Source organism: Rhizobium sp. 16-488-2b (genome assembly GCF_017741815.1).
Taxonomy (GTDB): Bacteria; Pseudomonadota; Alphaproteobacteria; order Rhizobiales; family Rhizobiaceae; genus Rhizobium.
The window spans coordinates 113053-334296 of sequence record NZ_JAGHMF010000007.1 but is presented as its reverse complement, the minus strand read 5'-3'; the positions used below and the strand labels follow the sequence as shown (position 1 = coordinate 334296).

General features: G+C 60.9%; 232 protein-coding genes, 8 tRNA genes and 1 riboswitch (2 of these 241 cut by a window edge). Of the genes, 116 read left to right on the top strand and 124 right to left on the bottom strand.

The genetic code is table 11. The annotated features are described in order from the left end of the window. From J5286_RS07915 to J5286_RS07890, 6 genes are all read right to left on the bottom strand, one after another. A protein-coding gene (locus J5286_RS07915) for an NADH-quinone oxidoreductase subunit D (RefSeq protein ID WP_018900211.1) crosses the window boundary here: on the bottom strand, positions 1 to 33 show its 5' end (the start). The gene continues 1158 nt to the left of window position 1, outside the view; the window shows 33 of its 1191 coding nt (coding positions 1–33); it begins with the start codon at positions 31 to 33; its stop codon lies off the left edge, out of view. A 72-nt stretch (positions 34 to 105) separates the two neighbouring features. Next, a complete protein-coding gene (locus J5286_RS07910; RefSeq protein ID WP_018900212.1) occupies positions 106 to 708 on the bottom strand; it encodes an NADH-quinone oxidoreductase subunit C in 603 nt (200 codons plus the stop codon). 15 nt (positions 709 to 723) lie between these two features. Further along, complete coding sequence (locus J5286_RS07905; protein ID WP_047509985.1) at positions 724 to 1308, bottom strand: NuoB/complex I 20 kDa subunit family protein; 585 nt, start codon at positions 1306 to 1308, stop codon at positions 724 to 726. After that, on the bottom strand, positions 1299 to 1664 hold the full coding sequence (locus J5286_RS07900) for an NADH-quinone oxidoreductase subunit A (protein WP_026283310.1): 366 nt from the start codon (positions 1662 to 1664) through the stop codon (positions 1299 to 1301). Before J5286_RS07900 ends, J5286_RS07905 begins: the two co-directional genes overlap by 10 nt. 1089 nt (positions 1665 to 2753) lie before the next feature. Next, positions 2754 to 2830, bottom strand: a tRNA-Asp gene (locus tag J5286_RS07895). 52 nt (positions 2831 to 2882) lie between these two features. Then, positions 2883 to 2959, bottom strand: a tRNA-Asp gene (locus tag J5286_RS07890). Positions 2960 to 3374: 415 nt separating this feature from the next. Here J5286_RS07890 and J5286_RS07885 point away from each other — a divergent pair. The 4 genes from J5286_RS07885 (at position 3375) to J5286_RS07870 (ending at position 5873) form a co-directional block, all read left to right on the top strand. Next, positions 3375 to 3450, top strand: a tRNA-Val gene (locus tag J5286_RS07885). A 130-nt stretch (positions 3451 to 3580) separates the two neighbouring features. Continuing rightward, the gene (locus J5286_RS07880) at positions 3581 to 4186 is read left to right on the top strand and encodes a class I SAM-dependent methyltransferase (protein ID WP_209189859.1); all 606 of its coding nucleotides are present in this window, start codon (positions 3581 to 3583) and stop codon (positions 4184 to 4186) included. A gap of 90 nt (positions 4187 to 4276) precedes the next feature. Continuing rightward, positions 4277 to 4786: a DUF3833 family protein gene (locus J5286_RS07875; protein ID WP_209189858.1), complete on the top strand. Its 510-nt coding sequence runs from the start codon at positions 4277 to 4279 to the stop codon at positions 4784 to 4786. Positions 4787 to 4886: 100 nt separating this feature from the next. Beyond that, on the top strand, positions 4887 to 5873 hold the full coding sequence (locus tag J5286_RS07870; protein ID WP_209189857.1) for an aldo/keto reductase: 987 nt from the start codon (positions 4887 to 4889) through the stop codon (positions 5871 to 5873). 75 nt (positions 5874 to 5948) lie between these two features. Here J5286_RS07870 and J5286_RS07865 read toward each other — a convergent pair whose 3' ends face one another. The 6 genes from J5286_RS07865 to clpP all read right to left on the bottom strand — a co-directional run bounded on the left by J5286_RS07865 (position 5949) and on the right by clpP (position 13453). Beyond that, positions 5949 to 6551: an inorganic diphosphatase gene (locus tag J5286_RS07865; RefSeq protein ID WP_209189856.1), complete on the bottom strand. Its 603-nt coding sequence runs from the start codon at positions 6549 to 6551 to the stop codon at positions 5949 to 5951. Between the two features lie 129 nt (positions 6552 to 6680). Beyond that, positions 6681 to 7583, bottom strand: coding sequence for a DMT family transporter (locus J5286_RS07860; protein WP_209189855.1), 903 nt, complete (start codon positions 7581 to 7583; stop codon positions 6681 to 6683). Positions 7584 to 7671: 88 nt separating this feature from the next. Beyond that, positions 7672 to 7821, bottom strand: a riboswitch (FMN riboswitch). Positions 7822 to 7943: 122 nt separating this feature from the next. Further along, positions 7944 to 8219, bottom strand: coding sequence for a DNA-binding protein HupB (hupB, locus tag J5286_RS07855; protein WP_018900220.1), 276 nt, complete (start codon positions 8217 to 8219; stop codon positions 7944 to 7946). A gap of 205 nt (positions 8220 to 8424) precedes the next feature. Beyond that, positions 8425 to 10839: an endopeptidase La gene (gene lon, locus J5286_RS07850; RefSeq protein WP_209189854.1), complete on the bottom strand. Its 2415-nt coding sequence runs from the start codon at positions 10837 to 10839 to the stop codon at positions 8425 to 8427. Between the two features lie 415 nt (positions 10840 to 11254). Further along, positions 11255 to 12532: an ATP-dependent Clp protease ATP-binding subunit ClpX gene (gene clpX / locus J5286_RS07845; protein ID WP_018900222.1), complete on the bottom strand. Its 1278-nt coding sequence runs from the start codon at positions 12530 to 12532 to the stop codon at positions 11255 to 11257. A gap of 282 nt (positions 12533 to 12814) precedes the next feature. Then, the gene (gene clpP / locus J5286_RS07840) at positions 12815 to 13453 is read right to left on the bottom strand and encodes an ATP-dependent Clp endopeptidase proteolytic subunit ClpP (protein WP_026283311.1); all 639 of its coding nucleotides are present in this window, start codon (positions 13451 to 13453) and stop codon (positions 12815 to 12817) included. 385 nt (positions 13454 to 13838) lie between these two features. On the opposite strand from clpP, the gene J5286_RS07835 reads away from it, so the two are divergent. Together J5286_RS07835 and J5286_RS07830 are read left to right on the top strand one after the other, a co-directional pair. Beyond that, complete coding sequence (locus J5286_RS07835; RefSeq protein ID WP_209189853.1) at positions 13839 to 15092, top strand: GGDEF domain-containing protein; 1254 nt, start codon at positions 13839 to 13841, stop codon at positions 15090 to 15092. A gap of 52 nt (positions 15093 to 15144) precedes the next feature. Continuing rightward, positions 15145 to 16398, top strand: a complete 1254-nt coding sequence (locus J5286_RS07830) for a cytochrome P450 (protein WP_209189852.1) — start codon at positions 15145 to 15147, stop codon at positions 16396 to 16398. 105 nt (positions 16399 to 16503) lie between these two features. Here the strand turns inward: J5286_RS07830 and J5286_RS07825 are convergent, their stop codons facing one another. Next, complete coding sequence (locus J5286_RS07825) at positions 16504 to 17838, bottom strand: dicarboxylate/amino acid:cation symporter (RefSeq protein WP_280638450.1); 1335 nt, start codon at positions 17836 to 17838, stop codon at positions 16504 to 16506. 237 nt (positions 17839 to 18075) lie between these two features. Here J5286_RS07825 and J5286_RS07820 point away from each other — a divergent pair, with 237 nt between their 5' ends. Next, the gene (locus J5286_RS07820) at positions 18076 to 19938 is read left to right on the top strand and encodes a sensor histidine kinase (protein ID WP_209189963.1); all 1863 of its coding nucleotides are present in this window, start codon (positions 18076 to 18078) and stop codon (positions 19936 to 19938) included. Then, positions 19935 to 21302, top strand: coding sequence for a sigma-54-dependent transcriptional regulator (locus tag J5286_RS07815; protein ID WP_209189851.1), 1368 nt, complete (start codon positions 19935 to 19937; stop codon positions 21300 to 21302). Before J5286_RS07820 ends, J5286_RS07815 begins: the two co-directional genes overlap by 4 nt. Here the strand turns inward: J5286_RS07815 and J5286_RS07810 are convergent. Next, positions 21299 to 22102, bottom strand: a complete 804-nt coding sequence (locus J5286_RS07810) for an SDR family NAD(P)-dependent oxidoreductase (RefSeq protein ID WP_209189850.1) — start codon at positions 22100 to 22102, stop codon at positions 21299 to 21301. The genes J5286_RS07815 and J5286_RS07810 overlap by 4 nt on opposite strands. A 183-nt stretch (positions 22103 to 22285) precedes the next feature. On the opposite strand from J5286_RS07810, the gene J5286_RS07805 reads away from it, so the two are divergent. Continuing rightward, the gene (locus tag J5286_RS07805; protein WP_209189849.1) at positions 22286 to 22765 is read left to right on the top strand and encodes a MarR family winged helix-turn-helix transcriptional regulator; all 480 of its coding nucleotides are present in this window, start codon (positions 22286 to 22288) and stop codon (positions 22763 to 22765) included. Between the two features lie 39 nt (positions 22766 to 22804). On the opposite strand, the gene J5286_RS07800 is transcribed toward J5286_RS07805, so the two are convergent. The 4 genes from J5286_RS07800 to J5286_RS07785 all read right to left on the bottom strand — a co-directional run bounded on the left by J5286_RS07800 (position 22805) and on the right by J5286_RS07785 (position 25840). After that, complete coding sequence (locus J5286_RS07800) at positions 22805 to 23149, bottom strand: cupin domain-containing protein (protein WP_209189848.1); 345 nt, start codon at positions 23147 to 23149, stop codon at positions 22805 to 22807. Between the two features lie 53 nt (positions 23150 to 23202). Next, a complete protein-coding gene (locus J5286_RS07795) occupies positions 23203 to 23946 on the bottom strand; it encodes an NYN domain-containing protein (RefSeq protein WP_209189847.1) in 744 nt (247 codons plus the stop codon). Between the two features lie 55 nt (positions 23947 to 24001). Beyond that, a complete protein-coding gene (locus J5286_RS07790; RefSeq protein ID WP_047510539.1) occupies positions 24002 to 25285 on the bottom strand; it encodes an O-acetylhomoserine aminocarboxypropyltransferase in 1284 nt (427 codons plus the stop codon). 126 nt (positions 25286 to 25411) lie between these two features. After that, positions 25412 to 25840: a CoA-binding protein gene (locus tag J5286_RS07785; RefSeq protein WP_113010788.1), complete on the bottom strand. Its 429-nt coding sequence runs from the start codon at positions 25838 to 25840 to the stop codon at positions 25412 to 25414. Positions 25841 to 25903: 63 nt separating this feature from the next. On the opposite strand from J5286_RS07785, the gene J5286_RS07780 reads away from it, so the two are divergent. Both J5286_RS07780 and J5286_RS07775 read left to right on the top strand, forming a co-directional pair. Next, the gene (locus J5286_RS07780; RefSeq protein WP_245205580.1) at positions 25904 to 26254 is read left to right on the top strand and encodes a hypothetical protein; all 351 of its coding nucleotides are present in this window, start codon (positions 25904 to 25906) and stop codon (positions 26252 to 26254) included. A gap of 402 nt (positions 26255 to 26656) precedes the next feature. Further along, positions 26657 to 27493, top strand: a complete 837-nt coding sequence (locus J5286_RS07775; protein WP_209189845.1) for a DMT family transporter — start codon at positions 26657 to 26659, stop codon at positions 27491 to 27493. A 22-nt stretch (positions 27494 to 27515) separates the two neighbouring features. Here the strand turns inward: J5286_RS07775 and J5286_RS07770 are convergent, their stop codons facing one another. After that, the gene (locus J5286_RS07770) at positions 27516 to 28346 is read right to left on the bottom strand and encodes an enoyl-CoA hydratase (RefSeq protein WP_209189844.1); all 831 of its coding nucleotides are present in this window, start codon (positions 28344 to 28346) and stop codon (positions 27516 to 27518) included. 340 nt (positions 28347 to 28686) lie between these two features. On the opposite strand from J5286_RS07770, the gene rplM reads away from it, so the two are divergent. The 5 genes from rplM to J5286_RS07745 all read left to right on the top strand — a co-directional run bounded on the left by rplM (position 28687) and on the right by J5286_RS07745 (position 32506). Next, a complete protein-coding gene (gene rplM / locus J5286_RS07765) occupies positions 28687 to 29151 on the top strand; it encodes a 50S ribosomal protein L13 (protein ID WP_018900238.1) in 465 nt (154 codons plus the stop codon). Between the two features lie 2 nt (positions 29152 to 29153). Continuing rightward, positions 29154 to 29621 carry a 30S ribosomal protein S9 gene (rpsI, locus tag J5286_RS07760; protein ID WP_037177440.1) on the top strand — a complete coding sequence of 156 codons (468 nt, stop codon included), beginning with the start codon at positions 29154 to 29156 and terminating at the stop codon, positions 29619 to 29621. Between the two features lie 121 nt (positions 29622 to 29742). Further along, complete coding sequence (gene speB / locus J5286_RS07755) at positions 29743 to 30702, top strand: agmatinase (protein WP_209189843.1); 960 nt, start codon at positions 29743 to 29745, stop codon at positions 30700 to 30702. A gap of 63 nt (positions 30703 to 30765) precedes the next feature. Beyond that, positions 30766 to 31698 carry an N-acetyl-gamma-glutamyl-phosphate reductase gene (gene argC, locus J5286_RS07750; protein WP_209189842.1) on the top strand — a complete coding sequence of 311 codons (933 nt, stop codon included), beginning with the start codon at positions 30766 to 30768 and terminating at the stop codon, positions 31696 to 31698. 16 nt (positions 31699 to 31714) lie between these two features. Beyond that, complete coding sequence (locus tag J5286_RS07745; RefSeq protein WP_209189841.1) at positions 31715 to 32506, top strand: sulfite exporter TauE/SafE family protein; 792 nt, start codon at positions 31715 to 31717, stop codon at positions 32504 to 32506. On the opposite strand, the gene J5286_RS07740 is transcribed toward J5286_RS07745, so the two are convergent. Then, complete coding sequence (locus J5286_RS07740) at positions 32495 to 32914, bottom strand: DoxX family protein (protein ID WP_209189840.1); 420 nt, start codon at positions 32912 to 32914, stop codon at positions 32495 to 32497. The genes J5286_RS07745 and J5286_RS07740 overlap by 12 nt on opposite strands. 328 nt (positions 32915 to 33242) lie before the next feature. Between J5286_RS07740 and J5286_RS07735 the strand changes: the two genes are divergently transcribed. The 4 genes from J5286_RS07735 to J5286_RS07720 all read left to right on the top strand — a co-directional run bounded on the left by J5286_RS07735 (position 33243) and on the right by J5286_RS07720 (position 35047). Further along, positions 33243 to 33398: a hypothetical protein gene (locus J5286_RS07735; protein ID WP_209189839.1), complete on the top strand. Its 156-nt coding sequence runs from the start codon at positions 33243 to 33245 to the stop codon at positions 33396 to 33398. 7 nt (positions 33399 to 33405) lie between these two features. Then, on the top strand, positions 33406 to 34311 hold the full coding sequence (dapA, locus tag J5286_RS07730) for a 4-hydroxy-tetrahydrodipicolinate synthase (RefSeq protein ID WP_209189838.1): 906 nt from the start codon (positions 33406 to 33408) through the stop codon (positions 34309 to 34311). Between the two features lie 51 nt (positions 34312 to 34362). Further along, entirely contained in the window at positions 34363 to 34623 is a 261-nt protein-coding gene (locus J5286_RS07725) for a hypothetical protein (protein ID WP_209189837.1), read from the top strand. A gap of 115 nt (positions 34624 to 34738) precedes the next feature. Continuing rightward, positions 34739 to 35047: a DUF1883 domain-containing protein gene (locus J5286_RS07720; protein ID WP_209189836.1), complete on the top strand. Its 309-nt coding sequence runs from the start codon at positions 34739 to 34741 to the stop codon at positions 35045 to 35047. On the opposite strand, the gene J5286_RS07715 is transcribed toward J5286_RS07720, so the two are convergent. Together J5286_RS07715 and J5286_RS07710 are read right to left on the bottom strand one after the other, a co-directional pair. Further along, entirely contained in the window at positions 35048 to 36364 is a 1317-nt protein-coding gene (locus J5286_RS07715) for a replication-associated recombination protein A (protein ID WP_209189835.1), read from the bottom strand. After that, the gene (locus J5286_RS07710; protein ID WP_209189834.1) at positions 36361 to 37779 is read right to left on the bottom strand and encodes a DegQ family serine endoprotease; all 1419 of its coding nucleotides are present in this window, start codon (positions 37777 to 37779) and stop codon (positions 36361 to 36363) included. The genes J5286_RS07715 and J5286_RS07710 overlap by 4 nt, the downstream gene beginning before the upstream one ends. Before the next feature lie 139 nt (positions 37780 to 37918). Here J5286_RS07710 and J5286_RS07705 point away from each other — a divergent pair, with 139 nt between their 5' ends. Beyond that, positions 37919 to 38299 (top strand): YkvA family protein, encoded by a 381-nt coding sequence (locus J5286_RS07705; protein ID WP_209189833.1) that lies wholly within the window; start codon positions 37919 to 37921, stop codon positions 38297 to 38299. 19 nt (positions 38300 to 38318) lie between these two features. Next, complete coding sequence (locus tag J5286_RS07700) at positions 38319 to 38672, top strand: lysozyme inhibitor LprI family protein (RefSeq protein ID WP_209189832.1); 354 nt, start codon at positions 38319 to 38321, stop codon at positions 38670 to 38672. Between the two features lie 42 nt (positions 38673 to 38714). Here the strand turns inward: J5286_RS07700 and ilvD are convergent, their stop codons facing one another. After that, positions 38715 to 40553 (bottom strand): dihydroxy-acid dehydratase, encoded by a 1839-nt coding sequence (gene ilvD, locus J5286_RS07695; protein ID WP_209189831.1) that lies wholly within the window; start codon positions 40551 to 40553, stop codon positions 38715 to 38717. A gap of 331 nt (positions 40554 to 40884) precedes the next feature. Here ilvD and msrP point away from each other — a divergent pair, with 331 nt between their 5' ends. From msrP to J5286_RS07680, 3 genes are read left to right on the top strand one after another with little or no spacing between them, the layout of a single operon-like run. Continuing rightward, positions 40885 to 41832, top strand: a complete 948-nt coding sequence (gene msrP / locus J5286_RS07690) for a protein-methionine-sulfoxide reductase catalytic subunit MsrP (protein WP_209189830.1) — start codon at positions 40885 to 40887, stop codon at positions 41830 to 41832. Continuing rightward, entirely contained in the window at positions 41832 to 42494 is a 663-nt protein-coding gene (msrQ, locus tag J5286_RS07685) for a protein-methionine-sulfoxide reductase heme-binding subunit MsrQ (RefSeq protein WP_209189829.1), read from the top strand. Before msrP ends, msrQ begins: the two co-directional genes overlap by 1 nt. A 39-nt stretch (positions 42495 to 42533) precedes the next feature. Beyond that, positions 42534 to 42872 (top strand): hypothetical protein, encoded by a 339-nt coding sequence (locus J5286_RS07680; protein ID WP_209189828.1) that lies wholly within the window; start codon positions 42534 to 42536, stop codon positions 42870 to 42872. 73 nt (positions 42873 to 42945) lie between these two features. On the opposite strand, the gene rplQ is transcribed toward J5286_RS07680, so the two are convergent. From rplQ to rpsL, 31 genes are all read right to left on the bottom strand, one after another. Beyond that, positions 42946 to 43371: a 50S ribosomal protein L17 gene (gene rplQ / locus J5286_RS07675; RefSeq protein ID WP_018900257.1), complete on the bottom strand. Its 426-nt coding sequence runs from the start codon at positions 43369 to 43371 to the stop codon at positions 42946 to 42948. Between the two features lie 45 nt (positions 43372 to 43416). Beyond that, positions 43417 to 44427 carry a DNA-directed RNA polymerase subunit alpha gene (locus J5286_RS07670; RefSeq protein WP_007787729.1) on the bottom strand — a complete coding sequence of 337 codons (1011 nt, stop codon included), beginning with the start codon at positions 44425 to 44427 and terminating at the stop codon, positions 43417 to 43419. A gap of 100 nt (positions 44428 to 44527) precedes the next feature. Continuing rightward, positions 44528 to 44917, bottom strand: a complete 390-nt coding sequence (gene rpsK, locus J5286_RS07665) for a 30S ribosomal protein S11 (RefSeq protein WP_003547577.1) — start codon at positions 44915 to 44917, stop codon at positions 44528 to 44530. A 134-nt stretch (positions 44918 to 45051) separates the two neighbouring features. After that, entirely contained in the window at positions 45052 to 45420 is a 369-nt protein-coding gene (gene rpsM, locus J5286_RS07660) for a 30S ribosomal protein S13 (RefSeq protein WP_018900258.1), read from the bottom strand. Positions 45421 to 45645: 225 nt separating this feature from the next. Beyond that, positions 45646 to 46296: an adenylate kinase gene (locus J5286_RS07655; protein WP_209189827.1), complete on the bottom strand. Its 651-nt coding sequence runs from the start codon at positions 46294 to 46296 to the stop codon at positions 45646 to 45648. Beyond that, positions 46293 to 47633: a preprotein translocase subunit SecY gene (gene secY / locus J5286_RS07650; RefSeq protein WP_018900260.1), complete on the bottom strand. Its 1341-nt coding sequence runs from the start codon at positions 47631 to 47633 to the stop codon at positions 46293 to 46295. The genes J5286_RS07655 and secY overlap by 4 nt, the downstream gene beginning before the upstream one ends. Before the next feature lie 239 nt (positions 47634 to 47872). Next, positions 47873 to 48346 (bottom strand): 50S ribosomal protein L15, encoded by a 474-nt coding sequence (rplO, locus tag J5286_RS07645; protein WP_016553563.1) that lies wholly within the window; start codon positions 48344 to 48346, stop codon positions 47873 to 47875. Between the two features lie 16 nt (positions 48347 to 48362). Further along, a complete protein-coding gene (gene rpmD, locus J5286_RS07640; RefSeq protein WP_016553562.1) occupies positions 48363 to 48572 on the bottom strand; it encodes a 50S ribosomal protein L30 in 210 nt (69 codons plus the stop codon). Positions 48573 to 48585: 13 nt separating this feature from the next. Further along, positions 48586 to 49155 (bottom strand): 30S ribosomal protein S5, encoded by a 570-nt coding sequence (gene rpsE / locus J5286_RS07635; protein ID WP_018900261.1) that lies wholly within the window; start codon positions 49153 to 49155, stop codon positions 48586 to 48588. 130 nt (positions 49156 to 49285) lie between these two features. Further along, positions 49286 to 49648: a 50S ribosomal protein L18 gene (rplR, locus tag J5286_RS07630; protein ID WP_018900262.1), complete on the bottom strand. Its 363-nt coding sequence runs from the start codon at positions 49646 to 49648 to the stop codon at positions 49286 to 49288. Between the two features lie 12 nt (positions 49649 to 49660). After that, positions 49661 to 50194 carry a 50S ribosomal protein L6 gene (gene rplF / locus J5286_RS07625; protein WP_018900263.1) on the bottom strand — a complete coding sequence of 178 codons (534 nt, stop codon included), beginning with the start codon at positions 50192 to 50194 and terminating at the stop codon, positions 49661 to 49663. A gap of 42 nt (positions 50195 to 50236) precedes the next feature. After that, on the bottom strand, positions 50237 to 50635 hold the full coding sequence (gene rpsH, locus J5286_RS07620) for a 30S ribosomal protein S8 (RefSeq protein WP_018900264.1): 399 nt from the start codon (positions 50633 to 50635) through the stop codon (positions 50237 to 50239). Between the two features lie 12 nt (positions 50636 to 50647). After that, the gene (rpsN, locus tag J5286_RS07615) at positions 50648 to 50953 is read right to left on the bottom strand and encodes a 30S ribosomal protein S14 (protein ID WP_018900265.1); all 306 of its coding nucleotides are present in this window, start codon (positions 50951 to 50953) and stop codon (positions 50648 to 50650) included. Between the two features lie 32 nt (positions 50954 to 50985). Beyond that, entirely contained in the window at positions 50986 to 51543 is a 558-nt protein-coding gene (gene rplE, locus J5286_RS07610) for a 50S ribosomal protein L5 (RefSeq protein WP_018900266.1), read from the bottom strand. Then, entirely contained in the window at positions 51543 to 51845 is a 303-nt protein-coding gene (gene rplX / locus J5286_RS07605; protein WP_018900267.1) for a 50S ribosomal protein L24, read from the bottom strand. The genes rplE and rplX overlap by 1 nt, the downstream gene beginning before the upstream one ends. A gap of 12 nt (positions 51846 to 51857) precedes the next feature. Continuing rightward, positions 51858 to 52226 carry a 50S ribosomal protein L14 gene (gene rplN / locus J5286_RS07600; RefSeq protein WP_018900268.1) on the bottom strand — a complete coding sequence of 123 codons (369 nt, stop codon included), beginning with the start codon at positions 52224 to 52226 and terminating at the stop codon, positions 51858 to 51860. A 262-nt stretch (positions 52227 to 52488) separates the two neighbouring features. Further along, positions 52489 to 52728, bottom strand: a complete 240-nt coding sequence (gene rpsQ, locus J5286_RS07595; RefSeq protein WP_018900269.1) for a 30S ribosomal protein S17 — start codon at positions 52726 to 52728, stop codon at positions 52489 to 52491. A gap of 4 nt (positions 52729 to 52732) precedes the next feature. Continuing rightward, a complete protein-coding gene (gene rpmC / locus J5286_RS07590; RefSeq protein WP_016553554.1) occupies positions 52733 to 52933 on the bottom strand; it encodes a 50S ribosomal protein L29 in 201 nt (66 codons plus the stop codon). A gap of 12 nt (positions 52934 to 52945) precedes the next feature. Beyond that, complete coding sequence (gene rplP / locus J5286_RS07585; protein ID WP_003573792.1) at positions 52946 to 53359, bottom strand: 50S ribosomal protein L16; 414 nt, start codon at positions 53357 to 53359, stop codon at positions 52946 to 52948. Positions 53360 to 53395: 36 nt separating this feature from the next. Further along, positions 53396 to 54115: a 30S ribosomal protein S3 gene (gene rpsC / locus J5286_RS07580; protein WP_018900270.1), complete on the bottom strand. Its 720-nt coding sequence runs from the start codon at positions 54113 to 54115 to the stop codon at positions 53396 to 53398. Further along, on the bottom strand, positions 54115 to 54507 hold the full coding sequence (gene rplV / locus J5286_RS07575) for a 50S ribosomal protein L22 (RefSeq protein ID WP_018900271.1): 393 nt from the start codon (positions 54505 to 54507) through the stop codon (positions 54115 to 54117). Before rplV ends, rpsC begins: the two co-directional genes overlap by 1 nt. 2 nt (positions 54508 to 54509) lie before the next feature. Beyond that, positions 54510 to 54788 carry a 30S ribosomal protein S19 gene (gene rpsS / locus J5286_RS07570; RefSeq protein WP_018900272.1) on the bottom strand — a complete coding sequence of 93 codons (279 nt, stop codon included), beginning with the start codon at positions 54786 to 54788 and terminating at the stop codon, positions 54510 to 54512. A gap of 15 nt (positions 54789 to 54803) precedes the next feature. Further along, positions 54804 to 55640 carry a 50S ribosomal protein L2 gene (rplB, locus tag J5286_RS07565; RefSeq protein WP_018900273.1) on the bottom strand — a complete coding sequence of 279 codons (837 nt, stop codon included), beginning with the start codon at positions 55638 to 55640 and terminating at the stop codon, positions 54804 to 54806. Positions 55641 to 55651: 11 nt separating this feature from the next. Further along, positions 55652 to 55945 (bottom strand): 50S ribosomal protein L23, encoded by a 294-nt coding sequence (locus J5286_RS07560; protein WP_018900274.1) that lies wholly within the window; start codon positions 55943 to 55945, stop codon positions 55652 to 55654. Continuing rightward, the gene (rplD, locus tag J5286_RS07555) at positions 55942 to 56562 is read right to left on the bottom strand and encodes a 50S ribosomal protein L4 (RefSeq protein ID WP_018900275.1); all 621 of its coding nucleotides are present in this window, start codon (positions 56560 to 56562) and stop codon (positions 55942 to 55944) included. Before rplD ends, J5286_RS07560 begins: the two co-directional genes overlap by 4 nt. A gap of 13 nt (positions 56563 to 56575) precedes the next feature. Further along, positions 56576 to 57217 carry a 50S ribosomal protein L3 gene (gene rplC, locus J5286_RS07550; protein WP_047509915.1) on the bottom strand — a complete coding sequence of 214 codons (642 nt, stop codon included), beginning with the start codon at positions 57215 to 57217 and terminating at the stop codon, positions 56576 to 56578. A gap of 34 nt (positions 57218 to 57251) precedes the next feature. Beyond that, complete coding sequence (rpsJ, locus tag J5286_RS07545) at positions 57252 to 57560, bottom strand: 30S ribosomal protein S10 (RefSeq protein WP_003547547.1); 309 nt, start codon at positions 57558 to 57560, stop codon at positions 57252 to 57254. A 313-nt stretch (positions 57561 to 57873) separates the two neighbouring features. After that, positions 57874 to 59049, bottom strand: a complete 1176-nt coding sequence (gene tuf / locus J5286_RS07540; RefSeq protein ID WP_111561256.1) for an elongation factor Tu — start codon at positions 59047 to 59049, stop codon at positions 57874 to 57876. A gap of 67 nt (positions 59050 to 59116) precedes the next feature. Beyond that, positions 59117 to 61216, bottom strand: coding sequence for an elongation factor G (fusA, locus tag J5286_RS07535; protein ID WP_112945139.1), 2100 nt, complete (start codon positions 61214 to 61216; stop codon positions 59117 to 59119). 30 nt (positions 61217 to 61246) lie between these two features. Continuing rightward, positions 61247 to 61717, bottom strand: coding sequence for a 30S ribosomal protein S7 (gene rpsG / locus J5286_RS07530; protein ID WP_018902682.1), 471 nt, complete (start codon positions 61715 to 61717; stop codon positions 61247 to 61249). A 78-nt stretch (positions 61718 to 61795) separates the two neighbouring features. Beyond that, positions 61796 to 62167, bottom strand: coding sequence for a 30S ribosomal protein S12 (rpsL, locus tag J5286_RS07525; protein ID WP_018902683.1), 372 nt, complete (start codon positions 62165 to 62167; stop codon positions 61796 to 61798). A 484-nt stretch (positions 62168 to 62651) separates the two neighbouring features. Here rpsL and J5286_RS07520 point away from each other — a divergent pair, with 484 nt between their 5' ends. After that, positions 62652 to 62945, top strand: a complete 294-nt coding sequence (locus J5286_RS07520; RefSeq protein WP_018902684.1) for a hypothetical protein — start codon at positions 62652 to 62654, stop codon at positions 62943 to 62945. 9 nt (positions 62946 to 62954) lie between these two features. Then, entirely contained in the window at positions 62955 to 63386 is a 432-nt protein-coding gene (locus J5286_RS07515) for an NUDIX hydrolase (RefSeq protein ID WP_209189962.1), read from the top strand. Positions 63387 to 63496: 110 nt separating this feature from the next. On the opposite strand, the gene rpoC is transcribed toward J5286_RS07515, so the two are convergent. The 11 genes from rpoC to tuf (J5286_RS07460) form a co-directional block, all read right to left on the bottom strand. Further along, entirely contained in the window at positions 63497 to 67708 is a 4212-nt protein-coding gene (rpoC, locus tag J5286_RS07510; protein WP_018902686.1) for a DNA-directed RNA polymerase subunit beta', read from the bottom strand. A 189-nt stretch (positions 67709 to 67897) separates the two neighbouring features. Continuing rightward, complete coding sequence (gene rpoB / locus J5286_RS07505) at positions 67898 to 72034, bottom strand: DNA-directed RNA polymerase subunit beta (RefSeq protein WP_018902687.1); 4137 nt, start codon at positions 72032 to 72034, stop codon at positions 67898 to 67900. A 258-nt stretch (positions 72035 to 72292) separates the two neighbouring features. Beyond that, positions 72293 to 72670, bottom strand: a complete 378-nt coding sequence (gene rplL / locus J5286_RS07500) for a 50S ribosomal protein L7/L12 (protein WP_018902688.1) — start codon at positions 72668 to 72670, stop codon at positions 72293 to 72295. Between the two features lie 58 nt (positions 72671 to 72728). Further along, positions 72729 to 73247, bottom strand: coding sequence for a 50S ribosomal protein L10 (gene rplJ, locus J5286_RS07495; protein ID WP_018902689.1), 519 nt, complete (start codon positions 73245 to 73247; stop codon positions 72729 to 72731). Between the two features lie 326 nt (positions 73248 to 73573). Next, on the bottom strand, positions 73574 to 74266 hold the full coding sequence (rplA, locus tag J5286_RS07490) for a 50S ribosomal protein L1 (protein WP_018902690.1): 693 nt from the start codon (positions 74264 to 74266) through the stop codon (positions 73574 to 73576). A 4-nt stretch (positions 74267 to 74270) separates the two neighbouring features. Next, entirely contained in the window at positions 74271 to 74702 is a 432-nt protein-coding gene (gene rplK / locus J5286_RS07485) for a 50S ribosomal protein L11 (RefSeq protein ID WP_018902691.1), read from the bottom strand. A gap of 171 nt (positions 74703 to 74873) precedes the next feature. Next, complete coding sequence (gene nusG, locus J5286_RS07480; RefSeq protein ID WP_018902692.1) at positions 74874 to 75404, bottom strand: transcription termination/antitermination protein NusG; 531 nt, start codon at positions 75402 to 75404, stop codon at positions 74874 to 74876. Between the two features lie 17 nt (positions 75405 to 75421). Next, positions 75422 to 75622, bottom strand: coding sequence for a preprotein translocase subunit SecE (gene secE / locus J5286_RS07475; RefSeq protein ID WP_026283763.1), 201 nt, complete (start codon positions 75620 to 75622; stop codon positions 75422 to 75424). 187 nt (positions 75623 to 75809) lie between these two features. Beyond that, a tRNA-Trp gene (locus J5286_RS07470) sits at positions 75810 to 75885 on the bottom strand. 139 nt (positions 75886 to 76024) lie between these two features. Beyond that, positions 76025 to 76918, bottom strand: coding sequence for an NAD-dependent epimerase/dehydratase family protein (locus J5286_RS07465; RefSeq protein ID WP_209189826.1), 894 nt, complete (start codon positions 76916 to 76918; stop codon positions 76025 to 76027). Positions 76919 to 77039: 121 nt separating this feature from the next. Then, on the bottom strand, positions 77040 to 78215 hold the full coding sequence (gene tuf / locus J5286_RS07460) for an elongation factor Tu (protein WP_111561256.1): 1176 nt from the start codon (positions 78213 to 78215) through the stop codon (positions 77040 to 77042). A gap of 261 nt (positions 78216 to 78476) precedes the next feature. Here tuf (J5286_RS07460) and J5286_RS07455 point away from each other — a divergent pair, with 261 nt between their 5' ends. Beyond that, positions 78477 to 78986 (top strand): hypothetical protein, encoded by a 510-nt coding sequence (locus J5286_RS07455; RefSeq protein ID WP_209189825.1) that lies wholly within the window; start codon positions 78477 to 78479, stop codon positions 78984 to 78986. Between the two features lie 83 nt (positions 78987 to 79069). Here the strand turns inward: J5286_RS07455 and J5286_RS07450 are convergent. Continuing rightward, positions 79070 to 79143: transfer RNA gene (locus J5286_RS07450), tRNA-Gly, on the bottom strand. A gap of 26 nt (positions 79144 to 79169) precedes the next feature. Beyond that, positions 79170 to 79254 (bottom strand) — tRNA-Tyr (locus J5286_RS07445). 205 nt (positions 79255 to 79459) lie between these two features. Here J5286_RS07445 and rlmB point away from each other — a divergent pair. The 7 genes from rlmB to J5286_RS07410 all read left to right on the top strand — a co-directional run bounded on the left by rlmB (position 79460) and on the right by J5286_RS07410 (position 83001). Continuing rightward, positions 79460 to 80350, top strand: a complete 891-nt coding sequence (rlmB, locus tag J5286_RS07440) for a 23S rRNA (guanosine(2251)-2'-O)-methyltransferase RlmB (protein ID WP_112980209.1) — start codon at positions 79460 to 79462, stop codon at positions 80348 to 80350. 122 nt (positions 80351 to 80472) lie between these two features. Beyond that, on the top strand, positions 80473 to 80643 hold the full coding sequence (locus J5286_RS07435) for a hypothetical protein (protein WP_018898654.1): 171 nt from the start codon (positions 80473 to 80475) through the stop codon (positions 80641 to 80643). Between the two features lie 68 nt (positions 80644 to 80711). Beyond that, complete coding sequence (locus tag J5286_RS07430) at positions 80712 to 80849, top strand: hypothetical protein (RefSeq protein ID WP_181459189.1); 138 nt, start codon at positions 80712 to 80714, stop codon at positions 80847 to 80849. 108 nt (positions 80850 to 80957) lie between these two features. Next, positions 80958 to 81033 (top strand) — tRNA-Thr (locus tag J5286_RS07425). 151 nt (positions 81034 to 81184) lie between these two features. Then, positions 81185 to 81472: a hypothetical protein gene (locus tag J5286_RS07420; protein ID WP_047513133.1), complete on the top strand. Its 288-nt coding sequence runs from the start codon at positions 81185 to 81187 to the stop codon at positions 81470 to 81472. 223 nt (positions 81473 to 81695) lie between these two features. Then, positions 81696 to 82469, top strand: a complete 774-nt coding sequence (locus J5286_RS07415; protein WP_209189824.1) for an NAD kinase — start codon at positions 81696 to 81698, stop codon at positions 82467 to 82469. Between the two features lie 4 nt (positions 82470 to 82473). Beyond that, positions 82474 to 83001 carry a hypothetical protein gene (locus tag J5286_RS07410; protein ID WP_209189823.1) on the top strand — a complete coding sequence of 176 codons (528 nt, stop codon included), beginning with the start codon at positions 82474 to 82476 and terminating at the stop codon, positions 82999 to 83001. 85 nt (positions 83002 to 83086) lie between these two features. On the opposite strand, the gene prfB is transcribed toward J5286_RS07410, so the two are convergent. The 3 genes from prfB to J5286_RS07395 form a co-directional block, all read right to left on the bottom strand. Beyond that, a protein-coding gene (prfB, locus tag J5286_RS07405) for a peptide chain release factor 2 (protein WP_111561177.1) occupies positions 83087 to 84218 on the bottom strand; the annotation gives its coding sequence in 2 pieces (ribosomal slippage) (positions 83087 to 84148 and positions 84150 to 84218; 1131 coding nt in all). Positions 84219 to 84319: 101 nt separating this feature from the next. Then, positions 84320 to 86767 carry a penicillin-binding protein 1A gene (locus J5286_RS07400; RefSeq protein ID WP_111561176.1) on the bottom strand — a complete coding sequence of 816 codons (2448 nt, stop codon included), beginning with the start codon at positions 86765 to 86767 and terminating at the stop codon, positions 84320 to 84322. Positions 86768 to 87010: 243 nt separating this feature from the next. Then, positions 87011 to 88192 carry an N-acetylmuramoyl-L-alanine amidase gene (locus J5286_RS07395; RefSeq protein WP_209189961.1) on the bottom strand — a complete coding sequence of 394 codons (1182 nt, stop codon included), beginning with the start codon at positions 88190 to 88192 and terminating at the stop codon, positions 87011 to 87013. Between the two features lie 711 nt (positions 88193 to 88903). On the opposite strand from J5286_RS07395, the gene J5286_RS07390 reads away from it, so the two are divergent. Next, the gene (locus J5286_RS07390; RefSeq protein WP_209189822.1) at positions 88904 to 91801 is read left to right on the top strand and encodes an Rne/Rng family ribonuclease; all 2898 of its coding nucleotides are present in this window, start codon (positions 88904 to 88906) and stop codon (positions 91799 to 91801) included. Positions 91802 to 92250: 449 nt separating this feature from the next. Here J5286_RS07390 and J5286_RS07385 read toward each other — a convergent pair whose 3' ends face one another. Further along, positions 92251 to 93354, bottom strand: a complete 1104-nt coding sequence (locus J5286_RS07385) for a COX15/CtaA family protein (protein WP_209189821.1) — start codon at positions 93352 to 93354, stop codon at positions 92251 to 92253. A gap of 120 nt (positions 93355 to 93474) precedes the next feature. Between J5286_RS07385 and J5286_RS07380 the strand changes: the two genes are divergently transcribed. Both J5286_RS07380 and J5286_RS07375 read left to right on the top strand, forming a co-directional pair. Further along, positions 93475 to 93684, top strand: coding sequence for a DUF2842 domain-containing protein (locus J5286_RS07380; RefSeq protein WP_018898664.1), 210 nt, complete (start codon positions 93475 to 93477; stop codon positions 93682 to 93684). A gap of 117 nt (positions 93685 to 93801) precedes the next feature. After that, the gene (locus J5286_RS07375) at positions 93802 to 95040 is read left to right on the top strand and encodes a GNAT family N-acetyltransferase (protein WP_209189820.1); all 1239 of its coding nucleotides are present in this window, start codon (positions 93802 to 93804) and stop codon (positions 95038 to 95040) included. Here the strand turns inward: J5286_RS07375 and J5286_RS07370 are convergent, their stop codons facing one another. Continuing rightward, positions 95041 to 97197, bottom strand: coding sequence for a GumC family protein (locus J5286_RS07370; protein WP_209189819.1), 2157 nt, complete (start codon positions 97195 to 97197; stop codon positions 95041 to 95043). Positions 97198 to 97386: 189 nt separating this feature from the next. Here J5286_RS07370 and J5286_RS07365 point away from each other — a divergent pair, with 189 nt between their 5' ends. The 6 genes from J5286_RS07365 (at position 97387) to J5286_RS07340 (ending at position 102538) form a co-directional block, all read left to right on the top strand. After that, complete coding sequence (locus J5286_RS07365) at positions 97387 to 97962, top strand: polysaccharide biosynthesis/export family protein (protein ID WP_018898667.1); 576 nt, start codon at positions 97387 to 97389, stop codon at positions 97960 to 97962. A 6-nt stretch (positions 97963 to 97968) separates the two neighbouring features. Next, on the top strand, positions 97969 to 99138 hold the full coding sequence (locus J5286_RS07360) for a glycosyltransferase family 4 protein (RefSeq protein ID WP_209189818.1): 1170 nt from the start codon (positions 97969 to 97971) through the stop codon (positions 99136 to 99138). Positions 99139 to 99195: 57 nt separating this feature from the next. Continuing rightward, a complete protein-coding gene (locus J5286_RS07355; protein WP_209189817.1) occupies positions 99196 to 100749 on the top strand; it encodes an undecaprenyl-phosphate glucose phosphotransferase in 1554 nt (517 codons plus the stop codon). Continuing rightward, on the top strand, positions 100746 to 101990 hold the full coding sequence (locus J5286_RS07350; RefSeq protein ID WP_209189816.1) for an O-antigen ligase family protein: 1245 nt from the start codon (positions 100746 to 100748) through the stop codon (positions 101988 to 101990). The genes J5286_RS07355 and J5286_RS07350 overlap by 4 nt, the downstream gene beginning before the upstream one ends. Before the next feature lie 38 nt (positions 101991 to 102028). Further along, positions 102029 to 102322, top strand: a complete 294-nt coding sequence (locus tag J5286_RS07345) for a helix-turn-helix domain-containing protein (RefSeq protein WP_209189815.1) — start codon at positions 102029 to 102031, stop codon at positions 102320 to 102322. A 66-nt stretch (positions 102323 to 102388) separates the two neighbouring features. Next, complete coding sequence (locus J5286_RS07340; protein ID WP_018898672.1) at positions 102389 to 102538, top strand: hypothetical protein; 150 nt, start codon at positions 102389 to 102391, stop codon at positions 102536 to 102538. A 33-nt stretch (positions 102539 to 102571) separates the two neighbouring features. On the opposite strand, the gene J5286_RS07335 is transcribed toward J5286_RS07340, so the two are convergent. Together J5286_RS07335 and J5286_RS07330 are read right to left on the bottom strand one after the other, a co-directional pair. Next, positions 102572 to 102784: a hypothetical protein gene (locus tag J5286_RS07335; protein ID WP_209189814.1), complete on the bottom strand. Its 213-nt coding sequence runs from the start codon at positions 102782 to 102784 to the stop codon at positions 102572 to 102574. Positions 102785 to 103038: 254 nt separating this feature from the next. Next, positions 103039 to 103115, bottom strand: a tRNA-Pro gene (locus J5286_RS07330). A gap of 232 nt (positions 103116 to 103347) precedes the next feature. Between J5286_RS07330 and J5286_RS07325 the strand changes: the two genes are divergently transcribed. Then, on the top strand, positions 103348 to 103497 hold the full coding sequence (locus tag J5286_RS07325) for a hypothetical protein (protein ID WP_018898674.1): 150 nt from the start codon (positions 103348 to 103350) through the stop codon (positions 103495 to 103497). Between the two features lie 3 nt (positions 103498 to 103500). Here J5286_RS07325 and J5286_RS07320 read toward each other — a convergent pair whose 3' ends face one another. The 7 genes from J5286_RS07320 to J5286_RS07290 form a co-directional block, all read right to left on the bottom strand. Then, a complete protein-coding gene (locus J5286_RS07320; RefSeq protein WP_209189960.1) occupies positions 103501 to 104139 on the bottom strand; it encodes an HAD family hydrolase in 639 nt (212 codons plus the stop codon). A 71-nt stretch (positions 104140 to 104210) separates the two neighbouring features. Further along, positions 104211 to 104744 (bottom strand): MerR family transcriptional regulator, encoded by a 534-nt coding sequence (locus J5286_RS07315; protein ID WP_018898676.1) that lies wholly within the window; start codon positions 104742 to 104744, stop codon positions 104211 to 104213. 230 nt (positions 104745 to 104974) lie between these two features. Beyond that, the gene (locus tag J5286_RS07310; protein ID WP_018898677.1) at positions 104975 to 105313 is read right to left on the bottom strand and encodes an integration host factor subunit alpha; all 339 of its coding nucleotides are present in this window, start codon (positions 105311 to 105313) and stop codon (positions 104975 to 104977) included. Between the two features lie 109 nt (positions 105314 to 105422). Further along, positions 105423 to 106394 (bottom strand): beta-ketoacyl-ACP synthase III, encoded by a 972-nt coding sequence (locus tag J5286_RS07305; protein ID WP_209189813.1) that lies wholly within the window; start codon positions 106392 to 106394, stop codon positions 105423 to 105425. Between the two features lie 19 nt (positions 106395 to 106413). Further along, the gene (gene plsX / locus J5286_RS07300) at positions 106414 to 107460 is read right to left on the bottom strand and encodes a phosphate acyltransferase PlsX (RefSeq protein ID WP_026283034.1); all 1047 of its coding nucleotides are present in this window, start codon (positions 107458 to 107460) and stop codon (positions 106414 to 106416) included. Between the two features lie 103 nt (positions 107461 to 107563). Continuing rightward, positions 107564 to 108118, bottom strand: coding sequence for a YceD family protein (locus J5286_RS07295; RefSeq protein WP_209189812.1), 555 nt, complete (start codon positions 108116 to 108118; stop codon positions 107564 to 107566). 10 nt (positions 108119 to 108128) lie between these two features. Then, positions 108129 to 108719 carry a ubiquinol-cytochrome C chaperone family protein gene (locus J5286_RS07290; RefSeq protein WP_209189811.1) on the bottom strand — a complete coding sequence of 197 codons (591 nt, stop codon included), beginning with the start codon at positions 108717 to 108719 and terminating at the stop codon, positions 108129 to 108131. A 187-nt stretch (positions 108720 to 108906) separates the two neighbouring features. On the opposite strand from J5286_RS07290, the gene J5286_RS07285 reads away from it, so the two are divergent. Next, the gene (locus tag J5286_RS07285) at positions 108907 to 109437 is read left to right on the top strand and encodes an outer membrane protein assembly factor BamE (protein ID WP_018898682.1); all 531 of its coding nucleotides are present in this window, start codon (positions 108907 to 108909) and stop codon (positions 109435 to 109437) included. Positions 109438 to 109514: 77 nt separating this feature from the next. On the opposite strand, the gene J5286_RS07280 is transcribed toward J5286_RS07285, so the two are convergent. From J5286_RS07280 to ribH, 3 genes are all read right to left on the bottom strand, one after another. After that, on the bottom strand, positions 109515 to 111653 hold the full coding sequence (locus J5286_RS07280; RefSeq protein WP_112980227.1) for a sodium-translocating pyrophosphatase: 2139 nt from the start codon (positions 111651 to 111653) through the stop codon (positions 109515 to 109517). 215 nt (positions 111654 to 111868) lie between these two features. After that, positions 111869 to 112351 (bottom strand): transcription antitermination factor NusB, encoded by a 483-nt coding sequence (nusB, locus tag J5286_RS07275; protein ID WP_018898684.1) that lies wholly within the window; start codon positions 112349 to 112351, stop codon positions 111869 to 111871. Between the two features lie 3 nt (positions 112352 to 112354). Further along, positions 112355 to 112810: a 6,7-dimethyl-8-ribityllumazine synthase gene (gene ribH / locus J5286_RS07270; protein ID WP_018898685.1), complete on the bottom strand. Its 456-nt coding sequence runs from the start codon at positions 112808 to 112810 to the stop codon at positions 112355 to 112357. Between the two features lie 230 nt (positions 112811 to 113040). On the opposite strand from ribH, the gene J5286_RS07265 reads away from it, so the two are divergent. Together J5286_RS07265 and J5286_RS07260 are read left to right on the top strand one after the other, a co-directional pair. After that, positions 113041 to 113544, top strand: a complete 504-nt coding sequence (locus J5286_RS07265) for a cupin domain-containing protein (RefSeq protein WP_209189810.1) — start codon at positions 113041 to 113043, stop codon at positions 113542 to 113544. Between the two features lie 17 nt (positions 113545 to 113561). Beyond that, the gene (locus J5286_RS07260) at positions 113562 to 114098 is read left to right on the top strand and encodes a GNAT family N-acetyltransferase (RefSeq protein WP_209189809.1); all 537 of its coding nucleotides are present in this window, start codon (positions 113562 to 113564) and stop codon (positions 114096 to 114098) included. Here J5286_RS07260 and J5286_RS07255 read toward each other — a convergent pair. From J5286_RS07255 to J5286_RS07225, 7 genes are all read right to left on the bottom strand, one after another. Beyond that, positions 114061 to 114681, bottom strand: coding sequence for a riboflavin synthase (locus J5286_RS07255; RefSeq protein ID WP_209189808.1), 621 nt, complete (start codon positions 114679 to 114681; stop codon positions 114061 to 114063). The two genes, J5286_RS07260 and J5286_RS07255, sit on opposite strands and share 38 nt — an antisense overlap. Continuing rightward, positions 114681 to 115973 (bottom strand): bifunctional diaminohydroxyphosphoribosylaminopyrimidine deaminase/5-amino-6-(5-phosphoribosylamino)uracil reductase RibD, encoded by a 1293-nt coding sequence (gene ribD / locus J5286_RS07250; RefSeq protein ID WP_209189807.1) that lies wholly within the window; start codon positions 115971 to 115973, stop codon positions 114681 to 114683. Before ribD ends, J5286_RS07255 begins: the two co-directional genes overlap by 1 nt. A gap of 3 nt (positions 115974 to 115976) precedes the next feature. Further along, positions 115977 to 116453 (bottom strand): transcriptional regulator NrdR, encoded by a 477-nt coding sequence (gene nrdR / locus J5286_RS07245; protein WP_047513200.1) that lies wholly within the window; start codon positions 116451 to 116453, stop codon positions 115977 to 115979. 9 nt (positions 116454 to 116462) lie between these two features. Next, positions 116463 to 117761, bottom strand: a complete 1299-nt coding sequence (gene glyA / locus J5286_RS07240) for a serine hydroxymethyltransferase (protein WP_209189806.1) — start codon at positions 117759 to 117761, stop codon at positions 116463 to 116465. 154 nt (positions 117762 to 117915) lie between these two features. Next, on the bottom strand, positions 117916 to 119220 hold the full coding sequence (locus tag J5286_RS07235) for a L,D-transpeptidase family protein (protein WP_112973538.1): 1305 nt from the start codon (positions 119218 to 119220) through the stop codon (positions 117916 to 117918). 459 nt (positions 119221 to 119679) lie between these two features. Further along, positions 119680 to 120195 (bottom strand): transcriptional regulator LdtR, encoded by a 516-nt coding sequence (gene ldtR, locus J5286_RS07230; RefSeq protein ID WP_018898693.1) that lies wholly within the window; start codon positions 120193 to 120195, stop codon positions 119680 to 119682. 130 nt (positions 120196 to 120325) lie between these two features. Then, positions 120326 to 120763, bottom strand: a complete 438-nt coding sequence (locus J5286_RS07225; RefSeq protein ID WP_209189805.1) for a DUF6163 family protein — start codon at positions 120761 to 120763, stop codon at positions 120326 to 120328. A 148-nt stretch (positions 120764 to 120911) separates the two neighbouring features. On the opposite strand from J5286_RS07225, the gene hemB reads away from it, so the two are divergent. The 4 genes from hemB to J5286_RS07205 all read left to right on the top strand — a co-directional run bounded on the left by hemB (position 120912) and on the right by J5286_RS07205 (position 124305). Next, complete coding sequence (gene hemB, locus J5286_RS07220; RefSeq protein WP_111561157.1) at positions 120912 to 121925, top strand: porphobilinogen synthase; 1014 nt, start codon at positions 120912 to 120914, stop codon at positions 121923 to 121925. 77 nt (positions 121926 to 122002) lie between these two features. Next, the gene (locus J5286_RS07215) at positions 122003 to 122461 is read left to right on the top strand and encodes an RDD family protein (protein WP_018898696.1); all 459 of its coding nucleotides are present in this window, start codon (positions 122003 to 122005) and stop codon (positions 122459 to 122461) included. Positions 122462 to 122637: 176 nt separating this feature from the next. Further along, positions 122638 to 123414 carry an arginyltransferase gene (locus tag J5286_RS07210; RefSeq protein ID WP_018898697.1) on the top strand — a complete coding sequence of 259 codons (777 nt, stop codon included), beginning with the start codon at positions 122638 to 122640 and terminating at the stop codon, positions 123412 to 123414. Next, complete coding sequence (locus tag J5286_RS07205; RefSeq protein WP_209189804.1) at positions 123415 to 124305, top strand: DMT family transporter; 891 nt, start codon at positions 123415 to 123417, stop codon at positions 124303 to 124305. Here the strand turns inward: J5286_RS07205 and J5286_RS07200 are convergent. Both J5286_RS07200 and parC read right to left on the bottom strand, forming a co-directional pair. Then, complete coding sequence (locus J5286_RS07200; RefSeq protein ID WP_047513216.1) at positions 124241 to 124753, bottom strand: SRPBCC family protein; 513 nt, start codon at positions 124751 to 124753, stop codon at positions 124241 to 124243. The genes J5286_RS07205 and J5286_RS07200 overlap by 65 nt on opposite strands. A 168-nt stretch (positions 124754 to 124921) precedes the next feature. Next, positions 124922 to 127180: a DNA topoisomerase IV subunit A gene (parC, locus tag J5286_RS07195; RefSeq protein ID WP_209189803.1), complete on the bottom strand. Its 2259-nt coding sequence runs from the start codon at positions 127178 to 127180 to the stop codon at positions 124922 to 124924. A gap of 224 nt (positions 127181 to 127404) precedes the next feature. Here parC and J5286_RS07190 point away from each other — a divergent pair, with 224 nt between their 5' ends. Continuing rightward, a complete protein-coding gene (locus J5286_RS07190; protein WP_209189802.1) occupies positions 127405 to 128592 on the top strand; it encodes an aq_1923 C-terminal domain in 1188 nt (395 codons plus the stop codon). Between the two features lie 55 nt (positions 128593 to 128647). Here J5286_RS07190 and J5286_RS07185 read toward each other — a convergent pair whose 3' ends face one another. After that, positions 128648 to 129337 carry a TetR/AcrR family transcriptional regulator gene (locus J5286_RS07185; RefSeq protein WP_209189801.1) on the bottom strand — a complete coding sequence of 230 codons (690 nt, stop codon included), beginning with the start codon at positions 129335 to 129337 and terminating at the stop codon, positions 128648 to 128650. Between the two features lie 24 nt (positions 129338 to 129361). Here J5286_RS07185 and J5286_RS07180 point away from each other — a divergent pair, with 24 nt between their 5' ends. Then, complete coding sequence (locus tag J5286_RS07180; protein WP_209189800.1) at positions 129362 to 130528, top strand: serine hydrolase domain-containing protein; 1167 nt, start codon at positions 129362 to 129364, stop codon at positions 130526 to 130528. A gap of 63 nt (positions 130529 to 130591) precedes the next feature. Here J5286_RS07180 and aspS read toward each other — a convergent pair whose 3' ends face one another. Further along, the gene (aspS, locus tag J5286_RS07175) at positions 130592 to 132382 is read right to left on the bottom strand and encodes an aspartate--tRNA ligase (RefSeq protein WP_047513643.1); all 1791 of its coding nucleotides are present in this window, start codon (positions 132380 to 132382) and stop codon (positions 130592 to 130594) included. Between the two features lie 268 nt (positions 132383 to 132650). Here aspS and J5286_RS07170 point away from each other — a divergent pair, with 268 nt between their 5' ends. The 4 genes from J5286_RS07170 (at position 132651) to J5286_RS07155 (ending at position 137933) form a co-directional block, all read left to right on the top strand. Then, positions 132651 to 134066: a multicopper oxidase family protein gene (locus tag J5286_RS07170; RefSeq protein ID WP_209189799.1), complete on the top strand. Its 1416-nt coding sequence runs from the start codon at positions 132651 to 132653 to the stop codon at positions 134064 to 134066. Between the two features lie 84 nt (positions 134067 to 134150). Then, positions 134151 to 135296 (top strand): ribonuclease D, encoded by a 1146-nt coding sequence (rnd, locus tag J5286_RS07165; RefSeq protein ID WP_209189798.1) that lies wholly within the window; start codon positions 134151 to 134153, stop codon positions 135294 to 135296. A 162-nt stretch (positions 135297 to 135458) separates the two neighbouring features. Then, complete coding sequence (locus J5286_RS07160; RefSeq protein WP_209189797.1) at positions 135459 to 136529, top strand: adenylate/guanylate cyclase domain-containing protein; 1071 nt, start codon at positions 135459 to 135461, stop codon at positions 136527 to 136529. A 45-nt stretch (positions 136530 to 136574) separates the two neighbouring features. Further along, complete coding sequence (locus J5286_RS07155; RefSeq protein WP_209189796.1) at positions 136575 to 137933, top strand: esterase-like activity of phytase family protein; 1359 nt, start codon at positions 136575 to 136577, stop codon at positions 137931 to 137933. Between the two features lie 78 nt (positions 137934 to 138011). Here J5286_RS07155 and ppx read toward each other — a convergent pair whose 3' ends face one another. The 4 genes from ppx to J5286_RS07135 form a co-directional block, all read right to left on the bottom strand. Beyond that, on the bottom strand, positions 138012 to 139535 hold the full coding sequence (gene ppx, locus J5286_RS07150) for an exopolyphosphatase (protein ID WP_209189795.1): 1524 nt from the start codon (positions 139533 to 139535) through the stop codon (positions 138012 to 138014). Positions 139536 to 139547: 12 nt separating this feature from the next. After that, on the bottom strand, positions 139548 to 141752 hold the full coding sequence (locus tag J5286_RS07145; protein ID WP_047513236.1) for an RNA degradosome polyphosphate kinase: 2205 nt from the start codon (positions 141750 to 141752) through the stop codon (positions 139548 to 139550). 66 nt (positions 141753 to 141818) lie between these two features. Continuing rightward, complete coding sequence (hdaA, locus tag J5286_RS07140) at positions 141819 to 142532, bottom strand: DnaA regulatory inactivator HdaA (protein ID WP_209189794.1); 714 nt, start codon at positions 142530 to 142532, stop codon at positions 141819 to 141821. After that, positions 142529 to 143650 (bottom strand): AI-2E family transporter, encoded by a 1122-nt coding sequence (locus J5286_RS07135; RefSeq protein ID WP_112941290.1) that lies wholly within the window; start codon positions 143648 to 143650, stop codon positions 142529 to 142531. The genes hdaA and J5286_RS07135 overlap by 4 nt, the downstream gene beginning before the upstream one ends. Positions 143651 to 143895: 245 nt before the next feature. Here J5286_RS07135 and purM point away from each other — a divergent pair, with 245 nt between their 5' ends. The 4 genes from purM to J5286_RS07115 are packed head-to-tail and all read left to right on the top strand — an operon-like array spanning position 143896 to position 146319. Further along, the gene (gene purM / locus J5286_RS07130) at positions 143896 to 144969 is read left to right on the top strand and encodes a phosphoribosylformylglycinamidine cyclo-ligase (protein WP_209189793.1); all 1074 of its coding nucleotides are present in this window, start codon (positions 143896 to 143898) and stop codon (positions 144967 to 144969) included. Beyond that, the gene (gene purN / locus J5286_RS07125; RefSeq protein WP_209189792.1) at positions 144966 to 145625 is read left to right on the top strand and encodes a phosphoribosylglycinamide formyltransferase; all 660 of its coding nucleotides are present in this window, start codon (positions 144966 to 144968) and stop codon (positions 145623 to 145625) included. Before purM ends, purN begins: the two co-directional genes overlap by 4 nt. A 53-nt stretch (positions 145626 to 145678) precedes the next feature. Continuing rightward, complete coding sequence (locus J5286_RS07120) at positions 145679 to 145915, top strand: type II toxin-antitoxin system Phd/YefM family antitoxin (RefSeq protein WP_209189791.1); 237 nt, start codon at positions 145679 to 145681, stop codon at positions 145913 to 145915. Continuing rightward, positions 145912 to 146319 (top strand): type II toxin-antitoxin system VapC family toxin, encoded by a 408-nt coding sequence (locus tag J5286_RS07115; protein ID WP_209189790.1) that lies wholly within the window; start codon positions 145912 to 145914, stop codon positions 146317 to 146319. The genes J5286_RS07120 and J5286_RS07115 overlap by 4 nt, the downstream gene beginning before the upstream one ends. A gap of 12 nt (positions 146320 to 146331) precedes the next feature. Here J5286_RS07115 and J5286_RS07110 read toward each other — a convergent pair whose 3' ends face one another. From J5286_RS07110 to J5286_RS07100, 3 genes are all read right to left on the bottom strand, one after another. Next, a complete protein-coding gene (locus tag J5286_RS07110) occupies positions 146332 to 147495 on the bottom strand; it encodes an alpha-D-ribose 1-methylphosphonate 5-triphosphate diphosphatase (protein WP_209189789.1) in 1164 nt (387 codons plus the stop codon). 76 nt (positions 147496 to 147571) lie between these two features. After that, on the bottom strand, positions 147572 to 148171 hold the full coding sequence (locus J5286_RS07105) for an NUDIX domain-containing protein (RefSeq protein WP_209189788.1): 600 nt from the start codon (positions 148169 to 148171) through the stop codon (positions 147572 to 147574). Continuing rightward, entirely contained in the window at positions 148168 to 150372 is a 2205-nt protein-coding gene (locus tag J5286_RS07100) for a molybdopterin-containing oxidoreductase family protein (protein WP_209189787.1), read from the bottom strand. The genes J5286_RS07105 and J5286_RS07100 overlap by 4 nt, the downstream gene beginning before the upstream one ends. 16 nt (positions 150373 to 150388) lie before the next feature. On the opposite strand from J5286_RS07100, the gene J5286_RS07095 reads away from it, so the two are divergent. Next, positions 150389 to 151261, top strand: a complete 873-nt coding sequence (locus J5286_RS07095) for a 23S rRNA (adenine(2030)-N(6))-methyltransferase RlmJ (RefSeq protein WP_209189786.1) — start codon at positions 150389 to 150391, stop codon at positions 151259 to 151261. A 73-nt stretch (positions 151262 to 151334) separates the two neighbouring features. Then, the gene (locus J5286_RS07090) at positions 151335 to 151931 is read left to right on the top strand and encodes a glutathione S-transferase family protein (protein ID WP_209189785.1); all 597 of its coding nucleotides are present in this window, start codon (positions 151335 to 151337) and stop codon (positions 151929 to 151931) included. Here J5286_RS07090 and J5286_RS07085 read toward each other — a convergent pair. Beyond that, on the bottom strand, positions 151922 to 152827 hold the full coding sequence (locus tag J5286_RS07085) for a LysR family transcriptional regulator (protein ID WP_209189784.1): 906 nt from the start codon (positions 152825 to 152827) through the stop codon (positions 151922 to 151924). The genes J5286_RS07090 and J5286_RS07085 overlap by 10 nt on opposite strands. A gap of 107 nt (positions 152828 to 152934) precedes the next feature. On the opposite strand from J5286_RS07085, the gene J5286_RS07080 reads away from it, so the two are divergent. After that, positions 152935 to 153774: an oxidoreductase gene (locus tag J5286_RS07080; RefSeq protein WP_209189783.1), complete on the top strand. Its 840-nt coding sequence runs from the start codon at positions 152935 to 152937 to the stop codon at positions 153772 to 153774. A gap of 70 nt (positions 153775 to 153844) precedes the next feature. Here J5286_RS07080 and J5286_RS07075 read toward each other — a convergent pair whose 3' ends face one another. Further along, positions 153845 to 154477: an outer membrane protein gene (locus J5286_RS07075; RefSeq protein WP_209189782.1), complete on the bottom strand. Its 633-nt coding sequence runs from the start codon at positions 154475 to 154477 to the stop codon at positions 153845 to 153847. A gap of 363 nt (positions 154478 to 154840) precedes the next feature. On the opposite strand from J5286_RS07075, the gene J5286_RS07070 reads away from it, so the two are divergent. The 5 genes from J5286_RS07070 to J5286_RS07050 all read left to right on the top strand — a co-directional run bounded on the left by J5286_RS07070 (position 154841) and on the right by J5286_RS07050 (position 159066). Continuing rightward, positions 154841 to 155608 carry an SDR family oxidoreductase gene (locus J5286_RS07070; protein ID WP_209189781.1) on the top strand — a complete coding sequence of 256 codons (768 nt, stop codon included), beginning with the start codon at positions 154841 to 154843 and terminating at the stop codon, positions 155606 to 155608. Further along, the gene (gene uvrC / locus J5286_RS07065; RefSeq protein WP_209189780.1) at positions 155605 to 157656 is read left to right on the top strand and encodes an excinuclease ABC subunit UvrC; all 2052 of its coding nucleotides are present in this window, start codon (positions 155605 to 155607) and stop codon (positions 157654 to 157656) included. The genes J5286_RS07070 and uvrC overlap by 4 nt, the downstream gene beginning before the upstream one ends. 110 nt (positions 157657 to 157766) lie before the next feature. After that, positions 157767 to 158357, top strand: coding sequence for a CDP-diacylglycerol--glycerol-3-phosphate 3-phosphatidyltransferase (gene pgsA / locus J5286_RS07060; protein WP_018898724.1), 591 nt, complete (start codon positions 157767 to 157769; stop codon positions 158355 to 158357). After that, a complete protein-coding gene (gene moaD, locus J5286_RS07055) occupies positions 158354 to 158608 on the top strand; it encodes a molybdopterin converting factor subunit 1 (protein ID WP_209189779.1) in 255 nt (84 codons plus the stop codon). The genes pgsA and moaD overlap by 4 nt, the downstream gene beginning before the upstream one ends. Then, entirely contained in the window at positions 158605 to 159066 is a 462-nt protein-coding gene (locus J5286_RS07050) for a molybdenum cofactor biosynthesis protein MoaE (RefSeq protein ID WP_209189778.1), read from the top strand. Before moaD ends, J5286_RS07050 begins: the two co-directional genes overlap by 4 nt. Here the strand turns inward: J5286_RS07050 and J5286_RS07045 are convergent, their stop codons facing one another. Then, positions 159067 to 159963, bottom strand: coding sequence for a branched-chain amino acid ABC transporter permease (locus tag J5286_RS07045; protein WP_209189777.1), 897 nt, complete (start codon positions 159961 to 159963; stop codon positions 159067 to 159069). A 64-nt stretch (positions 159964 to 160027) separates the two neighbouring features. Here J5286_RS07045 and J5286_RS07040 point away from each other — a divergent pair, with 64 nt between their 5' ends. Together J5286_RS07040 and J5286_RS07035 are read left to right on the top strand one after the other, a co-directional pair. After that, on the top strand, positions 160028 to 160579 hold the full coding sequence (locus tag J5286_RS07040; protein ID WP_209189776.1) for a CGNR zinc finger domain-containing protein: 552 nt from the start codon (positions 160028 to 160030) through the stop codon (positions 160577 to 160579). After that, positions 160576 to 161079, top strand: coding sequence for a hypothetical protein (locus J5286_RS07035; RefSeq protein ID WP_209189775.1), 504 nt, complete (start codon positions 160576 to 160578; stop codon positions 161077 to 161079). Before J5286_RS07040 ends, J5286_RS07035 begins: the two co-directional genes overlap by 4 nt. A 71-nt stretch (positions 161080 to 161150) precedes the next feature. On the opposite strand, the gene ndk is transcribed toward J5286_RS07035, so the two are convergent. After that, positions 161151 to 161573: a nucleoside-diphosphate kinase gene (gene ndk / locus J5286_RS07030; RefSeq protein ID WP_018898730.1), complete on the bottom strand. Its 423-nt coding sequence runs from the start codon at positions 161571 to 161573 to the stop codon at positions 161151 to 161153. A 203-nt stretch (positions 161574 to 161776) separates the two neighbouring features. On the opposite strand from ndk, the gene J5286_RS07025 reads away from it, so the two are divergent. The 6 genes from J5286_RS07025 to J5286_RS07000 all read left to right on the top strand — a co-directional run bounded on the left by J5286_RS07025 (position 161777) and on the right by J5286_RS07000 (position 168041). Next, entirely contained in the window at positions 161777 to 162292 is a 516-nt protein-coding gene (locus J5286_RS07025) for a DinB family protein (protein ID WP_209189774.1), read from the top strand. A 141-nt stretch (positions 162293 to 162433) separates the two neighbouring features. Further along, a complete protein-coding gene (locus J5286_RS07020; RefSeq protein ID WP_209189773.1) occupies positions 162434 to 163483 on the top strand; it encodes a GGDEF domain-containing protein in 1050 nt (349 codons plus the stop codon). Between the two features lie 53 nt (positions 163484 to 163536). Next, positions 163537 to 165420, top strand: coding sequence for a ribosomal protection-like ABC-F family protein (gene abc-f / locus J5286_RS07015; RefSeq protein ID WP_209189772.1), 1884 nt, complete (start codon positions 163537 to 163539; stop codon positions 165418 to 165420). Between the two features lie 129 nt (positions 165421 to 165549). Then, entirely contained in the window at positions 165550 to 166389 is an 840-nt protein-coding gene (locus tag J5286_RS07010) for a polysaccharide deacetylase family protein (RefSeq protein ID WP_209189771.1), read from the top strand. A gap of 119 nt (positions 166390 to 166508) precedes the next feature. Beyond that, positions 166509 to 167435 (top strand): Gfo/Idh/MocA family protein, encoded by a 927-nt coding sequence (locus J5286_RS07005; protein ID WP_209189770.1) that lies wholly within the window; start codon positions 166509 to 166511, stop codon positions 167433 to 167435. A gap of 60 nt (positions 167436 to 167495) precedes the next feature. Beyond that, positions 167496 to 168041, top strand: coding sequence for a GrpB family protein (locus J5286_RS07000; RefSeq protein ID WP_209189769.1), 546 nt, complete (start codon positions 167496 to 167498; stop codon positions 168039 to 168041). 21 nt (positions 168042 to 168062) lie between these two features. On the opposite strand, the gene J5286_RS06995 is transcribed toward J5286_RS07000, so the two are convergent. After that, complete coding sequence (locus J5286_RS06995; protein WP_209189768.1) at positions 168063 to 168512, bottom strand: DNA polymerase III subunit chi; 450 nt, start codon at positions 168510 to 168512, stop codon at positions 168063 to 168065. Next, positions 168509 to 170008 carry a leucyl aminopeptidase gene (locus J5286_RS06990; protein ID WP_209189767.1) on the bottom strand — a complete coding sequence of 500 codons (1500 nt, stop codon included), beginning with the start codon at positions 170006 to 170008 and terminating at the stop codon, positions 168509 to 168511. The genes J5286_RS06995 and J5286_RS06990 overlap by 4 nt, the downstream gene beginning before the upstream one ends. A 183-nt stretch (positions 170009 to 170191) precedes the next feature. Here J5286_RS06990 and J5286_RS06985 point away from each other — a divergent pair, with 183 nt between their 5' ends. The 7 genes from J5286_RS06985 (at position 170192) to rsmA (ending at position 178643) form a co-directional block, all read left to right on the top strand. Beyond that, positions 170192 to 170956, top strand: a complete 765-nt coding sequence (locus J5286_RS06985; protein ID WP_511458218.1) for a phosphatase PAP2 family protein — start codon at positions 170192 to 170194, stop codon at positions 170954 to 170956. A 97-nt stretch (positions 170957 to 171053) separates the two neighbouring features. Beyond that, on the top strand, positions 171054 to 172220 hold the full coding sequence (locus J5286_RS06980; protein WP_209189766.1) for an LptF/LptG family permease: 1167 nt from the start codon (positions 171054 to 171056) through the stop codon (positions 172218 to 172220). Then, on the top strand, positions 172217 to 173305 hold the full coding sequence (lptG, locus tag J5286_RS06975) for an LPS export ABC transporter permease LptG (protein ID WP_209189765.1): 1089 nt from the start codon (positions 172217 to 172219) through the stop codon (positions 173303 to 173305). The genes J5286_RS06980 and lptG overlap by 4 nt, the downstream gene beginning before the upstream one ends. After that, positions 173305 to 175650, top strand: a complete 2346-nt coding sequence (locus tag J5286_RS06970) for an LPS-assembly protein LptD (protein WP_209189764.1) — start codon at positions 173305 to 173307, stop codon at positions 175648 to 175650. The genes lptG and J5286_RS06970 overlap by 1 nt, the downstream gene beginning before the upstream one ends. Positions 175651 to 175834: 184 nt before the next feature. Next, positions 175835 to 176785: a SurA N-terminal domain-containing protein gene (locus J5286_RS06965; RefSeq protein ID WP_209189763.1), complete on the top strand. Its 951-nt coding sequence runs from the start codon at positions 175835 to 175837 to the stop codon at positions 176783 to 176785. 5 nt (positions 176786 to 176790) lie between these two features. Beyond that, on the top strand, positions 176791 to 177816 hold the full coding sequence (gene pdxA / locus J5286_RS06960; protein ID WP_209189762.1) for a 4-hydroxythreonine-4-phosphate dehydrogenase PdxA: 1026 nt from the start codon (positions 176791 to 176793) through the stop codon (positions 177814 to 177816). Continuing rightward, entirely contained in the window at positions 177816 to 178643 is an 828-nt protein-coding gene (gene rsmA, locus J5286_RS06955) for a 16S rRNA (adenine(1518)-N(6)/adenine(1519)-N(6))-dimethyltransferase RsmA (protein WP_209189761.1), read from the top strand. The genes pdxA and rsmA overlap by 1 nt, the downstream gene beginning before the upstream one ends. 47 nt (positions 178644 to 178690) lie before the next feature. Here rsmA and gmk read toward each other — a convergent pair whose 3' ends face one another. From gmk to fabD, 7 genes are all read right to left on the bottom strand, one after another. Further along, the gene (gene gmk, locus J5286_RS06950) at positions 178691 to 179371 is read right to left on the bottom strand and encodes a guanylate kinase (protein ID WP_209189760.1); all 681 of its coding nucleotides are present in this window, start codon (positions 179369 to 179371) and stop codon (positions 178691 to 178693) included. A 3-nt stretch (positions 179372 to 179374) separates the two neighbouring features. Next, positions 179375 to 180262 (bottom strand): YicC/YloC family endoribonuclease, encoded by an 888-nt coding sequence (locus J5286_RS06945; protein ID WP_209189759.1) that lies wholly within the window; start codon positions 180260 to 180262, stop codon positions 179375 to 179377. Between the two features lie 17 nt (positions 180263 to 180279). Beyond that, complete coding sequence (gene mltG / locus J5286_RS06940) at positions 180280 to 181515, bottom strand: endolytic transglycosylase MltG (RefSeq protein ID WP_047513340.1); 1236 nt, start codon at positions 181513 to 181515, stop codon at positions 180280 to 180282. A 117-nt stretch (positions 181516 to 181632) separates the two neighbouring features. Beyond that, positions 181633 to 182895 (bottom strand): beta-ketoacyl-ACP synthase II, encoded by a 1263-nt coding sequence (gene fabF, locus J5286_RS06935; RefSeq protein ID WP_026283052.1) that lies wholly within the window; start codon positions 182893 to 182895, stop codon positions 181633 to 181635. A 93-nt stretch (positions 182896 to 182988) separates the two neighbouring features. Then, on the bottom strand, positions 182989 to 183225 hold the full coding sequence (locus J5286_RS06930) for an acyl carrier protein (RefSeq protein WP_003502080.1): 237 nt from the start codon (positions 183223 to 183225) through the stop codon (positions 182989 to 182991). Between the two features lie 291 nt (positions 183226 to 183516). Then, on the bottom strand, positions 183517 to 184254 hold the full coding sequence (gene fabG, locus J5286_RS06925; protein WP_018898755.1) for a 3-oxoacyl-[acyl-carrier-protein] reductase: 738 nt from the start codon (positions 184252 to 184254) through the stop codon (positions 183517 to 183519). 29 nt (positions 184255 to 184283) lie between these two features. Then, positions 184284 to 185228 carry an ACP S-malonyltransferase gene (gene fabD, locus J5286_RS06920; RefSeq protein WP_209215337.1) on the bottom strand — a complete coding sequence of 315 codons (945 nt, stop codon included), beginning with the start codon at positions 185226 to 185228 and terminating at the stop codon, positions 184284 to 184286. 207 nt (positions 185229 to 185435) lie between these two features. Between fabD and J5286_RS06915 the strand changes: the two genes are divergently transcribed. The 6 genes from J5286_RS06915 to rplI all read left to right on the top strand — a co-directional run bounded on the left by J5286_RS06915 (position 185436) and on the right by rplI (position 190364). Continuing rightward, the gene (locus J5286_RS06915) at positions 185436 to 186479 is read left to right on the top strand and encodes an aldo/keto reductase (RefSeq protein ID WP_209189757.1); all 1044 of its coding nucleotides are present in this window, start codon (positions 185436 to 185438) and stop codon (positions 186477 to 186479) included. A 186-nt stretch (positions 186480 to 186665) separates the two neighbouring features. Further along, a complete protein-coding gene (locus J5286_RS06910; protein WP_209215336.1) occupies positions 186666 to 187616 on the top strand; it encodes an extracellular catalytic domain type 1 short-chain-length polyhydroxyalkanoate depolymerase in 951 nt (316 codons plus the stop codon). Between the two features lie 289 nt (positions 187617 to 187905). Next, the gene (gene rpsF / locus J5286_RS06905; RefSeq protein ID WP_018898759.1) at positions 187906 to 188364 is read left to right on the top strand and encodes a 30S ribosomal protein S6; all 459 of its coding nucleotides are present in this window, start codon (positions 187906 to 187908) and stop codon (positions 188362 to 188364) included. Between the two features lie 12 nt (positions 188365 to 188376). Beyond that, complete coding sequence (gene rpsR, locus J5286_RS06900) at positions 188377 to 188625, top strand: 30S ribosomal protein S18 (protein WP_007531286.1); 249 nt, start codon at positions 188377 to 188379, stop codon at positions 188623 to 188625. Between the two features lie 155 nt (positions 188626 to 188780). Beyond that, positions 188781 to 189767: a YybS family protein gene (locus J5286_RS06895; protein ID WP_209189755.1), complete on the top strand. Its 987-nt coding sequence runs from the start codon at positions 188781 to 188783 to the stop codon at positions 189765 to 189767. Between the two features lie 21 nt (positions 189768 to 189788). Then, complete coding sequence (rplI, locus tag J5286_RS06890; protein WP_018898761.1) at positions 189789 to 190364, top strand: 50S ribosomal protein L9; 576 nt, start codon at positions 189789 to 189791, stop codon at positions 190362 to 190364. Positions 190365 to 190441: 77 nt separating this feature from the next. Here the strand turns inward: rplI and J5286_RS06885 are convergent, their stop codons facing one another. The 3 genes from J5286_RS06885 to J5286_RS06875 are packed head-to-tail and all read right to left on the bottom strand — an operon-like array spanning position 190442 to position 193652. Then, positions 190442 to 191506, bottom strand: a complete 1065-nt coding sequence (locus tag J5286_RS06885) for an HlyD family secretion protein (RefSeq protein ID WP_209189754.1) — start codon at positions 191504 to 191506, stop codon at positions 190442 to 190444. Between the two features lie 15 nt (positions 191507 to 191521). Then, a complete protein-coding gene (locus J5286_RS06880; protein WP_209189753.1) occupies positions 191522 to 193198 on the bottom strand; it encodes an MFS transporter in 1677 nt (558 codons plus the stop codon). A 10-nt stretch (positions 193199 to 193208) separates the two neighbouring features. After that, a complete protein-coding gene (locus J5286_RS06875) occupies positions 193209 to 193652 on the bottom strand; it encodes a MarR family winged helix-turn-helix transcriptional regulator (RefSeq protein ID WP_047513361.1) in 444 nt (147 codons plus the stop codon). A 329-nt stretch (positions 193653 to 193981) separates the two neighbouring features. Between J5286_RS06875 and J5286_RS06870 the strand changes: the two genes are divergently transcribed. From J5286_RS06870 to J5286_RS06825, 10 genes are all read left to right on the top strand, one after another. Continuing rightward, positions 193982 to 195475 carry a replicative DNA helicase gene (locus tag J5286_RS06870; RefSeq protein ID WP_018898765.1) on the top strand — a complete coding sequence of 498 codons (1494 nt, stop codon included), beginning with the start codon at positions 193982 to 193984 and terminating at the stop codon, positions 195473 to 195475. 50 nt (positions 195476 to 195525) lie between these two features. Continuing rightward, a complete protein-coding gene (locus J5286_RS06865) occupies positions 195526 to 195816 on the top strand; it encodes a toxin-antitoxin system TumE family protein (RefSeq protein ID WP_209189752.1) in 291 nt (96 codons plus the stop codon). Further along, a complete protein-coding gene (locus tag J5286_RS06860; RefSeq protein ID WP_209189751.1) occupies positions 195813 to 196175 on the top strand; it encodes an HVO_A0114 family putative DNA-binding protein in 363 nt (120 codons plus the stop codon). The genes J5286_RS06865 and J5286_RS06860 overlap by 4 nt, the downstream gene beginning before the upstream one ends. Before the next feature lie 83 nt (positions 196176 to 196258). Next, positions 196259 to 197428 (top strand): alanine racemase, encoded by a 1170-nt coding sequence (gene alr, locus J5286_RS06855; protein WP_209189750.1) that lies wholly within the window; start codon positions 196259 to 196261, stop codon positions 197426 to 197428. A gap of 73 nt (positions 197429 to 197501) precedes the next feature. After that, complete coding sequence (locus J5286_RS06850; RefSeq protein WP_047513374.1) at positions 197502 to 197798, top strand: type II toxin-antitoxin system ParD family antitoxin; 297 nt, start codon at positions 197502 to 197504, stop codon at positions 197796 to 197798. Then, the gene (locus J5286_RS06845) at positions 197755 to 198078 is read left to right on the top strand and encodes a type II toxin-antitoxin system RelE/ParE family toxin (protein ID WP_245205573.1); all 324 of its coding nucleotides are present in this window, start codon (positions 197755 to 197757) and stop codon (positions 198076 to 198078) included. Before J5286_RS06850 ends, J5286_RS06845 begins: the two co-directional genes overlap by 44 nt. Positions 198079 to 198087: 9 nt before the next feature. Then, positions 198088 to 199491: a DNA repair protein RadA gene (radA, locus tag J5286_RS06840; RefSeq protein ID WP_018898771.1), complete on the top strand. Its 1404-nt coding sequence runs from the start codon at positions 198088 to 198090 to the stop codon at positions 199489 to 199491. A gap of 93 nt (positions 199492 to 199584) precedes the next feature. Next, on the top strand, positions 199585 to 200211 hold the full coding sequence (locus tag J5286_RS06835) for a CvpA family protein (RefSeq protein WP_209189749.1): 627 nt from the start codon (positions 199585 to 199587) through the stop codon (positions 200209 to 200211). Between the two features lie 146 nt (positions 200212 to 200357). Then, a complete protein-coding gene (purF, locus tag J5286_RS06830) occupies positions 200358 to 201848 on the top strand; it encodes an amidophosphoribosyltransferase (RefSeq protein WP_113008453.1) in 1491 nt (496 codons plus the stop codon). Between the two features lie 70 nt (positions 201849 to 201918). Further along, positions 201919 to 202659, top strand: coding sequence for an SDR family NAD(P)-dependent oxidoreductase (locus tag J5286_RS06825; protein ID WP_112941339.1), 741 nt, complete (start codon positions 201919 to 201921; stop codon positions 202657 to 202659). A gap of 10 nt (positions 202660 to 202669) precedes the next feature. On the opposite strand, the gene J5286_RS06820 is transcribed toward J5286_RS06825, so the two are convergent. Continuing rightward, positions 202670 to 203341, bottom strand: a complete 672-nt coding sequence (locus J5286_RS06820) for a glycoside hydrolase family 25 protein (protein ID WP_449089917.1) — start codon at positions 203339 to 203341, stop codon at positions 202670 to 202672. A gap of 433 nt (positions 203342 to 203774) precedes the next feature. Here J5286_RS06820 and cysS point away from each other — a divergent pair, with 433 nt between their 5' ends. From cysS to cimA, 7 genes are all read left to right on the top strand, one after another. Continuing rightward, entirely contained in the window at positions 203775 to 205181 is a 1407-nt protein-coding gene (cysS, locus tag J5286_RS06815; protein ID WP_209189747.1) for a cysteine--tRNA ligase, read from the top strand. A 233-nt stretch (positions 205182 to 205414) separates the two neighbouring features. Continuing rightward, the gene (locus J5286_RS06810) at positions 205415 to 205783 is read left to right on the top strand and encodes an endonuclease domain-containing protein (protein ID WP_209189746.1); all 369 of its coding nucleotides are present in this window, start codon (positions 205415 to 205417) and stop codon (positions 205781 to 205783) included. Beyond that, positions 205780 to 206259 carry a GFA family protein gene (locus J5286_RS06805; protein WP_209189745.1) on the top strand — a complete coding sequence of 160 codons (480 nt, stop codon included), beginning with the start codon at positions 205780 to 205782 and terminating at the stop codon, positions 206257 to 206259. The genes J5286_RS06810 and J5286_RS06805 overlap by 4 nt, the downstream gene beginning before the upstream one ends. 14 nt (positions 206260 to 206273) lie before the next feature. After that, complete coding sequence (locus J5286_RS06800; protein WP_209189957.1) at positions 206274 to 206744, top strand: GFA family protein; 471 nt, start codon at positions 206274 to 206276, stop codon at positions 206742 to 206744. Continuing rightward, positions 206741 to 207217 carry a GFA family protein gene (locus tag J5286_RS06795; protein WP_209189744.1) on the top strand — a complete coding sequence of 159 codons (477 nt, stop codon included), beginning with the start codon at positions 206741 to 206743 and terminating at the stop codon, positions 207215 to 207217. Before J5286_RS06800 ends, J5286_RS06795 begins: the two co-directional genes overlap by 4 nt. Beyond that, positions 207214 to 208173, top strand: coding sequence for a prolyl aminopeptidase (gene pip / locus J5286_RS06790; RefSeq protein WP_209189743.1), 960 nt, complete (start codon positions 207214 to 207216; stop codon positions 208171 to 208173). Before J5286_RS06795 ends, pip begins: the two co-directional genes overlap by 4 nt. Before the next feature lie 224 nt (positions 208174 to 208397). Continuing rightward, positions 208398 to 210011, top strand: a complete 1614-nt coding sequence (gene cimA, locus J5286_RS06785) for a citramalate synthase (RefSeq protein WP_209215335.1) — start codon at positions 208398 to 208400, stop codon at positions 210009 to 210011. 6 nt (positions 210012 to 210017) lie between these two features. Here cimA and J5286_RS06780 read toward each other — a convergent pair whose 3' ends face one another. Then, on the bottom strand, positions 210018 to 210893 hold the full coding sequence (locus J5286_RS06780) for a protein-L-isoaspartate O-methyltransferase family protein (RefSeq protein ID WP_209189741.1): 876 nt from the start codon (positions 210891 to 210893) through the stop codon (positions 210018 to 210020). A gap of 114 nt (positions 210894 to 211007) precedes the next feature. Here J5286_RS06780 and rarD point away from each other — a divergent pair, with 114 nt between their 5' ends. Continuing rightward, positions 211008 to 211922: an EamA family transporter RarD gene (rarD, locus tag J5286_RS06775; RefSeq protein ID WP_209189740.1), complete on the top strand. Its 915-nt coding sequence runs from the start codon at positions 211008 to 211010 to the stop codon at positions 211920 to 211922. Between the two features lie 11 nt (positions 211923 to 211933). Here the strand turns inward: rarD and J5286_RS06770 are convergent, their stop codons facing one another. Continuing rightward, entirely contained in the window at positions 211934 to 212557 is a 624-nt protein-coding gene (locus J5286_RS06770) for an LOG family protein (RefSeq protein ID WP_113199079.1), read from the bottom strand. A gap of 155 nt (positions 212558 to 212712) precedes the next feature. Between J5286_RS06770 and J5286_RS06765 the strand changes: the two genes are divergently transcribed. From J5286_RS06765 to J5286_RS31495, 5 genes are all read left to right on the top strand, one after another. Further along, a complete protein-coding gene (locus J5286_RS06765; RefSeq protein WP_209189739.1) occupies positions 212713 to 214695 on the top strand; it encodes an Ig-like domain-containing protein in 1983 nt (660 codons plus the stop codon). Between the two features lie 213 nt (positions 214696 to 214908). Then, positions 214909 to 216786 carry an ABCB family ABC transporter ATP-binding protein/permease gene (locus J5286_RS06760; RefSeq protein ID WP_209189738.1) on the top strand — a complete coding sequence of 626 codons (1878 nt, stop codon included), beginning with the start codon at positions 214909 to 214911 and terminating at the stop codon, positions 216784 to 216786. 35 nt (positions 216787 to 216821) lie between these two features. Then, on the top strand, positions 216822 to 217604 hold the full coding sequence (locus tag J5286_RS06755) for a phosphatidylserine decarboxylase (RefSeq protein WP_348529244.1): 783 nt from the start codon (positions 216822 to 216824) through the stop codon (positions 217602 to 217604). Positions 217605 to 217624: 20 nt separating this feature from the next. Further along, entirely contained in the window at positions 217625 to 218473 is an 849-nt protein-coding gene (pssA, locus tag J5286_RS06750) for a CDP-diacylglycerol--serine O-phosphatidyltransferase (RefSeq protein WP_209189737.1), read from the top strand. A gap of 159 nt (positions 218474 to 218632) precedes the next feature. Next, positions 218633 to 218767: a hypothetical protein gene (locus J5286_RS31495; protein ID WP_280638454.1), complete on the top strand. Its 135-nt coding sequence runs from the start codon at positions 218633 to 218635 to the stop codon at positions 218765 to 218767. Here the strand turns inward: J5286_RS31495 and J5286_RS06745 are convergent, their stop codons facing one another. From J5286_RS06745 to J5286_RS06735, 3 genes are all read right to left on the bottom strand, one after another. Further along, entirely contained in the window at positions 218768 to 219388 is a 621-nt protein-coding gene (locus tag J5286_RS06745; protein WP_047513429.1) for a LysE/ArgO family amino acid transporter, read from the bottom strand. It abuts the gene before it with no gap. Between the two features lie 37 nt (positions 219389 to 219425). Continuing rightward, positions 219426 to 220190, bottom strand: a complete 765-nt coding sequence (locus tag J5286_RS06740) for an SOS response-associated peptidase (RefSeq protein ID WP_209189736.1) — start codon at positions 220188 to 220190, stop codon at positions 219426 to 219428. A 64-nt stretch (positions 220191 to 220254) separates the two neighbouring features. Continuing rightward, the gene (locus tag J5286_RS06735) at positions 220255 to 220575 is read right to left on the bottom strand and encodes a YnfA family protein (protein ID WP_112980856.1); all 321 of its coding nucleotides are present in this window, start codon (positions 220573 to 220575) and stop codon (positions 220255 to 220257) included. 94 nt (positions 220576 to 220669) lie between these two features. Here J5286_RS06735 and J5286_RS06730 point away from each other — a divergent pair, with 94 nt between their 5' ends. Beyond that, positions 220670 to 221089 carry an NUDIX hydrolase gene (locus tag J5286_RS06730; RefSeq protein WP_209189735.1) on the top strand — a complete coding sequence of 140 codons (420 nt, stop codon included), beginning with the start codon at positions 220670 to 220672 and terminating at the stop codon, positions 221087 to 221089. A 49-nt stretch (positions 221090 to 221138) separates the two neighbouring features. Then, on the top strand, positions 221139 to 221244 hold the 5' end (the start) of the coding sequence (locus J5286_RS06725) for a TIGR02301 family protein (RefSeq protein WP_209189956.1). Its footprint extends 350 nt past the window's final position; 106 of the gene's 456 nt are visible here — the first part of the coding sequence; the start codon lies at positions 221139 to 221141; the stop codon falls past the right edge of the window.

The following is a 221244-nucleotide window of genomic DNA, read 5'->3' as shown; positions in this document are numbered from 1 at the left end:
GATCGTAAAATTGCGAACGTTATGTTCAGTCATAGCGACGCGCTCCGCGCTGGCAATTGGCATGAGACGGCGAACGGAGAGGCTTCAAGACAGTCGAGCCTCATCTCAATTCGCAGCCTTCTCGTCTCCCGGAAGTACGTAATCTGTGCCTTCCCACGGGGACGTGAAATCGAAATTGCGGAATTCCTGCTTCAGTTCGACGGGTTCGTAGACGACGCGCTTGGCGGCATCGTCATAACGTACCTCGACATAACCTGTCGTCGGGAAGTCCTTGCGCAGCGGATGGCCTTCGAAGCCATAGTCCGTCAGCAGACGGCGCAGGTCGGCATGACCGGAGAACGGAATACCGTACATGTCCCAGGCTTCGCGCTCGAACCATTCGGCGCCCATGTAGACCGACGTCGCCGACGGAACGGAAACGCCATCGGCAACAGCGAGCTTGACGCGGATGCGCAGGTTCTGCTTCGGCGACAGGAGATGATACACGACATCGAAACGCTTTTCGCGCTGCGGCCAGTCGACGCCGCAGATGTCGATCATGCTGACGAAGCCGCAACGCGGATCGTCGCGCAGGAACGTCAGCAGCGCGACGATCGTTTCCGGCGTCGTGGTTACGTTCAATTCGCCATAGCTGATCGATGCATCGACAATCAGATCGCCGCGCATCTCGCGGAGATACGACGACAGTTCGCTCAAGGCTTCACTCATGACAGTCCTCCGCCCTTAGCGCTCAATCGTTCCGGTGCGCCGTATCTTCTTCTGCAGAAGCAAGACCCCGTAGAGCAGCGCTTCTGCCGTGGGGGGACAGCCCGGCACGTAGATATCGACAGGAACGACACGATCGCAGCCACGCACGACCGAGTAGGAATAGTGATAGTAGCCACCGCCGTTTGCGCAGGAGCCCATCGAGATGACGTAACGCGGCTCCGGCATCTGGTCATAGACCTTGCGGAGCGCCGGCGCCATCTTGTTGGTCAGCGTGCCAGCAACGATCATGACATCAGACTGGCGCGGCGAAGCGCGCGGAGCAACGCCGAAGCGCTCCATGTCGTAACGCGGACCGGAGACCTGCATCAGGCCTTCGACGGCGCAGCAGGCCAGACCGAACTGCATCCACATCAGCGAGCCGGTGCGCGCCCAGGTGATCAAATCGCGAGTGGACGTGACCAGGAAGCCCTTGTCGGCCAGCTCGTCATTGATCTCGCCGAAGAACGCACTGTCGCTACCAACAGGCTTGCCCGTTGCCGGGTCGATGATGCCTTTGGGATGCGGCGCGACGAGCGCCTTGTCGCTTGGGGCTACTCCCATTCCAGGGCTCCCTTTTTCCACTCATAAATAAAGCCGATGGTCAGCACGAGAAGGAAGACCATCATGGACCAGAAGCCGAACCAGCCGATCGCGCCGAAAGAAACGGCCCACGGGAACAGAAAGGCGACTTCGAGGTCGAAGATGATGAAGAGAATCGACACCAGATAGAAGCGGATATCGAATTTCATGCGGGCGTCGTCGAACGCGTTGAAACCGCATTCGAAAGCCGAAAGCTTTTCAGCATCAGGCGCCTTGTAGGCAACGGCGAACGGCGCAATGAGCAGCGACAAGCCGATTACAAGGGCGATGGCAATGAAAATGGCGATCGGAATATAGGAACTGAGAAGTCCAGTCATCAGGTTCATCCCTGCTTGCCATTTGCGCCGGGAGGCGCAGCTGGGCATTTGCCCGGCAAGCGAACGTGCGTTGCAACAAGCCGTGGTTAGCGCAGCCACAGCCAATGCGCAAGAGTTTTAGCGTGTCAATTCCAATTGCACGCGTGCGACATTATTAGCCACGCACATTGTTTTTGCGACAAATCAACGCACAGCCCGCGATCTTGCATGCCAGCCCAGCATTTATTGCATGACTGAGAGGCTTTCATGAGTGGAAAGCGCAGGATTTGGCAGGACCAAGCCGCGAACCGGGGCTGCCGAAGCGCTTGAGAAGTAGGCATATCCGCTGTGCGCGCCACATTCGCACGCGCAGACAAGCTCGGACCGGCTCATGTCTATGTATTTGATATACAATACTCATTTTCGAGCAACGGTCGGACAACGCGTGCGACGCACCGGGCCGCAGCATGTAGCGGACGGGCAAAATCGGTGATTTTGCGGCGGCCAAGTGCGCGTTTCCTCATCTAATGTCGGTGAATTGTCGGCAATGCGGAGTATCCGCTCCGATTCGACTGAAAAACTGCGCCAATCGGGTCGCTATGTCGCAGGCCAGACGGCTAAATAAAGGGCATTTCGGCCAGTGGATATTGCGCGCGCCCAAGTCCGGGAATGGGCGGCGCGGGGTGATCGGGCGGGTGCGCGGCGGCCTCATCAGACGCACTCTCAAGACCCGCGATTCCGGACATGCGCGAACGCTACTTAAATCCATAAGTTGCGCGAAATAACCTCGCTGGAGAGGCCCATTCCGACACTTCATTATAAGAACAAAGCAGCTCAAGCACTGCAGCGACAGGTGGCTTTATCGGCAACCGAGGACGCGGCAGGCGATTGAGTATCGAGAGGCACCGAAGAGGCGTCTGAGCGCGACTGTCGCGGCTCCTGGCAGGCCACGCGCCGCCGCCTGCCCTCTTGGCGACGACGGCCCATGCGGAAGGCATAGCGAAACGCGCGGTACTAAAACAGCGATGCGCATGAAACGCACCTCAAGGACAGAAAGGCGCAAGCGCACCTTGTAGGCGATGTATATTATCGAGACATTCTGGAAGAGAATGGCGCGAGTGACGGGGCTCGAACCCGCGACCTCCGGCGTGACAGGCCGGCACTCTAACCGACTGAGCTACACCCGCGCATTTTCAGACTGCGTCGTTCCGGACCATGCTTTTCAGCACTTACATGAAATGGCGCGAGTGACGGGGCTCGAACCCGCGACCTCCGGCGTGACAGGCCGGCACTCTAACCGACTGAGCTACACCCGCATTCATTTCAAGCAGTCCGGATGCTTTCGCGTCCGTGTCAAAGCAGCTTGCCGCTTCGATGAGCGGCTAACTACGGGGTTCGCATTTGAGTGTCAAGCAGGTTTGGAGACAAAACGATGACAGCCTGCGATTTGTTTGTGGGTGAATGAAATCAGATCGAAAATCGCCCACATATAAGGACCCTTTCCGGCGCTGCCGCTCCAGATATCCGCCAGCGGACGATCCTATCATTGCGCTCCCCTTGGCCCTCCCCTTGTCGATTTTTCTTTTCCACAGACGGAATTACCGGGAAACCGGGGCATTGGCGGCGGCCGATCGAAAAAAATCAAAAAATCTTCACAAACGCTCTTGCGGTTTGTCCGCGATCCGCATAGATCACGGCCATCGACGCGGCGGACATGATCCGCACCGCGGAGGGCGATTAGCTCAGTTGGTAGAGCGCCTCGTTTACACCGAGGATGTCGGGAGTTCGAGTCTCTCATCGCCCACCATTTTCTCTCCCCTTTATGTGATTGATCAGCTCGCAGCTTTGATTTTGCTGCGGTTGCTAATCCCGTTTCCGGCGATTAGGTTCCGGCCAAATCGAACGGCACCTCATGTGCTTCAGGCGGAGATAGAATCATGAAAACACGCGAAGATCGCCAGGCACAGCGGGCAGCCATGCCGCGGACACAGCTCAGCGCCCACCACATGGAAAACGCGCGCCTGCTGCCGGATCGTGGCGAATTGCTCTATCGTATTCCGAATGGCGGCGTCGGCGTCGAGATCGGCGCGGCGTTTGGGGAATACACGGCGAAGATTCTCGAAAAGAATCGCCCGGCTCAGCTTTATCTCATCGATCCCTGGAGCATGGACCGCTACAGCTCGGGCCTCGACCAGATCCATACGCAGTTCGGCAGAGAAATCGAAAGCGGGCAGCTGCACCTGATGCAGGGCACCTCGCTGGAGAAGCTCGCCGAGTTCGAGGACGATTTTCTCGATTGGGCCTATATCGACACAGATCATTCCTTTGAACTGACGTGGCAGGAGCTTCTGCTCTGCGACCGCAAGGTCAAGCGGACCGGCCGCATCGCCGGTCACGACTTCTGCACTGGCAATACGGTGAAGCCGATCGTCTACGGCGTCGTCGAGGCCGTCACCAAGTTCTGCAAGGATTATGGCTGGCAGTTCGAATTCCTGACCGTCGAATCGCACGCGCACTTCTCCTTCTGCCTGAAGCGGCTCTGAGTCGCCCGGCGCGTTGCCGCAATTGATCCGTTCCCCTCGCGCCGGCGTAAGCGCTGACAGGCCGATTTGCGGCCACCGAAGGGATCGATCATGCGCAACGCCCCTCTTCTTGCCGCCCTCCTCACTTTGGCGAGCCTGCCCGCAACCGGCGCCGCCGCGGCCCGCGACTTTCGACTGGAGGACTTCTTTGCCGGCAAGAGCATTGCCGTTGGCCGCTTCCAGGCGATCAACGGTGTCGATCGCAGCTTCAAGGTCAGGCTGACCGGTCGCTGGAACGGCAAAATCCTGACCCTTAGGGAGGATTTCGCCTATGCCGATGGTGAGCGCGATCGGAAGACCTGGCGCTTCACCAAGACCGCGCCGGGCGCCTATACGGGAACCCGGGAGGACGTCGTTGGAGAAGCGATGGTCAAGATCGATGGCAATGTGGCGCGTTACAGCTATCTGGTCGATACCGATCCAAGCGCCAAAGAGAATATCGTGAGGTTCCACGACACTTTGCGGCTGATGCCGGACGGGACATTGCTCAACACGGCGTGGGTGAGCAAGTTCGGATTTCCGGTCGCCAAGGTGCGGGTCGACTTTACCCGGCAGCGGTAGCGACAGGCGCCGCACGCCGCCCTATCTGTTCCTCTGGGCGCTTGTCGCCGCTTTTGTCCCCTGCTAGTGCCGTGGGCGGCAATCACGAGGAGGATTTTTCATGAAGCAGCATTCTTTCGGCCACCTGCCCCATACGGTGAGCAATATCGGCTTTGGCGCATGGCAGATCGGCGGCGCCTGGGGTGACGTCAGCGAAGCTGATGGACGTGACGCGCTCAATGCGGCGCTCGACGCCGGTATCACCTTCATCGACACCGCCGACGTCTATGGCGACGGCCGTTCGGAAAAGATCATCGCCGATGTGCTCGAGAGCCGTGGCGGCGAGCGCCCGATGGTCGCCACCAAGGCCGGGCGGCGGTTGAATCCGCATGTGGCGGATGGTTACACCAAGGCCAATCTCGAAAGCTTTATCGACCGCAGCCTGAAGAACCTCAAGGTCGACAGCCTCGACCTCGTGCAGCTGCACTGCCCGCCGACGGAGGTTCTTTATCGCCCTGAGGTGTTCGAGGGGCTGAACGAGCTGCAGAAGGCCGGCAAGATTCGCGGCTATGGCGTCAGCGTCGAGAAGGTCGAGGAAGCGCTGAAGGCGATCGAATTCCCCGGCGTGGTCAGCATCCAGATCATCTACAATCTCTTCCGCCAGCGCCCGAGCCATCTGTTTTTCCGCGAGGCGCGGGAGAAAAACATCGCCATTATCGCCCGCGTGCCGCTGGCAAGCGGCCTGCTCTCCGGCAAGATCAGCAGCGCGACGACGTTTGCGAGCGACGATCACCGCAACTTCAACCGCCATGGCGAAGCGTTCGATGTCGGTGAGACCTTCGCGGGCGTTCCGTTCGAGGTCGGCCTGCAGGCGGTCGAAGAGGTTCGCAAGCTGGTTCCCGAGGGCGCCACAATGGCAACGTTTGCGCTGCGCTGGATCCTGATGAGCGATGCCGTCACGGTGGTCATTCCCGGCGCCCGCAACGCCGAGCAGGCGAAGGCCAATGCGGCGGCCGCCAGCCTGGCGCCGCTGACGCATGAGGTGATGGCTGCGAGCCACGAAATCTACGACCGGCTGATCGCGCCGCATGTGCATCAGCGCTGGTAAAAGCTGTATCCCACTCGCAAAACAGAAATGGCCGGGCATCGACCCGGCCATTTCCTTATCTGGGCTTTGCCCGGATTACTTCTTTTCAGCGTAAGCCTTGATGGCGGCGGCGACTTCGGCCTGTGCCTTCTCGGCGTTTTCGAAGCCGTTCAGCTCGACAACCTTGCGCTTGGCCGGCAGCTGCTTGTAGACGCGGAAGAAGGCCTGCAGGCGCTCCTGCTCGATCTCCGGAAGATCAGAGATTTCCTTGATCTTGTCGTAGCTCGGATCGATGTCGCTGGCTGGAACGGCAACGACCTTGTCGTCCTGCTCACCGCCGTCGATCATCTTCAGGAGGCCGATGGCACGAACCTTGATGATGGCGCCCGGAACGACCGGCTCGCGGGTGTAGACGAGCGCGTCCAGCGGATCGCCGTCACCGCCGAGCGAGCTGGTGATGGAGCCGTAGTTGGCAGGATAGATGACCGGCATCGACTGGAAGCGGTCCACGACGATGTGGCCGGTCTTGGCGTCGATTTCGTACTTGGTGAAGCTTCCCTGCGGAATTTCGATCGCCGTGAAGAACTCCTTGCTGTCGTCCTTCGGCTGCGGATAGTCGAGATAGGAAACATAGTCGGAAGCGGCGGCAACGCCGGCCGTGAGAAGAACGGCAGCGGCCGCAGAAATAATGGTCTTCATAAGAGATACCCCCAATTGGCATTGCGAAGAAACGCCCTCCGCCTATGGGGTTTGCATTACAGCGATGTGACATGTGCCGGGCGCTCGGGATCATCCACATGACAATCGCGTGAGCGCCCGGAACAGCGCTTATTCGGCTCCGCGCTCGCGCTTCATCTCGTGGCGCATGAGGAATAGCGAGGCGCAGAGAATCAGGGCGGCGCCGAGCCACAAATAGCCCGCCGGCGCGTAACCGAAGACCAGCCAGCCGGCGAGAACGTTGAGCGGCAGCTTCAGATCGTCGAAGGGCTGGACATAGGCGGCATCGGCGGCGCTGTAGGCGAGCGTCAGAAGGTACTGGGCGATCGCCGTCAACAGGCCGGCCGCGACGAGCAGCATCAGCACCGTGCCTGTCGGCATCGCGAATCCGGCCGCAAAGGCGAGACCGCCGTTGACGGGCGTGAGGAGCACGAGCAACCAGACCGTGATCGTCTCGGGCTTCTCGATCCCCGTCAGGCTCTTGGTGATCAGCGACGAGGCGCCCCAGAGCAGTGCCGACAGGATCGGCAACAGTGCCGCCCAGCTGAAACTGTCCGACCAGGGCTGCAGGATGATCATCGCGCCGGCGAAGCCGCAGGCCGTGGCGCCCCAACGGGCCGCGCCGACCTGCTCGTCCAAAAACAGGCGGGCGCCGAGAATGATGAAGAAGGGCGAGGTCATGACAAGCGCGATTGCCTGCCAGATCGGCACGCTTGCAAGCCCCGCGACCCAGGTCTGGACGCCCAGGGCTGCCAGCACGACACGAACAATGTGGCGCCAGGGATATTGGGTGCGCATCGCAGCCAAGCCGGTCTTCCACAGGAAGGGCAGCGAGAAGACGAGCGCGAAGGCGTATTGCCAGAAGGCGACCGAGGCGGATGGGAAGGCCAGGGTCATCGTCAGCCACTGGGTGACGACGTTCAAAATAGCGAAGGCGATGCCGGCAAGCACCATCCAGCTTGCGCCGGCAAGTGCACGCGATGCGGATATGGAAATCGGGGTAGTCTGATTCATGTCATTCATCCGAACAAAAGGACCAACACAAATCAGGACGCATGAACACGGGTGCCGACGCGGCGGACGATGCCGCCCCGCGTACCCTGCTCATTCTCTTTCATCCGGACTATGACCGTCGGCTCCGGAATTCAACCGGATCTGCTGACCCTTCTCACCTGAGGTAAAAAGGCGCTCGCGGGCTCAAGCTTGCGCTCTTACCGCCGGTGGGGAATTGCACCCCGCCCTGAGAATGATCCATGCGTAGTTGAAAGCCGCGACCGCGGCAAGTCTCGCAAATGCGAAAAGGGTCCGGCTTTCGCCGAACCCTTCGAATACTTGTGCTGCCGGTCTCGTTGCCCGGATGCCAAGCAAATCCAATCAGCCGTTGACGGCTTCCTTCAGGCCCTTGCCGGGCGTGAACTTCGGCACGTTGCGTGCCGGAATGTCGACTTCAGCGCCGGTCGACGGATTGCGGCCCTTGGTGGCAGCGCGATGGGAAACGGTGAAGCTACCGAAACCAGCGAGGCGAACGTCGCCCTTGCCCTTGAGTTCAGCCTGGACAACTTCGAAAACAGCGTCGACGGCCGAAGCGGCATCGGTCTTCGAGAGTCCTGCCTTTTCGGCAACTGCGGACACGAGTTCATTCTTGTTCATGTTTCCACCCCTTTCAAATGGTTCGAAACGACTCAAATCTATAGCCGGGCACGGAATATGGTGCATCAGGCCCGCCGCACCCCAAAGAGCCTGCAAATAAAGGAAAAGCAAGCGTCTCCGTACGGTTTTCACAAAAAAAGGCTGGCAAAAATGCCAGCCTTTTCAGGGTTTTTAAGCAATAGGGCACGAATGTGGCAAACAAGGCTCAATGAGCGATGGAAGTGCCGCTTTCGTCGTGCCCTTCGACCGTTGCGATAACAGGCGTTTCCACCGTGCCATCCCACTCGATCGCCTCCGGTCTGCGGACCAGAGCATGCTTGATCACCTCGCCCATACGGGACACAGGGATGATCTCCATGTTGTTCTTCACGTTATCCGGGATCTCCGCCAAGTCCTTGGCGTTTTCCTCCGGGATCAGAACAGTCTTGATGCCGCCGCGCAGTGCGGCGAGCAGCTTTTCCTTCAATCCGCCGATCGGCAGGACGCGACCACGAAGCGTGATTTCGCCCGTCATCGCCACGTCCTTGCGAACAGGGATACCGGTCATGATCGAGACGATCGCGGTTGCCATGCCGACGCCGGCCGATGGGCCGTCCTTCGGGGTGGCGCCTTCCGGCACGTGGACGTGAATGTCCGACTTGTCGAAGCGCGGCGGCTCGATGCCGAAATCGACAGCACGCGAGCGGACGTAGGACGCCGCCGCAGAAATCGATTCCTTCATCACGTCCTTCAGGTTGCCGGTCACGGTCATGCGACCCTTGCCCGGCATCATGACGCCTTCGATCGTCAGCAGTTCACCACCAACTTCGGTCCAGGCCAGACCGGTGACGACACCGACCTGATCCTCGCCCTCGGCTTCGCCGTGACGGAAGCGCGGAACACCCAGATAGTCCGAAATGTTCTCGGCGGTAACCGCGACCGATTTCGTCTTACCCTTGATGATCTCGGTGACCGCCTTGCGGGCGAGCTTCATCAGTTCGCGCTCGAACGAACGGACACCGGCTTCGCGTGTGTACTGCTGGCTGATCGCCATCAGGGCATCGTCCGAAACCGAGAATTCGTTCGGCTGCAGAGCGTGCTCCTTGATGGCCTTGGGCAGCAGGTGCCGCTTGGCGATCTCGCGCTTTTCGTCCTCGGTGTAGCCGGCGATACGGATGACTTCCATGCGATCCATCAAGGGTGCCGGAATATTCAGCGTGTTCGCCGTCGTGATGAACATCACGTCCGACAGATCGTATTCGACCTCAAGGTAGTGGTCCATGAAGGTCGAGTTCTGTGCCGGATCCAGCACTTCGAGCAGAGCCGACGACGGATCGCCACGGAAATCCTGGCCCATCTTGTCGATTTCATCGAGCAGGAAGAGCGGGTTGGACTTCTTTGCCTTCTTCATCGACTGGATAACCTTGCCGGGCATCGAGCCGATGTAGGTGCGGCGGTGACCGCGGATTTCAGCTTCGTCACGAACGCCACCGAGCGCCATGCGGACATACTCACGGCCGGTCGCCTTGGCGATCGACTGGGCGAGCGAGGTCTTGCCGACACCCGGAGGGCCGACGAGGCACAGGATCGGACCCTTGATCTTGGTCGCGCGAGCCTGGACAGCCAGATACTCGACGATGCGCTCCTTGACCTTGTCGAGACCGAAGTGATCGGCTTCGAGGATCTTTTCGGCGTTGTTGAGATCCGTCTTGATCTTCGACTTCTTCGACCACGGAATACCGAGCAGCCAATCGAGATAGTTGCGCACGACGGTGGCTTCCGCCGACATCGGGCTCATCTGACGCAGCTTCTTCAGCTCGGCATCGGCCTTCTCGCGACCTTCCTTGGAGAGCTTGGTCTTGGAGATGCGCTCTTCCAGTTCGGCCATCTCGTCGCGGCCTTCCTCGCCGTCGCCGAGCTCCTTCTGGATCGCCTTCATCTGCTCATTCAGGTAGTATTCGCGCTGGGTCTTCTCCATCTGGCGCTTGACGCGCGAGCGGATGCGCTTCTCGACCTGAAGGACCGAGATCTCACCTTCCATGAAGCCGAGCGCCTTTTCGAGGCGTGCCTTGACGCTGGTGGTTTCCAGCATCTCCTGCTTCTCGGTGATCTTGATCGACAGGTGCGAGGCAACCGTATCGGCCAGCTTCGAGTAATCATCGATCTGACTGGCGGCGCCAACGACCTCGGGCGAGATCTTCTTGTTGAGCTTCACGTAGCTCTCGAATTCGGACACGACCGAGCGGCTCAGCGCTTCCAGTTCGACCGGATCGTCGTGCGGCTCGTCGAGCACATGACCGAGCGCTTCATAGAAATCCTCGCGGTCGGTGTAGGCGTCGATTTCAGCGCGCGCGCGGCCTTCGACGAGAACCTTGACGGTTCCGTCTGGAAGCTTCAGCAGCTGCAGAACATTGGCGACGGTGCCGACATTGTGGATGGCGGACGGCTCGGGATCATCGTCGCTGGCATTGATCTGCGTGACGAGCATGATCTGTTTGTCCGAGCCCATGACTTCTTCGAGCGCGCGGATCGACTTCTCGCGGCCTACGAAGAGAGGTACGATCATGTGCGGAAAGACCACGATGTCGCGCAGGGGCAATACTGGATAAGCGGTGCTCGCAACTGACGTTTTCTTCGTCATTTTATTTCCTTTCCATCGTCCCGTTGCCGGGCTCTTCTGGCGCGACCGTTTGGGACCGGCCGCACTCTCACTTGGATTAACAAGTGGAGGTTCTGACTATGCTTTTCAAGCTGCCACATGGCCCGTGTCCGCTTGGACATGACAGCTATGCTACAACGGAACACCTCACTATGTCGCGCCTAGCTGGACCGGCGCTGACCATTTCCGAACCGGCTAAAATACAACGCCGAAACACACCAACGGAATCATTGCATAATTGCCAAGGGCGGATGAATTCGCAACGGCAACGAACGTGGTTTCAGGCGTCATCAGCAAGTTTTATCGGCATTTGGAGGTGCCGCGAACGGTTTTTCAAATAGAAAGGGGCCTGCCAACGGCAAGCCCCTTAAATTCACGGTTCGTATCGCGCTGATACTTAGGCCGAGGCGTTGGCCTTTTCTTCCTGGCGATCCGCGTAGATGTAGAGCGGACGCGAGGAGCCGCGGACGACTTCGTCGGAAATGACGACTTCGCGCACGCCTTCGAGCGTCGGCAGTTCGAACATCGTGTCGAGCAGGATCTTTTCCATGATCGAACGGAGGCCGCGGGCACCGGTCTTGCGGGTGATCGCCTTGCGGGCGATTTCGCGAAGGGCGTCCTCGTGGAAGGTCAGCTCGACGTCTTCCATCTCGAACAGGCGCTGGTACTGCTTGACAAGCGCGTTCTTCGGCTCCGACAGGATCTGGATCAGTGCGTCCTCATCGAGGTCCTCGAGCGTCGCCAGAACCGGCAGACGACCGATGAACTCGGGGATCAGGCCGAACTTGACGAGATCTTCCGGCTCCAGTTCGCGCAGCACTTCGCCGACGCGACGGTCATCCGGAGCGGCAACGCTTGCGCCGAAGCCGATCGAGGTCTTTTCGCCACGGGCCGAGATGATCTTGTCGAGACCGGCAAAGGCGCCACCGCAGATGAACAGGATGTTCGTGGTGTCGACCTGCAGGAATTCCTGCTGCGGATGCTTGCGGCCACCCTGCGGCGGTACGGAAGCGACCGTGCCTTCCATGATCTTCAGAAGCGCCTGCTGCACGCCCTCGCCCGAAACGTCGCGGGTGATCGACGGGTTGTCGGACTTGCGCGAGATCTTGTCGACTTCGTCGATGTAGACGATGCCGCGCTGTGCGCGCTCGACGTTGTAGTCGGCAGCCTGCAGAAGCTTTAGGATGATGTTTTCGACGTCTTCACCGACATAGCCGGCTTCGGTCAGCGTCGTGGCATCGGCCATCGTGAAGGGAACGTCGATGATGCGGGCGAGCGTCTGGGCAAGATAGGTCTTGCCGCAACCGGTCGGGCCGACCAGCATGATGTTCGACTTCGCAAGCTCGATTTCGCCGTTCTTGGTGGCGTGCGCGAGACGCTTGTAATGGTTGTGAACGGCAACGGACAGGATCTTCTTCGCCTGACGCTGGCCGATGACGTATTCGTCGAGGACCTTGATGATGTCCTGGGGCGTGGGAACGCCATCACGGGACTTGACCATCGAGGACTTGTTTTCCTCGCGGATGATGTCCATGCACAATTCGACGCATTCATCGCAGATGAAAACTGTCGGTCCGGCAATCAACTTGCGGACTTCGTGCTGGCTCTTTCCGCAGAAGGAGCAGTACAGGGTGTTCTTAGAGTCGCCGCCGTTGCTGCCGCTGACTTTGCTCATATCACTTTCCTTCCAGCACGCCGCATTTCAAGGTGAAAGTGCGGTCAACTCATTGGCCTGCCCCACTTGGAGCTACAGCCGGCCAAGGCCGTCAAGGGGTACGAACCGGGTCCAGACTAGGCCGTCTTGGCCCCGGCGGCAACGAACTCCCCTTCGAAGCCAAATGCTATGTCATAAAAATTCAACATAGCATTAATACTTGAGAATGGTTCACCCGCCACTCGGTTTATTCCCTAGTTCGATCACAAATGAGATAGAACTGTGGCGGGGAAAACACCATCCCTAGTTCTGACTAGGCGCAGCGCCTTCGATCTCAACACGAGACGTCAGGACCTTGTCGATCACGCCCCAGTCCTTGGCTTCCGCCGCATCCATGAAATGGTCACGGTCTAGCGTCTTTTCAACTTCCTCGTAGGTCCGGCCCGTGTGCTTGACGTACACTTCGTTCAGGCGGCGCTTCATCTTGAGGATGTCGCGTGCGTGACGTTCGATGTCCGAAGCCTGGCCCGAGAAGCCGCCCGACGGCTGGTGAACCATGATACGCGAGTTCGGCGTGGCGAAGCGCATGTCCTTGTCGCCGGCCGCGAGGAGCAGCGAGCCCATGGATGCGGCCTGGCCGATGCACAGCGTCGACACGGCAGGCTTGATGAACTGCATCGTGTCGTAGATCGCCATGCCGGCGGTGACGACGCCACCCGGCGAATTGATGTAGAGCGCGATTTCCTTCTTGGGGTTCTCGGCTTCGAGGAAAAGCAGCTGGGCGCAGACGAGCGTCGCCATGTGATCCTCGACCGGACCCGTCAGGAAAATGATGCGTTCCTTGAGCAGGCGCGAATAAATGTCGTAGGAGCGTTCACCGCGATTGGTCTGTTCCACAACCATCGGCACGAGGGCCATAGCGGTATCGACTGGGTTTCTCATGTGCGTCCTTTGTCAACGTCTTTCCGGCCCGACGCCGGGAATCAAAGAAAATGCCTTATCCCTACATAGAACTTCCCTACCCTTCTCTTCAAGACGCGCCTTGGGATAACGTTAAGACGGTGGGAAACCATGCCTGTTTTCATGGGCCCTCTGTAGGGAGATTCTTCAAAACCGTCATTAACGGCGGAGGGCCATACTCCCGGCTCACAGCTTTTCTCTTCAGCAAGATGAAGAAATGCTGAATTCGTCCAGTATGGGACGCCTGTCATTTACCTCGTGGAAAGCCTATCGCCAGATAACCGACGAGGCCCGTGGGCTGCCGCTCCGCGATTAACAAAGTCGCCAGCTTATTTAGCGAGGATGCGGCCATACAAGGGGTATTGCCGTGTTCAATGTTACGACAGGACTGGCCATTTGGTGCTCCGAGGCTATGACGCTCGCGCTGGTCGCGTTCATTGCCTGGCGCCACAATGTCCGAGACAAGACTTATTTTTATTGGGGCTGGGGTTTTGCACTCAGCGGCATCGGATTTGCATTGGTCGCGTTGCGCGGCCACGTCCCGAGCTACCTGTCGATCGAGGTGGGCAATACCATCGCGCTTGTTGGCCAGAGCGCCTGGGTGGCGGGATATCTGGCGCTTGACCGGCGCAAGATCGAATGGTGGGTGCTTTTACCGCCGGTCGTCTGGCTGGCCGGCGTGTTCCTGCCCTGGGTGCACGACGACTACCCGAACCGGGTCGCCCTCTACAATCTCGCTTCGGCAACGGGCGCGACGGCGCTGACCATGGCGGTCAGCTCGCCTGGGCTCAACCGAGAATCGGCGCGCGCCAAGCTCGCGGTCATGTCTATTCTGCAGGCCTGCGTCTGTTTTATCGCCGCCGGCGCGATCGCCGTGCTATCGCCGGGTGATATGGAAGCAGCCAATATCGCGGGGCTCGCGGCCATGGGCACGGCGCTGATGCTGACGCTCGCCTGCGCGCTGACGGTTCGTCTCATCATGGAGCGCTCGGAGCAGAAATTGCGTATTCTCAGCCTCACCGACACGCTGACAGGTGTTCTCAATCGCCGCGGCCTGTTTGCACAGTTCACGCGCATCCAGACGAAGGCGTTCGACGAGAACCGCCAGGTCGCCGTTCTTCTGTTCGATCTCGACAATTTCAAGCGCATCAACGATCGCTTCGGCCACCAGGGCGGCGATGCCGTACTGACGGTCTTTGCCCGCATGGCGCAGCAGTTTACGCCTGCAGGCGTGTTCGGCCGCATGGGTGGCGAGGAATTCGGCGCGTTCGCAAGCGTCGCCGACCAGACCGAGGCCGAGGCGCTGGCCGAGACGATCCGCACCGAGTTCTGCCGCGTTCCCGTCAGCACCGGCGACGCCATCATTCCGGCCACGGTCAGCATCGGCGTCGCCCTTGCCTCGCCCATCGAGGCCAACATGGACAAGCTGGTATCGGCAGCCGACCGCGCGCTCTACGCCGCCAAGGCCGCGGGTCGCAACTGCACCGTCACCTTCGGCGAGGCCGAGGCGGCAGCGCCGCCACCGCCGGAAGAAAAGCCGGATCACACGACGGGCGAGCTCGTGCCGACGCTCGACGACCAGATCCATGCGCTGCGTCGTGTGGGATCACTTGGACGCTGACAATAGGTTGTGCTCTCTTCCCGAGGTTGGGCAAATCCGCTAAGCCTCGGGCATGATCACATTGCCTTACATGTCCATTGACCCTGCTGCGCGCCGCGTCTCTATCGATGCGCGCAGCCCCTTGTTCTACAGCAATCCCAATGCCGCATACGCGGCATTGCATACCCACTGTCCCACATTTTACTGGGAAGAGCAGAAGCAGTGGTTCTTCACCTCATATGACCATGTGAACGCGCTGTTGCGCGACCGTCGCTTCGGCCGGCAGATCCTGCATATCGCCAGCCGCGAGGAACTGGGGCTTCCCGAGCCCGACCAGCACGTCGTCAATTTCGACCTTGCCGAACGCTATTCCCTGCTTGAGCTCGAGCCGCCAGAACACACGCGACTGCGCACGCTTGTCAACCGCGCCTTCGTTTCGCGCCACGTCGAGAAGATGAAGCCAGAGCTCGAGGAACTCGCCAACCGGCTGATCGACCAGTTCGAGCACAAGGGCGAGGTCGAGCTGCTCTCGGCCTTCGCCGACATCATCCCGGTCACGATGATCGCGCGGATGATCGGCATCCCCGAGGAGATGGGGCCGCAGCTCCTCAAGTGGTCGCATGCCTATATCCGCATGTACCTCTTCGGCCGCACCCGCGCCGACGAGGATGGCGCTGAAAAGGCCGCGAAGGAATTCGCCGACTATGTGAAGACCGTGATCGCAGAGCGCCGAGCCAACCCGCGCGACGATCTTTTGACGCACATGATCCACACGGAACACAAGGGCCAGTATCTGACCGAGGACGAGCTCGTCTCGACGACGATTGTGCTTTTGAATGCCGGGCATGAGGCGACGGTGCATCAGATCGGCAATTCGGTGCGGATGATCCTCGACAGCGGCTTTTCGCCTTCAGAACTGTTCAAAGACGAGGAAACGACGGAGCGAACCGTAGAGGAATCGCTGCGTATCTGCGCACCGGTTCACATCTTCCAGCGCTGGGCGCTGGAGCCGGCCGAAATCGACGGCATATCGTTCAAGCGCGGCGACAAGGTGAGCCTGATCCTGGCCGCGGCCAATCTCGACCCGCTGAAGTTCACCGATCCGCTGACCTTCAAGCCGGATCGCCGCGAGGCGGCAAACCTCTCCTTCGGCGCCGGCATTCACTTCTGCATCGGCGCGCCGCTGGCGCGGCTGGAGCTCAACGTGGTGCTGCCAATCCTGTTCGAGCGCCTGCCCGGCCTGAAATTGGCCAAGACGCCCGAGGTCAAGGACGTCTACCATTTCCATGGTCTCGACCGGCTCGATCTCAGCTGGCCCTCTCGGTGACAAGCGACCAAATAAAACGACCGCGCTCCCTTTCGGGAGCGCGGCCATCCGCCTTGGGAGGCACAGCTGCCTGTTAACGGCAGGCTGTTCTTTGGTTTGTTTGCCTTACTCGGCGGCCTGCAGCGTCGGAACCGGCTGATCGAGCTCTTCCGGCAGTTGGCCGGCCATGGCGGCGGCGAACTTTTCCTGGTCGAGTTCATTTTCCCAGCGGGCCACCACGACGGTGGCGACAGCGTTGCCGACTAGGTTGGTCAGTGCGCGGCATTCCGACATGAAGCGGTCGATACCGAGGATCAGCGCCATGCCGGCGACCGGCACCGAAGGCACGACCGACAGGGTCGCGGCCAGCGTGATGAAGCCGGCGCCGGTGATGCCTGCAGCACCCTTGGACGACAGCATCGCAACAAGAAGCAGCAGAATCTGGTCGCCTAGCGACAGATCGATGCCGGTTGCCTGGGCGATGAAGAGTGCCGCCAGCGTCATGTAGATGTTGGTGCCGTCGAGATTGAACGAATAGCCGGTCGGGATGACCAGGCCGACGACCGAGCGCTTGCAGCCGGCGCGTTCCATCTTCTGCATCAGACCCGGCAGCGCCGCTTCCGACGAGGACGTGCCGAGGACGAGCAGCAGCTCTTCCTTGATGTAGCGGATCAACGACAGGATCGAGAAGCCGTTATACTTCGCAACCGCACCCAGCACGACCAGCACGAAGAGAAGCGCGGTGATGTAGAAGGTGAGGATGAGATAGGCGAGATTGGCGACCGAGCCGATACCGTACTTACCGATGGTGAACGCCATTGCGCCGAACGCACCGATCGGGGCAGCCTTCATCAGGATGGCGACGAGGCGGAAGACTGGAGCAGTGAGCGCGGTCAGGAAATCCGTGACCGGCTTGCCCTTCTCGCCGACCATGCCGAGCGCGATGCCGAACAGGACCGAGAAGAACAGAACCTGCAGGATGTCGCCCTGGGCGAATGCGCCGACGATGGTTTCCGGGATGATGTTCATCAGGAAGCCGGTGATCGTCGTTTCATGCGCCTTGGTGGCGTAGGTCGAGACTGCCTTGCCGTCGAGCGTGGCCGGATCGATGTTCATGCCGGAGCCCGGATGCAGCAGGTTGCCGACGATGAGGCCGACGATGAGCGCGAGCGTCGAGAAGACGATGAAATAGAGCATCGCCTTGCCGGCGACGCGGCCGACCTTCTTCAGGTCCGACATGCCGGCAATGCCGGTTGCGACCGTGAGGAAGATGACCGGTGCGATGATCATCTTGACGAGGCGGATAAAGGCATCGCCGAGCGGCTTCAGGCTAGCGCCGAAATCAGGCCAGAAATGGCCGATCAGCATGCCGGCGATGATGGCGACGACGACCTGGAAATAGAGATGTCGGTAGAACGGCATCTTGATCCGCGGCTCGGCGGCTGGAATTGCAACACCCATAGTGTCCTCCATAAAGCCCCCAAACCTGACCGGCCTCCCGGGGCAACTGCGTTTCAATCAACAGCCTTCCGGCTATTCGCAGCTACATTGCAATGACCGTGCCAGTTTCCGCGCGCCGCAATATCGCCATGATTCAAAACAGTTTTCTTTTCAACTGAAACGTCGCCGGAGCTTGATTGCGCGAATTATCGCACAATTTCATTTGACGAATGTGCGAAAATCCGCACATTGAATACCATGCCAAATACGCCGAGCATTCCGGGGTTTGAGACCATCGACGACGTCGATCGCAGGACGCGACGCGGCTGGATCCTCTTCGTTACGCTCTCAGCCGCCTTGCTTGTCGCAGCCCTGATCGGTGCGGCACTCTACGGGCGCAGTTCGTCGATCAACGCGCTCGCGGCCCAGAGCCAGACCGATGCCAGCCTGAAGGTGGCGCTGCTGACGGCCGTGCTTGAGCGCCCGCGCGCGCTGCCATTGCTGCTCGCCGAGGACCAGCAGGTTCTGAATGCGCTGTCATCCACCAGTGTCACCGATATCGACATATTGAACCGCAAGCTCGAGCGGCTGGTGACGGGCACGCAGGCCGCCGTGCTCTATGTCATCGGCACCGATGGTCTCGCCATAGCGTCCAGCAACTGGCGCGAGCCGATCAGCTTCGTCGGCAACGACTATACGTTCCGCGACTATTTCAAGCGGGCGATGCAGCAGGGAACGGCGGAGCATTTCGCGCTCGGCAGCGTCAGCAAGCGTCCGGGGCTCTACATCTCGCGCCGGGTCGGCAGCGCCGACGCGCCGCTCGGGGTCGTGGTGGTGAAGCTCGAATTCGACCAGCTTGAGACCGACTGGCGCGACACGCGCCGGCCGGTCTACGTGACCGACGAGCACGGCGTCGTGCTGATCACCAGCATCCCCTCATGGCGCTTCATGACGGCGATGCCGGTTCCGCAGCAGGAGCTCGCCGCCATCCGCGAGAGCCTGCAATTCGGCGACGCGCCGCTGACGCCGCTGCCGGTCGTCAGGCCCAATATCATCGACCCCAAGACATCGCTGGTTTCAGCGATCCTTCCCGGCAGCAGTGCGGCGGAATATCTGCGCCTCTATGCCGCTGTACCGACGACGCCTTGGCGGCTGGAATATCTGGTGCCGACAGAGGCAGCCGTTGCCTCTTCCGTGCGGGAGATGCGCTTGCTCTCGCTCGCCGTGCTGGTGCCCATCCTCGCGGTCGCGGCGTTCCTGCTCAGGCGCCGGCAAAGTGCCGCCATGCGCATCGCGATCGAATTGTCGATGCGAGAGGAGCTCGAGCGGCGGGTCGTCGCCCGCACCGAGGATCTGAGCCGCGCGCGCGACCGTCTGCAAGAAGAGATCGCCGACCACCGGAACACCGAATCCAGGCTGCAGGTCGTGCAGCAGGAGCTTGTCCAGGCGAACCGGCTTGCCATTCTCGGGCAGGTCGCGGCCGGTGTCGCGCATGAGATCAACCAGCCGGTCGCGACCATCCGCGCCTATGCTGATAATGCGCGCGTCTTCCTCGACCGCGAACAGGCCGAGCCGGTGAAGGAGAACCTCGGCGCCATCGCTGCGCTGACCGAGCGGATCGGTTCGATCACCGAGGAGCTGAAGGCCTTTGCGCGCAAGGGGCGGACGGCACCGGAGCCGGTGGAGTTGCGTGATGTGATCGAGGGCGCCGTGGTACTGCTCAAGAGCCGCTTTGCCGGACAGTTGCAGGCGCTCAGCATCAAGCTGCCGCCAGCAGGATTGCAGGTTCTCGGCAATCGGGTTCGGCTCGAGCAGATCCTGATCAACCTGTTTCAGAACGCGCTGGAAGCTCTTGAGGGCCGCAGCGATGCGCGGGTGGAGATCTCGGCGGTCGCAACGGATGAGGACGTCGAGGTCATCGTCGCCGATAACGGCCCGGGGATACCCGCCGCCATCCTCGCCTCGCTGTTTACGCCCTTCAACACTTCCAAGGAGAAGGGCCTCGGCCTTGGTCTGGTGATCTCGAAGGACATCGTCGCCGACTACGGCGGGCGCATCGAGGTCTCCAGCAGCGACCGGGGAACCAGCTTCATCGTGCATCTCGTGAGAGCAAAGCCATGACAGACGCCGCATCCATCTTCCTCGTCGATGACGACAAGGACCTTCTGCGCGCCACCAAGCAGACGCTGGAACTGGCGGGCTTCTCCGTTTCCGCCTTCTCCTCGGCGGTCGATGCGCTTGCGGCGCTGACGCCGGATTTCCCAGGGATCATCGTCTCCGATATCCGTATGCCGCAGATGGACGGGCTGCAGCTGTTCGACCGTGTGCAGCGACAGGACCAGGATCTTCCCGTCATCCTGGTCACCGGCCACGGCGATATTCCGATGGCGGTGAAGGCGATCCAGCAGGGTGTGTATGACTTTATCAGCAAGCCCTTCCCCGCCGACCGGCTGGTGCAGAGCGTGCGCCGGGCGGTGGAGAAGCGGCGTCTGGTGCTGGAAAACCGAGCACTGCGCAAGGCAAGCGAACAAGTTCGCGACGACCTGCCGCTGATCGGCCAGACGCCGGCGATGGAGCGGCTGCGGCATACACTGCGGCAGATCGCCGATACCGATGTCGACGTGCTTGTGACCGGGGAAACCGGCAGCGGCAAGGAAGTTGTCGCAAGCCTGCTGCATCAGTGGGGGCGGCGCAAGGCCGGGAATTTCGTGGCGCTCAATTGCGGCGCGCTGCCGGAGACGGTGATCGAGAGCGAGCTGTTCGGCCACGAGCCCGGCGCCTTTACCGGCGCGCAGAAGAAGCGTGTCGGGCGTATCGAGCACGCCAGCGGCGGCACGCTGTTTCTCGACGAGATCGAGAGCATGGCGCCGTCAACGCAGGTGCAGATGCTGCGCGTGCTTGAAATGCGAGAGGTGACGCCGCTTGGGACCAACGAGGTGCGGCCGGTCGATCTGCGCGTGGTCGCCGCCGCCAAGGTCGATCTCGGCGATCCCAGGCAGCGCGGCGAGTTCCGCGAGGACCTCTATTACCGGCTGAATGTGGTGACGATCTCGATCCCGCCGCTCAGGGAACGGCGCGACGACATTCCGCTGCTCTTCGGCTATTTCGCCGAGCGGGCGGCGAAGCGCTTCAAGCGCGACATGCCGGTCGCGTCATCCGCCGTGCACCGGCATCTGCAGGATCACGACTGGCCCGGCAACGTCCGCGAGCTCTCGCATTTCGCCGAACGCTTCGTGCTTGGCGTGCAGCAGTTCTCCGGCAGCGCGTCAGAGCCGAAGCCCAGCGACCTCGGCGAGGGTCTGCCCCTGCCCGATCGGCTGGATCGCTACGAGGCAAGCATCATCCGCGACGTGCTCGACGCCAATGACGGCGATGTGCGCAGGACGATCGCGGAACTCGGCATCCCGCGAAAGACCTTCTACGACAAGCTTCAGCGCCACGGCATCGTGCGTGCCGACTTCGCGCCGAGCGACGAGCGAAACTAACCCGCAGTCACACCGTAGCGCGCTGCCGGCTTGCTGTGCGAGAGGTTGGGCCCAAGCGCCAGGCGCGCCGCCGTTGCGGCATCGAGATCGCCGCTATCGGGCAAGGACGGGATGGTGACCAGCTCGCCCTGATCGAAACCCGCAAGCGCTGCGTCGACCATGTCGGTCACGTCCATGACCATCGATGCCGGGATATGATCGACCGAGCGGCCGACGCGCTCGAAGATTTCCGTGCGGGTCAGGCCGGGCATGACCGCCTGAACCTTGACGCCCTTTTCCGCGACTTCCGAATGGATGGCCTGGGTGAGGTTGAGGACGAAAGCCTTGGTGGCGCTGTAGGTGCCGTTGAAACGCTCCGGAATATAGGCGACCACCGATGCGATGTTGATAATCGCGCCCCTACCCCGCGCCGCAAAGGCCTGCGCGGCGGCAACAGCCAGCCGGTTGGCGGCAACGACGTTCAACTCGATCATCGTCTCAAGATAATCGATGTCATCCTCCACGAGCGTGCCCTTGGGGCCGATGCCGGCATTGTTGACCAGCAGGCTGATGTCCGCGTCTTCGCGCAAGCGCTTCTCGACAATCCTGACGTCGGCGCGATCGGTGAGGTCGGCCGGCAGGACGCTCACCTTCACACCGGCCTCACCAATCAACCGGTCGGCCAGCGCCTGCAGGCGCGCGGCATCGCGGGCAACGAGAACGAGATCGTAGCCGCGCTTGGCGAGACGATCGGCATAGGTGGCACCGATGCCGGACGAGGCGCCGGTGACGAGTGCGGTTCCGAGAGCAGCGGTGGACATTGCGGCATTCCTTCCTTGTTTGAACTCGCCCTGACGGATTTGGGGGCGCGTTGAAATTTACTGGTATATACCACTATATTTGGGCAACGGATAGGCGTGCGCAAGAGGTGCTGCAAAAGATGTGTCGTTTAGCGGTTGACGGATCGCCACCAATCGGAAGACATCACCGATGGAGAACATGCGATGGCAGAGAGCAACGCCCCTGACGGGGCATGGAATTATTGCAGCAACAGCGCGCTCAAGCGCGCCTCACGGCAATTGGGCCAGCTTTATGAAGACGTGCTGGCGCCGAGCGGCTTGAAGATCACGCAGTACACGCTGCTGACGCAGATCAAGCTCGGCCGCGAAACGCCGCTTAAGATGCTGGCGGAGGCAATGGTGATGGATCTCTCCGCGCTCGGGCACACGCTGAAGCCGCTGCAGCGCGATGGGCTGGTCGAACTGGTTGCCGACGAGCATGACCGCCGCGTCAAGCGCGTGCGGCTGACGGAAAAGGGCAATCAATTGTGGAGCGACACAAACGACCTGTGGCGCGAGGCACAGGCACGGTTCGATACGGCTTTCGGAAAGGAAGCCTCCGAAAATCTGCGACGAACGATGGACCTTATCGCATCGCCGGGCTTCGCCGCGGCATTTTCCGGCGCCCGACAGGATCGGGATTGAAGGGCGCGGCAATGATATCCCTGCGCGGGGACAGCGCCATCAGAGCCTGATGACGTAGTCCTTGCGAGTCGTTTCAATGACTTCCCACGTTCCCTTGAAGCCAGGTCTCAGGATCATCCGGTCGCCGGCGCGCAGGTGGACGGGCTCGCCATCGCCTTCGGTGATGATCGAGTGGCCGGAGAGAACATTGAAATACTCCCACTCGTCATAGACGATGCGCCACTTGCCGGGCGTCGCCTCCCAGATGCCCGCATAGAGACCGCCATCGGCCTCCTCCAGGTTCCATGTCCGGAACTGCGGATCGCCAGCGATCAACCGATCCGCCGCCGGCGCGCCGACCTCAGGTTCGACGCCGGTGATATCGAGTTGGAGATGGTTTGCCATCAGTTTTCTACCTTTCGCTTTGCCAATGAGCGCTCATCTGCGCCTCACGGGCATCATTTCTTTTGCGTAGCAGGGGCCTGATTGGCGACTTTCCGCCGGATTCGAAGAGTCGCCCCTGCCCCTTCAACCTCGAACTGCCCCGTCTTCTTCACCAGGTCACTCAGCTTTCGATATCCATAGGTCCGAGGATCAAAATCCGATGAGAGGTTGGAGAGTTGCGTGCCCACCGCAGATAGGCCAACCCAACCGTCCTCACCCGCATTCTGCGACAGAACCTTTTTGATCAACGGTACGACGGCACTTGGCTGCCGGAGAGGCTTGGCAAGGTCTTTGCCGACCTCCCCCTTTGGCACAGAGATCAGATTTTCCGTGTAGATGAAGCGTCTGCAGGCCTGGCGAAAACTCTCATGTGTTTTCTCCTCGCCAAAGCCGTAGACGTCAGTGCCGTGCTCTCGAATTCGGGCAGCCAGCCTTGTGAAGTCACTATCCGATGACACCAGGCAGAAGCCGTCAAATCGGCCGCTATGCAGAAGGTCCATGGCGTCGATCACCAAGGCGATATCGGTGGAATTCTTGCCCACCGTATGGGCGAACTGCTGCTGCGGGATAATCGCATGTTTGGCGAGCACGTCTGCCCACGGCTTCAGGTTTGACTTCGAAAAATCGCCGTAGATGCGCCTTGCGCTCGCCTCGCCGATTTTGGCGATTTCCTCGAACAGGCCGTCCGCGATCTTGGCGGATGTATTGTCCGCGTCGATCAGAACGGCAAGACGTGCCAGACGATTTTCCAGAGCCAATCCCGATCATCCCTTCTCAACTTTAACATCGCATCCGTGCACGATGCTGCGGCACTCACACCTTCGCCAGCGACTGTTCGAGATCGGCGATGATGTCCTTGACGTCCTCGATACCGATCGACAGGCGAACGACATCCGGGCCGGCGCCGGCGGCGGTCTTTTGTTCGTCGGTCAGCTGGCGGTGGGTCGTCGAGGCCGGGTGGATGACCAGGGAGCGGGTATCGCCGATATTGGCGAGGTGTGAGAAGAGCTGCAGGCCCTCGACCAGCGACTTGCCGGCTTCGTAGCCGCCCTTGACGCCGAAGGTGAAGACGGAGCCCGCTCCCTTCGGCGAATAACGTTGCTGCAGCGCGTGGTTCGGATCGTCCTCCAGGCCGGCGTAGTTGACCCAAGCGATCTTGCTGTGCGCCTTCAGCCACTTGGCGACCGTCGCGGCATTTTCGCTGTGGCGCTGCATGCGCAGCGGCAGCGTCTCGATGCCTGTGAGGATCAGGAAGGCATTGAAGGGCGAGATGGCCGGGCCGAGGTCGCGCAGGCCGAGCACGCGGCAGGCGATAGCGAAGGCGAAGTTGCCAAAGGTCGAATGCAGGACCACGCCGTTATATTCCGGCCGCGGGCTCGACAGCATCGGATAGTTGCCCGACTTCGACCAGTCGAAGGTGCCGCCGTCGACGATGATGCCGCCCATGGAATTGCCGTGGCCGCCGAGGAACTTTGTGAGCGAATGCACGACGATATCGGCGCCGTGTTCGATCGGACGGATGAGATAGGGGCTCGCCATCGTGTTGTCGACGATCAGCGGCAGGCCGTGCTTGTGGGCGACATCGGCGATTGCCGCGATATCGACGAAGGTCCCGCCGGGATTGGCGAGGCTTTCGATGAAGATGGCGCGGGTGTTTTCGTCGATCTGGCTTTCGAAGCTCGCCGGATCGGCGGAATCACCCCAGCGCACCTGCCAGCCGAAGTTATCGAAAGCGTGGCCGAACTGGTTGATGGAGCCGCCGTACAGCCGCTTGGCTGCAACGAAGTTTTCACCTGGGCGCAGCAGCGTGTGGAAGACTATCATCTGCGCGGCATGGCCGGAGGCGACGGCGAGCGCTGCCGTGCCGCCCTCAAGTGCCGCGACACGCTCTTCGAGCACCGCCTGGGTGGGATTCATGATGCGGGTGTAGATATTGCCGAATTCCTGCAGGCCGAAAAGTGCGGCGGCGTGATCGGCATCGTTGAAGACGTAAGCCGTCGTCTGGTAGATCGGCGTGGCGCGGGCGCCGGTCGCCGGATCGGGCTTTGCGCCCGCATGCACGGCCAACGTATTGAAACCCGGATCATTCGCGGTCATGAAGTCCTCCCGTTCTGATTTGACTTTGCTGCTTTGACTTCGCTGGGCGGAGCATAGCGGACGATCGGCAAAAGTTAATTGCCATCCGTTTCAACCGAGACGCGTTTGGCGAAAAATTTGCCCTTCTCAGCCGATTAGGCGTGGGTACTCGATTGCCGGGCAGCGATCCATCACCACCTTGATGCCGGCCGCCTCGGCTTTGGCGGCAGCGGCATCGTCGCGCACGCCGAGCTGCGCCCAGATCACTTTCGGGCGCGGGTTCATCGCCAGCGCCTCGTCCACCACCTCCGACAGGTAGTTGGAGGCGCGAAAGACATCGATCATGTCGACCGGCACGGGCACGTCAGCGAGGTGGCCGAAGACCTCCTGCCCCTGGATGCGCTTGCCGACCTGCCCGGGATTGACCGGCACGACCTCGTAGCCACGCGACAGAAGATAGCCCATGACGCCATTGCTCGGCCTTGCAGGATTGGGCGACGCGCCGGTGAGCGCGATCGTCTTTACCGACCGGAGGATATCGAGGATGTATTCGTCGCTATAGTGATCGTGATCCATCTTGCCTTGTCTCCAACTCAATGACAGCGCTAAAGCGCGTCCTATATATAATAGGTACGCCGGATGCCTAAGGAGGAGATTGCCGTGAGAAAAGTGCTTCTGTTTACCGCCGCGCTGCTCGCCGCCACGCCGGCGCTCGCGATATCGCGCTACAATTCGCAGACGATCAGCTGCGACCGGGCACGCGCCGCCATCCATAACGAGGGAGCGGTCATCTTGCGCTACCCCTCCACCCGCGTTCGCGGCATGACGCTCTACGACAGATATGTCCGCAACAGCCGGATGTGCGACGGCAACCAATATGCCGAATGGACCACGGTTCCGACCAAGGACAACCCGAAATGCCGGGTTCTGAACTGTCAGAATATCGACAACCTGGACGGGATGCTGTTCATTCCTGACTATTCGCTCTGAGACACGAAATTCCGGTTGAGCGGCTGCCCATCAGACGGGCATAAAACCCACCAATTTTGACAGGCCGATCTCGCCCTCGCATGGCTTTTTGTGATCTATTTGCATCACCCATCCGGGTTAATGCACTCACTTCAGCCAATGTTCACTGTATATACTGTTTATGTCCTCATTTGTTCATGGCCATTTTAGAAACACCTCATAGTTGAATGAGGAAAAAATGTTTGAAACTTCTGGCGTACGTATCGCAATGGCCGTTTGGCGATATGATCGTCCGAAGGTTGCATAATCGATTAAGCAGAGAGGGAACTGCATAGCTTCGTCTTGATGGCTGCTGTTGCATTTTCCTGATGACGGCGTAACAAGCTTTGTCCTGTCTTTTCGCCACACCATCAGGTAGTTCTTTTGTCCCTCACCGTCATCCTGCTGGTCCTGTTCGGCGCGCTTCTTCACGCGACCTGGAATGCATTGATCAAGGCCGGAACGGACAAGGCGCTGGATGCCAGCCTGATCTCGGCGGGCGGCGCAATCGCGGCCCTGCCGTTCCTCCCGTTCCTGCCCTTTCCCGTTATCGAGGCCCTGCCCTATATCGGCGCCTCGGCGATTTTGCAGTTCGCCTATTTCCAGCTGGTCGCGGGCGCCTACCGGGCCGGCGATATCGGCCTCGTCTATCCGCTGATGCGTGGCTGCGCGCCGCTCTTGGTCGCGGCAACGAGCGGCTTTGTTCTCGGCGAGAGCCTGTCCGGCGGCGCGCTGATCGGCACGATCACGATCTGCGCCGGCATCCTGACGCTCGCCTTCGAGGCCAAGCGCGGCAGCGGCCACGCCATTCGTCTGGCGCTCGCCAATGCCGTGGTCATCGCCACCTACACCTATGTCGACGGCATCGGGGCGCGCATATCCGGCAATGCCATATCCTATACGCTGTGGATGTCGCTGTTGCCGCCGGTGCTGCTGCTCAGCTGGGCGATCTCGCGGCGCGGTGCCTATGCGGTTGCGATGCATGTGAAGGTGAACTGGTGGCGCGGTCTGATCGGCGGCACCGGATCGATCGCATCCTACGGGCTGGCGCTCTGGGCCATGACCAAGGCGCCTGTCGCCACCGTCGCCGCGCTGCGCGAAACATCGATCCTCTTCGCGCTCATCATCTCCGTCGTCTTCCTGAAGGAGAAAGCCAGCCCATGGCGCTACCTCGCCGGCGCGATTATCGCGCTCGGCGGGCTGTTGCTGAAGCTGGCGTAGTAGGTTCCGAGCTCCGCCGGGTTCAGTCCCGCGTCCAATCGGGCATCCGGTTTTCCAGGAATGCTCCGATCCCCTCTTCTGCATCCTCGGTCATCATGCTGTCGACCATGACTTCGGCGGCATAGCCATAGGCCTCCTCGACCGGCATTTCGACCTGTCGATAGAAGGCTTCCTTGCCGATCTGGAGCGCCATGGGCGATTTGCTTGCAATCACCGACGCGTATTTGGTGACGACCTGCTGCAGATATTGTTTCGGCACGATGCGGTTGACCAGGCCGAAATCCTTGGCAGTCGAGGCGTCGATCGTTTCGCCGGTCAAAAGCATCTCCATCGCCTGCTTGCGATGGGCGGAACGGGTCAGCGCCACCATCGGCGTCGCGCAGAAGAGCCCGATATTTACACCCGGCGTGCAGAATGTCGCCGTATCGGTGCAGATCGCGAGATCGCAGGACGCGACGAGCTGGCATCCGGCGGCGGTCGCAAGTCCGTCGATCTCGGCGATGACGGGCTTCGGCAGCTTAATAATCTCCAGCATCAGATCGGCTGCGAGCGCAAAGGTCTCCTCGAAGAAGGCCTCGCCATCATCGGCATCGGCGCGATGCTCGGTCAACTCCTTGAGATCATGGCCGGCCGAGAAGACATCGCCCGTCGATGCGATGATCACGACACGCACGTCGTCGTCCTCGGCCGCATTCTGCAGCTCGCCCATCAGCGTCTCCATCATGGCAAGCGACAGGTGATTGGCGGGAGGATTGTTCAAGGTCAGCCGCAGCACGCCATCGGAAAGCTGGCGCAGCACGAGCGAACCGCTGGCTTTGCTGGCATCGGTGCGGAACGATAGAACTTCGGCCATGATGAAACTCCCTGCATGTCGATTTCGTGCTATCAGTCCTGCCACAAAAGGCCAGCCATTTCGAGGAGAAGCGATGCCGTTGGCGCCAAAGCGCTCACATCGAGACGCTGAAAATTGAGGTATCAAAATACCACATAATTAACATATTGATTTCATTGAATTGTTTTTCCAGCCGCGACCCGCAGCAATATTGACGCTATCGGCCTCAACCTCTATACACACCGCCAGAACGCAGCCTTTCCCGGCTGCTTTCTTTTTGGTGCGCCCCAGGGCTCCCAAATCAAGCAACAAGAAACGCCCTTTCGCCTTCGGGCCAAGGGATCAAAAGAGAGTAACTACTATGGCAACCTTCTCCCAGAAGCCTGCAGAGGTAGAGAAGAAGTGGGTCATCATCGACGCCGAAGGGCTTGTCGTTGGTCGTCTCGCTTCTGTTATCGCCATGCGTCTGCGCGGCAAGCACAAGGCTACCTTCACTCCTCACGTTGACGACGGCGACAATGTCATCGTCATCAATGCCGACAAGGTCGTATTCACCGGCAAGAAGTATTCCGACAAGGTTTACTACTGGCACACGGGTTTCGCCGGCGGCATCAAGGAGCGTACCGCTCGCCAGATCATGGAAGGCCGCTTCCCGGAGCGCGTTCTTGAAAAGGCAGTCGAGCGCATGGTTCCGCGTGGCCCGCTCGGTCGTCGCCAGATGAAGAACCTGCGCGTTTACGCTGGTTCCAACCATCCTCATGAAGCTCAGCAGCCTGTCGCTCTCGACGTCGCATCGCTGAACAAGAAGAACGTAAGGAGCGCCTAAGAATGGCTGACCTCTCCTCCCTGAAGGATCTCGGCACGGCTACCGAAGCTTCGGCTCCGGCACACGTCCGTAAGGTCGATTCGCTTGGCCGCTCCTACGCGACCGGCAAGCGCAAGAACGCTGTTGCTCGTGTATGGGTCAAGCCGGGTTCCGGCAAGATCGTCATCAACGGCAAGGAATTCACGGAATACTTCGCACGTCCGGTTCTGCAGATGATTCTGCGTCAGCCGATCGTCGCTGCTGCCCGTGACGGCCAGTTCGACATTATCGCAACGGTTGCCGGCGGCGGTCTTTCCGGCCAGGCCGGTGCCGTTCGTCACGGCGTCTCCAAGGCTCTCACCTACTTCGAACCGGGCCTGCGCTCGGTCCTGAAGAAGGGTGGCTTCCTGACCCGCGACAGCCGCGTCGTCGAGCGTAAGAAGTACGGTAAGGCCAAGGCCCGCCGTTCGTTCCAGTTCTCCAAGCGTTAATCGCTTCGGACTTCGGAATGCGGAAAGGTCGGGTGCAAACCCGGCCTTTTTTCGTTTTGGCAATTGTTGAATCGATATTCAAATCGCATACCTCTTCGAACAGGCGAGAAGGAGTATTCACTTGGCCAACAAGTCGATCGACCATGCTTTCACGGCAACGAGCCTCACCTCGGCGGCAACGGACCCGACGTTTGCGGGTGCGCTGTCCTTCATGCGCCGGCGTTTCACCAAGGATCTGACCGGCGCCGACGTGGTGGTCTGGGGTATTCCCTTCGATGCCGCGACCTCCAACCGGCCTGGTACGCGCTTCGGGCCGCAGGCGATCCGGCGGGCTTCGGCGATTTTCGACAATGATCCGCAATATCCCTTCAACCGCGATCTCTTCGCTGAGATGGCCGTGATCGACTATGGCGATTGCCTGCTGGATTACGGCAATCACCAGGAGACGCCAGCGGCAATCGAACGGCAGGCGAAGACGATCGTCGATGCCGGCGCCTTCATGCTGACGCTGGGCGGCGACCATTACGTGACATGGCCTATCCTCAAGGCGCATGCGGCCAAACATGGCCCGCTGGCGCTGGTGCAGTTCGACGCGCATCAGGATACGTGGTTCGACGACAGCAAGCGGATCGACCATGGCTCCTTCGTGGCGCGCGCGGTGCGAGACGGGATCATCGATCCCGATCGGTCGATCCAGATCGGCATCCGCACGCATGCGCCCGACGATTTCGGCATCAATATTCTCTACGGCCATCAGGTCGAGGAGATGAGTGCTGCCGAGATCGCCTCGACGATCATCTCGCACACCAAGGGCGCGCCCAGCTATCTGACCTTCGACATCGATTGCCTGGATCCCGCCTATGCGCCCGGCACCGGCACGCCGGTTTCGGGCGGTCCATCCAGCGCCAAGATCCTCTCGGTGCTGCAGCGGCTGCACCAGCTCGATATCCGCGGCGCAGACGTTGTCGAGGTGTCTCCCGCCTACGACCATGCCGACATCACCGCCATTGCGGGGGCGACGGTCGCGATGTATATGCTGGGGCTGCATGCCGAACGACGCGCGACAGCGTCACACGGCTGACTCATCCATCTTCCAAAATGATTCCGGACTTCTTTCTAACCTATTGAAAGTGTGAGCAAGACAATGGCACCGAAGATCTTCATCGATGGCGAACACGGCACGACGGGCCTGCAGATCCGCACGCGCATGGCCGGCCGCAGCGATGTCGAACTTCTGTCCATTCCGGAAGCGGAGCGCCGCAATGCCGCTATCCGCGAGGATATGCTCAATAGCGCCGATATCGCCATCCTCTGCCTACCCGACGACGCGTCGAAGGAAGCCGTGCAGATGGTCTCGGCCAACAACAATGTCCGCGTCATCGACACCTCGACCGCCTACCGCGTCGACCCATCCTGGGCCTATGGCTTCGCGGAGATGGACAAGGAGCAGGCTGGCAAGATCAGTTCGGCGCGCTTCGTCGCCAATCCGGGCTGCTATCCAACCGGCGCTATCGGCCTGATGCGGCCGCTGCGTGCTGCCGGCATTCTGTCGGATGGCTATCCTGTCACCGTCAACGCTGTTTCCGGCTATACCGGCGGCGGCAAGCAGATGATCGCGCAGATGGAAGACCAGAGCCGCGACGACGCGATCAGCGCGCCGCACTTCCTCTACGGCCTCACGCTGACGCACAAGCATGTGCCCGAGATGAAGATCCATGGCCTGCTCGACCGCGCGCCGATCTTCGCGCCATCGGTCGGCAAGTTCGCGCAGGGCATGATCGTGCAGGTTCCGCTGCATCTCGACATGCTGGCCGCAGGCACGACGCTGGAGAGCATTCACGCGGCGTTGACCGCCCATTATGCCGGCCAGGATATCGTCACGGTGGTTCCGCTCGCAGACAGCAGCAAGATGGCGCGCGTCGATGCTGTCGAGCTCGCTGGCAAGGACACGATGAAGCTCTTCGTCTTCGGCACGCCTGGTGGTTCGCAGGTCAATCTCGTGGCTCTGCTCGACAATCTCGGCAAGGGTGCCTCGGGTGCCGCTGTGCAGAACATGGACCTGATGCTGGCCTCCTGAGCGAGGCCGGGGTTCCATGTCGTTTTCCGGTAGCATGGCCGATATCGGTGCGTGGCTTTCCGCCGCGCTGCCGGACCATGGACTTTATACGCTGATTGCCACCGCCTGCATTGCCGGGCTCGCCCGCGGTTTTTCCGGTTTCGGGGCGGCGCTGATCTTCATTCCGCTGGGCGGCGCCATCATCGGGCCGAAGCTGATCTCGCCGGTACTGCTCGTCATCGACGGGCTTGCGACGCTGGGCATGATCCCGCCTGCGTGGAAGCGGGCGAATCGGCGTGAGGTGTTCACCATGGCTGCCGGCGCGATGCTCGGCGTTCCCGCCGGAACCGCCGTGCTGACGCTCATGGACCCGCTGCTCTTGCGCTGGTCGATCACCGTCATCGCGCTGCTGCTGCTTGCGCTCTTGGTCTCAGGCTGGCGCTATCACGGGGAACCGCATTCCTATCTGAGTGCTGCGGTCGGGCTGGTGGCCGGATTGTTCAGTGGTGCCGCCCAACTCGGCGGGCCGCCCGTCGTCGCCTACTGGCTAGGCGGAAAGACAGAGTTCACCAAGGTGCGCTCCAACATCATCATCTACTTCGCGATCTCCACCTGCTTCAGCGTTGCCAGCTATTATGCCGGCAGGCTGTTCGTCGATACCGCCTTCGCGCTGACGCTGGTCATCCTGCCGAGCTATACGATCGGCCTGTTTCTCGGCTCCAAGCTTTTCGGCTTCGCCAAGGAGAGCACCTTCCGGATCATCTGCTACGGGCTGATCGGCGCCTCTGCCTTCCTCGGCATGCCCGCTCTCGACGGTCTACTGCGCTAGAGCGGATGGCGGGCGGGCTTGGCTGGTCTTGAAGACCAGCGCCTCGCCAGGACCATGGACCGCCGCGAAGAGCAGACCGGCCAGGAAGGTGAAGTGGTCGATGAAGAAGCCGAACTCCGCCTGATTGCCGGCCCAGCGCCCGGGTCCGTGGAATGACACGGCGAGGAAGATCACATAGATCCCCGCCAGCAGTGCGGCCGGTGAAAAGAAGATGCCGGTCAGGAAGGCGAGCGCCAGCCCCAGTTCGAAGAAGGCCGTGACCCAGGCGAGAAAGAGCGGGAATGGAAAGCCGGCGGCGGCGATGTAGCCGGCCGTGGCCGTGATATCCATGAACTTGAAGCTCAGCGCCATGATGAACACGCCGGCAAAGATCAGCCTTGCGATCAGAATTGCGATTGTCCTGCCCATATCTTTCTCCCTGTGCCGATAGCGGCTGATACGTGAACGCTCCGCAGCGCGATCGCGCCGCCTTATGATGCAAGGACGAACGGCATGGGGCGCTCCCGACATGCCCTTGCACAATCTCCTCCCGCGTCTTGCCATTCTGATTCAAGTGCTTCGGAAGTCGAGTCCGAAACGCGCCGCAAGTCCATGATTTCGGATTCGATTTAGCGATCGCTACCCGCCACGAGCCGACGCCACCTTTATGAGATTTCTATTTCCCGTCGAAGGCCCGCGAATGGATTTCATACGCCGCGTGGCGTTAGCCTGTGGTCGAAATTCAGAGGTAGACGTCATGCGAGACTTCCTATTTCCCCAACCTCCGACCGGCCGTCCACGACCGCCCGTGCCCAAGCGGCAGATGCGCGAGAAGCGCACGGCGCATTTACTGATCATCTTCGGCCTCGTGCTTGCCGCCGTCGAGATCTACGTCATCTGGGGCAGTATCTGACACGGCCATGCGGATGGACACGCGACTACGACTGGGAACTGTGATCACGGCGCTGGTCACGCCATTCAGGAACGACCGGCTTGACCTTGCGATGCTCGAGCGGTTGGCGGAGCGGCAGATCAACTCCGGCATCGACGGACTGGCTGTCTGCACAGTCACCGGCGAAGGGTCGACGCTGTCGCTCGCCGAACACGCGGCCGTCATCCGCACCTGTGTGAGGGTCGCGGCCGGCCGGGTGCCCGTCATCGCCGCCACCGGCACCAATGCCACATCGACCACGATTGCACTGACTTTGGAGGCGCGGAAGCTTGGCGCCGACGCCGCGCTCGTCACCGTGCCCTATTATTCGAAACCGGGGCAGAAGGGCATCGTCCATCATTTCGAGCAGGTGGCGGCGGCGAGCGATCTACCTGTCATCATCGGCGACAGTCCCTCGCGCTGCGCCAGCAGCCTGGCACCCGAAAGCCTTGAAGCGCTGGCGCCTGTCGGAAGCATCCTCGGCATTGTCCATTCCAGCAGTGCGGCGACCGGGCTCTCGCCATGTCTGCGCCAGCGATTTGTTTCCTTGTCATCCGATGACGGCAGCGCGCTTTCGTTTCTCGCTTGCGGCGGCGATGGCATGCTGTCGTCGGGCGCGAATGTCGAGCCGCGGCTGTTTGCTTCGCTTCATCGCTCAGCGAAGGCGGGCAACGTGGCAGCCGCCACGGCGCTGCATGACCGTCTGCAACCGCTCATCCGTGCGCTTGCGGAAGATGGCTCGCCCGCTCCCCTCAAATACGCACTGCATGTGCTGCTCGGCACGCTCCCCGACGTCCGCCTGCCGATGGTCGGCCTCGATGCCGCCGAGAAGGCGGCGGTCTTCGCTGCCCTGACGGGGCTTGCCGAGGGCCGTCGCCAAGCGCGCGCGGTCTGAGCCTGACAAATCCGATAACAGCCTCGATCATCCAACCTGAAAGGAAAGATCATGCCCTCCTCCAACGCGCTTGCCCTCGCCGTGACCATCGAGCCTAGCCCCTTGCCGCGCTTCACCATCGGTCGGAGCAAGGGCGGCGGATGGGTGGTTCAGGATCGCGAGGGGCGCGTCGGCGGTCTGTTTATCAGCGAGAGCGCCGCGTTGCACTTCGCCTCCGACGAGTGCGATCACGATGCCACGCAGATCGCAATCATCCGCACCCGCACGCTGCTGCCGTTCAATCGGCCCGATAGCCGCGGACATGTGCACTGACGGGACATGATCCACCTCCGCGGGAGCGCGCAACGGCGTTCCCGCAGGCGTTGGCGAACGCTTCCTTAACCGCCGTTTCGTATCATCTGCCCCTACCCCACGCCGAGCAGACACGATGTCGAACAAGCCGAATTTCCGCTTCACTCATTATGATCTCAAGGAGCAGCGCGCCGGAACGGTGATCGAGGTAACCTTGAACGCGGTCGCCAATGTTCGACTGATGACATCGCCGAACTACCAGCGCTTTACCGAAGTGCTCGACTTCAAATATGTAGGCGGCGTTGCGCGAAAATCTCCGATCCGGGTGCCGATCCCCGACAGCGGCCACTGGCATCTCGTGGTCGACATGGAAGGCCATCACGGCCTTGCGGAGTCATCCGTCAAGATCATCACCGCTCCATCCGGCCAGAAGCGGGCGTCTTGATCAGCGCTGATTGCGCTCTTTCCTGAGTTTCGACCACCATTCAAGCCGCTTGCGGATATCGCGCTCGAAGCCACGTTCGGGTGGGTCGTAGAAAGTCTGGCGACCCATCTTCTCCGGGAAGTAATCCTGGCCGGAAAAGGCGTCCGGCTCGTCGTGGTCGTAGCGATAGCCTTCGTTATAGCCCTCATCCTTCATCAGCTTGGTCGGCGCGTTCAGGATGTGCTTGGGCGGCAGCAGCGAGCCGTTCTGCTTGGCGGCCATGGTGGCGGCCTTGAAGGCGGTGTAGACGGCGTTGGATTTGGGCGCGGTGGCGAGATAGACGCAGGCCTGCGCCAGCGCCAGCTCTCCCTCGGGCGAGCCGAGGTAGTCGTAGGCGTCCTTGGCAGCGTTGCAGATGACCAGTGCCTGCGGATCGGCAAGGCCGATGTCCTCGACCGCCATGCGTACCAATCGGCGGCCGAGATAGAGCGGATCCTCGCCGGCATCGAACATGCGTGCCAGATAATAGAGCGCCGCATCGGGGTCGGAACCGCGCACGGACTTGTGCAGCGCTGAGATCAGATTGTAGTGGCCGTCCTGGGCCTTGTCGTAGACGGGCGCGCGGCGCTGGACGATCTTGGTCAGTCCCTCGGTATCGAAGATTTCGTCGCGGCGGGCGGCGCGCCAGACTTCTTCGGCGAGCGTCAGCACGGCGCGGCCATCGCCATCGGCCATACGCAGCAGGCTGACGCGGGCTTCCGATGTGAGCGGCAGCTCCCTGCCCTCGATCGCCTCGGCGCGGTTCAGGAGCTCGGCCAGGCTCTGATCGTCATGCGACTTGAAGGTCAGTACGCGGGCGCGTGACAAAAGAGCGGCGTTGAGCTCGAAGGACGGGTTCTCGGTGGTGGCGCCGACGAGGATGACGGTGCCGTCTTCCATCACGGGCAGGAAGCTATCCTGCTGGGCGCGGTTGAAGCGGTGGATCTCGTCGACAAAGAGCAGCGTCTGGCGCCCGTCCATGCGTCGCAGGCGGGCGGCCTCGAACACTTTTTTGAGATCGGCGACGCCTGAGAAGATCGCCGAAATCTGTTCGAAGGCAAGACCCGCCTCGCCCGACAGCAGGCGCGCGACGGTGGTCTTACCGGTACCTGGCGGTCCCCAGAAGATCATCGATCCCAACGAGCCGCTTTCGATCATCCGCCGGAGAACACCGTCCTCACCGGTCAGGTGATCCTGACCGGTAACGTCGGCGATGGTCTGCGGGCGAAGCCGATCCGCCAGCGGCCGCCTGTTGGCGACATCAGGCGGAATGCGCGGCGCGAAGAGATCATTGCTCATCGGAAGAACTGCCGGATGCGCTGACCGTTGCGTTCGATCTCGACGCGCCAGAAGCTCGGGTTCTGCGCGGCCAGCGTCGCAAGATCCTTGGTGGTCTTCACATCGGCGCTGTTGACGGAGACAATGATGTCCTTCGGCTCGAAGCCGAGCTGCTGGGCAACGGAGCCGTCCTTGACTTCCGAGACGACAACGCCCGTGCTCTCGCTTGCCATGCGCAGCTCATCAGCCACGCGCGGCGACAGGTTCTCGACGACGGTGCCTGTGAACGGCGAACGGCCGCCGATCGTGCGCTGGTCGCGCGGCGTGGTCTCGGGCGCCTGCCCGAGCGTCATCTTCACATGCTCTTCCTTGCCGTTGTCGGTAATGGCGAGATCGACAGGCTTGCCGAGGCCGGCCGTGGTCAGGCGGTAATACAGTGCGTCGGGATGCTCCACCGAGATGCCATCGACGGCGGTGATGACTTCGCCCGCCTTCAGGCCTGCCTTTGCGGCCGGGCCGCCCTCCGTGACCTTGACGACGATGGCGCCGCGCGCCTTTTCGAGGCCGAGCGCATCGGCGACGTCAGAGGTGACCGCATCGAAGGTCGCGCCGACATAGGGACGCTCGAAGGTCTTCACGCCCGCGTCGGCGGAAGCGACGAAGACTTTCACGAGGTTCGCAGGGATGGCGAAGCCGATGCCGTTGGAGCCGCCTCCGCGCGAGAAGATGGCCGTGTTGATGCCGATCAGCTCACCCTTCATGTTCATCAGCGCGCCGCCGGAATTGCCTGGATTGATCGAGGCGTCGGTCTGGATGAAGAAGCCGAACTCGTCCTTGACGACCTGGTTGCGTGCCAGCGCCGAGATGATACCTGACGTGACCGTCTGGCCGACACCGAACGGATTGCCGATGGCAAGCACAAGATCGCCGACTTCAACGGCGTCGGAATTGCCGATCGGAAGCGCCGGGAATGTCGCCTTGGTATCGACCTTGAGCACGGCGAGATCCAGGCGGTCGTCCTTCAGAATGACCTTGCAGGGAAACTCGCGGCCATCCGAGAGCGCGATCTTGATTTCGTCGGCGCCTTCGATGACGTGGTTGTTGGTCACGATCGTGCCGTTCGTCTCGACGATGACGCCGGAGCCGAGCGAGGACTGCTTCTGCGTACGGTTCGGCATCTGCTGGCCGAAGAACTGCTCGAAGAAGGGATCGCCGGCAAACGGCGACTGGCGGCGAACGGTCTTTTCCGCATAAACGTTCACCACCGCACCCGCCGTCTGCTTGACGAGCGGCGCGAAGGACAGCTGCATCTCCATCTGGCTCTGCGGCACGGTCTTGCCCGTCTCGCTATTTGCCGTTTGGGCATGAGCATTGATCGGCAGTGCAAGCACCAGAGCAAGCAGCGGCAGAGAGGCGCGCTTCAACAGGTCGTGCATAAGAATCCCTTCTTGAAATCGTCTTGAGAGAACGTTGTAGTGCCGGACGCTAGAAAGGAAAGAGGGCAGAAGCATGGAAGAATAAGGCGGGTCAACCGATGCGCAACATACTTGCCAAACTGAGTCAGGAACGACAGGCATGCGACTGATATCAAAGGCCAAACTCTGGGCGAAATCACTGAAGCGTGACATCGTCGCCCTGTGGCTCGCCGCGCGCGACAGGCGGGTGCCCTGGTACGCCAAGGCGGTCGCTGGCGGCGTCGCCGCTTACGCGCTATCGCCGATCGACCTGATCCCCGATTTCATTCCCGTACTCGGCTATCTCGACGATCTCCTCATCGTGCCGCTCGGCATCATGCTCGCTGTCAGGCTCATCCCTTCCGATGTCATCGCGGAGCTGCGCGTCGACGCGGCAGCACGGCTCGAGCGGCCGTCCAGCCGCGCCGGGCTCATCTTCATCCTTGCCATCTGGCTCTGCTGCATCATCTTCGTCGGCATGGCATTCTTGAGAGCCAGATAGACCAGACAGGAACCACTGCATGACGCGATATTGCCAGCCCCTTCTCTTCACCACCGCCGCCCTGCTGCTTTGCTGCGCCGGGACAAGCCACGCGGCAAGCTTCGATTGCGAGGCAAAGGAGCTGAAGCCGGACGAGAAGGCGATCTGCGATAATCGCTCGCTCAACGACGCCGATGTGAAGATGGTGACGACCTTCGACCTGTTGTCGGGCCTGCTTGCCATGGGCTCGCGTGGCACGATGCAGGACGAGCAGACGGCGTGGCTGAAGAAGCGCCAGGAGTGCGCCGCCGACGTCGCCTGCATCCAGGCCGCCTATGACGAGCGGCTGAAGCAGCTGGCGGAAAGCTACAAAAACATAAACCGGCCGCTTTGAGGCGACCGGTTCATTAGAGCAACTGACTCTTAATCAGCGGGTTCAGCGATCGCCGAGATCGCGAACGGCGCCACGGTCGGCGCTGGTTGCGAAGGCGGCGTAGGCCTTCAGCGCGGTGGTGACGTTGCGCTTGCGCTTTTCGGCCGGCTGCCAGCCCTTGGCGTCCTGTTCGGCGCGGCGGGTTGCCAGTTCCTTGTCATCCACGCGCAGGCTGATCGTGCGGTTCGGGATGTCGATATCGATCATGTCGCCTTCGCGCACGAGGCCGATGGTGCCGCCATTGGCCGCTTCCGGAGAGGCATGGCCGATCGACAGACCCGAGGTGCCGCCGGAGAAGCGGCCGTCGGTGATCAGAGCGCAAGCCTTTCCGAGGCCCTTCGATTTCAGGTAGCTCGTCGGATAGAGCATTTCCTGCATGCCCGGGCCGCCCTTCGGACCTTCGTAGCGGATGACCACGACATCGCCGGCGACGACTTCGTTGGACAGGATCGCCTTTACGGCCGCATCCTGGCTTTCATAGACCTTGGCCGGGCCGGAGAACTTCAGGATCGATTCATCGACGCCTGCCGTCTTCACGATGCAGCCGTCGAGCGCGAGGTTGCCCTTCAGGACCGCGAGACCGCCATCCTTGGAGAAGGGATGCTGGGCATCGCGGATGACGCCGGTTTCGCGGTCGAGGTCGAGTTCTTCCCAACGCGAGCTCTGGCTGAAAGCGACCTGCGTCGGAACACCGCCGGGGGCGGCGCTGAAGAGATCGAAGGCGGCCTTGTTGTCGGTGACCGCGACATCCCACTGCGCCAGCGCTTCGCGCATCGTCGGAGCATGCACCGTCGGAAGATCGACGTTCAACAGACCGGCGCGGTCGAGTTCGCCGAGGATGGCCATGATGCCGCCGGCGCGGTGAACGTCTTCCATGTGAACGTCGGCCTTGGCGGGCGCGACCTTCGACAGGCAGGGAACGCGGCGCGACAGGCGATCGATATCGTCCATCGTGAAATCGATCTCGCCTTCATGCGCGGCCGCGAGAATGTGCAGAACGGTGTTGGTCGAGCCACCCATGGCGATATCGAGCGCCATGGCGTTCTCGAACGCGCCCTTGCTGGCAATGGTGCGCGGCAGAGCGGTCAGATCGTCCTGTTCGTAATAGCGACGTGCGAGCTCGACGATGCGACGACCGGCTTCAAGGAAGAGTTCCTTGCGGTCGGAATGGGTGGCGAGCGTCGAGCCGTTGCCGGGTAATGACAGGCCCAGGGCTTCCGTCAGACAGTTCATCGAGTTTGCCGTGAACATGCCGGAGCAGGAACCGCAGGTCGGGCAAGCGGAACGCTCGATGACGGCGACGTCTTCATCGCTGATCTTGTCGTCGGCGGCTGCGACCATGGCATCGACGAGGTCGAGCGCGACCTTCTTGCCGTTCAGCACCACCTTGCCGGCTTCCATCGGGCCGCCGGAGACGAAGACCGTCGGGATGTTGAGGCGCAGCGAGGCCATCAGCATTCCGGGGGTGATCTTGTCGCAGTTGGAGATGCAGACCATGGCGTCGGCGCAGTGGGCGTTGACCATGTATTCGACGCTGTCGGCGATCAGCTCGCGCGAAGGCAGCGAATAGAGCATGCCGTCATGGCCCATCGCGATACCGTCGTCGACGGCGATCGTGTTGAACTCCTTTGCCACGCCGCCGGCCGCTTCGATTTCGCGCGCGACGAGCTGGCCGAGGTCTTTCAGGTGGACGTGACCCGGCACGAACTGGGTGAAGGAGTTGACCACCGCGATAATCGGCTTGCCGAAATCCGAATCTTTCATGCCCGTGGCGCGCCAAAGGCCGCGCGCGCCCGCCATGTTGCGGCCGTGGGTCGTGGTTCTCGAACGATAAGCTGGCATTGGTGTTTCCTCACAACATCGGAAGTCTTGGGCGATACCGGGCGGATCTTGACGACACGCTCCAACTATCGCTGCTTTTTGGAATTGTCCTAATCCAAAGAGTATATGCTGTCACTACCGGGAAAGGCAAAAGCGGTACTCCTCGGTACGCCTCAGGCGCCCATCGATCATATACGTGGACAGAAGGCTTTCTGTTACAGGCTGGTGCTACGTTTTCGCTACACAATAAGTTGGCTTCCCGGCCGGCCGCTTCAAGGCGTAAACAGTGATCCGAAACAACCTTGAATGCGTTCAAGGTTTATGCCGAGCTTATGTTGCTCAGGAGGATATCATGCCCGTCTACCGTCCACCCAAGATTGCTTCGTCTGAGATCACGCCGCGCCAGACCTATCTCGATCGCCGCCAGTTCCTTGGCGCAGCCGCGATCGGCGCAGTGGGTCTATTGGGTGCCGGCACTGCCAGCGCAGCCGCACTTACAACCGTCGACAGCAAGTACAAGGTCGACGAGAAGCTGACGCCAATCAAGGACGTAACAACCTACAATAACTTCTACGAGTTCGGCCTCGACAAGGGTGATCCGGTGGCGCTCTCCGGCGACTTCAAGCCCACGCCTTGGGCCATCAAGGTCGACGGCATGGTCAACAAGCCGGGCACCTTCGATCTCGACGCGCTGATGAAGGAATTCCCGATCGAGAGCCGCACCTATCGCATGCGCTGCGTCGAAGCCTGGTCGATGGTGATCCCGTGGGATGGTTTTCCGCTGGCCTCGCTGCTCAGCAAGGTCGAGCCACTCGGGAGCGCGAAGTATGTGGCCTTCGAGACCGTTGTGCGCCCGGAAGAGATGCCGGGGCAGAAGGGGATCTTCCAGTCGCTTAACTGGCCCTATGTGGAGGGGCTGCGGCTCGACGAGGCCAACCACCCGCTGACGCTGCTCGCGGTCGGGCTTTATGGCGAGACGCTGCCGAACCAGAACGGCGCGCCGATCCGGCTGGTCGTTCCCTGGAAGTATGGCTTCAAGGGCATCAAGTCGATCGTGCGCATCACGCTGACGGACAAGGAGCCGAAGAACACCTGGCAGGTCACCAATTCGCAGGAGTACGGCTTCTATGCCAACGTCAATCCAGCCGTCGATCATCCGCGCTGGAGCCAGGCGACCGAGCGGCGGATCGGTGAGAGCGGCTTCTTCGGCGCCAGCCGCCATCCGACGCTGCCGTTCAACGGCTATGGCGATGAGGTGGCGAGCCTTTATGCGGGCATGGACCTGAAGGCGAACTTCTGATGGCAACGCTCTCGTTCAGCCTGCCGAAGCGATGGCACTCGGCCTCTGTCTGGCTGCTCTATGTCGTCGGGTTGGCGCCTGCCGCCTGGACCTTCTATCTCGGCGCCACCGACCAGCTGGGCGCCGATCCGGTCAAGACCTTCGAGCTGTTCCTCGGGCTGTGGGCGATCCGCTTCCTGGTGCTGACGCTCGCCGTCTCCCCTGCCCGCGACCTCTTCGGCTGGAACTATCTGCGCTATCGCCGCGCGCTGGGGCTTCTCGCTTTTTACTACGTGGCCATGCACTTCGCCGTCTACATGCTGCTCGATCAGGCGCTCGACGTCTCCGCCGTCCTCGACGATGTGATGAAGCGGCCCTTCATCATGTTCGGCATGGCTGGCCTTGTCCTGCTCGTACCGCTGGCGGTGACCTCCAACAACCTGTCGATCCGCAAACTCGGCTCGAAATGGATCTGGCTGCACAAGCTGATCTACATCATCGCAGCCTGTGGCGCGGTGCACTTCGCCCTGTCGACGAAGCTTCTGGATCTCGAGCAGTATATCTATGTCGGCCTGATTATCTTGATGATCCTCTACCGGTCATGGCGACCGATCGCGCGGAGCAGGAAGCGTAGCAGAAACGGGCAAGGCGGCAGAACGCGTCCTGCCCAGGCTGCCGGCTGAGCTCTTGTTAGAAACCATGAGGGCTGACAGACTGCCCTCATGGAAGCAGCGTCGCCACTATACATCTACCGTGACCCGCATTTCGCCCCGGCCGGGGACACAGTCGTTGCCGCGGCGCCGCTCGACGTCGTCGTAGACGTCTATGGCGGCGGCGGGCTCGTTGGCGAGGCTGGCTTAAGCGCGGTCTTTGGCGGCGCGATCGTCTTCAAGGACGACATCACCGGGGCCCGTTTTCTTGGAGTATGGGGAAAGCGCAATGCCGCGCGTTTCAAGGCGGCGCTAGAGGCGCAGGGTGATGTCGAGGTAATAGACGGCCCACCACCGGCGCGGCTTCAACATTTCAGCAAGACTGGCGAGCGGCCGAAGCGCACCCGGTGACAAATCAATACCACAAACGAAAACAGCCGGGCTTTTCAGCCCGGCTGTTTTGCTTCCGGCGAACCGGAAAATATTAAGCGGCTTCAGCAGCAGCTGCTTCGGCTTCAACGCGAGCCTTGTCGGCTGCGCCCTTAGCGAAGGTGTCGCGGTCAACGAATTCGATGACGGCGAGAGCGGCGTTGTCGCCCTGGCGGAAGCCAGCCTTCATGATACGCAGGTAGCCGCCGTTGCGGGTTGCGTAGCGCGAAGCGATCGTGTCGAAGAGCTTCGAAACAACAGCGGCGTCGCGGATCTGCGAAATCGCCTGACGACGAGCGTGCAGGTCCCCGCGCTTGCCGAGGGTTACGAGCTTTTCAACGATCGGACGGATTTCCTTTGCCTTCGGCAGGGTGGTCACGATCTGCTCATGGGTGATGAGCGAAGCCGCCATGTTGGCAAACATTGCCTTGCGGTGGCTAGCGGTTCTATTCAGCTTGCGGCCGGCTTTACCGTGGCGCATTGCTATTCTCCTTCACATGCAGGCATCTCGCCCGCCGTTTGATGGTTAGTATTGGTCTTCGTAACGCTTGGCGAGATCTTCGATGTTCTCAGGCGGCCATGCGGGCACTTCCATGCCGAGGTGCAGGCCCATGGAAGCGAGAACTTCCTTGATTTCGTTCAGCGACTTGCGACCAAAATTCGGCGTGCGGAGCATTTCTGCTTCGGTCTTCTGAATGAGGTCGCCGATGTAGACGATGTTGTCGTTCTTCAGGCAGTTTGCCGAGCGAACAGACAGTTCGAGTTCGTCCACCTTCTTGAGGAGAGCCGGGTTGAAAGCGAGTTCGGTGACTGCTTCTTCTTCGGTTTCCTTCTGCGGCTCGTCGAAGTTGACGAACACGCCAAGCTGATCCTGCAGGATGCGAGCCGCGAAAGCGACGGCATCTTCGCCGGAGATCGAACCATCGGTTTCAATGGTCATGTTCAGCTTGTCGTAGTCGAGAACCTGTCCTTCGCGGGTATTTTCAACCTTGTAGGACACCTTCTTGACCGGCGAATAAAGGCTGTCGACCGGGATGAGACCGATCGGAGCATCTTCCGCACGATTGCGATCGGCCGGAACATAGCCCTTGCCGTTGTTGACGGTGAATTCCATGCGGATTTCGGCGCCCTCGTCGAGCGTGCAGATCACATGCTCGGGGTTGAGGATTTCGATATCGCCGACCGTCTGGATGTCGCCAGCCGTTACAACGCCCGGACCCTGCTTACGCACGACCATGCGCTTTGCGTCGTCGCCATCCATCTTGATGGCGATTTCCTTGATGTTCAGAACGATGTCGGTGACATCTTCACGAACGCCAGGGATCGACGAGAATTCATGCAGCACGCCATCGATCTGCACGGCCGTCACTGCGGCACCGCGCAGCGAGGAGAGCAGAACGCGGCGAAGCGCGTTGCCGAGGGTGAGGCCGAAACCGCGCTCCAGCGGCTCTGCTACGAGCGTCGCCTTGGTGCGCGAGCTCGAAGAGAACTCGACCTTGTTCGGCTTGATCAATTCCTGCCAGTTTTTCTGAATCATATTTTTGCCTTCCGTTCGTTGCCACCATCCAATCGTGACAACCGAGCTTGAGAAGCATCGGGAGCGAGGATCCGCTCACCGATGTTGTGAATGGCGATGATCAGACGCGACGCTTCTTGCGCGGGCGGCAACCATTGTGCGGGATCGGGGTCACGTCGCGGATGGACGTGATCATGAAACCAGCAGCCTGGAGGGCGCGCAGAGCGGATTCACGACCCGAACCCGGACCGCAAACTTCAACTTCCAGCGACTTCATGCCGTGTTCCTGAGCCTTCTTGGCGCAGTCTTCAGCAGCGATCTGAGCAGCGAACGGGGTCGACTTGCGCGAGCCCTTGAAGCCCTTGGCGCCAGCAGACGACCAGGCAATAGCGTTGCCCTGTGCGTCGGTGATCGTGATCATCGTGTTGTTGAAGGTCGAGTTGACGTGAGCGACGCCCGACGAAATGTTTTTACGTTCGCGACGGCGAACGCGTACGGCTTCCTTGGCCATTTTAATCCCTTTCTTGGATCTCTGCACCGCCGTAATGCCAGCGGCTACACCGGAACGAGACCTTGCGGCCCTGCCCGAAACTCAAAAGAGGCCGGCGCAGACCGCCAGCCCCCTCACCTCCGGTTTCCCGGAAATTACTTCTTCTTACCAGCGATAGCCTTTGCCGGGCCCTTGCGGGTACGAGCATTGGTGTGCGTGCGCTGACCGCGGACCGGAAGGCCACGGCGATGACGCAGGCCGCGGTAGCAGCCGAGGTCCATCAGACGCTTGATGTTCATCGAGGTCTCGCGACGCAGGTCACCTTCGACCTGGTAATCGCGGTCGATGGTTTCGCGGATCTGCAGGACTTCAGCGTCGGTGAGCTGATTCACGCGACGATCAGCAGGAATACCGACCTTCTCGATGATTTCCTGTGCGAATTTCGGACCGATCCCGTGAATGTACGTCAGCGCGATTACAACGCGCTTTGCGGTCGGGATGTTGACGCCAGCGATACGTGCCACGCCTATTCTCCTTGCGTTCCAGTTGCCATCCGGCAAGTGGTGTCTCGTTACACGGCCTTGAAAGGCCGCAATTACAATTCAGGTTCTCAACAAGTCAAAACGATCGAACCCGGAATTCCTATCGGAAGTCCGCGCCGATCGCATCAGATATCGCGAGTTGGCGCGGTGTTTAACGGAATCAGTGCTGAAAAGCAACCGCTCCCGCCAAGTTTTATTTCCAAAGCCTTACAGCTTCGAAAGTATGCCCTCGATCTCGCCGGTGACGTGATCGATGTCTGCCATGCCATCCACCGACTCCAACTTGCCCTTGGCATAGTAGTAGCCGATCAGCGGCGATGTTTCCTTGTAGTAAGCGCCGAGACGCGTCACCACGGTTTCGCGGTTGTCATCGGGACGACGCTTGAAGTGAGTCGAACCACAGCGGTCGCAGACCCCTTCCACCTTTGGCTTGACGTTGGTGTCGTGATAGCCGGCACCACAGTTCGCACAGGTATAACGGCCCGAAACGCGGTCCGCGAGGATAGCATCGTCAACCTGGATTTCGACGACCTTCGACAGTTCGATGCCCTTGCCCTTGAGCATGGCTTCCGTCGCATCGGCCTGAACCAGCGTGCGCGGGAAACCGTCGAGGATGAAGCCATTCTCGCAATCGGGCTGGTCGATACGCTCCGACACGATTGCGATGACGATGTCGTCAGAGACCAGCTTGCCAGCGTCCATGACGGCCTTGGCGCGCTTGCCAACTTCGGTACCGGCCTGAACGGCGGCGCGAAGCATGTCACCCGTGGAAAGTTGCGGAATGCCGTACTTTTCCACGATCCGCTGAGCTTGAGTCCCCTTACCCGCGCCCGGCGGCCCCAAAAGTATAAGTCTCATCGACCCCTCTTTCCTCCACGCAACTTCGATTTCTTGATCAGGCCTTCGTACTGCTGCGCGATCAGGTGACCCTGAATCTGCGCGACCGTATCAAGAGTTACGCTAACGACAATCAAAAGCGAAGTGCCACCAAGGGATAATGGAATCCCTGTCTGCGACACGAGGATTTCTGGAAGAATGCAGACGAATACGAGGTAGATCGCGCCGATGACCGTGATGCGGGTCAGCACGTAGTCAATGTACTCGGCGGTGCGCTCACCGGGACGGATGCCCGGGATGAAGCCGCCATGCTTCTTCAGATTGTCGGCCGTGTCCTTCGGATTGAAGACGATAGCCGTGTAGAAGAAGGCGAAGAAGGCGATCAGCAGACCGTAGAGAAGCATGTAGAGCGGCTGGCCATGGCCAAGAGCCGCGACGATGGAGGTTACCCAAGTCGGCATGTTGGTGGTGCTGGCGAAGCCCGCGATCGTTGCCGGCAGGAGCAGCAGCGAGGACGAGAAGATCGCCGGGATAACACCCGAGGTGTTGAGCTTCAGCGGCAGGTGCGAGGTATCGCCCTGGAACATGCGGTTGCCCACCTGGCGCTTCGGATACTGGATCAGAAGGCGGCGCTGGGCGCGTTCGACGAAGACGATGATCGCGATGACGGCGATCGCAACGACGATGACCAGCAGGATGAGGCTCGTCGACAGCGCGCCTGTGCGGCCGAGTTCGAGCGTACCGGCAAGAGCCGAAGGCAGGCCAGCGGCGATGCCGGCGAAGATGATGAGCGAGATGCCGTTACCGATACCGCGCGACGTGATCTGCTCGCCGAGCCACATCAGGAACATCGTGCCGCCGAGCAGCGTGATGACCGTGGAGACGCGGAAGAAGATGCCCGGGTCGACCACGAGCCCCTGTCCGCTCTCAAGACCAATGGCAATGCCATAAGCCTGCAACGTGCCGAGAAGCACGGTGCCGTAGCGGGTGTACTGGTTGATGATCTTGCGACCCTGCTCGCCTTCCTTCTTCAGGTTCTCGAGCGCAGGCACGACCGAGGTCATCAGCTGCACGATAATCGAAGCGGAAATGTAGGGCATGATGCCGAGCGCGAAGATCGCCATGCGCTGAACAGCGCCGCCCGAGAACATGTTGAAGAGGCCGAGAATGCCGCCTGCCTGACCCTGGAAGGCCTGTGCATAGGCCTGCGGGTTAAGGCCGGGAAGCGGAATGTGCGTTCCCAACCGATAGACGAGGAGAGCTGCCAGTGTAAACCACAGGCGCTTCTTGAGATCCTCGGCTTTGGCGAAGGTCGAGAAATTGAGGTTGGAAGCCAACTGTTCCGCTGCAGACGCCATGCGTATCTCCGCGCTACCGGTTTCGGGCTCTGACCAAGCGAAAGGCAGAACGCCGGATCGGCATTTCTGAATTATTCAAAAGCGGGCTTCGGACGGATTGCGGGCGCAACCTATGCCTCACCCTGTTGTTCGTCTAACCTGTCCTGACGCACGTGCATCCGACCGGTTTTTGTGAGGCTCACATATGGGAGCAAAACCGCCCGGTGTGAAGCACCCCGGGCGGTTTATCATAGATTAAATTATTCTGCAGCTGCGGCGGAAAGAAGCGTGACGGAACCGCCAGCCTTTTCGATCTTTTCGACTGCCGGCTTGGAAGCGCCAGCAACTTCGAACTTGACCTTTGCCTTCAGCTCGCCGTCGGCGAGAACGCGAACGCCGTCCTTGACGCGACGGATAACGCCGGCAGCCTTGAGAGCCGCTGCATCAACCGTGGACTTGGCGTCGAGCTTGCCAGCGTCGATAGCAGCCTGAACACGCTCCAGGGACACAACAACGAAGTCGGCCTTGAAGATGTTGTTGAAGCCGCGCTTCGGCAGGCGACGGTAGATTGGCATCTGACCGCCTTCGAAGCCGTTGATGGCTACGCCCGAACGGGACTTCTGACCCTTGACACCGCGACCACCGGTCTTGCCGGAGCCCGAACCGATACCGCGGCCGAGGCGCTTGCGGCTATGGGTCGAACCTTCGTTGTCTTTGATTTCATTGAGTTTCATAGCGAATACTCCCTGCTTACTTCTCGTCGACGATGCGAACGAGATGCTGGACAGCACGGATCATGCCACGAACGGAAGGGGTATCTTCCAGCGTGCGACGACGGTGCATCTTGTTCAGCCCGAGACCGATCAGCGTGCGCTGCTGGACATCCGGACGGCGAATCGGGCTGCCGATCTGCTCGACGGTAACCGTCTTTGCTTCGGTCTTCTTTGTAGCCTTGGCCATGGATCAGCTCCTCTTATTCTTCAGAAGCGTTACCGGAAGCGGCACGGCGAGCCTGAAGCGTTGCATACTTGATGCCGCGCTGTGCTGCGATGTCCTTCGGGTGAACCTGATGCTTCAGAGCGTCGAAGGTAGCGCGAACCATGTTGTATGGGTTCGAGGAACCGGTCGACTTGGCGACGACGTCGTGAACGCCGAGCGTTTCGAAAACAGCGCGCATCGGACCACCGGCGATGATACCGGTACCGACCTTGGCCGAACGAAGCAGAACCTTGCCGGCGCCGTGGCGGCCGTGAACGTCGTGATGCAGCGTACGGCCGTCACGCAGCGGTACGAAGATCAGTTCGCGCTTGGCAGCTTCAGTTGCCTTGCGGATTGCTTCCGGCACTTCACGTGCCTTGCCGTGACCGAAGCCAACGCGGCCCTTCTGGTCACCGACGACGACGAGGGCTGCAAAACCGAAACGACGGCCGCCCTTGACGACCTTGGCGACGCGGTTGATCGCGACCAGCTTGTCGACGAATTCGCTATCGCGCTCTTCGCGGTTCTGGCGATCGTCGCGCGAACCTTTTCTTTCCTGTGCCATTGTCCTTTTCCTTTTTCTTTTGCGGGTGGAACGGCAGACAACACGAGGACCGCAGCAGCCTCCCCTATCGAGGAGCGTTTGCGGTCCGGTTAAAATCCGGCCGAAGCACTGAGCCCCGGCCGGAAATTCATTAGAAGGTCAGACCGCCTTCGCGGGCTGCATCTGCCAGGGCCTTGATACGGCCGTGATAGATGAAGGCGCCACGGTCGAATACGACTTCCTTGACACCAGCCTTGGAGGCGCGCTCGGCGACGAGCTTGCCAACGGCGGCAGCTGCCGCGGTGTCAGCACCGGTCTTCAGAGAACCGCGCAGGTCCTTATCGAGCGTCGAGGCAGCCGCGAGGGTCTTGCCGGCAACATCGTCGATAACCTGAACGTAGATGTTCTTCGAGGAGCGATGAACCGACAGGCGCGGACGGCCATTAGCCACCGACTTGAGATGACGGCGCACGCGGTTGGCACGACGTGCAAGTGCTTCTTTCCTGCTAGCCATTTCGCGTGATCCTTACTTCTTCTTGCCTTCTTTGCGAACGATACGTTCGCCGGCATACTTGACGCCCTTGCCCTTGTAAGGCTCAGGACCGCGGTATTCGCGGATTTCAGCGGCGACCTGGCCGACCTGCTGCTTATTGATGCCAGTGACAACAATTTCAGTAGGCTTCGGCACAGCGATCGTGATGCCGACCGGCGGCTCATAAACCACGTCGTGGCTGAAACCGAGAGCGAGCTGCAGGTTCTTGCCCTGAAGCGACGCGCGGTAACCAACGCCGTTGATTTCGAGCTTGCGCTCGTAGCCGTCCTTAACACCCGTGAAGATGTTCTCGATCATCGTGCGGGACATGCCCCACTTCGAACGAGCATCCTTCGACTGCGTGAGCGGCGTCACGACAACCGCATTGTTTTCGAGCTTAACGCCGACTTCGTCGTTTGCGACGAAGAACAGCTCGCCCTTCGGGCCCTTTGCAGTAACCTTCTGGCCTTCGACCGTAGCCGTAATCCCAGCAGGAATCTGAACGGGCTTCTTACCGATACGAGACATTTTTATATCCTGTCTGTTCGCTATGGAGATCGATGCTCGGTATTAGAATACCGAGCAAAGAACCTCGCCACCAACGTTCTGTTCGCGAGCCTGGTGATCAGCCATCACACCCTTCGGAGTCGAAAGGATGGTGATGCCGAGACCGTTCGCGACCTGCGGAATGGACTTGACCGAGACATAAACCCGGCGGCCCGGCTTGGACACACGGCCGATCTCACGGATCACCGATGCGCCTTCGTAGTACTTCAACTCGATGTTGATTTCAGACTTGCCATTGCCGAAATCGACAAGAGCGTAGCCACGGATGTAGCCTTCAGCCTGGAGAACATCGAGAACACGTGCACGGAGCTTCGAAGCAGGCGTCGAGACCGACGACTTGCGGCGGGAAGCGCCGTTACGGATGCGGGTGAGCATATCGCCCAACGGATCAGTCATTGTCATCTAACCTGCTCCTTACCAGCTGGACTTGACGATGCCCGGCACCTTGCCGAGATTGCCGAGTTCACGCAGCGCGATACGCGACATGCGCAGTTTGCGGTAGTATGCGCGCGGACGGCCCGATACTTCACAACGGTTGCGAATACGGGTCTTCGATCCATCGCGCGGCAGGGATGCCAGCTTGATCGAGGCCTTGAACCGGTCTTCGATCGGAAGAGCCTGGTTCATGATGATCGCCTTCAACTCGGCGCGCTTAGCGGCCTGGTTGGCGACCGTAATACGGCGGCGCTTGTTCTTTTCAACTGCGCTGGTCTTCGCCATGTGTGGTTCCTTTTCTACGCTCGTCGTTACGGTTACTGACGGAACGGGAAGTTGAACTCTGTGAGCAGAGCCCGTGCTTCGTCGTCCTTGGTGGCCGTCGTGCAAACGATGATGTCCATGCCCCACATCTGATCAACCTTATCGTAGTTGATCTCAGGGAACACAATGTGCTCCTTGATGCCCATGGCGAAGTTGCCACGGCCGTCAAAGCTCTTCGGGTTCAGGCCGCGGAAGTCGCGAACGCGCGGAAGCGCGATATTCACGAGACGGTCCAGGAACTCGTACATGCGAGCGCCGCGCAGGGTAACCTTTGCGCCGATCGGCATATCTTCGCGGACCTTGAAGCCAGCGATGGAGTTGCGTGCACGGGTGATGACCGGCTTCTGACCAGCGATAGCGGCCAGGTCAGCTGCAGCAACAGTCGGCTTCTTCGAATCAGCCGTTGCTTCACCAACACCCATGTTGATTACGATCTTGTCGAGCTTCGGGATCATCATCTCGTTGGCGTAGGAGAACTTCTCCTGCATCGCCGCGCGGATGCGCTCGACATATTCCTTCTTGAGCCGCGGCTCGTACTTTGCCTGAGCCATCAGATCACCTCACCAGAACGCTTGGCCACACGGACCTTCTTGCCGTCAACAACCTTGAAACCAACGCGGGTCGGCTTGCCGTCCTTGTCGATGATCGAGACGTTGGACAAGTGAACCGAGGCTTCCTTGCTGATGATGCCGGCTTCCTGGGTCTGCGTCTGGCGCTGATGGCGCTTCACGACGTTGACGCCACGGACTACGGCGCGATCTTCCTTGGGCAGAACCTGAAGGACTTCGCCGGTACGGCCCTTGTCCTTGCCTGCGAGCATGACGACCGTGTCGCCCTTACGAATCTTTTGCATCGTTCGTGCTCCTTACAGAACTTCTGGAGCGAGCGAGATGATCTTCATGTGGTTCTTGGCGCGAAGTTCGCGCGGAACCGGTCCGAAGATACGGGTGCCGATCGGCTCTTTCTTGTTGTCGATGAGGACTGCTGCATTGGTGTCGAAGCGGATGATGGAACCATCTACGCGACGGATTTCCTTGGCGGTGCGAACGACAACCGCCTTCATCACGTCACCCTTCTTCACGCGGCCGCGCGGAATAGCTTCCTTGATCGAAACGACGATAACGTCGCCGATCGAGGCATACTTGCGCTTAGAACCGCCCAGCACCTTGATGCACATGACACGACGTGCGCCGGAATTATCCGCCACGTCGAGGTTTGTTTGCATCTGAATCATATCAGGTCGCCTTCTTGTGTTTACCGGAATGGTTGGGCTGTCGCCCCCTACCCCGGCATATGAAAATTGTCAGCCGGCCGCTTGCCACGAGAGCAGGCGAAAACACGGCAATAGCTTGACTAGCGCGGGATCGATCGTGCCAGGGTGGTTTCCCAAACGGGACCTTCCGTGCGCTCAAAGCAAAAGAACGCTCGACGAACGAGCGTTCTGACGCTGCTTCATACAGAAATTTCCGCGAGACGCAAGGCCTCGCGAGAAATTCTTACTTTGCCTGGCCGGAAATGACCGTCCAGCACTTGTCCTTGGAGATCGGCGCGCATTCCTCGATGGATACGGTATCGCCAATCTTGTACTGATTGTTTTCGTCGTGGGCCTTGTACTTCTTGGAACGACGAACGGTCTTCTGCATCAGCGGATGAGCGAAACGACGCTCAACGCGGACAACTACAGTCTTCTCGTTCTTGTCGCCAACGACGACGCCCTGCAGGATGCGCTTCGGCATATTCTTAGGCCTTTGCTTCTGCCGCCTTCTGGCGGGCAATGGTTTTCACGCGGGCGATGTCCTTGCGAACTTCGTTGACGCGGGAGGACTTTTCGAGCTGACCGGTGGCCTTCTGGAAGCGCAGGTTGAACTGCTCCTTCTTCAGGTCGGCGAGCTTGTCCTTGAGCTGATCGGCCGTCAGGCCGCGAACTTCTTCGGCTTTCATGTGCCTTGCTCCTTACTCTGCAATGCGCTGTACGAAGCGCGTCTTGACCGAGAGCTTGGCAGAGCCGAGGCGAAGCGCTTCGCGAGCGATTTCTTCGCTGACGCCGTCGATCTCGAACATCATGCGGCCTGGCTTGACCTTGCATGCCCAATATTCAACAGAGCCCTTACCCTTACCCATACGGACTTCGGTCGGCTTTGCGGTTACCGGAACATCCGGGAACACGCGGATCCATACACGGCCAGCACGCTTCATGTAGCGCGTGATCGCGCGGCGGGCCGCTTCGATCTCGCGTGCATTTACGCGGTTTGGCTCCTGAGCCTTAAGGCCGAATTCACCGAAGGCGAGGTCGGAACCACCCTTGGCGACGCCCTTGATGCGGCCCTTAAATTGCTTGCGGTACTTGGTACGCTTTGGCTGCAACATTTTCTTATTCTCCGAACTTATCTGCCACCAACGCTATTAAGCGTTGTCGCGGCGACGATCGCGGTCACGGCTAGCCGGACCCTGAGCATCACCCTCGAGTGCGCGGCGCTCGGAGGCCATCGGATCGTGCTCAAGGATTTCGCCCTTGAAGATCCAAACCTTGATGCCGCAGATACCGAAAGCGGTTTCCGCTTCGGCTGTGCCGTAGTCGATGTCAGCGCGCAGCGTATGCAGCGGCACGCGACCTTCGCGGTACCATTCCGTACGAGCGATTTCAGCACCGCCGAGACGGCCCGCGCAGGTGATCTTGATGCCTTCGGCGCCAAGACGCATTGCGGACTGAACGGCGCGCTTCATGGCGCGACGGAAAGCAACACGACGCTCGAGCTGCTGAGCGATCGACTGAGCGACCAGAACAGCGTCGACTTCCGGCTTGCGAACTTCAACGATGTTGAGGTGCGTTTCGGAGTTCGTCATGTCCGACAGCTTCTTGCGGAGCTTGTCGATGTCTGCGCCCTTCTTGCCGATGATCAGGCCCGGACGAGCCGAGTGGATCGTAACGCGGCACTTCTTGTGCGGACGCTCGATAACCACCTTGGAGATACCAGCCTGCTTCAGTTCGCTCATGACGAACTTGCGCATCTTCAGGTCTTCGTGCAGCAGCTGACCGTATTCGGCATTGTCCGCGAACCAGCGGCTATCCCAGGTACGGTTGATGCCAAGACGGAAACCAATTGGATTGATTTTCTGACCCATTATGCGGCCTCCTCGGTGGCGGCTTCAACTTCGCGAACAACGATCGTGAGGTGCGCAAAGGGCTTTTCGATGCGCGATGCACGACCACGGCCACGAGCGTGGAAACGCTTCATGACGATCGACTTGCCAACGTAAGCTTCCGCTACGACCAGCGAGTCAACGTCGAGATCATGGTTGTTCTCGGCGTTTGCGATCGCAGATTCGAGCGTCTTCTTGACGGCGCCTGCGATGCGCTTGCGGGAGAATTCCAGCTCAGCGAGTGCGCGCTCGACCTTCTTGCCGCGGATAGCCGCGGCAACCAGGTTGAGCTTCTGTGGGCTGACGCGGAGCGTGCGGGCGACTGCTTGCGCCTCGTTGTCCTTCAGCCGGCGTTCGGCTTTTGCCTTGCCCATCGTTACTTCCTCTTTGCCTTCTTGTCCGCACCGTGACCGTAGTAGGTCCGGGTCGGAGAGAATTCACCGAATTTGTGACCGACCATGTCTTCATTGACGTTGACCGGAATATGCTTGCTGCCGTTGTAGACGCCGAAGGTGAGACCGACGAACTGGGGCAGGATCGTGGAGCGACGGCTCCAGATCTTGATTACTTCTGCACGTCCGCCTTCACGAACCTTCTCAGCCTTCTTGAGAAGATAGCCGTCAACGAACGGACCTTTCCATACTGAACGAGCCATTGGAGACTTCCTCTCTTACTTCTTACGCTGATGACGCGAGCGCATGATCATCTTGTCGGTCGACTTGTTCGACCGGGTGCGCTTGCCCTTGGTCGGCTTACCCCAAGGGGTAACCGGGTGACGACCACCGGAAGTGCGGCCTTCACCACCACCGTGCGGGTGGTCGACAGGGTTCATGACAACACCGCGGTTATGCGGACGCTTGCCGCGCCATACGGTACGACCGGCCTTGCCGTCGTTTATGTTGGCGTGGTCAGGGTTCGAAACCGCACCGATCGAAGCAAGGCAGGAGCCCGGCACGAGGCGCTGTTCGCCAGAGTTCAGACGAAGGATCGCGAGACCCGCATCGCGGCCTACGAGCTGTGCGTAGGAACCAGCGGAGCGAGCGATCTGACCGCCCTTGCCCGGCTTCATTTCCACGTTGTGGATGATGGAGCCAACCGGGATGTACTGCAGGGGCATGGTGTTGCCCGGCTTTACGTCCACAGCCTTTTCAGAGGCGATGACCTTGTCGCCGGCAGCAAGGCGCTGCGGAGCGATGATGTAGGCCTGTTCGCCGTCGGCGTAGGAGATGAGCGCGATGAACGCGGTACGGTTCGGGTCGTATTCGATACGCTCGACCGTGCCTTCAACTTCGAACTTGCGACGCTTGAAGTCGATCAGACGATACGTACGCTTGTGACCGCCGCCGATGAAGCGAGCCGTGATGCGACCGAGGTTGTTACGACCGCCGCTCTTGGTCAGACCCTGCGTCAGCGCCTTGACCGGCTTGCCCTTGTAGAGCGAAGAGCGGTCGACGATGACCAGCTGACGCTGGCTCGGGGTCGTAGGATTGAATGTTTTCAATGCCATGTTTTTATTCCTCAGAGACCGGTGGAGACGTCGATCGTCTGGCCTTCAGCCAAAGTCACGATTGCCTTCTTCACGTCCTTCTGCTTGCCGACAAAACCGCGGAAACGACGGGTCTTGCCCTTGCGGAGCAGAGTGTTGACGGCCGTGACCTTGACGCCGAAGAGCGCCTCGACTGCAGCCTTGATTTCCGGCTTCGACGCCGTCTTAGCGACGTTGAAAACAACCTGGTTGTTTTCCGATACCAGAGTGGACTTTTCGGTGATCGACGGCGAGACGATCACATCATAGTGGCGAAGATCGGTCACTTGAAACGCTCCTCTAGAGCTTCAACGGCAGCCTTGGAAAGCACGAGCTTGCCACGGCGCACGATGTCATAAACGTTGATGCCCTGGATCGGCAGAACATCGATGTTCGGGATGTTCTTGGCTGCGAGCTTGAAGTTGCCATCAAGTTCGGCGCCGCCGATGAAGAGAGCGTTGGTCAGGCCGAGCGTTGCGAAGGTCGAAGCCAGAGCCTTGGTCTTTGCTTCAGCAGCAACCAGGTTGTCGATGATGATGACATCATCGGACTTCAGCTTAGCCGACAGAGCCAGACGCAGGCCGAGAGCGCGAACCTTCTTCGGAAGGTCGTGTTCGTGGCTGCGAGCAACCGGGCCGTGAGCCTTACCACCGCCGCGGAACTGCGGAGCGCGAGCCGAATGGTGACGAGCGCGGCCCGTACCCTTCTGCTTGTACATCTTGGCGCCGGTGCGCCATACGTCGGCGCGGCCCTTAGCCTGGTGAGTGCCCTGCTGCTTCTTGGCAAGCTGCCAGCGGATTACGCGGGCGAGAATGTCTTCGCGGGGCTCGAGACCGAAAATCGCGTCAGAAAGAGAAACCTTCCCTGCGTCTTTTCCCTCGAGGGTCTTGACGTTGAATTCCATTGGTCTGGCTCCCTTACTTCGCGGCCGACTTGACGGCGTCGCGCACGATGATCCAGGCACCCTTGGAACCGGGTACTGCACCCTTGATCAGGATCAGACCACGATCTTCGTCGGTCGAAACCACTTCAAGGTTCTGAGTCGTTACGCGCGTCTGGCCCATGTGACCAGCCATCTTCTTATTCTTGAAAACCTTGCCCGGATCCTGGCGCGAGCCGGTCGAACCGTGCGAGCGGTGCGAAACCGACACACCGTGCGTGGCGCGCAGACCGCCGAAGCCGTGACGCTTCATGGCGCCGGCAAAGCCCTTACCAATCGTCGTGCCGGTGACATCGACGAGCTGACCGGTGGCGAAGTGGCCAGCCTTGAGCTCGGTGCCGACGTCAAGCAGGTTGTCTTCCGTTACGCGGAATTCAGCGAGCTTGGCCTTCGGCTCGACGTTGGCAATAGCGAAATTGCCGCGCATCGCCTTGGACGTGTTCTTGACCTTCGCCGTGCCAGCACCAAGCTGAACTGCGGCGTAGCCGTTCTTTTCTACTGTGCGCTGGGCTACGACCTGGCAGCCTTCCATACGCAGTACTGTTACCGGAACATGTTCGCCGGCGTCGTTATAGACGCGGGTCATGCCGATCTTCTGTGCAATCACACCTGAACGCATCGGTTCAATCCTTCCAACTCAGCTCGAGCTAGGCTCAGAGCTTGATCTCAACATCGACACCAGCGGCGAGATCGAGCTTCATCAGCGCGTCTACCGTCTGCGGTGTCGGGTCAACGATGTCGAGGAGGCGCTTATGCGTGCGCATCTCGAACTGCTCGCGGCTCTTCTTGTCGATGTGTGGGGACCGGTTTACCGTAAACTTCTCGATGCGAGTCGGAAGCGGAACGGGGCCCCGGACGCTTGCGCCGGTGCGCTTCGCCGTCGACACGATCTCGCGCGTCGAAGCGTCGAGAATGCGGTGATCGAACGCCTTCAGGCGAATGCGGATATTTTGGCCGTTCATTCGACGTTATCCTTGTGTTTGTTACTTACGCGCCCTTGTTCAAGGCACGGGTTGTTTTCTTCCCTAAAGGCGGACCACCGGTTTCAAAGATCGAGAGGGACGTCGGAAACCGGCATCCCTATCCAGTCTTCAGGCCTTTCGGCCACCTTTATGTTAGCTTCAGTCTGCCGCTTCGAAACAACGAAGCAGCGCGCAAACAGCGCTTGCGCGCCATGTGCCGTATTTCTTTGTAATAAGCAAGCGGCTAAAGCCACTTGCTTCATAATAATGTCATCGAAGCGGCCGTCTCTTGCGAGACGGCCGATCTCAATGATTACTCGATGATCGAGGCAACGATGCCAGCGCCGACGGTACGGCCGCCTTCGCGGATAGCGAAGCGCAGCTTTTCTTCCATCGCGATCGGAACGATCAGTTCAACAGCAACCGTGACGTTGTCGCCAGGCATAACCATTTCCGTGCCTTCCGGCAGCGAAACGATGCCGGTAACGTCCGTCGTGCGGAAGTAGAACTGCGGACGGTAGTTGGTGAAGAACGGCGTATGACGGCCGCCTTCTTCCTTCGTCAGGATGTAGGCTTCTGCCATGAACTTCTTGTGCGGCTTGACAGAGCCCGGCTTGCACAGGATCTGACCACGCTCAACGCCGTCACGGTTAACACCGCGAACCAGAGCGCCGATGTTGTCGCCAGCCTGGCCCTGATCGAGCAGCTTGCGGAACATTTCAACGCCGGTAACCGTCGTCTTCGAGGTGGCGCGGATGCCGACGATTTCGACTTCTTCACCAACCTTGACGATGCCGCGCTCGACGCGACCGGTCACAACCGTACCACGACCCGAGATCGAGAACACGTCTTCGATCGGCATCAGGAACGGCTGGTCGATCGGACGCTCAGGCGTCGGGATGTAGGCGTCGACAGCGGCCATCAGTTCGCGAACGGCGTCTTCGCCGATCTTCTTGTCCGAATCGTTGAGAGCGGCCAGAGCCGAACCCTTGACGACAGGAACGTCGTCGCCCGGGAAGTCGTAGGACGACAGAAGTTCGCGAACTTCCATCTCGACGAGTTCGAGCAGTTCCGCGTCGTCGACCTGGTCGACCTTGTTGAGGAACACGACCAGAGCCGGAACGCCAACCTGACGAGCGAGCAGGATGTGCTCGCGGGTCTGCGGCATCGGGCCGTCAGCAGCCGAGCAAACCAGGATCGCGCCGTCCATCTGGGCAGCACCGGTGATCATGTTCTTGACGTAGTCGGCGTGGCCGGGGCAATCAACGTGGGCATAGTGACGGTTGGCCGTCTCGTACTCGACGTGTGCCGTCGAGATGGTGATGCCGCGTGCCTTTTCTTCCGGTGCAGCGTCGATCTGGTCGTACGCCTTGAACTCGCCGAAATACTTGGTGATCGCTGCCGTCAGAGACGTCTTGCCGTGGTCAACGTGGCCGATCGTGCCGATGTTAACGTGCGGCTTGTTGCGCTCAAATTTGCTCTTTGCCATTTAGGCTCTCCATTCTTGCAAGTCCGCGGGGGACTTAATTCTTGTTATCGGTCAATTGGTATTCCGGTCACTTCTGACCGGAATACTTTGCCTGGATCTCGGTTGCGACGTTCGACGGGACCGGCGAGTAGTGATCGAAGGTCATCGTGTACTGTGCGCGGCCCTGCGACATGGAGCGCAGGTTGTCGACGTACTTGAACATGTTCGCCAGCGGAACGTTGGCGTTGATGACGATCGCGATGCCGCGCTGTTCCTGACCCTGGATCTGACCACGGCGGGAGTTCAGGTCACCGATGACGTCGCCGACGTAATCTTCCGGCGTTACGACTTCGACCTTCATCATCGGCTCGAGGAGCTGAGCGCCGGCCTTCTTGGCTGCTTCACGGAAGCAAGCACGCGAAGCGATTTCGAACGCGAGGACGGACGAGTCAACGTCGTGGAAGGCACCGTCAACGAGCGTCGCCTTGACGCCGAGCATCGGGAAGCCAGCCAGCGGACCGGAAGACAGAACGCTTTCGATACCCTTCTGAACGCCCGGGATGTATTCCTTCGGAACAGCACCGCCGACGATCTTGGATTCGAACTTGAAGTCGTCGCCTTCTGGGTTCGGTTCGAAGATGATCTTGACGCGCGCGAACTGACCGGTACCACCGGACTGCTTCTTGTGCGTGTAGTCTTCTTCGTGCTGACGCGTGATGGTTTCGCGGTAGGCAACCTGCGGAGCACCGACGGTTGCTTCAACCTTGAATTCGCGACGCATGCGGTCGACGAGAATGTCGAGGTGAAGTTCGCCCATGCCGGCGATGATGGTCTGACCGGATTCCTGGTCAGTCTTCACGCGGAAGGACGGGTCTTCAGCAGCCAGCCGGTTGAGCGCGAGGCCCATCTTTTCCTGGTCGCCCTTGGTCTTCGGCTCGATCGCGATCTGGATGACCGGCTCGGGGAATTCCATGCGCTCGAGGATAACCGGCTTCAGCGGATCGCAGAGCGTATCGCCAGTGGTGGTTTCCTTGAGGCCGGCGAGAGCAACGATGTCGCCTGCGAAGGCTTCTTCGATGTCTTCACGCGAGTTCGAGTGCATCTGCAGCATGCGGCCGACGCGCTCGCGCTTGTCCTTGACCGTGTTCATGACCGACGCGCCCTTTTCGAGCTTGCCGGAGTAGATGCGAGCGAAGGTCAGCGAACCGACGAAGGGGTCGTTCATGATCTTGAACGCGAGCATGGAAAGCGGCTCGGCGTCGTCAGCATGACGTTCGATTTCGGCTTCGGTCTTGAAGTCGATGCCCTTGATCGCCGGAATGTCGAGCGGCGACGGCAGGTAGTCGACAACGGCGTCGAGCAGCGGCTGAACGCCCTTGTTCTTGAAGGCGGTGCCGCAGAACATCGGGTGGAACTTGACGTCGATCGTGCCGCGACGAACGAGCGCGCGGATCTGGTCGTTGTCGGGCATGGTGCCTTCGAGGTAGGCTTCCATCGCGGCTTCGTCGATCTCGACAACCGTCTCGATCAGCTTTTCGCGATATTCGGCAGCCTTTTCCTTCAGGTCGTCAGGGATTTCGACGACGTCCCACTGAGCGCCGAGCGATTCGTCGCGCCAGATGAGAGCGTTCATCTCGATCAGGTCGACAACGCCCTTGAAGTCGCTTTCTGCGCCGATCGGGAGCTGCATGACGACTGCGGTGGCGCCGAGACGGGTCTTGATCATTTCTACCGAGCGGTAGAAGTCAGCACCGGTCTTGTCCATCTTGTTGCAGAAGATCATACGCGGAACGTTGTACTTCTCAGCCTGACGCCAGACGGTTTCCGTCTGCGGCTCTACGCCTGCGTTGGCATCGAGAAGGGCAACAGCACCGTCGAGAACGCGCAGCGAACGTTCGACTTCGATGGTGAAGTCAACGTGGCCGGGGGTGTCGATGATGTTGAAGCGACGCATCTTGCCGTCGCGACCCTTCCAGAAGGTCGTGGTCGCAGCGGACGTGATCGTGATGCCACGCTCCTGCTCCTGCTCCATCCAGTCCATCGTGGCGGCGCCATCGTGCACTTCGCCGATCTTGTGCGACTTGCCGGTGTAGTAAAGGATACGCTCGGTCGTCGTCGTCTTGCCGGCGTCGATGTGCGCCATGATACCGAAATTACGGTAGTCTTCGATTTTATATTCGCGAGCCATAATGGACTGCCTTTCGGGAACCGTTCGGGATTACCAGCGATAATGCGAGAACGCACGGTTGGCATCAGCCATCTTGTGCGTGTCTTCGCGCTTCTTGACGGCGCTACCACGGTTGTTGGATGCATCGAGAAGTTCGCCGGAAAGGCGATCGACCATCGTCGTCTCATTGCGCTTGCGAGCGGCAGTGATCAGCCAGCGAATTGCGAGGGCCTGGCGACGCTCAGGGCGAACATCGACCGGAACCTGGTACGTAGCACCACCAACGCGGCGCGAACGGACTTCTACGTGCGGAGCAATGTTGTCGAGGGCGGCGTGGAAAACAACCAGCGGCTCCTGCTTCGACTTGTTCTGCACGGAGTCAAATGCGCCGTAAACAATGCTTTCAGCGACGGACTTCTTGCCGTCAAGCATGATTGCATTCATGAACTTGGTGACGATGAGATCGCCGAACTTGGGGTCCGGGTTGATCTCGCGCTTTTCTGCTCTGTGACGTCTGGACATACTTCTCGTCTCTTAACCGTTAAGGCGCTTTATCACGCGGAGGACCTCACGCAGCGCCGAATTTACAAAAAGTCCGAATTACTTCGGACGCTTCGCACCGTACTTGGAGCGGCGCTGCTTGCGGTTCTTGACACCCTGGGTATCGAGAACGCCGCGGATGATGTGGTAACGAACACCCGGCAAGTCCTTCACGCGGCCGCCACGGATCATGACGACAGAGTGCTCCTGCAGGTTGTGACCTTCGCCAGGAATGTAGCCGATGACTTCGAAGCCATTGGTCAGACGGATCTTGGCAACCTTACGGAGAGCCGAGTTCGGCTTCTTCGGGGTCGTGGTGTAGACGCGGGTGCAAACACCACGCTTCTGCGGGTTTTCCTGCAGAGCAGGAACCTTGTTACGCTTTACGTTTGGCTGGCGCGGCTTGCGGATCAGCTGGTTTACGGTAGGCATTCAACCATCCCTTACGTTTAAATCTCAAACCCTTGCGGGCGTAACTCACGCCGTCTCCGGCAAGATCACACGCCTGTCTCAATGCGCAAAACGTGGCCCGATCTGTTTTCGCAGATGGACCACAAAGAGCAGAGGACGCAAAAGAAATGCGTCATGCGTGCAGGCAACATATCTTCAACGTGCGTTTCGAACCTTGTTTGAGGTGATATCGAGGGCGTGTCGCCCCAGATGGCCATGCCTCACATGGGTTCCGATGGCGCGGGTACTACTGGTTTCCCGTCGTCTCGTCAAGGCTGTTAACAAATAATCTTCCCGAGAAGGCCTTGAAACGCGGCCTTTTGGCCCTCGCCCGGACCTTTTAGACAAAATCGCGTGCGGTGGCCAAGATAAACTTGGGCATTGCAGCGAAAGCGGCTAAGGAATCAGAGATTGCAGAGGCCGAGTGCCTGAAATGAGATTCAAATCTCGAATCGAAGGACGAAGAATGATTACCAGCCCGGACAACGACAACAACAACGAAGGCCCGATGGTCTTCATCATCATCGGCAAGGGTTATGAGACCGATGGCAGCGAAGGTGTCGATCTGCACATCATGCTGAAGGCGGCCGACGACGACAGCGCGGTTCGCGAGGCGTTGAACGCGTTGTCCGAGGAAGGTTTCATCGAGGCCGACCTCGACCAGATCGGCATGCTGACCGACATTCCGGAAGAAGAGCCTCATGCGTCCGCCTACAAGGGCGCGGTCGAAGGCGAAGTCGCGATCATCCGCTTCAGCTGAGCCGACATGATGGAGCCGGATGCGCTGAAAGTGCTGATCTATGCCACTTGGCGCGACCGGCTTCTCGTTTTCGACGAGCCGGACTTTCCCGATGTGCTCTGGCAGGTGCCGGGCGGAACGGTCGAGACCGGCGAAAATATCGCCGAGGCGGCGCTGCGGGAATTCCGCGAGGAAACTGGTCTCGCGCCATCAGCTCCCCTCGCCCCGCTTGCCGTCCACGACTACCGCTTTTCGCTGAAGATCGGCGGTATCGCCTGGCACCGCCGGCACTATTTTCATGTCGAACTCCAAGATCACCACCCGGAGACATGGCTGCACCATGAGCTGACGCCGTTTGGCGGCGGCGACCCTATCCAGTTTCGCTTCTTCTGGATCGACTTCATGCAAGCGAAAGCCCGGCTGGGCTATGGCATGGAACACTGCCTGCCGATGATCGCCTGATCGCCGCGCCCTCCCCGCTCTCCACTTCCATATCCTGAAACGAAAAACCGCCCGGATTGCTCCGGGCGGTTTTCAATTCTTGGTATCCGGTCTTGCGACCCGGGCGCCGATTACTCGGCGGCCGGTGCGCTTTCGCCAGCCAGATCCTGAAGCATCGGGGTCGCGACATCGGCGCCCGTGCCCTTGCGGCGTTCTTCGAGGATCAGCTCGTCGCGCGAGGTCGCGATACGGCGGATCTGGGTCATGGTGCCACCGGTACCAGCCGGGATGAGGCGGCCGACGATGACGTTTTCCTTCAGACCCTGCAGGCCGTCGGTCTTGCCGGCGATCGCAGCTTCCGTCAGCACCTTCGTCGTTTCCTGGAAGGACGCGGCGGAGATGAAGGACGGCGTCTGCAGCGACGCCTTGGTGATGCCGAGCAGAACCGGCTCGCCATAGGCAGGCTTCTTGCCCTGTTCGATCAGGCCGTCGTTGACGTCTTCGAGCTCGATACGGTCGACGTTGTCGCCGACGATATAGGTCGAGTCGCCTGCATCGGTGATTTCCACCTTCTGCAGCATCTGACGGACAATCACTTCGATGTGCTTGTCGTTGATGACAACGCCCTGCAGACGATAGACTTCCTGGATTTCGTTGACCAGGTACGAAGCCAGAGCTTCGACGCCCTTGATCGCCAGGATGTCATGCGGCGCGGGGTTACCGTCGAGGATGTAGTCACCCTTTTCGATATAGTCACCTTCCATCAGATGGAACGGCTTGCCCTTCGGGATCAGGTACTCGACCGGCTCGACACCGTCTTCCGCCGGCTCGATGATGACGCGACGCTTGTTCTTGTAGTCGCGGCCGAGGCGGATCGTACCATCGATCTCAGCGATGATGGCGTGGTCCTTCGGACGACGAGCTTCGAACAGTTCGGCAACACGCGGCAGACCACCGGTGATGTCCTTGGTCTTGGCGCTTTCCAGCGGCGAACGTGCAAGCACGTCACCCTGGGAAACCTTCTGACCAGGCTCGACCGACAGGATCGCGTCAACCGACAGCTGGAAGCGGGCATCAGCACCGCGCGGCAGCTTCATGACATTGCCGCTGGCATCCATGATGACGATCGACGGCTTGAGATCCGAACCGCGCGGGGTCGAACGCCAGTCGATAACCTGACGCTTGGTGATACCCGTGGATTCGTCGGTCGCTTCGAGAACGGAGAGACCATCGACGACGTCTTCGAACTGAACGGTACCCGAGACTTCCGTCATCATCGGACGGGTGTACGGATCCCACTCGGCCAGACGCTGGCCCCGCTTGACCTTGTCGCCGTCATCGACGTGCAGCTTCGAACCGTAGGCGACGCGCTGCGAGGAGCGCTCGACGCCACGCTCGTCGAGAATGGTGACCGCCATGTTGCGGCCCATAGCGACGAGGACGTTCTCCGAGTTGCGCAGAACGTTGCGGTTCTTGATCTGGATCGTACCTTCATACGATGCTTCCAGGAACGACTGGTCGACCACGTTCGCCGTGCCACCAAGGTGGAACGTACGCATGGTGAGCTGCGTGCCCGGCTCGCCGATCGACTGAGCGGCGATGACGCCGACCGCTTCACCCATGTTGACAGGGGTACCGCGGGCAAGGTCACGACCGTAGCAGACCGAGCAGACGCCCGTCTGGACTTCGCAGGTCAGTGCGGAGCGGATACGGATCGACTGGATACCAGCCTTTTCGATCTCGATGACATCGGGCTCAAGGATCATCTTGCCGGCGTCGACGAGACGCTCGCCGGTAACCGGATGATCGATATCGTCAAGAGCCGTACGGCCGAGGATACGAACGCCGAGCGAAGCAACGACCTGACCGGCATCGACGATGGCGGTCATGGTGAGGCCCTTGTCGGTGCCGCAATCCACGAGGTTGACGATGCAATCCTGCGCGACGTCGACGAGACGACGGGTCAGGTAACCGGAGTTAGCCGTCTTCAGAGCGGTGTCTGCAAGACCCTTACGGGCACCGTGGGTCGAGTTGAAGTACTCGTTAACGGTCAGACCTTCCTTGAAGTTCGACGTGATCGGCGTCTCGATGATTTCACCCGACGGCTTGGCCATAAGGCCGCGCATGCCGCCCAGCTGACGCATCTGGTTCGGAGAACCACGGGCACCCGAGTGCGACATCATGTAGATGGCGTTCATCTGCTTCTGGCGACCCGTTTCCGGATCGAACTCGACAGCCTTAATGCGGGCCATCATGTCCTCGGCGACCTTTTCGGTTGCCTTGCCCCAAGCGTCAACGACCTTGTTGTACTTCTCGCCCTGAGTGATCAGGCCGTCGTTGTACTGCTGCTCGTATTCCTTGACCAGGTTTTCGGTGTCGCCGACGATCTTCGCCTTCGAGTCCGGGATAACCATGTCGTCCTTGCCGAACGAAATGCCGGCGCGGCAGGCGTGGGTGAAGCCGAGCTGCATGATGCGGTCGCAGAAAATGACCGTGTCCTTCTGGCCGCAATGACGGTAGACCGTGTCGATCATCTTGGAGATGTTCTTCTTGGTCATTTCCTGGTTGCAGATGTCGAAGGTCACCTTGCCGTTCTTCGGCAGGAGTTCGCCGATGAGCAGACGGCCAGGGGTCGTTTCGTAGATCTTCGAGTAGGGCTTGCCATCCTCGTCGATCGACTTGAAGCGGCCGCGGATCTTGGAGTGCAGCGTCACGACCTTGTTTTCAAGCGCGTGATGCAGTTCGCCCAGATCAGAGAAGGCCATGCCTTCGCCCGGCTCGTTCTGGTTCATGATCGCGAGGTAGTACAGGCCGAGAACCATGTCCTGCGACGGAACGATGATCGGTGCACCGTTTGCAGGGTGCAGGATGTTGTTCGTCGACATCATCAGGACGCGGGCTTCGAGCTGGGCTTCGAGCGACAGCGGCACGTGAACGGCCATCTGGTCACCGTCGAAGTCGGCGTTGAAGGCCGTGCAGACGAGCGGGTGCAGCTGGATGGCCTTGCCTTCGACCAGGATCGGTTCGAAGGCCTGGATGCCCAGGCGGTGCAGCGTCGGTGCGCGGTTGAGCAGTACCGGATGCTCGCGGATGACCTCGTCGAGGATATCCCAGACTTCCGGCTTTTCCTTTTCAACCAGCTTCTTGGCCTGCTTGACGGTCGAGGAGTAACCCTTGGCGTCGAGGCGGGCGTAGATGAACGGCTTGAACAGCTCGAGCGCCATCTTCTTAGGCAGGCCGCACTGGTGCAGCTTCAGTTCCGGACCAGTCACGATGACCGAACGGCCGGAATAGTCGACGCGCTTGCCGAGAAGGTTCTGACGGAAGCGGCCCTGCTTGCCCTTGAGCATGTCGGACAGCGACTTCAGCGGACGCTTGTTGGCGCCGGTGATGACGCGGCCACGGCGGCCGTTGTCGAACAGCGCGTCCACAGATTCCTGCAGCATGCGCTTTTCGTTGCGGATGATGATGCCAGGAGCGCGCAGTTCGATCAGGCGCTTCAGACGGTTGTTACGGTTGATGACGCGGCGGTACAGGTCGTTCAGGTCGGACGTCGCGAAACGGCCGCCATCGAGCGGAACCAGCGGGCGCAGGTCCGGCGGGATGACCGGGACGACCTTCATGATCATCCATTCCGGACGGTTACCCGACTCCATGAAGTTCTCGACGATCTTCAGGCGCTTCATCAGCTTCTTCTGCTTGAGATCCGACGTGGTGTCGGCCAGATCGGAGCGCAGGTCGCCCGCGATCTTCTCAAGGTTCATCGATGCCAGCATTTCGAAGATGGCTTCAGCGCCGATCATGGCGGTGAACTGATCTTCGCCGTACTCATCGACAGCAAGCATGTATTCTTCTTCCGTCAGGAGCTGGTGCTCCTTGAGCGCGGTGAGGCCCGGCTCGGTGACGATGTAGTGTTCGAAGTAGAGAACGCGCTCCACATCCTTCAGCGTCATGTCGAGCAACGTCGAGATACGCGAAGGAAGCGACTTCAGAAACCAGATATGGGCGACGGGAGCTGCGAGCTCGATGTGGCCCATGCGCTCACGGCGAACGCGCGACAGCGTAACTTCGACGCCGCACTTTTCGCAGATGATGCCCTTGTATTTCATGCGCTTGTACTTGCCGCACAAGCATTCATAGTCCTTGATCGGTCCGAAGATGCGGGCGCAGAACAGACCATCGCGTTCAGGCTTGAACGTACGATAGTTGATCGTTTCCGGCTTCTTGATCTCACCATAAGACCAGGAGAGAATCTTCTCCGGAGACGCAATCGAGATCCGGATGGAATCGAAATTCTGCGCAGGCACCTGCGGATTGAAAAGATTCATGACCTCTTGGTTCATGCCTGTCTCCTTCATGGGCTGAAAGCCCTCAAACTGCGATGATCAGCGGCAAATCCCGGGCGCCGCGCCATCGCGAAAAAACGACAATAACCGCAGAATGCGGCGAAATCGTCCCTTCCCGGCCAACACGTTACGGGGCCAGAGCTGGGACGGTGCGCGCTACATGGCAGCGCGCACCCTATCAGGTGGTTACTCGGCGGCGTCCGGCAACTGGCCGGTCTGCTGCTCGTCAACCTTCGAGTTCTCGAGCTCGACGGAAAGACCCAGAGAGCGCATTTCCTTGACGAGAACGTTGAAGCTTTCGGGAATACCCGCTTCGAACGTGTCGTCGCCACGGACGATGGCTTCGTAGACCTTGGTACGGCCGGCGACGTCGTCGGACTTGACCGTAAGCATTTCCTGCAGCGTGTAAGCCGCACCGTATGCTTCCAGAGCCCAGACTTCCATTTCCCCGAAGCGCTGACCGCCGAACTGCGCCTTGCCGCCCAGCGGCTGCTGGGTAACGAGCGAGTAAGGACCGATCGAACGAGCGTGGATCTTGTCGTCAACCAGGTGGTTGAGCTTGATCATGTACATGTAGCCGACGGTGACCTTGCGGTCGAAGGGCTCGCCCGTGCGGCCGTCGTACAGAACCGACTGACCACTTTCGTGCAGACCTGCCTTCTTCAGCATCGAGGCAACGTCAGGCTCATGCGCACCGTCGAAGACCGGCGTTGCGATGGAGACACCACGGCGGGACTGCTCGGCCAGCTTGACCAGCGCGTCGTCGTCGAAGTGGGCGACTTCATCCTTGGCCTGCGAAGCGTAGACATCCGTCAGCTCCGTCTTCAGGTCGGTGATGTCCATCGTCTTGCGGTATTCGTCGAGCAGCTCGCCGATCTTCTTACCCATGCCGGCGCAAGCCCAGGCAAGGTGGGTTTCGAGGATCTGGCCGACGTTCATGCGCGAAGGCACGCCCAGCGGGTTCAAGCAGATGTCGACATGCGTACCGTCTTCGAGGAACGGCATGTCTTCGACAGGCACGATACGCGAGACAACGCCCTTGTTACCGTGACGGCCGGCCATCTTGTCGCCCGGCTGGATCTTGCGCTTCACAGCAACGAAGACCTTGACCATCTTCATGACGCCAGGAGGCATTTCGTCGCCGCGCTGGACCTTCTCGACCTTGTCCATGAAGCGCTGTTCAAGGCGCGACTTGGATTCGTCGTACTGGCCACGCAGAGCTTCGAGCTCGGACTGAACCTTCTCGTCTTCGACGGCGAACATCCACCACTGCGAGCGGGGATATTCGGAGACGACGGCGTTAGCCAGCTCGGTGCCCTTCTTGAAGCCCTTCGGGCCGGCGATGGCAACCTGACCACGCAGCATGTCGATCAGACGGCCGTAAACGTTACGGTCGAGGATCGCCTGCTCGTCGTCGCGGTCCTTTGCAAGACGCTCGATCTCTTCGCGCTCGATAGCCATCGCGCGCTCGTCCTTTTCAACGCCGTGGCGGTTGAAAACGCGAACTTCGACGATCGTGCCGTAGGTCCCCGGAGGCATGCGCATGGAGGTGTCGCGGACGTCCGACGCCTTTTCACCGAAGATGGCGCGCAGAAGCTTTTCTTCCGGCGTCATCGGGCTTTCGCCCTTCGGCGTGATCTTGCCGACGAGGATGTCACCCGGCTGAACTTCAGCACCGATGTAGACGATACCGGCTTCGTCGAGGTTCTTCAGCGCTTCTTCCGAAACGTTCGGAATGTCGCGCGTGATTTCTTCCGGACCAAGCTTGGTGTCGCGGGCCATCACTTCGAATTCTTCGATGTGGATGGAGGTGAACACGTCGTCAGCGACGATGCGTTCCGACATCAGGATCGAGTCTTCGTAGTTGTAACCGTTCCACGGCATGAACGCGACGAGCGCGTTGCGGCCGAGTGCCAGGTCGCCCAGGTCCGTCGACGGACCGTCAGCTAGAATGTCGCCGCGGTTGATGACGTCACCAACGGTGACCAGCGGACGCTGGTTGACGCAGGTGTTCTGGTTCGAACGCTGGAACTTCTGCAGACGGTAGATATCAACACCGGACTTGCCGGCATCGAGGTCTTCCGTCGCGCGGATAACGATACGCGTCGCGTCGACCTGGTCGACCACACCGCCACGGCGAGCGCCGATGGCAGCGCCGGAGTCGCGGGCAACGATCGGCTCCATGCCGGTGCCGACGAACGGAGCTTCAGCGCGCAGCAGAGGCACGGCCTGACGCTGCATGTTCGAGCCCATGAGAGCGCGGTTGGCGTCGTCGTTTTCCAGGAACGGGATGAGAGCGGCTGCGACCGAAACGACCTGCTTCGGCGAAACGTCCATCAGGTTCATGCTATCGCGCGGAGCGAGCATAACTTCGCCGGCGTGACGGCAAACGACGAATTCGTCGACGAACGAGCCGTCGGAGCCGAGTTCGGCGTTAGCCTGAGCGACGTAATACTTCGCCTCTTCCATTGCGGAGAGGTAAAGAACGTCGTTCGTGACCTTGCCGTCAACGATGCGGCGGTACGGCGATTCAATGAAGCCGTACTTGTTGACGCGTGCGAAGGTGGCCAGCGAATTGATCAGACCGATGTTCGGGCCTTCCGGCGTTTCGATCGGGCAAATACGGCCGTAGTGGGTCGGGTGAACGTCGCGGACTTCGAAGCCTGCACGCTCGCGGGTCAGACCACCCGGGCCAAGAGCCGAGAGACGGCGCTTGTGGGTGATTTCCGAAAGCGGGTTCACCTGGTCCATGAACTGCGACAGCTGCGAGGAGCCGAAGAATTCGCGGACGGCAGCTGCTGCCGGCTTGGCGTTGATCAGGTCCTGCGGCATGACCGTGTCGATTTCGATCGAGGACATACGTTCCTTGATCGCGCGCTCCATGCGGAGCAGGCCGAGACGGTACTGGTTTTCCATCAGTTCGCCGACGGAGCGAACGCGACGGTTGCCGAGGTTGTCGATGTCGTCGATCTCGCCCTTGCCGTCGCGCAGTTCGACGAGCATCTTGACCACGGCCAGGATGTCGTCCTTGCGCAGGACACGGACGGTGTCTTCGACTTCGAGGTCGAGACGCATGTTCATCTTGACGCGACCAACGGCCGACAGGTCGTAGCGCTCGGCGTCGAAGAACAGCGAGTTGAACATCGCTTCGGCCGATTCCATGGTCGGCGGTTCACCCGGACGCATGACGCGGTAGATGTCGAACAGAGCGTCCTGACGGTTCTCGTTCTTGTCGGCGTTCAGCGTGTTGCGGATGTAGGCGCCGACATTGATGTGGTCGATGCCGAGAACCGGGATCTCTTCGAAGCCGTGCGACAGGATGACGGCGAGCGACTTCTCGTCGATTTCGTCGCCTGCCTCGAGGTAGATTTCACCCGTCGAGTAGTTGACGATGTCTTCGGCGAGGAAGTTGCCGTACAGGTCTTCGTCGGTCGCCTGCAGAGCCTTGAGGCCCTTTTCGGAAAGCTGACGGAGCAGACGCGGGGTCAGCTTCTTGCCGCCTTCGACGACGACTTCGCCGGTGTCGGCGTCGATCATGTCGCTGATCGTCTTCGCACCCTTGAGGGTCTCCGGCGTAAACGGAATGCGCCAGCCCTTGCCGTCACGAACATAGTCGGACTTGGTGTAGAAGGTCGACAGGATTTCTTCGCCGTCCATGCCGAGCGCCATCAGCAGCGACGTTACCGGCAGCTTGCGGCGACGGTCGATACGGGCGTAGACGATGTCCTTGGCGTCGAATTCGATGTCGAGCCAGGAACCGCGATACGGGATGACGCGAGCAGCGAACAGCAGCTTGCCGGACGAGTGGCTCTTGCCCTTGTCGTGATCGAAGAACACGCCTGGCGAACGGTGCATCTGAGACACGATGACGCGCTCGGTGCCGTTGACGATGAACGTACCGTTGTTGGTCATGAGCGGCATGTCGCCCATGTAAACCGACTGTTCCTTGATGTCCTTGATCGACTTCGCGCCCGTATCTTCATCGATATCGAACACGATCAGACGGAGAGTAACCTTCAGCGGCGCGGCGTAGGTCAGGTCGCGCTGGCGGCATTCATCGACGTCGAACTTCGGCGGTTCGAACTCGTAGGACACGAATTCCAGCATCGAAGCGCCGGAGAAATCCGTGATCGGGAATACGGACTTGAAAACCGACTGAAGGCCCTCGTCAGGGCGACCGCCCTTGGGCTCTTCAACCATCAAAAATTGGTCATAGGACGCCTTCTGAACCTCGATGAGGTTCGGCATTTCCGTGACTTCTGGGATCTTACCGAAAAACTTGCGTACGCGCCTACGACCATTGAACGAAAGGGTCTGAGCCATCGTCGCTCCTTCAAAATTGCATCCGGGCCTGCAACGGACGGGAACCGATGGCCAGTCGACCCCGTCAAGCAATGTGCGCTTCAAACTCGTCTCACTTCCCGAAATCACGAGGCCGGATTGCCTGCGCGTCTCGGTTCGAGACCATCCTCTTGAAGAACCCATTACCCAAAAGCCGTTTTCACGCGGCTTTTGGGTAATTCGTTCCGGGAAACGGCAAATGGGAGGCCGGAAATCCAGCCTCCCAGATGCAGTTCAAGATTACTTAACGTCGACCTTAGCGCCGGCGTCTTCAAGCTTCTTCTTGATGTCGGCAGCTTCAGCCTTGGAAACAGCTTCCTTGACAGCCTTCGGAGCGGCTTCAACGAGGTCCTTAGCTTCCTTCAGGCCGAGGCCCGTGATAGCGCGAACTTCCTTGATGACGTTGATCTTGTTAGCGCCGGCGTCAGCCAGGATAACGTCGAACTCGGTCTTTTCTTCTTCAGCAGCAGCCGGAGCAGCGCCACCGCCAGCAGCAGCAACTGCTACCGGAGCAGCAGCGGAAACGCCCCACTTTTCTTCGAGAAGCTTGGACAGTTCTGCAGCTTCCAGAACGGTCAGCGAGGAGAGGTCGTCTACGATCTTTGCGAGATCAGCCATTGTATCAATTCCTTATGTTCGGTTCGAACCGGTTGTTTATAAACAGCAAAAAACCGCCTTATGCGGCTTCGTCCTTCTTGGCGTAAGCCGAGAACACGCGAGCAAGCTGGCTTGCCGGTGCCTGAACAACGCCTGCGATGCGGGTAGCCGGAGTCTGGATCATGCCCAGCAGCTTCGCGCGCAGTTCGTCCAACGAAGGCAGGGTCGCGAGCGACTTGACTGCTTCTGCGTTGAGCGTCGTTGTCCCCATGGCGCCGCCCAAAACAACGATCTTATCGTTGGTCTTGGCGAAATCCACGACGACTTTCGGAGCGGTGATCGGGTCATTGCTGTATGCAATGAGCGTCTGACCGTTGAAGAGACCAGAGATCCCTTCCGCTTCCGTACCCTGAAGGGCGATTTTGGCCAGGCGGTTCTTCGCGACTTTGACGGTACCGCCAGCTGCGCGCATCTTGGAACGGAAGTCGTTCATCTGCGCGACTGTAGCACCAGCATAGTGGGCCACGACAACCGAGCCCGAAGCCTTGAAGACTTCGTTCAGTTCCGTGACGAATTCGCGTTTTTCCGCTCTTTCCACTGCCTATCTCCAGTAGATGAGACCGTGACCGGCCCCATCGGGTTGCCTTTGCCTCCTGAGATCACGAATGATCCCAAGCGACGCTTGAGGATCCTGTCCCCTCGCGCTCCGCGCCAGAAAGGCTAAGAGGCACAAGGCATCCAAGGTTCGAACCAAATCGATGAAGCGAAGCTTCAAAAATTCGGGCCTTACCCGTCTCATGCAGGCCAAGTGATTAAGGGAAAACCACCTGCAATCTCGGACAGGATTCCGGATTTCTCCGGAATATCCCGGCCCCTTGCGAGGCCGGGATCTGATGAGCCGGACTGACGCCCAGCGAAACTTTATTAAGCGGCCGTGACCGAAGCGACTTCGATCTTGACGCCCGGGCCCATGGTCGAAGAGATCGCTACGCGCTTGACGTAGTTACCCTTTGCGCCGGCCGGCTTTGCCTTGATGACGGCGTCAGCGAAAGCCTTGATGTTTTCTTCAAGAGCCTTGGCGTCGAACGAAGCCTTGCCGATGCCGGCGTGGACGATACCAGCCTTCTCGACACGGAACTCGACAGCACCGCCCTTGGAAGCCTTGACGGCGCCAGCGACGTCCATGGTGACGGTGCCAACCTTCGGGTTCGGCATCATGCCACGCGGGCCGAGAACCTTACCGAGGCGACCGACGAGCGGCATCATGTCCGGGGTCGCGATGCAGCGATCGAAGTCGATCTTGCCGCCCTGAACGATCTCGACGAGATCTTCAGCGCCGACAACGTCAGCACCAGCAGCCTTGGCTTCGTCAGCCTTGGCGCCACGTGCGAAGACGGCGACGCGAACGTCACGGCCCGTGCCGTTCGGCAGGTTGACAACGCCGCGGACCATCTGGTCAGCGTGGCGCGGGTCAACACCGAGGTTCATCGATACTTCGACGGTTTCGTCGAACTTGGCGACAGCCCGTTCCTTGACCATGCTGATAGCGAGGTCGAGAGCGTAGAGCTTCGTGGGATCAACACCTTCGTTGATCTTCTTGGTGCGCTTGCCTGCCATGGTCTTATCCTACCACTTCCAGGCCCATGGCGCGGGCAGAGCCCTCAATCATCGCCATTGCACCTTCGATATCAGCTGCGTTCAGGTCCTTCATCTTGGCTTCAGCGATCGTCTTGATCTGAGCCTTGGTGAGCTTGCCTGCGGTGGCGCCCTTGCCAGGCGTCTTGGAACCGGACGTGATCTTCGCTTCCTTCTTCAGCCAGTAGCTGACCGGAGGCTGCTTCATGACGAAGGTGAAGGACTTGTCCTGGTAGTAGGTGATGACGACCGGAATCGGCATACCCTTTTCCATTTCCTGCGTAGCGGCGTTGAACGCCTTGCAGAATTCCATGATGTTAATGCCACGCTGACCAAGCGCCGGGCCGATTGGCGGGGACGGGTTAGCCGATCCTGCCTTGACCTGAAGCTTGAGCTGGCCTGCAACTTTCTTAGCCATAACTCTCTGCCTTTCACTGACGGCCGGTTGCCCGACCAATAATGCCGGATCGCTCCGGCGGCTGCGGTTGCGTGGTTCGGATTTTAGGCCCCGGCTAAGGCGCCCTCACCTTCCACGCGCTTTGCGGCTTTCGCCGCGGGGACATAAGCCGTTGCCGGCTTACGTCCCAACTCAGACCTTCTCGACCTGAGCGTATTCCAGTTCGACCGGCGTCGCACGGCCGAAGATCGACACTTCCACCTTCAGGCGCGAACGCTCTTCGTCCACATCCTGAACCGTGCCGTTGAACGATGCGAACGGACCGTCGGAAACGCGGACCTGCTCGCCGATCTCGAAGCTGACCGAAGACTTCGGACGCTCGACACCTTCCTGAACCTGACCGAGAATACGATCGGCTTCGGAGTCAGGGATCGGCACGGGCCGATTGTCGGAACCCAGGAAGCCAGTCACCTTCGGCGTGTTCTTGATCAGATGGTAAGCTTCATCGGTCAGGTTGGCGCGAACCATCACATAACCGGGGAAGAACTTGCGCTCGCTATCGACCTTGCGGCCGCGACGCACCTCAACCACCTTTTCAGTCGGGACGAGAATCTTCTCGAAGAGATGCTCAAGACCCTTCTGACGGGCCTTGTTCTCGATGTCTTCCGCGACCTTCTTTTCAAAATTCGAATACGCGTGGACGATATACCAACGTGCCGCCATCTTATATCTCCGCCCGATCAGTTGCCGATATTGAGCACGAAGCCCAGCAACCAGCCGATCAACTGGTCCGCGGCAAAAAAGAACAGCGCGGCAAAGACAACCATCACAAGCACCATGATCGTCGAGATCATCGTTTCACGGCGCGACGGCCAAGTAACTTTCAACGTTTCCGTGCGAACCTGCTGCAGAAACGTAAGCGGATTTGATTTGGATGCCATCGACTGCCCACGCAATTACGGCGCGTAAAGCTGATCAGATCAGCCCCACACACCGCGTGTCTGTTGAACCCCTACATAAACACCGATTCCCCATTAGACAAGAGGGGAACCAAAGTTTAACGAAATTAGCCATGTACGAGCCTCTTGCGAAATGCTGCAGGTTGTCCGCGCTGTTCGTTCAAGGAAATGGCAGGGGCAGAGGGGCTCGAACCCACGGCCTGCGGTTTTGGAGACCGCCGCTCTACCAACTGAGCTATACCCCTTTACGCTTCCCGATCAGCCTGTTGGCGAAAGCCGCGACGCATTGTCGAGAAGCATGGCGCACCCTTTAAGACGCCGAGAGGCGATTGGCAAGTGCGTTTTTCACTTTTTCCCATTCCTCCCGCATGCATCGAAACACGTTCACAGCTTAACGTACCGGCGCCAGTCGTGCTCCTCGCGAAAGCCCAGCACTTCCTTGATCTTGCGGTTCGACAGCAGACCCTCGAATTCGCCGATCTCGCGGGTGAACTTGACGTTCGGATAGTAGCGCGCGGCGAGCTCCCGCGTTGGCGTATTGGCCGAGACGGTATCGTTGGCGGCGTTGAACACCTGGAAACCGAGGCCATCTTTTTCGATGCAGAGATGGCAGATCTGGCCGAGATCGCGCGCGTCGATATAGCTCCAGGCGATGCGCTTGCGCATCTCGGGATTGGCGAAGTAGGTCGGGAAATTCTCGTATTCGTGCGGCTCGATAACGTTGCCGATTCGTAGCGCATAGATATCGGCGCCGGAGCGCTCGGCGAACGCGCGGGCCGTCTTCTCGTTCAGCACCTTCGACAGGCCGTACGAATCCATCGGGTTTACGTCGTAGTCCTCATCCAGCGGGAACTGATGGAAATCCCGATGCCCCTCGGCAAAGCAGACGCCATAGGTGGTTTCGCTGGAGGCAACGATGATCTTGCGCACACCGAGCTTCACCGCCGCCTCGATGACATTATAGGTGCCCATCGTGTTGATGCGGAAGGTTTCGTTGTCGGGCTTGATCAGAATGCGCGGGATGGCGGCGAAGTGCACCACGGCATCATAGGCAACAACACCCCTGCCCGATTCGAGGTCGGGAAAGTCGCGATGCATCGAAAGCGCGTTATAGACCTGACCGCTATCGGTGATGTTGACGATCAGATTGGTGACACCAGGACTGTCGAGCGGCACGAGATCGATGTTGTGAACCTCGTAGCCGGCATTGACCAGCCACGGCACGGCATGACGCCCCGCCTTGCCGGAGCCACCCGTAAACAGAATGCGCTTCTTCATCCAAGATCCTCCTCCGTGGAGTTGGGATAGATAAAGTCTTTGATGGTGAGCGCAAGGCGGCAAAAGAAAAGGCCCCGCTGTTTCCAGCGAGGCCCTTCCTAACTCAAAGCAATCCTAGGGATCACTCGATGATCGAGGCAACGATGCCAGCGCCGACGGTACGGCCGCCTTCGCGGATAGCGAAGCGCAGCTTTTCTTCCATGGCGATCGGAACGATCAGCTCAACGGCAACGGTGACGTTGTCGCCAGGCATAACCATTTCCGTGCCTTCCGGCAGCGAAACGATGCCGGTCACGTCGGTCGTGCGGAAGTAGAACTGCGGACGGTAGTTGGTGAAGAACGGCGTATGACGGCCGCCTTCTTCCTTCGTCAGGATGTAGGCTTCAGCCATGAACTTCTTGTGCGGCTTGACAGAGCCCGGCTTGCACAGGATCTGACCACGCTCAACGCCGTCACGGTTAACACCGCGAACCAGTGCGCCGATGTTGTCGCCAGCCTGGCCCTGATCGAGCAGCTTGCGGAACATTTCAACGCCGGTAACCGTCGTCTTCGAGGTGGCGCGGATGCCGACGATTTCGACTTCTTCACCAACCTTGACGATGCCGCGCTCGACGCGACCGGTCACAACCGTACCACGACCCGAGATCGAGAACACGTCTTCGATCGGCATCAGGAACGGCTGGTCGATCGGACGCTCAGGCGTCGGGATGTAGGCGTCGACAGCGGCCATCAGTTCGCGAACGGCGTCTTCGCCGATCTTCTTGTCCGAATCGTTGAGAGCGGCAAGAGCCGAACCCTTGACGACAGGAACGTCGTCGCCCGGGAAGTCGTAGGACGACAGAAGTTCGCGAACTTCCATTTCGACCAGCTCGAGCAGTTCCGCGTCGTCGACCTGGTCGACCTTGTTGAGGAACACGACCAGAGCCGGAACGCCAACCTGACGAGCGAGCAGGATGTGCTCGCGGGTCTGCGGCATCGGGCCGTCAGCAGCCGAGCAAACCAGGATCGCGCCGTCCATCTGTGCGGCACCGGTGATCATGTTCTTGACGTAGTCGGCGTGGCCGGGGCAATCAACGTGGGCATAGTGACGGTTGGCCGTCTCGTACTCGACGTGTGCCGTCGAGATGGTGATGCCGCGTGCCTTTTCTTCCGGAGCAGCGTCGATCTGGTCGTACGCCTTGAACTCGCCGAAGTACTTCGTGATCGCTGCCGTCAGAGACGTCTTGCCGTGGTCAACGTGGCCGATCGTGCCGATGTTAACGTGCGGCTTGTTGCGCTCAAACTTACTCTTTGCCATTTGAATGCTTCCTGTGAACGAAATGGATGACCCCGGCGAACCGGTTTAGTGCCGCCGTTTAAGGCTTTCGGCGGAATTGCGCAAGACTTAATTGCGGACGCTATTCCGCACTGCCGCCGCATATGGGAACGAAGCATTCGATCGGCAATATAGAAGTGCGACGAAGCGTGCGCGATTTCACCATAAACCGCCACAAGCGATTGATGCTGTGATATTACTTGCCCTGCCGGAGCCACGCCGGCGATCGCCGGGGAGCATGGCATGGAACCGAAGGATATCGCGAAACGATCGGCCGGCAATTTTCTGATCTTTGCCGGCTGCGCATTCATATTGTGGATATTGGCGGCCGCGATCGACTGGATCGCGCAGGTCGTGCGGCTCTCGACGCCCGAGCGGCTGCCGGCGCTGGCGGCCTCCATCGTCAGTTCGTCGACGCTGCAGGCGATCGTCGCCATATGGCTGCTGACGGCGGCTGTGGCCATCGCGTTTCCACGCGTTCTCAGGCCGCTTTCGACCACAACGACGCTGATGTTCGATGTCGGCTACGGCATCCTCGGCGCGCTGACAGGATTCGGCATCGCGATCGGGCTCTTCGGCGGCGGCTGGTCGATCCTGTTGCGGGCAGTCATCTATAGCGCTGTCATCGCCGTCGGCTATGTCGCCGTGCGCAAATGGCTGTCGCGCGACGAATTCACGATGGATGGGCGTACGCGCTGGATGGCGGCCGGCATCATTGCGCTCGCCTCCCCCTTCGTTTTGCTCTGGGGCTGAGATGGGGCGCCGCGTCAGTGCGATACGCAAACGCGAACAGGCGCTTGCGCGCTGTAGATAATGTCGGGCTTCGATTTGAAAAGTGGAGCGGGTAGCGGGAATCGAACCCGCGTATTCAGCTTGGAAGGCTGCTGCTCTACCATTGAGCTATACCCGCGGGGTTTGGTCCGATCCGAGGACGAATGGTGGAGAGAGTTGGATTTGAACCAACGTAGGCTGAGCCAACGGATTTACAGTCCGTCCCCTTTAACCACTCGGGCATCTCTCCAGTTTTTCGTCCGGATCGTTAGACCAAGTCTGCTAGACTTTCGAAGCGTTGCCGCCCCTCTGTCTGCGCCGCGTATATGACGGGCCGAGTTGCCTATGTCAACACGATGACGATGGAAAATATGCGAAAAATGTCATCGGCGATGGAAAGCCCCTGTGGACAAAGAAATCCTATGCGGAAAGAAATGCCCCCGCTATAAAGCGGCATGAGCAAAGACAACAAATCCGGGGGCACGTCCTCCGACGAAAAATCCGCCAAGGATACGCACTACGCCAACCTGCGTCGTGCGCATCGCGATAACAAGCGCGAACGCGGCGAAATTCCAACTCCCGGCTTCCAGAAGCGCAAGCGTGGCGGCGATGACTGGAAGCCGCCGGCGCTGGCGCCTGATCAGGTCCATCTCTATGGCCTGCATACGGTGCGCGCCGCGCTCGAGAATAAAGAGCGCAAGAAGATAAAGCTGTCGGTGACCCCGAACGCGCTGGCCCGCCTTGAGATCGATGTCGAGAAACTCGGCATACCGGTCGAGATGGTTTCGCCGCAGGATCTCGACAAGGTGCTCGGCCCCGATGCCATCCATCAGGGCGTGATGCTGGAAACGCGTCCCCTGCCCGTGCGCCGCCTCGAAGCGCTGAAGGACAGCCCGCTGATCCTGGTGCTCGACCAGGTGACCGATCCGCACAATGTCGGCGCCATCATGCGTTCGGCCGTCGCCTTCAATGCCGGCGCGCTGATCACGACGCAGCGCCACAGCCCGACCGAATCGGGCGTGCTCGCCAAATCCGCGTCCGGCGCGCTGGAACTCATCCCTTATATCCAGATCACCAATCTCGCCGATGCGCTCGGCGAACTGCACAAGCTCGGCTTCGTCACCATCGGCCTTGATTCGGAAGGCCCGGCTCCTCTCGAAGGCACCTTCTCCGGCGACAAGGTCGCGCTGGTGCTTGGCGCCGAGGGCAAGGGATTGCGCCAGAAGACGCGCGAGACCGTGAATGCGCTGGCGCGGCTCGATATGCCCGGCGAGATCAAGTCGCTCAACGTGTCGAACGCAGCGGCGATCGCGCTCTACGCGGCGCGCATTCATCTGAAGGGCTGACAGGCTCACGAACGGGCCACCATGCCGAAAGATGCCGCTGCTGATGCTCGACCGCCTCGGTTTTGACGTCAGCAGCGGTTATCATCCAGCAATGCTCCGACCAACAAGGAGAAGCATCCGACATGGCAGTTCGTCCCCTCATCATCGGCATTCTCTTCATCGGCATCCTCGTCGCCATCATTCTCAGCATCGGCTGGATCGACAAGACCCAACCCGTGCACCAGCCCGACCCACTCGCTCCCACAGCCCCTGGCACCAATCCCACCACGACAGCGCCGCCGCCGGCACAATAGCCGCGACGCCCGTTCCGGAACCCAATTGCCTTATTTGCGTTTCTTCCTCGTTCAAAAGGAGAAATCGCGTGCGAATAATGATCGCTGTCATCGCTCTCATGGTTGTTTCGGTTCTCAGCATCGCTGCCATGCCGTCTTCCGGCGATGGCATGGGCGAGAATGGCGGCCACCTGCAATCGACCGTTCGGCAGACAACGCCGAACTAACCATGTGAAACTGGCGCCCGACTACGGCCTGTTGAAATCACTAAGCGAAATCAAATCGTGGCCGATTTTTCTTTACAGAGCAGCAAAATCTGCTAATTGGCGGGCGTTGCCCTTGTAGCTCAGTTGGTAGAGCACCTGATTTGTAATCAGGGGGTCGCGGGTTCGAACCCTGCCGGGGGCACCACAATTCTTCGAAGGAATCGATTGTTGCCACACCGACGGGCCTCGGTAGACGAGATGCTCGCGTTGCAACATTTGGTTCCTATTGCCCTTGGTTTCCCAGGGTTCCCCTGCATTCACGGCTGATCCGTGCAACATGCCAAGAGGTTATTGAAATGGCTGAACTCACCCCGGCGCAGATCGCGGGACTTAAACTCGCCCGTGACGGCGATCTCTTTCCGCAGGCGGCCGGCAAGTGGACGCATGAGAACGCAACCGTGACCTATGCGAAAACGGACCGCTGGAAAGAGCGCCCGCAGAAGATCAAGACGGTCACCGCGAAGACGCTTGTGGATCTCTGCGAGCACGGCTTCCTGGAGCGCCGCAATCTCACCGACGATGGCACCACCGATACCTATGGCATCACCATGGGCGGAAAGATCTGGCTGCTTCAGAACAAGTAAGGCGCTGTCGCCAAGCCGACGGGCCACAGACGCGAGTCGACCAAGGCCCGCTTGAAGCAGATCACCAATAGCTTGATAAATGGGGGCGCCATGAAATTGGCGCCCTTCTGCACTCTACTCACCTATGCAGAGAGTAGTCCCGGCGAACAGCTGCGACCTTAAAATGCCTTGTCGTGCCAGCCCATTATCATTTAGCTAGGCGGACTTTATCAAAGGGCATTGCATGAGCGTATCCTTTCAGACCCTCTGTTTTCTGGCTTCCCCCACCGCCGAGGCGCTGGCGGCGCGCGACGAACTGATTCGCGTTTACGGGGATGTGCCCGCAAAGGATGCCGATGTGATCGTGGCACTCGGCGGTGACGGCTTCATGCTGCAGACGCTGCACAGCACGATGAACTCCGGCAGGCTCGTCTATGGAATGAACCGGGGCTCCGTCGGCTTTCTGATGAACGAGTACCGCACCGACGCGTTGCGCGAGCGGATCAATGCGGCCGTCGAGAACACGTTTCGGCCGCTGAGGATGACGACCACGAATGCGGATGGTACGAGCGATACCGCGCTTGCGATCAACGAGGTCTCGCTGTTTCGCCAATCCTACCAGGCCGCCAAGCTCAAGGTCGAAGTCGATGGCGTAGTCCGGCTTGAGGAACTGATCTGCGACGGGCTGATGGTGGCGACGCCGGCCGGTTCGACGGCTTACAATCTCTCGGCGCATGGGCCGATCCTGCCTCTGGACGCGCCGCTTTTGGCGATGACCCCGGTGAGCGCGTTTCGTCCTCGCCGCTGGCGTGGGGCGCTGTTGCCGAACAAGGTGACGGTGGACATTCATATTCTCGAATCGGAAAAGCGCCCGGTAAACGCGGTTGCCGATAACTCCGAGGTCAAATCGGTGCTGCATGTGCGCATTGCTCAATCCGAACACATGACGGCGCGCATCCTCTCCGACCCCGACCGCTCCTGGTCCGACCGTATTCTATCCGAGCAATTCGAGGATTGATGCGATGAAGCGTTTCGGACTGACAGCCTGCGCGCTGCTGATCGCCGCAATTCCGCTTGCCGCGCAGGCGACGGATGCCACGGATCCCATCTTGCCTGCGAGTATCACATTTGCCACGAGCACGGGTTACTGGGCCGACGACGGCGATACGCCGGCGGTGACGCGCCCACCGGTTGCCGCCACCCCGAACGCGCCAGCGACGGCAACGCCCGCCGCGCCAAGCCAACCCCGCCATGGCTATTACAAGCTGTTTGCGGTTCGTCAGGCCGATCGCACCGCCAAGGTCTATCTGCAGCAGATCGCGAAGACCGAGACCGGGCCCGAAATCGTCTCGACGGTCGAGGTTCAGGAGCTGAACGACCTCAATCCCTATGTGACAGATATCCGCCCTGAAAATTCGACCGGCCGGCTGAACGAGCCGGGGCTGTTCGCCATGGTCTATCTGAAGACCGATCCGGATGGAGATGCCGATAGCTGGACCGTCATTATCGATGAATTCGGCGATATCAGTGTCGAGAAGTCGGGACATTAAAGTCAGTCGCGCTTCGAAAGACGCACCGCCAGAATCAGAAAAGGCCCCTGCCGGGGCCTTTTTTATGTCATCTCACCGAGGTCGATCAGTCGACGTCGTCGACCACGGCATCCGCCTTGCCGCTGATGCGGTGGGCGAGCGCTGCTTCCATGAACTCGTCGAGCTCGCCATCCAGCACGTCGTCGGGCGCGGTGCTGGTAACGCCGGTGCGCAGGTCCTTGACCATCTGGTAGGGCTGCAGGACGTAGGAGCGGATCTGGTGGCCCCAGCCGATATCGGACTTGGAGGCCGCTTCCGCGTTGGCCGCGTCTTCACGCTTCTTCAGTTCCGCTTCATAGAGACGTGCGCGCAGCATGTCCCAGGCCTTGGCGCGGTTCTTGTGCTGCGAGCGTTCCTGCTGGCACTGCACCACGATGCCCGAGGGCATGTGGGTGATGCGAACCGCCGAGTCCGTCGTGTTGACGTGCTGACCACCCGCGCCCGAGGAGCGATAAGTGTCGATGCGGCAATCGCTTTCGTTGATATCGATCTGGATCGAGTCGTCGACGACGGGGTAGACCCAGATGGACGAGAACGAGGTGTGACGGCGCGCGTTGCTGTCATAGGGCGAGATGCGGACCAGGCGGTGAACGCCCGATTCGGTCTTCAGCCAGCCATAGGCGTTGTGGCCTTTGACGAGCAACGTCGCGGACTTGATGCCGGCTTCTTCGCCGTCGTGCACTTCGAGCAGCTCGACCTTGAACTTCGAGCGTTCGGCCCAGCGGGTATACATGCGCAAAAGCATGTTCGCCCAGTCCTGGCTTTCGGTGCCACCGGCGCCGGAGTGCACTTCGAGATAGGTGTCATTGCTGTCAGCTTCGCCAGACAACATCGCTTCGACCTGCTGGCGCGCGGCTTCGGCCTTGAGTGCCTTCAGCGCGTCTTCGGCTTCCTTGACGATGGCTTCGTCGCCCTCGTCCTCGCCCATCTCGATGAGCTCGATATTGTCTTTGATCTGCTGTTCGAAGCGGCGTACGCCGCTGATGCCGTCATCAAGCTGCTGGCGCTCGCGCATCAGCTTCTGTGCTTCGGTGGCATCGTTCCAGAGGTTCGGGTCCTCTGCCTTGTTGTTCAACCAGTCCAGTCGTCTTATCGCCTGGTCCCAGTCAAAGATGCCTCCTCAGCAGGGTGATAGCCTGCTTGGTTTCATCGACTACGTTCTGGATTTCCGCTCGCATTGTCCCGCTTCTTTTGCGTTGTCTTCAAAAGTCGTCCGTCAAATAGTTGTGGCGGCCGCGGATGTAAAGAGCCGCGACCGCCACGCTATCAGCCGAAAATGTCAGTAGAGACCGCCGGCGCCGGATTGAACCGCCTGGTTGGCCTGCGGCGAAGTCTTCAGGATTTCCTCCGGCGCCATGGTGTTGTCCATGCCGATGACGGAGTAGCTGTCGGCCGGGCCGGTGCCGGGCTTGAAGGCCTCGATGATGGTGTTCGGATCGCCCTGCGTCGCGGCCATGCCGGTCTTGCGATCGATCGGGATCAGGTTCATGCCGGCGGGGATGACGAACTTCGATACCGGCGTGTCCTTGACGGCCGCCTGCATGAACTCGTTGAAGACGGGAGCGGACAGCGAGCTGCCGGTGCCGCCGCGGCCCAGCGTCGATGGCGAATCGAAACCGATATAAAGACCGGCGACCAGATCCGGCGTGAAGCCGACGAACCAGGCGTCCTTTTCATCGTTGGTCGTGCCGGTCTTGCCGGCGACGTCGCGTTCGCCGAGCTGGACCTTGCCGGCGGCCGTGCCGCGCTGGATAACGCCCTGCATCATCGAGGTGATCTGGTAGGAGGTCATCGGGTCGAGAACGGTTTCGCGGTTATCCACCACGTTCGGCTCTTCCTGGTTCTGCCAGTCGCTGGCGTTGCAGGCCTCGCAGACGCGCTCCTCATGCTTGAATATGGTCTTGCCGTAGCGGTCCTGGATACGGTCGATGAGCGTCGGCTTGATCTGCTTGCCGCCGTTGGCGATGACCGAATAGGCCGAAACCATGCGCAGCACGGTCGTTTCGCCGGAGCCAAGCGACATGGCCAGTACAGGCATCATCTTGTCGTAGATGCCGAAGCGGTTGGCATATTCGGCAACGACGTTCATGCCGAGGTCGTTGGCCAGACGCACCGTCATGCGGTTGCGCGAGTGCTCGATGGCGAAGCGCAGCGTGTTGGCGCCACCGCCCTCGCCTTCGTAGTTATCAGGCGCCCAGACCTGGCCGTTGCCGACCTGGATTTCGAGCGGATCGTCGCTGACGACCGAGGCCGGCGTGTAGCCATTGTCCATCGCTGCTGCGTAAACGAAAGGCTTGAAGGACGAACCAGGCTGGCGCATCGCCTGCGTCGCACGGTTGAATTCCGACTGGGCATAGGAGAAGCCGCCGACCATGGCCAGCACGCGGCCGGTCTTCGGGTCCATGGCGACGAAACCACCGCCGACCTTGGGCGGCTGGCGCAGACGATAGGACGTGGAGCTGTCGCCGCCGAGACGCTCGACGAAGACGACGTCGCCCGGCTGCAGCACGCCCTGCGGCGACTTGGAGGTCTTGCCGCCGGTGGCCGAACGGAAGGCCCACTGCATGTTCTTGGCTTCAATGGTGCCGCGCTGGCGGTCAGAGCCGATCTTGCCCGCGCCATCCTTCTGCGGCTGCAGGCCGATGTCGACGCTGTCGCTGGCGACGGCGAGCACGACGGCGAGGTCCCACTCAGGAACGTCGGAGAGAGCCGGGATATCGGCGAGCGCCTTGCCCCAATCCGACGTCGTGTCGATCTGCTTGATCGGGCCGTGGAAGCCGCGGCGTTCATCATAGTTGATCAGGCCATCCTGCAGCGCCTTGCGCGCGAAGACCTGCAATTGCGGATCGAACGAGGTGCGAACCGAGAGGCCACCCTCATAGAGCATCTTCTCGCCGTACTGGTCGATCAGCTGGCGGCGGACGGCTTCGGCGAAGTAGCCGGATGCGAAGAGCGACGGACCGCTGGTGCGGCCGGTGACACCGAGCGGCTGCTTCTTGGCTTCGGCACCATCCGACTGGCTGACATAGCCATTCTCGACCATGCGGTCGATGACCCAGTTGCGGCGGGTAACCGCGGCCTCAGGATGACGGAACGGATGGTAGTTCGCCGGGCCCTTCGGCAGCGAGGCCAGATAGGCGGCATCGGCGATGGTCAGTTCGTTGACCGACTTGTTGAAATAGGTGAGTGCCGCGCTGGCGATACCGTAGGAGTTCAGGCCGAAGAAGATCTCGTTGAGATAGAGCTCGAGGATCTTGTCCTTGCTGTAGGCCTGCTCGATGCGGAAGGAGAGAATGGCTTCCTTGGCCTTGCGCTCCATGGTCTGTTCGCTCGACAGCAGGAAGTTCTTGGCGACCTGCTGCGTGATCGTGGAGCCACCCTGCGTCGGGCCACCGGTCAGATAAGCGACCACGGCGCGGCCGAAACCGGTGACGTCGATACCGGGATGCTGGTAGAAATTCTTGTCTTCGGCGGAGAGGAACGCGGCCTTGACGCGATCGGGAACAGCCTGGATGGGCAGGAACAGGCGGCGCTCCTTGGCGTACTCGGCCATCAGCGCGCCGTTGCCGGCGTGAACGCGTGTCGTCACCGGCGGCTCGTAGCTGCTCAGCACCGCGTAATCAGGAAGATCCTTCGTCACCGTCGCCAAATAAACGGCAACGGCCGCCGCTACGCCCAGGAACAGGACGCAAGCCGCTCCGAAGAAATATCCAAGAAGTCTGATCATATCTAAGCTACCGGTATCTCAATTGTCGATCGGCGCGCGCATAACAATCGCATGAACCGCGGCACTTTGCACGCTGCGCGAATTACTCCATGCCGGATGCGGCCACAAGCCAATTCCGTTTTGCACACGGAAACATAGCCGTGAGTAATGGCCTGAATGTGAGGAAAGTAGGGCTTTTGCCTGCAATTCCACACGCATACATGTTTACCCACGCAAGTGTCACATCTGAGCAACGGCCGCCTGTCAGCCGCCATTGGCGACCATGGATGCGTGGTAATGCTTCACCGCCTCAGTCAACAGGTCGCCCATCTTGGCGCGCCATGTGTCGTCGAGCAGCAGTTTCTCGTCTTCCTTATTCGAAAGAAAACCGAGTTCCAGCAGGATGGAGGGAACATCGGGCGCTTGCAGAACGCGGAAGCCGGCGTGGCGGTGCGGGTTGTTGATCGTCCCGACCTGGTCCTTGAAGGAGGCCAGCACGCTTTCGGCCATCGAGATCGAAAACGCCTGCGTCTCGCGGCGCGTCAGGTCGAGCAGGATGTCGGCCACTTCGGGCGGCTCGGTCGCGGCCGCCTTGCCGGCGATCTGGTCGGACAGGTTTTCGCGATCGGCGAGATCGGCGGCGAGCTTGTCTGACGCCTTGTCGGAGATGGTGTAGACGGTGGCGCCGCGAATATCCTTCTGGCGCAACGTATCGGCATGCATGGAGACGAAGAGTGCCGCGTGGTTCTGCCGCGCGATCTGTACGCGCTCGGACAGCGACAGAAACGAATCATCCTTGCGGGTCAGGAAGGCCTTGATGCCGGGCTCGCGGTTCAACCGGTCCGCGAGCGTCTTGGCGAATGCCAGCGTGACGTCCTTTTCCTGGGTCTTCGTGTCGACACCGATCGCGCCGGTATCGATGCCGCCATGGCCGGCGTCGACGGCGACGATGAAGTCACCGGCTGCAGGTTTTTCCGGCGCCGGTATCGCGCTGGTTGTCTGCGCGGCCTCAGGCTCGTTCCAGGATTGGGCCTTCACCAATTCTGCGAAAGTCGCCTTGTCGGTCATCTCGGCTTCGAGGACGAGCCGCTGGCCCTTGCCGTTTTCATCGGCCTGAACCCTCGCCATGCCGATGCGAACGGGCTTTGTCGCCGTCAGCACGATACGGGCGCTGTCGCCGTCCATCGTGCCGTAGCGGATATCCTTGAAAAGGCCCCTCGCCTCGAGATCCTTGGCGGGAAAGCCGAAAGCGGTTGCCGGAAGATCGACGACGACGCGTTCCGGATTGGCGATGTAGTGGATGGAGAAGCTCGGAGGGCGATCGAAATCGATGACGATGCGGGTCCTGGCATCGTCACCGACGATACGTGCGCCATAGGCCAGCAGGCGCTCTTCGCCGGCCGCGGTCGCCACCGAATGACCGACCAACGGAACGGCCACCGCCATCACCGCTGCAAGCAACCAAGCCCTGAAGTTTTTCGTCCGCAAGCCGGATTTCACCGTTGCGCGCCGCGTCTCGCTATACAACCGACTGTCATGCCCCAATTGTCATCAATGCCGGATCCCGCGATACACGCGATTGCGACCGAGAACAATTGTCACTGTCGCCGCGCCGGAATCACCTCGTCCACCGCTATTTTTTATGATGCTGCAAATCCATCAATATTATGGCACATTTGGCTTTTCCCTTGCTATTGTGACGGAGAAAACATACAAGCAATTTTAGGGTAGAAGCACTGACGGGATAGAGTCGCCGACAAGGCAGCCAACCGCAAAGGACCTGGCGCCACAACCGGCAATCGTCCGCCGTCTTACATGCTTCCACTCGACAATGGATCCTGATTTTTCCGGAGTATGCGGAAACTTCATCGGTGGATTGCCACCAACCGCTCTTTAAAGAGAGAGCAAACTCATCGGGCCTGAATAAGGTCTTTGTTTTGTCGATCTCGCTTGGTCTTTTATGGTGTCGCAGCAGGTTTTATCTAAAGTCTACAGACCCCGGGAAAAGAGTTTCCCCGCTGCTGTCTGGCTGCTGCCTTCCACACCGAACCAATCGCGACTTTCACTATCCGGCGCTGCTATGACGGTCCGCACTCCCCTTGTCTTATCGACTGCGGAGACTGCCGACGATGGACCGCGCCGAGGAGCTCAGCTTACATGGCAGACAAAATGCTTATCGACGCGTCTCACGAGGAAGAGACGCGCGTCGTTGTCGTTCGCGGAAACCGCATAGAAGAATTTGACTTCGAGTCTGAACACAAGAAGCAAATTCGCGGCAACATCTACCTCGCAAAGGTAACGAGGGTCGAGCCTTCGCTGCAGGCTGCTTTCGTCGATTACGGCGGCAACCGGCACGGCTTCCTGGCCTTCGCCGAAATCCATCCCGATTATTACCAGATCCCGCTTGCCGACCGTCAGGCCCTGTTGCGCGCCGAAGCCGAAGAGCATCGCCGCGACGACGACGTCGAGCATGTTGATACGGCACGGATCGACCCTGCGACCCAGGAACAACCCGATGTCGGCATCGTTGCCAAGGACGAGGCTGATGCGCCTGTCGAAGCCGCTGCAGAGGTCGTAGAGACCGTCGAAGCTGCAGAGGTTGTCGAAGCCGTCGAGGAAGCGCCTGCAAAGAAGGCAGCCAAGCCCCGCCGGAGCCGTAAGAAGGTCGTTCCCGCCGCTGACGAAGCGACCGTGGAAGGCGATGCCGCGGCATCGTCCGACGACGAAGGTTCCACCGGCGGCGAGATGGCCGCCATGGTCGAGACCGACACGATTTCCGAAGACGTCGATGCGCGCCGCCGCGGTGACGACGAGGATGACGACGATCATGATCACGAAGAAGAAGTGATCGAGAACGTCGGCGCCGAAGACGCCATGGAAGAAGTTCCCGATCGCGTGCAGCGCAAGCCGCGCAAGCAGTACCGCATCCAGGAAGTCATCAAGCGTCGCCAGATCCTGCTCGTTCAGGTCGCCAAGGAAGAACGTGGCAACAAGGGCGCCGCCCTGACCACCTACCTATCGCTTGCCGGCCGTTATTCGGTTCTGATGCCGAACACCGCACGTGGCGGTGGCATCTCCCGCAAGATCACCAGCCCTCAGGACCGCAAGCGCCTGAAGGAAATCGCCAAGATGCTCGAAGTGCCGCAGGGCATGGGCGTCATCCTGCGCACCGCCGGCGCCAACCGCACCAAGGTCGAGGTCAAGCGCGACTTCGAATACCTGATGCGTCTTTGGGAAAACGTCCGTACGCTGACGCTCGCATCGACCGCGCCTTGCCTCGTCTACGAGGAAGGCTCGCTCATCAAGCGTTCGATCCGCGACCTCTACAACAAGGATATCGGCGAGATCATCGTCTCCGGCGAAGAAGGCTATCGTGAAGCGAAAGACTTCATGAAGATGCTGATGCCGAGCCACGCCAAGGTGGTCCAGCCTTACCGCGACATTCACCCGATCTACTCGCGCTCCGGCATCGAAGCCCAGCTCGACCGTATGCTGCAGCCGCAGGTGACGCTGAAGTCGGGTGGCTACCTGATCATCAACCAGACCGAAGCGCTGGTTTCGATCGACGTCAACTCCGGTCGTTCGACCCGCGAGCACTCGATCGAAGACACGGCTCTGCAGACCAACCTCGAGGCCGCCGACGAAGTCGCTCGTCAGCTGCGCCTGCGCGACCTGGCCGGCCTTGTCGTCATCGACTTCATCGACATGGAAGAAAAGCGCAACAACCGCGCTGTCGAGAAGAAGCTGAAGGATTGCCTGAAGAACGATCGCGCCCGCATCCAGGTCGGCCGCATCTCGCACTTCGGCCTGCTCGAAATGTCGCGCCAGCGCATTCGCGCATCGGTTCTCGAATCGACGACGCAGGTCTGCTCGCATTGCGGCGGCACCGGTCACGTTCGCTCGCAGTCTTCCGTTGCCCTGCACGTGTTGCGCGGTATCGAAGAATATCTGCTCAAGAACACGACCCACGACATCACGGTTCGCACGACGCCGGAGATCGCTCTTTATATCCTCAACCACAAGCGTCAGACGATCGTTGACTATGAAGCCCGCTTCGGCGTCGCCATCATCATCGATGCCGATGGCGCCGTTGGCGCGCAGCATTTCGCGATCGATCGCGGCGAAGCCGTCGAGAACCCGGTCAAGATCGAGACGCTCTTCAACTTCGCGGCGATCCCCGAAGACGACGACGATGACGTCGTTATCGAGATCGACGAGGAAGAAGACGAAGAACTGGAAGAAAAACAGGCGTCGGAACGTCCGGCCGCTGCTGCCCGTGCAGAGGGCGAAGGTGATGGACGCAAGCGCAAGCGTCGCCGTCGTCGTCGCGGCCGTAACGGCAATGGCGAGCAGCAGGCATCCGACGAGAACGGTGCCGAACAGGCTGGCGACGAGGATGGTAGTGACGAGGACGGCGACGACGCCGAAACCACGTCCGCTGCCGGCTCCGAAGAACGCGCCGAAGGCGATGACGCACAGCGCCGCAAGCGCCGCCGTCGCGGCAAGCGCGGCGGTCGCCGCAACCGCGAGGAAGGTGCCGAAGGCGCAGAAGGCGACGACGTTGCAGAAGCCGATGGCGATGTTGCCGCAAGCGCGGAAGCAGTTGAGACCGCGGACGAAGCCGCAGTCGCAACCGAAGACGGCGCGCCGGTAGACGTTGTCGTGGAAGCTGCCGCAGCAGAAGCTGTCGAAGCCTCCTCGGCCATGGCAGCCGTCGAAGCCGGCGCCACCGTAACGGAAGACGTAAAGCCGAAGCGCGCTCGTCGCAGCCGCAAGGCCTCGCCGGTCGAAGAGCCTGTCGTGGAAGCAGAAGTGGCACCTGCCGCTGAAGCAGCACCGGTTGCCGAGGCAGCTCCTGCCGCCGAGCCGGAAGTCGCTGAAGCGTCCGCCGATCTGGCAGCGCCCGCTGAAGAGGAAGCAAAGCCCGTTCGCGCCAATCGCGGCGCAAACGTTGCCTCCTCCGAACCGACCGTCAAGTCATCCACCACGGAAGCGACTGATGGCGACGGCAAGCCAAAGAAGGCCGGCTGGTGGCAGCGCCGCGGTTTTTTCTGAGACTGATTTTCGGACGTAAATGATTGAAATCCGGCTGCGGTGACGCAGCCGGATTTTTTCGTTCAGGGGGTATGTGGTGTTGAATACGGGATGCATCAGATAACTCCGGTTGCCGAGCTTCGATGTCGGCCTTGCGGCCAAGACAGGAGAGCGCGTTATACTCGCGTTGGGAAGCTTAGGCGCTCTGACGCACCGACGCGCGGTCCCTTCCCTGCCAGCTACCATCGCTTACGCGGCGCACAGTTTCCTTGACATGCTCGGGTTGCCCGGAGCCAGATCTGACCCCAGCCAAAGGCTGCAACCGGTTTAGCTACAGGCAGATAAACAAACAGCGAGATCGGCTTCCGGCCGGATCTCGCTGAGGCAAACTTGATGATTGCTATAAAGCGCGTCAGCCGCGCAAGGCTGGCCACGACCCGTGCATTCACAACGCAGGCCGTGGCTCCAAATCAATCGCGCTCGGAGATAACCGTCGCGTGCGGGTATTCGCCGTAGAAGCCGCGCCAGTTGGCGATCGCGAAGCCGAAGACGACGAGTGCGCCGCCCTGGTGCAGCAGGCCCCAGTCGAGCGGGACTTCCAGCAGCAAGGTGGCGATGCCGATCGAGGCCTGGATGGTGACGAGGCCGAACATGACGATGGCACGGCGTGCGTGGGTCGTTGCGGGTGCTGCGCGCAGCAGCATGATCATGTTGATCAGCGTCACGGCAAACAGCGTGTAGGCGCCGACGCGGTGGATGAACTGCACCGTCTTCGGGTTTTCGAAGAAATTGATCCATGCGGGCTGCTGGATCAGCAGATCGGAGGGCACGATGGCGCCGTCCATCAGCGGCCATGTGTTGTATGTGAAGCCGGCGTCGAGACCGGCGACCAGAGCGCCGAGGTAGATCTGGAACAAGGTCAGCGCGGCGATCACGCAGGCCCATACACGTGCGCTTTTGGTCGGCGCTGCGTCTTCGGAATGCGGCGAGAGCGCACGCATGATCCACATGCAGGATGCGAAGATCAGACAGGCGGTGATCAGATGCGTCGCCAGGCGATACTGGCTGACATCGGTGCGCGCGGTCAGTCCCGAAGACACCATCCACCAGCCGATGGCGCCCTGGAAGCCGCCGAGCGCCAGAATGCCGACGAGAGGCCAGCGCAGGCGGCGCTCGATCCTGCCGGTTGCCCAGAAGTAGAGGAGCGGCAGCGCGAAGATCACGCCGATGCCGCGGGCGATAAGGCGGTGCGCCCATTCCCACCAGAAGATGCCCTTGAACTCATCGACGGTCATGTCGCTGTTGATCTGCTGGAATTCGGGAATGCGCTGATAGAGCTTGAATTCTTCTTCCCATTCCGTCGCGTTCAGCGGCGGGATAACGCCGTGGATCGGTTTCCACTCGGTGATCGACAGGCCGGAATTGGTCAGGCGCGTCGCGCCGCCAACAATCACCAGACAGAACAGCGCGAGAAGGACGATGCCGAGCCAAATTCGTATGGCCTTGCGATTATCATCCTGCTTGCGCACCTGGCGCAGAATTTCCTGTTCAGTCGTGAGATCAGCGACGGCCATGGACGGACTCCTTCGTTCCGACAGTTGATTTGCCTTAGCCACTGATGCAAAACAAGTCCGAACATTTGCGGCATGCCGTCGCGGTGGCCTGCCTGCACATCCCATACCGGAATTCACCAGATGCCTGTCCGCCTTCGCAAGTTCATCGGCACCATCCTCATCGTCGTCCTCGTTCTGGTCTATGCGCTGGTTGCCAATACGATCGCGGTTGCGACGCTCGGCAATGCGCCTTGGTGGGGCCACCTGCTCTATTTCTCGCTGACGGGACTGCTCTGGGTGTTGCCGGCGATGGTCATCATCAAGTGGATGGCCGGCCCGAAGCAGCAATAGGCATTAATCCCGGACTAACCGTGATTGACGGAAAAGCCAGCGGCTCGGCGCGCGTAAAGGAAATGGATGCGCTGCCGCGCTATTTTCCCGGGCAGTATCTTTTCCCGGAGAACGCCCGTGCAAACGCAGAAGCTTCCATTGGAATCCGCGCCGCGTGACATCGCCGCAGACGCCGATGCCGGATTGGCGAAGCTCAGGGAGATCAATGCGCGGCTGTCCTTCGATGCGATCGAGATCGACATTATCGATACCATCGAGGCTATCGAGCCCGAATGGCGCGCGCTGGAGCGCGACAATCTGAACTCCCTGCACCAGGGCTATGACTGGTGCGCCTCCTGGATGAAGGCCTATGGCAATCCAGCCGCCATCATCCGTGGTCGGTCGGGAATGCGAACCGTCTTCATCCTCCCCGTCGAGATCGTCCACTCGCGCGGCGTGCGTGTCGCCAAGTTCATCGGCGCCGACCATAGCAACATCAATACCGGTCTATTTGCCGCCGATTTCTCGGATGCCTCGGAGGCACTCGATGCGCACGACCTTGCCGCGCGCATCTCCGGCGCGCTCAAGGGCAAAGCCGATCTCCTGCTCCTACAGAACATTCCCCTGACATGGCGCGGTCGCCGCAATCCGCTCGCGCTGCTGCCGATGGTGCAGAATCAGAACCACGCCTACCAGTTGCCGCTTTTCGACACGATGGAAGCGACGCTGAAGCAGTTGAACGCCAAGAGCCGGCGGAAGAAGTTCCGGGTGCAGTCGAAGCGGCTGGAGGAACTCGGCGGCTTCGATTATGTCCACGGCACGGATGCCAAGAGCCAGCACGCACTTCTCGATCAGTTCTTCCGGCTGAAAGGCGAACGCTTCAAGGCGATGGGACTGCCCGATGTTTTCGCGGACGCCGAGACGAAGGCCTTTCTTCATGGCGCGATCCGCGATGCCCAGAACGAGCTGTCAGGTCTCGAAATGCATGCGATCCAGCTGAAGGGCGAGCATGCCGGTCACGTGGCGGCTGTCGCCGGCATCTCACGCAAGGGTGATCATGTGATCTGCCAGTTCAGCGCGATCGACGAGAGCATCGGCGCTGAAGCCAGCCCCGGCGAGTTTCTGTTCTGGCAGATGATATCGGGCCTGCACGGCAAGGGCGTCAGCATGTTCGATTTCGGCCTGGGGGACCAGGGCTACAAGCGCTCCTGGGCGCCTGTCGAGACGGATCATTATGACGTGGTCCTACCCCTCACCGCTCGCGGCATGGTCGCCGGCGCGGCGCACCGGCTCGTCACCCGCGCCAAGGCGTACGTCAAATCGCAGCAGCGGCTCTATCGCGCCGCCCAGCGCCTGCGCCGGTTCGCCGGCGTCTGATCAGGCCGCCTGCTGGGCGACCGTCGCATTGCCATCCGTATTGCCGCCGGACATCAGCACGACGCGCTCGTAGCCCGCCTCTTCGAAGCTGGTCATGGCGGCCACGAACTCTTCCTCGACGATCTCGGGCATGGAGAGGATGATCTCGACCGTTTTGCTCTGCGTGAGCTTGGAGACGCCGGCCACATCGGCAGCGCCGGATTCGACCAGCACCAGATCATAGGCGGAGGACAGGGCGTCGAGCAGCAGCGAGAGGCGATCGGCTCCGCGCATGGCGCGACGCATGTCGCTGGTACCCTGCGGAATGAAGTGGGCATCGGAGAGGTAATCACCATGGATTGTGTCGCCAAAGGCCGCCTCTCCGCACAGAAGGTCGGTGACGCCAGGCAGCGAACGGCCCTGCGCCATCAGTTCCGTTGGGTGACCGGAACCGGTCATGTCGACGAGCACGACACGCGAGCCCGCCGACGCAAGCGTGCGCGCAAGGGCAACGGTGGCGGCCGATCCATTGTCACCGGTCGGTGAGATGGCGATCGCCAGCGGCGCGCGGCTGCCGATGAGGTAATGCGCGACGGAAGCGATGGAGAACTCGTTCTCCTCCTCCGGGACGCGTTCCTCGGCGACCTCGTCTTGCTGTTCTTCTTGCTCCTCGTGCTGGACGGCGAGCATGCTCGATGCCGGTGTGCGTGCCGGCGGCGCAGCAACGACGACGACGTCGACTGTTTCCTGCTCGACGCGCTCTTCGACCTCTGTGCCCGATGTCGGGCGCAGCGCGCGGCCGCTGAAGAGTTCGGCCAGCATGATCGCGATCGAGGTCATGATGAAGGTCGCAAGTGCTGCGACGACAACGATCGGGACGACCTTGGGGAAGTAGGGATCGACCGGCTGTACAGCGGTCGAGACGATGCGGGCGTCAGCGGGGCTGGAATTCTTGTCGGCGCGCGATGCGGCCTCGCGGAAGCGCGACAGGTAGGTTTCGAGCAATTGACGCTGGGCGGCTGCTTCGCGCTCAAGCGCGTTCAGGCCAACCTCATCCTCGCCGGCCTGGGCGCTATTGGCCTTGACCGTGTTGGACTGCTGCTCAAGTTCCTGCTCGCGAAGGGTCGCGACCTTTGCCTCGTTTTCGATGCTCGCCAGGATCTTCTGGGTTTCCTGACGGATCTGCGTCTTGATGTCGGCGAGCTGGGCGCGGAGGCTCTTCAGGCGCGGATGGTTGTTGAGGAGCGACGTCTGAAGGTCCGAGATCTGGGACTGCAGGCCGGATTCCGTTCCCTTCAGTCGCTGGATCGACTGCGACGACATAATGTCCTGCAGCGTATCGGATGCCTCGCCCGACGACAGCGCATTGCGCACGGACTGCGCCCGCGCCTCGGCATTCGCCCTCTCGCCGCGGACACGCGTGAGTTCGGCGGAGACATCGTTCAGCTGCTGCGTCTGGAAATTGCCGCCGCCATTGGTTGGCAGCAGGCCGTGGGCGGCGCGATATTCGGCAACCTTCTGCTCGGCGTCGCTCACCTTGGTGCGGAGGTTCTCGATTTCAGGTTCCAGCCAACGCGTGGCTTCCGAGTTGGAATCGAGCTTGGCGCCGCTTTGCTTGGCGAGATAAGCGGCGGCCATGGCATTCGGGATCGTTGCGGCGAGCGCCGGATCCTTGGAGGTGAAGGTGATGCCGATGACGCGGGAACCGGGGACCTGATAGACCTGCAGGCGCTCTACGAAGGCGTCGATGACGCGCTCTTCCGGCGGGTTGGCGAGCGGGCTCTTCTTCAAATGCAGCGCGATCAGAATGTCGCCGAGCGCGGAGCTGTTGGCGGCCGCGTCGAACTCAGGAAGATCGTAGAGCTTCTGGCTGCTGATGACCTGCTTGATCAGATCGGCCGACTGCAGGAGCTGCACCTGGCTGGAGATGTTCAGTTCGTCGAGGAGCTGGCCCGCATTCGCATCCGTTGCCTGCGCGGTGGCGAAGGCCGGCGCGCGCGGCTCGATCAGGATGCGGGTCTCGCTGCGATACTTCGGTGAGATCATCTTGGCGCCGGCAAAGGCCACCCCTGCCCCGAGCAAGGTGATCGCCACGACCTTGAGCCGACGGGCCCAGACGCCGCGAACCAGCTGGGCAAGATCGATATCGACATCCTGATTACCCGTCACGCCGGACATGCTCGTACTCCAAGAACAAAGGTGCCGCGAGGGTAAATGACTATAGTAACTCAAGGGTTAATGCTTGCCGGTGCAGTGTGAGCTGCCTTCAGCAGTTCAAGAAAGAGCGAATTTGACTGCGGTCTTTACCGGTCATTAACCCTAACGGATCGATAACGGGGCAAGAGTTTCGTTTCCTGTGAGAAGCAGATGCCCGTCGCACAGCCCAAGTTTCTGATGGCCTTGAGCCTCGCCGCCATGACAGCAGTCTTGGGCGGCTGCAACAGCTATCAGCCCGCGCCGCGCGCATTCAACCAGGCAACGATCCAGCCATACTCGCTGGATAGCGGCGACCGGCTTCGCATTACCGTGTTCGATCAGCCTAGCATGACCAATACCTACACGATCGACCAGGCCGGCTACATCGCCTTCCCGCTTGTCGGCCAGGTGCCGGCGCGTGGCCGCACGTTGCAGCAGCTCTCCGGCCAGATCGCGCAGAAGCTGAAGCAGGGCTACCTCCGTGACCCCGACGTCACCATCGATGTCGATCGCTATCGCTCGATCTTCATCATGGGTGAAGTCGGTCAACCCGGGCAATACGCCTATGTTCCCGGCATGACCGCACAGAACGCGATCGCCGTTGCCGGGGGCTTCACGCCGCGCGCCAACCAGAGCGCCGTCGATGTGACCAGAAAGATCAACGGCCAGGTGATGACCGGGCGCGTCAACATCTCGTCCGCCATCATTGCCGGCGATACGCTCTATGTCCGCGAACGGTTGTTCTGATCATAGATGAGCGAACAGCGGCCCCTTCGCATCATTCACTGCTTCAGGTCCCCGGTCGGCGGCATCTTCCGCCACGTGCGCGATCTGGTGATTGAGCACAGCAAAGCCGGCCATGAAGTGGGCATTCTTTGCGACAGCTCGACCGGTGGAGAGCATGAGGACGCGCTGTTCGACGACATCAGGCCTTATCTGGCACTGGGACTGACGCGCGTGCCGATCCGGCGCTCGATCAGTCCTTCGGATATCGGCGTGCTTTGGGACGCCTACAAGATGATCAAAAGTTTGCGGCCGGATGTGCTGCACGGACACGGCGCCAAAGGCGGCGTGCTCGCGCGACTAGCCGGCTCAGCCCTGCGGGTGAACAGGTATTGCGTAGCCCGCCTCTACACTGCCCATGGCGGAAGCCTGCATTATTCCCGGTCGTCGCTCCTGGGGCAATTCGTGCTCCGCATGGAGCGGCTGCAGGAATATCTCACGGACGCCCTAGTGTTTATCTGCGAGTATGAGCGCGACACCTACACCAAGCGGGTCGGCCGCCCGCGTACGCAGACACGACTGATCTACAATGGCATCAGCGAGCGGGACTTCGAGCTCGTCCCGACCCGGTCCGATGCCGTCCACTTCATCTATGTTGGTATGCTGCGGGACCTTAAGGGTCCCGACCTTTTTGTGGACGCGTTTGCAAAGACGGAGCGCCTGATCGGCCGGCCGCTGTCGGCTCTGATGATCGGCGACGGGCCGGATCGGGATCGCTATCGCGAGATGATGGTCGAGCGCGGTCTCGGCAAGCGTATCGGCATGCTGCCTGCAATGCGCGTGCAGCAGGCGTTCGCCATGTCGCAGAACCTCGTCGTACCCTCACGCGCGGAAGCCATGCCCTATATCGTGCTCGAGGGGCTGGGCGCCGGCAAGACTATCATCGCGACCCGCGTCGGCGGCATTCCGGAAGCGCTCGGCAAGGATAGCGATGCGCTGGTTGCCCCTGACAATGCCGACGACCTCGCCCGGGTGATGGCGGATGCCATCCGCGTTCCCGAATGGCACGAGAAAACCATGCCTCCAATCGATCAGGTACGGTCGGTCTTTTCCGCCACGGTCATGGCCAAGGATGTGTTGAAACTCTATCGCGAACTGCTTGAGCGCCGGGCCGCAAAGACAAGTAAAGCCACTTCGTAAAACGTTTCTTAGGGGCTTTCTGCTATTGCCGAATGGTGAAACAGCGGCGGTAGCCTCATGAACAAGGCAGAGAACAACGATCAATTTGATCTGGAAACCCTGCGCAAGCAAGTTTCCGACGTCAATCGACGCAGCGGCGGCACTGAGAAAACCACCTCGGAGCCGCTCAACGACTATGCGCGTCAGATCGCCGAGCAGTTCAGCGATGGCACACGTACGCCAGCGATCATGATCGGCCAGTTCCGCCTGATCGAATTTCTCTCGCAATTCGGCATCGGTCTCCTCTCGTTCCTGCTGTGGATGGATACGGAGGAAACGATCTCCATGCGTGCCGTCGCGTCCTTGTGCGTCGGCGCCCTCTTGGTGCTCGCCCTGCAGACTGCCGATTGCTACACGATCCCGGCGCTGCGCGCCCGCACGCGCCCGCTGCCGAAAGTGCTGCTGACATGGACGCTGGTCTTTGGCGCCATGGTCGCCATTGTCGCGATCGTCAGTCCTGTCGATGCGGCACAGCTGCGGTCCTATCTTTCGTGGTTCATCCTCGGCGGCGTTTTCTTGCTCGCATCGCGCTTCCTGCTCGCCTACGGCATCCGCAACTGGGCTCGAAACGGAATCATGGAGCGCCGCGCGGTTCTCGTCGGCGGCGGCCAGCCGGCCAAGGATTTCATCCGTCTGCTCGAACAGCAGCCAGACAATGACATCCGCATCTGCGGCATCTTCGACGACCGGGGCGACAAGCGGTCGCCGGCGATGGTTGCGGGCTATCCCAAGCTCGGGACGATCGGCGAGCTCGTAGAGTTCGCGCGCCTGACACGCATCGACATGCTGATCATCGCGCTGCCGCTCAGTGCCGAAGCGCGCATCCTGCAATTGTTGAAGAAGCTGTGGGTGCTGCCTGTCGATATTCGCTTGGCCGCCCACTCCAATCGGCTGCGCTTCCGTCCCCGCGCCTATTCGCATGTCGGCTCGGTGCCGATGCTCGACATCTTCAACAAGCCCATTCGCGACTGGGATTCGGTGGCCAAGCGCTGCTTCGACATCTTCTTTGCCATGCTTGCGCTTCTCGTACTCTGGCCGATCATGTTGGCGACGGCCATCGCCATCAAGGCGACGTCGCAGGGACCCATCTTCTTCATGCAGAAGCGGCATGGCTTCAACAACGAGGTCATCAACGTCTTCAAGTTCCGCTCGATGTTTACAAACATGAGCGATCCGACCGGAAAGGCGGCGGTGACCAAGGGCGATCCGCGCGTCACGCCCGTCGGCCGTTTCATCCGCAAGACCTCGATCGACGAACTGCCGCAGCTGTTCAACGTGCTTCTCGGCAATCTCTCGCTCGTCGGCCCCCGCCCGCACGCCGTGCTTGCCCAAGCCCGCGACCGCGCATTCGGCGACGTCGTCGAGGGATATTTCGCACGCCACCGCGTCAAGCCGGGCGTAACCGGCTGGGCGCAGATCAACGGCTGGCGCGGCGAGGTCGACAATGACGACAAGATCAAGTTCCGCACGGCCTACGATCTCTACTACATCGAGAACTGGTCGCTCTGGTTCGACCTGAAGATCCTGTTCCTCACGCCGTTCCGCCTCTTCAACACGGAAAACGCCTATTGAGCGCGATCGAGGCGACATACCCACGCGTCGCCCAGCCACAACGGGCAACGCTGCGACTGATCGGCTCGGCGGCCGTGACCGTCGGCGTGTTCCTATCGGGCTTCGTCATCAGCGAGCCCGCTCCCTATGAGCTCTGGATGGCCTGTTTGGTCGGCCTGTGGTTCATCCTCGGCCTAAGAATCTCGCGCTATACCGTTCCGCTTCTCGCCCTGCTGATCACTTTCAACGTCGGCGGCATGCTGTCGCTGACGCAGATGAAGGATCTCGCCGATGGTCCGATGTATGTGGCGGTCTCGACCTTCCTCGCACTGACGGCCGTCTTCTACGCCGCGATCATCGAGGACAGCCATCGGCGGCTGCCGCTCATCTTCAATGCCTGGACGTTTGCGGCCGTCATCACCTCGATGCTCGGCATCCTCGGCTACTTCCACGCCTTTCCGGGCTCCGAGGTCTTCACGCTTTACGACCGCGCCAAGGGCGCCTTTCAGGACCCGAACGTGTTCGGCCCCTTCCTCGTGCCCCCTTCCCTCTATCTCGTGCATGGCATCCTGACGGGAAACCTGCGCGCGGCACCGATAAAGGCGGCAGCACTCCTGATCCTCGCGCTCGGCGTCTTCCTGTCATTCTCGCGCGCGGCGTGGGGCTTGTTTCTGCTCACCATCATCCTCCTGATCTTCGTGATGCTGCTCAAGGAACGCAGCGGCGCCTTCCGCCTGCGCATTCTCGTTCTGTCGCTGGCCGCGATCCTGATGATGGTGGCGTCGCTTGTCATCGCCTTGCAGTTCCCGAAGGTCAGCGACCTGTTCTCGACGCGTGCGCAACTCGTGCAGCAATATGACGGCGAACACCTCGGGCGCTTCGATCGCCACCGGATCGGCTTCACGATGATGATGGAGCGACCGCTCGGGATCGGACCGATGGTGTTCGGCACCATCTTCCCCGAGGACGAGCACAATATCTGGCTGAAATCGCTGACAACCTACGGGTGGCTCGGCTTCGTCAGCTATGTCGGCATGCTCTTCTGGACCTTCTATCTCGGCTTCAAGAACCTGCTGAAGAACCGCCCCTGGCAGCCCTATCTGATGATCGCCTGGATCGGCGTTCTCGGCCATGCCGCGATCGGCAACGTCATCGACATCGATCACTGGCGCCATGTCTACCTGCTATTCGGCGTCGTCTGGGGCTGCGCTGCGCTCGAGGCGCGGCATATGCGCGATCCAAACGCTCGCAGTGATCGCTGAGCCCTTGCGAACCGCCTCCGGCGCGCTAGTCTTTCCTTATGATCACAGCCATGCAGATACGCGCCGCCCGCGCCATGATGGGCATCTCCATAGAGCAACTGGCAACCGCATCCGGCCTGCCCGTCGCAACCCTCGAAACTCTTGAGCGCGACGAGACGCAAGGCGAGCCGCAGGCGCTGCTGGCGGTCAAGCAGGCGCTCGAAACGGGCGGCGTGCTCTTCATTGCCAGCGGCAATCATGACGAAGGTGGCCCAGGCGTTCGGCTGAAGGCACGCACCGGCAGCGACGCGGGTATCCGTCCGGAAAACCTGAACTCGGCAAACGACGACTGAGCGCTGGAACCAAATTCGAGGTTTCGCGTTATTCCCGCGCATTATCAAAATGTTGGGGGATGTTTCTTGAGAAACTCGAACGGTCTTTATGTTGTTATCGGCGCTCTGATTGTCGTCGTCGCCGGGCTTGGCGCCTATATCTATCACGAACAGACGAAGCCCAAGGGCGTCGAGATGAGCATCGGCCAGAACGGCGTGTCCATCGAGCAGAAATGACACTTGCGAGCAGCTGGCGCGACGCGATCGCGTTCAGTTCTTGATGTTGACGGCGCGCTGGGAATACAGCGCGTCCTCAATGATGACGCCGGCCGTAACCCGCATGAAATGATCCTCTGCAAGTTCCATCAGCAACAGCGCGACATCATGCTCCGGCCAACCGGCCTGGATAGCATTATCGATCAACTTCGTAAGTGCCTCTGACATCCATTCACGAATAGATTGACTTCCAGCGACATCAATCATGAACAACCTCATGCATCTTCGGTAAATCAATGCCACAAATTGGCGTGATATTCGAGACGACCATAGGTTTACCAGCTGATTTATTCTCAGCGTCGGCTTAGTCCAATTTAATACTGCCGATTCGCGTCAAATATTGTTGACAGATATCGAATCAACAATTCGCGCTACGCCGCGACGCGGCAGCCAAATCCAGTTATTCATCCGAGTTTAGATTGTGATTTCGGCTCCTGGGGGCTGCCGAAAATCTGATTAAATGGTCGGGGCGACAGGACTTGAACCTGCGACCCCTTGACCCCCAGTCAAGTGCGCTACCGGGCTGCGCTACGCCCCGACCTGCCTTTACGGCCTGATCCTGTTAGACTTTTGGGATTCTCGGCGCAAGCGAAAAATCGACATCGCTCAGAAATTCACCGGTTCTTTTCGGCAGACCCCGCGCGACGAAGCTCTCCGCCGCCGTAAAGAGCTTGCCCTGCCGCGATCATCTGACTATTGGGACGTCAGATTGCTCAGGGAGACATAGCATGGAAATCGAGATCCCCTGCCCGAAGTGCAGGAACACCAGAATGAAGTTCGAACGCCCGCAGCCGCTGGATAGCGACATGCTGACATGCTTCACCTGCGGCCACGAGCTGGGAACGCTCGGCTCCGTCAAGGCGAAGATGATGGCCGCGTTCGAGCGGATGCAGAAACAAGGCCTGCCGCGCAAGCAGTAAGCGCTAGCCGCGCGTAAAGCCGATGCGCCCGTATTCGGCGATCGCAACGCTGCAGCCGCGATAATCGGCGATCGACATATGCGGGGTCTCAAAGGGCGTGGCGTGGGTCTGGGTCACAACGACCACATCCGCGCCCGCCGCCTCGCCCGCGAGAATGCCGGCGACCGCGTCCTCGAACACGAGGCACCTGGCCGGATCGACGCCGAGACGTTCGGCGCCAAGGCGATAACCCTCAGGGCTTGGCTTTCCGGATGAAACCTCCTCACCCGTCACGATCACTTTCGGCATGGGTATGCCGGCTGCGGCCATTCGGAGCTTGAAAAGCTCTGTCGGCGCTGACGTGACGATCGCCCAGCGCTCGGGCGGCAGGCTGTTCAGGAATTTTACGGCGCCCGGGATCTCGATAATCCCGTTTACGTCCTCTAGCTCTTCCTGCAGCAGCAATTTTGCTTCGTGCTCGGGATCGACATCCGGCAGCGCCAGATTGCGGATCACGTCGCTGGCGCGAACGCCGTGGATCGTCTTCAGAAAAACCTCGGGCTCGAACCCGTGGCGCACCGCCCAGCCGGTCCACACACGCTCGACCACGGCGATGGAGTTGAGCAACGTTCCGTCCATATCGAAGAGGAAGGCGTCATACATTTTTGGGGGAACCGGCACGCGAAGCTCCTGGCTGGCAATGTGAGATCATCTCGGGCGGCGTGACACCGGCCTTAGCGGACCTGGTCGAGAAGGCGTTTGCATTCCAGGAGATCATAGAGCGCCTCCTGCAATAGCGCGCGATCTTCCTTGCCGACGCTCGATTTGCCGAGCGACACCTCTGCCGCCTCGTCGTCACCACCGCCGAAATTGAAGAAGCGGCGTGAAGCGGGAGCCTTGGCGCGCCCGACGAGCTGATCTTCCTCGGACATGCCGACCCTGGGCTCGCCGGCTTCGCCTTCGCTCTGGCCGGTCAGCGCCTGGACACTTGCGAGATCGCCATGGCCGATGGCGATGACGAACTTGTTGCCATTGGTCTTGAGGAGCTTCTGCACCCCCTTGATGGTGTAGCCGTGATCATAGAGCAGGTGGCGGATACCCTTCAGCAGATCCACGTCTTCCGGCCGGTAGTAGCGCCTGCCGCCGCCGCGCTTCATCGGCTTGATCTGCGGGAAGCGGGTCTCCCAGAAGCGCAGCACGTGCTGCGGAAGATCGAGGTCATCCGCTACTTCGCTGATGGTGCGAAAAGCATCCGGGCTCTTATCCAAGGTTCTCACTCCCTACGCGATTTTCAGCACGCGATCTTCAGCGCGTCGCGCTTACCGTTTATCGGCAAGGCGAAGGGGCTCGCACCTGATATGTCCGAGCCGCGACTCATCATATTTCAACGGTTTGCTTGCGTTAATTCAAGTCACGTCTCGAATTCGCACAGAAAACGTTGCGGAAAATTCACGGGAAGCGTCGATCAGCCTCGTCGAGCGACGAGATCGGAAAACGATCAGGCCGCCGGATTGGCCGGCTTGGTCTTGACCTTGCGCAGGGTGTGCGCCTTCAGGATGCGGGTCTTCAAGACGTTCGATGCCTTGAAGGTCATGACGCGGCGCGGAGAGATCGGCACTTCTTCGCCGGTCTTCGGGTTGCGGCCGATGCGCTCGTTCTTGTCGCGCACCTGGAAGGTCGCGAAGGAGGAAAGCTTGACCGTCTCACCGCGAACGATGGCGTTGCAGATCTCGTCGATCACAGTCTCCACGAGCTCCGCCGATTCCGTTCGGGACAGACCGACTTTGCGAAAAACGGATTCCGCCAAGTCTGCGCGCGTGACTGTTTTGCCGGTCATCTTTTTCCCTGCCCATCGGTTTTGTTTTGTGAGGACGAGCGAAGAGTATTTGTCTTGCGCCTTACGGTCAAGCCCTTGTTCGTTGTCAGCTTTTTGGGTTTTTAGGCCGTTACCAGCGCAGCAGGACAGCGCCCCAGGTGAAGCCGCCGCCCATCGCCTCGAGCATGACGAGATCGCCCTTCTTGATACGTCCGTCGCCGGCTGCAACCGCTAGCGCGAGCGGGATCGAAGCCGCCGACGTGTTGCCGTGCAAGTCCACCGTGACGACAACCTTTTCAGGCGCGATGTTAAGCTTCTTGGCCGAACCATCGATGATGCGACGATTTGCCTGATGCGGCACCAGCCAGTCGAGATCGTCCGACGTGGTGCCGGTGCTGTCGAAGGCTGCCTGGATGACGTCGGTGATCATGCCGACGGCATATTTGAAGACTTCGCGGCCTTCCATGCGCAGCTTGCCCACAGTGCCCGTGGTTGACGGCCCACCATCGACGAAGAGCTTTTCCTTGTGCGAGCCGTCGGAGCGCAGATGCGCGGTCAGAACGCCACGATCCGCAGCGGTCCCCTCGCCTTCGGCCGCCTCGAGCACGATCGCTCCTGCGCCGTCGCCGAAGAGCACGCAGGTCGTGCGGTCGTTCCAGTCGAGAATGCGCGAGAAGGTTTCGGCGCCGATGACAAGCACGCGCTTGGCAAGGCCGCCACGGATATAGGCGTCGGCGGTGGTGACCGCGTAGACGAAACCGGTGCAGACCGCCTGTACGTCGAAGGCAAAGCCATGGCTCATGCCGAGACGGTTCTGGATGCTAACGGCGGTCGCCGGGAAGGTGTTGTCGGGCGTCGATGTCGCGCAGATGATCATGTCGATATCATCGGGCGTCATGCCGGCCTTTTCCAGCGCGGCCAGAGCCGCCGCCGCACCAAGCGAGGACGTCGTCTCATCTTCTCCGGCGAGATAACGCTGGCGAATGCCCGTGCGCTGGACAATCCATTCGTCGGAGGTGTCCACGACATCTTCCATGTCGCGATTGGTCATAACGCGTTTCGGAAGCGCGGATCCGAAACCGCGAACCACTGAACGGATCATATTCTTCAAATCCCGTCGCTCATGCCGCTTCCGGCCCGATAGGGGGCAGCCGCTTGGCATGATACTTTTGCAAATCGTTTTCTATTTTCTGATTGAGGCCATTCTTGGCCATGTCGTAGCCGACCTCGATCGCAGACGCGATCCCTTCGGCATTGGCGCCGCCATGGCTCTTGATGACCACGCCGTTGAGGCCGAGAAACACGCCGCCATTGACTTTGCTCGGGTCCATCTTCTCGCGCAGCATGTCGAACGCGCTCTTGGCGAAGATATAGCCGATCTTGGCAAGCAGGGTGCGCGACATTGCAGCTTTCAGGTATTCGCCGATCTGGCGCGCCGTGCCTTCAGCGGCCTTCAGCGCGATGTTGCCGGCGAAGCCTTCGGTGACCACGACATCGACGGTTCCCTTGCCGATGTCATTGCCCTCGACGAAGCCGAAATAATCGAGCGAGTCGATATTGGCCTCGCGCAGCAGACGTCCGGCTTCCTTGACCTCTTCCTGGCCCTTGATCTCTTCGACGCCAACGTTCAGCAAGCCGATCGTCGGACGGTCGATTTCGAACAGCGCGCGCGCCATGGCGCCGCCCATCAGCGCGAAATCCATCAGCTGCTGGCTATCGGCACCGATCGTCGCGCCGACATCGAGCACGATGCTCTCGCCACGCATGGTCGGCCAGATCGCCGCGATCGCCGGGCGCTCGATATTGGCCATCGTGCGCAGACAGAACTTGGCCATCGCCATCAGCGCGCCGGTGTTGCCGGCGGAAACCGCGACATCGGCGTCCTTGGTCTTCACGGCCTCAAGCGAACGCCACATGGAAGAGACATAGCGGCCACGGCGCAATGCCTGGCTCGGCTTCTCGTCCATGCGCACGGCAAGTTCGCAATCGTGGAGAACGGATTTCTCCTTCAGCTTCGGAAACTGGTCGAGGATAGGCTCGCACTGTTCCTTCAAGCCATACATCACGAACGAAATGTCCGGATGCCGTTCCAGCGCCTTTGCGGCACCGGGGATGACTACCTGGGGACCAAAGTCGCCACCCATGAGGTCGAGAGAAATTCTGATCACGCGTCCCTGATCCTTTTTTTTCGTCCCAGGAGGGCGAAATTTTGGCCAAAATACCGGTTTTACCGTCGCTGACAACTGAATTATGTCAAACCGCGAGCGGCTTTCAGTCCTTTTTCCAGTCTTTCAGAACAGCAAAGGCGGAAGGCTTCTTATCGTTCTCTCCGGTGTCTTCTATGTGACCATCGAAGGCAACGCCCTCTTTGCGGGGGTAAGGATCGATCGCCATGGCGGCGAACTCGGTAGCGACTTCGCCGGCGTCGATCGTATCGCCGACAAAGCTTTCCGGCAGATCGGGACCATCGGGATCCAGCATCATTTCGCCGGTATCGTTGGCCGGGCGGCGCGCAAGCTTGGAGTTTTCGGGCACGAAAATCTGCTCGAAGGTTTCGTCGATCTTCGACGGCACCGGCTCCAGCGTGACGACGCAGCTCTGGACGATGCTCGCGCGCACTCTGCCCTTCACGCGGATACCATCCTTCTTCCAGCGTGCGATCTGCAGATCGGCGCGAAAATCGTCAACCGAGATCACGTCCCAGGTTTCGGCAAGCGCCCGCAACTCGTCCTTGTCGGCTTCGAGATGGACGTCGACGGGGTTGGCCGAGACGTTGCCGACCTTGACGAGATAGGAGAAAGGCGTGTCTTCGTTTGAATTCTTCATCATTGTCTCCTCACACGACGGCGGGCAGCGTTGCCGAGCCGGTCGCGATCGTATCTTCGGACTGTACCGACAGGTGTTTTTCAGCGGAAAACATCCAGTCAGCAAGCGCGCGCATATCGACCGGGTCTGTTTCCTTCGGATGAATGTTGCGGCCAAGCGCCACGGCGAGCGCCTCGGCGTCGCCAGCGTCCATCGCCTTGGAATAGGCTTCGAGCCGGCCGTAGAACATGCCGGCGAGTTTCTTCATGCGCTTCGGAACAGTGTTGTCGCCAATCCCGAGTTCGCGGATCGAATAATCGATATCCTGGAAGAATGCATCCACGATTTCCTGCGCGATTTCCTGGCCGCTCGTCTCGGATGCACGCGTGCGGCGAAAAAACAGGATCATGACAGCCGACAGCATTTCGAAGCGACCCATGACCGTATCCGGCACGCCGAGTCTCTCGTAAAGCGCGGGCATGCGGGCGGCCGATGTCAGCGCCTCATATTGCCGGTCGACGATCGCCTGGTTGTTGTTTTTCTTGCCGAAGAGCCCGAATATCATTGTTTTTTCCGGAAAGGCCTCGTTCTTGGCGCCAACCTGCGTCCGGCCTTGTTGCATGATTTCGAAAGCTGGTTTACCGAAGCATGCGCGAATTGCAATGGCGAAGGTGGCCACTTTCGGGACAGCGCTTCGACGACGGCCACTCGGCAGATGGCTCACGTCCGACCCCGGAAAGGCCACAATGGTTTTGCATCAGCGTAACATTGCATGGCCGATGGCTGGTATCGATACGTTAAGGGAGTAGATGTCGTTGAAGAAACGGTATTTCAAGTCTGACAAGAAATTCCTCAGCAATGCCGCCATTGCCATCATGATCGCCTCCGCCGGATTGACCGGCTGCCAAACGGGTACGGTTCTCAACGGCGGTTACGTCGCCGACGAGCAGTCGCTCAACCTGGTTCCCGAGGGTTCGAGCCGCGAGCAGGTTCTGCTGTCGCTGGGCACGCCTTCGACGACCGCCACCTTCGACGGCGAAGTCTTCTATTACATCTCGCAGCGCCGCGAGCGCTCCATGGCGTTCCAGAAGCTGAAGGTCGTGGACCAGAGCGTTCTGGCCATCTACTTCGACAAGGACGGCGTCGTGACCCGCCGCGCCAACTACACGCTCAAGGACGGCAAGCCGTTCGATACGATCACGCGCGTTACGCCGACTGGCGGCAAGGACCTCACCTTCCTGCAGCAGCTGCTTTCTGGCGGCAGCGCCGCGAACATGGCCAAGGGCCTGTTCGGCGCCGGCGATCGTCCTTCGCCGCAGAACCCGGCCAGCTTGCGCTAAGCGCCAAGTCATTCGCCCACACAAAACCCGCCGGATCGCTCCGGCGGGTTTTTCATTGGTTCTAGATCTAAGACCGATCAGCCCGCCAGGATGGCAAGCAACAGCAGCGCCACGATATTGGTGATCTTGATCGCCGGATTGACGGCGGGGCCGGCTGTGTCCTTGTAGGGATCGCCGACGGTGTCGCCAGTTACGGATGCCTTGTGGGCTTCCGAACCCTTCATATGGCGGGTGCCGTCCTTGTCGACGAAGCCATCTTCGAAGGACTTCTTGGCGTTGTCCCATGCGCCGCCGCCCGAGGTCATCGAGATCGCGACGAACAAGCCGTTGATGATGACGCCCAGCAGCGATGCGCCAAGCGCCGCGAAAGCCGACGCCTTGGAGCCCGAGATCAACAGTACGCCAAAATAGACAACTACGGGCGCCAGGACGGGCAGAAGCGACGGAATGATCATTTCGCGAATGGCGGCCTTGGTCAGCAGATCGACCGCCTTGCCGTAATCCGGCTTCTCGGTGCCCTGCATGATGCCGGGCTTTTCGCGAAACTGCTTGCGCACTTCTTCGACGATCGATCCAGCCGCACGCCCAACCGCCGTCATTGCGATGCCACCGAAGAGATAAGGGATGAGGCCGCCGAAAAGCAGTCCGGCAACGACGTATGGATTGGAGAGATCGAACGAGATCGCGCCGATATTGGCGAAGTACGGATACTGATCACCATGCGAGGCGAAATATTGCAGGTCGTTCGAATAGGCCGCAAAGAGCACGAGGGCGCCGAGACCGGCGGAGCCGATCGCGTAGCCCTTGGTGACGGCCTTGGTGGTGTTGCCCACCGCATCGAGCGCGTCCGTGGACTTGCGCACTTCCGGCGGCAGATGCGCCATTTCGGCGATGCCGCCCGCGTTGTCGGTAACCGGACCGAAGGCGTCGAGCGCCACGATCATGCCGGCAAGGCCGAGCATAGCGGTGACGGCGATGCCGGTGCCGAACAGACCACCCAGCTGGAAGGTCGCCAGAATGCCGCCAACGATGACGATCGCCGGAAGTGCCGTCGATTCCAACGATACGGCGAGCCCCTGGATGACGTTGGTGCCGTGGCCGGTAACCGATGCCTGGGCAATCGAATTGACTGGGCGCTTGTTGGTGCCGGTATAGTATTCGGTGATGACCACGATTAGCGCGGTGACGATGAGGCCGACGATACCGCAGATGAAGAGGTTCATGCCGGTAATGTCATGGCCAGCGACCGTGCCGATCGGACCCCAGCCGACTGTCAGCGACGTTGCCGCCCCAAGACCCAGGATCGACAGCAGGCCGGTGACGATGAGCCCCTTGTAGAGGGCGCCCATGATCGAGCCGTTGCTGCCGAGCTTCACGAAGAAGGTGCCGATGATCGAGGTGATGATGCAGGCGCCGCAAATCGCCAACGGGTAGATCATCGCCGACGCGAGAATGGGCGTACCGCCGAAGAAGATCGCGGCGAGAACCATCGTCGCGACGACGGAGACGGCATAGGTTTCGAAAAGGTCGGCCGCCATGCCGGCGCAATCGCCGACATTGTCGCCGACGTTATCGGCGATGGTCGCGGGGTTGCGTGGGTCATCTTCCGGAATACCGGCCTCGACCTTGCCGACGAGATCGCCGCCGACGTCGGCGCCCTTGGTGAAAATACCACCACCGAGACGGGCGAAGATCGAGATCAGCGATGCGCCGAAGCCGAGCGCGACCAGGGAATCGATGACTTCACGCGAGGCGGGATCGTGGCCGAGCACGCCGGTGAGGATCAGGTAGTAAATGGAGACGCCAAGCAGCGCCAGGCCGGCAACAAGCATACCGGTGATGGCGCCCGACTTGAAGGCGATGCCGAGACCGGCGGCCAGGCTATGCGAGGCGGCCTGCGCGGTGCGCACGTTGGCGCGAACCGAGACGTGCATGCCGATGAAGCCCGCGGCGCCCGATAGCACGGCACCAACCAGAAAGCCGATCGCGGCCGTGGCGGAGAGCAGCAGCCAGGCGGCGATGAAGACGACGACGCCGACAATGGCGATGGCCGTATACTGGCGCGTCAGATAGGCCTGCGCGCCTTCGCGAATATATCCTGCAATTTCCTGCATGCGGGCGTTTCCCTGATCGGCTGATAGCACCGACCGGATTGCCCAGATGGCATAGACCACCGAAAGCAAACCGCACGCTATTACGCATAAAAGAATCGTCATTTCGCTCTTTCCTCCAAAAGAGCCGGAGCTCACTCCCTCTCCGGCTGCGAACACGCCGTCTCCATTTCCTCCCACAGAAATGCTGCAACGCCGAGTGGAGATTGCGGGGAGGAAAACGGGACGTCAAGCCCGCAAGGGCTGAAAACCCTTACGGAGCAATGGGAAAGAGGAGATTAGCCGATCGGAGGAAGAAGCCGATTCTTGCGCGCGAAACGCTACTTTTTCTGATCGCCGCGAACCTGCTTGGCGATGCGGTCGAGAACAGCGTTGACGAGCTTGGGCTCATCATCGCTGAAAAACGCCTGAGCGATCTCGACATATTCGGTGACGATGACCGCGACCGGCACGTCCTTGCGGTCGAGAAGTTCAAAAACGCCGGCACGAAGGATGGCGCGAACGGTGCTGTCGAGACGCGACAGCGCCCAATCGTCCTGCAAGGCCGAGGCAACCAGCGGATCGAGCCGCTTCTGTTCGCGCACGACGCCGGAGACGATCGAACGGAACCAGGAAGGATCAGCCTTCAGATAGGTTTCGCCATCCAGTTCCTGGCCGAGACGATGGGCTTCGTATTCGGCGACGATTTCGAGAACGCCGGTGCCGCCGATATCCATCTGATAGAGCGCCTGAACGGCGGCGAGACGCGCGGCGCCACGCTGGTTCGCTGCCTTGACCGGACGCTCTACGTTTTCGTTGCTCATACCTTATGCACCCAGCTTTTTCTTCAGCTCGATCATGGTGAGAGCTGCGCGAGCGGCAAAGCCGCCCTTGTCCTTATCCGAACGGCGTACGCGCGACCAAGCCTGCTCGTCGTTTTCGACCGTCAGGATACCATTGCCGATGGCAATGGATTCACTGACGGACAGGTCCATCAGAGCGCGCGAGGATTCGTTCGAGACGATATCGAAGTGGTAGGTCTCACCGCGGATGACCATGCCGAGCGCGACGTAGCCGTCGTAGTTCGTGCCGTCATTATCCGCTCCATCGAGAGCCATTGCAATCGCAGCCGGAATTTCCAGCGCGCCGGGAACGGTGACGACGTCATAGGTCGCGCCGGCTTCGGTCAATGCGAAGGTTGCGCCTTCCAGGAGAGCATCAGCCATGTCGTCGTAGAAACGTGCTTCAACGATCAAGATATGAGGAGCGGTTTCTCGCGCCATGGGTCACCTTCATTTCCTAGAGGACTTGCCGTTCGACAGGCGGCGGTCAAAACATGCCTTTACCAGAATGGCAAGCAAATTCGGCTCATGGCTGCGGTGCAAAATCGCGAATCGTCCCGGCGGGTGCCGAGGTGCTGGCGGACCGCTTGGCCGAAAACGCCGGGCCGTGATCGATAACGGGTTGATTTCCCGCGTAAACTCATAGTTCCCTGAGGCAAAGGGAGATGAGAATGACCAATCAGCAAACACCCGTCGTCAACGTGGATGCACTCAGCCTTGAGCGCTGGAAGCAGGGAGAGTTTTACCAGAGCGCGGATACATCCTTCGGTGCGATGCTCGGGCTGAAAGGGCTAGGCGTCAGCTATAACGAGGTACCAGCGGGCAAGTCGGGCTGTCCCTTCCACAACCATCATGCCGAGGACGAGATGTTCTTCGTGATCGAGGGGACCGGCGAGTATCGCTTCGGGGCGGAACGCTACCCGATCCGCAAGGGCGACGTCCTCGGTGCGCCGGCGGGCGGGCCGGAGACGGCGCACCAGATCATCAACACGGGCGCGACCCCGCTGATCTATCTCGGCATCTCGACGAAGGCTGCGACCGATATCGTCGAATATCCGGACTCGGGCAAGTTTCTCGCGAAGACGCGCCGCGAGGGATCGCCCGATCGATCGTTTCGCGTGATGGGCCGCGCCGGCGAAGATCTCGACTACTGGGATGGCGAGCCTGGTGCCTGACAAGGGATGAGATCGCGATGACCGAGATACCGACGATCGAGACCGAGCGGCTGATCCTGCGACCGCACACAGTTGAGGATTTCGAGGCTTATCACGCGCTGTGGAGCAACGATGCGGTCGTGCGCTTCATCAGCGGGGTGGCATCGACGCGGGAGCAGAGCTGGGGACGCATGCTGCGCGTCGCCGGCATGTGGCACCATATGGGCTTCGGCTTCCTCGCCATCGAAGAAAAAGAGAGCGGGAGGTTCGTGGGCGAAGCGGGCTTCCTGGAGATGAAGCGCGACATGCAGCCGGTCAACACCGAGGGGACGCTGGAGGCGGGCTGGGCGTTGATGCCGGACGCTCAGGGAAAGGGCTACGCGACGGAAGCGCTGCGGGCATTGATCGGCTGGGCGGAGGTGCACTTTCCGGCACGGCCGATGAGCTGCATCATCGATCCCGACAATGCCGCCTCGCTGCGCCTTGCCGAAAAACTCGGCTTTGGCGATGCGAGGCGCACGAACTACAACGGCGAGGTTATTCTGCTTTCGCGACCGGGAACTCGGCCAGCCTAGCGGCATAACGCGCCATTGTGTCGACTTCGAAATTGACGAAATCGCCGGCTTGGCGCTTTCCCCAGGTCGTGACCTCGAGTGTGTGGCGGATAAGCAGCACGTCGAAGTCGGTGCCATCGACGGCGTTGACGGTCAACGATGTGCCGTCAAGCGCGATCGAACCCTTGGGGGCGACGAACTTTGCCAGATGCTCCGGCGCGCGGATGCGGAAACGCGTGGCGTCACCCTCTTCGGTGACGGAGAGGATCTCGGCCTTGCCGTCAACATGGCCGGAGACGATGTGGCCGCCCAGTTCGTCGCCGATCTTCAGCGCGCGCTCGAGATTGACGGGGCTGCCCTCTTTCCAGGTGCCGATCGTCGTCAGGCGCAGCGCTTCTTCCCAGGCTTCCACCTCGAACCAGCGGCCATTGCTGCCCTCGTCGGGCAGGCCGGTGACCGTCAGGCAGATGCCGGAATGCGAGATCGAGGCGCCCATGTCGATGGTCGCGGGATCATAGCTGGTCGCCACGCGAAGCTTGATGCCCTCCTTCAAGGGTGAAACAGATTCGATCGTGCCAACGTCGGTGACAATGCCTGTAAACATCAAACTTCTCTTTCGTATTCGTCCAGGCTGTCGTCGCCAACTCTGCGCGTGCCCACATGCTTGAAATCGGATGGAATATCGGTTTTGCGGATCGGCGTTTCAATACCGCCCTCGCCGATCATGCCCGGCCCCTGGTAGAGCAGGATGCGGTCGACATAGCCTGCCTCGAGGAACAGCCGCGCCGTTTTGGCGCCGCCTTCGACCAGCAGCGAGGAAATGCCGCGGGAGGCGAGTGCCGGGAGAAGCTGTTCCGGGTGGTAGGGGTGGCAGTAGACGACTTCGACGCCAGATGCTTCGAGGGCTTTGCGGCGGGAGTCGAGTTGGTTGTTCGAGGCGTCGGCTTCGGCGGTTGGGATACCCACCTCTGCCCTGCCGGGCATCTCCCCCACAAGGGGGGAGATTGGTTGGGGGTGGCCGCTCGCTTCAACATCGATTGTTTCGGGAGAAGCAGACAACGAGTCGATCTCCCCCCTTGTGGGGGAGATGTCCGGCAGGACAGAGGGGGGTAAATCTTGCTCCCACGCCTCTGAAACCTCCTCACGCCCCACCACGATGACCGGCACCTGCCGCGCCGTCCGCACCAGCTTCGACGTAAGCGGCAGCTCCAGCAACGGATCCAGCACAATCCGCACCGGCGAGCGCCCCTCAAGCCCCTGAATGCGCACCGTCAGTTCCGGGTCATCTGCAACGGCGGTGCCGATACCGACAAGGATCGCATCCGTCTCGGCGCGCAGCTGCTGCACCTCGGCACGCGCCGCCGGACCGGTGATGGCGATCTGGCCCTCGCCCACGCGACCGATCATGCCATCTTCGGAAACGGCAAGCTTCAGAATCACATAGGGACGGTTCTTCGTCTGGCGGGTGAGATAGGCGGCGAGCGACTGGCGGCCCTCTTCTTCCAACAACCCGGTCTCGACCGTGATGCCGGCATCGCGAAGCATGGCGATGCCCCTGCCCGACACGCGCTCGTCAGGATCGGTGACGCTGATCACAACGCGGGACACGCCGGACGCGATCAGCGCATCGGCGCAGGGCGGCGTCTTGCCGTGATGGGAGCACGGCTCGAGTGTGACATAGGCGGTCGCGCCGTGGGCCAGTTCACCGGCCTCGGCCAGCGCCTGCGGCTCGGCATGCGGACGGCCGCCGACGGCGGTCGTGCCACGGCCGACGATCTTGCCGTCGCGCACGATGACGCAACCGACAGAGGGGTTTGTGGATGTCTGGCCGAGATGGAGGAGACCCAGGCGGATCGCCTCCTGCATGAATTGCGCGTCGTCTGGCGAGGCGCTCATCTCTCAGCTATCCAAGGGATCGCGAGCGATTTTAGCGTTGATCTCCGAGATCACCTTCTCGAAATCCTCGGCATGAGAGAAATCGCGGTAGACCGAAGCGTAGCGCACGAAGCCGACGTCATCTAGGCTCTTCAGCGCTTCGAGAACCTGCAGGCCGATCTGCTCGGAGCTGATTTCGACTTCGCCGGAGCTTTCCAGGCGGCGAACGATGCCTGAGACCGCGCGCTCTATGCGGTCGCGGTCGACGGGGCGCTTGCGCAGTGCGATCTCGAAGGAACGCACCAGCTTGTCGCGATCGAAAGGCACCTTGCGACCGGTCTTCTTCGAGACCATGAGCTCGCGCAGCTGCACGCGCTCGAAGGTCGTGAAGCGACCGCCGCAATCAGGACAGATACGCCTGCGGCGGATGGACGTATTGTCCTCCGCCGGGCGTGAATCCTTGACCTGTGTGTCTTCCGATCCGCAGAATGGGCAGCGCATGCGCTATCCTTAGCCGATGTAGTCGTACATTGGGAAGCGGCCGGTGAGGTTCATCACCTTGTCGCGTACGGCTGCTTCGACGCTGGCATTGCCTTCGTCGGAGTTGGCCGCCTTCAGGCCATCGAGAACCTCGACGATGAGATTGCCGATGTCCTTGAATTCCGCTTCCTTGAAGCCGCGCGTCGTGCCGGCCGGCGCGCCGAGGCGAACGCCGGAGGTGACGAAGGGCTTTTCAGGGTCGAACGGAATGCCGTTCTTGTTGCAGGTGATGTAGGCGCGGCCGAGTGCGGCTTCGGCGCGCTTGCCCGTCGCGTTCTTCTTGCGAAGGTCGACCAGCATCAGGTGGTTGTCGGTGCCGCCGGAGACGACATCGAGGCCGCCGGCGATCAGCGTATCAGCGAGCGCCTTGGCGTTCTTGACGATCTGAGCCGCATAGTCCTTGAACTCAGGCTGCAGCGCCTCGCCGAAGGCAACGGCCTTGGCGGCGATGATGTGCATGAGCGGACCGCCCTGCAGACCCGGGAAGACGGCCGAGTTGAACTTCTTCGCCAGATCTTCGTCGTTCGTCAGGATGACACCACCGCGCGGGCCGCGCAGCGACTTGTGGGTCGTGGTGGTCGCGACGTGGCAGTGCGGGAACGGCGACGGATGCTGGCCACCGGCAACGAGACCGGCGATGTGGGCCATGTCGACCATCAGATAGGCGCCGACTTCATCGGCGATCTCGCGGAAGCGCTTCCAGTCCCAGATGCGGGAATAAGCGGTGCCGCCGGCGATGATGAGCTTCGGCTTGTGGGTGCGGGCCTTCTCGGCGACGTCGTCCATGTCGAGCAGGTTGTCGCCTTCGCGAACACCGTAGGAGACGACGTTGAACCACTTGCCGGACATGTTGACCGGCGAACCGTGGGTCAGGTGACCGCCCGAGTTCAGGTCGAGGCCCATGAATGTGTCGCCCGGCTGCAGCAGCGCGAGGAAGACGGCCTGGTTCATTTGGCTACCGGAGTTCGGCTGAACGTTGGCGAAGTTGACGCCGAACAGCTTCTTGGCGCGTTCGATCGCGAGTTCTTCCGCGATATCGACGAACTGGCAGCCGCCATAATAGCGCTTGCCGGGATATCCCTCGGCGTACTTGTTGGTCATGATGGAGCCCTGGGCTTCCAGAACCGCACGGGAAACGATGTTTTCCGAAGCGATCAACTCGATCTCGTGACGCTGGCGACCGAGTTCCTTTTGGATCGAACCGAAGATTTCCGGATCGGTATCGGCAAGCGAGCGATTGAAGAAGGTCTGGGTAGAAGCATTGGTCATCGGCGGGCTCCTTAACTGGACTGCGCTAGGCTATTAGCGCCCTGCCCCGCCAAGGGCAATACGGAGAGCGACATTTGCTGGGCAATCTACGCGCAACAAAAAACCGCGCCATGAAAGACGCGGTTTTTTTTAATTCTAACGCAGCTTGCGGCTCTTACTGAACCGGCTGTTCCATGCCCGCGGTCGTGTCGAGCGCGAGTTCGGCATTGCCGTCCATCTGGTAGATGTCGTCGCGGAACTGGACGATACCGTCAGGCATGCCCCAGGCGGAGATGTAGACGAAGTATACAGGCACTTCCTCGGCCAGCTTGATCGGCGTGTTGACGCGGGTGGTGATCACCTGCTCCATCTGCTGGCGGGACCACGGAGGCGTGTCGCGCAGCAGCCAGGTGGTCAGGTCGCGAACGTTCTGGACGCGGACGCAGCCTGACGACTCGAAGCGCATGAGCTTGTTGAACAGGCCCTGCTGCGGCGTGTCGTGCATGTACTCGCCGTTCTTGTTGTAGAAGTTGATCTTCGTCGAGGCCATGGCGTTGATCTTGCCCGGATCCTGGCGGAACATCAGGTTCGGCGCCTTTTCGGCGTTCCAGTCGATCGTCTCGGGCGCCACTTCCGTGCCCTTGCCGTCGATCAGACGAATATTGTTCTTCGTGAGATAAGTCGGGTCCTTGCGCATCAAAGGCACGATGTCCTTCTCGACGATCGAACGCGGCGCGGTCCAGTAAGGATTGAGGATGACCTCGTAGATCTTCGAGTTGACCAAGTGTGTCGGGCGGCTGAGGCGGCCGACAACGGCGTTGTGACGCGTCACGACGCTGCCATCCTCGATGCCCTCAACGTAAGCGGCCGGGATGTTGACCATCACGTGGCGACGGCCGAGCTCTTCCGGGAAAGTCTGCAGGCGGATCAGGTTGGTGTTCAGCTGCTGCAGGCGCACGTCGGCGGGAATGTTCATCGCCTTCAGCGTGAATTCACCGAGCACGCCGTCGGCCGGGAGGCCGTGACGTGCCTGGAAGCGCTTGACCGCGCCGTCGACGTAGGAATCGAAGGACGAGGACATGCCGGCTTCCTGCGGCAGGTCGCCTGTGACGAAGAGGCGCTGGCGCAGGGCCTGGACGGACTGGTCGGTGACGCCGATCTGCAGACGCTGCTGGCCCGGGTTGACCTGCGGCCAACCGCCTGCGGATGCGATCTGCTGATACTGGGCGATCGCCTGCTGAATGCTGGGGACGGACTGCGGTCCGAGGATCGGGGTGTTCGACACCACGGCAGTTGCCGTACGCGAAGCGGCTTTCGCGTCGAACTGGTCATCCCAGTCACCGCGCTCCGGTGCATTGATGAGCGAATCGATCGCCGATTGCGCCAGTGCCGGCGCCGCTACCGAGCTTGCGCCAACGGCTGCGGCAGAAGCAAGAAATGCCCGCCGAGAGAGAGCTTCAGTACCTGTTTTTTTAGACATGCATCCCAACCACAATAATGCCGCCGCTTGAGAGACCGGTGGCTTTGCCCTTCGTCACCGCGAATAACGCAGTCACTACCCATCCGTTGCCACGGCGCACCTCAAATTCTCGCTGCCGGCGATCACATGATCGCGAGCAGGAAAGGCGAGGTTATCAAAACCCCGAATTCGGGAAGCGCCGGTTGCCGTATATTTTCGCTGCCATGCTAATATGGCCAATTCGTGTCTCCGCCGAAAAGTGCAACTTTCGATAGCGATCGAAGCGAAGAATGAACCAAACCATTGCAAGGATTCTGCCGGCTAATAGCGGCTAAAAGGCGACTTGAATACAGGGGCTTACCCCTTGAAGCACGGTTGGCTGGCCATGCGTTGCAAAGATGCCACGTCGGCGCAAACGGCAAAGCCGGACGCGCAGGGAAACGCATCCGGCTTTCTTTGACCTTGGAGGGGTCTTGTTGCTTAGAGACGATACATGATCGAGTCGTTCCAGAAGCGGTCCAGACGGGTCAGCAGCTTGTTCATCTGCGCGAACTCGTCGGTGCCGATGCCGCCGACCTTGTCGATCGATGCCGTGTGGCGCTCATAGAGCTTGGCAACCGTCTCGGCGATTTCCTGGCCGGTTTCCGTCAGGCTGATGCGGACCGAGCGACGGTCGATGCGCGAGCGCTGGTGGTTGATGAAGCCGAGGTCGACGAGCTTCTTGACGTTGTAGGAAACGTTGGAGCCCAGATAGTAACCGCGAGAGCGAAGTTCGCCGGCGGTCAGTTCCGAGTTGCCGATGTTGAAAAGGAGGAGAGCCTGGATGGCGTTGACGTCGCTGCGACCCTGACGGTCGAATTCGTCCTTGATGACATCCAGAAGACGGCGGTGAAGACGTTCAACAAGATGAAGGGATTCCATGTAAAGATCGCGGATACCCAGGTCCTGCTGTTCACGGAAGTTCGATACCGCCTGCGGCTTGATTTTCGTATTCATGATGACTGCCTCACTGTTTTGTTTGGCGGTGTTGGTTGTCTTCCCGCCTTGAGACAGACCCTATCGAATACAGATAAAATTCTACTTAAACTGCAGGCTTAACAGTGCCTTACCAAAACGCGCTGTTGTATCAGGGTAAATCAACGCTTACCTGCTGCCGGCGCCGGCGCTTCTCCTGCCAGAGCAAAAAGCGGAAAACAGCGTAGATAACGGCCACCGCCGCATGCAGCAGAATGATGAGTTTGTTGGCTCCGAAAATCTCCGGAAGAAAGCCATACATCATGATCTGGCCGCCGGCTGCGAGCACCCAGATGACGGGTCCCCAGGAGACAGCCAGCCAGAGCCCGAGGGCAGCCACAGGGAACAGGACGGCAAGGCTGGTGCTTGCCACCTTCCACGGCAGGCTCAAAAGATCGAAGCGCCCAGCGCCGATCAGCGAGTAGCCGACCAGCATCGCCCAATACTGCAATCCGAACCAGAAACACGAGATCGCGATCAGGCGCAGGAACAGGACAAAGAGAACGCCGGTGAGCGTGCTTTTCGGTATGGTCGGAGAATCAGCGTTCATGCGTCAGACAATAGGAGCGCTGCGGCGTCTTCGCCAGCGGTTGATCGCAAGCTGTTGATTGGTTGCGGCCATTCGCCCGGTTTGGATTTGTCGGATGGCATGATAATGAGCGCAGCAACAATTGGAACTGCCAAGAGCTGGAACGATCATGCAGGACAAGACACACCTCGTCGATGAAATCACGGGCCACCGCCGGATGCGGCGCAACCGCAAGGCCGACTGGACGCGCCGGATGGTGCAAGAGAACCGGCTTACGGTCGATGATCTGATCTGGCCGGTCTTTGTGGTTCCGGGTTCCGGTATCGTCGAGCCGATCCCCGCCATGCCGGGTGTCAACCGCATGAGCGTCGACAAGCTGGTGGAAGCCACCAAGGAAGCGGCAGATCTCGGCATTCCTGCTATCGCGACCTTCCCGAATATCGAGATGTCGCTGCGCGACGAGACCGGCTCAAACAGCCTTGAAGCGAACAACCTGATCAACCAGGCAACGGCCGCCATCAAGAAGGCCGTGCCGAATATCGGCGTCATCACCGACGTGGCGCTCGATCCGTTCACCAGCCACGGCCATGACGGCATCCTGCGCGGCAACGAGATCGTCAATGACGAGACGGTGGAGCAGGTGGCGCGCGCGGCCGTGATGCAGGCCGACGCCGGCTCCGACATCATCTCGCCGTCCGAAATGATGGACGGCCGCATCGGCGCCATCCGCCGTGCGCTTGACGCCGCCGGGCACCAGGATGTCGGGATCATGAGCTACGCGACGAAGTTCGCCTCCGCCTTTTACGGTCCTTACCGCGAGGCGATCTCGACGGGCGGGCTGCTGAAGGGCGACAAGAAGAGCTACTATATCGACCCGGCCAACGGCACCGAGGCGATCCGCGACGCGGCACTCGACGTCGAGGAAGGCGCCGACATGCTGATGGTCAAGCCCGGCCTGCCCTATATCGACATCTGCTGGCGGATGAAGGAAGCATTCGGCCTTCCGACCTTCGCCTATCAGGTGTCGGGCGAATATTCGCAGATCAAAGCTGCGGCGATGAACGGCTGGATCGATGGCGAAAAGGCGATGCTTGAGACCCTGCTCGCCTTCAAGCGCGCCGGCTGCGACGGCATCCTCACCTATTTCTCCATCGAGGTTGCCAAGATCCTCGCCAAGCGCTGATCGCTTCGCGTCAATATTGCATTCGGGGCGAGCGTCACCATATCAGCGGTAGCCACTCTCGAAAGGAGACCGTAACGATGTCGCTCAACCCGAACCCGCTCTATGCCGCACCTGACGATTGGCGCGCCTATAGCGGTACGCTGAGCCGGCGCGTTTTTGCGTTCATCCTCGATTATGTGATCATTCTGCTGCTCTGCATTCCGGCGGCGGTCATCCTGTTCTTCCTGTCGATCGTCACGCTCGGCCTCGGTTTCTTTCTTTATCCGGCGCTGTTCGTGATCGTCGCGGGCCTTTACTTCGGCTTTACGGTCGGCGGCTCGAGCCAGGCATCGCTTGGCATGCGGGCTATGGGGATTGCGATCGTGCGCGTCGATGGGCGGGAGATGGATTTCCTGACGGCGATCGTTCACCTGGCGCTGTTCTGGATCCTAAACTCGGTTCTCACGCCGCTGATTCTGCTGGTCGGCCTGTTCACCGAACGCAGCCGCCTGCTGCATGATTTTCTCGTCGGTACGGTGACGGTCAGAACCGCCTGAGATTGATCAAGTCTCTGAAATAAGCGGATTTCCCCTCTTTTTGAGGGGAAATTTTTGGCCAATATCCGAAAGTATAATCAGTCACAAAGCGCGGCGCACTGCCGCGCTGTTGACGTTTTCTTTTCTTAAGTCATGCTGTCATTTCAGCATGCAACCTAAGGACATCTCAGCAGCAGATGAATACGCAGACCACGCCATCTCCGCAGTTTTATCTGACGGCCCCGGCTGCCTGCCCTTACCTTGCGCATGAGATGGAACGAAAGGTTTTTACACATCTGGTCGGGCCACGCGCCGCCGAGATGAATGACATCCTGACGCAAGGCGGATTTCGCCGCTCCCAGAACATTGCCTACCGCCCGGCCTGCGAGGCTTGCCGTGCCTGTGTCTCGGTCCGCATCCTCGCCGACGAGTTCGAGCCGACCAAGTCGATGAAGCGGGTCATCGCCACCAATTCCGATATCATCTCGACAGAATTTCCGGCGCAGCCATCGAGCGAGCAATATTCGCTGTTTCGCCGCTATCTCGACTATCGCCACCAGCAGGGCGGCATGTCGGACATGACGGTGCTCGATTATGCGATCATGGTCGAGGATACGCACGTCAACACCAAGATCATCGAGTATCGCCGGCGTGTGGAAGGCTCCGGACTGGAAACGCGGCCGAGCGGCGAACTGATTGCGGCGGCCCTGACCGACACGATGAGCGACGGGCTCTCGATGGTCTACTCCTACTTCAATCCCGATCTCGACAAGCGCTCGCTCGGCACCTTCATGATCCTCGATCACATCAGACGGACAAAGGCGCTCGGCCTGCCGCATGTCTATCTCGGCTACTGGGTTCAAGGCTCACGGAAAATGGACTACAAGACCCGCTACCAGCCGCAGGAACACCTGACCGCGCGCGGCTGGGAGCGCTTCGACCCCACATCCCTTCCCGAAGGTAGTCAGCCCTAAATGAGTTTCCCTACCCTTTCCGATCATCGGAAGGGCCTGCTGCTGACGGCGATCGGCGGCCTTGCGCTCTCCATGGACATTCCGCTCGTGCGCCTCGCCCATGGCGACATGTGGTCGATCGTCGGCATGCGCAGCATCACGACGGTTGCCGTGACTTTGCTGATCGTTTGCGCAATACGGTGGATGAAGGGAAGCTGGCCGGCGATGGTGCCCGGTCGAGCGGGCCTTCTTGCGGGATTTCTCTATGGGCTCTCGACCATAACATTCCTGCTCGCGGTGTTTAACACGACGACCGCCAACGTGGTCTTCATCGTCGCCTTCAATCCGATGTTCGGCGCGCTGCTTTCCTGGCTGTTCCTGAAGGAGCGCCCACCGTTGTCGACGCTGGTGACAATGGCTGTAATGATCTTCGGTGTCGGCCTGATTGTTGGCGACGGCCTGGCCGGCGGCCACAGCTTCGGCGATGCGATGGCGCTTTTGACGGCGCTGGTGCTTGCGGGCGCGATTACGGTCGGGCGCGCATCGCGTCGCGCCATGGGCTTCGTGCCGTTGCTTGCCGCAGCCTTTCCCGCCGCGCTTGGCCTCGCGAACGCTTTGCCGGCAGGCCTCGTGATCGAGCATCCCGCCTGGATCATCTTCAACGGTGCTGTGCTGATGCCAGTGTCGTTCTGGTGCCTTGCCAGCGGGCCGCGCTATCTGTCGGCACCCGAGGTCGGCATGTTCTATCTGCTCGAGACCATTCTCGCGCCGATCTGGATCTGGCTGATTTTCGCGGAAACGCCGCCGGTCATGACGCTGATCGGCGGCTCCATCCTCGTCACCGCGATTATGGCGCACTCGCTTTGGATGGTTCGGAAACAGCCTGCGACGCAACAAGCTCCGGCAGCTTGACAGTGTGAGCCGCATCGAGCTCGCGCTCCAGCCCGTTCAGCACGTGCGTCCACCCGCGATGCGTCTGCTCTTCGAAGGCCGACCACTCCGCGCACATTTCATGCGACAGCGTCAGGCGCGTGCCCTCCCCCAGCGGCTCGATTTCGACGCGGATGCGATCGGCATTGTGATCGTGTTCGGCGACCGAAAACGAGAACACCATCAGGCGCGGCCGACGCATTTCGAGAAATACGCCATAATGAACGGCGTCACCGGTCGGCCGTCTGTCGATGACGAGAAAATGGCCGCCGACGCGCGGCTCGATATCGGCGCGGATCACCCGGCCGTCATCGGTGGCGAAGAGGAAGCGTTTGGCGATTTCGGGATTGAGCCAGGCGTCATAAACCTCGCAGGGCGAGGCATTGTAGGTGTGGCCGACTGAAAGCGTAATGGTCTTGCAGGCGCTCATCAACATTCCTCCGTGATCGGACCTCCATGATCGGACATGCCGCCTCCCCACGAAGGCGCCACATACGATCATTCCGTCCGCCTTCGGAATGATGTTTGTCCATGTTGTGATTACAGGACAGAACTAGAGCAAATGCCCCGCTCGCCAAGAGCGGGGCGCTGATATATTTCAGCCGGCGAACTTGCCGCTGCGGGGGAAGCCCTTGGGAACGGTGCGGCCGGCGGATGCGCGGTCGGCGAGCCATTCGGCGAGCTCGTCCTTGTTCTTGCTGAACGTACGGCCGGCGCTGTCTTCCCAAACGAGGCCATCCGCTATCGCGAAGCAGCGAACGTCGGAAATGCCGCCATCCTTGTAGCGCTGCAGGCGAACGCCCTTGCCGCGCGACATCTCCGGAACCTGATCGAGCGGGAAGACGAGAAGCTTGCGGTTCTCGCCGACGACGGCGACGTGGTCGCCGGAGACGGGCACGAGCAGCTTGGTTTCGTCGGGCATGGAGACGTTCATGATCTGCTTGCCCTTGCGGGTGTTGGCAACCATGTCGGTCTCGGCGACGACGAAGCCGTTGCCGGCCGTCGAGACGATCATCTGCTTGCGCTGCGGATCGTGGACGAAGGCCGTCAAGACGTCCTGGTCGTTGTCCATGTCGATCATGATGCGCAACGGTTCGCCATGGCCACGACCACCCGGCAGCTTGTCGCCGCCAAGCGTGAAGGCCTTGCCGCCCGTGGTGATGACAAGGATCTTGTCCGTCGTCTGCGCCGGGAACGCGATCCTCAGCGCGTCGCCTTCCTTGAAGGTCAGCGTCGTGGTGTCGGAGATGTGGCCCTTCAGCGCACGGATCCAGCCCTTTTCGGAGACGACGACGGTGATCGGCTCTTTCTCGATCATCGCCTGCTGGATCGCCTGCTCGTCGGCATCAGGCGCTTCGGCGAATTGGGTGCGGCGGCGGCCGAGTTCGGTCGCCTTGGCGAACTTCTTCTTCACCTCGCCGATTTCCCAGGCAACGGTCTGCCATTGCTTGTCCTCGGACGCGAGCAGCGCTTCAATCTCGGCCTTTTCCTTGCTCAGCGCGTCGAACTCGGTGCGGATTTCGAATTCTTCCAGCTTGCGCAAGGAGCGCAGGCGCATGTTGAGAATGGCTTCGACCTGGATCTCCGTCAGCGACCAGCGCGCGACCATGACGGGCTTGGGCTCGTCCTCCTCGCGGATGATACGGATCACCTCATCAATATTGAGGTAGGCGATCAGCAGGCCGCCCAGGACTTCCAGGCGACGCTCGATGGCGGCAAGGCGGAATCGCGAGCGGCGCTGAAGCACATCGCGACGGTGGTCCAGCCATTCCTTCAGGACCTCGTTCAGTGCCATGACGCGCGGGATGCGGCCCATGGAGAGAACGTTCATGTTCAGCGGGAAACGGCTTTCGAGTTCCGTCAGCTTGAACATGGATTCCATGAGGATGGTCGGGTCGACGGTGCGGTTCTTCGGCACCAGCACGACGCGGACGTCTTCGGCCGACTCGTCGCGAATGTCTTCCAGCAGTGGCAGCTTACGGGCGATCAAGAGCTCGGCGATCTTCTCGATCAGGCGCGACTTCTGCACCTGGAACGGAATTTCGGTGATGACGATCTGATAACCGCCGCGGCCGAGATCCTCGGTCTCCCACTTGGCGCGCGTGCGGAAGCCACCGCGGCCGGTCTTGTAGGCATCGATGATCGTCTGGCGGTCGTCGATGATGATGCCGCCGGTCGGGAAATCCGGACCGGGGATGAACTGCTCCACCAGCGTCTCGACCGTCGCATCCGGATGCTTGATCAGATGCAGCGCCGCGTCGCACAGTTCGTGTGCGTTGTGCGACGGGATCGAGGTTGCCATGCCGACGGCGATGCCCGACGAGCCGTTGGCGAGAAGGTTCGGGAAGGCGCCGGGAAGAACCGTCGGCTCCTGGTCTTCCTCGTTATAGGTCAGCCGGAAATCGACGGCGTCCTGGTCGACACCCTCGAGCAGCAGCCCGGCGACATCGGTCATGCGGGCTTCGGTGTATCGATAGGCAGCAGCGCTGTCGCCATCGATGTTGCCGAAGTTCCCCTGTCCGTCGACAACAGGATAACGTTGCGAGAAATCCTGGGCGAGACGGACCAGCGCATCGTAGACCGACTGGTCCCCGTGCGGGTGGAATTTACCGATGACGTCACCGACGATACGGGCGCATTTCTTGAAGGCCGAGTTTGGGCGAATGCCCATCTCGCTCATCGCGTGGATGATGCGGCGATGGACCGGCTTCAGGCCATCGCGAACGTCGGGCAGCGCGCGGTGCATGATGGTCGACAGCGCGTAGGCGAGATAACGCTCTTCGAGCGCCGCCTTCAGGTCGATCGGAAGAATGCTGTCATCGTCTCCGCCAGAGGGCGGCAAAATCTCTTGTCCCATACCTTCTGACTAACCGAGATGGTTGATGTGAGCAAGGAATCCGGGCATTGCGGCTGTGGATGAAGTCTCCGAACAGAAAGAAAACAACCGCTAAAACCTTTCTGCCCGAATTTGGACTTTGTTTGCTTATCCCTTCAACATAATTTTAGAAAACACGAAATATAAACCGGCACAAATCCATCGTAGATTATGGCCAACCGCCCACCTGGATCTGAGGAACACCCATGACATTTTACCGGACGACACGGCTCATGCTTTCGGGCGTGGCATTCCTTTCTCTCGCCGGCTCCGCTTTCGCGCTCGATGGCCAGGACCTGCTGACGAAGATCAATGCCGCCTACACGCTGCAGGGCGGCACGCTCGCGGCCGATGGCGTCGATGTCGACGGCAAGACCGTGACGCTGAAGAACGCCAGCTTCAAGCCGAACAACGGCAGTGCTCTGCCGATCGGCGAAATCACGCTCTCGGGCGTCGAGGAAGACGAGGACGGCGGCTACTACATCGAGGAAGCAGCCTTCCCCGACATCAACACCACCAATGACGGCGCGACGCTGACCGTGACCGAGCTGACGCTCGGCGGCATCTCCATCCCCGCCGATGCCAAGGGCGAAGGCCTCTCCTCCATGCTGCTCTACGAGAGCGCCCACAGCGGCCCGCTGAAGGTCGTCAAGGACGGCGCCGAAGTGTTCTCGCTCGGCGGCAGCGATGTGAACCTGACGCTGCGCGAAGACGAGTCCGGCTTCGATTTCGACGGCGCCTTCAAGAGCCTCAAGGCTGACCTCAGCAAGGCGGCCGATCCGCAGAGCAAGGAAGCGATCGAGAAGCTAGCGCTGCAGCAGGTCAATGGTGACATCACCATGAAGGGCGCCTGGGATCTGGCACCGGGCACGATCGACGTGTCCGAGTTCGCCTTCGACTTCAGCAATGTCGGCAAGCTCAACCTCGCCTTCAAGGTCAACGGCTATACGCTCGCCTTCGTGAAGTCGCTGCAGGAAGCCGCCCAGCAGGCGGAAGCCAACCAGAACAAGGACCAGGCCCAGCAGGCCTTCGGCCTTGCCATGCTTGGCCTACTGCAGCAGCTGTCCTTCGAAAGCGCCCAGATCCGCTTCGACGACGCCTCGATCACCAAGCGCGCGCTCGACTACGCCGGCAGCCAGCAGGGCATGTCTGGCAAGCAGATGGCCGACTCGCTGAAGGCGATGGCGCCGATCATGCTGGCACAGCTCAACATCCCGGAACTGCAGAACGCCGTATCGGCCGCCGTCAACACCTTCCTCGACGACCCGAAGAGCCTGACGGTCAACGCCGCTCCGGCCAAGCCCGTGCCGTTCCCGATGATCATGGGTGCCGCCATGGGCGCACCGAACACGCTGCCGCAGGTGCTCGGTGTGAAGGTTTCGGCGAACGATTGATCGCCTTGACATGAAATCAGGAAGGCCCGGCGCGCATTGCTCGCCGGGCCTTTTTTCATCGTATGCCGTGGCGTTTCAATTCGCTGATCGCGTGATCAGCCGCTGCCAAGAGTTCGTCGGCGCCCGCACCGTCACGTGCCTGGACCGACATTCCCTGAACCATGGCGCCGAGAAAACGGGCAAGCGAGCCGGCGTCGGTGTCGGCGCGCATATCGCCCTCCTCTACCCCACGCTCGATACGCGCCTGGAACGCGCCGAGCGTCTGCAGCCGAAGGGATGAAACGTGAAAGGCGATGTCCTCGTTTTCCGCCGCGCAGTTCAGCACCGCCGTCGAGATCATGCAGCCCTTGGGGTGTTCGGGTGCCGTGAACAGGAATGCGGAGTTCCGCAGGAAACGCGTGAAAGCCGTTACCGTATCGATCTTTTCCTGCAAAGGGTTGCCCGGCTCCTGCCGTGGCATGCGACGGTACTGATCGAGCGTCTCGCGATAGAGATCAGCCTTTGAGCGGAAGGCCGCGTAGAGACTTTGGGGGGTAATCCCCATCGACGCCGTCAGGTCGGCGATCGATGAGCCATCGTAGCCGTGCTGCCAGAAGACGTCACGCGCCGCCGCCAGAACGACCTCCCTGTCGAAAGCAGGTGGGCGGCCGCGCTTGCGGGGAGTTTCAGGTTTCGAACTTTCTGTATTTTTCACAACGTTCACTCTGGAATTATCTTGCGATCCGTTATATTCAGGAATGGTCATTGTGATTATAGAAGGTTTGATCTCATGAGTCTTCCCCCAGACATCAAGATTGATAACGCGGCGATATCCTTCGGCGCAGGCGTCGATAAAGCGATCGATGCCGCACTTGACGACAAGCGGCTAGTGGGCGCCGTGGTCCTGATCATGCAAGATGGAAAGCCGGTCTACCGGCGCGCAGCCGGGCTGGCGGACCGGGAGGCCGGACTGGCGATGACCGAGGACACGATCTTCCGCTTTGCCTCGGTCACCAAGCCGATCGTGACGATTGCCGCCATGCGACTGGTCGAACAGGGCCGGATGGGTTTGGACGATCCGATCACACGCTGGCTGCCCGACTTCCGGCCGCGGCTTGCCGATGGCGGGGAAGCGGTCATCCGCCTTCGCCATCTGCTCACCCACACCGCAGGCCTCAGCTACTGCTTCATCGACGAGGATGGTCCCTATACCCGCGCCGGCGTTTCGGACGGCATCGGCGAGCCTGGAATGGCGCTTGCGGAGAACCTGAAGCGCATTGCGAGTGCACCGCTGCGGTTCGCGCCGGGCGAAGGCTGGTGCTACTCTCTGGCGATCGACGTTCTCGGCGGCGTCATCGAGCAGGAAATGGCCATGTCGCTCGACGATGCGGTCGCGGAGCTCGTCACCGGCCCGCTCGGGCTTACAGACACCGCGTTTTCGGTGCGCGACCGGAAGCGATTGGCGGCCGCGTACTTCAATGCCTCGCCCGAGCCGGAGCGGATGGGTCAGGAAGCCGTCATTCCCGCGCTGACGGGTTCAGTGCGGTTTGCGCCGGACCGGATTTTCGACCCTTCCTCCTATCACTCCGGTGGCGCAGGAATGGCGGGCACGGCGGACGATATACTGCGCATTCTCGAAACCATCCGCCAGGGCGGCGGCGCGTTGCTATCTGCGGAAACGGTCGCGACCATGATGACCGACCAGGCCAATGGCCTGCGGCAGCAGGTGGAGCCCGGCTCGGGCTTCGGTTTCGGCTGGGCCGTGGTGACCGATCCCGATGCCGCGCAGGTTCCGCTGTCTGGCGGTAGCCTGCAATGGGGCGGGGTTTACGGCCACAGCTGGTTTGTGGATCCGACAAAGAAGCTCACCGTGGTCGCGCTCACCAATACGGCGCTGGAGGGCATGTGGGGCCGGTTCACCGTCGACCTCAAACAGGCGATCTACGCGGCTATCTGACATTGCCCGGAAACGAAAAAAGCCCGACTTGCGCCGGGCTTTTCTCATTCAAGCGTTGTTCGCTCAGTCCTTCTTGACCGGCGGCATGACGCGCAGCGACAGTTCCATCAGCTGCTTCGGCGTTGCCGGCGACGGGGCGTTCATCAGGAGGTCCTGTGCCTGCTGGTTCATCGGGAACAGCGTGATTTCGCGCAGGTTCTTGGCGCCGAGCAGGAGCATCACCACACGGTCGATACCGAAAGCACAGCCGCCGTGCGGAGGCGCGCCGTACTGGAAGGCACGGTACATGCCGCCGAAGCGCTCTTCGACATCCGTCTGGCTGAGGCCGACCAGTTCGAAGGCCTTGACCATGGCTTCCGGCGACTGGTTACGGATCGAGCCCGAGGCGATTTCGAAGCCGTTGCAGACGGCGTCGTACTGGTAGGCCTTAAGCGACAGCGGATCCTGGGTCTGCAGCGCTTCCAGACCACCCTGCGGCATCGAGAACGGGTTGTGGGCGAAGTCGATCTTCTTGTCTTCCTCGCTCCATTCGTAGAACGGGAAGTCGATGATCCAGCACAGTTCGAAACGGTCGCGATCAACGAGGTTCAGGTCTTCACCCGCCTTGGTGCGCGCTTCGCCCGCGAACTTGTAGAACTTCGCAGGTTCGCCAGCGACGAAGAAGGCGGCGTCGCCTGCTTCAAGGCCGAGCTGTACGCGCAGCGCTTCGGTGCGCTCTTCGCCGATGTTCTTTGCAAGCGGACCGGAACCGCCGACCTTGCCGTCTTCTTCCTTCCAGAAGATGTAGCCGAGGCCTGGCTGGCCGAGCGACTGCGCCCAGGCGTTCATGCGGTCGCAGAATGCTCTGGAGCCGCCGGTCTTGGCCGGGATCGCCCAGACTTCAACCTTCGGGTTCGAGGCGATCATGCCGGCGAACACCTTGAATCCGGAGCCTGCGAAGTGCTCGGTGACGGCCTGCATTTCGATCGGGTTACGCAGGTCTGGCTTGTCGGAGCCGTACTTGCGGATCGCGACGTCGTAAGGAATGCGCGGCCATTCCTTGGTGACCGGCTTGCCTTCGGCGAACTGCTCGAAGACCGAGGTCATAATCGGGGCCATCGTGTCCCAGACGTCTTCCTGGGTGACGAAGCTCATTTCCAGGTCGAGCTGGTAGAATTCGCCCGGCAGGCGGTCGGCGCGCGGGTCTTCATCGCGGAAGCACGGCGCGATCTGGAAGTAGCGGTCGAAACCGGCCACCATCAGGAGCTGCTTGTACTGCTGCGGCGCCTGCGGCAGGGCGAAGAACTGGCCGGGGTGGATACGTGACGGCACGAGGAAGTCGCGCGCGCCTTCCGGCGAGGACGCCGTCAGGATCGGGGTCGTGTATTCGCCGAAACCGGCCGACGTCATGCGGTTGCGGATATCGGAAATGATCTGGCTGCGCTTGACGATGTTCTTGTGCAGCGTCTCGCGGCGCAGGTCGAGGAAGCGGTACTTGAGGCGGATGTCCTCAGGATAATCAGGCTCGCCGAAGACCGGCAGCGGCAGTTCCTTGGCTTCGGAGAGGACTTCGATCTCCTGAGCGTAGAGTTCGATTTCGCCGGTCGCCATGTTCTTGTTGACGGTGTCTTCCGAACGCGCCTTGACGACGCCGTCGATGCGGATGACCCACTCGCCGCGCACGGTTTCGGCGATCTTGAAGGCCGGGCTATCCGGGTCGGCGACGACCTGGGTCATGCCGTAGTGGTCGCGAAGGTCGATGAAGAGAACGCCGCCATGGTCACGAACGCGGTGGACCCAGCCGGAAATCCGGACATTGGCGCCGACATCCGACTTGCGGAGGGCTGCACATGTGTGGCTGCGGTAACGATGCATCATCTCAATTTCCAGTATTTGGCTTGAAGACGGCAGCAGGGGCTTCAAAAGCTCTCTCGCGCCGACAAGAAAATCGGGCGGAAAAGCGCATGGACGGCCTGATTTGTCAAGACTTGGCACGGCTCACGCGTGCTTTGCGCCCGGTTTTCGGCGTAGTTGCAACCTTATCATATGCCAAGCTCCGCGGCAGTTTGGCTGCATGAGGCATATTGATGAAGGTCGCGGTCAACTTTAAAGAGGACGTATCGTTCTTCTCCGGAGTTCCGCCATGCCCCTCCTCACCCGCCGCAACCTTCTGAAGGCTTCCGCCGTCGCCGGCGCTTACGGGATGGGCATCGGCATCGCGGGCAAGTTCGGCATGGCGGAGGCGGCACCCGAGCCGCAGGTCTTGAAAGCGCTGAAGACGCAGGCGACGTTGACCGACGCCGGCGTGACCAAGAACATCATGACTTGGGATGCTGTGGGGGGTGACGCGCATGGCGGTGCGGCGATGCCGCCGGTGCTCCGGATGACCAAGGGCAAGCCCTATGCGGCGCGGCTGACCAACACGCTCGACGAACCCACCACCATCCACTGGCATGGCCTGCGCATTCCCAACAAGATGGACGGCGTGCCGTTCATGACGCAGCCCTATGTCTATACCGGCGACAGCTTCGACTACGCCTTCACGCCGCCCGATGCCGGCACCTTCTGGTATCATCCGCACTGCAACACGCTGGCGCAAATGGGCCAGGGCATGACCGGCGTGATCGTGGTCGAGGATGCGGCCGACCCGACATTCGATTCCGAAGTGGTGCTGAACCTGCGCGACTGGCGCCTCGGCGGCGACGGCCAGTTCATCGCAGCGTTCCGACCGCGCGATGCGGCGAAGACCGGCACCTACGGCACGGTGCGCACCGCGAACTGGCACCAGGAACCGCAATATGACGCGCCGGCCGGCGGCCTGATCCGCCTGCGCGTTGCCGTCACCGATGTCACGCGCATCTTCTCGCTGAAGATGGAGGGTGCCGAGGCCACCGTGATCGCGATCGACGGCAATCCCGTGCCGAAGCGCTTCCCTCTCGACCTGTTGCTGATCGGCCCCGGCCAGCGCCTCGATCTTGCCGTTCGGATGCCCGATACCGAAGGCGCGGTTGCGACGCTGGAGGACATTCGCGGGACCACGCCGAAAACAATCGCCAAGCTGCGTTCGGTGGGCACCTCGCTGAAGCGCAATGTCGGCGATCTCGCAGCGCTCGTCGCGAACCCAGTCGCCAAGGCCGACCTCTCCTCGGCGGAAAAAATCTCGGTTGTTCTCAGCGCCACCGCCGAGAATGCGCCCGTCGACAGCATCTGCGGCACGCTGGGCTACAGCTTCTGGGCCATCAACAAGGTGCCGTGGCCGGGCGACACGAGCGACCCGACTGCACCGCTTTCGGAACTGAAGCTCGGCAAGAGCTATATCCTGCAGCTGGAGAACGTGACGCCGCATACGCATCCGATCCATCTGCACGGGATGAGCTTCACTGTGCTTTCATCGTCCACGCGGGAGGTGATTCCGCTCGTCACCGACACCTATCTGGTACAGCCGGACGAGAAGGTACAGCTCGCCTTCGTCGCCGACAATCTCGGCGATTGGCTGTTGCATTGCCACATCATCGAGCATCAGAAGACCGGCATGACGAGTTATGTCAAGGTTGTTTGACCAGTCTTTGCCGGTAGCGGTTGACATATTGGGCCGAAAGGAGAAGGAAAGGTTCAACTATGTCTATCCTGCGAATGAATTGAGATGATTGAAACAACCGCCGATTTGGAGGCGGCCTGCATCGAGCTGGCCAAGTCAGAATTCATTACTATCGACACCGAGTTTCTGCGAGAGACGACGTTCTGGCCGGAACTTTGCTTGATCCAGATGGCAAGCCCGACGACGGAAGTGATTGTCGATCCTCTGGCGAAGGGGCTCGACCTGAAGCCTTTCTTCGAGCTGATGGCCAATGCCAGCGTGCTGAAAGTATTCCACGCCGCGCGCCAGGATATCGAAATCATCTACAACCGGGGCGGCCTCATTCCGCATCCGATCTTCGACACGCAGGTTGCGGCGATGGTCTGCGGCTTCGGTGATTCCGTCTCCTACGACCAGCTGGTCAGCCGCACCAAGGGCGTGCAGATCGACAAGTCCTCGCGCTTCACCGACTGGAGCCGCCGTCCGCTTTCCGAAAAGCAGCTCGACTATGCGCTGGCCGACGTGACGCATCTGCGCGACGTCTATCTCTATCTCAAGGCAGAGCTCGAGCGCGAAGGCCGCTCCTTGTGGCTCTCCGAGGAGATGGATGTGCTCGAGGCGAAAGAGACCTACGACATTCATCCCGACGATGCGTGGCAGCGCCTGAAGATGCGCCTGCGCAAGCCGCAGGAGCTTGCCGTGCTGAAATACGTGGCCGCGTGGCGCGAGCGTGAAGCGCGCAGCCGCAACGTGCCGCGTTCGCGCGTCATCAAGGACGACGCGATCTATGAGATCGCCCAGCAGCAGCCGAAGGACGCCGAAGCACTTGGCCGCCTGCGCACCATCCCGAAGGGTTGGGAACGGTCGTCTGCCGGTGCCGCCGTCGTCGAGGCGGTGAATACGGCCCTCGCGCTGCCGAAGGCCGAGATGCCGCATGCGCCGAGACAGACCCAGGCGCCGGAGGGAGCCGCGGCCGCAGCCGAGCTCCTGAAGGTTCTGTTGAAGCTGATCTCGGAAAAGCACGGCGTCGCGCCCAAGGTGATCGCCAACAGCGAGGATCTGGACAAGATCGCCGCCGAGGGCGAAAATGCCGATGTGGGCGCGCTGCGCGGCTGGCGCCGCGAGCTGTTCGGCGATCCCGCCCTGCAGCTGATCAAGGGCGACGTCGCGTTGCGCTTCGTCGGCAAAAAGGTCGAGACGGTCGCTCTGTAAGTCGCGACGCAAATTTTGCGTCGCCTCGATTGAGGCCATAACTGCGCCCAATCATTCAGCTAAATCTTTTCGGACGGAATATCCAATCCCCTTCCGAAAGGGCTTTCGCGCGGCTACATTGCTTGAGACGCACGCTGGCCAAGGCTGAACGAAAAGACCCTTATGAGAGAAGTATCCCCAGTCCAGAACTGGCTTCTGATCATGCTCGTCATGGCGGGAAGCGGCGTACTCTACAGCGTCATGTTCTTCCAGGACAGCCGCCCGCTCATCGGCGCCGTCTTCGCATTGTGCATGGGTATGCCGATCATCGCCTTCGAGCGAAAGGTGATTTTTCGCGGACTGCGCAACCGGGTTGAAGCGCTGCCGACGCTGACCTTCTTCCTCGCGGAGCTTTTCATCTACGAAGTGCTGATGAGCATCGGCTTCGCTGCCGCCGGCCTTTCGCTATGGGGAACCGGCATCGTCATCCCCCATTCCTGGGTCGACATGGTGGTGCTGCCGTTCAATGCGTTTCTTTACGCGCTTGCGGTCTGCTCGCTGATGATCTTTGTTCTCAGAGTTCGCGAGTTGCTGGGCCGCGAAGTGTTCACCAGCATGCTCATCAGCCGCTACCGCAAGCCGGTCAGCGAAGAGCGGGTGTTTCTCTTCATCGACCTCGTCGATTCAACGACCTTCGCGGAGAAGCATGGCGATCTGCGCGCGCAGCAGATGCTGAGCTCGCTGTTTGCGGCCTTCGCCGAGCCGGTGCGCAAATACAAGGGAACGATCGTCGACTATGTCGGCGATGCCGCCATCATTACCTGGCCGCTGGACCGTGGCGTCAAATTCGCGCGCTGCGTCAACTGTATCTTCGACATCATCAATGCGATCGAAGCGGATGCCGAGAGCTGGCTGACGACCTATGGGCAGGTGCCGAGGCTGCGGGCGGCGCTGCATGGCGGAAGCATCATCACCGCGGAAATCGGTATCGACCATCACAAGATCACCTATTTCGGCGACACCATCAACACGGCATCGCGGCTCGAATCGCTCTGCAAGACGCTGAACCGCTCGGTGCTGATATCGACCGACCTCGCCCAGCGGATCCAGCTGCCGGCCAAGGTAGTGGCGGAGGATCTCGGCCAGCATGCGGTCAAAGGACGCGGACAGAGCCTCGGCGTGATCTCGCTCGTCAAGGCGGACGACCGCATAGCGTCACCAAAGCTTCACGCGGGTGTCAAAGCGCCGACATGAGAGGCCTGCTAATCGAAGCCCGCATTCCATCACATGGGGGTTTCGATGAAAAATGCTCTTCTTGCTTCCGTTTCATTTGTTCTTTTGATCTCCGGCTCGGCCATGGCCGACCAGCCGCAATTTCCCGCAAAGCTCGCCGGCCAGGCTATTCTGCCGGCGAACACCATGGTGCCGGCTCCCGCCGACGCGCCTGAATTCCTTAAGCACTCCGGCAAATTCACGACGCCGGATCGCAAGCGCACCGAGGCGCTCGGCACCGTTCCGGGCAAGGACGGCGCGCGCGTGACCGACCTCAAGCTTCCCTTCGACGGTCAGCCGATCCAGGGCTTCTCCGGCATCAAGACCATGGAAGACGGCACATTCTGGACGCTTTCCGACAACGGCTTCGGCTCGAAGGCCAACTCCAGCGACGCCATGCTTTTCCTGCATCAGGTGAAGTTCGATTGGGCCACCGGCAAGGTCGAGGTCGTCAAGAACCTGTTCCTGTCCGATCCCGACAAGAGGGCACCCTTCCCGATCGTGCTTGAAGGTGCGGAGAAGCGCTACCTCACAGGCGCTGATTTCGACATCGAGTCCATCCAGCCCGTCGCCGACGGTTTCTGGATCGGCGAGGAGTTCGGGCCCTACATCCTGAAGTTCGACACCGAAGGCAAGCTGACCGACGTCGTATCGACCGTGGTCAACGGCAAGCCGGTACTGTCGCCCGACAACCCGACGCTCTCGGTTCCGGCAAACCCGGTTGCCAAGATGCCCGCCTTCAACGTGAAGCGTTCCGGCGGCTTCGAAGGCCTTGCGATGTCGAAGGATGGCAGCAAGCTCTACGGCCTGCTCGAAGGCCCGCTCTTCCAGGACGACGGCAAGGTCGAGGCGGTCGATGGCCGCACGGGCCTGCGCATCGTTGAATTCGACACGGCGGCCAAGAACTGGACCGGCCGCAGCTGGCTCTACCCGCTGGAAGAAAAGGGCATTGCGATCGGCGACTTCAACATGCTCGACGACACCACCGCGCTGGTGATCGAGCGTGACAACGGCGCCGGCAGCAAGGACAAGGCTTGCGCCGATCCCAAGCAGCCGAAGGCCGATTGCTTCGAGGCTCCCGCCGAGCTGAAGCGCATCTACAAGATCGAGTTCAACGACGCCAACGCAAACGGCGCCGTTCGCAAGATCGGCTATATCGACCTTCTCGATATCAAGGATCCAGACAACAAGAAGAAGGCCGGCACCAAGGATGGCGTTTACGACATGCCGTTCGTGACGATCGAAAACGTCGACCGCGTCGATGCCACCCATATCGTGGTCGGCAACGACAACAACCTGCCCTTCTCGGCCGGCCGCGCCGTCGACAAGGCTGACGACAACGAGTTCAGCCTGCTCGAAGTCGGCGAACTGCTGAACGCCAAGTAAGCATCGATCGAAATCAAGACGGCCCCCGTTCGAGAAAGCGGGGGCCGTTTTGTTGGTATGGGATTGAGCGGCGGAGCGCTATTCGAAGCGGAAAGCCAGGCGCTTGTTGGTGAGCTTCGCAAGCTGCTGCAGGCGGCCATCGAGACGCTCGCCGGCGAAATCGCGATACTCCGAGGGCACGACGAATTCGAGGTCGAGATCGGGATCGTTGGATTTGCGGAAGGTCAGATTGCGGACGATGCCGGGCATCGAGGCCGAGAACAGGTAGACGACGCGCAGCATGCCGCCGAGCAGCTTGGCGCGCTCGACATATTGCGGTGTCGCGATCGTTGCCAGCGGGCTGGTCGCGCCGTCGTCGTGCAGGCCTTCGAAGCGGTAGTAATTGGCAAGCGCGATGAAGGCGCGGCCGGGATGGCTGATGCCGACGAAGGATGTGTGGGCGATGATGTTCAGCGCCTGCAGGCCGCGATAATCGGGATGGGCGCGCCAGCTGATGTCGGCAAGCAGGCAGGCGGCCTGGCGATAGCGGGCTTCTTCCGGCGTCTCCAGGATATCGAAGAACGGCATCATCCGGCCGGTCCATTCCGAGAGCTCGCGGGCATGTTCGGGCGAGCGGGCACGCAGGATCGCCAGCTCGCGAGCCGCTTCCAGCAGCGGATCGGCACGGCGTTCGCTTTCGGACAGCAGCGAGTAGAGATAGCCCTCGCGCACGCCCTGCCCTGAGAAGGAGATCACCGAGGGCTTCATGACGCTCAGCACTTCCTTCATCGCAACGGCGCCGAAGGGCAGCAATGCGCGGCGGTACTTCGAAACCGCCATCCAGGCGGGGTCCTTGGAGTCCCTCGCGGCATCGACCTGATCGAGAAACAGCATCATCTGCTCAAGCGAGATCTCGTAGCCCTGCATCATGTGCAGCGGATAGTTGGTCATCTCCATGTGCAGCTTGGCGATGTTTCGCCAGGTGCCGCCGACGGCGTAGAACGTGCGCCCTTCGCCCTTGGCCAGTAGCTTGGAGATGGTCTTCACGTGCTTGCGGGCGAAAGTGCGGGCCTTCTCCATCGATCCGCCGGCATATTCCGACAGACGCAGGCCGCCGAGCGGCAGCGTCACGCCCTGGCCGAGTTCCTTGCCCTTGATATCGATCAGCTCCAGAGAGCCGCCGCCGAGGTCACCGGCGATACCATCCGGCGTGTAGAAACCGCTGACGATGCCGAGCGCGGAGAACTTGGCCTCTTCCTCGCCCGAGAGAACGCGCACCTTGCGCTGCAGGATGGTTTCGGCGCGATGAATGAAGTCGGGGCCATTCGATGCCTCGCGGGCAGCGGCCGTCGCCAGCACATACATGGTGGCCGCGCGTGCCTGATCGGACAGCGCCTTGAAGCGATGCAGAGCGGAAAGCGCACGTTCGACGCTGGCCTCGTCCATCTTGCCGGTGAGCGCTATGCCCTTACCGAGACCGCAGAGAACCTTTTCGTTGAAAAGGATCGTGGGCGATCTCGACAAGCCTTCATAGATGACCACACGGATCGAGTTCGACCCGATATCGACAACGGAGACCGGGGCAATCCCTGGAAGGCGCCCCTGGGCTTCTGATTCAACCATGCAGGTCCAGTTTTATCGTTTCGTGCGGCCGGAAAGAAGGCCGGCGATCAGCTTTGGCGCACTGGATTTCAACGCTTCACCACGGCCCGAAAGGCTGGGATTGGTCATGAAATACTGTTGCGCGTTGAACGGCTCCTCGCCCTTGCGCACCTCCATGCGCCTTGACGTTCCGTCGGCCAATATCTCGTAGCTTTGTTGATTGTCAATGAGGTTGCCCAGCATGATCTGTGACAAAACCTGCTCGTGCACGGTCGGATTGATGAGCGGAACCAGCGTTTCGACGCGGCGATCCAGATTTCTCGGCATCATGTCGGCCGAGCCGATATAAACCAGCGCCTTGTCGGATGGCAGACCGTGGCCGTTGCCGAAGCAGAAGATGCGGCTGTGCTCAAGGAAGCGGCCGACGATCGACTTGACGCGGATGTTTTCCGACAGGCCGGGAACTTGCGGGCGCAGGCAGCAGATGCCGCGGATGACGAGATCGATCTCAACGCCGGCGTGGCTCGCCGTATAGAGCGCATCGATGATTTCGGGATCGACGAGCGAGTTCATCTTCATCCAGATGGCCGCCGGCGCGCCGTTCTTGGCGTGCTTTATCTCTTCGTTGATGTGACGAAGGATGCGCGAGCGCAGTGTATAGGGCGAAACGGCGAGCTTCATGCTCTCCTCCGGCTCGCCATAGCCGGTGATGAAGTTGAAGATATTGGCCATGTCGTGGGCAATGACAGGATTGCAGGTGAAGAACGACAGGTCGGTATAAATCTTCGCGGTGATCGGGTGATAGTTGCCGGTGCCGAGATGGCAGTAGCTGCGCAGCTTGCCCTCTTCGCGGCGAACGACCAGCGACATCTTCGAGTGCGTCTTCAATTCGATGAAGCCGAAAACGACCTGCACGCCGGCGCGTTCGAGGTCGCGCGCCCAGCGGATGTTGGCCTCTTCGTCGAAACGCGCCTTCAGTTCGACAAGCGCCGTGACCGACTTGCCGGATTCAGCGGCGTCGATCAGCGCGCGGACGATCGGGCTGTCGTTGGAGGTGCGGTAGAGCGTCTGCTTTATCGCCAGGACGTCAGGATCGCGCGCAGCCTGGAGCAGAAACTGGACCACCACGTCGAAGGACTCGTAGGGGTGGTGAACCACCATGTCCTTTTCGCGAATGGCGGCGAAGCAATCGCCGGCGTGTTCGCGGACGCGTTCGGGAAATCGCGCATTGTAGGAGGGGAAGCGCAGATCGTCGCGCGGCGCCTTGGTGATCTCGGACAGCGTGTTCAGCGCAAGCAAGCCCGGCAGAACGGCGACGCGATTGTCGGGCACGTTGGTTGCCTGCACCACGAATTGGCGCAGCGAAGCCGGCATTTCAGAATCGGTTTCGAGGCGGATGACCGAACCGCGGCGACGGCGCTTCAGTGCGGTTTCGAAGAAGCGGACGAGATCCTCGGCTTCTTCTTCAACTTCGATATCGCTGTCGCGGATGATGCGGAATGTACCGGAACCCTGCACCTCATAGCCCGGGTAGAGCCGGTAGATGAAGATGTTGGCGACGTCCTCGAGCGTGATGTAACGGATCGTGTTGCCGTCATCGGGCAGACGTACGAAACGATCGAGCGCCGGCGGCAGGCGCAGCAGCGCCGTCATCGGCTCGCGGCCATTCTTGCTGACCAGCTGCAGGCCAATCGAGAAGCCGAGATTGGGGATGAAGGGGAATGGGTGCGCCGGGTCGATCGAGAGCGGCGTCAGCACCGGGAAGATCGCCTGCTCGAACTCTGTGGCGAGCCAGTTGCGATCGCTTTCGCTGAGCGCGCCGGGGCGGACGATCAGGATGTCTTCCTTGGCGAGGTACTGCTGCAGCACGGCCAGCGAGGCCTGCTGCTCCATCTGCAGATTGTCGATTTCCTGCAGGATGGATTCGAGCTGCTCGGCCGGCGTCTTGCCATCGGGCGTGCGCACAACGATGTTCTGGCGCACCTGGCCTTCGAGACCGGCAACGCGCACCATGAAGAATTCATCAAGATTGGCGGCCGAGATCGACAGGAAGCGAACGCGCTCAAGCAGCGGATGCTCAGTGTTCAGCGTTTCCTCAAGAACGCGGCGATTGAACTGCAGCCAGGAAAATTCGCGGTTGATGAAGCGCTCGGGGCTGGAGAGCAGTTCTTCAAGCGGAGGAACGTTCGCCTTGGTTTCGGGAGCCGTTTCCTGGTTTCCCGCGACTGCACTGTCCATCGTTCGATCGTCCCCTCATGATTGCGCCAAGCCGAATATATCAGTTTCACGACGGAACTGTGACAGTCAATCAGCCGGATCGGAATTGCCCAATTCATTCAACACTTCAGCGGCGAGCGCGCGCGTGATCTTGGTGCCGCGGGAGAGCGCCAATCGGTCAAGCCGCTCGACGATCGTCTGCGCGGCGTTCAGCGATCGCTCCATCCTGACGACAATATAGAGCACCAGTTTGTCATCTATATAAAGCTGGCGGTCGGCAAACAGCTTGACGATGACCTGAGACAGCAATTCCTCGTCCGGCTCGCCGATCTCGACGACGGTCGCGGCCTTGAGGCGAGAGCGCAGATCGGCCAGCTCGACCGGCCAGGACATCGGCCATAGACGGCTGGTCATCAGCAGGCTGTGGCCGTTTTCGCGCACGCTGTTGATGACGTGAAAGAGTTCGGTGTCGTCGAAGCCGAGGCGATCGACATCCTCAAACAAGACCGGGCCGTTGGCGGCGTTCACTGCCGCATTGGCGCCGGCCTTCGGATGGATAAGCGTGGCGCCGCTGTGATCCTTCCAGATATTGGCGAGGTGCGACTTGCCCGATCCGACCGGGCCGGCAAGGATGACGACCGGCGACGGCCAGTTCGGCCAGGCATCGACGATCTCGACAGCCGCCGCCAGCCGCTCGGAGATCAGCAGATCGTCACGACCGGTCGCGGCATCATGGGAAAAGGCCAAGGGCAGCTGCTCCACAGGCTTGCGCCTTGAGTCAGCGTTTTTCACGTCAGTCATTTCGGGCCAGCTTTTGTCTTCCGCACCGGGGTGGCCTTCGCCTCGCCCGCATACAGGTCGCTCTCAAGATATCGTGAAAGCGCAAAGCGAACAAGGACGCCGACGGCCGCAGCAGCCGGCACCGCGACCAGAAGGCCGACGAACCCAAATAGCGCGCCGAAAGCAAACAGCGCGAACATCAGCCAGACCGGATGCAGGCCGACGCTGTGGCCGACGAGCTTCGGCTGCAGGATGTTGCCTTCCATGAACTGACCGCTGAAGAAGACCGCGAGAACCGCGCCGACCCAGATATAGTCAGGCCAGAACTGCACGAGCGCCACGCCGACTGCGGCGATCAAGCCGACCGTGGAACCGACATAAGGAATGAAGCTGATCATGCCGGCAAAGAGGCCGATCAGCAGGCCGAAATTCAGCCCGACCAGCGACAGTCCGACCGCATACCAGATGCCGAGGATCAGGCAGAGCGACCCCTGCCCGCGAATGAAGCCGGCGATCGCCTGGTCGATCTCGCGCATGATCTGGTGGACGTTGGCGACATAATCGCGGGGCACATACTTGTCGATATTGGCGACCATCCGGTCCCAATCGAGCAGCATGTAGAAGGCGACAACTGGCGTCACGACCATCAGCGAGATCACATTGACGACAGCAAGGCCAGAGCTCCAGACCTGGCTGAACAGCCCGGTGAGCAGGCCGAAGCCCTGAGACAGGATTTCCGAGAAATTGTTCTTGATGGTGCCGAGCTGGTTCTTGATCCAATCCGGCAGCATCGAGTTCTGCTGCTTGGCAATGAAGGTCTGCAGCTGATCGATATAACCCGGCAGGCGGCCGGCGAAATCGGCGAACTGGCTGGCAAGGATCGGGATCAGGATCATCAGCGCCAGGACGATCAGGATGACGAAGGCGATCAGGATGACGATGGTCGCCATCAGACGGCTGAGGCCGAGCCTTTCCAGCCGGTCGGCCACCGGATCGAGGAAATAGGCGATCGCCATGCCGGCCAGGAACGGCAGCAGAATGGAGCTGAACACCAAGAGGAAGGCGATGAAGGCGGCGAGCACGAACAGCCAGAAGATAACCTGGCGCTTCAGACCGGCGCCGCTAACCTGGTGTGGCATCATGTTCTCCGCTGATCGAACGTCGGTATTTGCCGCATCGCAGCGATACGGCCTGCGAGCCACATAGGATGCACCCGCGAGAATGGTCAACCCCAGCGTCCAATTTCCCAGAAGCTCCGTTCAAAAGAGCGGGAAATTGGGGCTTTTGCCACGCAACGCCTTGCATAAAAGCCCCTGTCATGCAATTGCGACCCGCATGTGACGCGGGGATATTTCCCGCCCGACGACAGCCATCGGAGAGCAGTATGAGCCAGTCCGGAAAAAACGGTCTCACCTATAGCGATGCAGGCGTGGATATCGACGCTGGCAACCTTCTCGTCGAAAAGATCAAGCCCGCCGTACGCTCGACCCGCCGCCCCGGCGCGGATGGCGAAATCGGCGGCTTCGGCGGCCTGTTCGACCTCAAGGCAGCAGGCTTCACGGATCCGGTTCTGGTTGCGGCCAATGACGGCGTCGGCACCAAGCTGAAGATCGCGATCGGCGCCGACTATCACGACACCGTCGGCATCGACCTCGTCGCCATGTGCGTCAACGATCTCGTCGTCCAGGGCGCCGAACCGCTGTTCTTCCTCGACTACTTCGCAACCGGCAAGCTCGATCCGGACCAGGGTGCGGCGATCGTCGAAGGCATTGCCGCCGGCTGCCGCGACGCGGGCTGTGCGCTGATCGGCGGCGAGACCGCCGAGATGCCGGGCATGTATTCCTCCGGCGATTACGATCTGGCCGGCTTTGCCGTGGGTGCGGCCGAACGCGGCAAGCTGCTGCCTTCCGGCGATATCGGTGAAGGCGACGTCATCCTCGGCCTCGCATCCTCGGGCGTCCACTCGAACGGCTTCTCGCTGGTGCGCAAGATCGTCGGCCTTTCGGGCCTCGCCTGGGACGCGCCGGCACCGTTCGCAGATGGCAAGACGCTTGGTGAAGCGCTGCTGACCCCGACCCGCATCTATGTGAAGCAGCTCTTGAGCGTCATCCGCGAGACCGGCGCAATCAAGGCGCTGGCGCACATCACCGGCGGCGGCTTCCCCGAGAATATCCCGCGCGTGCTGCCTAAGCACCTCGCCGCCGAGATCGATCTTGCCGCCGTCAAGGTTCCGGCCGTGTTTTCCTGGCTGTCGAAGACCGGCGGCGTGGAAGCAAACGAGATGCTGCGCACCTTCAACTGCGGCATCGGCATGATCGCCGTCGTCTCCGCCGAGAATGCCGACACCGTCATTTCGGCGCTGGAAGCCCAGGGCGAAAGCGTCGTGCGGCTCGGCCGGATGATCGCGCGCGCTGAAGGCGCTCACGGCACGCTCTACAAGGGCACGCTCGCCATATGACGTCTCCGCGCAAACGCGTCGTCGTCTTCATCTCGGGCGGCGGCTCCAACATGCTGGCGCTGGTCGCTGCGGCGAAAGATCAGGATTTCCCGGCCGAAATCGTCGGCGTGATCTCCGACAAGCCGGATGCTGGTGGACTTGCCAAGGCGGCCGCCGAGGGCATCGCGACCTTCGCCTTTTCGCGCAAGGACTACGCCAGCAAGGAAGCGCACGAGGAGGCGATCTTCGCAGCGCTGGACGCGCTGTCGCCCGACATTCTCTGCCTGGCGGGCTATATGCGTCTCCTGAGCGGGGCGTTCATCCAGCGCTACGAAGGGAAGATGATCAACATCCACCCTTCCCTGCTGCCGCTATTCCCCGGCCTGCACACGCACCAGCGCGCCATCGACGCCGGCATGCGGATCGCCGGCTGCACGGTGCATTTCGTCACCGAGGGCATGGATGAAGGTCCTGTTATCGGCCAGGCGGCAGTGCCTGTACTCTCCGACGACACGACCGACACGCTGGCGGCACGCGTGCTCACCGTCGAGCACAAGATTTATCCGCAAGCGCTGAGGCTGTTTGCCGAGGGCAAGGTGCGAATGGACGGTGGCAAGGCTGTTAGGACGGCCGATGCGTCCGACGCCACCGCAACCGGTGCCGTGATCTCCGCCTGATTGACCGACGAGATTATGCAGATCATCATGTGCGTGGCCCACGGAGCGACGCCATGACTGTTACCGTCAATATCGATGAAGCGAGCCTTCCCGAACTTCTTGCCAAGGTCGAAGCCGGCGAGGAGGTCGTTATCCTGCGCGATGGTTTGCCGGTGGCGAGGTTGGCCCCTGTCGTGGCGGATCGCGAAAAGCGCAGGCAGGCCATCGAGGCCGTCCTTGCCTTCCGGAAAACCATGCCAAGCATTACAGCGGAAGAAATTGCCGAGTGGAAGGCGACGGGCCGGCGATGACGGCCAAATTCGTCGTCGATTCATCTGTCGTGTGCAGCTGGGTTTTGCCAGACGAAAGCTCGCCGATCGCGGCTGCCGCATTCGTCCATCTGCAAACCTCCGACGCAATCGCTCCCGACTTATTGTGGCACGAAGTGCGCAATGTGTTGATGATGGCGAGAAGGCGCAATCGGATCGACTTCGACAAGGCCCGTGAAGGTGTGAAACTTTTGCGCGGACTGAGCATCTTCACGCAGCGGTCGCCGGGCGATGACACAATTCTTGGCTTGGCGGAGCGACACCGGTTGACCGCCTACGACGCGGCTTACCTCGCATTGGCAATTCAAACAAAACTGCCACTCGCCACTTTGGACAAGCAACTGATCGAAGCAGCGGCACGCGAAAACGCACCGCTGCTCACTTGATCGGATCACCCCCTACGCCGCGATCGCCCGCGGCTGGTGCAGCGTGCCGTCGCTGTAGACGAAGCGGCCGCCGCGGAAGGTGGCGCGGATGCGGTGGATGTCGCCGGCTTCGACGACTACCAGATCGGCGCGCTGGCCGATGGCGATTTCGCCGCGGTCGGTGAGGCCGGCAGAGCGGGCGGCGTTTTTGGTTGCCATGGCAACGGCGGTCGGCAGGTTGGTGGCCTCGGCGATCTTGAAGATGCCCGGCACGAAGGCGGCCGGATGATAGTCGGCGGCGATGACGGAGAGGACGCCGGCGCGGGCGGCATCGAGCGCGCTCAGATTGCCCGACATAGACTGGCCGCGCAGCGCATTCGGCGCGCCCATCAGCGTCCAGAGGCCACGGCGGCGCGCTTCCTCGGCTGCCGGCAGCGTTACCGGGAATTCGCTGATCGTGACGCCCATTGCATGCATCTCAGCCACCTTCTCGGCGCTATCGTCGTCATGCGAGGCGAGCGACAGCTTGTGGCGCAGCGACAGGTCGACGATATGGCGAAGCGTGGTCTCGATCTCCGGATTGTCACGCATGGCGATGCGCTTGGCGACCATCTCGGCGGCCATTTCCTCGGAGATGGCACGGCGCTCGGCCATGCTCAGGATATAGCTCTGGATGTCGTTGTACTGGCCCTGCCCCGGCGTATGGTCGGTCAGCGACACCATGTCGACATGGCCGGCATCCAGCAGCTTTTCAAGCGCCGGGGCCGCGCCGACATTGGTGATCTCGTAACGCGCATGAACGCGGTGATCGATCAGGAGGCTGTCCTTGAAGCGGCTGACGCCCTCGATGACGGCGCAGGTGGTTTCCAGCGAGCGGACATGGCCGTAGACGCTTTCGGTCGCGAAGGAGACTGCGGCGTAGGCGGTCGTCACGCCGTGGGCGGCGAGCTTCTTGTCGAGTTCGTGGATGGAAAAGCCGATCGGCATCATGGCGTTGGGACGCGGCGCGATCTCGCGCTCGATCATGTCGCCGTGGAGATCGACGAACCCCGGCATCAGCAGGCGGCCATCGCCATCGATTGCCGCATTGGCGACCGTCTCCGGGCGGATCTCGGCGATGACGCCATCCTCGATGCGCACCGAGCCGTTGTTCACGACCTCATCCGGCAGAACGATCGTGAAATTGCTGAGCCACATCGGCTTTCTCCTCATATCAGGCAATTATGACAGGCTGGAGCCGATAGCCCCGATTCATGACATGCGAATGAATGCCTTAGGGCTTATTCAAGGCAGCCCTATTCAGCGCCGCCCATTGCAGCAGAATGATCGTCTTGAAGTCGATAATCTCGCCGCTGGCAATCATCGCCACTGCCTCATCGAGCGGGATTTCGACGACTTCGATGTCCTCGTGCTCCTCGGCCAAGCCACCGCCTTCGGAGACACGGTCTTCGGTGTCTATCGAGGCCGAGAAGAAGTGGACGAGTTCGGCGTTGGCGCCGGGCGAGCTGTAGGCCTTGAACAGGAAACGGACATCGCGGACGCGGAAGCCGGTCTCCTCGATCGCTTCGCGGCGGATGGCGGCCTCAGGCTCATCGCCATCGAGCAGGCCGGCCGGCGTTTCCAGCATCCACGCCGGCTCGCCGTGGAGGTAGACGGGCAGACGGAACTGGCGGACGAGGACGACGGTGTCGCGCTTCGGGTCGTGCAGCAGGATCGTGGCGGCGGGGGTGCGGTGGTAGATCTCGCGGTGGATGCGGTGCGTTTCGCCATCGGAGTTGGTGTAATCGACCTCGTAGGTGCTGAGCCGCGTCCAGCCATCCGAGAGCGTCCTTTCCTGGATGATCTCGGCCTTCGCCTTTTCAAATTTCGTCATGCCGCATCCTTGCGAAGCCAAACCTTGTTGTCGTGGACGGCGGCGCCGCCATAGGGCGCGACGGGATCGGCGCCGGTCAAAACGTTGATGCCTTCACCATCCACATGCGCCTTGTTCGGCCACAGGCCCTCGGCGATCAGCACGCCCGGTTTCACCTCGGTCGTCAGCTTGGCATGCAGGCGGACTTCGCCTCTCGCATTGCCGACCTGGACGAGATCGCCGTGGGCGATGTCTTGGGCTTCCGCATCGGCGGGATTGATCATGAGCTCCGGTCGTCCTTCCTTCTGACGCGAGGTCTTGGTCTCGGCGAAGCTGGAGTTCAGGAAGTTGCGGGCGGGCGATGTGGCGAGGCGGAACGGATGCTCGGCATCGGCGACTTCAATCACGTCGACCTGATCCGGGAACGGCGGCAGCTCCGGATAAGGGCCAAGCAGGCCGACGGCTTCCGGCGGGCGGTTCGGCGCCGGCTGGTTGCGCCAATCGGGACGAAAGTGGAAGCGGCCGTCTGGATGGGCGAAGCCGTTGATGAAATGCGCGTCGTCGAAATCGGGCTGGCGGTCGAACCATTTGTGCTCGAGGAAATGGTCGTAGCCGGGGAGTTCGCTCGATTGGAGAACGCGGTCGATCATCTCGCGCGCGGTGAAGCCGAAGCCAGGACGATCGGCAACGCCGAGGCGCTTGGCCAGCTCCTCGATGACGAAGAGATTGGTGCGCACCGTTTCCGGCGGCTCGACCAGCTTCGGGCCGAGCAGAATGTGGTTCTGGCCACCGGCGCGATAGATATCGTCATGTTCGACGAACATGGTGGCGGGGATGACGATATCGGCCATCTCGGCGGTATCGGTCATGAACTGCTCGTGGACGGCGACGAAGAGATCGTCGCGGGCGAAACCGCGCTTCACCAGCCGCTGCTCGGGCGCGATATTAACAGGGTTGGTGTTCTGGATCAGCATGGCGGTGACGGGGCCGCGATGGCGGAGCGCCACGGCGTCACCCGTCAAGGCGCGGCCGATCTGCGACTGGTCGATCATGCGGATGTCGGCATCCTTCATCGACTTGCCGGTCAGTTCCGCGTTGTTCATGCGGAAGATGTCGCTGTTTGAGTGGAAGGCGCCGCCGCCTTCATATTGCCACGAGCCGAGAACGGTTGCGACCGAGGCTGCCGCATGCATGGCGACCGCGCCGTTGCGCTGGCGGGTGAAGCCGTAGCCGAGACGAAAGAAGGTCTTCTTTGTCGTGCCGACGAGTTTGCCGAAGGCCTCGATCTCCTCGACCGAAAGCCCGGTGATGGCGGCGGCCCATTCCGGCGTCTTCGTTTTCAGATGCGCTTCGAGGCCAGCGGGATCGTCAGCATATTTCGCCATATAGGCGCGGTCGGCATAGCCGTCACGGAAGGCGATATGCATGGCGGCGCAGGCGAGCGCTGCATCGGTGCCCGGTTTGAGGATCAGCGCCAGATCGGCCTGCTTCATCGTCGGGCTGTCGTAGATATCGATGACGACGATCTTGGCGCCGCGTTCCTTGCGCGCCTTGATCGCGTGGGTCATGACGTTGACCTGCGTGGCGACGGCGTTGGTGCCCCAGATGACGACGCAATCGGTGCGCGCCATTTCGCGCGGATCCGGGCCTCTGAGCACGCCAGTCGCCATAGTGAAGCCGGTCCAGGCCGGGTTTGTGCAGATCGACGAGAAGAAGCCGGAATAACGCTTGGCATGGCGCAGGCGGTCGATGCTGTCGCGCTGTACCCAGCCCATGGTGCCGGCGTAGTAATAGGGCCAGATCGCCTCGCTGCCATCCTTGGCCTCGGCTTTGACGAAGGCTTCGGCGATTTCATCAAGCGCGGCGTCCCAGGAGATCTGCTGCCACTGCCCTGCCCCCTTGGCGCCCTTGCGGCGCAGCGGGTGCATCAGGCGGTCTGGGTGATAGAGGCGCTCGGCGTATCGGGCGACCTTGGCGCAGATCACGCCCGAGGTGTAGCTGTGGTCGTTTGCCCCGCGCACGCGGCCGATCCGCCCATCATCCGTGACCTCCACCTCCAGCGCGCAGGTGGAGGGACAGTCGTGCGGACAGGCGGTGTGGCCGATCCGGACGGAGGACTTCGGGGATTTGGCTTCGATGGGGGTCGCAATGTTCATGGAGTTTCTATATTCCAACCGGAAACCGGCCAAAAGCCGGAAACGACGTCCCCCACGCGAATTCATGTAGGCATCAGCGAAAATGAACTACCGCCACATCTACCATGCGGGCAACTTTGCCGATGTCCTAAAGCACGCGGTTCTCGCGCGTCTCGTCCGCTACATGCAGAAGAAGGATGCGGGCTTCCGCGTGCTCGACACGCATGCCGGCATCGGGCTCTACGATCTTTCCTCGGAAGAGGCGCAGAAGACAGGCGAATGGCGCGAAGGGATCGGCAAGATCATGGAGGCCGAGCTTTCGCCGCAGGTGGCCGAATTGCTGGAACCCTACCTGACCGCGATCCGCGAGCTCAATCCTGACGGCGGCATGCGCTACTATCCCGGCTCGCCGAAGCTCTCGCGCATGCTGTTCCGTCCGCAGGACCGGCTTTCGGCGATGGAGCTACATCCCGAGGATTTCCAGCGGCTGCATCGCCTGTTCGAAGGCGACCATCATGCCCGCATCACCGAACTCGACGGCTGGCTGTCGCTTGGCGCGCATCTGCCGCCGAAGGAGAAGCGCGGCATCGTGCTTGTCGATCCGCCCTTCGAGGAAGGCGGCGAGTACGAGCGGCTGGTCGATGGTCTCGCCAAGGCCTATCGCCGCTTTCCCGGCGGCACATACTGCCTCTGGTATCCGATCAAGAAGGGTGCGCCGATCAAGGAATTCCACGAGGCGCTGCAGGCGCTGGACATTCCGAAGACACTCTGCGCCGAGCTCACCGTGCGCAGCGACCGGGGGATGGTGACCGGACTGACCGGCTCGGGGCTGATCATCGTCAACCCGCCCTATACGCTCAAGGACGAGCTGCACCAGCTGCTGCCAGCGCTCAGGGATCACATGGCGCAGGACCGCTATGCCTCGCACCGGGCGTTCTGGCTGCGCGGTGAAAACAAGGCCGTGAAAGAGGATTGACCGACTCTTTGCGGCACGAAATAGTCCGGCCACATTGCAAGTCCGTTGCCAGGCATTTTGAAAGAGACCGATGATGAAGATCCTTTGCGCGCCCGCCTCCCCCTATTCCAGCAAGGTCCGGATGGCCGCGCGCTATCTTGAGCTAGACGCGACCGAGATCCGTGTCGATACCAATGCCGGCCCCGCGATCCTCGTCGACAACAATCCGCTGGGCAAGATCCCGACCGTGCTGACGGATGACGGCGTGTCTGTCTTCGACAGCGTCGCGATCATGCATTATTTCGGCCGCCTCAAGGGCAAGCAGCTCTATCCGTCGAAGAACGGCAAGCGCACGGAAGCAGAGGTGCTGGAAGCCCTTTGCGACGGCATTTGCGACTGCCTGCTCGCCATCGTCTATGAGCGCCGCTTTCGCGACGAGGAAAAGATCCACCAGCCGTGGATCGACCGGCAGTGGAAGAAGGTCATCAGCGGCCTCAATCACCTGAGCGTCCACCTGCCGAAGATCGGCAAGAAGCTGCATGGCGGCCACTTCTCGCTGGCGGCAACGCTGGGGTATCTCGACCTGCGCTTTCATGGCCAGTGGGAGGCCGAGCACTCCGAGCTGATCGGCTGGCTCAGGACCTTCGAGAAGAAGTTCCCCGCCTATGCGGAGCTCAAGCCTCAGGGCTGAGCGCGATCGCGCTCCGCTTTCACGAAATCGATGAAGGCGCGCAACGCCGTCGGCAGCTGCCGGCGGCTCGGATAATAGAGGAAGAAGCCCGGATAATAGGGGCACCAATCCTCAAGCACCCGCACCAATTTGCCCGTCTCGATCTCGTCACGCACCTGATCCTCGAACAGATAACCCAGCCCGTCGCCCTGCAACACGGCGTCGCGCATGATGTCTTGGTCGCCTAGCGTCAGCGGGCCCCGCACCTCGATCTCCAACTCGATGCCGCCGCGTTCGAATTCCCAATGATAGAAGGCGCCGCCAGCAAAGCGGAACCGGATGCAGACGTGGTCTTTCAGATCATGCGGCGTCTGCGGCCTGCCCCTGCCCTCGAAATAGCCCGGCGTACCGACGACCGCGAAGCTGTGGCGCGGCCCGATGGGGACCGCGATCATATCCGCCGCGATGCTTTCGCCGAAGCGTATGCCCGCATCGAAGCCTGACGAGACCATGTCGACAAGGGCATCATCGATGACGATATCGACCTCGACGGACGGATGAGCTTTCAGGAAGCGCGAGGCGATCGGCAGCAGCACGAGCTTGGCGGCGGCGCGGGGTGTGTTGATGCGCAGCTTGCCGTAGGGCTGACCGCGGAAGGTGTCGAGATCATCCAGTGCGGCGTCGATATCGAGGAAGGCCGGGCGAATGCGATCGAAAAGCCGCTCGCCTGCCTCCGTCAGCGCCACGCCACGAGTGGTTCGGTTGACGAGGCGGACTTCCAGCCGCTCCTCGATCGCTCTCAGCGCGTGGCTCAGCGCCGAAGGCGTGACGGCGAGCTCTACGGCGGCCTTGCGAAAGCTTCGGTGATTGGCGATCGCCAGGAAGATCGCAAGATCGGTCGAGCGCACACGTTTCATTGATGAGTATTTCTCACTAGCTCATGGAGTAGAAGGTAAATTCTCTCATCTATGCCCATAGGCTAGTTTCGGGGTGTCAGCAAATCACAACCCGAAAGGAAAACGTCATGCGTGTTTGGTTCATCACTGGTGCGTCGCGCGGTTTCGGCGCCCTTATCACCCAGGAAGCTCTCAATGCCGGCGATGCCGTCGTCGCCACGGCGCGCAATCCGAAAGGTCTGCAGGAAAAATTCCAGAATCATTCGAATCTGTTGACGGTCGCGCTTGATGTGACGGATGAAGCCTCGGCGCACGCCGCCGCCGAGCAGGCCGTCAAGCGCTTCGGCCGGATCGACATCCTGCTCAACAATGCCGGCTTCGGCCTGCTGGGTGCCGTTGAAGAGGCGACCAACGACGAGATCGAGAAGCTCTACGCGGCCAATGTCTTCGGCCTGCTGAAGGTGACGCGCGCGGTGCTGCCGCATATGCGCCGCCAGCGTTCCGGCCATATCCTCAACATCTCGTCGATCGGCGGCTATGTCTCACATGCCGGCTGGGGCGTCTATTGCTCGACCAAGTTCGCGGTCGAAGGACTGACGGAAGCGCTTGCCGCCGAGGTCGCGCCGCTCGGCATCAAGGCGACAGTCGTCGAACCCGGCTTCTTCCGCACCGACTTCCTCGACGAAACCTCGCTGTCAGTCAGCCCAAGCTCGATCGCCGACTACGCCGAGACACCTGTGGGAGCGATGCGCGACTTTGCCGCCAGCCATAACCACCAGCAGCCAGGCGACCCTGCCCGCTTCGCCAAGGCGATGATCACACTGGCGCATTCCGACAATCCGCCGCTGCGCATGCCCTTCGGCAGCGACACGGTGGCTGCGATCGAGAAGAAGAACGCAAGCGTTGCCGAGGAGCTGGCCGCATGGCGGGAACTCGCGGTGTCGACGGACTTTCCCGAGGGGGAATGACGCCCCAAACGAAACGCAACAAAAAAGCCGGAGCGATGCCCCGGCTTTTTTCATTTCCCTGATCGGATGATCAGAACTTCATGCCGATACCGACCTTGACGCTGTGCTCGTCATAGCCGCGCGAGATGTTCGCGCCGCCGACGTTGAAGTCGTTCTTCTGGTAGTCGGTGTAGCGGTATTCGATACGAGCCGTGATGTTGTTGGTCACCATGGCTTCGGCACCGGCGCCGACCGTGTAGCCCAGAGCACTGTCGCTGTCGGAACCAGCGGCGTTGCTGAACTTGTTCTTGGTGGCGGCCAGACCAGCCGTACCATAGAACAGGAAGGGGTTCAGGTCGTAACCAATACGACCGCGGATCGAGCCGTTGACTTCGTTCTTGGCAGTGCCGCCGTCGACAGCGCCGTCAGCGCCGGAGTAGCCGATGTCACCTTCGACACCGTATACGATCTGGCCCTGCTGCCAGTTGTAACCGCTGTAGATCTGGCCGCCGAAAGCGCGAGCGTTATAGTCGTGAGCGAAGCCGCCCATGTTGTAGGTGCCGGCGCCACCGAGATAGAAGCCCTGCCAGTTGCCGGTCGGGGCAACGTCGTTCTGGGCGACCGGGGCTTCCGGGATCTGATCGACGGCATCGGCCGCGTAAGCAGCGGAAAAGCCACCAAGGGCAACGGTCGAAACCAACAGGCTAGCAATAAACGTACGCATACTCATCTCCTTATCGAACCCGCGCCCTTCATCAACTGTGTTAACGTGAAGCATTCGCGAGCAATTACGCATGTCCCTTTCGGATCGAGAGGGAAATTGATGCGCAAATGAGGATTTGGAAGAGCCAAAATGTGATTTGATTGTGGCTTAGGGGTGGCTGAAATTCGATGTTGCTTTATCGCAACAAACACTTCATTAACCCTAACCAAGCGTTAAATCATGAATACTTATTTTATCGAATTATATTCTTAAATAATACGTACAATATCCGAGTTCTGTGCGCAATCAAGACGCCTATTTATAAGATCTGATCGGCCGCCTATATAAGCACCGCAGAGATTTGCGGGATGAAGAGGCAGGATTTTGAGCGAGACAAGACTTCGAACAGCGTTGGTGACGGGCTCGGCCAAGAGAATAGGCCGTGCGATAGTCGAAGATCTTGCAGCGAGCGGCTTCTCGGTTGCGATCCACGCGAATGGTTCCATCGCCGAGGCGGAAAATTTTGCGGCAGAATTGCGGCAAGAGGGCAAAAACGCGATCGCGCTTCACGCCGATTTGAAGAATGCCGAAGCCACCAACGGACTGATAAAAAAGGCGTTTGAGGCGCTTGGACCGCTCGATTTGCTCGTCAACAACGCCTCGGCCTTCCATAATGATTCGGCACACCACTTTGACGCTGCAGCCTGGGACGATCATTTCGCGCTGCACGTGCGCGCGCCGTCCATATTGTCTTCCGCCTTTGCCGAGCAGCTCCCGAAGGGTGCCGCGGGGCTGATCGTCAACATCATCGACCAGCGGGTTTGGGCGCTCAATCCGGGCTTCTATTCCTATACATTGTCCAAGGCGGCGCTGTGGACTGCGACGCAGACGATGGCGCAGAGCTTCGCGCCACGTATTCGCGTCAACGCGCTCGGGCCGGGGCCGACGGTTCGAAGTGCTAGACAGAGCGAAGAGGACTTCCAGCAGCAGGTCGACGGCCTTATCATGAAGGCGGGGCCGGGATTCGGCGAATTCGGACGGACGATCCGCTTCCTCTATGATACGCCCTCCATCACCGGCCAAATGATTGCCCTCGACGGCGGCCAGCATCTTGCCTGGCAGACGCCCGATGTGGCGGAGATTACGGAATGAATTCAAGGAAGCTGCCGGATGGCGGCGTTCTTTACGACGAAAATGACGAGATCGACGACGATATCGAGGTGGAAAGCGAAAGCTCTGCCTCGCCCGTTGGCGCGCCGGTTGCTTCTGCCATCGACTGGAACGAAGGCGGCAGCAACGAGACCGGGCTTGTCGGCGCGGACCTGATCGCGGAATTCGTCAAGCGGCTGCCGAACAGCCCCGGCGTCTATCGCATGTTCAACGAGGCCGGCGACGTTCTCTATGTCGGCAAGGCACGCAGCCTGAAGAAGCGCGTGAGCAATTACGCCCTCGGCCGCGTGCACTCCAACCGCATCGCGCAGATGGTGCGGCAGACCGCGCATATGGAGTTCGTGACGACACGCACGGAGATCGAGGCGCTTCTGCTCGAAGCGAATCTGATCAAGCGGTTGCGGCCGCGCTTTAACGTGCTTTTGCGCGACGACAAGTCGTTTCCCTATATCCTGATATCGGGCGACCATCGTGCGCCTGCGATCCTGAAACATCGCGGCGCGCGCGCCCGCAAGGGCGATTATTTCGGCCCCTTCGCTTCGGCGGGCGCCGTCGGCCGCACGATCAACTCGCTGCAACGCGCATTCCTGATCCGCACCTGCACCGACAGCGTGTTCGAGACGCGCACGCGCCCTTGTCTACTCTACCAGATCAAGCGCTGTTCGGCGCCCTGCACGCATGAGATCAGCGATGCGGGGTATGGCGAACTGGTGCAGGAGGCGAAGGACTTCCTTTCCGGCAAGAGCCAGAAGGTGAAGGCGCATATGGCCGAGGCGATGAACCAGGCGGCCGAGGATCTCGATTTCGAACAAGCCGCCGTTTATCGCGACCGCCTCGCCTCGCTGTCGCATGTCTCCAGCCACCAGGGCATCAACCCTGCCGGTGTCGAGGAGGCCGATGTCTTCGCGATCTATCACGAGGGCGGGATTTCCTGCATCCAGGTGTTCTTCTTCCGCACCGGGCAGAACTGGGGCAACCGTGCCTATTTCCCGAAGGCCGATCCGCAGCTGACGGGCGCCGAAGTGCTGAGCGCCTTCCTGGCGCAGTTCTACGACGACAAGCCGGTGCCGAAGCAGATCCTGCTTTCGGAAACGGTGGACGAGATGGAACTGCTCGCCGCCGCCTTCGCCGAAAAGGCCGGGCACAAGATTTCGGTGCTGGTGCCGCAGCGCGGCGAAAAGCGCGATCTGGTCGACCATGTGATGGGCAATGCGCGCGAGGCGCATGGGCGCAAGCTCGCGGAAACCGCGTCGCAATCGCGGCTGCTCGAAGGCTTCAAAGATACGTTCAAGCTCTCCTACGTGCCGCAGCGCGTCGAGATCTACGACAACTCGCATATCATGGGTACGAATGCCGTCGGTGGCATGGTGGTCGCGGGGCCGGAGGGTTTTGTGAAGAACCAGTATCGCAAGTTCAACATCAAATCGACCGACATCACGCCCGGCGACGACTTCGGCATGATGCGCGAGGTGATGACGAGGCGCTTCACGCGCCTGCTCAAGGAAGAGGGCATTCCCGACAGAAGCCAGCCGGTCGCGGCCGCGGATGCCGCCGACATGCCCTTCCCGGCATGGCCCGACGTGATCCTGATCGACGGCGGTCAGGGGCAGATGACGGCGGTGCGGGCGATCCTGGAGGAACTCGGGATCACCGATAGTGTCACCGCCATCGGCGTCGCCAAGGGCGTCGACCGCGAGGCGGGACGCGAGCGCTTCTTCCTGCCCGGCGGCGAAAACTTCACGCTGCCGCCGCGCGATCCGGTGCTCTACTTCACCCAGCGCATGCGCGACGAGGCGCACCGCTTCGCCATCGGCTCGCACCGGGCGCGGCGCAAGAAGGAGATGGTCAAGAACCCACTCGACGAGATCGGCGGCATCGGCCCATCACGCAAACGTGCGCTGCTCCAGCATTTCGGAACGGCGAAGGCCGTTTCGCGGGCTGCTTTGTCGGATTTGATGGCCGTCGAAGGCATTTCGGAGACGGTCGCCAAGCAGGTTTACAATCATTTTCACGACGACGCCGCGAAATAGGTGGCGTCGGTCGCAAATTCCACGCAAAGGCAGCGAAAAAACAGAAAGAATGTTGACGCTTTGCAGTCAAAGCCGTCATCTACGGACGTATCAAACCAGAGACAGATTTCATGGCATCGCGCGCATACAATATCCCCAACCTGCTGACCTACGGCCGCATTCTCGCGGTTCCGCTCATCGTCCTGTGCTTCTTCGTCGAAGGAAAACTGTCGATCAGCAATACGGCCCGCTGGGTTGCGCTTTGGATCTTCGTCATCGCCTCGATCACCGACTTTCTTGACGGCTATCTCGCCCGTATCTGGAACCAGACGTCGAATATCGGCCGCATGCTCGACCCGATCGCAGACAAGCTGCTGGTCGCCTCGATCCTCCTGCTTGTGGCCGCGGACCAGACCATTGCCGGCTGGTCGATCTGGGCCGCCATCACCATCCTTTGCCGCGAGATCCTGGTTTCGGGCCTGCGCGAATATCTCGCGGCGCTGAAGGTCAGCGTTCCCGTGACACGCATCGCCAAGTGGAAGACCACGGTGCAGCTGGTGGCGATCGCCTTCCTGCTGGCAGGTCCGGCCGGCGACGAGATCTTCCCCTACACCACGATGACCGGCATCGGCCTTCTCTGGCTCGCCGCCATCCTGACGATCTATACCGGCTATGATTACTTCCGCGCCGGCATCAAGCACATCGTGGAAAACGACGAATGACCAAGCTCATCTATTTCGCCTGGGTGCGCGAGCGGATCGGCAAGGCCGAGGAAGACATCGCTCTGCCTGCTTACGTCGTCACCGTCACCGATCTTCTCGATCACCTGAAGACGCTCGGCGAGGAATACGAGACCGCCTTGCAGTTTCCCGACGTGATCCGCGTCGCGCTCGATCAGGAGCATGTCGAGCACGACGAGCCGATCGGCGATGCCCGGGAGATCGGCATTTTCCCGCCGATGACGGGCGGATGACGACCTCCCCCACCATCCGCGTCCAGCGCGAGGACTTCGACCTGCAGGCCGAAGCCGATCTGTTGAGCAAGGGCAAGCCGGGTATCGGCGCGGTCGTAACTTTCTCCGGCCTCTGCCGCGACGAAGGCGGAACGCTGGATGCGCTGGAGCTTGAGCACTATCCTGGCATGGCCGAGGCGGAGATGATGCGGATCGCCGAGATGGCGATCGAGCGCTTCAAGCTCAACGGCCTGACCGCCATTCACCGCTACGGAAAGATCGCGGCGGGCGAGAATATCGTGCTCGTGATCGCCGCCGCCCCGCATCGCCAAGCGGCTTTCGATGGCGCGAACTTCGTGATGGACTTCCTCAAGACTTCCGCGCCCTTCTGGAAGAAGGAGCACGGCAAGGACGGCGTCGAGCGGGAATGGGTCGAGGCCAAGGGCCACGACGATGCCGCGCGCGACAAATGGAATTGATCACGGGATTACCCGTTCACGCCGACTGAGCACCAGCAAAAGCACAAGCAGCGAAAAGACCACGAAGTCGCGCCAGAGGAACGGGCCGTAAGCGGTCCACAGCGTCTCGACCAGACCGAGGCCGGCAGCACCACCCGCCGATTTCAGCGGGTCCGAATAGCCGCCGACAGCAGCCACCATCAGGACCTTCAGCCCGAACATCAGCCCGGCGCCGAAATCCATCGTGCCGTAATAGGCTGTGGAGAGGATGCCGCACAGCGTCGCCATCAGGACGGCGGCGGCGTAGGCCGTGAGAAAGACGCTTGCGGCGCTGACACCGCAGAGTTCGGCGGCTTTCGGATCATCGGTGACGGCGCGCCAGGCGCGGCCCCAGGATGTTCGCTTCAGGATCACGGCGCCGATCGCCACGAAGCCGCACATCAGCGCCGTGTTGATCAGCTGCATCTCGGTCAACACCACCTCGAAGCCATCGCTCTGCCAGAAGACGACATGGCCATTCAGAAACGGCGATAGCCAGAGGCTGCGGGTGTCGGATGCCAGACGCGCCGTCTCCATCAGCACGATTGTGACGCCAAGTGCGGCGACGATGACCGTGTTCGAGGACTGACGCACCAGCGGCAGCATGACCGAGCGGCCGATCCACACCCCCGCCCCCATCGCATAAACCAACGAGGCCGCAGCACCGAGCGCGAGTGCCGCAGGCAGGACCAGCCAAAGCTTGTTGTAGCCGAAATCGGTGAAGAGCAGCAGGATCTGTCCGGAGAAGGCGAAGAGCGCGCCATAGGTGATGTCGGGGCGCTTGGTGACGCCGAAGGCGACCGCATAGCCGAAGGCCAGCGCGGCATAAAGGGCCGCCAGCGGCACCGCATTCGCCAGTTGCTGCAAGAGATAGGCCATCGACATATCCTATTTCGCCGAAATCATAACTGGCAAAATTGCTTTTACCAGTTATATTTTCCAGATGACATTCTCGTGGACCCCTCACCGTTTCTCCGGCGGCGCGCTCGCATTCGATGTCGCCAACAGCGTCGTGTTGCGGCACGACGAGGCACGCCGTATCGATCGCTTTGCCGTTGATGCGCAGCTGCATGCCTTTCCGCAGGCGGCGGCGAATTTCTGTGCCGAGCGGGCGATTTTCGGGGACGTCGCGCCGGCTTCGCCTGGTGACAGACCTGCGTTCATTGCGCTGCGCGAGGCGACCGATCGCTATTTTCGCGACCGCGTGCTGGCCGGTGGTAGTGACCAATTGTTGGCGGAGCTGCTGGAAGCGGCCGCCATCGTGCTGCGTGGCAAGTCGGATGCTGCTGGCATCGATCGGGCCACGGCGCATTCGGTGCTGAAGCTGATCGCCTCGCCCGAGCCGGAGCGGATGAAGATCTGCGGCAATTGCGGCTGGCTGTTTCTCGACCGCAGCAAGAACCGGAGCCGGACCTGGTGCGACATGGCCGTCTGCGGCAACCGCGCCAAGGCGATCAAGCACTATCGGCGCCGGAAAGAGGAGAACGGGTCATGAGAGCGTTCGGAACGATCCTCGTATCGGCCATGCTGGTGCTTAGCGGTTGCCAGCGCGAGAGCGACACGCTGGTGCAGGTCAGCGGCCATATCTTCGTATTCAACTACCGCGTCGCGATCGCGACCTATCTGGTGACGCTCAGCAAGAAGGCGCCGCTGCCTCAGGGCGCAGTGGCGATCGCCGAATTCGAGAACCCCGCCGGCGGAGCGCCGCTGGTGATCAACGAGAAGATCTTTCCGGCGTGGGAGAAGATCAGCCTGCAAAGCCCGCCTATCCATTGCGTGAAGAAGGACAGGCCCTACGCCGTCAGTATTCGATTGGTCGATGCCGCTGGAAAGGAGCTGCAGAGCATAAAGACGACCGTCACATCCGATGTCGATCAGTCGATCATGCCGGGCAAGCCGCTGGTGGTCGGGCCGCTCTACACCAAGAACCCTGAAGTCTTCAAAGCGGATGGGACCGTGGATTATGACAGCGCCGACACCTGCCCCAAGACATGAAAAAGCCCGGCGCGGTGGCCGGGCTTTCGGAGTCATTTCAAAAGGTTCAGCTGTTGGGCTGAGCTTTTGAATCAGCCGACGATTTCGGTTTCTGCGAACCAGTAGGCGATTTCCTGGACAGCGGTCTCAGGAGCGTCCGAGCCGTGAACCGAGTTCTCGCCGATCGACAGAGCGAACTGCTTGCGGATCGTGCCTTCGTCAGCGTTGGCAGGGTTGGTGGCGCCCATGATTTCGCGGTTCTTCAGGATGGCGTTCTCGCCTTCCAGGACCTGAACGATGGTCGGGCCGGAGGTCATGCCTTCAACCAGTTCGCCGAAGAAGGGGCGTTCCTTGTGAACGGCGTAGAAGCCTTCAGCTTCGCGCTTGGACATCCATACGCGCTTGGAGGCGATGATGCGCAGGCCGTTATCTTCGAATACCTTGGTGATGGCGCCGGTCAGGTTGCGCTTCGTTGCGTCCGGCTTGATCATCGAGAAGGTGCGTTCAATCGCCATTGTAATAATCCTCATTCATCGGGGAAAAGTGGGCGGTGTTTACCCGTCCGATAGGCTGAAAACAAGGGGGCTGCGCGAATTTCACGCGTCCGTCACAGAGCGGGACAGTTTGGTGCGAGGCGATGACGGAATTTCATGAAGCCATCAGCACCATTGCTGGCGAAGCTCCATAAGATAGAACGGATCACGAGATGGAGGGCAAAATGCAGAAACAATATGCGATGTTTGCAGATTACAACCGCTGGGCCAACGAACTGGTCTATGCTGCGGCCTCGGAGTTGACGGATGCCGAATACCGGGAAAACCGCGGCGCCTTCTTCGGCTCGCTCAACGCAACGCTCAACCACATCCTGTCGGCCGACCGGATCTGGATGAAGCGCTTCACAGGGTCGGGCGACGCGCCTACGACGCTCGACAGTATCCTCCATGACGACCTCACTGCCCTGCGCGCAGCGCGCGAGCGGGAGGACAGCAGGATCGCCGAATGGGTCGATACGCTTGATGCCGAGGCGCTCGCGGGTACGTTCAGCTATACCCCAGTCACCCGCCCCGGCGCGATCACGCAGCCGCTGTGGCCGGCGCTGTCGCATCTGTTCAACCACCAGACGCATCATCGCGGCCAGTGCCACATGACGCTGACCTCGCTCGGCAAGCCAAGCCTGTCGCTCGATCTCAGCTACTTCCTGCACAGCGACGGCAAGCGCTGGCTGAGCGCATGACGGAAACGCGGCATTAACCGCGTTGGCGAAATCCCGGAAACGGATTTACTCGGCAAAGGTGCAAATTCAGCCCATCTTAAATAGTCCGGTGCATAGGGGAGAGAACGAGGCCGGACAGGGCCGACGAGCGAGGAGTGCAACATGGCAAGTGCAGCATCGAGCCCGCAGGCGCAACGCGAGACATCCCGTCCGGCACCGGTCACGGATATTCAACGCATCAGCCAGCACATGACGCGCCTTGGCGTTTCCGGCCTGCCGCGCAATTACGAGCTGTTTCATGAGGCGATCGTCGGCCAGAACGCCGCGCTTGCGCAGGATATCGCCTCGCTTGGCGCAGCACCCCGGCAGCCATCGCTCGACGAACTCGGCCTCAAGTATCGCCTCGTCAGCCATTGCGGACTGGTCGGAGAGACCTCGCAGGCCGAGATGAGCAAGATGCTGCGCGATGCCGTCGAGCGCCTGACATCAGGCGTAAAGCAGAAGCAGAGTTTCATGCGCGCGGCGGAAACCGCGCTGAAATCGATCACCGGCAGCCCGGACCAGAGCCTCTCCTCCTTCATGAGCGAGATGGAGTTCCTGTCGACCTCGCTCGCCGGCCTCCTGACCGCCGAGACCGATCTTGAGACCAAGTTGCGCCACGACGTCGATCGGATGGAAGCGCTGGAGCGCGGCGTTGCGGCTGCTCAAACGGCGTCGTCGACCGATCGACTCACCGGCCTTCCCAACCGCACCGCGCTCAACAAGACCGTGCTCGATCTCTATGAGCGCGAGGAAGGCTCGGCCGGAAGCGCGCTGATCATGATGGATATCGACGACTTCAAGGCGCTGAACAGCCGCTACGGCACGCAGACCGGCAGCCGTCTTCTGAAGAAGCTCGCCGACCTTTTCCGAAAGTCGATCAAGAAGCACGACTTCGTGGCCCGCACCGATGGCGACGAGTTCACCTTCCTGTTCGCCAATGTCGGCATGCAGGAGGCGATGGCGATCGCCGAACGCCTGCGCAACTCCGTGGAAGAAAACGTGGTCTTCGCGACCTCGGACGCCGGACAGAACGCCAAGTTGACGGTATCGCTCGGCGTTGCCCTGAGCGCCGACGCGGCGACGGCCTCGCAGCTGCAGGCCAATGCCCGTATCGCGCTGCATGCCGCGCAATCGAACCGGCGCCTCCCGGTGCAGGCCTTCGGGCGCTGAGAGGCCTCTTCAAGCTCTTGCGCTGATCGCGGCTTTCGGCCAAAACGCCGGGCATGATCACGATTAGCGATATCTCCGCCCGCATTGCCGGCCGCCTGCTCCTCGACCATGCCAGCGTCTCGCTGCCCGCGGGCACGAAGGCTGGTCTCGTTGGCCGCAACGGCGCCGGCAAGTCCACCCTCTTTCGCATCATCACCGGCGATCTCGGGGCTGAGACCGGCTCGATCACGATCCCGAAGAATGCGCGCATCGGTCAGGTCGCCCAGGAGGCGCCGGGTACGGAAGATTCGCTGATCGAAATCGTGCTCTCCGCCGACAAGGAGCGCAGCGCGCTGATGGCGGAGGCGGAGACGGCCAGCGATCCGCACCGCATCGCCGAGATCCAGATGCGCCTGGTCGACATCGACGCGCATTCGGCCGAAGCGCGCGCCGCCAGCATCCTGTCCGGCCTCGGCTTCAGCCAGGAAGCGCAGGCGCGGCCGGCATCGTCATTCTCAGGCGGATGGCGCATGCGCGTGGCGCTGGCGTCGGTACTCTTTACCGAGCCCGACCTGCTTCTGCTCGACGAGCCGACCAACTATCTCGATCTCGAAGGCACGCTCTGGCTTGAGGATTACGTTCGCCGCTATCCGCACACGGTGCTGATCATCAGCCACGATCGCGACCTCCTGAACAATGCCGTCAACTCGATCGTGCATCTCGATCAGAAGAAGCTCACCTTCTATCGCGGCGGCTACGACCAATTCGAGCGGCAGAAGGCGGAAGCCGACGAGTTGCAGACCAAGGCGAAGGCGAAGAACGACGCGGCGCGCAAGCATCTGCAGAGCTTCATCGATCGCTTCAAGGCGAAGGCCTCCAAGGCCCGGCAGGCGCAGAGCCGCGTCAAGGCGCTGGAGCGCATGGGCACGGTGGCCTCGGTCATCGAGGATCACGTGCAGCCGATCACCTTCCCCGAACCGGAGAAGCAGCCCGCCTCCCCGATCGTCGCCATATCGGGCGGCGCTGTCGGCTACGAGCCGGGCAAGCCGATCCTCAAGGGGCTCAACCTTCGCATCGACAATGACGACCGCATCGCGCTTCTCGGCTCGAACGGCAACGGCAAGTCAACCTTCGCGAAGTTCATCTCCGGCAGACTTGCGGCCGAAAGCGGCGAAGTGAAGCTGGCTCCCAGCCTGAAGATCGGCTTCTTCGCCCAGCACCAGCTTGACGACCTCATCCCTGACCAGTCACCGGTCGAACATGTGCGCCGGCTGATGCCGGAAGCGCCGGAGGCCAAGGTTCGCGCCCGCGTCGCGCAGATGGGTCTTGCGACGGAAAAGATGTCGACGGCCGCCAAGGATCTGTCCGGTGGCGAAAAGGCACGCCTGCTGATGGGGCTTGCCGCCTTCCATGCGCCGAACCTGCTCATTCTCGACGAACCGACCAACCACCTCGACATCGACAGCCGCCGGGCGCTGATCGAGGCGCTGAACGACTATGACGGCGCCGTCATCCTGATCTCACACGATCGCTACCTGATCGAGGCGACCGTCGACCGGCTGTGGCTGGTCAACAATGGCACGGTCACCACCTTCGAAGGCGACATGGACGAGTATCGCGACCTCATCGTCGCCTCCGGCAAAAAAAAAGACGAAAAGCCGCAAGTGACTGAGGAGACAGCGACCAAGGCGGACCAGCGCAAGCTCAATGCTGACCGGCGCGCCTCGCTCGCCCCTCTCAAGAAAAAGATCAACGAAATCGAATCGTTGACGGGGAAGCTGGAGAAACTGATTCAGGGCCTGGATGCGGAACTTGCGGATCCGGTGCTTTACGAGAAGGCGCCGGCGAAGGCCGCCGAGAAGGCAAAGCAGCGCGGCGAAGCGGCCGCCAAGCTGGCGGCAGCCGAAGAACAGTGGCTGGAGCTTTCGTCCGAATACGAAGAGGCTATGGCGGGATAGCCACAGTCGTTACTCGAGCGCTTCGAAGCTAACATTTGTTAGCGCGCGAACGGTCGAAAGAAACCGATCGTTAACCATAATCATCAAGGTTGTCTCAACATTCATTACTGATTTGTTGAGACACTCTTCATGCATCGCTTCGCTTTTTACTCCGGCCTTCTTCTGTGCGCCGCCACCCTCGCCGGCTGCCAGACTACAAAGCAGCCCGCGCCCGACAAGACGATCAAGACCTCGTCGATCGTGGCGCCTGAAGGCAAGCAGGACACGATCGGCGGCGATGCGGCCGGGCAGCCCCGCGCACGTGGCTTCGGCAGGCAGCATCACCTCGCCGGCCGCACCATGACCGTTTCGTCGATCCACGATATCCGTCTGCAGGACAAGGAAGTCATTCTCAGCTTCGACGACGGCCCGATCCCCGGCCGCACCGACCGCGTGCTGGCGACGCTGGACGAGTTCGGCGTCAAGGGCGCCTTCATGATGGTCGGTGAAATGGCGGCGCTGCATCCCGAACTCGCCCGCAAGGTCGCGATGGACGGAAATGCGATCGGCAGCCACACCTACAAGCACGACAACTTGGCCTCGCTGACCTTCGACATGGCGATGGCGGAAGTGATGCGCGGCGAAGCGGCGGTGACGAAGGCCACGGGTGTCGAGGTCAACTTCTTCCGCTTCCCCTACCTCGCCGACAGCCACAAACTGCGCGCCGCGATCGCCATGCGGGATATGGTCGTGATGGACGTCGATGTCGACAGCAAGGACTATTTCAACACGACGCCCGTCGCCGTGACCAAACGCACGCTCGACCTTCTCCACAAGCGCGGACGCGGCATCATCCTGATGCACGACATCCACAATCGCACCGCAACCATGCTCCCCACCCTGCTCACCAAGCTGGAAGCCGAGGGCTACAAGGTAGTGACCCTGAAGTTCAAGAAGCCGGTTGCGCCGACCGTTATGGCATCGCTGTAATTCGACTGCGGAATTCGAGGTTCACAGCAGAGGCCGGCGCTTGCCCGCCGGCGTCTTTCTGTTAAAACAGGCGCCCAATAATCATACTTTTGAGCGAAACACCGAAGCGAGCCAACAGCATGTCACCCATCAACCTCGCCATCGTCGGCGTCGGCAAGATCGTCCGCGACCAGCACCTTCCCTCCATCGCCAAGAACCCGGATTTCAACCTGATCGCCACGGCGAGCCGTCACGGCACGGTCGATGGCGTCCAGAGCTTTACGACGATCGACGCGATGCTCGACGCCGTGCCCGAGATCGACGCGGTGTCGCTGTGCATGCCGCCGCAGTACCGCTACGAGGCCGCACACAAGGCGCTTTCTGCTGGCAAGCACGTGTTCCTCGAAAAGCCCCCGGGCGCGACACTAAGCGAAGTTGCCGATCTCGAGGCGCTGGCAGCCTCCAAGGGTGTCTCGCTGTTTGCCAGCTGGCATTCGCGCTATGCGGCGGCCGTCGAGGCAGCGAAGTCCTTCCTCGCATCCACGACCATCGAAAGCGTTCACGTGGTCTGGAAGGAAGACGTGCGCCAGTGGCATCCGAATCAGGATTGGATCTGGCAGGCTGGCGGTCTTGGCGTGTTCGATCCCGGCATTAACGCGCTGTCGATCGTCACGCACATCCTGCCGAAGGCGATCTTCCTGACCAGCGCGACGCTGGAGTTCCCGGAAAACCGCGACGCGCCGATCGCGGCCGATCTGCACTTCAAGAACGCCGACAACGTCCCCGCGCATGTCGAATTCGACTGGCGCCAGACGGGCAAGCAGAGCTGGGATATCTTTGCCGAGACGACAGCCGGCAAGATGGTTCTGGCCGAAGGCGGTTCGAAGCTTTCCATCAACGGCGAGCTGAAATTCGAGGCGCCAGAAGAGGAATATCCTTCGCTCTATCGTCGCTTCGCGGAGATCGTCAAGGCCGGCAAGTCCGACGTCGACCTCGCGCCGCTCCGCCACGTCGCCGACGCCTTCATGCTCGGCCGGCGCAAGTTCGTAGAAGCGTTCCACGATTGATTCGAAATTGCCGAACCTCGTGATACTGTGACCCGGTCATCAGTATCGTGGAGGTTCGGCATGCGCGATGATGAAGCGTTCGGTCTCGGGCTGAAGAACCTGACGGTCTCGCTCTCCGACGTCAATACCTTGTGGCACGATGCTTACGAGGAAGAAGCCGAGGCGATCCGCCAGGCGCTCGGCGACACCGTTATCGACATCCAGCATGTCGGCAGCACATCGATTCCCGCTATCAAGGCCAAGCCGATCATCGACATCATGGTCGGCATTCGCTACTTCGCCGATGGCCCCGCCTGCGTCGGCGCGATGGAGAGCATCGGCTACGATTATGCCGGCACCGATCTCGTTCCTGACGACCACATCTTCGGGCGTGGCATCAAGGGCGAGACAAGGACGCATCTGGTGCATGTCGTGGAGTATCGCGGCGAGAACTGGAACCGCATGCTGGCGTTTCGCGATGCGCTGCGCGCCGATCCCGATATCGCCCGCGCCTATGAACAGCTGAAAGTCGACCTCGCCGGCACGCATGCGGCAAGCCGGGCGGAGTATACCCGAGCCAAGCACGATTTCATCGAGAAGGTGGTCAAGGATGCCGGGATCGTCTGATCCCGCCAGCGTTTGCCCCGGCTAGGCCTTCTTTTCCCAGCGCCCCTCGGGCGTCTGCTGCCAATATGTGAGGCTATGCCCCTCACCTTTCAGCTTCTTCCACTGCGCGCGTGCGCCTTCGAGCTGTTCCTGGTCATAGCCATCGAACATGAAGACGATCCGCTCGTAGGGATCGAGCGGCGGCGGCTCGGCGCCGGCGACGATGAAGCGGACGGTGGCGCCGTTGATGTTATCGTCGGCAACGGTCAGGAGAACCGGCTGATTGCCGGCGAGTTCCCCTTCATCCGTGCCATGCGGCAGGAAGCTGTCTTCGCGGAAGGTCCAGAGATGCGCATCGAGCGCATCTCTGTGAGTCGCTTCCTTCATCTGAACCGCAACGCGCCAGCCGCGCTCGACGCTTTTGTCGAGCAACGGCGGAAGCGCGTCTTCCAGCTTGGATTCGGTCAGATGGTAGAACAGGACCTCGGTCATGATTCGTAGTTGGCGCGCACCAGCTGATCGAGCAGCCGGACGCCATAGCCCGAACCCCAGGACTGGTTGATCTCGTCCAACGGCGAGCCCATGGCGGTGCCGGCGATATCGAGATGCGCCCAGGGCGTGTCGCCGACGAAGCGGCCGATGAAATGCGCCGCCGTGATCGAGCCGGCATGGCGACCGCCGGTGTTCTTCATGTCAGCGAACTTGCTGTCGATCATCTTGTCGTATTCCTTGCCCAGCGGCATGCGCCAGAGGCGCTCGTGGGTCTCGGTTCCAGCCGCGATCAACTGCTCCGACAGCTTGTCGTCGTTGGAAAACAGGCCGGCTTGGATATTGCCCAGCGCCACGAGAATCGCACCCGTGAGCGTCGCGAGATCGATCATGAACTTGGGCTTGAAGCGATCGTTGCAATACCAGACGGCGTCGCAGAGCACGAGACGACCTTCGGCATCGGTGTTGATGACCTCGATGGTCTGGCCGGACATGGAGGTGACGATATCGCCGGGCCGCTGTGCGTTGCCATCAGGCATATTCTCGACCAGGCCGATGATGCCGACGACGTTCGCCTTTGCCTTGCGGGCGGCCAGCACATGCATGAGGCCGGTGACGGCGGCAGCACCGCCCATGTCACCCTTCATGTCTTCCATGCCGCCGGCCGGCTTGATGGAGATGCCGCCGGTATCGAAGACGACGCCCTTGCCGATGAAGGCGAGTGGCGCATCGCCGCTCTTGCCGCCCTTCCACTGCATGACAGCCAGGCGTGGCGGGCGCACGGAACCCTGAGCGACGCCCAGAAGCGCGCCCATGCCGAGCTTGCCCATTTCCTTTTCCGTCAGGATCTCGACCTCGACGCCAAGCTTTTCAAGCTCCTTGGCCTTGGCGGCGAATTCGACCGGGCCGAGCACGTTGGCCGGCTCGTTGACGAGGTCGCGCGCCAGATTGACGCCACTAGCGACCGCCTGCGAGACCTCGAAGGCCTTGGCGGCCTCAGATGCCTTTGCGGTTACGATGCGGACCTTGATCGGCGCGCTGCCGTCCTTGCTGTTGCTGTCGTCTTCCGACTTCTTCGTCTTGTAGGTATCGAAGCCATAGGCACGCAGCATCATGCCGAGCGCGAAATCGGCGGCCTGCGTGGCGGTGACATCCACGCCGGGCGCATCCACGAAGATTGTCACATCCGTCGTGTTCTTGATCTTCGAAGCGGCAGCACCACCCGCCTTCAGCCAATCGAACGAAACCAGAGCGTCCGCCTTGCCGAGACCAATCACGAAAATACGCTCGGCCTTCGATCCCTCGGGCGCCACGATATCGAGTGCGCCGGCGAGCTTGGCCGAGAAGCCGGCGATCTTGGCGGCCTTGGCCACCACGCCCGATGGGTCGGCGACACTTGCGCCGGCGGCGAAATCCTGCCCCTTGGCCTGCAACAGAATGGCGTATCCACCGGCAATTTCGGCAGATTTTTCAAACGAAATATCGAATTTGGCTGACATGTCTTCTCCAGTGGGATCGTTTCAAATCCTCTTGCCCGATCATTCAGGTTTTCACCACTGAAGACAAGTCTTTGTCGCGGCCATCACGTTCAGGATCGCGGGAGTTGCGTCAACAAAGCGTCATGGATGACGACTATTCATCCGAACAAGTTGATGCGGCGAGGACCGGTCTTGAACTCCATATTGAAGGCTTTCAGTCCGGCTGCCATACGCGACGCGGATTACAGCGCCCCCGACATCTTCAAAATCCTTCTCATCACCTGGTTTGCGCTGCTCGTCATTTTCAATCTGTTTCCGCAGATCGACCAAGAGGTCTCCTCGCATTTTTTCACCGCCGAGACCTGTCCGGCCTGCACGTCGCTTCGCGAGGTCTGCGGGCACTTTCCCTACCGCCAGGAATTCACGCTGCAGGTCCTGCGTACGCTTTTCCTGCGTCTTCCCTACATCGCCGCGTTTGTGCTGCTGTGGAAGCTCACCGATTGCTATGGTCATTTCGGCGCCACCTTCGACGCCGAGCGTGCGCGCAGGCTGAAGATCGCCCTCGGTTCGCTGATCGCCGGCCCGATCGTTCTCGTCAACTTCATCCTGAAGGACCATTGGGGGCGCCCTCGTCCATTTTCCACAGTCGATTTCGGCGGCGCGCTCGACTTCGTTCCGGCGGGGTCGACAGCGGGCAAATGCCTGTCCAACTGTTCTTTCGTTTCAGGCGAAGCGGCCGGAGCCGGCTGGCTGCTCTGTCTTCTCTTCATCATGCCGCGCGCATCGCGACGCGCGCTGTTTTTGCCGCTGGCCACGATTTCGTTACTGGCGCCGGCATTGCGTCTGGCCTTCGGCGCGCACTATCTGTCCGACGTCATTCTTGGATGGTTGTCATCCTTCGTTGTTTTTGCCGGCATCCTGGCGCTGACCGATTCGCCACAGCGGGAAAAAAAACTGAAAATTGAATGAATTTTCGACGGTAGCTTGTCGCAAAAGCAAACCAAAAAGCGTAGATGGTTTTCGCTGCGTGGCGGCAAGAATTCGCGAAGAGCGTTCAAGGGCATGCATGAAACTGCTTGAAACATACATATTGCGGCGCGTCGGCCAGATGTTTCTCGTCGCCCTATTGCCCGTGCTCGCGATCATCTGGACGACACAGGTGCTGCAGCGCATCAATCTGGTGACGGATAGCGGCCAGTCGGTCGGTTCGTTCGCCAAACTCGCCACGCTCATACTGCCATCGATCATCCCCGTCGTACTGCCCTTCGCGCTGGTTATCGGCGTCACACAGACGCTGACGACGATGAACAACGATTCGGAGCTTGCCGTCATCGATGCCGCCGGCGCGCGCCGCAGCATCATCTGGCGGCCGATCATCATTCTCGCCGCAGTCATCAGCGCCTTCTCGTTCCTGGTAGATAACGTCGTCGAGCCGAAGGCGAAGACGGGCGCGAGGCAAATGATTGCAGCGGCTTACGCCGATCTCTTATCAACCGTGATTGAAGAGAAAAACTTCCGCCAGATCGATACCGGCCTCTATGTGCAGATCTCCGAACGCCTGGCCGGACGCGTGCTCAAGGGCCTGTTCGTGGTGGACGAGCGCGACCCAGCCTTCCAGCTGATCTATTATGCCCGCGAAGGTGCTGTCGATGAGAAGGGCACGTCGCTGATCATGCATGATGGTGAGGTGCACCGGAAAACCACGACCGGCGACGTCTCCATCATCCGGTTCGATTCCTATTCGTTCGACCTGTCCGACCTCACGCAGAATCGCGGCCAGTCCACGCTGCGCGCCTCGGACCGTGAGCTGCCGTTCCTGCTTAGTCCGGATCCCGAGGACAAGGACTACATCGCCAAGCCCGGAAGCTACCGCGCGGAGCTTCACAGACGCTTGACCGACTGGATGTTGCCACTTGTCTTTTCATTGATTTCGCTAGCGATTGCCGGTGATGCGCGTTCGCATCGCGAGGCACGCTTACATCCGATGGTGTCGGCGCTGGTGGTCGCATTCGCGGTTCGATGGGCAACATTCTACGCCGCCAACCAGGTCGAGTCGAAGCCGATATTCATCGGCATACTGTACGCCCTGCCGCTTGGAATCAGCGCGATGGCGATTGCCTCGCTGATCTTGCACAAAAGGATTTCGCTGCTGGGCGTCATCGGCAATTGGATCGCCATTGCCTGGCGCAAGCTGCAACAGCGGCTCCCCCGCTCGGCCGGAGGTGATGCATGATTTTCGGTACTCTTGGCCGCTACTTCTTCCGCCGCTATGCAACGACGGCAATGTGGTTCTTCCTCGGCGTCATCGGCATCGTCTATCTCGTCGACTTCAGCGAGACTGCTAGCCGCATGTCGGGTCTGCCGGGCTATACAGTTACCGGCGGCTTGCTGATGACGGCCGTTCGTCTGCCGCTCATCCTGCAGCAGACGGTGCCGTTCATCGCGCTTTTCGTCGGCATGACCGTGCTGATCGGCCTCAATCGCAAATACGAACTGGTGGTGACACGCGCGGCCGGCATTTCCGCTTGGCAGTTCATGTCGCCGTTCATTTTTGGCGCATTTTTGCTCGGCATCGGCGTCATGACGATCCTCAATCCGCTGGCGGCATGGGGCCAGCGGCAGGCAGCGAATGTCGAGAGCAACTGGCGCGGTGACGCCGGAGCCTCGAAGGGCGGTCCACAGGTGCCGTGGATCCGCCAGATTAGCGGTCAGGACGACGTTATCATCGGGGCACGAAGTGTTCTCGAGGACGGAACGATGCTCGTCGATGCGGTGCTCGTGCACTTCGATTCGAGCAATCACATCATGCTCAGACAGGACGCAGCGTCCGCAAAATTGGAAGATGGTTACTGGCTTCTTAAGAACGTTATAGAGCGTCGCCCCGGCGAAATCGCTCAGCGTAAGGATGAGGTACAGGTTCGTACCAATTTGAAACGAGACTTCGTCGAACAGAGGCTTACCGCCCCTGAAAGCATTGCATTTTTTGATCTCTCGAACCGAATCAGTATCGCCAAATCCTTCGGGATTCCGACCAAGGCTCTAGAGACGCAATTCCACTTCTTGTTGTCCCAACCACTGTTGCTCGTGGCGATGACTCTCATTGCTGCAACAGTGTCCCTAAAATTTAGCCGGTTCAACCAATCGAGGTCCGTGATTCTGGGTGGCATCCTGGCAGGCTTCGTGCTTTATGTGGTCACCGTGCTTGTGAAAGCATTCGGAAGCAGTGGGGTTGTCCCGCCTTTCGTGGCGACGTGGATTCCGGTCATCGTCGCCTTGGCTTTGGGTGCAACAATTCTGCTTCATCAGGAGGATGGCTAGTGGCGGCAGGCAACCGCAAAAGTGTTCGTAAGCAGTTGGTTGCCCTGTTCGCAGGCGTAGCCCTGTGCAGCTATACCGGCAACGTCCCCGTTGCTATCGCTCAAGACGCTTTGCAAAACATGAAGCCCAATGTTTCGAAGGAAGCCAAGATGCTTCTTTCGGCCAATGAGCTCGTCTACAACAAAGACGCTGAAGTCGTTTCGGCCGTAGGTGGCGTGCAGATCAATTACGCCGGCTACAAGATGGTCTCGCAGCGAGTCGAGTACAATCAGAAGACCGGCCGGATGATGGCGCTCGGCAATGTCGAGCTTGTCAGCCCCGACGGCACGCGCATGTACTCCGACAAGCTCGACGTCACCGATGACTTCGCGAACGGTTTCATCAATTCGCTTCGAATCGAGACACCCGACAATACGCGCATCGTCGCTGAAACCGGCGAGCGGGTCGGCGGCACCGAGATGATTCTCAACAAGGGCGTCTACACGGCCTGTCTGCCCTGCGCGGAGAAGCCCGAGAAGCCACCTTTCTGGCAGGTAAAGGCTGAACGCGTCATTCAGAATGGCGAGAAGCACACGATCCGTCTCGAGCATGCGCGCATGGAACTTTTGGGCCATCCGATCGCCTATGTTCCGTGGCTCGTCGTTCCCGACAACACGGTCAAGCGCAAATCCGGCTTCCTGTTCCCGAGCTTCGTCAGCGCACAGAATCTCGGCTTCGGCCTGTCTGTCCCCTACTACTACGTGATCTCGCCCAGCATGGACGCGACGGTGACGGGGACCGGCTATACAACGCAGGGTTTCCTGGCCGACGCCGAATTCCGTCAGCGCTTCGAGAACGGCACGCACACTCTGCGCGTGGCCGGTATCAGCCAGATGAATTCCAGCACGTTCACTGAAGGGACCAGTGACGCGCAGAACGATGCTCGCGGCATGATCGCCTCGACCGGTTCCTTCAAAATCAATCCGCGCTGGTCATTCGGCTGGGATGTAATGGTGCAGAGCGACAACAACTTCTCGCGCACCTACAAACTCAAGGGCTACGACAACTCGACGCAGACCAACCAGATTTATCTGACCGGGCTCGGCAAGCGGAACTACTTCGACCTGCGCTCCTTCTATTTCGATGTGCAGGACGCCGATCCGTCGAACACGGCCGAGAAGAAGCAGGCCATCGTCTATCCGGTGATGGACTATCACTATGTTGCTCCGCAGCCGCTTGCCGGCGGCGAAGTCTCGGCTGACGTGAACTTCACCAACCTTTCGCGCGGCCATGACGACTTCTACGACGTCGCCGGATTCGACCGCTATCGTGGCCTCGAAGGCCAGACGTCGCGTCTGACGGGCGAACTGACCTGGAAGCGTACGTTCGTAACGCCCGCCGGCGTCCTGATCACGCCGCTGCTGTCAGCCCGCGGCGATGCGCTCTCGCTCAACATGGACGACCCGGTCGGCTATGGCGGCAACTACGATACGAGCGATGCCGCGACACGCGGCATGGTGACGGCTGGCCTCGAAATGCGTTATCCGATCCTCGCCACGACCGACAACAGCACCCACGTGTTCGAGCCGATCATGCAGATCTATGCCCGCCCGAACGAATCGCTGGCCGGCAGGCTTCCGAACGAAGACGCGCAAAGCATGGTCTTCGACGCGACCAACCTGTTCGAACGCGACAAATTTTCCGGTTACGACCGCATCGAAGGCGGCACGCGCGCCAACGTCGGCTTCCAGTACACCGGTACGTTCGACAACGGCTACAAGCTGCACGGCATCTTCGGACAGTCCTTCCAGCTGGCAGGCCAGAACTCGTTCGCCACGGATGATCTCGTGAACGTCGGCGCCGATTCAGGTCTTGAGACCACTCGATCCGACTATGTCGGTCTCGGCGGCATCGAAACGCCACAGGGCTTTGCCTTCGCCGCTTCGTACCGCCTCGACGAGAAGAGCTTCGAGCTTCGCCGCGGTGATCTGACCGCCGGCTTCGAGACGGACGCGTTCCAGAGCCAGCTCCTCTACACCCACGTCTCCGCGCAGCCGGAATATGGCTACGACACGGATAACGACGAGCTGCAGACGCGCGCTCGGGTCAAGTTCAAGGACTACTGGTCGATCTTCGGCGGTATCGCCTACGATCTGAACAACAACACGTTCACGCGCCAGACCATCGGCCTCACCTACGAGGACGAATGCACGATCTTTACGATCGCCTACTCCGACAAGCGCGATACCAGCGACCAGTCGGCGAGCGACTGGACGATCGGCGCGAGGCTGACATTCCGTACTCTCGGCGACATCAATGTCGGTGACGCCAGCGAGCTCGGATACGGTAACATCTACAACAACTGATCGATTTTGCAGCACGGCGAAAGAAAGGGGCCTTTCTTTCGCCGTAACGCTATGCAGGACATTGTGGCCATTGGATATATGCGGCATATGCTGCTGCGTCTCGAAGGCAGCAACGCTGACGTTATCTCGGTAAGATAGGCGCGCCGCGACGCGAAAGCGCGGCGTCAATGGGAAGGGTCGACAGATGATTGGCGCGAAGAACACCGTAAGAACGATGATCGCAGGCTTGGCATTCGCCACTGTCGCGGGCTTGGCGCTGCCAAAGGCCAACGTGGCCTATGCGGCAAGCGAAGTCCGGGTGGTCGTCAACGGGACTGCCCTCACCAGCGGTGACGTGGCCAAGCGCCAGGCTTTCCTGCGCCTGCAGCACCAGAAGGCCGACGCCAAATCCGCTGAAGACCAGCTTATCGAGCAGACGCTGAAGCAGCAGGAAATCGCGCGCGTTCGAATGTCGGTGTCAAAGGACGACGTTGATGCATCCTTCGCGCGCTTTGCCACCGGCAACAAGCTGACGACCGCGCAGATGACGCAGATCCTCAGCCAGGCCGGCGTCGGCGTTGATCACTTCAAGGCATTTATCGCCGTGCAGATGAGCTGGCCACGCCTGGTGAACGCTCGCTATGGCAACAGCAACAAGATGTCGAATGCCGACCTCGTTGCCCGCATGATGGAAAACAACAAGCAGAAGCCAGAGACCACCGAATACATTCTGCAGCAAATGATCTTCGTCGTCCCCGCCAGCAAGAAGGGCATCGTCGGCAAGCGCAAGAGTGAAGCGGAAGCCTCGCGCTCGAAGTATCCGGGCTGCGAACAGGCCAAGGTTTTCGCCGCCACGATGCGTGATGTCTCCGTTCGTGATCTCGGTCGCATGCTGGCACCGGAACTGCCGCCGGAGTGGAAGCCTCTTGTCGAACAGGCCAAGGGCAACACCACCGCAACGCGCGTGACCGAAAAGGGCGTCGAGTATCTGGCGATCTGCAGCCAGCGTCAGGTTTCCGACGACCAGGCAGCCGAGATGGTCTTCCGTGAAGAAGATCTCAACAAGGCCAAGGACAAGAACGCGCCGCCGGAAAACACCAATTCCACAAAGTATCTCGAAGAGCTGCGCAAGAAAGCGCAGATCGTTCGCCGCTGATGCCAATGACGCTCGCCTTTTCGCGCCCGCTTGCTCTCAGCCAGGGCGATCCCGCTGGGATCGGCCCTGACATTACATTGATGGCCTGGCTGCGCCGCCGCGAGCTTGGCCTGCCGCCTTTTGTTTTCATCGGTGATCCTGACGTCCTTGCCACCCGCGCGCGGATGCTGGACCTGACCGTCGCGATCCGCGAGACCGATTGCGCCGGCGCGATCGACGTCTTTGCCGACGCAATCCCCGTCCTGCCGATCCCAGCGGGGATCGAAGTCATCGCTGGCGAAGCGCATGTCGCGACGGCCCGTGGGACAATTGCCGCAATCGAGGAGGCTGTGTCGCTGACGATCGGCGGCGAAGCACTCGGCGTCGTCACAAACCCGATCGCCAAGTCCGTTCTCTACGAGAGCGGTTTCCGTTTTCCGGGGCATACCGAGTTTCTGGCCGAGCTTGCGAAACGCGTGACCGGTACGCCCGTGACACCCGTCATGATGCTCGCCGGACCGAAGCTTCGCGCGATCCCCGTCACGATCCACATCCCGATCAAGGATGTGCCTCAGGCGCTGACGGCGGAGCTGATCGTGGAGACATGCCGGATCGCACACGCCGATCTCGTCCAGCGCTTTGGCATCGTCAATCCGCGCCTTGCCGTCGCGGGCCTCAATCCGCATGCCGGCGAAGATGGCGCCATCGGCAAGGAAGACGCGAACGTCATTCATCCGGCGATCCAGTTCCTTCGCGCCGAGGGTATCGATGCGATCGGCCCCCTGCCCGCCGACACCATGTTCCACGACGAAGCGCGGTCGCGCTACGACGTCGCGGTGTGCATGTATCACGACCAGGCCCTGATCCCGGCAAAGGCGCTCGGCTTCGATGACGCCGTCAACGTGACGCTTGGCCTGCCCTTCATCCGCACCTCCCCCGATCACGGCACCGCCTTCGGCATCGCCGGCAAGGGGCTGGCGCGCGAAAGCAGCCTGGTTGCCGCCCTGAAGCTTGCCGGGCACCTCGGTCGCGTTTCCAAGAGCAATTCCTGATGGCCGCACTCGACGGATTGCCGCCGCTCAGCGACGTCATCAGGCGCCATGGCCTGGATGCGCGCAAGGCGCTCGGGCAGAACTTCATCCTCGACCTCAACCTCACCCAGAAAGTAGCGCGCAATGCGGGGCCGCTCGAAGATGCGACGGTGTTCGAGGTTGGCCCCGGTCCCGGCGGCTTGACGCGGGCCATCCTCGCGCTCGGCGCCAAGAAGGTCATCGCCGTCGAACGCGATCCGCGTTGCCTGCCAGCGCTTGCCGAAGTGCAGGCGCATTATCCTGGCCGGCTCGAGGTGATCGAAGGCGACGCTCTGACCACCGATTTCGAGGCACTGGCGCCCGAGGGACCGGTGAAGATCATCGCCAACCTTCCCTACAATGTCGGGACCCAGCTTCTGGTGAACTGGTTGCTGCCGAAACAATGGCCCCCGTTCTGGCAATCGCTGACGCTGATGTTCCAGAAGGAAGTGGGCTTGCGTATCGTCGCCGATGAGGAAGACGATCACTATGGGCGTCTCGGTGTGCTCTGCGGCTGGCGTACGAACGCGCACATGGCGTTCGACATCCCTCCGCAGGCCTTTACTCCTCCGCCGAAGGTAACGTCGACAGTGGTACATCTGACGCCGAACGAGCACCCGATCCCCTGCTCAGTCGCCAATCTCGAAAAGGTGACCCAGGCTGCTTTCGGGCAGCGCCGCAAGATGCTGCGCCAGAGCCTGAAGCCGATCGGCGGCGAGAAACTGCTCGAGAAGGCCGGCATTGATCCGCAGAGACGCGCCGAGACGCTTTCGGTCGAGGAATTCTGCCGCCTGGCAAACAGCCTTTAGAAACGACTTATCGTCGACTTCGCGGCGGCAGATCTAATCTCACGAGCTTACAGGTTAGGCTCTTCGGTCAGCAGGCCGTTCACAAAATCGAACAGGCCATGGCGCCGATCACGGCGTACGCGCTCGGCATTGACGATGCAGCTCACGTTGCGAAATGCTTCGTCGAGGTCGTCGTTGACGATGACGTAGTCATATTCACGCCAGCGCTCGATCTCGGCACGCGAGTTCAAGAGACGCGTCCGAATAACCTCTTCGGAATCTTCGGCACGGCGATGCAGACGGGATTGCAGTTCAGTCATCGTCGGCGGCAGCACGAAGATCGAGACAATATCGGCCTTCATCTTTTCCTGCAGCTGCAGCGCACCCTGCCAATCGATATCAAACAGCATGTCACGGCCGGCAGCCATAGCGGCCTCCACTGGCTCGCGCGGCGTGCCATAGAAATTGCCGTGAACTTCCGCCCATTCGAGGAGATCACCGGCATCGCGCATTCTCTCGAACTGCGGGACGCTGATGAAGTGATAATGCTTGCCCGCGATCTCGCTCGGCCGCTTTGCCCTCGTCGTCACACTGATCGAGATCTCGAGACTATGGTCGTCCCGCAGCAAATTGCCGGCAATGGTCGACTTTCCAGCGCCCGAAGGCGAGGATAGAACGAGCATCAGGCCGCGACGGGCGATCTTCGTCGGCGTGCTAGAGGTTTCGGGGCTCGACGGGGTCGGGCTCATGGTTCACTCCAAATTCTGAACTTGCTCGCGGAACTGGTCGATGACCACTTTCAACTCAATGCCGGCCGCTGTCACCGCGGCCGCATTGGACTTCGAGCATATTGTATTCGATTCCCGGTTAAATTCCTGTGCAAGGAAATCGAGCTTGCGGCCGATAGGGCCGCCCTTGGCGAGCAGGTCGCGCGCGGCTGCCACGTGTGCCTTCAAGCGATCGATCTCTTCGCGCAGATCGGCCTTGGTCGCCAGGATCGCCGCCTCGGCATGGAGCCTGTCCTGATCGAACTTGCCGGATGCATCCATCAGCATCGCGACCTGGGCCGCAAGACGTGCCGCGATCTCGCGCGGCGAACGCGACGGGTCGCTTTCCACAACACCAGTCAGACGCTCGATGATCGCCACCTGATCAAGGAGCACGCGGGAAAGCGCCGCCCCCTCCTGCTCGCGCATATGCCGGAGATCGGTCAGTGCCAGCGCAAGGCCATTCATGATCTCGGCATCGCGCGCAGCGATGGCTTCCGGGCTATCTTCGGTCTCGCGGAAATCGACGATGCCGCGGATGCCGAGAAGCGTATCGAGCTTCAGCGGCGCCGGATCGATGATATCAGCCAGCTGATCGCGCAGCGACAGAACGGCAACTAACGCCTCTTGGTTGAGAACGGTTTCGACGCGGCTTTCGGGCGACGAGACGGACAGCGACACCTGCATGTTGCCGCGGCTGAACTGCTCGCCGGCCAGGCGCTTGACGTCGTTTTCCAGCCGCTCGAGGCCCGGCGGCAGGCGCAGGCGGATATCCAGGCCCTTGCCGTTTACCGAGCGCAGTTCCCAGGCCCAGCGCCAGCGATCGGTCGTGCCTTCGCGCCGCGCAAAACCCGTCATGGACTGCAAAGCCATGGAAGCCTCCGATATTATCAGTTTCTCTTTTTCTTCGGAGCCGGAGCAGGCGCTGCCGGCGCATCGGCGGGCGTTGCCGCGTCAGGCTGCCCGTCGACCGCGATATTCGGATCGGCGCCCTTGTCGGCTTCCAGCTTGCGCCAGCGCCGGACATTGGCGTTGTGGTCCTCAAGCGTGGCGGCGAAGACATGGCCACCCGTGCCGTCGGCCACGAAATAGAGGTCCTGCGTCTTCCACGGATTGGCAACGGCCTCAAGCGCATCGCGGCCGGGATTGGCGATCGGCGTCGGCGGCAGGCCCTTGATCACGTAGGTGTTGAAGGGCGTCTCTTTCTTGAGATCCGACTGGTAGATCGGCCGGTCGGCCGGCTTGCCGTCGCCACCGAACAATCCATAGATGATCGTCGGGTCCGACTGCAGGCGCATGCCCTTGCCGAGACGGTTCAGGAAGACCGAGGCCACATGGGCGCGCTCGTCTGGAACGCCGGTTTCCTTCTCGACGATGGAGGCGAGAACGATCATCTCGTCCTTCGACTTGAAGGGCAGCGACGGATCGCGCTTGTCCCAAATCTGGTCCACGAGCTTCTGCTGGGCCGCGGCCATTTGCTCGATGATCTCGGCGCGCTTGGTACCGCGCGAGAACTTATACGTATCCGGGCGCAGGCTGCCCTCGGCCGGCAGGACCGTCGGGAGGTCGCCTTCCAGTACCTGGTCCTCGTTCATGCGGTTGAACATCTGGCGGACGCTGAGGCCCTCGGGGAAGGAGATCGAATAGAGGATGGACTTGCCGGATTTCAGCAGTTCCATGATCTCGTTCATCGAGGCATGCGCCTTGATCTCGTATTCACCGGCCTTGAGGCTTTCGCCATCATTCAGATGGGTGGCGGTGAGATAGCGGAAGACGCGGCCGTCGGAGATGATGTTGTTGCGCTCAAGATTGAACGCGATCTCGGTGATCCCTGCGCCGTTGCGCACGATGAAATTGGTGTTGGCTTCCAGCGGACCGGGGCTCTGGTAGGTGGAAATCGCATAGTAGAAGACGACGACGGCGGCGGCGCAGCCGAGCACGACCAGCGTCATCAGGAAGTTCAGGAAGATGACGACCTGGCTTCTGGCCTTCTTTGAGCGCTTCGGCGGCTCCGGCACGCGCTCAGGGCGCAGCGCTTCGGTTGGCGATTTCGGAATGATCGGGCCACTCTGCGACTGCTGGCCCTGCTGGCCGGTCGTGTCGTTGCTCTGGTTCGTATCGCTCACCGGCAATCCTCTAAATTTGGCCCCAAAAGCTGCTTCTTGCGAAGCAATGCGGCGAAATGCGGGTGGGCAGCCATCGGATTGGACTGCCCTGCCCGTTGCGGACGTCGTGGGTCAGTCTCAGGCGACGTAGCGGCGCAGCACCAGCGATGCGTTTGTACCGCCGAATCCGAAGGAATTCGACAGCGCCACGTTCACTTCCCGTTGACGCGCCTTGTGTGGGACGAGATCGATCTTCGTCTCTCGCTCGGGGTTGTCGAGATTGAGCGTCGGCGGCACGACGTTGTCGCGGATCGAAAGCGTGGCGAAGATCGCCTCGATGGCGCCGGCAGCGCCAAGAAGGTGGCCGGTGGCAGACTTGGTCGAGGACATGGAGATCTTCGACGCGGCATCGCCAACCAGACGCTCGACGGCGCCAAGTTCGATCGTGTCGGCCATGGTCGATGTGCCGTGCGCGTTGATGTAATCGATATCGGCAGGCGTCAGGCCAGCGCGCTTCAGCGCCATCGCCATGCAGCGGCCGGCGCCCTCGCCGTCTTCCGACGGCGCGGTGATGTGGTAGGCATCGCCCGACAGGCCGTAGCCGACCACTTCAGCGTAAATCCGTGCGCCCCGCGCCAGGGCATGCTCGAGCTCTTCGAGAACGACGATGCCGGCGCCCTCGCCCATGACGAAGCCGTCACGGTCCTTGTCGTAGGGGCGCGAGGCCTTGGTGGGATCGTCGTTATGCTGCGTGGACAGCGCCTTGCAGGCCGCGAAGCCTGCGAGCGAGATGCGGCTGACCGGCGATTCGGTGCCGCCGGCGACCATGACATCGGCATCGCCGAAAGCGATCAGACGGGCAGCATCGCCAATGGCGTGCGCACCGGTCGAGCAGGCGGTGACAACGGAGTGGTTCGGTCCGCGCAGCTTGTGACGGATCGAGACCTGGCCGGATACGAGGTTGATCAGACGGCCTGGAATGAAGAAAGGAGAGATGCGGCGCGGGCCCTTGTCGCGCAGCGTATAGCCCGCTTCGACGATGCCTTCGATGCCGCCAATGCCGGAGCCGATGAGGACGCCGGTCGCAATCTGGTCTTCGTCGCTCTCGGGATGCCAGTTGGCATCGTTGAGCGCCATGTCGGCCGCGGCCATGCCATAGACGATGAAAGGATCGACCTTGCGCTGTTCCTTGGGCTCCATCCAATCATCCTGATTGAAGGTGCCGCCGGTGCCATCGCCGACAGGAATACGGCATGCGATCTTGGCCGGAAGGTCATCGACTTCGAACTCGGTCACGAGGCGTGCGCCGTTTTCGCCCGCCAGCAGGCGAGCCCAGGTCACTTCCGTGCCGCATCCCAAGGGAGACACCATGCCAGTGCCCGTAATAACCACCCGTCTCATCGACTGCATTCCCCCGCCTTTTGTGTTCTATGGAGACCATGCCAGAAATAGAAAGGGCGGACTCCGGGTCCGCCCTTTCTAAAGTGCTCAGGATTAAGCCTGGGCCTTTTCGATAAACTTAACAGCGTCGCCGACCGTCAGGATCGAGTCCGCAGCGTCGTCAGGAATTTCAACGCCGAATTCTTCTTCGAACGCCATGACCAGTTCGACGGTGTCGAGCGAGTCAGCGCCCAGATCGTCGATGAAGCTTGCGCCTTCGACAACCTTGTCGGCGTCGACGCCAAGATGATCAATAACAATTTTCTTTACGCGTTCTGCGATATCGCTCATGTCGGTTTCCTCGACCTTATAATCCTGATCAGAGAGCCTTTATGGCACCCTACCCTGTTTCAGCCTGCGGCGCCCTAAAGCCACCTTCGGCAAACTCGTTGTACCCGGCTACCAGAGATGTCCCAGGCTTGCTTGGAAAGCCCGCCGGTCCGTCTTCTTTCTCGGGAGACTGTTCACAGTCATGGCCCGATTAACACGGTTTATGTCTGCCGCAAAGCCAGAAAATCAACCCCATAGGGTTGGTGAACAGGCTATTGCGGGGAAAAACGGCCCGAAAGCCAGTTTTCCGTTTCAGATCATGGCCATGCCGCCATTTACATGCAAAGTCTGGCCCGTCATGTAAGCCGCTTCCGACGAAGCCAGGTAAGCAACGGCGGAGGCCACTTCGGCGCCGGTGCCCATGCGCTTCATCGGGATCGCGCCCATGATCGCGTCCTTCTGCTTGTCGTTCAGCTTGCCCGTCATCGCGCTTTCGATAAAGCCCGGCGCCACGCAGTTGACCGTCACGTTGCGCGTCGCGATCTCCTGCGCCAGCGACTTGGTGAAGCCGATCATGCCGGCCTTGGAGGCGCAGTAGTTGGCCTGGCCGGGATTGCCGGTGACGCCGACGATCGAGGTGATGTTGATGATGCGGCCATAGCGGCGGCGCATCATCGGATGCGTCAACTCGCGGGTCAGGCGGAACATCGAGGTCAGGTTGACTTCGATGACGCTGTCCCAGTCCTCGTCCGACATGCGCACGAAGAGGCCATCCTTGGTGATGCCGGCGTTGTTGACGAGGATGTCGACGCCGTCGAGTTCGGCTTCGGCCTTGACGCCGAGCGCCTTGACTTCGTCGCGGTCGGCGAGGTTTGCCGGGAAGATCTTGACGCGGTCGCCGAGTTCATTGGCCAGCGCCTCGAGCTTTTCGACGCGGGTGCCGTGCAGGCCGACGATGGCGCCCTGCTTGTGCAGGATGCGGGCGATTTCTTCGCCGATGCCGCCAGAAGCGCCGGTGACCAGAGCCTTGCGGCCAGAGAGATCGAGCATGGAAGAATTCCTTGTAATCGTTAAATCAATCAGCCCAGAAGAGCGGCGACGGCCGCGTCGATATCAGCCGGCGAATTGACCGAGATGCCGGTCACGTTCTTGTCGATGCGGCGCGCGAGGCCGGTCAGGACCTTGCCGGCGCCGAGTTCGTAAAGCGTGGTCACGCCGTTTGCCGCGAACCATTCCACCGTTTCGCGCCAGCGAACCTGGCCGGTGACCTGTTCGACCAGCAGCTTGGCAATTTCGTCAGCATCGGTGACGGGCGCGGCGCGCACGTTGGCGATGACGGGCACGACCGGGTTCGACTTCGCGACACCTGCCAGCGCCTCGCGCATCGCGTCAGCGGCCGGCGCCATCAGCGCAGAATGGAAGGGTGCGGAGACCGGCAGCAGGATGGCGCGCTTGGCGCCCTTTTCGGTGGCGATGGCAGCAGCCTTCTCGACCGGCACCTTCTCACCCGAAATCACGATCTGGCCGCCGCCATTGTCGTTGGCGATCTGGCAAGCGCCGAGTGCCGAGGCTTCCTCGCAGACGGCGATCACGTCGGCATGTTCGAGGCCGATGATGGCGGCCATGGCGCCGACGCCGACGGGGACAGCTGCCTGCATCGCGTTGCCGCGAATGCGCAGGAGGCGCGCGGTGTCGGCGATCGAGAACATGCCGGCGGCACAGAGAGCGGAGTATTCGCCGAGCGAGTGGCCGGCAACGTAGGAAACCTTGGCCTTGGGATCGACGCCCTTGGCTTCGAGCACGCGGATGACGGCCATCGACACGGCCATCAGCGCCGGCTGCGCATTCGCGGTCAGCGTCAGTGTCTCTTCCGGACCGTTGAACATGGTCTCGGACAGCTTCTCGCCGAGAGCGTCATCGACCTCTGCAAAAACGGCGCGCGCTTCGGCGAAATTCTCGGCAAGATCCTTGCCCATGCCGACGGCCTGACTGCCCTGGCCAGGGAACGTGAAAGCGATGGTCATCCTATGTCCTTTTTATATGGACCCGCGGTCATTTCGCCTCCAATTGACATTCTTTCCCCGAGAGTCAAGTGCCGGAGGCCTGCGTTCCAAGGCTTTCGCGACTGCAACAAAGCCGCACATTTGCTCTTGCGCTTGCTCAATTCCGGCCTAAATTCGCGCCGTCCTTCCAAGACCTCATTCTTTTAAGATCACGATTAAGGCTCCCCAATGAAGCATAAGAAACTTGGCCGCACCGATATTTCGGTGTCCGAAATCTGCCTTGGCACCATGACCTGGGGCACGCAGAACACCGAGGCGGAAGCTCACGCACAGATGGACTACGCCTTCGAGCGGGGCGTCAACTTCTTCGACACCGCCGAGCTTTACCCAACCACGCCCGTCGGCCCCGAGACCCAAGGCCTGACCGAGGATTATATCGGCACCTGGCTTGAGAAGACTGGCAAGCGCAAGGACATCGTCCTCGCCACCAAGGTCGCCGGCCCCGGTCGTTCCTATATCCGTGGCGGCGAAGGCGCAGATGCCAAGAATATGCGCCTGGCGATCGAGGCCAGCCTGAAGCGGCTGAAGACAGACTATATCGATCTCTACCAGATCCACTGGCCGGTTCGCGGTCATTTCCACTTCCGCCAGAACTGGCACTACGACCCCTTCAAGCAGGATCGCGCCAAGGCCGTCGCCAACATCACCGACATCCTGCAGACGGCGGGCGAACTGGTGAAGGAAGGCAAGATCCGGACGATCGGCCTCTCCAACGAGACGACCTGGGGCACGCAGAAGTATCTTACAATCGCCGAGCAGCTCGGCCTGCCGCGCGTCGTCAGCATCCAGAACGAGTATAACCTGCTCTATCGCCACTACGATCTCGACATGGCGGAGATGTCGCACCATGAAGATGTAGGCCTGCTCGCCTACTCGCCACTCGCCGGCGGCATCCTCAGCGGCAAGTATATCGGCGGCGCCTTACCCGGTGGCTCGCGCGGCTCGATCAACGGCGACATCGGCGGACGCCTCCAGCCGCTGCAGGAAGCGCCGACCAAGGCTTACGTCGAGATCGCCAAGCGCCACGGCCTCGATCCGTCGGCCATGGCCATCGCGTTCTGCCTGACACGCCGCTTCATGACGTCGGCCATCATCGGTGCCACGACCATGGCGCAGCTGACGACCGATATCGACGCGGCCGGCATCAAGCTTTCGAGCGATATCCTCGCCGAGATCGACAAGGTGCATCGCGAATATCCGATGCCGATCTGACGCTTCGGACTGCCGCGGCAGTCTGTCGCGAATGTGCGAAATCACCCAAATTTGACAGGAGCCGTCATTGTTTACCCGCAATGGCGGCTCACTTCGTTTTTGCCTTACGGCACTGACCGCAGCACCAGAATTTCGGCCTGCGATCATTTCATATTGCTTATATTTCAATACTTTATGGGAACTCAGATGACTAGTTCGCTTTACAGGTCCCTCATTCACAGGATCATTCTTGGATCTGCCGCGCTTCTGGCCGGTGTCGCCGTCGCGTCCGCTGCCTCGGCGGCGGATCCTTCTGGTCAGGTGACGGTCGGGAGCACCGTTCGCAGCTTCACCCTGCACGTGCCTGATGGCCCGCGCCCGCCAGATGGCTTTCCCCTGGTGCTTGCCTTTCACGGCGGCGGCCAGCAGGGACCGGCCATGCGCCGGCTGAGCGGTCTTGATGCCGTCGCCGACAGTCGACGCTTTATCGTTGCCTATCCCAACGGCATCGACAAGCACTGGAACGACGGACGTTCAACGATCCGCAATCCTCAAGACGACGTCGGCTTCGTTTCCGCGCTCATCGATCAGGTGCAGCGGAGCTATGGCATCGATAACAAACGCGTCTACGCGACGGGCATTTCGAACGGCGCACTCTTTGCCGAACGGCTCGGTTGCGACCTCTCCCGACGCATCGCCGCGATTGCGCCGGTTGCTGGAACACTGCCAAGCGACATAGCCGCGAAATGCCGCCCCGAACGTCCGGTCGCCGTATTGCGGATCGACGGCACTGCCGATCCAATCATGCCGTTCAAGGGCGGGGATGTCGCCGATTTCGGGGGCGCGGGCGAAGGAGGCAAGGTCTTGTCGGTCAGCGACACGGCCGCGTTCTGGGCCAGAAACAATGGGTGCGCTCTGCCAGGGAACTCGGCACCGCTCGCTCCGACCGCTCGACTCGACCGCACACGCGTCGTCGTCACGCGATACGACGGATGCCGACCATCGGGCACCGTCGAGGTGCTAACGGTGGTCGGTGGCGGCCATACTTGGCCCGGCGGCGTGCAATATGCGCGACGTCTGTTCGTTGGCGTGACCAGCCGGCAAATCGATGCCAGCCGCTCGATCGCCGATTTCTTCCTGTCGCAACCGCCGCGGTAAACCCGTTTTTCGCTGGTGGAGATATGTTTTCCCAGGCGGCCTTGCGTTTTCGTCAGAAATCCGTATAAGCCGCCCTGTTCGCAAAAACCCGGTCTTCTGGCTGGTGGCTGAACGGAGGGCCGGTTTCCCACGGGAAATCGTTCGGAACGGAAGCGTTCCAGCCTCCCGTGTCTCCGCTCTCGACCGTCTCGGAACGCTTTTCTTGCCTGGGTTCACCCAATCAGGAGCAGTCGTTGAGGCTTAGCCGCCGAATATCGGGTTGAATAAACGCAAGAAAGGCAAAGCTATCATGGCTCTTTATGAACATGTATTCCTTGCCCGACAGGATATTTCCGCTCAGCAGGTAGAAGCCCTCGTAGAACAGTACAAGGGCGTACTCGAAGCTAACGGCGGTAAGGTCGGGCGCGTAGAAAACTGGGGCCTCAAGTCCCTGACCTACCGCATCAAGAAGAACCGCAAGGCTCACTACGTTCTCGTCGACATCGACGCCCCGGCTGCTGCCGTGCAGGAAATGGAACGTCAGATGCGCATCAGCGAAGACGTCCTTCGCTACATGACCATCGCTGTTGAAGCTCACGAAGAAGGCCCGTCTGCCATGATGCAGAAGCGCGACCGCGACGACCGCGGCCCGCGTGATGGCGCCGACCGTGGCCCGCGTCGCGAATTCGGCGATCGTCCGCCGCGTCGTGATGGCGACTTCCAGCGTGGCCCGCGTCCTGATCGCGCCCCGCGCGAAGACCGTGCATAAGGAGAACTGAGAATGTCTGAATCTTCCTCCGCACCGGTACGCCGCCCGTTCCACCGTCGTCGCAAGACTTGCCCGTTCTCCGGCGCAAACGCTCCGCGCATCGACTACAAGGACGTTCGTCTCCTGCAGCGCTACATTTCCGAGCGCGGCAAGATCGTTCCTTCCCGTATCACGGCTGTTTCGCAGAAGAAGCAGCGCGAACTCGCTCAGGCGATCAAGCGCGCTCGTTTCCTCGGCCTGCTGCCGTACGTCGTCGCTTAATCAGCTGACGAGACCAAATCGAGGGAAGGCAGCAATGCCTTCCCTTCTCCCTTTCGCGATGGGCGCGGATCGGAACCCTTAAAACCCATGTTGAGGCATTCTGAAACCGATTCAGAAAACGCCCTCTAACTGCTTGATGAAGCAGGACAGCGACCGTGAAACCACTGAATGCAAAAATGCTGGGCGTTGGAGCCCTCGCCGGGTTCGTCGCCGCACTTCTGGTGCTGGGCGCTGGCCGGCAGCCGTCGTCTTTCAGTGCTGTCCTCTACGCGGCTTCCGCGCTTCCCATTCTTCTTGTCGGCCTCGGCTGGGGCAACATGGCGGCGATCTCGGCCGTCGTTACCGCCGCCGTCCTAGGCGCGATCGCCATCTCGCCGTCCTTCGCGCTGATGATGACGCTGGTCACGCTTCTGCCGGCAGGCTGGATCAGCCACCTCGCCAATCTCGCGCGCCCTGCTTCCGAACTCGGCGGGCCCGATCATCTGATGGCGTGGTATCCGCTGTCGGATATCCTGCTGCATCTTTGCGGCCTCGTGACGTTCGCCGTCATCGTCGTCGGCGTGATGATCGGCTATGGCCCCGAACTGATCGACCGTCTGGTCGACGTGCTCTTCACCTCGGTGGCGCAGCAGCAATCCGATTTCACGCCAGACGCGGCCGTTATCGCGCAGACCAAGTCACTCGTTCTCCTGCTTCTGCCGGCCATTCAGGGCGGCATGTGGGTGGTGATGCTGTTTGCGGCCTATTACATCGCGACGCGCATCGTTGCTGCGTCCGGCGGCGGCCTGCGTCCGCGCGAGGATATCCCCTCCTCGCTCAGGATGAACCGCAACACGATCTTCATCTTCCTTCTCGGGCTTGCCGCAACCTTTCTGGGCGGCATCCCGGCGATGGTCGGAGCAACCGTCGTCGGCACGTTCGGTGCCGGCTTCCTTCTCTCCGGTTTCGCCGCGCTGCATTTTCGCACGCGCGGCAAGGAATGGCGCCTGCCGGCGCTTATCCTCTGCTACCTGGCATCTCTCATGTTGATGCTGCCAGCCTTTTTCATCCTCGTTCTGGGGCTCAGCGATACCCGCAAGGCGATCGCGCTCACCCCGAACAAGGATGCTGATGCCCCCAAACAGACAGATTCGAAACTCTAGGAACACGAAAGGAAAACTGACATGGACGTCATTCTTCTCGAACGCATCTCCAAGCTCGGCCAGATGGGCGAAGTGGTAAAGGTCAAGGACGGCTTTGCCCGTAACTACCTGCTGCCGCTCGGCAAGGCTCTGCGCGCCAACGACGCCAACAAGAAGCGCTTCGAATCCGAGCGTGCAACGCTCGAAGCCCGCAACCTCGAGCGCAAGTCGGAAGCACAGACCGTTGCCGACGCTCTCGAAGGCAAGTCCTTCATCGTCGTTCGTTCGGCTGGCGAAACCGGCCAGATGTACGGCTCGGTCGCTGCTCGCGACGTCGTTGAAATCCTGGCTGCCGAAGGCTTCAACATCGGCCGCAACCAGGTTCACCTGAACACCCCGATCAAGACGATCGGTCTGCACCAGGTCGAACTGCAGCTGCATGCTGAAGTCGAAATCAAGATCGAGCTCAACGTTGCTCGTTCGGCTGACGAAGCTGAGCGCCAGGCCAAGGGCGAAACCCTGACGTCGGTTGACGCCATCTACGGCGTAGACGAAGACGCTCTGCGTCCGGAAGACTTCTTCGATCCGGAAGCCGACGGCAACGCCGAAGACGAATAAGGTTCTGGAGAGCAATCTCCCGAATGCGAAAGCCGGGCCTCGCGCCCGGCTTTTTGCTGCCCACTATCCAACGGAAATTAGTTCGCCGCCGTCTTCTGCTCGGGCTCGGCGCTCTTGTCGACGCTGACGACAACAGACAGGCCGGGCCCGAGGCCCTTCGCGGCAGGCTGGCCGGGATCAATGCTGATGCGAACGCCGACTCGCTGGGCGATCTTGACGAAATTGCCGGTGGCGTTGTCGGCCTTGATGACCGCGAATTCAGAACCGGCAGCGGGCGAAAAACGCTCGATGCGGCCGGTGAGCCGCTGACGCCCCAGGGCATCGACCACGATCGAGACGGGCTGGCCGACCTGCATGCCCTCAAGCTGCGTCTCCTTGAAATTGGCGACGACCCAGACCTCTTCCGGCACCACCGCCATCAGTTGCGTGCCTACCGCGACGTATTGGCCGAGGCGAACGCCGATCTCTCCGAGATGGCCGTCACGCGGCGCCAGGATCGAGGTGTTCTGCAGATCGATCTCGGCCAGATGCACGGTCGCTTCCGCGCTTGCCACATTGGCCTCCAGCAGCGAGCGATTGACGATGATGGTCGCCAGGTTCTGCTTCGACACTTCCAGCGCCGACTGCGCCTGGTTCAACGCGGCCTTCGCTTCCTCGAGCGTCGCCTGCGCCTGCTCGGATTCGCTTGCCGAGGCGATGCCCCTGTCGTTGAGGTTGCTGATGCGATCCCAAGCGAGCTGCGCGCGCTTCAGCGAGGCGTTGGCGCTATCGATCTGCGCCTGGCTTGAGGCAATGGTCGCCTTTGCTGAAAGTTCCGACTGGCGTGAATTCTCGAGCGACGCCTTCTGCCCCTCAAGTGCCGAGCGGGCCTGGGCAAGCTTCTGCGTGTAGATGCGGTCGTCGATCTTGGCCAGCACGTCACCCTGCTTGACCTGCTGGTAGTCCTTCACCGGGACATCGACGATATAGCCATTCACCTGCGGGCTCATGATCGTCACGTAGCCCCTGATATAGGCGTTATCGGTCGTCTCAACCGACGTCACGAAGGGCGGCAGCCGCCAGGCGTAAAGCACGAGCAGGATGCCCGCGATACCGGCGATAATGGCGATGAGGCTGGCAGGCGACCGGAAGAATTTCGACATGCGGTGAACTCGTGATCAGGATTGAACGGCTGCGGAGGCATTCGGCTCGGCGGCTCCGCGCTCGGAGAGGCGCAGCCATGCCTGATGAAGAAGCATGACCAGGAGACCGAGAAGAGACGCCACGCAAATTGCGAGGAAGGTGTCGTTGTAGGCAAGCGTATAGGCTTCGCGCGTGACCTGCTGCGACAGCAATGCCAGCCCTTCGGCGTTGAGCAATGTCTGGTCGGTGATGACCTTGCCGTATCCCGCGGAAAGCTGCGAGACGCGCTGCGCAACCAGCGGATCCTGCAGCAGGATATGCTCGACCAGCACGTTCGAGTGGAACTTCTCGCGGATGGTCACGAAGGTGCCGAGCATGGCCGAGCCGAAGAGCGAGCCGATACTCTGGGTGAAAAGAAAGATCGCGAGGAAATTGACGATGAAGGGATAGCCACGGGCCATGGCCGCCTTGAAGCCGCTCGCCATCACCGGCGGCAGGAACATCGCCGCTCCCGCCGAGACCAAGGCTTGGCTGAGATACATCTGTTCCGGCCGGGTCAGGCTGGTAGACTGGCTGTCGAGATAGGCGCCTGCCGCGATGAGCACCAGCGATATCAAATGCGCGGTGCTGACGTAGCGCGTCGTCATCAACAGCGTGCAAAACAATCCGCCGAGCACCGACGCGACCAGAACGATGGCGTAGAGCTTGGTCGTCTGATCGTTCAGCAGGCCAAGCTGCTGGTAGAAGTTCGCGGCCGTCGACGATTGCTCAGAGGAGACGAAGCGGAACATCAGAAGCACGCCCGCCATCCTGAGATTGGGGCCAGAGAGCACCCAGCGGATATCCAGCATCGGATTTTCGCGCGGCAGCTCGATCGCCACCACGAGCGCCAGACAACCGGCGGCGACAGCAAGGAGAACACCAATCCACGGCGCTTCGAACCACCAGTAGAGACGCCCCAGCGTGAGAACGACCGCGAGGCAGCCGAAACCGACGGCAAGCAGCAGATAACTCAGGAAATCCAGGCGCTGGATGACGACCGCGCGCGGCGGCGAGGTCAAAGGCATGGTATAGATGATGGCGAAGACCAGCAGCGCCAGTCCCATCTCCAGCGTATAGAGCGCGTGGTAACCGCCGAGATCAAGCAGAGGCGGCGAGATGATGCGTGCGATCGGGGCGGCGAATAGTGTGCACATCAAAGCGAGGCTGATGCCTGTCGTCAGCTTGCGCTCCGGTGGAAAGAGCTCGAGCATGTAGAGAAAGCCGAGCGTGGAGATCGGCGCCGCAGCAATGCCGCTCAGCGCCCGGACGACGATTGCGGAGTGCAGATCGGTCACGAGAAGGTTCAGCACCGCGGCGAAGACGAAGCAGATGATGCTGAATTCGGCGAAACGTCTCAGGCCATATTGCGTGCGGATCTTGAAGAGCGCGATCGACAGGCTGGCATATGGCGCCATATAGGCCGCCGACAGCCACGAGACCTCGGCGGCCGTCGCCGAAAACGATCCCTGAAGCTGATAGATATTGGCATTCACAAGGTTCATGCCGAGACCCTGCGTAACGAAGAGCAGGACCGACGCGGCCATGTAGAAAGGCTTCTTCCAGCCGGCCATCGGAACCACGGGCGGCGGCGCAGGCTGCGGCACTGGTGATGCCGCCTCGTCCGCGGCCTTTGGCGCAACACTGTCGCTGGACGCCTGGACGAGGCTCATTGCTATTTCCTCACACTCCGCGAATGCCCTGCAAATTCGCCTGCATGGCCCGTATCGTATCCAAGGTAGTTCTCAGATCGCGTTCGGGAATACCTGATATCACCTGGGCGCGCACGCTGACGGCGATATCGTCGATCTCGCCGGCGACGACCTTGCCTGTCTCGGTGATGTAGATCTCCTTGGCGCGGCGATCGGAGCCAGCGACGCGGCGCTCGACGAAGCCCTGCCCTTCCATCGCGTCCAGAATCCGGACCAATGTCGGCGTTTCCAGCTCCAGCCGGTCGGCAAGCTCCCGCTGGTTGATGCCGTCCTTCTTGTTCAGCGTGAAAAACACACGCGCCCGTGGCAGCGTCATGTTCCGTTCCCGGACGATCTTGTCGAAAACCGCTCTAAGCTTCCGGTTGAAAGCCGCCAAATCTTCAATCAACTCTCGTCCGAGAGGCGCATTTGTCATATTTATCAGTCCATTTAATTAGTGTGCTTATTATATCTTTTATGCCTACAGTCATTTCCCGCGTTTTTCAAGCGGTGATGACGAGAGTCTCGATGCACACTCCCCTATCAACGCCTAAAATACCACGAACGCGTTGATTCGCGTGAGTCGCTTTGTACCGTGTCCGGAAGGCTACACCGCCGGTATTTTCGCGTAATGGCAAGATGCGCTGTGGAGAAGTCGAACAACGTGCCAAAGCCAAAGCGTTTTGGCCGCACGCCATGTTCAGCACTTGATTTTGCCGTTGGTGGGCTGCAAACCCGAAGCTGAATAAGACAGAACGGATCAAGATGAACGACGCCGCCCGAAAGATCGCCGCTGTTGCCCAGCCGGAGCAGCACTACCGCGAAGCACCCAACAACATCGAGGCCGAGCAGGCGCTTCTCGGCGCGATCCTGATGAACAACGACGCCTATTACCGGGTGTCGGACTTCCTCAAGCCGCCGCATCTCTACGAGCCGCTGCACCGCAAGATCTTCGAGGTCGCGGGCGATATCATCCGCATGGGCAAGATCGCCAATCCAGTAACGATCAAGACCTTCCTGAAGGCCGACGAAAAGGTCGGCGACATGACCGTCTCCGAATACCTCGCCCGCCTGGCGCGCGAAGCCGTCACCATCATCAACGCCGAGGACTACGGCCGCGCGATCTACGATCTGGCGCTGCGCCGGGCGCTGATCACCATCGGCGAGGACGTCGTCAACATCGCATACGACGCGCCGCTCGACATGCCGCCACAGGCGCAGATCGAAGACACCGAGCGCCGCCTGTTCGAACTTGCCGAAAACGGCCGCTACGACGGCGGCTTCCAGGCGTTCAACGACGCGGTGGCGCTGGCGATCGACATGGCTGCCGTCGCCAAGGAGCGTGATGGCGGTCTTTCCGGCATCTCGACCGGCATCATGTCGCTCGACGGCAAGATGGGCGGTCTGCAGCGGTCCGACTTGATCGTACTTGCAGGACGCCCGGGCATGGGCAAGACCTCGCTTGCGACCAACATCGCCTATAACATCGCCGCCGCTTATGAAGGCGAAGTGCAGTCCGACGGCAGCATGAAGGCGAAACAGGGCGGCGTCGTCGGCTTCTACTCGCTCGAAATGTCGTCCGAACAGCTGGCCACCCGTATCATCTCCGAGCAGACCGAGGTCTCCTCGTCGAAGATCCGCCGCGGCGACATCAACGACGCCGATTTCGAAAAGCTCGTCGCCTGCTCGATGATGATGCAGAAAGTGCCGCTCTATATCGACCAGACCGGTGGCATCTCGATCGCCCAGCTATCGGCACGCGCGCGCCGCCTGAAGCGTCAGCGCGGCCTCGATTGCCTCGTGGTGGACTACATCCAGCTGATGACGGGCGCCGGCAAGGGCGACAACCGCGTGCAGGAAATCACCCAGATCACGACAGGCCTCAAGGCGCTCGGCAAGGAGCTGAACGTGCCGATCATCGCGCTATCGCAGCTGTCGCGCCAGGTCGAAAGCCGCGAAGACAAGCGCCCGCAGCTCTCCGACCTTCGTGAATCGGGCTCGATCGAGCAGGACGCCGACGTCGTGCTCTTCGTGTTCCGCGAGGAATATTACGTGAAGAACCTCGAGCCGCGCGACATCCACGATCCGAAATATCCGGAGTGGGAAGCGCTGTTCGACAAGGTGAAGGGCACGGCGGACGTCATCATCGCCAAGCAGCGCCACGGACCGACCGGCACCGTCAAGCTCGCCTTCCAGTCGGAGTTCACTCGCTTCGCAGATCTGGCCGAGCCGAGCTTCACGCATTACGAAGAGCAGTAAGGGCCTGACCGTATTTGACACCGCGCCCTCATGTTGGCATTATCGCCAACATGAGGGCGCAACTGCTTTACCGCTCGAAATCCGTGTTGTCGGACGGCGCAATCCAGGAGTTGATCGTCTGGAAAGTCGCTCAGCCGGTGCCGGGTAGCGCCCACGACTACAAGTACAGCCTCTTCTATGGCTATCCCGGACAACGCGTCGTCGGGTATGACAACGAGCGAGGCAAGGGCGACCACAAGCACCTCGACGGCAATGAAGAGGCATACGCGTTCTCGACCGTCGAAAGACTTCTCGAAGATTTTCGCAGAGACGTCGACATCAGAAGGAGCCGGCGCAGATGACAACCGCCACGATCCGAATTCAAAAAGATGATGATGCCGCGATCGGCAACGCGATCGATGGGTTCGCCAAAGCCTGGAACAGCGGCGAAGCGCAACCTCACCTGTTCACCTTTTCATCGCCCGAACAGCTCTTCTCGGTGCTGACGCCCAAACGCTGGACATTGATCGAGCGCCTGCAAGCGATTGGCCCTTCGACCTATCGCGGCTTGGCCACCGCGCTGTCCCGCGACGTCAAGCGGGTCCACGAGGATGCGGCCGCGCTGATCGAATGGGGACTGATCGAGGTCAACGAAGAAGGCCGCATCCATGTGCCCTATGAGGTAATCCATGCCGACTTCGACCTTCGCAGCGTTGCGTGAGCAAAGCGCCGTCTCTTCCTTGTAATCATCCGACCCTTACAATGAGCGGAGACCTCCCTCCGCCTCCACTGCAGATGTGAATCATGACCGATTTTACCGACGACTACGAAGAAGAAGACCGTTTTGCCTCCGCGGGTTTGCGCCTGACGGTAGATCTGGCCGCGCTGACCGACAATTGGCGTGACATGGCGCGGCGTTCCGGCAAGGCGCGCACGGCGGCCGTGGTCAAGGCCGATGCCTATGGTACCGGGATGGAGGACGCCGGTGAGGCGCTTTATCTGGCGGGCGCGCGGGATTTCTTCGTGGCGACCGTCGATGAAGGCGTGACACTCAGGCTCTATGCTCCCGACGCCCGTATCTTCGTGCTCGCAGGCATCTGGCCGGGGACCGAACGGCGCTTTTTCGAGAACGATCTCGTGCCGGTCATATCGTCGGAGGAGCAGCTTGCCTTCTGGATGGCGGTGCTGGCCGAGTATGGCGACTATCCTTGCGCGCTGCATGTCGACACCGGCTTCAACCGGCTGGGCCTCGACATGAACGAGGCGATCGCGCTCGCCGACGATGTGTCGCGTCCGGCGAGTTTCGCGCCCGTGCTGGTCATGAGCCACCTTGCCTGCGGCGACGACCCGAACTCGGCGATGAACCGGCAACAGCTTGAATCATTCCGCAAGGTTAGCGCCGCCTATGAAGGTATCGATTCAAGCCTTTCGGCCTCCGCCGGCATCTTCCTCGGCAGCGATTATCACTTCGACCTGACCCGCCCGGGGATCGCGCTTTATGGCGGCGCGGCGGTGAACGGCATGACCAATCCGATGCGCCCGGTCGTGACGGCGGAAGCGCGCGTCATTCAGGTGCGTGATGCCAAGGCCGGCCAAGGCGTCGGCTATGGCCGCGCACTGGAAATTACCCGCGACAGCCGGCTCGCCATCGTCTCGGCCGGTTACGCCGACGGGTATCTGCGCAGCCAATCCAGTGGTGGCGTCCCCCTGCGCCAAGTGGCGCCCCAGAGCGGCCACGGCTTTATTGCCGGACGCAAGGTGCCGATTGCCGGACGCGTGACCATGGATATGACGATCTTCGACATCACCGATCTGCCCGAGAACGCGGTGAACGCCGGCGATTATGTCGAGCTCTTCGGGAAGAACATCTCGGTCGACGACGTCGCGCGCGCGGCGGGCACGATCGGCTACGAGGTGCTGACGAGCATGGGGTTGCGCCACGAGCGGCGGTATCTGAGCGAGGACGACGGCTAGGGCTTGGAATCCCTGCCTGCGCCTCTTGGAAGCCGGAAATCTTCGTGCTAAAAGAGAACAAAAGGAGATCGAAATGGCCGAGATCCATCTCAGCGAGCAAGACCTCACCTTCATTGAGGAGCAGGTAGCAGACGGACGATACCGAAACGCCGAAGACGTTATTGCGGCCGGGTTGAGACTGCTTGGCAGCGAAGAAGGCGAGATACAGGAACTGCGCCATCTGATCCAACGGGGCATCGATGACATCGATGCCGGACGCGCCATCACATTCGAAAGCGCCGAAGATCTGACAAAGCACATTCTCATGATGGCGGAGGAACGGAAGAATGCGGCCGCGTCAGCTGAAAATGTCGTTCGAGGCGCTGGATGATCTTCTCGGCATGTATGATCATGTTGCAGCCTTCGATGCGCTTGCTGCGCGCCGTTTTCTCGATGACATCAACGGCAAGATCGAATGGATAGCAAAGCTCGGCATAGCCGGAAGTCCGCGCGAGTTCATTCCCCGGTTGCGGGCTTTCCCTTATCGCAATCGCTGTATCTATTTCTTCATTGATGATGAGACGCTTTCCGTCCTGCGCGTGCTGCATGGACGGCAGGAGATCGAGCTCTCACATTTCCTGCGTTTTTATCAGACAGAACAAGAAGACTGATCCTTCCTCATGGCAAAAGCAAGAACACAATTCATCTGCCAGGGCTGCGGCACCATCCATAGCCGCTGGGCCGGCAAATGCGAGGGTTGCGGCGCGTGGAACACCATCGTCGAGGAAGACCCGATGGGTGGGATCGGCGGTGGGCCGGCGAAGACGCCGAAGAAAGGCCGCCCAGTGGCGCTGACCGCGCTGTCTGGCGAGATCGAGGAAGCACCGCGCATCCACACCGGCATTTCGGAGCTTGACCGGGCGCTGGGCGGCGGTTTCGTGCGCGGTTCGGCGGTGCTGATCGGCGGTGATCCCGGCATCGGCAAGTCGACCCTGCTCATGCAGGGGGCGGCAGCGCTTTCGCGGCGCGGGCACCGGATCATCTATGTCTCGGGCGAAGAGGCCGTAGCGCAGGTGCGGCTCAGGGCGCAGCGCCTTGGGGCAGCGGATACGGATGTGCTGCTCGCGGCCGAGACCAATGTCGAGGATATCCTGGCGACGCTCGCCGAAGGCAAGCGGCCCGACCTCGTCATCATCGATTCCATCCAGACGCTGTGGAGCGATCTTGCCGAATCCGCGCCCGGCACGGTGACGCAGGTGCGCACCGGCGTGCAGGCGATGATCAAGTTCGCCAAGCAGACGGGTGCCGCCATGGTGCTCGTCGGCCACGTCACCAAGGACGGGCAGATCGCCGGTCCACGCGTGGTCGAGCACATGGTCGATGCCGTTCTCTATTTCGAAGGCGACCGAGGTCACCACTACCGCATCCTGCGCACCGTCAAGAACCGCTTCGGGCCGACCGACGAGATCGGCGTGTTCGAGATGTCGGACAAGGGCTTGCGCGAGGTGGCGAACCCTTCCGAGCTCTTCCTCGGCGAGCGTAACGAGAAATCGCCAGGGGCTGCCGTCTTCGCCGGCATCGAGGGCACGCGGCCGATCCTTGTCGAGGTGCAGGCGCTGGTGGCGCCGACATCGCTCGGCACACCGCGACGCGCGATCGTAGGCTGGGATTCGGCGCGACTATCGATGATCCTCGCCGTGCTCGAAGCGCATTGCGGGGTCAAGCTCGGGCAGCACGACGTCTATCTCAACATCGCGGGCGGCTACAGGATTTCAGAGCCGGCAGCCGATGTGGCGGTCGCGTCCGCTTTGGTTTCGTCGCTTGCCGGTATTGCCCTTCCCGCCGATTGTGTCTATTTCGGCGAAGTCAGCCTGTCGGGCGCCGTCCGGCCGGTTGCGCACACGAACCAGCGCCTCAAAGAAGCCGAGAAGCTCGGATTTTCTGCAGCGCTGCTTCCATCGGGGTCCGCCGAACTGCCGAAGGGCACGGGCGGGCGCTGGAGCGAGATCGAAAGCCTGCCGGATCTGGTCGCCCGGATCGCCGGCTCGAAGGGCGCTTTGAGACGTGTGGAAGAAGAGGTTTGATCCTTTCATCGCCGCAACAGGTGATGATATAGGATGCACGCAATGAGGCGCGACTGAGCTGCGAATTGGCGGCCGTCCTGGAGTTGGATTTATATGCCCATTACGATTTTCGACGGTATTGTCATCGGCGTCGTGCTTTTTTCCGCCGTGCTCGCCATGGTGCGCGGCTTCTCCCGCGAAGTGCTCTCGATCGCAAGCTGGGGCGGCTCGGCTGCCGCGGCCTACTATTTCTACCCCTATCTCGTGCCCTACGCCAAGAAATACACCGACGATGACCGCATCGCGCTCGTCGGCTCGGCCGCGGTCGTGTTCCTGATCGCGCTGATCGTCATTTCCTTCATCACCATGAAGATCGCCGATTTCATCATCGACAGCCGCATCGGCGCGCTTGACCGTACTTTGGGCTTCCTGTTTGGCGCGGCAAGAGGCATACTTCTGCTCGTCGTTGCCACCGCTTTCTGGAACTGGCTCGTCGATGTCGATCACCGCCCGAGCTGGGTGAACAACGCCAAGTCCAAGCCGTTCCTGGATTCGATGGTGACGAAGCTGCAGTCGGTTCTGCCTGCTGAATTCGCCCAGGTGATCCGCGCGAGCGTGATGGAGAAACTACAGCCGCAGGGCGGCAATGCGGAAGGCGACAATGCGCCGGCTTCCGATCAGGCGCCGGCCGAGGATGCCGCGCCGGCCCCTGCCAATGGTGCACAGCAGCCGTCTAATTGACGCAGTGTTCAACAGCTTGACCCAGCCTATGGCAGTTGCCATTTGAGGGGGACGCGACTAAAGGTCCGGCCGGGCACACGCTCCGCCGGGCTTACGCCGTTTTCGGAAGTGCCATTCCATTCTTGTGAGAGCAAAGGCCCGCATCAATGAACCAGTCCCATTCCTCCACGCTCAACGACGAACTCGATGGCGATACGCTGCATGAGGAATGCGGTGTCTTCGGCGTTCTCGGTCATCCCGATGGCGCAACGCTGACAGCGCTCGGGCTGCATGCCCTGCAGCATCGTGGACAGGAAGCGGCCGGTATCGTCACTTTCGACGGCAAGCAGTTCCATACCGAAAAGCGCATGGGCCTCGTCGGCGACCACTATACCGATCCGGCGACGCTGGCGAAGCTGCCGGGCTTCATTTCGATCGGCCACACGCGCTACTCCACGACGGGCGAAGTGGCGCTGCGCAACGTGCAGCCGCTGTTTGCCGAACTCGAAGTCGGCGGCATCGCCGTTGCCCATAACGGCAACTTCACCAACGGCCTGACGATGCGGCGCATGCTGATCGCCGATGGCGCCATCTTCCAGGCGACGTCGGACACCGAAGTGGTGCTGCACCTGATCGCCCGCTCCAAGCAGACCTCCTCCTCCGACCGCTTCATCGACGCCATCCGCCAGATGGAGGGCGGCTATTCGATGCTGGCGATGACCCGCACCAAGCTGATCGCCGCTCGCGACCCGATCGGCATCCGCCCGCTCGTGATGGGCGAGCTCGACGGCAAGCCGATCTTCTGTTCGGAGACCTGTGCGCTCGACATCATCGGCGCGAAATACATTCGCGACGTCGAGAACGGCGAAGTCATCATCTGTGAAATCCAGCCCGACGGTTCGATCACGATCGATTCTCGCAAGGCCGACCAGCCGAAGCCGGAACGCCTCTGCCTGTTCGAATATGTCTATTTCGCCCGTCCCGATTCCGTCGTCGGCGGCCGCAGCGTCTACACGGCGCGCAAGAACATGGGCATCAACCTTGCCAAGGAAGCCCCCGTCGAGGCCGACGTCGTCGTGCCGGTGCCGGATGGCGGCACGCCGGCAGCCCTCGGCTTTGCCCAGGCGAGCGGCATTCCGTTCGAATACGGCATCATCCGCAACCACTATGTTGGCCGCACCTTCATCGAGCCGACCCAGCAGATCCGTGCCTTCGGCGTGAAGCTGAAGCATTCGGCCAACCGCGCGATGATCGAAGGCAAGCGCGTCGTGCTCGTCGACGATTCGATCGTTCGCGGCACGACCTCGCTGAAGATCGTGCAGATGATCCGCGATGCCGGCGCCAAGGAAGTTCATATCCGCGTCGCCAGCCCGATGATCTACTTCCCGGACTTCTACGGCATCGATACGCCCGATGCCGACAAGCTGCTCGCCAACCAGTATTCGAGCCTGCAGGCGATGTGCGACTATATCGGCGCAGACTCGCTCGAGTTCCTGTCGATCGACGGCCTCTACCGCGCCGTCGGCGGCGAGAGCCGCGATGCGGCCAATCCGCAGTTCACCGACCACTACTTCACCGGTGACTACCCGACGCGCCTGCTCGACAACGACAGCACCAGCAATGTCCGCAAGCTCGCCGTCATGGCGAGCAACGGCTGATCTCGACTGACCTTTCGATCGAGGGGCCGTCCGCGCCCCTCGCCTCCCCGCGCATACGGATAAGGCTACAATGAGCGTCAATCTCACCGGCAAGGTCGCACTCGTCACCGGCGCATCGCGCGGGATCGGCTATTTCACCGCACTCGAGTTGGCCAAGGCCGGCGCGCATGTCGTCGCCTGCGCCCGCACGGTCGGCGGCCTCGAGGATCTCGATGACGCGATCAAGGCCGTCGGCGGCTCGGCGACGCTCGTTCCCTTCGACCTTGCCGACATGAACGCCATCGATGCGCTCGGCGCCTCGATCTTCGAACGCTGGGGCAAGCTCGACATTCTCGTCGCCAATGCCGGCGTGCTCGGAGTGATCTCGCCGATCGGCCATATCGAGGCGAAGGTTTTCGAGAAGGTGATGACCATCAACGTCACGGCGACGTGGCGGCTGATCCGCTCGGTCGATCCGCTGCTGACGCGCTCCGAAGCCGGACGCGCCGTAATCCTCTCGTCCGCCGCCGCCCATCGCTGTCGTCCGTTCTGGGGTGCCTATTCGGCGTCCAAGGCTGCGGTAGAGGCCTTGGCACGTACCTGGGCTGGCGAAACGCAGAGCACGCCTCTTCGCGTCACCAGCGTCGATCCGGGCGCCACGCGCACCGCGATGCGCGCGCAGGCCGTGCCGGGCGAAGATCCGGAAACGCTGCCGCATCCTTCCGAGGTTGCCAAGGCGATGATGCCGCTTCTGGCTCCCGACTACACAGAGACTGGCAAGCTGTTCATCGTTCGCGAGAACAAGCTCGTCGGCTACCAGATGCCCGGCTAAGCCGTTTCGGCTACCGCAACACTTGCGCTGCCGCCCGGAAGAGGCCCGATAGGTCGGGTTCGGCCGGGCAGAGCGCGTTGAGATCGACAGGCCCCTGGATGCCGGCAACACTGCCGGTATCGGCGAACTGCCAGATCGACCATATCGAGCAATCGCCCACCGACGGCTCCGCCGCGATGCTTCGCAGCCAGAGATGGTGCGCGGGAAACATCGCCTCGTGCCCCTTCAGATATTGATCGAAGAAGGGCTGATCGAGGTAGAAGATCGGCTTGCCGGGATAGGCGCCGTTCAGTTCCCCGAAGAACGCCTTGAGCTCGCCGCTCAATTCCTCGCGTGTCGGCACCTTGCCGCAATTGCCGGTGAATTCGAGATCGATGGCAAGCGGCAGCGTTCCCGGTTCGGAGGGAACCGTCGCCAGCACGTTCTGCGCCTGATCGCGGCCGGGTCGGCAGAAGGTGAAGAAGTGATAGGCGCCCCTGACGATGCCCGCATTCTTTGCCGCCTGCCAGTTCTCGGCAAAGCGGGTGTCGCGGTGATCCCCTCCTTCGGTCGCCTTCATGATGGCAAAGCGGACATTCGGCTGCGCCGCCACCGCGCTCCAATCGATAGCGCCCTGATGGTGGCTGATGTCGATGCCCTGGATCGGATAATCGGTGAGCGAGGGAGGTGAGAAAGGGGCCATGGCGCGATCGTATGCCAGATAGGCGGCTGAAGCGACAGCCAGAAGGATGGCGACAAGCAATGCCTGATGTATTCGCTTCAATGTTAGCTCCGCTTTGCCCTTCGTCGTTGCCTGATATAGGGCGGGCTTGAGCGATGTCGTGACCGCCCGGCCCTTCGCTTGCGCTCCGGGCGTTCGACGCTGCAATCGATTCGCTGGATCGATTGCTCGGGCTGCGCCCGACCGCGTCTCACCCCCCCTTGACCAACGCCCGAAGCCGGGCCATAAAACCCGCCATGAAGACGGTTACCTGCATCATCTGCCGGAAGATTATTCGCTAGCGCGCTCGCTGGCCTGGCCGTTTTCGTCTCCCAATACGCCAAGATGACAAACGCCCCGGCCCGCCGGTCGCGATACGTCGTTTTTCGGATTATGGCATTTTGGGAGAATAGACATGGACGGCCAGTCGGGATCGAAGACGCCGGAACTCAAGCTTTACAACACGCTGACGCGCGAACGGACGGTTTTCGCACCGATCGACGCCGACAACGTGCGCATGTATGTCTGCGGCCCGACCGTCTATGACTTCGCCCATATCGGCAACGCCCGCCCCGTCATCGTCTTCGACGTGCTCTTCCGGCTGCTGAAGCATGTCTATGGCGACGATCACGTCACCTATGCACGCAACATCACCGACGTCGACGACAAGATCAACGCGCGGGCGCTGCGCGATCATCCGAGCCTCTCGCTGAACGACGCGATCCATGCCGTGACCGAGAAGACGGCGCGGCAGTTCCACGAGGATGTGGCCGCACTTGGCTGCCTCGAGCCGTCCGTGGAGCCGCGCGCGACCGACAATATCGCGCAGATGATCGAGATCATCGGGCGGCTGATTGTGCGTGGGCACGCCTATGAGGCCGAAGGCGAGGTGTTGTTCGACACCAAGTCGATGGCTGATTACGGGCAGCTTTCCAAGCGGCCGCTCGACGAACAGCAGGCGGGCGCCCGCATCGCGGTCGACGCACACAAGAAGAACCCCGGCGACTTCGTTCTCTGGAAGGCCTCCAGCGATAGCGAACCCGGCTGGGAAAGCCCCTGGGGCCGCGGCCGTCCCGGCTGGCACATCGAGTGCTCGGCGATGAGCCAGCGCTATCTCGGCGACGTCTTCGATATCCATGGCGGCGGGCTCGACCTGATCTTCCCGCACCATGAAAACGAGATCGCCCAGTCGCGCTGCGCCCACGGCACCGATGTGATGGCGAATGTGTGGATGCACAACGGCTTCGTGCAGGTCGAAGGCCGCAAGATGTCGAAGTCGGAAGGCAACTTCATCACCATCAACGAGCTTCTGGCGACGGAGAAATTCGGCGGTCGTAAATGGCCGGGCGCTGTGCTGCGGCTTGCCATGCTGATGACGCATTACCGCGAGCCGATCGATTTCTCGATCAAGCGCCTCGAAGAGGCCGAACGCCTGCTGGCGAAGTGGCCGGCGGCAGACGCCGGCGACGCCGCACCCTCTGAGGCGGTCCTCGGCGCACTTCGCGACGATCTCAACACGGTGGCTGCCGTGCAGGCGCTGCATGCGCTGGCGCAGGAGGCCAACGCCGACAAATCGCTGCTGCCGACCTACGCGGCCAGTGCGGCCCTGCTCGGTCTTCTGCCAGAGATGGCGGAGATCGACGAGGCGGTGGCGATCGAGATCGACCGGCGCGTGAAGGCGCGACTGGAACTGCTGAAGGCCAAGAACTTCGCCGAAGCCGACAAGATTCGCGACACGCTGCTGGCCGAGGGCGTGCAACTGAAGGACGGCAAGCACGCGGCGACCGGCGAGCGGGTGACGACGTGGGAGGTGAAGCGGTAGTCATGGTCAGCGCTGCGGCCCGCGATACCCCCCTCTGCCCTGCCGGGCATCTCCCCCACAAGGGGGGAGATCGGCTGGGCGTGGCCGCATCGCCCAGCCATCAACGCTTCGAGTTCACTCAACGTTGCGTAGGGACGAGCGATCGCTACTATCCGATCTCCCCCCTTGTGGGGGAGATGTCCGGCAGGACAGAGGGGGGTAACACGCCCCCTGCGCTAACGAAGGAGCATGCGATGACCCATGCCCCCGTTCCCCCGCAGCGCCGCGCCAACGCCAAGCGCATGCGCAAGACACTGACCGAAGCTGAACTGAAGCTTTGGAACGAACTACGCGCGCATCGACTGATGGGCATCGGCTTTCGCAGACAGGTTCCGGTCGCCGGCTTCATCGTCGATTTCGCCTGCCCCCAGCATCGGCTTATCGTCGAGATCGATGGCTCGCAGCACGCGCGCGAACCGAACGCTGTCTATGACGAAGGAAGGACGCGTCGCCTCGAAGCCGATAACTGGACGATCCTTCGCTTCTGGAACGACGATGTCCTGCACGATATCGACAATGTCTGCCTGCATATCCTCACGATCATAGGAAGGCACCGCTCATGACCTCAACCTACACAGGCGGCTGCCAGTGCGGCGCGATCCGTTTTCGGGTCCAGGGGACGCTCAAGGACTCCTCGATCTGTCATTGCCGCATGTGCCAGAAGGCTTTCGGCGCCTATTATGCGCCGCTGGTATCGGTGCGTGGCGCCGAGCTTGAATGGACGCGGGGGGAGCGGAAGCGGTTTCAGTCGTCCAACGTCGTCGAGCGCGGCTTCTGCGCCGATTGCGGTACGCCGCTGACCTATGAGGCGCCGGATGGGATCGCGATTGCCGCCGGTGCCTTCGACGATCCCTCGGCGCTGCCGCCCGTTATCCAGTTCGGCACCGAGCGCAAGATTGCTTTCGTCGATCACCTGCACGAACTGCCGGCCCGCGTGACCGAAGACGATGCCGAGGCGGCACCCTTCGTGCTCGATCTCGTTTCCTACCAACACCCCGACCACGACACCGCAACATGGCCCGAGGAAAAGCGTCCGTGAGCACAACAGCGGCGATGAGTGGAGGATGCCAGTGCGGCGCGGTTCGTTATCGCGCGACGGGCGAACTCCGCTATCCGCATCTGTGCCATTGCCGCATGTGCCAGAAGGCCTCCGGCAACTACTTCATGCCGCTGGCGGCAGCGAGGCGATCCGAGTTTGCGCTCACGCGTGGCGAGCCAGCGTGGTTCCACTCCTCCGATCTCGTGCGGCGTGGCTTTTGCGCGGCCTGCGGGACGCCGCTGTTTTACGACACACCCCAAGCCGATGCCATCAACCTCGTTCTCGGCACGCTCGACGATCCGCAGGCGGTCAAGCCAATGGCGCAATCGAATACCGGGCGCAAGATGCGCTGGTTTCACGACCTCGACAGCCTACCCATCGAACCCGACGAAGAGACGCCCGATCGCGAAAATGCGATTGCCGCGAGCAACCATCAACACCCCGACCACGACACGGCCGAATGGCCATCTGGAGCATCATCATGAGCGAACCCATCCGAACCGGCGGATGCCAATGCGGCGCAGTGCGTTTTCGTATCTCGGGCAAGCTCGGGCGGCCGTCGATCTGCCATTGCCGCATGTGCCAGAAGCAATTCGGCGGGTTCTTCTCGGCGCTGGTGACGGCACCTGAAGAGGGCATGGAGTGGACGCGCGGTGCGCCGAGCTATTTCCAATCTTCCGTCAACATCGAGCGCGGCTTCTGCAAAGATTGCGGCACGCCGATGATCTACAGGCATCCCGGCGGGCTTGAGCTAGCGATCGGCACCTTCGACGACCGCAGCGATCTCGCACCGCAGGTCCAGGTGAACTACGAGGCGCGCATCCCCTGGGTCGAGACGATCTTCGACCAGCCGGTTCATACCGACCCCGATTTCTACGCGCGGCAGGAGGCGATCATCTCCTTCCAGCATCCCGATCACGACACCAATATCTGGCCAGCCCAAGGCGTGAAAATATGACCGAAGTTCTCAGAACGCTCTATCCCGAAATCGAACCTTATGCATCGGGCCATCTCGATGTGGGCGACGGGCATGTGATCTATTGGGAACGCTCGGGCACGCCGGGCGCAAAGCCGGCAGTCTTCCTGCATGGCGGCCCCGGCGGCGGCATCGCGCCGAGCCATCGCCGGCTGTTCGATCCCGCGCTCTACGACGTGACGCTGTTCGACCAGCGCGGCTGCGGCCGCTCAACGCCGCATGCCGATCTCAATGCCAACACCACCTGGCACCTCGTTGCCGACATCGAGCGGCTGCGCGAGATGGCGGGCGCCGAGACGTGGCAGGTTTTCGGCGGCTCCTGGGGATCGACACTGGCGCTCGCCTATGCCGAGAAGTATCCGGAGCGCGTATCGGAGCTGATCGTGCGCGGGATCTATACGCTGACGAAGGCCGAGCTCGACTGGTACTATCAGTTCGGCGTTTCCGAGATGTTTCCGGACAAGTGGGAGCGCTTCATCGCGCCGATCCCTGAGAACGAGCGGCATGAGATGATGCACGCCTATCACCGCCGTCTGACGCACGAGGACAAGGCGGTGCGGCTGGAAGCGGCCAAGGCCTGGAGCATCTGGGAAGGCGAGACGATCACGCTGATGCCGGAGCCTTCGACCAGCGGCAAGTTCGAAGACGCCGAGTTCGCCTATGCCTTCGCGCGCATCGAGAACCACTTCTTCGTCAATGCAGGCTGGATGGACGAAGGTCAGCTTCTGCGCGACGCGCACAAGCTGAAGGACATTCCCGGTCTCATCGTCCACGGTCGCTACGACATGCCCTGCCCGGCCAAATATGCCTGGGCGCTGCACAAGGCCTGGCCGAAGGCGGATTTCCACCTGATCGAGGGTGCGGGACATGCTTACTCGGAGCCGGGGATTCTCGACAGGCTGATCCGGGCGACGGATATGTTTGCGGGGAAGATTTAGGCCATAGTGCCCGTGGCCCCCTCATCCGCCTGCCGGCACCTTCTCCCCGTTGGGGAGAAGAGACGTGATGCACCGACGTCACTCCGATAGCATCGTCGGTGGATGAGCGAAGGGCCACAACGAGTCTCTTCTCCCCCACGGGGAGAAGGTGGCGGCAGCCGGATGAGGGGGCTTCCGCACAACGCTGAATTTTACAACACACCCGGCCACCGGGAGGAACCGACATGAAAGACCGTATCTATCTCTTCGACACAACGCTGCGCGACGGACAGCAGACGCCGGGCATCGATTTTTCCGTCGAGGACAAGATCGCCATCGCCACCATGCTCGACGAGTTCGGGCTGGATTATATCGAGGGCGGCTATCCGGGTGCGAACCCGACGGATACGGCTTTCTTCAACGAAAAGCGCACCCGCAACGCCTCCTTCGTCGCCTTCGGCATGACCAAGCGCGCCGGCGTTTCGGCCTCCAACGATCCGGGGCTCAACAGCCTGCTGCAGGCCAAGAGCGACGCGGTCTGTCTGGTCGCCAAGAGCTGGGACTATCACGTCAAAGTCGCGCTCGGCTGTTCCAACGAGGAGAACCTCGAGAGCATCTCGGAGAGCGTCAAGGCCGTGGTTGCGGCGGGCAGGGAGGCGATGGTCGATTGCGAGCATTTCTTCGATGGCTACAAGGCCAACCCTGATTACGCGCTGGCCTGCGCCAAGGCGGCCCATGATGCCGGCGCGCGGTGGGTCGTGCTCTGCGACACCAATGGCGGCACCCAGCCGCCCGAGGTCCGCGAGATTGTCGAGGCGGTGATCGCGTCAGGCGTTCCCGGGCACTGTCTTGGCATCCATGCGCACAACGACACCGGCCAGGCGGTCGCCAATTCGCTTGCTGCCGTAGAGGCCGGCGTGCGGCAGATCCAGGGCACGCTCAACGGCATCGGCGAGCGCTGCGGCAACGCCAATCTGGTGACGCTGATCCCGACGCTGGCGCTGAAGGAAACCTATGCCTCGCGCTTCACGACCGCCATCGACCCCGAGCGTCTCCTCAACCTGACGCGGCTGTCGCATGCCTTCGACGAGCTCCTGAACCGCTCGCCCGATCACCAGATGCCCTATGTCGGCGCATCCGCCTTCGCGACCAAGGCCGGCATTCATGCCTCGGCGCTTCTGAAGGACCCGCGCACCTACGAGCATGTCACGCCGGAGAGTGTCGGCAACTTCCGCAAGGTCATGGTGTCGGACCAGGGAGGGAAGGCGAACTTCATCAACGCGCTGAAGCGGCGCGGCATCGAGGTAGGCAAAGACGATCCGAAGCTCGACCGGCTGATTTCGCTGGTCAAGGAGCGCGAGGCCTCCGGCTATGCCTATGAAGGTGCGGATGCCAGTTTCGAGCTCCTGGCGCGCCGCACGCTCGGCACGATCCCCGAATTCTTCTCGGTCGAGGGCTTCCGGGTGATGGTCGAGCGGCGGTTCGATTCGCACGGTAAGGTGAAGATCGTTTCCGAGGCTGTGGTGAAGCTAAGCGTCGATGGCCAGACAATCATGTCGGTGGCGGAGGGCGATGGCCCGGTCAACGCGCTCGACCTCGCGCTGCGCAAGGATTTCGGCAAGTACCAGCACGAGATCGACGACCTGGTTCTGGCCGACTTCAAGGTGCGTATCCTCAATGGCGGTACGGAAGCGATCACCCGGGTTCTGATCGAATCCACCGATAGCGACGGCGTGCGCTGGTGGACGGTCGGCGTGTCGGAGAACATCATCGACGCCTCGTTCCAGGCGCTGATGGATTCGGTCATTTACAAGCTGATGAAGAACCGGCAGCTGGCGGGCAAGATCGCCGCCGAATAGGAACGCTCAATGGAGCGCGGCCGTGACAAGGCCCCAGCGCTCCTGCGAGTACCACTCCTGCTCCGTCTTGACCGCATTCCAGCGCAGCGCGTGAATGCGGTTGAGTCCGCCGGCGTGGAAGGCGCGATCAAGCGCGGCGTAAGTGGAGAGGTCGCCTGAGATCCCCTCGCCCCATACGAAATTGACCGGCTGCAGGAAGCGCGCGCTTAACTCATCCCCTTGCCTGCCGATGAGGAAGAAGGCGGCCTGCGACGTGACGCCGAGCAACCGGCCTTCGGCACCCATGGCAGGCGTGCCAAGCGGAAACAGTAGGCGCCCGCCGTCCGCGAGCCTGTCGATCCACGGTTCGGCGGGGTGGTGCAGAGCGAAATTCACGTAGACGGCGTCCGCAGGCTCGCGGGGCCATTCGAGACCGTCTCCTTGGACGACTTCGACATTTGCGTATCGCGCGAGATTGCGTCTGGCCTGTTGTGCCAGTTCCGCATCGAACTCGACGGCCACGACGCGGCCGGTCTCGCCGACGATTTCGGCGATGATGGCGGTATAATAGCCGCTGCCGGCGCCGATGTGGCAGACGGTCTCGCCCTTGCGCAGCTTCAACCGGTGCAAGGCGCCCGCATGCAGGCTCGGGCTGCCATTGTTGACCTGGCGGTCGGCTTGGAGCGCGAAGAGCACGTCCTGGTAGAGAACGACGGGATCGCTTGAGGGCACATCGACGTAACGCTTCCAGTCGCGCATCTTCCACGGCGGCGGCCCGAGGAAGTCCTCGCGCGGCACGGCGGCGAATGCGTTCAGCAGTTCATCATCGCGATCGACACCCGCTTTGGCCAGCATTTGCACGGCGTATGCACGGCGGCAGATTTTCAGCTCGGCTTCATCCACGGTCTGATCCTGATAATTCAGCAATAGCGAATATCGCTTCAATGAAATGAATTGGCCTATTCACGGCCGTTGCGCTAATCGGGTGCCAATCATAAGAACCAATGGAAACACCCAATGTCTGCCGATGCAAGCATTCCCCTCGTGAAAAACGAGGACAGTCCGCGTGGCTTCGCCTTCGCGCTTACGGCCTATCTGCTCTGGGGCTTCCTGCCGATCTACATGAAGGCGGTCGCGCATATTTCGCCGGCCGAGGTTATCGCGCATCGCATCCTCTGGTCGCTGCCGCTGGCCGGCATCGTGCTCATCGTGCTCGGCCGCACGCAGGATATCCGCATCGCGCTGCGCTCTCCGCGTATGCTTGGGATGGCGGCGCTCACCGCGTCGCTGATCACGGTCAACTGGGGAACCTATGTCTGGGCGATCGGCGCCGGGCATTCGCTGGATGCCGCACTCGGCTATTTCATCAATCCGCTCTTCAGCATCTTCCTCGGCGCGGTTGTGCTGAAAGAAAAGCTGCGGCCGGCGCAGATCGCCGCGATTGTGCTCGCGGGTCTCGCCGTCGTCGTGCTCGCCGTCGATAGCGGCGGCATTCCGTGGGTTTCGCTGACGCTAACGATTACCTGGGGCCTCTACGCGCTATTTCGCAAGACGCTGCCGCTCGGACCGAACCAGGGGTTCTTTCTCGAGGTGCTAATCCTCAGCGTCCCGGCCTTCTTTTATGTTCTCTATCTGGAGCTCGGCACCGGAGACGGGCATTTCTATCGTACCGGCTGGAGCGATACGGCGCTCCTTCTCGGCTGCGGTTTGATCACGGCCGTGCCTTTGATGATCTATGCCAACGGCGCCAAGCTTCTGAAGCTGTCGACGATAGGTATCATGCAGTATATCGCGCCGACGATGATCTTTCTCATCGCCGTCTTCATCTTCAAGGAGCCGCTTGGCACCGCGCGCATGATTGCCTTCCCGCTGATCTGGGCGGGGCTTTTCCTCTACACATGGTCGATGCTGAGAGGCAGTCGGGGGCGATAAGCCCCCGCTCATTACAATTTCGAGATAACGGCTTCCTCGCCGTCGCGGTCGCTGGCAAATTCGGCGGCCTGCGCCATGATCGCAGGGATGATCTCTTCGATAGAATCGATGACCAGCGGCTGCACCCGGTGGGCGGTGTGGATGAAGCCCTCGTCCGTCATGTGGCGCAGGAGCTCCATCATCGGGTCCCAGAAACCGTTGATATTGGCGAAGATCATCGGCTTCTCGTGACGGCCGAGCTGCGCCCAGGTCATGATCTCGATGATTTCCTCCAGCGTGCCGATTCCGCCCGGAAGCGCCACGAAGGCATCGGAGCGCTCGAACATCGTATGTTTGCGCGCATGCATGTCAGGCGTTACAATCAACTCGTTGAGCTGGCCGAGGGAGTGGCGGGTCGCCTCCATGTCGATCAAGAATTCGGGAATGATGCCGGTCACCTGACCGCCGTTCGAGAGCGTACCGCTCGCAACCGCCCCCATGATCCCCTTGGTGCCGCCGCCATAGATCAGGCGCAGGCCGTAATCGGCGATCTCCTTGCCCAGCGCGCGGCCGGCGGCCATGTGGCTTGGGTCGCTACCGGGGCGCGAACCGCAATAGACACAGATGGAGCGAATGGAATGAGATTGATCTGTCATGGGAGCAAACAACTATTCTCTCTGGGTCCAGTCAAGAAAAATGACGGAAAACATACATCTTACATTTGCCCGGCTACTTTGACTGCTTGTGCAAAGCAACGGGAATCGCTAGCAATTTCAGGAAGTCTGGCAAGATTGCCGCTTGGGGAGACCTGATGATGAAAAACCGTGCCGGCTTGCTGGCCCTTGCAGTGCTTGTAATCGCAATTCTGTTGATGGTCTTTGTCGTCATGCCCCGTATCGGTGGCGATGCCGGCAAGGTTGGTGACGCAATCAATCAGGCAAGCTCCGAGGTCAAGAAAACCGTAACCGAATCCGCCAAGACCTCGCGTCCGTCTGCACCCGACGATGCCGCGACCGCGCAGAAGCTCGGCGGCCTGACGACGGCAGCCGGACAGGCACTTGGCGAACTTAAGGCGCTGTTTGCCGACGGCAAGGGCCCGACCGACGACGTTTTCGCAAGCGCCAAGACGAAGACGATCGGAGCGCTTCAGGCACTCGCTGATTTCGCGACGCCCGAGGGCACCAACCCGATCACCACGGCCGCGATCGACAAGGCCAAGGCCGGCGCCGCCAAGGCACTCTCCATCATTCAGGCACTGCCCGAAAACATCGCCGATGCAGCCGCCGCGATTGCACGTGCCGAAGCGGCCCTTACGGGCGCGCCGGAACCCGCGGCACCTCAGACGCCGGACAACGCCGCACCGGTTGCCGAAGGCCCGAAGCTGCCGACATTCGACGTGCTGCGTGTCGAGCCAGACGGCTCCACCGTCATCGCCGGTTCCGCCGAGCCGAACAGCAAGCTTGAAATCCTCGACGGCGACAAGGTGCTGATGGGGACCGATGTCGGCGACAATGGCGATTTCGTCGCGGTTCTCGACAATCCGCTTGCCGCCGGCGACCACCAGCTGCAGCTGCGCGCGACGGCCAAGGACGGCAAGGTGACGACCTCGGAAGAGATCGCCACGATCTCCATCCCCAAGGACGGCAATGCATCGCAGCTGCTCGCCATGGTCTCCAAGCCGGGCGCCGCCAGCCGCATCATCACCGCGCCTGGCGTGACGCCTCCGGCAGCCGCCACCGACGCCGCCCCGACCGGCCAGGCCTCGGCAGCGCCACAGGCACAGGCTCCCGCAACATCGGAAACGGCAACCGCGCCGGCAGCAGCAGCCGCACCGGCTGACGTCCGGGTCAATGCCGTCGAAATCGAAGGCGACAAGATCTTCGTCGCCGGCACCGCGAAGCCTCAGGCCAACGTGTTCGGCTATGCCGACGACAAGCTGATCGGCAAGGCCAAGGCCGGCGCTGATGGCCACTTCGTCATTGATGGCGTGATGCCGCTTGCGGTCGGCGATCACAAGATCCGCGTCGACGTCGTCGATGCGGCCGGCAAGGTTCTGGTTCGCGCTTCGGTCAACTTCAACCGCCCCGAAGGCAACCAGGTCACGGTGGCGGCGCAGTCCAGAACGCCTTCAGGCAATGCATCGACGCCGATGATCTCGCTCGACGAAGGCGCGCTCGGCAAGCTTAAGAACGATGCGGCCAAGGCGTTCGCGCTTCTGAGCGGCCTGTTCAGCGACGGCAAGGTGCCCGGCAACGAGCAGCTCGCCGCCGCCCGCTCGGCCAACGAGTTCGCGCTGAAGTCGATCGTCGATTTCCGTGCCGCCGCCGATGCGACCGCCGACTTCAAGGAGCGCGTCACCACCGCTTCGATGAAAGCGAGCGATGCGCTGAAGCTGCTGCAATCGCTGCCCCGCGACGCGAGCTCGGTCGGCGCTGCACTCGCCAAGCTCGGCCAGATGGTCGCCGATCTGACGGCACCGCCGGCAGCACCCGCGGCACCGGCTGCCCCCGCAAACGAGGTTGCCAGCGGCGACGCCGGTCCCGCGACCATCGAGCAAGCGCCGCTGCAGGAGAGCAAGGAAACCGTGATCATCCGCCGTGGCGATACGCTGTGGCAGATCTCGCGCCGCATCTATGGCGCGGGCGTGCGCTACACGACGATCTACGTCGCCAACGAGGACAAGATCGTGAACCCCGACCGCATTCTGCCGGGTCAGGTCTTCGGCCTTCCGAAAGACGCCTTGCCCAACGCGGAAGAGATGCACCGCAAGCGCATGTCGGGCGAGCATCTCTAGGATAGACAATAATACTGGTAAAAGATTACAGGGGCCGGCATCGATAGATTGCCGGCCTCTCTTTTCCTTTGATCTTCTTATGTTGTATTGCTCCGCCCGCAACCCTATTTGGCGTTGACGGCGATCATGTCAGGCGGCGGCTTTGCGCTGCGCCCTTCCCCTCTTTGCCGACAACATCACACTTCCAGGGCCTGACGCGGGCCGGAGACATGCATGGCAAACGGCAAGACAGTTTCAGACTCCAATCTGTTGCGGACCCTCTTCAATCTCTGGCCCTACATGTGGCCGACGGGGCGCACCGATCTGAAGATGCGGGTCGTCTGGGCATCGGTCTATCTGCTCATATCGAAGTTCGTGCTGCTGCTCGTCCCCTACTTCTTCAAGTGGTCGACGGATGCGCTGAACGGCAAGTCTGATCTCGCTGGCAAGGTGCCGGATCTCCTCGTCGGCGCCATCGCGCTCGTCATCGCCTATAACTTGACGCGGTTGATCCAGCTCGGCCTGAACCAGCTGCGCGACGCGCTGTTTGCCAGCGTCGGCCAGTATGCGGTGCGCCAGCTTGCCTACAAGACCTTCGTGCACATGCACGAGCTATCGCTGCGCTTCCATCTGGAGCGCAAGACGGGCGGTCTGTCGCGCATCATCGAGCGCGGCACGAAAGGCATCGAGACGATCGTGCGCTTCACGATCCTGAACTCGGTGCCGACGCTGATCGAGTTCCTGCTCACCGCCATCATCTTCTGGTGGGGCTACGGCTTCTCCTACCTCGCGGTGACCGCCTTCACCGTGTGGGCCTATATCTGGTTCACGATCCGGGCGAGCGACTGGCGCATCTCCATCCGCAAGACGATGAACGACAGCGATACGGACGCCAACACCAAGGCGATCGATTCGCTTCTGAACTTCGAAACCGTCAAATATTTCGGCAACGAGGACATGGAAGCCAAGCGCTTCGATACCTCGATGGAGCGTTACGAGAAGGCTGCGACCAGCGTCTGGACGTCGCTCGGCTGGCTCAACTTCGGCCAGGGCGTGACCTTCGGCCTCGGCACGACCGTGATGCTCATCCTCTCGGCGCTGGCAGTGCAGCGCGGCGAACAGACCGTCGGCGACTTCGTCTTCGTCAACGCCATGCTGCTGCAGCTTTCCGTGCCGCTCAACTTCATCGGCTTCGTCTACCGCGAAATCCGCCAGGGGCTGACCGATATCGAGCAGATGTTCGACCTGCTCGAAGTACAGGCCGAGGTGAAGGATGCCCCCGATGCCAAGCCGCTCAACATCGAGCAGGGCGCCATCTCGTTCAAGGACGTGCATTTCGCCTACGACCCGGCCCGCCCGATCCTAAAGGGAATTTCGTTCGACGTGCCGGCCGGGAAGACGGTGGCGATCGTCGGGCCCTCAGGGGCCGGCAAGTCGACCATGTCGCGGCTGCTCTATCGCTTCTATGATATCCAGAGCGGCTCGATTACCGTCGACGGCCAGGACGTGCGTGGGGTCACGCAGAAGAGCCTGCGCACCGCGATCGGCATGGTGCCACAGGACACCGTGCTCTTCAACGATACGGTCGCCTACAACATCCGCTACGGTCGGCCATCGGCCACCGAAGCGGAGGTGAAGACGGCGGCGGAGATCGCGCAGATTGCCCACTTCATCGACCTTCTGCCTGAAGGGTTCAACACCATGGTCGGCGAGCGCGGGTTGAAGCTTTCGGGAGGCGAGAAGCAGCGCGTGGCGATTGCCCGCACGATCCTGAAGGCCCCGCCGATCCTCATCCTCGACGAGGCGACATCGGCGCTCGACACGACCACGGAGCGCGAAATCCAGACCGCGCTCGACGTCGTCTCCAAGAACCGCACGACGCTTGTCATCGCGCACCGCCTTTCGACCGTGATCGGCGCGGACGAGATCATCGTCTTGAAGGCCGGCGAGATCGCCGAGCGCGGCACGCATGCGGAGCTGTTGCTGAGGAACGGCCTCTACGCCTCGATGTGGAGCCGCCAGCGCGAGGCCACACAGGCCGAGGAGCATCTGAAGCAGGTGCGCGAGAACGACGATCTCGGCGTGGTCAATCGGCTGGCACCGGCAACCTAAGCCCGCAGACGCTTGCCGTCCATCAGCAAGCTTAGATGTGCATGAGAGGGCATCGGCATTGCCCCCAGGAGTGTTTCCCTGTAACCAGCGGAGACGAAAACGCTAGGAGAGCGGCATACATGAGCTTGTTCAATACGGTACGCAACACGATCGTTCCGGTGCACAAGGAAGGTTATCCCTTCATCGCGGCCTTCTTCGTGGCCTCCCTCATTCTCGGCTGGATCTTCAAGCCGCTGTTCTGGATCGGCCTGATCCTGACGCTGTGGTGCGCCTATTTCTTCCGTGATCCGGAGCGTATGACGCCGCAGGACGACGATCTGGTGATCTCGCCCGCAGACGGCAAGGTATCGTCCGTGCAGTTGGTCGTGCCGCCGGCGGAGTTGAACCTCGGCTCGACGCCGATGCTGCGCATCTCCGTCTTCATGAACGTCTTCAATTGCCATGTGAACCGCGCGCCGATGCGCGGTCGCATCGTCAGCGTCAACTATCGCTCGGGAAGCTTCGTCAACGCCGAGCTCGACAAGGCCAGTGAAGACAATGAGCGCAACGGCCTCGTCATCGAAACCGCCCATGGCCAGATCGGCGTCGTGCAGATCGCCGGCCTCGTGGCGCGCCGTATTCTCTGCTGGGCCAACGCCAATGAACCGCTGGATGCCGGCGAACGCTTCGGCCTGATCCGCTTCGGCTCGCGCCTCGACGTCTTCCTTCCCGAGGGCGCGCAGCCGCGCGTCACGCTCGGCCAGACGGCAATCGCGGGTGAAACGGTTCTGGCCGAATTCGGCTCCGCCAAGGGCCCCGTCGTCAGCCGCCGCGCCTGAGAACCACTAGGAGCGCGATCATGGAAACGCCCTTCCCGCCTTTCGAACCCAATGGCCCACCCGATGATTCGGGTCGCGGTCCACGGCTTCGCGAGATTCCGTTGCGGCTGGTCGTTCCCAACCTGATCACTATCCTCGCTATCTGCGCCGGTCTGACCGGCATTCGGCTTGCCTTCGAGAACCGCTACGAGCTTGCCGTCGGCATGGTGCTCGTCGCCGCCTTCCTCGATGGCATCGATGGGCGCGTTGCGCGGCTGATGAAAGCGACGTCGAAGTTCGGCGCGCAGATGGATTCGCTTGCCGACATCGTCAATTTCGGTGTTGCACCGGCGCTGGTCGTCTATGTGTTCGCGCTGGACCAGGCGCGTTCGCTGGGCTGGATCGCGGCACTGATCTACGCCATCGCCGCGGGCCTGCGGCTGGCGCGCTTCAACGTCATGTCGGAGCGCGAGAACAAGGCGAGCTGGCAGTCGGAATATTTCGTCGGCGTGCCGGCGCCTGCCGGCGCCATGCTGGTGCTTCTGCCCGTCTATCTCGGCTTTCTCGGGATGACCACCGACAAGACCTTCGGCTATCTCTCGGCCGCCTACACGGTGCTCATCGCCTTCCTGCTGATCAGCCGCCTGCCGGTCTGGTCGGGCAAATCGGAAGGCACCAAGCTTCGACGTGATCTGGTGCTGCCGATGATGCTTGGCGTGGTGCTTTACGTCGCCATGCTGTCGAGCTTCACCTGGGAAGTGATGTCGCTCACCGCCGTGGTCTACCTCTGCACGCTGCCGTTCGGCGCGCGCAAATGGAAGCGCAAGTACGGCACGCTGACGATCGAAGAGCCGGGTATCGGCGAAGACGATATCGGCCGTCACATCTGAGTTTCTCCAGACAATCCTAATCTATCCCGCTCCGCTCAAGCCTCGCGAATTATGGTTTGGCGACACAAATCATGATGTGTCTTGCCTCCATTTTGTCGCTATTTCCGGCAAAAGAGCAATAAATATAAGAGTCTAGGGACAGAAGTTAAGGAGAGTAACGTGACCCCGAAGAAGAATGTGGAACAGCCCGCAAAGACCGATCTCAGCGCGCACTACCGCCCGCTCGGCCTGAAGGCCGTTCTGGCTGCAGCGCTGATGCTGAAGAAGCCGGCACTCGCCAAGAAGATCGCCTGATCACGACGTCAGGACACGGGCGCCGAGGCTGATGGCCAGAAGCGCCATGACGATGCCGATGAGCACGTCGAGAACCCGCCATGCGGCGGGTTTGGCAAAGACCGGTTGCAGCAGACGCGCACCGTAGCCCAGACCGAAAAACCAGATGAATGACGCAGCCGCAGCCCCGAGGCCGTAAGCCAGGCGATCCGCGCCATGATAGGCGGCCGACAGACTGCCGAGCAGGACGACCGTGTCGAGATAGACGTGCGGGTTGAGGAAGGTGAAGGCGAGGCACGTGGCCACAGCCGCCTTTAGCCCCAACGGCTCCGGCGTTCCCGCCTCGATCGCGCCTGGATGAAGCGCGCGCCGGAATGCCATGAACGAGTAAGTGCCGAGAAACAGCATACCGCCAAGGCTGACGGCGGTAATCAGCGTCGGCGATTGCGAGACGAGCGTGCCAAGGCCGGCGACGCCTGCTGCAATCAGCAGCGCATCGGACAGCGCGCAGATGAGGCACAGGATGAAAACATGCGAGCGCAGCAGCCCCTGCCGCAGAATGAAGGCATTCTGGGCACCGATGGCGATGATGAGGGAAGCGCCGAGGAAGAGGCCGGAGAGAGCGGCCGAAATGGAGAACATGTGAATTTCCGGATGTGACTGCGGTGGGAATATAGAATCAGAAGAAGCTGAGCTGGCCGTCATCCGGCTTTTTCTTGTGAGCGGGCGGCAGCGGCTTTTCGAGCGGCACGGGGGTCTGCAGGTCCTCCCCCATATTGGCCACCTTGTTGACCTTGTCGGAGACCGGTATCGCCTCGAAGAAATCTTCCTCGACCGGCCGCATGAGATCGGCCACCTCGCGCGGTTCCTGTGTCTTGCAATCCAGCCAACGGGTGAAGTCCTCGGGCTTGATGACGACAGGCATGCGGTCGTGGATCGGGGAGATCGCGGCGTTGGCTGATGTCGTGAGGATCGCGCCGGTATCCACTTCCGAACCGTCGGCCGAGGACCATGTTTCCATCAACCCGGCAAAGGCGACCACGCCGCCGTGGCGCGGCTTGATCCAATAGGCCTGCGATTTCTCGCCGCTCTGCTTCGAAGGACGATGCCATTCGTAAAAGCCGGAAGCAGGAATAAGGACGCGGCGATGGCGCATGGCGGCGCGGAACGATGCCTTGCCGATCGCTGTTTCCGAGCGAGCATTGATCAAAAGTGGAAACGCCTTGGGGTCTTTCACCCAACCCGGCGTGAAGCCCCAGCGCACGAGGAGCGCGCGTCGGTCCGGCAGGTTGCTGCCCCTCTCCTGTCCCTCACCCGAGACGACCACCAGAATCGGCTGAGTCGGCGCGATGTTGAAGCGCGCGGGGAAATCCTCAAGGTCGAGGATACCCAGAACTTCCTTCAGCTCCTCGGGGGATATGGTCAGGGCGTAGCGTCCACACATGCCAATCTATTTGCACCCTGCCCTTTCAGGGTCAAGGGACCGGCCAAGCATGGCGACCGTCGGTTCAGCCTCTTGGCGCGAAGAGGATGATCGCAGTGCCGGCGAGGCAGACAAGAGCGCCGCTGATGTCCCACCTGTCAGGCACGCGGTGCTCGACAAGCCAGAGCCAGATCAGCGAGGCGACGATATAGATGCCGCCATAGGCGGCGAAGGTGCGGCCGGCCGCTTCGCTCGGCACCAGCGTCAGGAGCCAGGCGAAAAGGGCTAGCGACACCATGCCCGGCGCAAGCCACCAGATCGGCTTTGCCATGCGCAGCCACGCCCAGAAAGCGAAGCAACCGGCAATCTCGAAGAGGGCCGCGGCGGCGTAGATGATATAAGTCACGGCACGTGCCTTCGAATCGCTTGGATCAGATTGTTTTCCTGAGTGAGATAGGCACGCGACGGCGATCACCGGCAAGCAACAAACGGCATTTCTGATGACTTCCAACCCGACAGCTGCATCTTCCGCGATTCTCGAGCGCGACGGGCGCTTCCTGCTGGTGCTGCGCCGCAATCCGCCATCGGCGGACATGTACGCCTTTCCCGGCGGCAGGGCGGAGCCCGGGGAAACGCCTGACCAGACCGCGTTGCGCGAGTTCGAGGAGGAGACGGGTATTCGCGCCCGCAACTCAAAGATCTTCGCCACCTACGATCTGAAGCAGCATGGCGCCGACGGACGGCTGACCAGCCACTTCTTTCTCTCGGTTTTCCGCGTTGAGGCCGATGCCGATTCGGTTGCCGTGGCGGCCGACGATGCGATGGCGCTCGGTTGGTTCACGGTGGACGAGATTCGCCGGCTGCCGACGCCGCAAAGTGTGCTCGAATGCGCCGAACGGCTGGCAGCAGCCAAAGAATAAGGAACGGCAATAAGCAAGGGGAAAGGCAACCCCGCACCTTGTCCCCGTCATCTTCAGGGTGTCCAATATGCCCATGATTCCCCTTCGCCGCGTTTTGTTGTGTGTTGTTCTTGGCGTCTCCACGGCGATACCGACATTTGTCTCGGCGCAGGGGC

What these genes read in the sequence shown, in the direction of transcription:
- J5286_RS07910 (WP_018900212.1), bottom strand. Translation starts at nt 708, where the DNA reads ATGAGTGAAGCCTTGAGCGAACTGTCGTCGTATCTCCGCGAGATGCGC.
- J5286_RS07905 (WP_047509985.1), bottom strand. Translation starts at nt 1,308, where the DNA reads ATGGGAGTAGCCCCAAGCGACAAGGCGCTCGTCGCGCCGCATCCCAAA.
- J5286_RS07900 (WP_026283310.1), bottom strand. Translation starts at nt 1,664, where the DNA reads ATGACTGGACTTCTCAGTTCCTATATTCCGATCGCCATTTTCATTGCC.
- J5286_RS07880 (WP_209189859.1), top strand. Translation starts at nt 3,581, where the DNA reads ATGAAAACACGCGAAGATCGCCAGGCACAGCGGGCAGCCATGCCGCGG.
- J5286_RS07875 (WP_209189858.1), top strand. Translation starts at nt 4,277, where the DNA reads ATGCGCAACGCCCCTCTTCTTGCCGCCCTCCTCACTTTGGCGAGCCTG.
- J5286_RS07870 (WP_209189857.1), top strand. Translation starts at nt 4,887, where the DNA reads ATGAAGCAGCATTCTTTCGGCCACCTGCCCCATACGGTGAGCAATATC.
- J5286_RS07865 (WP_209189856.1), bottom strand. Translation starts at nt 6,551, where the DNA reads ATGAAGACCATTATTTCTGCGGCCGCTGCCGTTCTTCTCACGGCCGGC.
- J5286_RS07860 (WP_209189855.1), bottom strand. Translation starts at nt 7,583, where the DNA reads ATGAATCAGACTACCCCGATTTCCATATCCGCATCGCGTGCACTTGCC.
- hupB (WP_018900220.1), bottom strand. Translation starts at nt 8,219, where the DNA reads ATGAACAAGAATGAACTCGTGTCCGCAGTTGCCGAAAAGGCAGGACTC.
- lon (WP_209189854.1), bottom strand. Translation starts at nt 10,839, where the DNA reads ATGACGAAGAAAACGTCAGTTGCGAGCACCGCTTATCCAGTATTGCCC.
- clpX (WP_018900222.1), bottom strand. Translation starts at nt 12,532, where the DNA reads ATGAGCAAAGTCAGCGGCAGCAACGGCGGCGACTCTAAGAACACCCTG.
- clpP (WP_026283311.1), bottom strand. Translation starts at nt 13,453, where the DNA reads ATGAGAAACCCAGTCGATACCGCTATGGCCCTCGTGCCGATGGTTGTG.
- J5286_RS07830 (WP_209189852.1), top strand. Translation starts at nt 15,145, where the DNA reads ATGATCACATTGCCTTACATGTCCATTGACCCTGCTGCGCGCCGCGTC.
- J5286_RS07825 (WP_280638450.1), bottom strand. Translation starts at nt 17,838, where the DNA reads ATGGGTGTTGCAATTCCAGCCGCCGAGCCGCGGATCAAGATGCCGTTC.
- J5286_RS07820 (WP_209189963.1), top strand. Translation starts at nt 18,076, where the DNA reads ATGCCAAATACGCCGAGCATTCCGGGGTTTGAGACCATCGACGACGTC.
- J5286_RS07815 (WP_209189851.1), top strand. Translation starts at nt 19,935, where the DNA reads ATGACAGACGCCGCATCCATCTTCCTCGTCGATGACGACAAGGACCTT.
- J5286_RS07810 (WP_209189850.1), bottom strand. Translation starts at nt 22,102, where the DNA reads ATGTCCACCGCTGCTCTCGGAACCGCACTCGTCACCGGCGCCTCGTCC.
- J5286_RS07805 (WP_209189849.1), top strand. Translation starts at nt 22,286, where the DNA reads ATGGCAGAGAGCAACGCCCCTGACGGGGCATGGAATTATTGCAGCAAC.
- J5286_RS07800 (WP_209189848.1), bottom strand. Translation starts at nt 23,149, where the DNA reads ATGGCAAACCATCTCCAACTCGATATCACCGGCGTCGAACCTGAGGTC.
- J5286_RS07790 (WP_047510539.1), bottom strand. Translation starts at nt 25,285, where the DNA reads ATGACCGCGAATGATCCGGGTTTCAATACGTTGGCCGTGCATGCGGGC.
- J5286_RS07785 (WP_113010788.1), bottom strand. Translation starts at nt 25,840, where the DNA reads ATGGATCACGATCACTATAGCGACGAATACATCCTCGATATCCTCCGG.
- J5286_RS07780 (WP_245205580.1), top strand. Translation starts at nt 25,904, where the DNA reads ATGCCTAAGGAGGAGATTGCCGTGAGAAAAGTGCTTCTGTTTACCGCC.
- J5286_RS07770 (WP_209189844.1), bottom strand. Translation starts at nt 28,346, where the DNA reads ATGGCCGAAGTTCTATCGTTCCGCACCGATGCCAGCAAAGCCAGCGGT.
- rplM (WP_018900238.1), top strand. Translation starts at nt 28,687, where the DNA reads ATGGCAACCTTCTCCCAGAAGCCTGCAGAGGTAGAGAAGAAGTGGGTC.
- rpsI (WP_037177440.1), top strand. Translation starts at nt 29,154, where the DNA reads ATGGCTGACCTCTCCTCCCTGAAGGATCTCGGCACGGCTACCGAAGCT.
- argC (WP_209189842.1), top strand. Translation starts at nt 30,766, where the DNA reads ATGGCACCGAAGATCTTCATCGATGGCGAACACGGCACGACGGGCCTG.
- J5286_RS07745 (WP_209189841.1), top strand. Translation starts at nt 31,715, where the DNA reads ATGTCGTTTTCCGGTAGCATGGCCGATATCGGTGCGTGGCTTTCCGCC.
- J5286_RS07740 (WP_209189840.1), bottom strand. Translation starts at nt 32,914, where the DNA reads ATGGGCAGGACAATCGCAATTCTGATCGCAAGGCTGATCTTTGCCGGC.
- J5286_RS07735 (WP_209189839.1), top strand. Translation starts at nt 33,243, where the DNA reads ATGCGAGACTTCCTATTTCCCCAACCTCCGACCGGCCGTCCACGACCG.
- dapA (WP_209189838.1), top strand. Translation starts at nt 33,406, where the DNA reads ATGCGGATGGACACGCGACTACGACTGGGAACTGTGATCACGGCGCTG.
- J5286_RS07725 (WP_209189837.1), top strand. Translation starts at nt 34,363, where the DNA reads ATGCCCTCCTCCAACGCGCTTGCCCTCGCCGTGACCATCGAGCCTAGC.
- J5286_RS07720 (WP_209189836.1), top strand. Translation starts at nt 34,739, where the DNA reads ATGTCGAACAAGCCGAATTTCCGCTTCACTCATTATGATCTCAAGGAG.
- J5286_RS07715 (WP_209189835.1), bottom strand. Translation starts at nt 36,364, where the DNA reads ATGAGCAATGATCTCTTCGCGCCGCGCATTCCGCCTGATGTCGCCAAC.
- J5286_RS07710 (WP_209189834.1), bottom strand. Translation starts at nt 37,779, where the DNA reads ATGCACGACCTGTTGAAGCGCGCCTCTCTGCCGCTGCTTGCTCTGGTG.
- J5286_RS07705 (WP_209189833.1), top strand. Translation starts at nt 37,919, where the DNA reads ATGCGACTGATATCAAAGGCCAAACTCTGGGCGAAATCACTGAAGCGT.
- J5286_RS07700 (WP_209189832.1), top strand. Translation starts at nt 38,319, where the DNA reads ATGACGCGATATTGCCAGCCCCTTCTCTTCACCACCGCCGCCCTGCTG.
- ilvD (WP_209189831.1), bottom strand. Translation starts at nt 40,553, where the DNA reads ATGCCAGCTTATCGTTCGAGAACCACGACCCACGGCCGCAACATGGCG.
- msrP (WP_209189830.1), top strand. Translation starts at nt 40,885, where the DNA reads ATGCCCGTCTACCGTCCACCCAAGATTGCTTCGTCTGAGATCACGCCG.
- msrQ (WP_209189829.1), top strand. Translation starts at nt 41,832, where the DNA reads ATGGCAACGCTCTCGTTCAGCCTGCCGAAGCGATGGCACTCGGCCTCT.
- J5286_RS07680 (WP_209189828.1), top strand. Translation starts at nt 42,534, where the DNA reads ATGGAAGCAGCGTCGCCACTATACATCTACCGTGACCCGCATTTCGCC.
- rplQ (WP_018900257.1), bottom strand. Translation starts at nt 43,371, where the DNA reads ATGCGCCACGGTAAAGCCGGCCGCAAGCTGAATAGAACCGCTAGCCAC.
- J5286_RS07670 (WP_007787729.1), bottom strand. Translation starts at nt 44,427, where the DNA reads ATGATTCAGAAAAACTGGCAGGAATTGATCAAGCCGAACAAGGTCGAG.
- rpsK (WP_003547577.1), bottom strand. Translation starts at nt 44,917, where the DNA reads ATGGCCAAGGAAGCCGTACGCGTTCGCCGTCGCGAACGTAAAAACATT.
- J5286_RS07655 (WP_209189827.1), bottom strand. Translation starts at nt 46,296, where the DNA reads ATGAGACTTATACTTTTGGGGCCGCCGGGCGCGGGTAAGGGGACTCAA.
- secY (WP_018900260.1), bottom strand. Translation starts at nt 47,633, where the DNA reads ATGGCGTCTGCAGCGGAACAGTTGGCTTCCAACCTCAATTTCTCGACC.
- rplO (WP_016553563.1), bottom strand. Translation starts at nt 48,346, where the DNA reads ATGAAACTCAATGAAATCAAAGACAACGAAGGTTCGACCCATAGCCGC.
- rpmD (WP_016553562.1), bottom strand. Translation starts at nt 48,572, where the DNA reads ATGGCCAAGGCTACAAAGAAGACCGAAGCAAAGACGGTTACCGTCGAG.
- rpsE (WP_018900261.1), bottom strand. Translation starts at nt 49,155, where the DNA reads ATGGCACAGGAAAGAAAAGGTTCGCGCGACGATCGCCAGAACCGCGAA.
- rplR (WP_018900262.1), bottom strand. Translation starts at nt 49,648, where the DNA reads ATGGCTAGCAGGAAAGAAGCACTTGCACGTCGTGCCAACCGCGTGCGC.
- rplF (WP_018900263.1), bottom strand. Translation starts at nt 50,194, where the DNA reads ATGTCTCGTATCGGTAAGAAGCCCGTTCAGATTCCTGCTGGGATTACG.
- rpsH (WP_018900264.1), bottom strand. Translation starts at nt 50,635, where the DNA reads ATGACAATGACTGATCCGTTGGGCGATATGCTCACCCGCATCCGTAAC.
- rpsN (WP_018900265.1), bottom strand. Translation starts at nt 50,953, where the DNA reads ATGGCGAAGACCAGCGCAGTTGAAAAGAACAAGCGCCGCCGTATTACG.
- rplE (WP_018900266.1), bottom strand. Translation starts at nt 51,543, where the DNA reads ATGGCTCAGGCAAAGTACGAGCCGCGGCTCAAGAAGGAATATGTCGAG.
- rplX (WP_018900267.1), bottom strand. Translation starts at nt 51,845, where the DNA reads ATGCAAAAGATTCGTAAGGGCGACACGGTCGTCATGCTCGCAGGCAAG.
- rplN (WP_018900268.1), bottom strand. Translation starts at nt 52,226, where the DNA reads ATGATTCAGATGCAAACAAACCTCGACGTGGCGGATAATTCCGGCGCA.
- rpsQ (WP_018900269.1), bottom strand. Translation starts at nt 52,728, where the DNA reads ATGCCGAAGCGCATCCTGCAGGGCGTCGTCGTTGGCGACAAGAACGAG.
- rpmC (WP_016553554.1), bottom strand. Translation starts at nt 52,933, where the DNA reads ATGAAAGCCGAAGAAGTTCGCGGCCTGACGGCCGATCAGCTCAAGGAC.
- rplP (WP_003573792.1), bottom strand. Translation starts at nt 53,359, where the DNA reads ATGTTGCAGCCAAAGCGTACCAAGTACCGCAAGCAATTTAAGGGCCGC.
- rpsC (WP_018900270.1), bottom strand. Translation starts at nt 54,115, where the DNA reads ATGGGTCAGAAAATCAATCCAATTGGTTTCCGTCTTGGCATCAACCGT.
- rplV (WP_018900271.1), bottom strand. Translation starts at nt 54,507, where the DNA reads ATGGGCAAGGCAAAAGCCGAACGCCGGCTGAAGGACAACGAGGCGCAA.
- rpsS (WP_018900272.1), bottom strand. Translation starts at nt 54,788, where the DNA reads ATGGCTCGTTCAGTATGGAAAGGTCCGTTCGTTGACGGCTATCTTCTC.
- rplB (WP_018900273.1), bottom strand. Translation starts at nt 55,640, where the DNA reads ATGGCATTGAAAACATTCAATCCTACGACCCCGAGCCAGCGTCAGCTG.
- rplD (WP_018900275.1), bottom strand. Translation starts at nt 56,562, where the DNA reads ATGGAATTCAACGTCAAGACCCTCGAGGGAAAAGACGCAGGGAAGGTT.
- rplC (WP_047509915.1), bottom strand. Translation starts at nt 57,217, where the DNA reads ATGCGTTCAGGTGTGATTGCACAGAAGATCGGCATGACCCGCGTCTAT.
- rpsJ (WP_003547547.1), bottom strand. Translation starts at nt 57,560, where the DNA reads ATGAACGGCCAAAATATCCGCATTCGCCTGAAGGCGTTCGATCACCGC.
- tuf (WP_111561256.1), bottom strand. Translation starts at nt 59,049, where the DNA reads ATGGCAAAGAGCAAATTTGAGCGCAACAAGCCGCACGTTAACATCGGC.
- fusA (WP_112945139.1), bottom strand. Translation starts at nt 61,216, where the DNA reads ATGGCTCGCGAATATAAAATCGAAGACTACCGTAATTTCGGTATCATG.
- rpsG (WP_018902682.1), bottom strand. Translation starts at nt 61,717, where the DNA reads ATGTCCAGACGTCACAGAGCAGAAAAGCGCGAGATCAACCCGGACCCC.
- rpsL (WP_018902683.1), bottom strand. Translation starts at nt 62,167, where the DNA reads ATGCCTACCGTAAACCAGCTGATCCGCAAGCCGCGCCAGCCAAACGTA.
- J5286_RS07520 (WP_018902684.1), top strand. Translation starts at nt 62,652, where the DNA reads ATGATTACCAGCCCGGACAACGACAACAACAACGAAGGCCCGATGGTC.
- J5286_RS07515 (WP_209189962.1), top strand. Translation starts at nt 62,955, where the DNA reads ATGGAGCCGGATGCGCTGAAAGTGCTGATCTATGCCACTTGGCGCGAC.
- rpoC (WP_018902686.1), bottom strand. Translation starts at nt 67,708, where the DNA reads ATGAACCAAGAGGTCATGAATCTTTTCAATCCGCAGGTGCCTGCGCAG.
- rpoB (WP_018902687.1), bottom strand. Translation starts at nt 72,034, where the DNA reads ATGGCTCAGACCCTTTCGTTCAATGGTCGTAGGCGCGTACGCAAGTTT.
- rplL (WP_018902688.1), bottom strand. Translation starts at nt 72,670, where the DNA reads ATGGCTGATCTCGCAAAGATCGTAGACGACCTCTCCTCGCTGACCGTT.
- rplA (WP_018902690.1), bottom strand. Translation starts at nt 74,266, where the DNA reads ATGGCAGGCAAGCGCACCAAGAAGATCAACGAAGGTGTTGATCCCACG.
- rplK (WP_018902691.1), bottom strand. Translation starts at nt 74,702, where the DNA reads ATGGCTAAGAAAGTTGCAGGCCAGCTCAAGCTTCAGGTCAAGGCAGGA.
- nusG (WP_018902692.1), bottom strand. Translation starts at nt 75,404, where the DNA reads ATGGCGGCACGTTGGTATATCGTCCACGCGTATTCGAATTTTGAAAAG.
- secE (WP_026283763.1), bottom strand. Translation starts at nt 75,622, where the DNA reads ATGGCATCCAAATCAAATCCGCTTACGTTTCTGCAGCAGGTTCGCACG.
- J5286_RS07465 (WP_209189826.1), bottom strand. Translation starts at nt 76,918, where the DNA reads ATGAAGAAGCGCATTCTGTTTACGGGTGGCTCCGGCAAGGCGGGGCGT.
- tuf (WP_111561256.1), bottom strand. Translation starts at nt 78,215, where the DNA reads ATGGCAAAGAGTAAGTTTGAGCGCAACAAGCCGCACGTTAACATCGGC.
- J5286_RS07455 (WP_209189825.1), top strand. Translation starts at nt 78,477, where the DNA reads ATGGAACCGAAGGATATCGCGAAACGATCGGCCGGCAATTTTCTGATC.
- rlmB (WP_112980209.1), top strand. Translation starts at nt 79,460, where the DNA reads ATGAGCAAAGACAACAAATCCGGGGGCACGTCCTCCGACGAAAAATCC.
- J5286_RS07435 (WP_018898654.1), top strand. Translation starts at nt 80,473, where the DNA reads ATGGCAGTTCGTCCCCTCATCATCGGCATTCTCTTCATCGGCATCCTC.
- J5286_RS07420 (WP_047513133.1), top strand. Translation starts at nt 81,185, where the DNA reads ATGGCTGAACTCACCCCGGCGCAGATCGCGGGACTTAAACTCGCCCGT.
- J5286_RS07415 (WP_209189824.1), top strand. Translation starts at nt 81,696, where the DNA reads ATGAGCGTATCCTTTCAGACCCTCTGTTTTCTGGCTTCCCCCACCGCC.
- J5286_RS07410 (WP_209189823.1), top strand. Translation starts at nt 82,474, where the DNA reads ATGAAGCGTTTCGGACTGACAGCCTGCGCGCTGCTGATCGCCGCAATT.
- J5286_RS07400 (WP_111561176.1), bottom strand. Translation starts at nt 86,767, where the DNA reads ATGATCAGACTTCTTGGATATTTCTTCGGAGCGGCTTGCGTCCTGTTC.
- J5286_RS07395 (WP_209189961.1), bottom strand. Translation starts at nt 88,192, where the DNA reads ATGGCGGTGGCCGTTCCGTTGGTCGGTCATTCGGTGGCGACCGCGGCC.
- J5286_RS07390 (WP_209189822.1), top strand. Translation starts at nt 88,904, where the DNA reads ATGGCAGACAAAATGCTTATCGACGCGTCTCACGAGGAAGAGACGCGC.
- J5286_RS07385 (WP_209189821.1), bottom strand. Translation starts at nt 93,354, where the DNA reads ATGGCCGTCGCTGATCTCACGACTGAACAGGAAATTCTGCGCCAGGTG.
- J5286_RS07380 (WP_018898664.1), top strand. Translation starts at nt 93,475, where the DNA reads ATGCCTGTCCGCCTTCGCAAGTTCATCGGCACCATCCTCATCGTCGTC.
- J5286_RS07370 (WP_209189819.1), bottom strand. Translation starts at nt 97,197, where the DNA reads ATGTCCGGCGTGACGGGTAATCAGGATGTCGATATCGATCTTGCCCAG.
- J5286_RS07365 (WP_018898667.1), top strand. Translation starts at nt 97,387, where the DNA reads ATGCCCGTCGCACAGCCCAAGTTTCTGATGGCCTTGAGCCTCGCCGCC.
- J5286_RS07360 (WP_209189818.1), top strand. Translation starts at nt 97,969, where the DNA reads ATGAGCGAACAGCGGCCCCTTCGCATCATTCACTGCTTCAGGTCCCCG.
- J5286_RS07355 (WP_209189817.1), top strand. Translation starts at nt 99,196, where the DNA reads ATGAACAAGGCAGAGAACAACGATCAATTTGATCTGGAAACCCTGCGC.
- J5286_RS07345 (WP_209189815.1), top strand. Translation starts at nt 102,029, where the DNA reads ATGATCACAGCCATGCAGATACGCGCCGCCCGCGCCATGATGGGCATC.
- J5286_RS07335 (WP_209189814.1), bottom strand. Translation starts at nt 102,784, where the DNA reads ATGATTGATGTCGCTGGAAGTCAATCTATTCGTGAATGGATGTCAGAG.
- J5286_RS07325 (WP_018898674.1), top strand. Translation starts at nt 103,348, where the DNA reads ATGAAGTTCGAACGCCCGCAGCCGCTGGATAGCGACATGCTGACATGC.
- J5286_RS07320 (WP_209189960.1), bottom strand. Translation starts at nt 104,139, where the DNA reads ATGTATGACGCCTTCCTCTTCGATATGGACGGAACGTTGCTCAACTCC.
- J5286_RS07310 (WP_018898677.1), bottom strand. Translation starts at nt 105,313, where the DNA reads ATGACCGGCAAAACAGTCACGCGCGCAGACTTGGCGGAATCCGTTTTT.
- J5286_RS07305 (WP_209189813.1), bottom strand. Translation starts at nt 106,394, where the DNA reads ATGATCCGTTCAGTGGTTCGCGGTTTCGGATCCGCGCTTCCGAAACGC.
- J5286_RS07295 (WP_209189812.1), bottom strand. Translation starts at nt 108,118, where the DNA reads ATGAAGAATTCAAACGAAGACACGCCTTTCTCCTATCTCGTCAAGGTC.
- J5286_RS07290 (WP_209189811.1), bottom strand. Translation starts at nt 108,719, where the DNA reads ATGCAACAAGGCCGGACGCAGGTTGGCGCCAAGAACGAGGCCTTTCCG.
- J5286_RS07285 (WP_018898682.1), top strand. Translation starts at nt 108,907, where the DNA reads ATGTCGTTGAAGAAACGGTATTTCAAGTCTGACAAGAAATTCCTCAGC.
- J5286_RS07280 (WP_112980227.1), bottom strand. Translation starts at nt 111,653, where the DNA reads ATGACGATTCTTTTATGCGTAATAGCGTGCGGTTTGCTTTCGGTGGTC.
- nusB (WP_018898684.1), bottom strand. Translation starts at nt 112,351, where the DNA reads ATGAGCAACGAAAACGTAGAGCGTCCGGTCAAGGCAGCGAACCAGCGT.
- ribH (WP_018898685.1), bottom strand. Translation starts at nt 112,810, where the DNA reads ATGGCGCGAGAAACCGCTCCTCATATCTTGATCGTTGAAGCACGTTTC.
- J5286_RS07265 (WP_209189810.1), top strand. Translation starts at nt 113,041, where the DNA reads ATGACCAATCAGCAAACACCCGTCGTCAACGTGGATGCACTCAGCCTT.
- J5286_RS07260 (WP_209189809.1), top strand. Translation starts at nt 113,562, where the DNA reads ATGACCGAGATACCGACGATCGAGACCGAGCGGCTGATCCTGCGACCG.
- J5286_RS07255 (WP_209189808.1), bottom strand. Translation starts at nt 114,681, where the DNA reads ATGTTTACAGGCATTGTCACCGACGTTGGCACGATCGAATCTGTTTCA.
- ribD (WP_209189807.1), bottom strand. Translation starts at nt 115,973, where the DNA reads ATGAGCGCCTCGCCAGACGACGCGCAATTCATGCAGGAGGCGATCCGC.
- nrdR (WP_047513200.1), bottom strand. Translation starts at nt 116,453, where the DNA reads ATGCGCTGCCCATTCTGCGGATCGGAAGACACACAGGTCAAGGATTCA.
- glyA (WP_209189806.1), bottom strand. Translation starts at nt 117,761, where the DNA reads ATGACCAATGCTTCTACCCAGACCTTCTTCAATCGCTCGCTTGCCGAT.
- J5286_RS07235 (WP_112973538.1), bottom strand. Translation starts at nt 119,220, where the DNA reads ATGTCTAAAAAAACAGGTACTGAAGCTCTCTCTCGGCGGGCATTTCTT.
- ldtR (WP_018898693.1), bottom strand. Translation starts at nt 120,195, where the DNA reads ATGAATACGAAAATCAAGCCGCAGGCGGTATCGAACTTCCGTGAACAG.
- J5286_RS07225 (WP_209189805.1), bottom strand. Translation starts at nt 120,763, where the DNA reads ATGAACGCTGATTCTCCGACCATACCGAAAAGCACGCTCACCGGCGTT.
- hemB (WP_111561157.1), top strand. Translation starts at nt 120,912, where the DNA reads ATGCAGGACAAGACACACCTCGTCGATGAAATCACGGGCCACCGCCGG.
- J5286_RS07215 (WP_018898696.1), top strand. Translation starts at nt 122,003, where the DNA reads ATGTCGCTCAACCCGAACCCGCTCTATGCCGCACCTGACGATTGGCGC.
- J5286_RS07210 (WP_018898697.1), top strand. Translation starts at nt 122,638, where the DNA reads ATGAATACGCAGACCACGCCATCTCCGCAGTTTTATCTGACGGCCCCG.
- J5286_RS07205 (WP_209189804.1), top strand. Translation starts at nt 123,415, where the DNA reads ATGAGTTTCCCTACCCTTTCCGATCATCGGAAGGGCCTGCTGCTGACG.
- J5286_RS07200 (WP_047513216.1), bottom strand. Translation starts at nt 124,753, where the DNA reads ATGAGCGCCTGCAAGACCATTACGCTTTCAGTCGGCCACACCTACAAT.
- parC (WP_209189803.1), bottom strand. Translation starts at nt 127,180, where the DNA reads ATGGGACAAGAGATTTTGCCGCCCTCTGGCGGAGACGATGACAGCATT.
- J5286_RS07190 (WP_209189802.1), top strand. Translation starts at nt 127,405, where the DNA reads ATGACATTTTACCGGACGACACGGCTCATGCTTTCGGGCGTGGCATTC.
- J5286_RS07185 (WP_209189801.1), bottom strand. Translation starts at nt 129,337, where the DNA reads ATGACCATTCCTGAATATAACGGATCGCAAGATAATTCCAGAGTGAAC.
- J5286_RS07180 (WP_209189800.1), top strand. Translation starts at nt 129,362, where the DNA reads ATGAGTCTTCCCCCAGACATCAAGATTGATAACGCGGCGATATCCTTC.
- aspS (WP_047513643.1), bottom strand. Translation starts at nt 132,382, where the DNA reads ATGCATCGTTACCGCAGCCACACATGTGCAGCCCTCCGCAAGTCGGAT.
- J5286_RS07170 (WP_209189799.1), top strand. Translation starts at nt 132,651, where the DNA reads ATGCCCCTCCTCACCCGCCGCAACCTTCTGAAGGCTTCCGCCGTCGCC.
- rnd (WP_209189798.1), top strand. Translation starts at nt 134,151, where the DNA reads ATGATTGAAACAACCGCCGATTTGGAGGCGGCCTGCATCGAGCTGGCC.
- J5286_RS07160 (WP_209189797.1), top strand. Translation starts at nt 135,459, where the DNA reads ATGAGAGAAGTATCCCCAGTCCAGAACTGGCTTCTGATCATGCTCGTC.
- J5286_RS07155 (WP_209189796.1), top strand. Translation starts at nt 136,575, where the DNA reads ATGAAAAATGCTCTTCTTGCTTCCGTTTCATTTGTTCTTTTGATCTCC.
- ppx (WP_209189795.1), bottom strand. Translation starts at nt 139,535, where the DNA reads ATGGTTGAATCAGAAGCCCAGGGGCGCCTTCCAGGGATTGCCCCGGTC.
- J5286_RS07145 (WP_047513236.1), bottom strand. Translation starts at nt 141,752, where the DNA reads ATGGACAGTGCAGTCGCGGGAAACCAGGAAACGGCTCCCGAAACCAAG.
- hdaA (WP_209189794.1), bottom strand. Translation starts at nt 142,532, where the DNA reads ATGACTGACGTGAAAAACGCTGACTCAAGGCGCAAGCCTGTGGAGCAG.
- J5286_RS07135 (WP_112941290.1), bottom strand. Translation starts at nt 143,650, where the DNA reads ATGCCACACCAGGTTAGCGGCGCCGGTCTGAAGCGCCAGGTTATCTTC.
- purM (WP_209189793.1), top strand. Translation starts at nt 143,896, where the DNA reads ATGAGCCAGTCCGGAAAAAACGGTCTCACCTATAGCGATGCAGGCGTG.
- purN (WP_209189792.1), top strand. Translation starts at nt 144,966, where the DNA reads ATGACGTCTCCGCGCAAACGCGTCGTCGTCTTCATCTCGGGCGGCGGC.
- J5286_RS07120 (WP_209189791.1), top strand. Translation starts at nt 145,679, where the DNA reads ATGACTGTTACCGTCAATATCGATGAAGCGAGCCTTCCCGAACTTCTT.
- J5286_RS07115 (WP_209189790.1), top strand. Translation starts at nt 145,912, where the DNA reads ATGACGGCCAAATTCGTCGTCGATTCATCTGTCGTGTGCAGCTGGGTT.
- J5286_RS07110 (WP_209189789.1), bottom strand. Translation starts at nt 147,495, where the DNA reads ATGTGGCTCAGCAATTTCACGATCGTTCTGCCGGATGAGGTCGTGAAC.
- J5286_RS07105 (WP_209189788.1), bottom strand. Translation starts at nt 148,171, where the DNA reads ATGACGAAATTTGAAAAGGCGAAGGCCGAGATCATCCAGGAAAGGACG.
- J5286_RS07100 (WP_209189787.1), bottom strand. Translation starts at nt 150,372, where the DNA reads ATGAATTCGCGTGGGGGACGTCGTTTCCGGCTTTTGGCCGGTTTCCGG.
- J5286_RS07095 (WP_209189786.1), top strand. Translation starts at nt 150,389, where the DNA reads ATGAACTACCGCCACATCTACCATGCGGGCAACTTTGCCGATGTCCTA.
- J5286_RS07090 (WP_209189785.1), top strand. Translation starts at nt 151,335, where the DNA reads ATGAAGATCCTTTGCGCGCCCGCCTCCCCCTATTCCAGCAAGGTCCGG.
- J5286_RS07085 (WP_209189784.1), bottom strand. Translation starts at nt 152,827, where the DNA reads ATGAAACGTGTGCGCTCGACCGATCTTGCGATCTTCCTGGCGATCGCC.
- J5286_RS07080 (WP_209189783.1), top strand. Translation starts at nt 152,935, where the DNA reads ATGCGTGTTTGGTTCATCACTGGTGCGTCGCGCGGTTTCGGCGCCCTT.
- J5286_RS07075 (WP_209189782.1), bottom strand. Translation starts at nt 154,477, where the DNA reads ATGCGTACGTTTATTGCTAGCCTGTTGGTTTCGACCGTTGCCCTTGGT.
- uvrC (WP_209189780.1), top strand. Translation starts at nt 155,605, where the DNA reads ATGAATTCAAGGAAGCTGCCGGATGGCGGCGTTCTTTACGACGAAAAT.
- pgsA (WP_018898724.1), top strand. Translation starts at nt 157,767, where the DNA reads ATGGCATCGCGCGCATACAATATCCCCAACCTGCTGACCTACGGCCGC.
- moaD (WP_209189779.1), top strand. Translation starts at nt 158,354, where the DNA reads ATGACCAAGCTCATCTATTTCGCCTGGGTGCGCGAGCGGATCGGCAAG.
- J5286_RS07050 (WP_209189778.1), top strand. Translation starts at nt 158,605, where the DNA reads ATGACGACCTCCCCCACCATCCGCGTCCAGCGCGAGGACTTCGACCTG.
- J5286_RS07045 (WP_209189777.1), bottom strand. Translation starts at nt 159,963, where the DNA reads ATGGCCTATCTCTTGCAGCAACTGGCGAATGCGGTGCCGCTGGCGGCC.
- J5286_RS07040 (WP_209189776.1), top strand. Translation starts at nt 160,028, where the DNA reads ATGACATTCTCGTGGACCCCTCACCGTTTCTCCGGCGGCGCGCTCGCA.
- J5286_RS07035 (WP_209189775.1), top strand. Translation starts at nt 160,576, where the DNA reads ATGAGAGCGTTCGGAACGATCCTCGTATCGGCCATGCTGGTGCTTAGC.
- ndk (WP_018898730.1), bottom strand. Translation starts at nt 161,573, where the DNA reads ATGGCGATTGAACGCACCTTCTCGATGATCAAGCCGGACGCAACGAAG.
- J5286_RS07025 (WP_209189774.1), top strand. Translation starts at nt 161,777, where the DNA reads ATGCAGAAACAATATGCGATGTTTGCAGATTACAACCGCTGGGCCAAC.
- J5286_RS07020 (WP_209189773.1), top strand. Translation starts at nt 162,434, where the DNA reads ATGGCAAGTGCAGCATCGAGCCCGCAGGCGCAACGCGAGACATCCCGT.
- abc-f (WP_209189772.1), top strand. Translation starts at nt 163,537, where the DNA reads ATGATCACGATTAGCGATATCTCCGCCCGCATTGCCGGCCGCCTGCTC.
- J5286_RS07010 (WP_209189771.1), top strand. Translation starts at nt 165,550, where the DNA reads ATGCATCGCTTCGCTTTTTACTCCGGCCTTCTTCTGTGCGCCGCCACC.
- J5286_RS07005 (WP_209189770.1), top strand. Translation starts at nt 166,509, where the DNA reads ATGTCACCCATCAACCTCGCCATCGTCGGCGTCGGCAAGATCGTCCGC.
- J5286_RS07000 (WP_209189769.1), top strand. Translation starts at nt 167,496, where the DNA reads ATGCGCGATGATGAAGCGTTCGGTCTCGGGCTGAAGAACCTGACGGTC.
- J5286_RS06995 (WP_209189768.1), bottom strand. Translation starts at nt 168,512, where the DNA reads ATGACCGAGGTCCTGTTCTACCATCTGACCGAATCCAAGCTGGAAGAC.
- J5286_RS06990 (WP_209189767.1), bottom strand. Translation starts at nt 170,008, where the DNA reads ATGTCAGCCAAATTCGATATTTCGTTTGAAAAATCTGCCGAAATTGCC.
- J5286_RS06980 (WP_209189766.1), top strand. Translation starts at nt 171,054, where the DNA reads ATGAAACTGCTTGAAACATACATATTGCGGCGCGTCGGCCAGATGTTT.
- lptG (WP_209189765.1), top strand. Translation starts at nt 172,217, where the DNA reads ATGATTTTCGGTACTCTTGGCCGCTACTTCTTCCGCCGCTATGCAACG.
- J5286_RS06965 (WP_209189763.1), top strand. Translation starts at nt 175,835, where the DNA reads ATGATTGGCGCGAAGAACACCGTAAGAACGATGATCGCAGGCTTGGCA.
- pdxA (WP_209189762.1), top strand. Translation starts at nt 176,791, where the DNA reads ATGACGCTCGCCTTTTCGCGCCCGCTTGCTCTCAGCCAGGGCGATCCC.
- rsmA (WP_209189761.1), top strand. Translation starts at nt 177,816, where the DNA reads ATGGCCGCACTCGACGGATTGCCGCCGCTCAGCGACGTCATCAGGCGC.
- gmk (WP_209189760.1), bottom strand. Translation starts at nt 179,371, where the DNA reads ATGAGCCCGACCCCGTCGAGCCCCGAAACCTCTAGCACGCCGACGAAG.
- J5286_RS06945 (WP_209189759.1), bottom strand. Translation starts at nt 180,262, where the DNA reads ATGGCTTTGCAGTCCATGACGGGTTTTGCGCGGCGCGAAGGCACGACC.
- fabF (WP_026283052.1), bottom strand. Translation starts at nt 182,895, where the DNA reads ATGAGACGGGTGGTTATTACGGGCACTGGCATGGTGTCTCCCTTGGGA.
- J5286_RS06930 (WP_003502080.1), bottom strand. Translation starts at nt 183,225, where the DNA reads ATGAGCGATATCGCAGAACGCGTAAAGAAAATTGTTATTGATCATCTT.
- fabG (WP_018898755.1), bottom strand. Translation starts at nt 184,254, where the DNA reads ATGCTCGATCTCTCTGGCCGCAAGGCTCTGGTCACCGGCGCTTCTGGC.
- fabD (WP_209215337.1), bottom strand. Translation starts at nt 185,228, where the DNA reads ATGACCATCGCTTTCACGTTCCCTGGCCAGGGCAGTCAGGCCGTCGGC.
- J5286_RS06915 (WP_209189757.1), top strand. Translation starts at nt 185,436, where the DNA reads ATGAAGCATAAGAAACTTGGCCGCACCGATATTTCGGTGTCCGAAATC.
- J5286_RS06910 (WP_209215336.1), top strand. Translation starts at nt 186,666, where the DNA reads ATGACTAGTTCGCTTTACAGGTCCCTCATTCACAGGATCATTCTTGGA.
- rpsF (WP_018898759.1), top strand. Translation starts at nt 187,906, where the DNA reads ATGGCTCTTTATGAACATGTATTCCTTGCCCGACAGGATATTTCCGCT.
- rpsR (WP_007531286.1), top strand. Translation starts at nt 188,377, where the DNA reads ATGTCTGAATCTTCCTCCGCACCGGTACGCCGCCCGTTCCACCGTCGT.
- rplI (WP_018898761.1), top strand. Translation starts at nt 189,789, where the DNA reads ATGGACGTCATTCTTCTCGAACGCATCTCCAAGCTCGGCCAGATGGGC.
- J5286_RS06885 (WP_209189754.1), bottom strand. Translation starts at nt 191,506, where the DNA reads ATGTCGAAATTCTTCCGGTCGCCTGCCAGCCTCATCGCCATTATCGCC.
- J5286_RS06880 (WP_209189753.1), bottom strand. Translation starts at nt 193,198, where the DNA reads ATGAGCCTCGTCCAGGCGTCCAGCGACAGTGTTGCGCCAAAGGCCGCG.
- J5286_RS06875 (WP_047513361.1), bottom strand. Translation starts at nt 193,652, where the DNA reads ATGACAAATGCGCCTCTCGGACGAGAGTTGATTGAAGATTTGGCGGCT.
- J5286_RS06870 (WP_018898765.1), top strand. Translation starts at nt 193,982, where the DNA reads ATGAACGACGCCGCCCGAAAGATCGCCGCTGTTGCCCAGCCGGAGCAG.
- J5286_RS06865 (WP_209189752.1), top strand. Translation starts at nt 195,526, where the DNA reads ATGAGGGCGCAACTGCTTTACCGCTCGAAATCCGTGTTGTCGGACGGC.
- J5286_RS06860 (WP_209189751.1), top strand. Translation starts at nt 195,813, where the DNA reads ATGACAACCGCCACGATCCGAATTCAAAAAGATGATGATGCCGCGATC.
- alr (WP_209189750.1), top strand. Translation starts at nt 196,259, where the DNA reads ATGACCGATTTTACCGACGACTACGAAGAAGAAGACCGTTTTGCCTCC.
- J5286_RS06850 (WP_047513374.1), top strand. Translation starts at nt 197,502, where the DNA reads ATGGCCGAGATCCATCTCAGCGAGCAAGACCTCACCTTCATTGAGGAG.
- J5286_RS06845 (WP_245205573.1), top strand. Translation starts at nt 197,755, where the DNA reads ATGCGGCCGCGTCAGCTGAAAATGTCGTTCGAGGCGCTGGATGATCTT.
- radA (WP_018898771.1), top strand. Translation starts at nt 198,088, where the DNA reads ATGGCAAAAGCAAGAACACAATTCATCTGCCAGGGCTGCGGCACCATC.
- J5286_RS06835 (WP_209189749.1), top strand. Translation starts at nt 199,585, where the DNA reads ATGCCCATTACGATTTTCGACGGTATTGTCATCGGCGTCGTGCTTTTT.
- purF (WP_113008453.1), top strand. Translation starts at nt 200,358, where the DNA reads ATGAACCAGTCCCATTCCTCCACGCTCAACGACGAACTCGATGGCGAT.
- J5286_RS06825 (WP_112941339.1), top strand. Translation starts at nt 201,919, where the DNA reads ATGAGCGTCAATCTCACCGGCAAGGTCGCACTCGTCACCGGCGCATCG.
- J5286_RS06820 (WP_449089917.1), bottom strand. Translation starts at nt 203,341, where the DNA reads ATGGCCCCTTTCTCACCTCCCTCGCTCACCGATTATCCGATCCAGGGC.
- cysS (WP_209189747.1), top strand. Translation starts at nt 203,775, where the DNA reads ATGGACGGCCAGTCGGGATCGAAGACGCCGGAACTCAAGCTTTACAAC.
- J5286_RS06810 (WP_209189746.1), top strand. Translation starts at nt 205,415, where the DNA reads ATGACCCATGCCCCCGTTCCCCCGCAGCGCCGCGCCAACGCCAAGCGC.
- J5286_RS06805 (WP_209189745.1), top strand. Translation starts at nt 205,780, where the DNA reads ATGACCTCAACCTACACAGGCGGCTGCCAGTGCGGCGCGATCCGTTTT.
- J5286_RS06800 (WP_209189957.1), top strand. Translation starts at nt 206,274, where the DNA reads ATGAGTGGAGGATGCCAGTGCGGCGCGGTTCGTTATCGCGCGACGGGC.
- J5286_RS06795 (WP_209189744.1), top strand. Translation starts at nt 206,741, where the DNA reads ATGAGCGAACCCATCCGAACCGGCGGATGCCAATGCGGCGCAGTGCGT.
- pip (WP_209189743.1), top strand. Translation starts at nt 207,214, where the DNA reads ATGACCGAAGTTCTCAGAACGCTCTATCCCGAAATCGAACCTTATGCA.
- cimA (WP_209215335.1), top strand. Translation starts at nt 208,398, where the DNA reads ATGAAAGACCGTATCTATCTCTTCGACACAACGCTGCGCGACGGACAG.
- rarD (WP_209189740.1), top strand. Translation starts at nt 211,008, where the DNA reads ATGTCTGCCGATGCAAGCATTCCCCTCGTGAAAAACGAGGACAGTCCG.
- J5286_RS06770 (WP_113199079.1), bottom strand. Translation starts at nt 212,557, where the DNA reads ATGACAGATCAATCTCATTCCATTCGCTCCATCTGTGTCTATTGCGGT.
- J5286_RS06765 (WP_209189739.1), top strand. Translation starts at nt 212,713, where the DNA reads ATGATGAAAAACCGTGCCGGCTTGCTGGCCCTTGCAGTGCTTGTAATC.
- J5286_RS06760 (WP_209189738.1), top strand. Translation starts at nt 214,909, where the DNA reads ATGGCAAACGGCAAGACAGTTTCAGACTCCAATCTGTTGCGGACCCTC.
- J5286_RS06755 (WP_348529244.1), top strand. Translation starts at nt 216,822, where the DNA reads ATGTGCATGAGAGGGCATCGGCATTGCCCCCAGGAGTGTTTCCCTGTA.
- pssA (WP_209189737.1), top strand. Translation starts at nt 217,625, where the DNA reads ATGGAAACGCCCTTCCCGCCTTTCGAACCCAATGGCCCACCCGATGAT.
- J5286_RS06745 (WP_047513429.1), bottom strand. Translation starts at nt 219,388, where the DNA reads ATGTTCTCCATTTCGGCCGCTCTCTCCGGCCTCTTCCTCGGCGCTTCC.
- J5286_RS06740 (WP_209189736.1), bottom strand. Translation starts at nt 220,190, where the DNA reads ATGTGTGGACGCTACGCCCTGACCATATCCCCCGAGGAGCTGAAGGAA.
- J5286_RS06730 (WP_209189735.1), top strand. Translation starts at nt 220,670, where the DNA reads ATGACTTCCAACCCGACAGCTGCATCTTCCGCGATTCTCGAGCGCGAC.